Annotated in this window: 196 protein-coding genes and 1 other RNA gene (2 of these 197 cut by a window edge); 118 read left to right on the top strand and 79 right to left on the bottom strand. The window is 44.2% G+C overall.

The features are described from left to right. The 5 genes in view from HF888_RS16020 to HF888_RS16000 are tightly spaced (at most 23 nt apart) and all read left to right on the top strand, a layout consistent with a single transcriptional unit that may run on beyond the window. Positions 1 to 23, top strand: the end of a protein-coding gene (locus tag HF888_RS16020; protein ID WP_007016690.1) for a methyl-accepting chemotaxis protein. 2,011 nt of this gene lie to the left of the window's left edge; only the last 23 of its 2,034 coding nucleotides appear in the window; its start codon lies off the left edge, out of view; the stop codon is at positions 21 to 23. Between the two features lie 13 nt (positions 24 to 36). Then, positions 37 to 897 (top strand): CheR family methyltransferase, encoded by an 861-nt coding sequence (locus HF888_RS16015; protein ID WP_007016691.1) that lies wholly within the window; start codon positions 37 to 39, stop codon positions 895 to 897. 23 nt (positions 898 to 920) lie between these two features. Continuing rightward, on the top strand, positions 921 to 7,346 hold the full coding sequence (locus HF888_RS16010; protein ID WP_007016692.1) for an Hpt domain-containing protein: 6,426 nt from the start codon (positions 921 to 923) through the stop codon (positions 7,344 to 7,346). Next, the gene (locus HF888_RS16005) at positions 7,343 to 8,377 is read left to right on the top strand and encodes a chemotaxis protein CheB (protein ID WP_007016693.1); all 1,035 of its coding nucleotides are present in this window, start codon (positions 7,343 to 7,345) and stop codon (positions 8,375 to 8,377) included. Before HF888_RS16010 ends, HF888_RS16005 begins: the two co-directional genes overlap by 4 nt. Before the next feature lie 3 nt (positions 8,378 to 8,380). Further along, positions 8,381 to 8,863 carry a chemotaxis protein CheW gene (locus HF888_RS16000; RefSeq protein WP_007016694.1) on the top strand — a complete coding sequence of 161 codons (483 nt, stop codon included), beginning with the start codon at positions 8,381 to 8,383 and terminating at the stop codon, positions 8,861 to 8,863. 8 nt (positions 8,864 to 8,871) lie between these two features. Here the strand turns inward: HF888_RS16000 and HF888_RS15995 are convergent, their stop codons facing one another. After that, complete coding sequence (locus HF888_RS15995) at positions 8,872 to 10,368, bottom strand: TonB family protein (protein WP_007016695.1); 1,497 nt, start codon at positions 10,366 to 10,368, stop codon at positions 8,872 to 8,874. Positions 10,369 to 10,493: 125 nt separating this feature from the next. On the opposite strand from HF888_RS15995, the gene HF888_RS15990 reads away from it, so the two are divergent. From HF888_RS15990 to rmf, 4 genes are all read left to right on the top strand, one after another. After that, positions 10,494 to 11,336 carry a hypothetical protein gene (locus HF888_RS15990; protein ID WP_133308412.1) on the top strand — a complete coding sequence of 281 codons (843 nt, stop codon included), beginning with the start codon at positions 10,494 to 10,496 and terminating at the stop codon, positions 11,334 to 11,336. A 168-nt stretch (positions 11,337 to 11,504) separates the two neighbouring features. After that, positions 11,505 to 13,835, top strand: coding sequence for a Tex family protein (locus tag HF888_RS15985; RefSeq protein ID WP_007016697.1), 2,331 nt, complete (start codon positions 11,505 to 11,507; stop codon positions 13,833 to 13,835). Between the two features lie 87 nt (positions 13,836 to 13,922). Next, on the top strand, positions 13,923 to 15,485 hold the full coding sequence (gene gshA, locus HF888_RS15980) for a glutamate--cysteine ligase (RefSeq protein WP_007016698.1): 1,563 nt from the start codon (positions 13,923 to 13,925) through the stop codon (positions 15,483 to 15,485). A 112-nt stretch (positions 15,486 to 15,597) separates the two neighbouring features. Next, the gene (gene rmf, locus HF888_RS15975) at positions 15,598 to 15,798 is read left to right on the top strand and encodes a ribosome modulation factor (protein WP_007016699.1); all 201 of its coding nucleotides are present in this window, start codon (positions 15,598 to 15,600) and stop codon (positions 15,796 to 15,798) included. Between the two features lie 78 nt (positions 15,799 to 15,876). On the opposite strand, the gene HF888_RS15970 is transcribed toward rmf, so the two are convergent. Further along, positions 15,877 to 16,281, bottom strand: coding sequence for a flagellar basal body-associated FliL family protein (locus tag HF888_RS15970; protein ID WP_007016700.1), 405 nt, complete (start codon positions 16,279 to 16,281; stop codon positions 15,877 to 15,879). Positions 16,282 to 16,401: 120 nt separating this feature from the next. Between HF888_RS15970 and HF888_RS15965 the strand changes: the two genes are divergently transcribed. The 3 genes from HF888_RS15965 (at position 16,402) to HF888_RS15955 (ending at position 18,775) form a co-directional block, all read left to right on the top strand. Beyond that, positions 16,402 to 16,926, top strand: coding sequence for a disulfide bond formation protein B (locus tag HF888_RS15965; RefSeq protein ID WP_007016701.1), 525 nt, complete (start codon positions 16,402 to 16,404; stop codon positions 16,924 to 16,926). Between the two features lie 281 nt (positions 16,927 to 17,207). Beyond that, positions 17,208 to 17,684, top strand: coding sequence for an Rsd/AlgQ family anti-sigma factor (locus HF888_RS15960; RefSeq protein WP_007016703.1), 477 nt, complete (start codon positions 17,208 to 17,210; stop codon positions 17,682 to 17,684). 134 nt (positions 17,685 to 17,818) lie between these two features. Next, entirely contained in the window at positions 17,819 to 18,775 is a 957-nt protein-coding gene (locus HF888_RS15955) for a WD40 repeat domain-containing protein (protein ID WP_007016704.1), read from the top strand. On the opposite strand, the gene HF888_RS15950 is transcribed toward HF888_RS15955, so the two are convergent. Beyond that, complete coding sequence (locus HF888_RS15950) at positions 18,776 to 19,303, bottom strand: DUF4124 domain-containing protein (protein ID WP_007016705.1); 528 nt, start codon at positions 19,301 to 19,303, stop codon at positions 18,776 to 18,778. Between the two features lie 145 nt (positions 19,304 to 19,448). Between HF888_RS15950 and HF888_RS15945 the strand changes: the two genes are divergently transcribed. After that, positions 19,449 to 20,186 (top strand): ParA family protein, encoded by a 738-nt coding sequence (locus tag HF888_RS15945; protein ID WP_007016706.1) that lies wholly within the window; start codon positions 19,449 to 19,451, stop codon positions 20,184 to 20,186. Positions 20,187 to 20,267: 81 nt separating this feature from the next. Then, positions 20,268 to 21,185, top strand: coding sequence for a hypothetical protein (locus HF888_RS15940; protein WP_050757987.1), 918 nt, complete (start codon positions 20,268 to 20,270; stop codon positions 21,183 to 21,185). A gap of 24 nt (positions 21,186 to 21,209) precedes the next feature. Here the strand turns inward: HF888_RS15940 and HF888_RS15935 are convergent, their stop codons facing one another. After that, a complete protein-coding gene (locus HF888_RS15935; RefSeq protein ID WP_007016591.1) occupies positions 21,210 to 21,680 on the bottom strand; it encodes a DUF2390 domain-containing protein in 471 nt (156 codons plus the stop codon). Between the two features lie 39 nt (positions 21,681 to 21,719). Between HF888_RS15935 and HF888_RS15930 the strand changes: the two genes are divergently transcribed. Beyond that, positions 21,720 to 23,630: an ATP-binding cassette domain-containing protein gene (locus tag HF888_RS15930; protein ID WP_007016592.1), complete on the top strand. Its 1,911-nt coding sequence runs from the start codon at positions 21,720 to 21,722 to the stop codon at positions 23,628 to 23,630. A gap of 73 nt (positions 23,631 to 23,703) precedes the next feature. Here HF888_RS15930 and ppk1 read toward each other — a convergent pair whose 3' ends face one another. Together ppk1 and hemB are read right to left on the bottom strand one after the other, a co-directional pair. After that, positions 23,704 to 25,791, bottom strand: coding sequence for a polyphosphate kinase 1 (ppk1, locus tag HF888_RS15925; protein WP_007016593.1), 2,088 nt, complete (start codon positions 25,789 to 25,791; stop codon positions 23,704 to 23,706). Between the two features lie 108 nt (positions 25,792 to 25,899). Further along, positions 25,900 to 26,910 carry a porphobilinogen synthase gene (hemB, locus tag HF888_RS15920; RefSeq protein WP_007016594.1) on the bottom strand — a complete coding sequence of 337 codons (1,011 nt, stop codon included), beginning with the start codon at positions 26,908 to 26,910 and terminating at the stop codon, positions 25,900 to 25,902. Positions 26,911 to 27,001: 91 nt separating this feature from the next. Here hemB and HF888_RS15915 point away from each other — a divergent pair, with 91 nt between their 5' ends. The 7 genes from HF888_RS15915 to HF888_RS15885 all read left to right on the top strand — a co-directional run bounded on the left by HF888_RS15915 (position 27,002) and on the right by HF888_RS15885 (position 36,400). Further along, positions 27,002 to 27,463 (top strand): thioesterase family protein, encoded by a 462-nt coding sequence (locus HF888_RS15915; RefSeq protein WP_007016595.1) that lies wholly within the window; start codon positions 27,002 to 27,004, stop codon positions 27,461 to 27,463. A 161-nt stretch (positions 27,464 to 27,624) separates the two neighbouring features. Further along, positions 27,625 to 29,025, top strand: a complete 1,401-nt coding sequence (locus tag HF888_RS15910) for a cytochrome ubiquinol oxidase subunit I (RefSeq protein ID WP_007016596.1) — start codon at positions 27,625 to 27,627, stop codon at positions 29,023 to 29,025. Next, on the top strand, positions 29,025 to 30,029 hold the full coding sequence (gene cydB / locus HF888_RS15905; protein WP_007016597.1) for a cytochrome d ubiquinol oxidase subunit II: 1,005 nt from the start codon (positions 29,025 to 29,027) through the stop codon (positions 30,027 to 30,029). The genes HF888_RS15910 and cydB overlap by 1 nt, the downstream gene beginning before the upstream one ends. Before the next feature lie 55 nt (positions 30,030 to 30,084). Next, positions 30,085 to 31,719, top strand: coding sequence for a thiol reductant ABC exporter subunit CydD (gene cydD / locus HF888_RS15900; RefSeq protein ID WP_165837003.1), 1,635 nt, complete (start codon positions 30,085 to 30,087; stop codon positions 31,717 to 31,719). Next, positions 31,716 to 33,377: a thiol reductant ABC exporter subunit CydC gene (cydC, locus tag HF888_RS15895; RefSeq protein ID WP_007016599.1), complete on the top strand. Its 1,662-nt coding sequence runs from the start codon at positions 31,716 to 31,718 to the stop codon at positions 33,375 to 33,377. Before cydD ends, cydC begins: the two co-directional genes overlap by 4 nt. A 117-nt stretch (positions 33,378 to 33,494) precedes the next feature. Further along, positions 33,495 to 35,636: a phospholipase effector Tle1 domain-containing protein gene (locus HF888_RS15890; protein ID WP_007016600.1), complete on the top strand. Its 2,142-nt coding sequence runs from the start codon at positions 33,495 to 33,497 to the stop codon at positions 35,634 to 35,636. 2 nt (positions 35,637 to 35,638) lie between these two features. Then, positions 35,639 to 36,400, top strand: a complete 762-nt coding sequence (locus HF888_RS15885; protein ID WP_007016601.1) for a hypothetical protein — start codon at positions 35,639 to 35,641, stop codon at positions 36,398 to 36,400. Positions 36,401 to 36,437: 37 nt separating this feature from the next. Here HF888_RS15885 and HF888_RS15880 read toward each other — a convergent pair whose 3' ends face one another. The 4 genes from HF888_RS15880 to hemC are packed head-to-tail and all read right to left on the bottom strand — an operon-like array spanning position 36,438 to position 40,486. Continuing rightward, the gene (locus tag HF888_RS15880) at positions 36,438 to 37,673 is read right to left on the bottom strand and encodes a heme biosynthesis HemY N-terminal domain-containing protein (protein ID WP_007016602.1); all 1,236 of its coding nucleotides are present in this window, start codon (positions 37,671 to 37,673) and stop codon (positions 36,438 to 36,440) included. Continuing rightward, positions 37,673 to 38,785, bottom strand: a complete 1,113-nt coding sequence (locus HF888_RS15875; protein WP_007016603.1) for a uroporphyrinogen-III C-methyltransferase — start codon at positions 38,783 to 38,785, stop codon at positions 37,673 to 37,675. The genes HF888_RS15880 and HF888_RS15875 overlap by 1 nt, the downstream gene beginning before the upstream one ends. After that, positions 38,782 to 39,549, bottom strand: a complete 768-nt coding sequence (locus HF888_RS15870) for a uroporphyrinogen-III synthase (protein ID WP_007016604.1) — start codon at positions 39,547 to 39,549, stop codon at positions 38,782 to 38,784. Before HF888_RS15870 ends, HF888_RS15875 begins: the two co-directional genes overlap by 4 nt. Before the next feature lie 4 nt (positions 39,550 to 39,553). Further along, entirely contained in the window at positions 39,554 to 40,486 is a 933-nt protein-coding gene (gene hemC, locus HF888_RS15865) for a hydroxymethylbilane synthase (protein ID WP_007016605.1), read from the bottom strand. Positions 40,487 to 40,620: 134 nt separating this feature from the next. Here hemC and HF888_RS15860 point away from each other — a divergent pair, with 134 nt between their 5' ends. The 7 genes from HF888_RS15860 (at position 40,621) to gap (ending at position 47,561) form a co-directional block, all read left to right on the top strand. Further along, positions 40,621 to 41,379: an enoyl-CoA hydratase gene (locus tag HF888_RS15860; RefSeq protein ID WP_007016606.1), complete on the top strand. Its 759-nt coding sequence runs from the start codon at positions 40,621 to 40,623 to the stop codon at positions 41,377 to 41,379. A gap of 246 nt (positions 41,380 to 41,625) precedes the next feature. Next, the gene (locus tag HF888_RS15855) at positions 41,626 to 41,976 is read left to right on the top strand and encodes a CidA/LrgA family protein (RefSeq protein ID WP_007016607.1); all 351 of its coding nucleotides are present in this window, start codon (positions 41,626 to 41,628) and stop codon (positions 41,974 to 41,976) included. A gap of 1 nt (position 41,977) precedes the next feature. After that, positions 41,978 to 42,688, top strand: coding sequence for an LrgB family protein (locus HF888_RS15850; protein WP_007016608.1), 711 nt, complete (start codon positions 41,978 to 41,980; stop codon positions 42,686 to 42,688). A 79-nt stretch (positions 42,689 to 42,767) separates the two neighbouring features. Continuing rightward, on the top strand, positions 42,768 to 43,883 hold the full coding sequence (locus HF888_RS15845) for a GGDEF domain-containing protein (RefSeq protein ID WP_007016609.1): 1,116 nt from the start codon (positions 42,768 to 42,770) through the stop codon (positions 43,881 to 43,883). 98 nt (positions 43,884 to 43,981) lie between these two features. Continuing rightward, positions 43,982 to 44,140 carry a hypothetical protein gene (locus tag HF888_RS15840; protein WP_007016610.1) on the top strand — a complete coding sequence of 53 codons (159 nt, stop codon included), beginning with the start codon at positions 43,982 to 43,984 and terminating at the stop codon, positions 44,138 to 44,140. 252 nt (positions 44,141 to 44,392) lie between these two features. Beyond that, on the top strand, positions 44,393 to 46,384 hold the full coding sequence (tkt, locus tag HF888_RS15835) for a transketolase (RefSeq protein WP_007016611.1): 1,992 nt from the start codon (positions 44,393 to 44,395) through the stop codon (positions 46,382 to 46,384). A 145-nt stretch (positions 46,385 to 46,529) separates the two neighbouring features. Further along, positions 46,530 to 47,561: a type I glyceraldehyde-3-phosphate dehydrogenase gene (gene gap, locus HF888_RS15830; RefSeq protein ID WP_007016612.1), complete on the top strand. Its 1,032-nt coding sequence runs from the start codon at positions 46,530 to 46,532 to the stop codon at positions 47,559 to 47,561. A 22-nt stretch (positions 47,562 to 47,583) separates the two neighbouring features. Here gap and HF888_RS15825 read toward each other — a convergent pair whose 3' ends face one another. Then, positions 47,584 to 48,672 carry a polysaccharide deacetylase family protein gene (locus tag HF888_RS15825; RefSeq protein ID WP_007016613.1) on the bottom strand — a complete coding sequence of 363 codons (1,089 nt, stop codon included), beginning with the start codon at positions 48,670 to 48,672 and terminating at the stop codon, positions 47,584 to 47,586. Between the two features lie 80 nt (positions 48,673 to 48,752). After that, positions 48,753 to 49,931 carry a tetratricopeptide repeat protein gene (locus HF888_RS15820; RefSeq protein ID WP_007016614.1) on the bottom strand — a complete coding sequence of 393 codons (1,179 nt, stop codon included), beginning with the start codon at positions 49,929 to 49,931 and terminating at the stop codon, positions 48,753 to 48,755. 212 nt (positions 49,932 to 50,143) lie between these two features. Here HF888_RS15820 and HF888_RS15815 point away from each other — a divergent pair, with 212 nt between their 5' ends. After that, the gene (locus tag HF888_RS15815; RefSeq protein ID WP_007016615.1) at positions 50,144 to 51,304 is read left to right on the top strand and encodes a phosphoglycerate kinase; all 1,161 of its coding nucleotides are present in this window, start codon (positions 50,144 to 50,146) and stop codon (positions 51,302 to 51,304) included. A 367-nt stretch (positions 51,305 to 51,671) separates the two neighbouring features. Further along, on the top strand, positions 51,672 to 52,736 hold the full coding sequence (gene fba, locus HF888_RS15810) for a class II fructose-bisphosphate aldolase (RefSeq protein WP_007016616.1): 1,065 nt from the start codon (positions 51,672 to 51,674) through the stop codon (positions 52,734 to 52,736). Positions 52,737 to 52,804: 68 nt separating this feature from the next. Here the strand turns inward: fba and HF888_RS15805 are convergent, their stop codons facing one another. After that, positions 52,805 to 54,136, bottom strand: a complete 1,332-nt coding sequence (locus HF888_RS15805) for a hypothetical protein (protein WP_007016617.1) — start codon at positions 54,134 to 54,136, stop codon at positions 52,805 to 52,807. 112 nt (positions 54,137 to 54,248) lie between these two features. On the opposite strand from HF888_RS15805, the gene HF888_RS15800 reads away from it, so the two are divergent. The 5 genes from HF888_RS15800 (at position 54,249) to HF888_RS15780 (ending at position 59,334) form a co-directional block, all read left to right on the top strand. Further along, positions 54,249 to 54,713, top strand: coding sequence for an acyl-CoA thioesterase (locus HF888_RS15800; RefSeq protein WP_007016618.1), 465 nt, complete (start codon positions 54,249 to 54,251; stop codon positions 54,711 to 54,713). A gap of 57 nt (positions 54,714 to 54,770) precedes the next feature. After that, the gene (locus HF888_RS15795; RefSeq protein ID WP_007016619.1) at positions 54,771 to 55,730 is read left to right on the top strand and encodes an alpha/beta hydrolase; all 960 of its coding nucleotides are present in this window, start codon (positions 54,771 to 54,773) and stop codon (positions 55,728 to 55,730) included. A 125-nt stretch (positions 55,731 to 55,855) separates the two neighbouring features. Further along, on the top strand, positions 55,856 to 57,595 hold the full coding sequence (locus HF888_RS15790) for a COG3014 family protein (protein WP_007016620.1): 1,740 nt from the start codon (positions 55,856 to 55,858) through the stop codon (positions 57,593 to 57,595). 66 nt (positions 57,596 to 57,661) lie between these two features. Next, on the top strand, positions 57,662 to 58,267 hold the full coding sequence (locus tag HF888_RS15785; protein WP_007016621.1) for a penicillin-binding protein activator LpoB: 606 nt from the start codon (positions 57,662 to 57,664) through the stop codon (positions 58,265 to 58,267). 17 nt (positions 58,268 to 58,284) lie between these two features. Beyond that, positions 58,285 to 59,334, top strand: coding sequence for an LPP20 family lipoprotein (locus HF888_RS15780; protein WP_007016622.1), 1,050 nt, complete (start codon positions 58,285 to 58,287; stop codon positions 59,332 to 59,334). A gap of 7 nt (positions 59,335 to 59,341) precedes the next feature. On the opposite strand, the gene HF888_RS15775 is transcribed toward HF888_RS15780, so the two are convergent. Beyond that, entirely contained in the window at positions 59,342 to 60,895 is a 1,554-nt protein-coding gene (locus HF888_RS15775; RefSeq protein ID WP_007016623.1) for a DUF3369 domain-containing protein, read from the bottom strand. A gap of 117 nt (positions 60,896 to 61,012) precedes the next feature. Between HF888_RS15775 and HF888_RS15770 the strand changes: the two genes are divergently transcribed. Beyond that, positions 61,013 to 62,623: an ATP-binding protein gene (locus tag HF888_RS15770; protein ID WP_007016624.1), complete on the top strand. Its 1,611-nt coding sequence runs from the start codon at positions 61,013 to 61,015 to the stop codon at positions 62,621 to 62,623. A 409-nt stretch (positions 62,624 to 63,032) separates the two neighbouring features. After that, positions 63,033 to 63,164, top strand: a complete 132-nt coding sequence (locus tag HF888_RS16755; RefSeq protein WP_007016625.1) for a hypothetical protein — start codon at positions 63,033 to 63,035, stop codon at positions 63,162 to 63,164. A gap of 50 nt (positions 63,165 to 63,214) precedes the next feature. Here the strand turns inward: HF888_RS16755 and HF888_RS15765 are convergent, their stop codons facing one another. The 4 genes from HF888_RS15765 to HF888_RS15750 all read right to left on the bottom strand — a co-directional run bounded on the left by HF888_RS15765 (position 63,215) and on the right by HF888_RS15750 (position 64,670). Then, positions 63,215 to 63,814 (bottom strand): 5-formyltetrahydrofolate cyclo-ligase, encoded by a 600-nt coding sequence (locus HF888_RS15765; protein ID WP_040297451.1) that lies wholly within the window; start codon positions 63,812 to 63,814, stop codon positions 63,215 to 63,217. Positions 63,815 to 63,825: 11 nt separating this feature from the next. Then, positions 63,826 to 64,007, bottom strand: a non-coding RNA gene (gene ssrS / locus HF888_RS15760) — 6S RNA. A gap of 131 nt (positions 64,008 to 64,138) precedes the next feature. After that, complete coding sequence (locus HF888_RS15755; protein ID WP_007016627.1) at positions 64,139 to 64,462, bottom strand: cell division protein ZapA; 324 nt, start codon at positions 64,460 to 64,462, stop codon at positions 64,139 to 64,141. Beyond that, positions 64,455 to 64,670, bottom strand: coding sequence for a TIGR02449 family protein (locus HF888_RS15750; protein ID WP_007016628.1), 216 nt, complete (start codon positions 64,668 to 64,670; stop codon positions 64,455 to 64,457). Before HF888_RS15750 ends, HF888_RS15755 begins: the two co-directional genes overlap by 8 nt. 110 nt (positions 64,671 to 64,780) lie before the next feature. Between HF888_RS15750 and HF888_RS15745 the strand changes: the two genes are divergently transcribed. The 7 genes from HF888_RS15745 to HF888_RS15715 all read left to right on the top strand — a co-directional run bounded on the left by HF888_RS15745 (position 64,781) and on the right by HF888_RS15715 (position 73,171). Then, positions 64,781 to 65,335, top strand: a complete 555-nt coding sequence (locus HF888_RS15745; protein WP_007016629.1) for a UPF0149 family protein — start codon at positions 64,781 to 64,783, stop codon at positions 65,333 to 65,335. Positions 65,336 to 65,348: 13 nt separating this feature from the next. Next, a complete protein-coding gene (gene pepP, locus HF888_RS15740) occupies positions 65,349 to 66,656 on the top strand; it encodes a Xaa-Pro aminopeptidase (RefSeq protein WP_007016630.1) in 1,308 nt (435 codons plus the stop codon). 27 nt (positions 66,657 to 66,683) lie between these two features. Continuing rightward, positions 66,684 to 67,922, top strand: coding sequence for a 2-octaprenyl-6-methoxyphenyl hydroxylase (gene ubiH / locus HF888_RS15735; protein ID WP_007016631.1), 1,239 nt, complete (start codon positions 66,684 to 66,686; stop codon positions 67,920 to 67,922). Continuing rightward, positions 67,922 to 69,151, top strand: coding sequence for a UbiH/UbiF/VisC/COQ6 family ubiquinone biosynthesis hydroxylase (locus tag HF888_RS15730; protein WP_007016632.1), 1,230 nt, complete (start codon positions 67,922 to 67,924; stop codon positions 69,149 to 69,151). Before ubiH ends, HF888_RS15730 begins: the two co-directional genes overlap by 1 nt. 33 nt (positions 69,152 to 69,184) lie before the next feature. Beyond that, complete coding sequence (locus tag HF888_RS15725; RefSeq protein WP_007016633.1) at positions 69,185 to 69,649, top strand: tRNA (cytidine(34)-2'-O)-methyltransferase; 465 nt, start codon at positions 69,185 to 69,187, stop codon at positions 69,647 to 69,649. A gap of 99 nt (positions 69,650 to 69,748) precedes the next feature. Continuing rightward, the gene (locus HF888_RS15720) at positions 69,749 to 70,696 is read left to right on the top strand and encodes a glutathione S-transferase family protein (protein ID WP_007016634.1); all 948 of its coding nucleotides are present in this window, start codon (positions 69,749 to 69,751) and stop codon (positions 70,694 to 70,696) included. A 165-nt stretch (positions 70,697 to 70,861) separates the two neighbouring features. Then, a complete protein-coding gene (locus HF888_RS15715) occupies positions 70,862 to 73,171 on the top strand; it encodes a TonB-dependent receptor plug domain-containing protein (RefSeq protein ID WP_007016635.1) in 2,310 nt (769 codons plus the stop codon). 37 nt (positions 73,172 to 73,208) lie between these two features. Here HF888_RS15715 and HF888_RS15710 read toward each other — a convergent pair whose 3' ends face one another. The 5 genes from HF888_RS15710 to HF888_RS15690 all read right to left on the bottom strand — a co-directional run bounded on the left by HF888_RS15710 (position 73,209) and on the right by HF888_RS15690 (position 78,826). Further along, the gene (locus tag HF888_RS15710) at positions 73,209 to 73,796 is read right to left on the bottom strand and encodes a hypothetical protein (RefSeq protein WP_007016636.1); all 588 of its coding nucleotides are present in this window, start codon (positions 73,794 to 73,796) and stop codon (positions 73,209 to 73,211) included. Between the two features lie 233 nt (positions 73,797 to 74,029). Next, positions 74,030 to 75,058 (bottom strand): DNA polymerase III subunit delta, encoded by a 1,029-nt coding sequence (gene holA, locus HF888_RS15705; protein WP_007016638.1) that lies wholly within the window; start codon positions 75,056 to 75,058, stop codon positions 74,030 to 74,032. Positions 75,059 to 75,061: 3 nt separating this feature from the next. Further along, a complete protein-coding gene (locus HF888_RS15700) occupies positions 75,062 to 75,559 on the bottom strand; it encodes an LPS-assembly lipoprotein LptE (protein ID WP_007016639.1) in 498 nt (165 codons plus the stop codon). A gap of 11 nt (positions 75,560 to 75,570) precedes the next feature. Next, positions 75,571 to 78,150 (bottom strand): leucine--tRNA ligase, encoded by a 2,580-nt coding sequence (gene leuS / locus HF888_RS15695; protein WP_007016640.1) that lies wholly within the window; start codon positions 78,148 to 78,150, stop codon positions 75,571 to 75,573. A gap of 82 nt (positions 78,151 to 78,232) precedes the next feature. Continuing rightward, on the bottom strand, positions 78,233 to 78,826 hold the full coding sequence (locus HF888_RS15690; protein ID WP_007016641.1) for a DUF3833 domain-containing protein: 594 nt from the start codon (positions 78,824 to 78,826) through the stop codon (positions 78,233 to 78,235). 104 nt (positions 78,827 to 78,930) lie between these two features. Here HF888_RS15690 and HF888_RS15685 point away from each other — a divergent pair, with 104 nt between their 5' ends. The 3 genes from HF888_RS15685 (at position 78,931) to HF888_RS15675 (ending at position 81,862) form a co-directional block, all read left to right on the top strand. After that, positions 78,931 to 80,559: a methyl-accepting chemotaxis protein gene (locus tag HF888_RS15685; RefSeq protein ID WP_007016642.1), complete on the top strand. Its 1,629-nt coding sequence runs from the start codon at positions 78,931 to 78,933 to the stop codon at positions 80,557 to 80,559. Between the two features lie 174 nt (positions 80,560 to 80,733). Further along, entirely contained in the window at positions 80,734 to 81,372 is a 639-nt protein-coding gene (locus tag HF888_RS15680; RefSeq protein ID WP_165837004.1) for a c-type cytochrome, read from the top strand. Positions 81,373 to 81,487: 115 nt separating this feature from the next. Continuing rightward, positions 81,488 to 81,862 (top strand): hypothetical protein, encoded by a 375-nt coding sequence (locus tag HF888_RS15675; RefSeq protein WP_007016644.1) that lies wholly within the window; start codon positions 81,488 to 81,490, stop codon positions 81,860 to 81,862. Here HF888_RS15675 and lnt read toward each other — a convergent pair. The 5 genes from lnt to miaB form a co-directional block, all read right to left on the bottom strand. After that, positions 81,848 to 83,395, bottom strand: a complete 1,548-nt coding sequence (gene lnt / locus HF888_RS15670) for an apolipoprotein N-acyltransferase (protein ID WP_007016645.1) — start codon at positions 83,393 to 83,395, stop codon at positions 81,848 to 81,850. The genes HF888_RS15675 and lnt overlap by 15 nt on opposite strands. Continuing rightward, positions 83,395 to 84,249 carry a CorC family transporter gene (locus tag HF888_RS15665; protein WP_007016646.1) on the bottom strand — a complete coding sequence of 285 codons (855 nt, stop codon included), beginning with the start codon at positions 84,247 to 84,249 and terminating at the stop codon, positions 83,395 to 83,397. Before HF888_RS15665 ends, lnt begins: the two co-directional genes overlap by 1 nt. Before the next feature lie 4 nt (positions 84,250 to 84,253). Next, the gene (gene ybeY / locus HF888_RS15660; RefSeq protein ID WP_007016647.1) at positions 84,254 to 84,718 is read right to left on the bottom strand and encodes an rRNA maturation RNase YbeY; all 465 of its coding nucleotides are present in this window, start codon (positions 84,716 to 84,718) and stop codon (positions 84,254 to 84,256) included. A gap of 2 nt (positions 84,719 to 84,720) precedes the next feature. Continuing rightward, complete coding sequence (locus HF888_RS15655; RefSeq protein WP_007016648.1) at positions 84,721 to 85,758, bottom strand: PhoH family protein; 1,038 nt, start codon at positions 85,756 to 85,758, stop codon at positions 84,721 to 84,723. A gap of 82 nt (positions 85,759 to 85,840) precedes the next feature. After that, complete coding sequence (gene miaB / locus HF888_RS15650; protein WP_040297441.1) at positions 85,841 to 87,181, bottom strand: tRNA (N6-isopentenyl adenosine(37)-C2)-methylthiotransferase MiaB; 1,341 nt, start codon at positions 87,179 to 87,181, stop codon at positions 85,841 to 85,843. A 321-nt stretch (positions 87,182 to 87,502) separates the two neighbouring features. On the opposite strand from miaB, the gene HF888_RS15645 reads away from it, so the two are divergent. Beyond that, a complete protein-coding gene (locus tag HF888_RS15645; protein WP_007016650.1) occupies positions 87,503 to 87,706 on the top strand; it encodes a hypothetical protein in 204 nt (67 codons plus the stop codon). Positions 87,707 to 87,888: 182 nt separating this feature from the next. After that, positions 87,889 to 88,491 carry a hypothetical protein gene (locus tag HF888_RS15640; RefSeq protein WP_007016651.1) on the top strand — a complete coding sequence of 201 codons (603 nt, stop codon included), beginning with the start codon at positions 87,889 to 87,891 and terminating at the stop codon, positions 88,489 to 88,491. 91 nt (positions 88,492 to 88,582) lie between these two features. On the opposite strand, the gene ilvD is transcribed toward HF888_RS15640, so the two are convergent. Then, positions 88,583 to 90,421, bottom strand: a complete 1,839-nt coding sequence (ilvD, locus tag HF888_RS15635; protein WP_007016652.1) for a dihydroxy-acid dehydratase — start codon at positions 90,419 to 90,421, stop codon at positions 88,583 to 88,585. Between the two features lie 339 nt (positions 90,422 to 90,760). On the opposite strand from ilvD, the gene HF888_RS15630 reads away from it, so the two are divergent. Continuing rightward, a complete protein-coding gene (locus HF888_RS15630; protein ID WP_007016654.1) occupies positions 90,761 to 91,723 on the top strand; it encodes an AraC family transcriptional regulator in 963 nt (320 codons plus the stop codon). A gap of 5 nt (positions 91,724 to 91,728) precedes the next feature. On the opposite strand, the gene HF888_RS15625 is transcribed toward HF888_RS15630, so the two are convergent. Next, a complete protein-coding gene (locus tag HF888_RS15625; protein WP_007016655.1) occupies positions 91,729 to 92,829 on the bottom strand; it encodes a hypothetical protein in 1,101 nt (366 codons plus the stop codon). A gap of 113 nt (positions 92,830 to 92,942) precedes the next feature. After that, positions 92,943 to 94,244, bottom strand: coding sequence for an amino-acid N-acetyltransferase (argA, locus tag HF888_RS15620; protein ID WP_040297442.1), 1,302 nt, complete (start codon positions 94,242 to 94,244; stop codon positions 92,943 to 92,945). Positions 94,245 to 94,382: 138 nt separating this feature from the next. Between argA and HF888_RS15615 the strand changes: the two genes are divergently transcribed. The 3 genes from HF888_RS15615 to HF888_RS15605 are packed head-to-tail and all read left to right on the top strand — an operon-like array spanning position 94,383 to position 97,970. Next, a complete protein-coding gene (locus HF888_RS15615) occupies positions 94,383 to 95,714 on the top strand; it encodes a CYTH domain-containing protein (protein ID WP_007016657.1) in 1,332 nt (443 codons plus the stop codon). Between the two features lie 3 nt (positions 95,715 to 95,717). Further along, positions 95,718 to 97,460 (top strand): type IV pilus assembly ATPase TfpB, encoded by a 1,743-nt coding sequence (tfpB, locus tag HF888_RS15610; RefSeq protein ID WP_168367079.1) that lies wholly within the window; start codon positions 95,718 to 95,720, stop codon positions 97,458 to 97,460. 21 nt (positions 97,461 to 97,481) lie between these two features. Next, the gene (locus HF888_RS15605) at positions 97,482 to 97,970 is read left to right on the top strand and encodes a 3'-5' exonuclease (RefSeq protein ID WP_007018298.1); all 489 of its coding nucleotides are present in this window, start codon (positions 97,482 to 97,484) and stop codon (positions 97,968 to 97,970) included. Here HF888_RS15605 and HF888_RS15600 read toward each other — a convergent pair. The 27 genes from HF888_RS15600 to glnE all read right to left on the bottom strand — a co-directional run bounded on the left by HF888_RS15600 (position 97,967) and on the right by glnE (position 128,868). After that, positions 97,967 to 99,022 (bottom strand): molybdenum ABC transporter ATP-binding protein, encoded by a 1,056-nt coding sequence (locus HF888_RS15600; protein ID WP_007018297.1) that lies wholly within the window; start codon positions 99,020 to 99,022, stop codon positions 97,967 to 97,969. The genes HF888_RS15605 and HF888_RS15600 overlap by 4 nt on opposite strands. 5 nt (positions 99,023 to 99,027) lie before the next feature. Continuing rightward, a complete protein-coding gene (modB, locus tag HF888_RS15595) occupies positions 99,028 to 99,714 on the bottom strand; it encodes a molybdate ABC transporter permease subunit (protein ID WP_007018296.1) in 687 nt (228 codons plus the stop codon). Next, positions 99,711 to 100,397, bottom strand: a complete 687-nt coding sequence (modA, locus tag HF888_RS15590; RefSeq protein WP_165837040.1) for a molybdate ABC transporter substrate-binding protein — start codon at positions 100,395 to 100,397, stop codon at positions 99,711 to 99,713. The genes modB and modA overlap by 4 nt, the downstream gene beginning before the upstream one ends. A 140-nt stretch (positions 100,398 to 100,537) precedes the next feature. After that, positions 100,538 to 101,428 carry a TIGR01777 family oxidoreductase gene (locus HF888_RS15585; protein WP_007018294.1) on the bottom strand — a complete coding sequence of 297 codons (891 nt, stop codon included), beginning with the start codon at positions 101,426 to 101,428 and terminating at the stop codon, positions 100,538 to 100,540. A 509-nt stretch (positions 101,429 to 101,937) separates the two neighbouring features. Next, entirely contained in the window at positions 101,938 to 102,378 is a 441-nt protein-coding gene (locus HF888_RS15580) for a YtoQ family protein (protein ID WP_007018292.1), read from the bottom strand. Between the two features lie 66 nt (positions 102,379 to 102,444). Next, entirely contained in the window at positions 102,445 to 102,807 is a 363-nt protein-coding gene (locus tag HF888_RS15575; RefSeq protein WP_040297896.1) for a DUF5329 family protein, read from the bottom strand. 129 nt (positions 102,808 to 102,936) lie between these two features. Beyond that, the gene (locus HF888_RS15570; RefSeq protein ID WP_040297944.1) at positions 102,937 to 104,079 is read right to left on the bottom strand and encodes an alkane 1-monooxygenase; all 1,143 of its coding nucleotides are present in this window, start codon (positions 104,077 to 104,079) and stop codon (positions 102,937 to 102,939) included. A 235-nt stretch (positions 104,080 to 104,314) separates the two neighbouring features. Then, positions 104,315 to 106,810, bottom strand: a complete 2,496-nt coding sequence (locus HF888_RS15565; RefSeq protein WP_007018289.1) for an EAL domain-containing protein — start codon at positions 106,808 to 106,810, stop codon at positions 104,315 to 104,317. A 37-nt stretch (positions 106,811 to 106,847) separates the two neighbouring features. Further along, positions 106,848 to 108,323 carry a molybdate ABC transporter ATP-binding protein ModF gene (gene modF, locus HF888_RS15560; protein ID WP_007018288.1) on the bottom strand — a complete coding sequence of 492 codons (1,476 nt, stop codon included), beginning with the start codon at positions 108,321 to 108,323 and terminating at the stop codon, positions 106,848 to 106,850. 35 nt (positions 108,324 to 108,358) lie between these two features. Further along, positions 108,359 to 108,598, bottom strand: a complete 240-nt coding sequence (locus HF888_RS15555) for a DUF2164 domain-containing protein (RefSeq protein WP_007018287.1) — start codon at positions 108,596 to 108,598, stop codon at positions 108,359 to 108,361. A 1-nt stretch (position 108,599) separates the two neighbouring features. Continuing rightward, positions 108,600 to 109,058: a methyltransferase family protein gene (locus tag HF888_RS15550; RefSeq protein WP_007018286.1), complete on the bottom strand. Its 459-nt coding sequence runs from the start codon at positions 109,056 to 109,058 to the stop codon at positions 108,600 to 108,602. 80 nt (positions 109,059 to 109,138) lie between these two features. Next, positions 109,139 to 109,864, bottom strand: a complete 726-nt coding sequence (locus tag HF888_RS15545; protein ID WP_007018285.1) for a YebC/PmpR family DNA-binding transcriptional regulator — start codon at positions 109,862 to 109,864, stop codon at positions 109,139 to 109,141. Between the two features lie 65 nt (positions 109,865 to 109,929). Continuing rightward, the gene (locus HF888_RS15540; protein WP_007018284.1) at positions 109,930 to 110,175 is read right to left on the bottom strand and encodes a Rho-binding antiterminator; all 246 of its coding nucleotides are present in this window, start codon (positions 110,173 to 110,175) and stop codon (positions 109,930 to 109,932) included. Between the two features lie 107 nt (positions 110,176 to 110,282). Beyond that, positions 110,283 to 111,404 (bottom strand): heparan-alpha-glucosaminide N-acetyltransferase domain-containing protein, encoded by a 1,122-nt coding sequence (locus HF888_RS15535; RefSeq protein ID WP_007018283.1) that lies wholly within the window; start codon positions 111,402 to 111,404, stop codon positions 110,283 to 110,285. Further along, the gene (locus HF888_RS15530) at positions 111,388 to 112,143 is read right to left on the bottom strand and encodes a (2Fe-2S)-binding protein (RefSeq protein ID WP_007018282.1); all 756 of its coding nucleotides are present in this window, start codon (positions 112,141 to 112,143) and stop codon (positions 111,388 to 111,390) included. The genes HF888_RS15535 and HF888_RS15530 overlap by 17 nt, the downstream gene beginning before the upstream one ends. Positions 112,144 to 112,145: 2 nt before the next feature. Then, the gene (locus tag HF888_RS15525; protein ID WP_007018281.1) at positions 112,146 to 114,578 is read right to left on the bottom strand and encodes a GNAT family N-acetyltransferase; all 2,433 of its coding nucleotides are present in this window, start codon (positions 114,576 to 114,578) and stop codon (positions 112,146 to 112,148) included. A 23-nt stretch (positions 114,579 to 114,601) separates the two neighbouring features. Beyond that, positions 114,602 to 115,816, bottom strand: a complete 1,215-nt coding sequence (locus tag HF888_RS15520) for an MFS transporter (protein WP_007018280.1) — start codon at positions 115,814 to 115,816, stop codon at positions 114,602 to 114,604. After that, the gene (locus HF888_RS15515; protein ID WP_007018279.1) at positions 115,813 to 117,153 is read right to left on the bottom strand and encodes a lysine N(6)-hydroxylase/L-ornithine N(5)-oxygenase family protein; all 1,341 of its coding nucleotides are present in this window, start codon (positions 117,151 to 117,153) and stop codon (positions 115,813 to 115,815) included. The genes HF888_RS15520 and HF888_RS15515 overlap by 4 nt, the downstream gene beginning before the upstream one ends. A 16-nt stretch (positions 117,154 to 117,169) precedes the next feature. Beyond that, positions 117,170 to 118,786 carry a pyridoxal phosphate-dependent decarboxylase family protein gene (locus HF888_RS15510; RefSeq protein WP_007018278.1) on the bottom strand — a complete coding sequence of 539 codons (1,617 nt, stop codon included), beginning with the start codon at positions 118,784 to 118,786 and terminating at the stop codon, positions 117,170 to 117,172. Between the two features lie 261 nt (positions 118,787 to 119,047). Beyond that, positions 119,048 to 119,407, bottom strand: a complete 360-nt coding sequence (locus tag HF888_RS15505; protein ID WP_007018277.1) for a histidine triad nucleotide-binding protein — start codon at positions 119,405 to 119,407, stop codon at positions 119,048 to 119,050. 16 nt (positions 119,408 to 119,423) lie between these two features. Continuing rightward, entirely contained in the window at positions 119,424 to 120,230 is an 807-nt protein-coding gene (locus tag HF888_RS15500) for a hypothetical protein (RefSeq protein WP_007018276.1), read from the bottom strand. 89 nt (positions 120,231 to 120,319) lie between these two features. Beyond that, complete coding sequence (locus tag HF888_RS15495) at positions 120,320 to 121,336, bottom strand: ABC transporter ATP-binding protein (RefSeq protein ID WP_007018275.1); 1,017 nt, start codon at positions 121,334 to 121,336, stop codon at positions 120,320 to 120,322. Further along, positions 121,336 to 122,856 (bottom strand): ABC transporter permease, encoded by a 1,521-nt coding sequence (locus tag HF888_RS15490; RefSeq protein WP_007018274.1) that lies wholly within the window; start codon positions 122,854 to 122,856, stop codon positions 121,336 to 121,338. The genes HF888_RS15495 and HF888_RS15490 overlap by 1 nt, the downstream gene beginning before the upstream one ends. Next, positions 122,853 to 123,821: a substrate-binding domain-containing protein gene (locus tag HF888_RS15485; protein ID WP_207798130.1), complete on the bottom strand. Its 969-nt coding sequence runs from the start codon at positions 123,819 to 123,821 to the stop codon at positions 122,853 to 122,855. Before HF888_RS15485 ends, HF888_RS15490 begins: the two co-directional genes overlap by 4 nt. 65 nt (positions 123,822 to 123,886) lie before the next feature. Continuing rightward, on the bottom strand, positions 123,887 to 124,687 hold the full coding sequence (locus HF888_RS15480) for a hypothetical protein (RefSeq protein ID WP_007018272.1): 801 nt from the start codon (positions 124,685 to 124,687) through the stop codon (positions 123,887 to 123,889). Between the two features lie 251 nt (positions 124,688 to 124,938). Then, the gene (locus HF888_RS15475; RefSeq protein ID WP_007018271.1) at positions 124,939 to 125,934 is read right to left on the bottom strand and encodes a branched-chain amino acid aminotransferase; all 996 of its coding nucleotides are present in this window, start codon (positions 125,932 to 125,934) and stop codon (positions 124,939 to 124,941) included. A 66-nt stretch (positions 125,935 to 126,000) separates the two neighbouring features. Further along, positions 126,001 to 128,868: a bifunctional [glutamate--ammonia ligase]-adenylyl-L-tyrosine phosphorylase/[glutamate--ammonia-ligase] adenylyltransferase gene (gene glnE / locus HF888_RS15470; RefSeq protein WP_007018270.1), complete on the bottom strand. Its 2,868-nt coding sequence runs from the start codon at positions 128,866 to 128,868 to the stop codon at positions 126,001 to 126,003. A gap of 94 nt (positions 128,869 to 128,962) precedes the next feature. On the opposite strand from glnE, the gene HF888_RS15465 reads away from it, so the two are divergent. Next, complete coding sequence (locus HF888_RS15465; protein ID WP_007018269.1) at positions 128,963 to 130,081, top strand: potassium channel family protein; 1,119 nt, start codon at positions 128,963 to 128,965, stop codon at positions 130,079 to 130,081. A gap of 175 nt (positions 130,082 to 130,256) precedes the next feature. Beyond that, positions 130,257 to 131,828: a BCCT family transporter gene (locus tag HF888_RS15460; RefSeq protein ID WP_007018268.1), complete on the top strand. Its 1,572-nt coding sequence runs from the start codon at positions 130,257 to 130,259 to the stop codon at positions 131,826 to 131,828. 122 nt (positions 131,829 to 131,950) lie between these two features. Here HF888_RS15460 and HF888_RS15455 read toward each other — a convergent pair whose 3' ends face one another. From HF888_RS15455 to HF888_RS15445, 3 genes are all read right to left on the bottom strand, one after another. Then, positions 131,951 to 132,250 (bottom strand): DUF3144 domain-containing protein, encoded by a 300-nt coding sequence (locus tag HF888_RS15455; RefSeq protein WP_007018267.1) that lies wholly within the window; start codon positions 132,248 to 132,250, stop codon positions 131,951 to 131,953. A 49-nt stretch (positions 132,251 to 132,299) separates the two neighbouring features. Continuing rightward, entirely contained in the window at positions 132,300 to 135,128 is a 2,829-nt protein-coding gene (uvrA, locus tag HF888_RS15450; RefSeq protein WP_007018266.1) for an excinuclease ABC subunit UvrA, read from the bottom strand. 174 nt (positions 135,129 to 135,302) lie between these two features. Next, positions 135,303 to 135,953: a response regulator transcription factor gene (locus HF888_RS15445; protein ID WP_007018265.1), complete on the bottom strand. Its 651-nt coding sequence runs from the start codon at positions 135,951 to 135,953 to the stop codon at positions 135,303 to 135,305. Between the two features lie 193 nt (positions 135,954 to 136,146). On the opposite strand from HF888_RS15445, the gene HF888_RS15440 reads away from it, so the two are divergent. The 19 genes from HF888_RS15440 to HF888_RS15350 all read left to right on the top strand — a co-directional run bounded on the left by HF888_RS15440 (position 136,147) and on the right by HF888_RS15350 (position 158,569). After that, positions 136,147 to 137,481 (top strand): MFS transporter, encoded by a 1,335-nt coding sequence (locus HF888_RS15440; RefSeq protein WP_007018264.1) that lies wholly within the window; start codon positions 136,147 to 136,149, stop codon positions 137,479 to 137,481. A 26-nt stretch (positions 137,482 to 137,507) separates the two neighbouring features. Continuing rightward, positions 137,508 to 138,134: a single-stranded DNA-binding protein gene (ssb, locus tag HF888_RS15435; protein ID WP_007018263.1), complete on the top strand. Its 627-nt coding sequence runs from the start codon at positions 137,508 to 137,510 to the stop codon at positions 138,132 to 138,134. A gap of 197 nt (positions 138,135 to 138,331) precedes the next feature. Next, positions 138,332 to 139,465, top strand: a complete 1,134-nt coding sequence (locus HF888_RS15430; RefSeq protein WP_007018262.1) for an efflux RND transporter periplasmic adaptor subunit — start codon at positions 138,332 to 138,334, stop codon at positions 139,463 to 139,465. After that, positions 139,462 to 142,548 carry an efflux RND transporter permease subunit gene (locus tag HF888_RS15425; protein WP_243469386.1) on the top strand — a complete coding sequence of 1,029 codons (3,087 nt, stop codon included), beginning with the start codon at positions 139,462 to 139,464 and terminating at the stop codon, positions 142,546 to 142,548. Before HF888_RS15430 ends, HF888_RS15425 begins: the two co-directional genes overlap by 4 nt. A gap of 72 nt (positions 142,549 to 142,620) precedes the next feature. After that, a complete protein-coding gene (locus HF888_RS15420; RefSeq protein WP_007018260.1) occupies positions 142,621 to 143,472 on the top strand; it encodes an SDR family oxidoreductase in 852 nt (283 codons plus the stop codon). 131 nt (positions 143,473 to 143,603) lie between these two features. Then, the gene (locus tag HF888_RS15415; RefSeq protein ID WP_133308493.1) at positions 143,604 to 144,587 is read left to right on the top strand and encodes a type IV pilus biogenesis protein PilM; all 984 of its coding nucleotides are present in this window, start codon (positions 143,604 to 143,606) and stop codon (positions 144,585 to 144,587) included. Then, positions 144,574 to 145,206 (top strand): PilN domain-containing protein, encoded by a 633-nt coding sequence (locus tag HF888_RS15410; protein WP_007018258.1) that lies wholly within the window; start codon positions 144,574 to 144,576, stop codon positions 145,204 to 145,206. Before HF888_RS15415 ends, HF888_RS15410 begins: the two co-directional genes overlap by 14 nt. A 22-nt stretch (positions 145,207 to 145,228) precedes the next feature. Continuing rightward, complete coding sequence (locus HF888_RS15405) at positions 145,229 to 145,816, top strand: hypothetical protein (protein ID WP_007018257.1); 588 nt, start codon at positions 145,229 to 145,231, stop codon at positions 145,814 to 145,816. 2 nt (positions 145,817 to 145,818) lie between these two features. Beyond that, positions 145,819 to 146,160: a hypothetical protein gene (locus HF888_RS15400; protein WP_007018256.1), complete on the top strand. Its 342-nt coding sequence runs from the start codon at positions 145,819 to 145,821 to the stop codon at positions 146,158 to 146,160. Further along, a complete protein-coding gene (gene mshL / locus HF888_RS15395; protein ID WP_007018255.1) occupies positions 146,157 to 147,731 on the top strand; it encodes a pilus (MSHA type) biogenesis protein MshL in 1,575 nt (524 codons plus the stop codon). Before HF888_RS15400 ends, mshL begins: the two co-directional genes overlap by 4 nt. A gap of 28 nt (positions 147,732 to 147,759) precedes the next feature. After that, on the top strand, positions 147,760 to 149,496 hold the full coding sequence (locus HF888_RS15390; RefSeq protein ID WP_007018254.1) for a GspE/PulE family protein: 1,737 nt from the start codon (positions 147,760 to 147,762) through the stop codon (positions 149,494 to 149,496). Positions 149,497 to 149,505: 9 nt separating this feature from the next. Next, entirely contained in the window at positions 149,506 to 150,723 is a 1,218-nt protein-coding gene (locus HF888_RS15385; RefSeq protein ID WP_007018253.1) for a type II secretion system F family protein, read from the top strand. A 1-nt stretch (position 150,724) separates the two neighbouring features. Then, on the top strand, positions 150,725 to 151,243 hold the full coding sequence (locus HF888_RS15380) for a prepilin-type N-terminal cleavage/methylation domain-containing protein (RefSeq protein WP_007018252.1): 519 nt from the start codon (positions 150,725 to 150,727) through the stop codon (positions 151,241 to 151,243). A 47-nt stretch (positions 151,244 to 151,290) separates the two neighbouring features. Next, entirely contained in the window at positions 151,291 to 151,797 is a 507-nt protein-coding gene (locus tag HF888_RS15375; RefSeq protein ID WP_007018251.1) for a type II secretion system protein, read from the top strand. 19 nt (positions 151,798 to 151,816) lie between these two features. Next, positions 151,817 to 152,332, top strand: a complete 516-nt coding sequence (locus HF888_RS15370) for a prepilin-type N-terminal cleavage/methylation domain-containing protein (RefSeq protein ID WP_007018250.1) — start codon at positions 151,817 to 151,819, stop codon at positions 152,330 to 152,332. Further along, on the top strand, positions 152,310 to 152,825 hold the full coding sequence (locus tag HF888_RS15365; RefSeq protein ID WP_007018249.1) for a type IV pilus modification PilV family protein: 516 nt from the start codon (positions 152,310 to 152,312) through the stop codon (positions 152,823 to 152,825). The genes HF888_RS15370 and HF888_RS15365 overlap by 23 nt, the downstream gene beginning before the upstream one ends. Beyond that, the gene (locus tag HF888_RS15360; protein WP_007018248.1) at positions 152,825 to 153,643 is read left to right on the top strand and encodes a type II secretion system protein; all 819 of its coding nucleotides are present in this window, start codon (positions 152,825 to 152,827) and stop codon (positions 153,641 to 153,643) included. Before HF888_RS15365 ends, HF888_RS15360 begins: the two co-directional genes overlap by 1 nt. After that, positions 153,633 to 154,040, top strand: a complete 408-nt coding sequence (locus HF888_RS15355; protein ID WP_007018247.1) for a Sec-independent protein translocase family protein — start codon at positions 153,633 to 153,635, stop codon at positions 154,038 to 154,040. Before HF888_RS15360 ends, HF888_RS15355 begins: the two co-directional genes overlap by 11 nt. Then, positions 154,037 to 158,569: a CCXG family PEP-CTERM protein gene (locus HF888_RS15350; protein WP_007018246.1), complete on the top strand. Its 4,533-nt coding sequence runs from the start codon at positions 154,037 to 154,039 to the stop codon at positions 158,567 to 158,569. The genes HF888_RS15355 and HF888_RS15350 overlap by 4 nt, the downstream gene beginning before the upstream one ends. Before the next feature lie 11 nt (positions 158,570 to 158,580). Here HF888_RS15350 and glnG read toward each other — a convergent pair whose 3' ends face one another. The 4 genes from glnG to glnA form a co-directional block, all read right to left on the bottom strand. Then, positions 158,581 to 160,005: a nitrogen regulation protein NR(I) gene (gene glnG / locus HF888_RS15345; protein ID WP_007018245.1), complete on the bottom strand. Its 1,425-nt coding sequence runs from the start codon at positions 160,003 to 160,005 to the stop codon at positions 158,581 to 158,583. 26 nt (positions 160,006 to 160,031) lie between these two features. Continuing rightward, positions 160,032 to 161,129, bottom strand: a complete 1,098-nt coding sequence (glnL, locus tag HF888_RS15340; protein ID WP_007018244.1) for a nitrogen regulation protein NR(II) — start codon at positions 161,127 to 161,129, stop codon at positions 160,032 to 160,034. Between the two features lie 248 nt (positions 161,130 to 161,377). Next, positions 161,378 to 161,923 carry a DUF4124 domain-containing protein gene (locus HF888_RS15335; RefSeq protein WP_007018242.1) on the bottom strand — a complete coding sequence of 182 codons (546 nt, stop codon included), beginning with the start codon at positions 161,921 to 161,923 and terminating at the stop codon, positions 161,378 to 161,380. 169 nt (positions 161,924 to 162,092) lie between these two features. Next, positions 162,093 to 163,499 carry a glutamate--ammonia ligase gene (gene glnA, locus HF888_RS15330; protein ID WP_007018241.1) on the bottom strand — a complete coding sequence of 469 codons (1,407 nt, stop codon included), beginning with the start codon at positions 163,497 to 163,499 and terminating at the stop codon, positions 162,093 to 162,095. 505 nt (positions 163,500 to 164,004) lie between these two features. Between glnA and typA the strand changes: the two genes are divergently transcribed. From typA to HF888_RS15315, 3 genes are all read left to right on the top strand, one after another. Next, the gene (typA, locus tag HF888_RS15325; protein ID WP_007018240.1) at positions 164,005 to 165,828 is read left to right on the top strand and encodes a translational GTPase TypA; all 1,824 of its coding nucleotides are present in this window, start codon (positions 164,005 to 164,007) and stop codon (positions 165,826 to 165,828) included. Between the two features lie 377 nt (positions 165,829 to 166,205). After that, on the top strand, positions 166,206 to 166,640 hold the full coding sequence (gene dtd / locus HF888_RS15320) for a D-aminoacyl-tRNA deacylase (RefSeq protein ID WP_007018239.1): 435 nt from the start codon (positions 166,206 to 166,208) through the stop codon (positions 166,638 to 166,640). An 84-nt stretch (positions 166,641 to 166,724) separates the two neighbouring features. Then, complete coding sequence (locus tag HF888_RS15315; RefSeq protein ID WP_007018238.1) at positions 166,725 to 167,798, top strand: hypothetical protein; 1,074 nt, start codon at positions 166,725 to 166,727, stop codon at positions 167,796 to 167,798. On the opposite strand, the gene HF888_RS15310 is transcribed toward HF888_RS15315, so the two are convergent. After that, a complete protein-coding gene (locus HF888_RS15310) occupies positions 167,790 to 170,414 on the bottom strand; it encodes a penicillin-binding protein 1A (protein ID WP_133308492.1) in 2,625 nt (874 codons plus the stop codon). The two genes, HF888_RS15315 and HF888_RS15310, sit on opposite strands and share 9 nt — an antisense overlap. Before the next feature lie 155 nt (positions 170,415 to 170,569). Here HF888_RS15310 and HF888_RS15305 point away from each other — a divergent pair, with 155 nt between their 5' ends. From HF888_RS15305 to radA, 14 genes are all read left to right on the top strand, one after another. Next, entirely contained in the window at positions 170,570 to 171,634 is a 1,065-nt protein-coding gene (locus HF888_RS15305) for a pilus assembly protein PilM (RefSeq protein WP_007018236.1), read from the top strand. Continuing rightward, a complete protein-coding gene (locus HF888_RS15300; protein WP_007018235.1) occupies positions 171,634 to 172,185 on the top strand; it encodes a PilN domain-containing protein in 552 nt (183 codons plus the stop codon). The genes HF888_RS15305 and HF888_RS15300 overlap by 1 nt, the downstream gene beginning before the upstream one ends. Further along, a complete protein-coding gene (locus HF888_RS15295; RefSeq protein WP_007018234.1) occupies positions 172,185 to 172,832 on the top strand; it encodes a type IV pilus inner membrane component PilO in 648 nt (215 codons plus the stop codon). Before HF888_RS15300 ends, HF888_RS15295 begins: the two co-directional genes overlap by 1 nt. Beyond that, the gene (locus HF888_RS15290) at positions 172,829 to 173,365 is read left to right on the top strand and encodes a pilus assembly protein PilP (RefSeq protein WP_007018233.1); all 537 of its coding nucleotides are present in this window, start codon (positions 172,829 to 172,831) and stop codon (positions 173,363 to 173,365) included. Before HF888_RS15295 ends, HF888_RS15290 begins: the two co-directional genes overlap by 4 nt. Then, positions 173,366 to 175,456 (top strand): type IV pilus secretin PilQ, encoded by a 2,091-nt coding sequence (locus HF888_RS15285; RefSeq protein ID WP_007018232.1) that lies wholly within the window; start codon positions 173,366 to 173,368, stop codon positions 175,454 to 175,456. Between the two features lie 9 nt (positions 175,457 to 175,465). Beyond that, positions 175,466 to 175,993: a shikimate kinase AroK gene (gene aroK / locus HF888_RS15280; RefSeq protein WP_007018231.1), complete on the top strand. Its 528-nt coding sequence runs from the start codon at positions 175,466 to 175,468 to the stop codon at positions 175,991 to 175,993. 2 nt (positions 175,994 to 175,995) lie between these two features. Beyond that, a complete protein-coding gene (gene aroB, locus HF888_RS15275) occupies positions 175,996 to 177,075 on the top strand; it encodes a 3-dehydroquinate synthase (RefSeq protein WP_007018230.1) in 1,080 nt (359 codons plus the stop codon). Between the two features lie 33 nt (positions 177,076 to 177,108). Continuing rightward, positions 177,109 to 178,461, top strand: a complete 1,353-nt coding sequence (locus HF888_RS15270) for an SPOR domain-containing protein (protein ID WP_007018229.1) — start codon at positions 177,109 to 177,111, stop codon at positions 178,459 to 178,461. 179 nt (positions 178,462 to 178,640) lie between these two features. Next, positions 178,641 to 183,089, top strand: a complete 4,449-nt coding sequence (gene gltB, locus HF888_RS15265; RefSeq protein WP_007018228.1) for a glutamate synthase large subunit — start codon at positions 178,641 to 178,643, stop codon at positions 183,087 to 183,089. A gap of 47 nt (positions 183,090 to 183,136) precedes the next feature. Next, the gene (locus tag HF888_RS15260) at positions 183,137 to 184,555 is read left to right on the top strand and encodes an FAD-dependent oxidoreductase (protein WP_007018227.1); all 1,419 of its coding nucleotides are present in this window, start codon (positions 183,137 to 183,139) and stop codon (positions 184,553 to 184,555) included. Positions 184,556 to 184,698: 143 nt separating this feature from the next. Then, positions 184,699 to 185,814 (top strand): hypothetical protein, encoded by a 1,116-nt coding sequence (locus tag HF888_RS15255; RefSeq protein ID WP_007018226.1) that lies wholly within the window; start codon positions 184,699 to 184,701, stop codon positions 185,812 to 185,814. A gap of 21 nt (positions 185,815 to 185,835) precedes the next feature. Beyond that, positions 185,836 to 186,900 carry a uroporphyrinogen decarboxylase gene (gene hemE, locus HF888_RS15250; protein WP_007018225.1) on the top strand — a complete coding sequence of 355 codons (1,065 nt, stop codon included), beginning with the start codon at positions 185,836 to 185,838 and terminating at the stop codon, positions 186,898 to 186,900. A 69-nt stretch (positions 186,901 to 186,969) separates the two neighbouring features. After that, positions 186,970 to 188,220: a sodium:proton antiporter NhaD gene (gene nhaD / locus HF888_RS15245; RefSeq protein WP_007018224.1), complete on the top strand. Its 1,251-nt coding sequence runs from the start codon at positions 186,970 to 186,972 to the stop codon at positions 188,218 to 188,220. Positions 188,221 to 188,223: 3 nt separating this feature from the next. Next, positions 188,224 to 189,591, top strand: a complete 1,368-nt coding sequence (gene radA / locus HF888_RS15240; RefSeq protein ID WP_007018223.1) for a DNA repair protein RadA — start codon at positions 188,224 to 188,226, stop codon at positions 189,589 to 189,591. A 22-nt stretch (positions 189,592 to 189,613) separates the two neighbouring features. On the opposite strand, the gene HF888_RS15235 is transcribed toward radA, so the two are convergent. After that, positions 189,614 to 189,967, bottom strand: coding sequence for a PilZ domain-containing protein (locus HF888_RS15235; protein WP_007018222.1), 354 nt, complete (start codon positions 189,965 to 189,967; stop codon positions 189,614 to 189,616). Positions 189,968 to 190,073: 106 nt separating this feature from the next. Then, the gene (gene ettA / locus HF888_RS15230) at positions 190,074 to 191,738 is read right to left on the bottom strand and encodes an energy-dependent translational throttle protein EttA (protein WP_007018221.1); all 1,665 of its coding nucleotides are present in this window, start codon (positions 191,736 to 191,738) and stop codon (positions 190,074 to 190,076) included. An 89-nt stretch (positions 191,739 to 191,827) separates the two neighbouring features. Here ettA and HF888_RS15225 point away from each other — a divergent pair, with 89 nt between their 5' ends. After that, positions 191,828 to 196,051 carry an EAL domain-containing protein gene (locus HF888_RS15225; RefSeq protein ID WP_007018220.1) on the top strand — a complete coding sequence of 1,408 codons (4,224 nt, stop codon included), beginning with the start codon at positions 191,828 to 191,830 and terminating at the stop codon, positions 196,049 to 196,051. Positions 196,052 to 196,254: 203 nt separating this feature from the next. Further along, complete coding sequence (gene glyA, locus HF888_RS15220; RefSeq protein ID WP_007018219.1) at positions 196,255 to 197,517, top strand: serine hydroxymethyltransferase; 1,263 nt, start codon at positions 196,255 to 196,257, stop codon at positions 197,515 to 197,517. Between the two features lie 97 nt (positions 197,518 to 197,614). On the opposite strand, the gene HF888_RS15215 is transcribed toward glyA, so the two are convergent. Continuing rightward, entirely contained in the window at positions 197,615 to 199,117 is a 1,503-nt protein-coding gene (locus tag HF888_RS15215; protein WP_007018218.1) for an alanine/glycine:cation symporter family protein, read from the bottom strand. A gap of 371 nt (positions 199,118 to 199,488) precedes the next feature. On the opposite strand from HF888_RS15215, the gene HF888_RS15210 reads away from it, so the two are divergent. Genes HF888_RS15210 through alr form a run of 8 tightly spaced genes read left to right on the top strand, consistent with a single transcriptional unit; the run spans position 199,489 to position 206,470 of the window. After that, positions 199,489 to 200,274, top strand: a complete 786-nt coding sequence (locus HF888_RS15210; protein WP_007018217.1) for a putative hydro-lyase — start codon at positions 199,489 to 199,491, stop codon at positions 200,272 to 200,274. A gap of 10 nt (positions 200,275 to 200,284) precedes the next feature. Next, a complete protein-coding gene (locus tag HF888_RS15205) occupies positions 200,285 to 201,028 on the top strand; it encodes a 5-oxoprolinase subunit PxpA (RefSeq protein WP_007018216.1) in 744 nt (247 codons plus the stop codon). After that, a complete protein-coding gene (gene pxpB, locus HF888_RS15200) occupies positions 201,025 to 201,714 on the top strand; it encodes a 5-oxoprolinase subunit PxpB (RefSeq protein ID WP_007018215.1) in 690 nt (229 codons plus the stop codon). Before HF888_RS15205 ends, pxpB begins: the two co-directional genes overlap by 4 nt. After that, positions 201,714 to 202,685, top strand: a complete 972-nt coding sequence (locus HF888_RS15195; RefSeq protein ID WP_007018214.1) for a 5-oxoprolinase subunit C family protein — start codon at positions 201,714 to 201,716, stop codon at positions 202,683 to 202,685. Before pxpB ends, HF888_RS15195 begins: the two co-directional genes overlap by 1 nt. After that, positions 202,663 to 203,544, top strand: coding sequence for a DUF4392 domain-containing protein (locus HF888_RS15190; RefSeq protein WP_007018213.1), 882 nt, complete (start codon positions 202,663 to 202,665; stop codon positions 203,542 to 203,544). The genes HF888_RS15195 and HF888_RS15190 overlap by 23 nt, the downstream gene beginning before the upstream one ends. After that, entirely contained in the window at positions 203,531 to 204,475 is a 945-nt protein-coding gene (locus HF888_RS15185; protein WP_007018212.1) for a LysR family transcriptional regulator, read from the top strand. Before HF888_RS15190 ends, HF888_RS15185 begins: the two co-directional genes overlap by 14 nt. 25 nt (positions 204,476 to 204,500) lie before the next feature. Then, positions 204,501 to 205,358, top strand: coding sequence for a D-amino acid aminotransferase (locus HF888_RS15180; RefSeq protein ID WP_007018211.1), 858 nt, complete (start codon positions 204,501 to 204,503; stop codon positions 205,356 to 205,358). A gap of 14 nt (positions 205,359 to 205,372) precedes the next feature. After that, entirely contained in the window at positions 205,373 to 206,470 is a 1,098-nt protein-coding gene (gene alr / locus HF888_RS15175; protein ID WP_007018210.1) for an alanine racemase, read from the top strand. Here alr and HF888_RS15170 read toward each other — a convergent pair. Genes HF888_RS15170 through hldE form a run of 4 tightly spaced genes read right to left on the bottom strand, consistent with a single transcriptional unit; the run spans position 206,467 to position 209,595 of the window. Further along, positions 206,467 to 206,709: a hypothetical protein gene (locus tag HF888_RS15170; RefSeq protein ID WP_007018209.1), complete on the bottom strand. Its 243-nt coding sequence runs from the start codon at positions 206,707 to 206,709 to the stop codon at positions 206,467 to 206,469. The two genes, alr and HF888_RS15170, sit on opposite strands and share 4 nt — an antisense overlap. A gap of 60 nt (positions 206,710 to 206,769) precedes the next feature. Next, complete coding sequence (locus tag HF888_RS15165) at positions 206,770 to 207,204, bottom strand: hypothetical protein (protein ID WP_007018208.1); 435 nt, start codon at positions 207,202 to 207,204, stop codon at positions 206,770 to 206,772. Further along, positions 207,204 to 208,157 (bottom strand): LpxL/LpxP family acyltransferase, encoded by a 954-nt coding sequence (locus tag HF888_RS15160; RefSeq protein ID WP_007018207.1) that lies wholly within the window; start codon positions 208,155 to 208,157, stop codon positions 207,204 to 207,206. The genes HF888_RS15165 and HF888_RS15160 overlap by 1 nt, the downstream gene beginning before the upstream one ends. A gap of 7 nt (positions 208,158 to 208,164) precedes the next feature. Further along, a complete protein-coding gene (gene hldE / locus HF888_RS15155) occupies positions 208,165 to 209,595 on the bottom strand; it encodes a bifunctional D-glycero-beta-D-manno-heptose-7-phosphate kinase/D-glycero-beta-D-manno-heptose 1-phosphate adenylyltransferase HldE (protein WP_007018206.1) in 1,431 nt (476 codons plus the stop codon). Positions 209,596 to 209,757: 162 nt separating this feature from the next. On the opposite strand from hldE, the gene waaA reads away from it, so the two are divergent. Next, the gene (gene waaA / locus HF888_RS15150) at positions 209,758 to 211,041 is read left to right on the top strand and encodes a lipid IV(A) 3-deoxy-D-manno-octulosonic acid transferase (RefSeq protein ID WP_040297891.1); all 1,284 of its coding nucleotides are present in this window, start codon (positions 209,758 to 209,760) and stop codon (positions 211,039 to 211,041) included. 5 nt (positions 211,042 to 211,046) lie between these two features. Here the strand turns inward: waaA and cpdA are convergent, their stop codons facing one another. The 3 genes from cpdA to HF888_RS15135 all read right to left on the bottom strand — a co-directional run bounded on the left by cpdA (position 211,047) and on the right by HF888_RS15135 (position 213,050). After that, positions 211,047 to 211,829 (bottom strand): 3',5'-cyclic-AMP phosphodiesterase, encoded by a 783-nt coding sequence (gene cpdA / locus HF888_RS15145; RefSeq protein ID WP_007018204.1) that lies wholly within the window; start codon positions 211,827 to 211,829, stop codon positions 211,047 to 211,049. Positions 211,830 to 211,966: 137 nt separating this feature from the next. Beyond that, complete coding sequence (locus HF888_RS15140) at positions 211,967 to 212,440, bottom strand: DUF1249 domain-containing protein (protein WP_007018203.1); 474 nt, start codon at positions 212,438 to 212,440, stop codon at positions 211,967 to 211,969. A gap of 1 nt (position 212,441) precedes the next feature. Continuing rightward, entirely contained in the window at positions 212,442 to 213,050 is a 609-nt protein-coding gene (locus HF888_RS15135; RefSeq protein WP_007018202.1) for an NUDIX domain-containing protein, read from the bottom strand. A gap of 164 nt (positions 213,051 to 213,214) precedes the next feature. Here HF888_RS15135 and HF888_RS15130 point away from each other — a divergent pair, with 164 nt between their 5' ends. The 4 genes from HF888_RS15130 (at position 213,215) to HF888_RS15115 (ending at position 217,853) form a co-directional block, all read left to right on the top strand. Then, the gene (locus HF888_RS15130; RefSeq protein WP_007018201.1) at positions 213,215 to 214,549 is read left to right on the top strand and encodes a TolC family outer membrane protein; all 1,335 of its coding nucleotides are present in this window, start codon (positions 213,215 to 213,217) and stop codon (positions 214,547 to 214,549) included. A gap of 353 nt (positions 214,550 to 214,902) precedes the next feature. After that, entirely contained in the window at positions 214,903 to 215,505 is a 603-nt protein-coding gene (locus tag HF888_RS15125; protein WP_007018200.1) for a YqiA/YcfP family alpha/beta fold hydrolase, read from the top strand. A 68-nt stretch (positions 215,506 to 215,573) separates the two neighbouring features. After that, the gene (parE, locus tag HF888_RS15120) at positions 215,574 to 217,469 is read left to right on the top strand and encodes a DNA topoisomerase IV subunit B (protein WP_007018199.1); all 1,896 of its coding nucleotides are present in this window, start codon (positions 215,574 to 215,576) and stop codon (positions 217,467 to 217,469) included. A 135-nt stretch (positions 217,470 to 217,604) separates the two neighbouring features. Continuing rightward, positions 217,605 to 217,853, top strand: a complete 249-nt coding sequence (locus tag HF888_RS15115; RefSeq protein ID WP_007018198.1) for a hypothetical protein — start codon at positions 217,605 to 217,607, stop codon at positions 217,851 to 217,853. 44 nt (positions 217,854 to 217,897) lie between these two features. On the opposite strand, the gene HF888_RS15110 is transcribed toward HF888_RS15115, so the two are convergent. Beyond that, a complete protein-coding gene (locus HF888_RS15110) occupies positions 217,898 to 218,593 on the bottom strand; it encodes a gamma-glutamyl-gamma-aminobutyrate hydrolase family protein (RefSeq protein WP_007018197.1) in 696 nt (231 codons plus the stop codon). After that, positions 218,590 to 219,591, bottom strand: coding sequence for an amidoligase family protein (locus HF888_RS15105; RefSeq protein ID WP_007018196.1), 1,002 nt, complete (start codon positions 219,589 to 219,591; stop codon positions 218,590 to 218,592). Before HF888_RS15105 ends, HF888_RS15110 begins: the two co-directional genes overlap by 4 nt. A gap of 261 nt (positions 219,592 to 219,852) precedes the next feature. On the opposite strand from HF888_RS15105, the gene parC reads away from it, so the two are divergent. The 6 genes from parC (at position 219,853) to HF888_RS15075 (ending at position 227,055) form a co-directional block, all read left to right on the top strand. Next, entirely contained in the window at positions 219,853 to 222,099 is a 2,247-nt protein-coding gene (gene parC, locus HF888_RS15100) for a DNA topoisomerase IV subunit A (protein ID WP_007018195.1), read from the top strand. Between the two features lie 49 nt (positions 222,100 to 222,148). Beyond that, positions 222,149 to 222,589, top strand: coding sequence for a DUF3060 domain-containing protein (locus tag HF888_RS15095; RefSeq protein WP_007018194.1), 441 nt, complete (start codon positions 222,149 to 222,151; stop codon positions 222,587 to 222,589). A 263-nt stretch (positions 222,590 to 222,852) separates the two neighbouring features. Further along, entirely contained in the window at positions 222,853 to 224,064 is a 1,212-nt protein-coding gene (coxB, locus tag HF888_RS15090; protein ID WP_007018193.1) for a cytochrome c oxidase subunit II, read from the top strand. An 8-nt stretch (positions 224,065 to 224,072) separates the two neighbouring features. Beyond that, positions 224,073 to 225,641 (top strand): cytochrome c oxidase subunit I, encoded by a 1,569-nt coding sequence (ctaD, locus tag HF888_RS15085; RefSeq protein WP_007018192.1) that lies wholly within the window; start codon positions 224,073 to 224,075, stop codon positions 225,639 to 225,641. A 10-nt stretch (positions 225,642 to 225,651) separates the two neighbouring features. Continuing rightward, positions 225,652 to 226,155, top strand: coding sequence for a cytochrome c oxidase assembly protein (locus tag HF888_RS15080; RefSeq protein ID WP_007018191.1), 504 nt, complete (start codon positions 225,652 to 225,654; stop codon positions 226,153 to 226,155). A 15-nt stretch (positions 226,156 to 226,170) separates the two neighbouring features. Next, the gene (locus HF888_RS15075; RefSeq protein WP_040297888.1) at positions 226,171 to 227,055 is read left to right on the top strand and encodes a cytochrome c oxidase subunit 3; all 885 of its coding nucleotides are present in this window, start codon (positions 226,171 to 226,173) and stop codon (positions 227,053 to 227,055) included. A gap of 9 nt (positions 227,056 to 227,064) precedes the next feature. Here the strand turns inward: HF888_RS15075 and HF888_RS15070 are convergent, their stop codons facing one another. Next, on the bottom strand, positions 227,065 to 227,250 hold the full coding sequence (locus HF888_RS15070) for a DUF2909 family protein (RefSeq protein WP_007018189.1): 186 nt from the start codon (positions 227,248 to 227,250) through the stop codon (positions 227,065 to 227,067). Here HF888_RS15070 and HF888_RS15065 point away from each other — a divergent pair. The 5 genes from HF888_RS15065 to HF888_RS15045 all read left to right on the top strand — a co-directional run. Next, entirely contained in the window at positions 227,249 to 227,893 is a 645-nt protein-coding gene (locus HF888_RS15065) for an SURF1 family protein (RefSeq protein ID WP_007018188.1), read from the top strand. The two genes, HF888_RS15070 and HF888_RS15065, sit on opposite strands and share 2 nt — an antisense overlap. Next, the gene (locus tag HF888_RS15060; protein ID WP_007018187.1) at positions 227,893 to 228,333 is read left to right on the top strand and encodes a hypothetical protein; all 441 of its coding nucleotides are present in this window, start codon (positions 227,893 to 227,895) and stop codon (positions 228,331 to 228,333) included. Before HF888_RS15065 ends, HF888_RS15060 begins: the two co-directional genes overlap by 1 nt. Before the next feature lie 10 nt (positions 228,334 to 228,343). Next, a complete protein-coding gene (locus HF888_RS15055; RefSeq protein WP_007018186.1) occupies positions 228,344 to 229,300 on the top strand; it encodes a COX15/CtaA family protein in 957 nt (318 codons plus the stop codon). A 28-nt stretch (positions 229,301 to 229,328) separates the two neighbouring features. Beyond that, positions 229,329 to 230,240: a heme o synthase gene (gene cyoE, locus HF888_RS15050; RefSeq protein WP_007018185.1), complete on the top strand. Its 912-nt coding sequence runs from the start codon at positions 229,329 to 229,331 to the stop codon at positions 230,238 to 230,240. A gap of 182 nt (positions 230,241 to 230,422) precedes the next feature. Then, positions 230,423 to 230,686, top strand: partial view of a Yip1 family protein gene (locus tag HF888_RS15045; RefSeq protein WP_007018184.1) — the 5' portion only. Its footprint extends 342 nt past the window's final position; the window shows 264 of its 606 coding nt (coding positions 1–264); the start codon lies at positions 230,423 to 230,425; its stop codon lies off the right edge, out of view.

Here is a 230,686-nt window from a genome sequence, read left to right as displayed (position 1 = left end):
AGCTACCTGAATCAAACTCGTAACTAGGTGATCGCAGTGTCATCACCAGGCTGGACGCTACAAGCCCTGCCGCAAATGAGTGATCAGCAGTTCCAGCAATGGCAGGAACTGCTGGAAGATCGAACAGGTATCTTTCTCGCCGAGCAGCGCAAATCGTTATTGCAATCCAGTTTAATGACGCGAATGCGGGAATTAGAATGCACAGACTATCAAGAATATTATGATCAGATTGTGCATGGCCCTATGGGACGCATTGAATGGGCGAAGTTGATTGATCGCTTAACGGTTCAGGAAACTCGTTTTTTTCGCGACCCAGAAGCGTTTAAGTATGTTGCTCAGTTTATTCAATCACAACGGGATCATATCGATCGCAAAAATCCATTGGATATATGGAGTGTCGGTTGTTCCAGTGGTGAGGAAGTATATAGCCTAGCGATGCTAGCTCATGAGGTCCTAAGTCAAACGGACCAACAAGAAGAATTTATGATCACGGGTACGGATATCAGTGTGCCTGTGTTAAATAAAGCAAGAGAAGGATTGTACTCCTCGCGTCGGGTTGAGGTGCTTAACCAGCATTATCTCGATACGTACTTCGATGAGGAACCTAAAGGCTATTCAGTAAAGCCCGAGGTTAAACGTCAAACTTGCTTTGCCCAAGTTAACGTTTTGGAAATAGATCAGTCACCGCAAACGCAGCGACATATTATCTATTGCCAAAACTTATTAATTTATTTTCGTCGCTGGCGACGTCAGGAAATATTGAATCAACTAGTTGATCGATTGTTACCTGGAGGTTTACTTTTGATTGGAATGGGGGAAATTGTGGAGTGGCAACACCCGCAATTAACACCGGTCAAAGGTGAATCCGTTACGGCGTTCATTAAGCGAAAAATATAGTATAAATAGGATGCGGAGCCACTATGGGCGATCGCCACGATTACGTTGCCCTTGATTGGGTCAAAGGCGAAATAGAAGAAGTCTTAAAACAAGCTCAGTATGAACTGGAGGCTTATGTAGAAGCACCAGACGATACCGCGCGCATGAAATTCTGTCTGACGTATTTACACCAAGTACGTGGTACGTTGCAGATGGTCGAATTCTATGGTGCAGCTATGCTGGCCGAAGAGATGGAGGCTGTTGCGCAAGCTTTGTTGAGTGATCAAGTCGCTGACGCCAATGAGGCTCGTCAGGTCTTGATGCAAGCAATTTTACAATTACCGAATTATCTTGATCACATAAAACTCGGGCGTCGCGACCTTCCTGTTGTTCTACTCCCTGTTCTCAATGATTTGCGTGGTGCTCGCGGCGAAGCGTTACTATCAGAAACGTCTTTATTCCAACCCTCAATAGAAACCCGCCAACCGCTTACGGATGCACAAGAACGTCAGTTTTCTGATAAACAATTTGTCGATCTTTTGCGTAAGCTTCGACAGATGTATCAGGTAGCCTTACTAGGTTTATTGAAAGGCAAAGATGTCGATCAAAATACGCAGTACTTGCATAAAGTAGCTGCGCGATTAGCTAAACTTTTTCAAAAAAGCCAAGCACAAGACTTATGGCACGCTGCGGCAGCGGTGCTTGAAGGTGTCGCAAGTAATGGTATTGCGTTAAACAGTGCTGTTAAAGAACTGTTGAAAAAGCTTGAGCCAGAGTTGAAAAAAGTGGTTACTCAAGGTCCTAGCTCGTTGAATGCGCGCAATGACGAGTTGCTCAAGAACTTACTTTTTTATGTGGCGAAATGCGATATCAATACACCTCGTATTGAGCAAATTAAGCAAGACTTTAATCTTAAGGACGCGTTACCCACACAAGACGAGGTGACAGCAGAACGCAAAGCACTTAAAGGTCCAGATAAAGCAACCATGGGTAGCGTTGCGACTGCCTTGATTGAAGAAATTACAACGCTCAAAGAGCGATTGGATCTATTAGTTCAAGACAAAGAAGCGACCTCAGAGCAGCTTGCACTTTTGATTCCTGCTTTCAAGCAAATCACCGATACCATGGGGATGCTGGGTCTCGGCACGCCACGAAAAGTGATACAGGATCAGTTTGACTTCATTAGTCAGTTTGTTGCAGAAGGCCAAACGGCTAGCAATGTTCAATTGATGGATGTGGCCGGTGCGTTGCTGTATGTGGAGGCATCGCTCACCGGATTAAGTGATCGCTTTGGCGGTGAACCTGCAACGGCAGAAGCCCAGCAGTTGGGTGAAGCTCAGCACGTTGTATTGCGCGAATCGAAGCAAATCATTGAAAAAGTGAAAGAGCTGGTTGTGGAGTATGCAAAGGGTGGAGAGTTATCACTGCTTGCGGATGCCGCCGATCAGTTGATGAATTTACGTGGCACCTTGATTATGGTCCCACAGGTGGATGCGGCAGATATTGCACGTTACTGCTCCAATATCTTGCATAAACATGTTAATCAAAATGAACGCCCATCAGCCGCGTTATTAGAAGTTTTGGCTGAATCATTAAGTGGTGTTGAATATTTCTTAGAGCGTGTTGATGACGATGCGCAACAAGATAGCAATGGTATTTTGCTGCGTGCGAAAGAAGTCATTTTGCCATACATACCTGCGCAGGATTTATCCCCTGATGAACCGGTTGTAGCACAAGATGCATTAGAAGATGACCTCGAAGAAGTCTCATTAGAAGTGTCTAGTGATGATGGGCTAGAAACAGATTCGCAAACAAGGTTACAAGCTGCTGATAGTGCATATGAAGCTTCAGAGGATAGCGAAGCAGCATTAGAAACGATTACGTTGGACGATGTTTCCATACAAGAAACCGAACCTGAGGTTATCGATTTTGCTTCCATAGAACAGCCTGAAGAATGGGATGTCAGTGCAGAAGATGCATTAACTGCGGCATTGGAAGAACAACCAGACAATGAATTTGTCACGGTAGAACCAGAACAAGTAGCCGTTGAGCAACTAGCACCTGTTGCAATGGAAGATGACGATGATGATTTGATTGACGATGAGATTATCGAAATTTTCCTAGAGGAAGCTGAAGAAGTATTAGAAACCATTCATGAATTTTGGCCAGCCTACAAAGGCGATACATCAGATGAAGAAGCTCTGATCACAACTCGTCGAGCTTTCCATACTTTGAAAGGCAGTGGGCGAATGGTCAGTGCCAGTGATATTGGCGAGACTGCTTGGGCGATTGAAAACATGTTCAATCGTCTCATTGACCAAACCATTCAATTAAGTGATGAACTATTCACGATTGTTGATTACGTGATTGAGCAATTGCCAAGTCTCATTGAAGCGTTTAAGCATCGCCATGTATGTCCATTGGATGTAGAAGCGATTCAAGAATACGCCAACAAAATTGCCAAAGGTGAAGTTGCTGGAGAATGGCATGGAGCGGCAAAAAAGTTTGAGCAAGATTCGCAAAATTTAGCCACCACAGTCGAATCCTCTGCAAAGTTAGAGAGTCATGACGGGATTTCAGAGACAGAAACCAATGACCAAAACATGGACCAAGCATTGCTAAGTGTATTTAGCAGTGAGGTAACCAGCCACTTAAAAGTGGTGGCAGAATTTATTGAAACTGCACAGAGTGAAGATTATCAAATAGACTTGAACGATGATCTACAGCGAGCGTTACACACTTTGAAAGGTAGTGCGCATATGGCGCATATCGAACCGATAGCAGAAGTGGCAGCGGGTTTAGAAAACTTTACAAAAGACCTAAGGGCTTATCACATTGAGCCTAGTGCAGAAATCATACATTTCTATATCCGAGGTAAGGAATTACTGGATCAAGGCTATCAGCAACTGGATTCAACGCCCTATGCGGAGATCCCCGGCAGTCAAGATCTAAATGCGGACCTGATCCGTTTTGTCGATCAAGTACGCACCGATGTGGCGGAAGACTCTGGTCAGAAGAACAAAGGTCAAGTTGATCCTCAAGTGCTGTCCATCTTCTTGTCCGAGGGCATGGACATTATTAATGAAGCGGAAGACTTAATGGATGATTGGAAAGCTCATCCAGATAATTCCGAATTGTTGCTGACCCTCATTGATGAAATGCAAACCCTAGAAAAGGGTGCTCAGATGTCTGAGCTTCCTCCTTTAGTCGCTTTGTGTCAGGCATTGCAAATAGCCTATCAGCGCATCAAGGATGAAGCTTTGGCGGCCGATAGTGAACTTGCTAAAACCATTATTGATGCTCATGAAGCTCTACTGAATATGATGGATATGGTGGCTGCAAGCCAAGCCATCGTGCCTGCAAAACAACTGATCGCAGATCTCACTGGTGAGGTCCCTGTCGATTCTGAAGAAGAATACAAGCAATTAGTCCCAGACAATTCTGATTTGGATGATGGTCCTGTGACTTTGGATATTCCACAGGTGGAAGTGAGGGAAGAAGTTATTCAGCAGGATATTGATCCAGAGTTATTAGAGATCTTTTTAGAAGAAGCGGAAGAACTTTTAGACTCCATCTCTGAAGCCCTGAATGACTGGAAACAAGATCCATTAAATTTAATTAAAGTTGCTGAATTGCAGCGTGACTTGCATACCTTTAAGGGCGGCGCGCGTATGGCAGAAATTAATGCCATTGGCGACTTAGCGCATGAGTTAGAAGACTTGTATGAAGGGCTCAGTCTCGGACGCTTAACCGCAACCCCTCAGTTATTTGAGTTACTCCAAATTTGTCATGATCGTTTGGCTGATATGGTCGCAGCCTTGCAAGATAATCAAGGCATGCGCCCAGCTCCAGAACTGATTACTGCCATTCAACTATTTATTGCTGGTGAGTCGCTGGAAGTACCATCGCAAGCTAACGCGATTGATGAGACATCAACTGCAAGTGATGAAGATAGTTTGGCTGATCCTTCTGCATCTGCAGTGAAACCATTGCAGGAGACTCAGTCAGTCACAGTTGAGAGTCTGGCAATAGACGCAGATGAGGAAGTAATCGAGATCTTCCTTGAAGAAGCCGACGAATTGCTAGAAGAATTGGATGGTTTATTGCAGCAGTGGCAACAATCACCTGAAAATCTAAGCACGAACGAAGCTGTGCAGCGTGTTTTGCATACGCTGAAAGGCGGTGCACGCATAGCTGGTTTAGTCGATATTGGTGACATGGCGCACCATATGGAGACTGAATTGCAAAAACGTCTCACGGAAAAACGTCCTGGTGATGAAGCCTTGTTCAACAGTCTACATGAACAATATGATTTCATAGCGGGTCGTATTGAACATGTACAAGAGTGGTTTAATGCAGGTGCTTCAGAGCCACTTATGGTTCAGGTCGAGAATGCTGTTCAGAGCAACGAGAATACCGATAGCGATCGAGCCGAAGTGCTATCTCAGCCGCAAACCAATGTTGTGCCATTGCGACCACAACCCGACGCCGAGGAGAATACGTCGAAAACGACGACTGCGCCAATTGTACCTCAGGCCGAGAATAATCAAGTAGTTGCTCAGTCTTCACCGCAGCAACCGGTTAGTCGAACCGAGCAAGAGGCTCAAGGCAAACGTCAAGGCCCGCAGGAAATGATCAAGGTACCTGCTTCTTTGCTTGATGGTTTGGTTAACTTGGCAGGTGAAACATCGATCAGTCGTGGTCGTTTAGAGACTCAAGTTACAGATTTCTCTTACACATTGGATGAAATGGACGCCACCTTGGATCGCTTGCGCGACCAGCTTCGACGTTTAGATATGGAAACCGAGGCTCAGGTGCTTTTCCGTCGTGAACAACAAGGTCCAGAATATGAAGATTTTGACCCATTGGAGATGGACCGCTATAGCCAGTTGCAGCAACTGTCTAGGTCACTAGTAGAGTCGGCATCGGACTTAGCGGATTTAAAATCGACACTTTTGGATAAGACCCGTGATGCAGAAACATTATTGCTTCAGCAATCGCGCGTAAATACCGAATTGCAAGAAGGTCTAATGAAGACTCGAATGGTACCGTTTAGTCGTTTGGTACCGCGTCTACGTCGTATCGTGCGTCAAATCAGTACAGAATTGGGCAAACAGGTCGAGTTGCATGTCAGTAATGCTGAAGGCGAAATGGACCGTAGCGTACTAGAGCGTCTGATTTCTCCTCTAGAGCACATGCTACGTAACGCTGTAGACCATGGCTTGGAATCGACTGAACAGCGTAAAGCTGCAGGTAAATCAGAAACCGGTAATATTTATTTAAGCCTTTCCCGTGATGGCGGTGACGTAGTACTGCGTTTAGCCGATGATGGTGCAGGTATTAATGTTGATGCAGTGCGTCGCAAAGCGATTGATCGTGGATTGATTGATCCAAGTGTGAAAATGCCGGATCAAGAAATCTATCAGTTTATCCTTCAAGCGGGTTTCAGTACGGCTGAACAAGTGACACAGATCTCCGGCCGTGGCGTAGGCATGGACGTTGTGAATAGTGAGATCAAACAAGTAGGCGGCACGGTTGTGATTAATTCACAACAGAATCAAGGCACTGAGTTCGTCATTCGATTGCCGTTTACAGTATCGGTAAACCGAGCACTTATGGCGAAAGTCGGTGACGCTTTGTTCGCAATACCACTTAACAATATTGAAGGTATTGTGCGCGTGAGTGCCAACAACTTGCGTGAGCTACTCAAACAGGATAAGCCGACTTATCACTATGCAGGTCGTGAATACCAGTTAGAGTATTTAGGTCGCCTATTGCGCGATGAAAACATGACGCGCCTGCCCGAAGACAATACGCCGATGCCTGTCGTGCTTGTGCGTGGTTCTTCGCCTGCTGCGATTCAAGTGGATACATTGATGGGTTCACGGGAAATTGTTGTAAAAACCTTAGGGCCACAGTTTAACTCTGTAGTGGGTGTATCGGGTGGTACCATCTTGGGTGACGGTAGCGTAGTGATCATCTTGGATCTACCGAACATGATGCGTCATGTGAATACTCTTGAATATCAACAGCACATGGCTATTGAACACGAGCAGGAAGCCGAACTGGAAGCGGTTGAGCTGGCTCGTCAAAGCGATGTGACATCAATACTGGTTGTGGATGACTCCGTAACCGTACGTAAAGTGACGACCCGTCTTCTAGAGCGAAATGGCATGGAAGTTCGTACGGCGAAAGATGGTGTAGATGCCATGGCAACTCTGCAGGAGTACAAGCCGGACTTAGTGTTGTTGGATATAGAAATGCCGCGTATGGATGGTTTCGAGGTAGCTTCGCAAATGCGTCATAGCCAGGCATTGAAAGAGATTCCGATTATTATGATCACGTCGCGTACCGGTGAAAAACACAAGGAACGGGCTATGGCTATTGGCGTGACAGACTACATGGGTAAGCCATTCCAAGAGGATCGACTTTTGGAAGCTATTGCTGAATACACAGGGCATCGTGGGTGACAACAGCATTAAAACTAGCGGTAGTTGCGGAAGATAATCTACAGCAACATCGCTTACGGTCTGCTTTGGCGGATTTTGGTTGTGAAGTAATTAGTCTCAGTGCTCGTAGCCTTGAATTGAAAGGCATTGATCACGAAGTTTCTGCATGGCTGGTCGATTTACGTGAAGATGATCAGTTGCTAGAACCGTTTTTAGATTTAGAGCAACCTGTCTTGTTTGGCTTTGAAGCAGCGCCCAGTAAGCAAGACAAGGCGTATCCTAAATGGGAAAAGCGATTATACGCAAAGATAAAGCAATTATTAGGTCGCGATATTTTATCTCAGTCCGCTTTGTCTCAGGATCGTTTAGAAGCCATTAGCCAATTAGAGAAGCGCAGTGAATCCTTACCTTTACCGGATAAGGTCGCACCAAATAAAGGTACTGTGGCAGAAAACGTTTGGGTTATTGGCAGCTCGCTAGGCGGGCCTGAAGCAGTTAAAGAATTTTTAGATAGTTTGCCAGAAGGATTGCCCGTTGGGTTTGTTTATGGGCAGCATATCGATAATCAATTTGTGTCTGTTTTGGCCAATGTATTGGGGCGGCACTCTCCGTTTACATTGAAAGTTGCTGAAGCGGGAATGCGTTTAAATAACGGAGAAGTTTTAATTGCTCCAGCAGACAAAGAGATCACCTTTATCGATGGGCAAGTTGTACTACTGGATAAACCTTGGCCAGGGCCCTATGGTCCATCTGTGGATCAATTGATCTTAAATACTCATGCAGCCTATCCAAGTGCTGGAGTATTGATATTCAGTGGTATGGGAAATGATGGTGCCGAGGCCGTAACCTGTTTGCAGGACAAAGGTATTTCCGTATTCGCCCAAGATAGCGATAGCAGCGCCAGTGCTGCCATGCCCGACGCCTGCCGAGAGACAGGTTCGGTAAGCTTTAGCGGAAACCCTTCAGCCATGGCGCAGCAACTTGTACAAGAAATATTAACCAGACAAATGACTCATGTATCAGTTGATACATCAATGAATGGAGCCAAATAGGGCATGCAGCACTTAAGCAATGACAATGCGCAAGATACCGCCTTATCGTGTTTGTTAATTCCTATGCAAGCAAGTCGTTTGGTTTTGCCTAACGTGACAGTGGCAGAGCTTATTCCTTTTCATGGGCCAACACCCAATGATGAAGTGGCGTCTTGGCTAATGGGCACGATTGAATGGCGCGGAGTCGATGTCCCCGTAATCAATTTTGAAGAGTACTGCGGACAAAAGGCAGGCTCGCAAGGTCAAGATCGGCGTATAGCGATTATCAATGCGCCTCATGGCGAGGCTGGCAAATTGAGATTTTTTGGAATTGTTACTCAGGGTCTACCGAGTTTGGTAAAACTTGAGCAAACGGCTATTAAAGAGAATCAGACCGCGGTTCTTGAGAAAGGTCATAAGATGGCCGTCACCCTAGAAACAGGCCACGGCATTATACCTGATATCGATGCTTTAGAAGCCGCTATTACTGAACAGCCTTGGCAATAACACGCTGCTTATTTAAATGCGTGTTCAATGCGAATGCTGGTTTGATTAATACCCAGTTCGATTGGAATGATAGGTAAAGGTTGAGCGATATTAATTGCATCTAGTACCGCTTGATTTAGAGCTTCGTGGCGACTACTTTCGATGGCCTTGGTCTCTGTAATAATACCGTCTTGATTGATTGTTATTTCGAAAACCACTTTGCCTTTTTGATTTAAGCGTTTAGACCACTCCGGATACTCAATACCCTCTTCTATAATTGCTCTTACTGTGCCTAGATAGGAGCCTAAAACTTTTTTGTACTGGGAACTGGATAACTTTTTGTCACTTTGCAGTGATTCAGGAAGTGATGGTTTAGCGACATAGGGTTGATCGTCGGAATTCGGATCAAATCGATAGCTAATGCTGATGTCCCACTGCTTACCTTCTAGGGCATCTGGTGGCAACAAGAAAGGCACCACTTCGGTTGTGGCTCTTTTCAGTTCGTTCACTAGTAGATCAGATGCTCCTTGGTCTTGAGCGTCTAATTTTTTAATTTCTGCTTGGCGATTAACTGTGAAGTTGACAGTAACCAAACCTTTTTGCCCAAATTGTCGTGCCCAAGCTGGATACTCAACGGCTTGATGAATTGCTCTGCGTAACTCCCACCGATAAAGCGCCAAATAGTAGTCTTGCTCGGCCTTGATTTGTGCCTTACTCTTTTTCTCTTTCGAGGGCGTTGTCGTACTCACAATCTTTTGTTTTTTAACGGGCTTGCGAATTACTTTTTTGGATGGTGGCTTAGTTGGCTTGCTCGCTCTAGCTTGCTTCTGTTGTGCTTTTTGTTTGGCTTCCTCCTCTGCCTTTTTTGCCGCTAGTGCTCGGGCTCGTTTTAGCTGTTGCTCCTTTTGAAACGCAGCGGCTGTTTCTTTTTCTGCTGCTATCCAGCTATTAACCATTGCCGTGCGATCACCGCTATAGCTCAGACTGTTGTAGCGATCGAGTAGCTGCTTGTGATCATCTGATAAGCTCAATATATTATTTTTAAATTCTCGAGATGGTGGTACTTGACCAATCCAAGCGTTCAATAGCGCATCGAATAATTGGGCGGTACTGGTCTTTACTACGGTTACATTGTTTATTGAAATTCGAGTACCTTCGGCAGGTAGGTAATCAATAATAACTTCATCGCCTTTGCTCAAATTATCTCTCAAAAAGCCAGTAAACCTGAGCAGTCCTTGTGTGTAATCGGGATCACTGGAGAATACATTATTGATGGCAATATCGTTTTGCCACTGCAAAGACCAACGGCGGGGACTCCAGCGTTTAGCTGTGACTCTTAAAGCCATTCTTTTACGATCTTGATTTTGTAAGATGCTCTGTGGATCATCATTGCTTTGCGACAAATATAAAGCGGCAATGTAGTACTCTTTGCGCAATTGTTGGTAGCTAGCAATACCGTTAAGAGTCAGTGCCACTGTGATTTGGCTAATAGACAGAAATAAAAGGCAAACAATAATCCGCGTCATATATAGCTTCCTAAACACCATTAAACAAAGCATAGACCAGATTATGTTGTAAGCTAAGAGAAGAGAACAATGAGAGTAGATTGATAATGCGTTTTTTGATTCATGTGCTAATAACGGCTTTCACAATGTCGTCTTTTGCAAAGGATACCGCTGATAATTCACAGGGTGAGTCATGGTTTGATTCATGGAAGCAGCGTATGAAAGAGGTAGAAACCAGTTACGAGGAGTGTGAGGTTCTTTACGAAGAAGTGCGTAACAGTGAATGTGCTAAGAAGATCAATCAACTATTCGGAGAGTTATATTTTACTGTAGGAGTGAGCTTTACCGAGCGCCAACTGAAATTTAAAAACGTTGATACCAATGACGATACCTTCATTTTATCCAGTGGCTATAAGCCACGCCCCATATTTTCAGCGACGTTTGCAGATCGCTTTATTGGAAGCTCCAATTGGGGCTATGGCTGGGGGTTTGAATATTTTGATGATTATGCATTTGAGCAGATCATTCGACCTGATGATAGTGGTAGCCAAACTCAGCGTATTGATTTAGGTACCTATAGCAGTATGAGTGTTATTGCGGTTAGCCCCAATGTGTTTTATGCATATGGCCGTAATGATGCGACTCCACAACGCTTTTTAAAAGTGGGTTTAGGCGGCCACCTTTTGTACAGTTCCGTACGCGGCCAAGCGTATATCACTGAGGATCCTGAGGATACTGATTGTTACGCGGTATCAGATCGACTGATTCGCGGCGAAGCAGTGAGTGCCAGTGAATTTCAAAATAATTGCGAGCGTGTAGCATTCGATGACGGTAGCTTTGGTGCGGGTGTTCAGTTCTATTTACAAGCTGATTGGCGACGCTGGCAATTAGCGCTATCGGCGAGTGTTTTCAATCACCGCAGTACAGATGGGTATCGTTTTTCTACTGAAGAATTAGCTTTAACGTTTTCACGCAAAATTCGCTTTTAATGCTGTATAAAAAGCACCCAATGGTCCATAGAAAAAACCCTGTTTATGCCAAATGAGTTCAGCAATCTATAGAGCTCTGTTTTATAATGCTTGTGTTTTTAAGGGTTGGTCACTACGCCCAATACCGAATAATAATTAATCACAAATTTCTATCTGACAGAGCATTTCATGGATCGTATTTTTTCTGCATTGGCCCAAGAGCTCAACGTACATTTAAATCAAGTACAAGCGGCAGTTGTCCTCCTCGACGAAGGCGCTACCGTCCCCTTTATCAGTCGTTATCGTAAAGAAGTGACAGGTGGCCTTGATGATGGTCAACTGCGCCAGTTGGAAGAGCGTCTTCGTTATATGAGAGAGATGGAAGATCGCCGAGCATCCATTCTTAAAAGCATTGACGAACAAGGTAAATTGACCGATGAGTTGAAGGCAGAAATTCTTAAGGCGGACACTAAGAATCGTTTAGAAGACTTGTATTTACCATACAAACAGAAACGCCGTACCAAAGGCCAAATCGCTATCGAAGCTGGGCTAGAACCATTAGCCGATTCTCTTTTACAGAATCCAAGTCTCAACCCGGAAACGGAAGCGAAAGCCTTTGTCGATGCAGATAAAGGCGTAGCCGATGAAAAAGCGGCTTTGGATGGCGCTAAGTTTATTCTTATGGAGCGCTTTGCACAGAGTGCGGATTTGTTGCAGCAGCTACGTGACTTCCTATGGCAAGAAGCGCAATTGAGCGTACGAGTCATGGCTGGTAAAGAACAAGAGGCGGCGAAATACCAAGATTATTTTGAGCACGATGAAGCGCTGAAAGGCGTGCCGAGTCACCGTGCGCTGGCAATTCTACGTGGTCGTAACGAAGGCTTCTTAAGTGTGAGCTTGGTTGTAGGTGATCCTAACGACAAATTATCCGCAAGTCCTTGTGAAGCCATGGTTGCAGGTTTTTATAAGATCGAGAACCAGGGCCGCGCTGCAGATCGCTGGTTGGCGGAAGTTGTGAAATGGACTTGGCGTGTAAAACTGCTAACGCATTTAGAAACCGAGCTTGTCGGGCGCATCCGAGAGAGCGCTGAAGAAGAAGCGATTAAAGTGTTTGCTACAAACTTAAAAGACTTATTAATGGCCGCCCCAGCCGGCTATAAAACCACACTTGGTTTGGACCCAGGTTTGCGCACAGGTTGTAAAGTGGCTGTAGTAGATGAAACTGGCAAGGTGTTAGATCATGGCGCCATATTCCCTCACCAGCCGCAAAATCAAATGCGTGAAGCTAAGGCGATTCTACGTGCTCTTTGTTTAAAACATGGTGTTGAATTAATCGCCATTGGTAATGGCACCGCCAGTCGCGAAACCGATCGCATGGTGGGTGAGTTGATGAAAGAGTACCCAGAACTAAAGATTCAAAAAATTGTTGTGAGCGAAGCGGGAGCTTCCGTTTATAGTGCTTCTGAGCTGGCGGCGAAAGAATTTCCAGAACTCGACGTGACCATTCGTGGTGCGATTTCCATTGCCCGTCGATTGCAAGATCCATTGGCAGAGTTGGTAAAAATTGAACCCAAAGCGATCGGTGTGGGTCAGTATCAGCATGACGTTAGTCAGCCAGCTCTTGCACGTAGTTTGGATGCCGTAGTAGAAGATTGTGTTAACGCTGTGGGTGTGGATCTCAATACGGCTTCAGCGCCACTCCTCACAAGAGTTTCCGGTTTGAACAGTACCATCGCCAATAACATTGTCAGTTTCCGAGAAACTAATGGAGCTTACGCAAGCCGAGCGGATTTGAAAAAAGTCCCGCGTTTGGGTGAAAAAACCTTCGAGCAGGCAGCGGGTTTCTTGCGTATCAATGGTGGCTCTAACCCTTTAGATGCCAGTTCAGTTCACCCAGAATCCTATGGCGTGGTTAAAAGCATTGCTAGCAAGGCGCAAAAAGATGTCGCTGCGATTATTGGTGACGGCTCTTTCTTGAAAGCAGTCAATGCAGCAGATTTTGTCAGCGACGAAGTGGGCTTGCCAACGGTTAAAGATATTCTTAGCGAACTAGAAAAGCCTGGGCGTGATCCACGTCCAGAATTCGTTACGGCAGAATTCAAAGAAGGCGTTGAGGAAATTAAAGACTTAAAAGACGATATGATTCTTGAAGGCGTGGTTAGCAATGTGGCTGCTTTTGGTGCTTTTGTTGATGTCGGCGTACACCAAGATGGGCTGGTCCATATCAGTATGATGAGTGATCAATTCATTGACGATCCGCGTCAGGTGGTTAAAGCCGGAGATGTTGTAAAAGTAAAGGTTATGGAAGTCGATGTGCCGCGTAAGCGAATCGCTTTGTCTATGCGTATGTCGGACAACGCTGCGGATTACCAAGCCGAGAAATCAACTCCACGCAGCGAGCGCAAGCCTAAAAATTCAGCACCGCGTCGATCGTCCTCCAAATCGCCAGAAGTACAACAGGGTGGTGGTATGGCTGCACTTTTCGCTCAAGCGCAAAAGAAAAAAGGCGGTCGTCTGTAGCGTATAAACAATGCGTTCCTATTGCTATACTTTTCCTATTCATTAAGCGGGCTATAATGGCCCGCATTTACTTTAGGATGAAGCGTTTTGGCACAATCCCCTAGCTTTGAGCAAACCCTCTCGGTATTGCAGGATCTTCCGTCTGCCAGCTTTCGTTTTAAGCGCGGCATCGAGAAAGAAGGACTGCGCGTCCTTCCCAATGTGCATATTAGCCAGCGTCATCATCAAAAGGCTCTTGGCAGTCCGCTGACACATTCCAGTATAACGACCGATTACAGTGAAGCACTCTTAGAGTTTATCACTCCAGTCTCTGAAGACGCCGAATCGGTCCTACAGTATCTTCAAGATGTTCATAGCTTTGTTTCAAGTGAGATCGATGATGAGATAATCTGGCCCGCTTCCATGCCCTGTATTATCGAAGATGAGTTAGATGTGCCTATTGCTGAATACGGTACATCCAATATCGGTCAAATGAAACATATCTATCGGCACGGATTGTGGCATCGATATGGGCGAAAGATGCAATGCATCGCTGGAGTACACTATAACTTCTCGGTTGATGAGAGCATCTGGAAAGCACTTGCTGAAACGCAGTCAGCAGAGTTAAACAAAGACTTCATTAGCCAAGGTTACTTCTCTTTGGTTCGTAATTTTCGACGCTTCTCATGGTTGTTATTCTATTTATTTGGTGCCAGCCCAGCTCTAGATAAAAGCTTTGTCGATGGTAAACAGCACAATTTAGAAGCCCTTGACGATGATACCTTGTATTCACCCTATGCCACGAGCCTTCGCATGAGCGACTTGGGTTATCAAAACAATGCACAAGATGGACTATTCGTCTGTTTTAATGGTTTACCCACGTATACGGCAACTTTAAAGCATGCCATGGGGCAGAGTGTTCCCGCTTATGAAGAAATAGGCATAGAGAGTAATGGACAATACAAGCAATTAAATACCAATCTATTGCAGATCGAAAACGAGTATTATTCGGATGTTCGACCTAAGCGTAATAGCATCAGTGGAGAAAAACCACTGACATCGTTGAATGAATATGGCGTTGAGTATATCGAAGTACGTTGTTTGGATTTGAATCCGTTTGAACCGCTGGGCGTGAGTTTAGAGCAAGTGCGCTTTATGGACTTGTTTTTGAGTTACTGTCTGTTCAAACCCAGTCCAAAATTGAGCGACGCCGAATGCCAGGAAGTGTCGCGCAACCAAAAGCAGGTGGTGGTAAATGGTCGTCACCCTCAGTTTACTCTAGAGCGACATGGAGAGCGTGTTCTGCTAACCAACTGGGCTGAAGAGTTATTGGCAGCGATGCAACCTCTGGCTGAATTGATGGATAGCAAGACGGGTCAAAACCACTATCAAGATGCGTTACTAGAAATGCAAAAACGTGTGCAAAATCCTGAACTTACACCTAGTGCCACGATCTTGCGCGAGTTAAAGCAACGTCAGCAAAGTTTTGCTGATTTTACTTTTTCATTAGGTCAGCAACACGCTGAGTATTTCGCCCGCCAGAGAAGTCAGTTGGATATTCAACAATGGCAATCCTTAAGTGAGCAGTCACTAAACGAGCAAGCGCGCATGGAATCGGAAGAAGAGATGGACTTTGCTGCGTTTTTAGCGGAGTACAGTAAGAAAATGTGAAGCCTGTCACAAGGATGTGGCTAAGTTATGAGTCTCGTCGCAAAACGACTAATATCAAGCTTGATAATACAGCTCTGTGTATTAGATTCATAAAAAACTCAGGAAAAGACCTATGGAACTGGTTGAAAACAACTGGGATCTTGAAAACCTCGAAAAAGCCTATCGCCACGGATTTATGGCAGGCATGGTTGGCAAGCCCGTTTTAGTTTGTCCGTATAGGGCAGAAATGATCGTCAATGCTTGGGAGGCCGGTTGGCATGACGGTAAAGAGCAATACGATATCAAACATGGATTAAAGCGCAGCAGTGTTTAGCCAAGTGTTTGAAATTACATACAAAAAAGGACGCACTGCGTCCTTTTTTATTGCCAGAAATACAGTGGCGTGAGGTATTTAATTTTGCGCAACAAAATTTTGGAAGTATAAATCGTCCACATAGGGTTTACCTTCTAATTCACTCAGTAAGGCTTTAACTTCTTCAAGCGCTACCTGCCGAAGTTCCTCTCTGCCAGTTGCGGTATTCACAGTTTCGTCCGTTTGCTGGCTAAGTAGCAAAACCAATTGGTTTCTAATATAGGCCTGGTGATGATTGACTTTACCGGCTGCTTCAGCGCCAGTTACTCGTAATGCGACGTCGGTGCGGATGTACTTTAATTTTCCCGAACTATTTTCGCCATAATTTAGTACGAATGCCGGCTGCAAGTGAACATACTGAGTACCGCCTCCACCTGTGCCTTCTTCTGACCATGTTTGCATGCAAATCAATACACTGACCAACAAAACGGTTAAACTGCGCATAAATCTCGTCCTTATTTGGTTTCTGCTATTTAGCATAGTCAAAAAATCAGAGACTTATATAAACTCAGAGCCGTACTTGCGGTCGAAAAGTTGATTTTGCTAAAAAATAAAGGAAATTTTATGGCGCTTTCTTTGTCGATGGTGACGCCTCGTAATCTTGCATTAGTGGTTTTTTTATCTTGTGTGGGTTTATTGGGTTCTGCCTATTACTTTGAATATGTGATGTTTTTGGATCCATGTCCGCTTTGTATTATGCAGCGTATCGCTGTTTTAATTGTGGGTATCGGGGCCTTAGGCGCTGTCTTTTGGCATTCTAAATTCGCAGCTTGGACAGGCTCCATTGTGATGACTCTGGGTTCAGCTTTAGGGATATTTGTCGCAGGTCGTCATGTTTGGATTCAGAGCTTACCCGCTGACCAAGTGCCCACTTGTGGCCCAAGTTTAGATTATATGGTTGATACCCTGCCTTGGGCGGATGTGCTAGCTGTCATGTTACGTGGTAATGGAAATTGTGCAGAGGGTGTATGGAGTTTCTTGGGTTTATCCATGCCTGCATGGGTACTTGTATGGATGATTGGCTTTGGACTAATTAGCGCCTATTTTCTGGTTATGGCATATCGCGCCAAGCATGATTCCGAACGATAAAATACGAATCTCGGTTGCTCGAATTTATTGCAAATTGCTGTGCAATACAAGCAAAAAAACATTCAAATTTTGCGGCTTGCGGTGGTTATCACCGCGGCCTATATTAAATCTTACCTCGACATATTTGCGAGTTAGTTTAAAGCTGAGCAAAGCGTCAAAGGGCATTTGCTTAGTGAGGTATGCTGGTAGTAGGCTGTCACTAGTAGTTTTGATTAACCCATCGGATTCATAGCGGACCATGCCAAATCTTGGGGGCTTGGTCCATACACAGGGGAAGAACAATGTTGGAATCGACCAAAGACGCACAGGAGCGCTGGGGAGGCGTGCACGACCTAATTGATCGCTGGTTAAGTGAGCGTCAAAATATGTTGGTTTTGTATTTTGCCATCCGTGGTCTTAAGCCGTTTAGTCCGAGGGAGACTCCTCTATCCGTTAAAGTCGAAGCATTCTGCCAAGTCTTAATGGACTACTTAAGCGCGGGTCATTTTGAAATCTACGAAAAACTACTGCTTGAAGCGCAAGAGTATGATGATGGTGGTATTGATTTAGCGCGAAAGCACTACCCACGACTAGAACAGATCACTGAACGCTGTGTTGAATTTAACGATAAGTATGACAACGCAGAGCATTGTTTAGAGCAGCTTTCGGATTTGCCGAAAGATCTTTCTGAAATCGGAGAGCTACTCGAAGAACGTTTTGAGCTTGAAGACGAATTAATCGAAAACTTACACAACGTACACAAGCAAACACCTGCCTAAATTCATTAGTATCAAATGGTTGCCTATTCAGCCAGAAGTTGAATAGGCTCTGTTCTAGCTAGACTCGCAAAAGCCCCTTCCTCACCTACACTTAGTCCTAAGGTTGATTGTATTTTTCAATTGCGAGGTACGTAGTGTTTAAACCAACATGGTTTCTAATTGCGCTTTCTTTTCTTAGTGCTTGCACCAGTGGCATTGATCCCGATGAAAAATGGGATACCGCAAAGCAAGGGGTTTTCAGTGCTGCATTGCAAGCCAATGGTGATCATGCCCTGATAGGCTCGATTCACCACGGTGGTAGTTATTGGCAGTTACAGCCGTTAGAGCGTCTGTATAACTGGAACCACGAAGCTGAGCAGCAAAGCAATATTATTGCATCAGCCATCAGTGATAATGGTAAATATGCGGCAACCGCTGAATTAAGGCGAATTGTATTGTGGAATACCCAAGACGGTGAGGCATTTTGGATGTGGCAAGCGCCGGCCGACATCGAAGATATGGACCTTGATAATGATGGACGTTTAGCTCTGTTAGGTTTGCGCAGTTATGAAGCTGCTTTGTTTGACATACAGAATGGTGGTGTACAACGCCGCTTAAGTCATGAAGGAATTGTGCAAACTGTTGATATGACCCCGGATCGACGTTTCGCCATTACAGGAGGTGATGATTCATTGGTCCGAGTGTGGGATCTAACTTCAGGTAATATGTTGCATGAATGGCGACTACTTAATCAGATCAAGGTGGTCTCCATTAGTGATGACGGACGTTTGGCTTTTGCTTCGAGTCATAGAGATGAAAGTCATATATGGGATTTAAGTAACGGTAAAAGCTTAGCCAAATTGGATATCGGCGCAGGTGTTTTTCTTGCGGCACGGTTTGCTAGCGACAATGGCTTGTTAGTAACAGGAGCTTCCAGTGGGCAAGTACATTTGTGGCAACCCGAAGATGGCAGTCTATTGCAAACATGGAAGCTTACGGTGAACAATCCGTGGGTAACTAAGAATACCCAGGTCGAAGATGTAAGCTTTCACTCGAAAGGGATTCGAGCAATCGGTGCCAATGGCAGTGTATACCACATGAATTATCCATGATTATTGTATGGCTTGATCAAGTTCTTGTTGTCGCTTTTCGAATTTTTCTTGGATTGCCTCTAAGTTCTTCATGGTTTTTGGGAGTTCACTGAGAGGTGCTGTGGTGAACGGTGTAGCACCCTGATTTAGATCGAGTTTTTCGGTTTTCGAGTCTTTGCCGTGTTTTTCTCCAAACCCTTCCGGCAAAGTTATGGTTTTTAAGGTTGCTACTTCTTCTTTAAGTGTGACAGATTCAACATTATGGCCTTTTGGCTTTTGATCTGTATAAACCCACTTGCCATTATCATCGCGGTATCGATATAAACCACTCGCCTGCGGGGTTTGAGTGCTATCGTCGTTTTGAAGGGAGAGTAGAGATTGAGAAACACTTTGCTTGGCCGATTGAATAGAATGTTTAGCATCATACTTGGCTTCTTGAAACCAGCGTTTAATGTCCCACAGTGGTTGGCCATTGGAGCCCTTAATTAAAAACGGACTCACGAATGCGAGTAACAAAGCAAGTATGATTAGCTTGTAGAAGATTTTCATAGGTTGTTCCTTGGGCCTTTCGGTACTCGCCCTAACACTAGTAATTATGTTCTGGATTGTTGAAGGACAACATTTTAGACTAAATCGAGGTGAAAGACTCGTAACGGGTAAGGAAACGATATGACCGTCCAGAGAAGGCTAAGGTATGCCACCGACAGACTATTCAATTAACAGAAATGTTAAGCCAAGAGTGGTTGAGCGCAAGATGCCAAAGCGTATTTTGATTGCTAATGGTAAAGGCGGCTCAGGTAAAACCACCGTGGCCACTAACCTTGCATCTTACTTTGCTCATCGTGATAACAAAGTTGCTCTGATAGATCATGACCCTCAGGGGTCCAGCACTCAATGGTTACAAGCCCGTAGTAACAAGCTTCCTGATATTTATAGTATTCCTGCCTATCGTAAAGGCGATACTCACTCTACACGCAGTTTTCAATTACGTGCCCCCAGTGATTCTACGCACATTATAATTGATACTCCGGCAGGCACGAGCGGATATGAGCTGGCGGATCATTTAAAGCATTGTGATGTTATTTTGATTCCCGTTGTTCCATCGGCAATTGATATACGAGCCGCTACGGGTTTTATTAAAGATGTGTTACTCAGTCCGGGATTTCGACGTGAACCAAAACCGATTGCTGTCATTGCTAACCGTGTAAAACGCAATACGCTGGGTTACACCAAATTAGAAATTTTCCTCAACAGCTTGAATATCCCTTTTATTACAAGCTTACGTGATACTCAGCATTATATTCGCGCCGCAGAATATGGAATGGGTATTTTTGATTTTTCTCAGCCGTTAGAAAAAGATATAAAAGAATGGCAGCCACTTTTAGACTGGCTAAACTATCATTTGCACACGCAAAACGGACAAAAAAACTGAATCGGTCATTTTTTAACTAGATTCTAAATTTTGTCTTTGTATAATTGCTGGACCCACACACGAATCCTAGAGGTACACCTAATGGCTGCACGTAAAAAAGCGACGGCAAAAAAAGCAACTAAGAAAGTTCAAGCTAAAAAGACTGCGGTAAAAAAAGCAGCGAAAAAAGCTCCGGCCCGTAAGACTGCTAAGCGCGCACCCGTTAAAAAAGTAGCGGCTAAAAAGACCACTGCGAAACGCACACAAGATCCAGTAGCGAAGCTAGAGAATGAAATTTCTAAGTTAGTAGCTCAGCTAGTTAAAGCGCGTGCTAAGCAAGAAGCTGATGCTGCAAAAGAAGCAACTAAAGCCGATAAAGCGGTAGCGAAAGCGACCACTGCAGCGAAGAAAGCGAAAGACGCTCAAGCTAAAGCACAGGCTAAGGTCAAAGCCAAGAAAACCCCTGCGGCTGTTCGTCAGTTAGATGCAGCTAAGAAAAAAGCCACTGTTGCTAAAAATGCGTTAGCCGAAGCTAAAGCTACTGCGCAATCGGCAAAAGACGCTTTGACTGCGATTAAAGAAGAAGCCAAGCAACGTGCAAAAGTAGAAAAAGTACGTGCAGCAGCAGAAAAGACATTCTTAAAGGAAGAAGCTGCCAAGCAAAAAGCCGCAGATAAGAAAGCTAAAGAAAAAGCAAAACTAGCCAAGCAAAAAGCTCAAGAAAAGGCGAAAGCAAAGAAAGAAGCTGAAAAAGCCAAAAAAGAAGCGGCTAAAAAGAAAGCTGCAGAGAAGAAGGCTGCTAAAAAGCCAGCGACTAAGCCTGCAGCAAAGAAAAAGCCGGCGACTAAGAAGCCAGCTGCAAAACCAGTAGTAAAAAAGCCAGCTGAACAGGTGCATACCTCTCAGCAAGCAGATGTTTCTCCGAGCAATGAGCCAAGTCCTGTTGAAGGTAACAAGGTGAGTATGCCAGAGGTTCCTGCTTCTCCAGTACGTAGTGTATTTGACGAAAGTGATAACTAAGAAGTATTCGATTCTTTTTAGCTATTAAGATGGCTGCAAGTGCTCAGACAGTGCTTGCAGCCATTTTTTTTGGGGGTGTATTGCTTTGTATTGAAGGTAGGCATTGAGGTTGGTAGAAAGAAGGTTTGGTATTTCAGCAACAGATGCGTGGTTGCTCACGTCATACAACAAAGCTTGTTCAATTTGTTCCGCCTCAAGCTCTAAGGATTTTATTTCGTCATACCAATCTTTATTGAGTGCTTTTACGCGCTTACGTAATTCCCGAATCGGTTGAACGGTATGCACTTGCCAATGATCAATAGGCCACAGCTTATCTGTTATGGAACTTAGAGAACGTCCATGGCTTGTTAAATAGCCACAGAAGAGTAAAAGATTAACGTCTAAACCCAGAAGTTGCCCTTGTAGCAGGATTTCTTCGAACTCCGAGTTTCGATAAACCTTAATTGAATATTGCCAGAATGGGTTATCTAGCGAATTTATGGCATCATGTCGCACCGATTATCTCCACCCGTATAACCTTAATTTGAAGCTCCTATGATACGACTACAGTCTCTCAACTTACACCTTGGCCAGAAAGATATTTTTGTGGGTGCTGATTTAGCTGTGCACGATGGTCAAAAGTTGGCGGTTGTAGGTGCGAACGGAGCCGGCAAATCGACTCTATTTAAATTGTTGCTGGGAGAATTGGTGCCAGACCAGGGAGAACTTGATATCCCTAAGGCGTGGCGTATCGCCCATATGGCGCAAGAAGTGGCGGCCAGTGAACAATCAGCGTTGGATTATGTGCTAGATGGTCACCAAGATTATCGACGCTTGAGTGAGGGTATTGCTAATGCAGAGCAAACCGGAGCAGAGGCAGAGCTAGTAAAGCTACATGGTGAGTTTGAAACTCTACAAGGTTATCAAGTACCGCAACAGGCGAAAACCATGCTCGCAGGTTTAGGTTTTACTGAAGCGCAAATGCAGCATTCGGTATCTGCATTCAGTGGCGGTTGGCGCATGCGTTTGAACTTAGCACGCGCGCTGATTATGCCCAGTGATTTAATGATGCTAGACGAGCCTACTAACCATTTAGATTTAGATGCAGCACTTTGGTTAGAGGGTTTTTTGCAGCAGTATCGCGGAACCCTTTTATTGATTAGCCACGATCGCGATTTCATTGATAGTGTAGTCGATGGCATTGTGCATTTGCACCAGAACAAGTTGAACTTATATAGCGGCAATTACGCCGATTTCGAACGTCGTCGAGCAGAACGTTTGGCGCAGCAGCAATCTTTGTTCGAGCAACAGCAGCGAGAGATCGCCCATATTGAAAGCTTTATTACTCGCTTCAAAGCAAAAGCTTCGAAAGCGAAACAAGCACAAAGTCGAATAAAAGCGCTAGAGCGAATGGAAAGAATTGCTCCGGCTCACATCGATAGTGAATTTCACTTTAGTTTCCCCAATGCTGACAAAGTTAGTGATCCATTGACGAAATTAGAGCAAGCAGAAATTGGTTATGGAGAGCGGGCTCAATTAACACAAGTGAGCTTGCAGTTACGCCCTGGAATGCGCATTGGTCTATTGGGCGCCAATGGCGCGGGTAAATCCACTTTGATTAAAGCCCTTGTGGGTCAGCTACCGCTGATGGAAGGCGAACAATTTAGCGGAGAATATTTAAGTGTCGGATACTTTGCTCAGCATCAAGTAGATGAGTTAGATCTATCTTTAAGCCCAGTCCAACACTTGCAAAAACTGATCCCTGAAACCAGCGAACAAGAAGCTCGCAACTTCATGGGCGGTTTTGGTTTTCATGGTGATCAAGCAGTAGAAAGTTGCGAAGCGTTTTCAGGTGGGGAGCTGGCTCGCTTGGCTCTAGCGCGTATCGCGTTCCTCAAACCCAATTTATTGATACTGGATGAGCCTACTAACCACTTGGATTTAGATATGCGCCATGCGTTAACGCTAGCGCTTCAAGACTTTGAAGGCGCCATGATAGTAGTAAGCCACGATCGTCATTTGTTGGCTAATACAGTGGATGAGTTTTATTTGGTTCATCAAAGTAAAGTGAGTCCATTTGATGGCGACCTTGAAGACTATCGCCAGTTTATAAAGCTAGAGCAGCAGCGTGAAGCCGGTATTACTTCAGAAAAGTCCAGCGGCGAGCATAGTGCCGAAGCGAAAAAAGAACGTAAGCGTAAGGCCGCACAATTACGTCAACAACTAAGTCCGCTTAAAAAAGCAGTGAATAAACTAGAGTCTCAGTTAGAGACGGTGCAAGAACAGCTATCGGATGTTGAACAGCAATTAGCGGATACGAGTCTCTACGAAGCCAGCGAGAAGGATCGTTTGCAATCTGTGCTATCCCAGCAAGCGGAATTAAAAAAGCAAAGTGAAACCATCGAAGAAGAGTGGATGGAAAAACTAGAAGAGTTGGAGACGCTAGAAAGCCAGCTACAAGAATAGAATATTGCTTTCACACATAAAGAAAAAGCGCGGCCAAGCAACCGCGCTCTTTTTGGGATTTAACTATGTAGCTTTAGGCACTTAGACTCTCTAATAATACTTGCTGTGCACTAATGCGTTCTTCCCCTTCAAGCGGTTCATTTTTCATATAGCGACCATCACGTTGTAATTGCCAGCTTTGGCAATTGTCACTGAGATATAAATCCAGCTCTTCACGCAGTCGCTTCGCCCACTTGGCATTTTCGATAGGGAAGCACGTCTCAACGCGGTTCAGCAAGTTGCGCTCCATCCAGTCAGCACTGGATGCGAATACCTTAGGGCTATCATTGTTTTCAAAGTAATAAACTCGAGTATGCTCTAAGAAGCGACCAATGATACTGCGCACAGAAATGTTCTCGCTGACACCTGGAATGCCCGGCACTAGGCGGCACATGCCTCGGACAATGCAATCTACTTGTACGCCGGCTTGGCTAGCTTTATACAAAGCCTGAATGATTTTCGGCTCGGTCAAAGAGTTAACTTTAATGGTAATGCGCGCCGGCTTGCCTTCTTTTGCATTTTTGGCTTCTTCGGCAATCAGTCCTAGCAAGCTTTTATGCAGAGTAAAGGGGGCATGATAGATTTTCTTGATACTCAGTGCCTTGCCCATGCCTGTTAGCTGCTGGAATAATTTGTGAACATCTTCTGTTAGATCTTTTGCACAGGTAATCAAGCTATAATCCGTGTAAAGACGTGCGTTACCTGCGTGATAATTACCCGTGCCCAAATGGACATAGCGCTTTAGCTTTTTACCTTCACGGCGTACGATCATCATCATCTTACTATGGGTTTTGTAACCCACCACGCCGTATACCACAACACAGCCGGCTTCTTGCAAACGGTTAGCAAGATGTAGGTTTTCCTCTTCATCGAAGCGCGCTCGTAATTCAATGACAACCGTCACCTCTTTGCCTTTACGTGCAGCCTCAACCAAGCCATTGACGATCTCACTGGTCGCACCTGTACGATATAAGGTCTGCTTAATCGCTAGCACATCTGGATCTTGAGCGGCGCTGCGGACTAAATCCACCACAGGCGTGAAGCTTTGGAAAGGATGCAATAAAAGCTGGTCACTTTTACGAATCGCAGCAAATACATCACTGCTGCCCTTTAAGCCCTTTGGAATACTTGGCGTGAAGGTTGGGTAACGCAACTCAGGTCGTTCGGCACCAATGGCGACGGACATCAAACGGTGAACGTTCACTGGCCCATTCACTTGATACAGGTCTTGATAGGTCAAGTTGAATTTATCCAGTAGGAATTGCCAAAGTGGTTCAGGACAATTATCTGCGACTTCCAAGCGCACGGCATCGCCATAATGTCGCGCATGGAGTTCGCCCTCTAAGGCGCTGGCCAAGTCACTGACGTCCTCTTTATCAAAACTTAAATCGGCATTACGGGTTAGGCGGAATTGATAGCAACCTTTTACCTTCATGCCAGGAAACAGTTCATCAGCGAACTGGTGAATCATACTGGAAAGGAAAACATAGTTATCGCCACCATCACAGATTTCATCAGGAAAGCGACTAATACGAGGTAAAGAGCGCGGCGCAGGTATGACCGCCATACCCGTATTACGGCCGAAAGCATCTTTACCATCTAGCTCAACAATAAAGTTAAGCGATTTGTTTACCAAGCGTGGGAATGGATGAGCCGGGTCTAAACCAATCGGGCTGATTACCGGTTGTACCTCATCGCGGAAATACTGCTTGGCCCACTTGGTTTGCTTTTCATTCCAATCGGAGCGGCGAATAAAGCGAATATTTTCTTTTTCAAGTTCTGGAAGCAGATACTCATTGAGAATATTGTATTGGCGCTCTGTGGTTTCCGATGCCAGTTGATAGATTTGATCCAGTACTTCTGACGGTGGCGTACCATCGGGTCCGGGAATTTCACGGCTAAACGCCATTTGTTTTTTTAGATCCGCAACACGAACTTCGAAAAACTCGTCTAGATTGCTACTAAAAATACAAAGGAACATGAGGCGGTTGAGCAGCGGGTGAGAATCGTCCAAGGCCTGTTCCAATACGCGAATATTGAATTGCAGGTGACTGATTTCACGATTGAAATAATACTCTGGTGCACTGAGATCAATGCTATTGTCGCTGACGGTATCGCTCATTGTTTTCCTTATTCTCACTTTGTCCCAGCACTAGGGTTATAGAACTGAGACAAAAAAAACGTTTCCCAATCATACTTTATGCAAATGTCGAAACGATGACGTTTGTTCCTATTTTTGCAAAAGTTGCGCCGCGCGTTTAGCAAAATAGGTGAGGATGCCATCAGCACCCGCCCGTTTGAAACTCATCAGGCTTTCCATCATCACAGCGTCACCATCGAGCCAACCATTTTGCGCAGCTGCCATATGCATAGCGTATTCACCACTGACCTGATAGACAAAAGTCGGTGCTTTTAATTCCTCTTTCACACGGCGTACGATATCCAAATACGGCATGCCCGGTTTGATCATTACCATGTCGGCGCCTTCGGCTAAATCCAAAGCCACCTCATGTAATGCTTCATCGCTATTGGCGGGGTCCATTTGGTAACTGGACTTGTTGCTTTTACCTAGATTAGCAGCACTGCCTACGGCGTCGCGGAAAGGTCCATAATAGGCCGACGCATATTTCGCACTATAGGCAAGGATACGAGTATTCACATGTCCTTGCGCTTCCAATGCTTCGCGAATTTCTTGGACTCGACCATCCATCATATCACTGGGGGCCACCACGTCGGCCCCTGCTGCTGCATGACTCAGGGCTTGCTTAACCAAGGTATCGACAGTGACATCATTTAGCACATAGCCGTCTTCATCAATGATGCCGTCTTGACCATGAGTGGTGAAAGGATCCAGTGCTACATCGGTAATCACGCCCAGTTCTGGCACCGCTTGTTTGATGGCGCGCACCGCACGCTGGGCTAAGCCATCGGGATTGTAAGCTTCTTCGGCTAGTTCGGTTTTCGCTTCCATGGGTGTCACAGGGAAAAGCGCGACGGCTGGAATCCCAAGCTTGAATACCTCTTCACACTCTTTCACCGCTAGATCAATGCTCAAACGTTGGATACCTGGCATAGAAGCAATATCCTCTACCTGATTTGTCCCTTCTAGTATGAACATTGGATAGATTAAGTCATTGGCGCTTAACGTATTCTCACGCATCATACGGCGGCTGAAGTCGCTAGCACGCATACGGCGCATGCGGGTAAGTGGAAATAGGCGTTGAGCGTCGGAAAAGGCCATGGAATACTCCGAAAGAAAAAACAGACTGCGGGTAACACCATTTTAAGCAATTTTTTTTTTATTGCTATGTTTACCAAGGATTGAACGATTTATGAAAGAAGAATTATCGAAAACTGAGCTGCAATTAGCACTTAATTTTATGCAGCAAATTCCGTTCAATAATCACATCGGTTTAGAAGTCCATAATTTTGAGAACGATGAGGCGGTGTTTAAATTGAAAATGCGTGATGAGCTGGTGGGTAATTGGTTACACGGTATTTTACATGGTGGTGTCATCGCATCGGCTTTGGATGTTGCTGGCGGTACGGCAGCCCTTGTAGGTGCCTATCGTCGTCAAGAGGATCTGCCAAAGGAGGAACGTGTTAAAAATCTGAGCAAACTGGGTACTATTGATATGCGGGTTGATTATCTTCGTCCTGGTAAGGGTAAAGAGTTTTATGCGAGCGCCAGTATTTTGCGAATTGGTTCTAAGGTTGCGGTGACGCGCATGGAATTTAAAAACGAGGAAGATGAATTAATCGCCGTCGGCACAGGGACGTATATGTGTGGCTAGAAGCTTAATGAAAACCTCTGGCGGTAATTGACTTAGGTCATGCCAACTTTGCTTTTTAAAGGCGAAACACTGTTTTACGCATTTTCTTGATAATTGCATTTGTTTTTTGTATTAGCGTTATCTAATATAGATGCACTCCTACTTTAACGCCGGAGGCATCTATGGAACTAGATCCCCTTGTCCTGTCCCGCTTGCAGTTTGCATTCGTGGTTTCTTTTCACGCTATATTCCCTGTTTTTACCATTGGTTTGGCCTCGTATATTGCCGTTTTAGAAGGCATTGCTTTCAAAACCCAAAATCCGGTTTGGACGCGCTTGTCACAGTTTTGGATCAAAGTCTTTGCTGTCGTATTCGGTATGGGCGTCGTGTCCGGCATTGTGATGGCTTTCCAATTTGGTACCAACTGGAGCAACTTTGCTTATGCCAGTGCCAACTTTCTTGGACCAATACTGAGCTATGAAGTGGTTACTGCTTTTTTCTTAGAAGCGGCATTCTTAGGTGTGCTGCTATTTGGTCGAGATAAAGTACCGCCGGGCATCTATCTTATGTCCGCTATTTTAGTTGCTGTGGGCACATTTATTTCCTCATTCTGGATACTGGCTGCTAACAGCTGGATGCATACTCCAGCAGGTGTCGAATTCCGTGGTGAGCTCTTGTATGTGACGTCATGGTTTGATGCAATTTTCAATGAATCTTTGCCTTACCGTTTTGCTCATATGGCATTGGCGTCGTTTCTGACAGGTGGCTTTGTGGTTGCCGGTGTGAGCGCTTGGTATTTAATGAATAATCGTGAAGTCGAAGCAAATCGAAAAGCCTTGTCCATGACACTCTGGTTGCTTCTATTCTTAACCCCGCTTCAAGCTTGGATTGGTGACTTGCATGGTTTGAACACACTAGAGCATCAGCCAACAAAAGTAGCGGCAATGGAAGGTAATTGGGAAACTCAAGGCAATGTTCCGCTTTTGTTGTTTGCATGGCCTGATAAAGAAACGCAAAGCAATCATTTTGAAATTGGCATCCCTAATGGTGCTAGTTGGATTCTCAAGCATTCAGCAGATGGTGTGATTCCTGGTTTGAAAGAAGTTGAGCCAGACATGCAACCGCCTGTGTGGGGTGTATTTTGGTCGTTTCGTGTGATGGTTGGTATCGGTCTTCTTATGATCGCCGTGGCGTTTGCAGGATTCGTATTACGCTTGCGTGGACAACTTTGGAATAAACACTGGTACTTAAAAACCTTACAGTTCATGAGCATCACCCCTTTCATTGCTGTATTAGCGGGTTGGTTTACGACTGAGATGGGACGTGCTCCATGGTTGATATACGGTGAGATGACTTTGGAGCAGGGATTAACACCATCGTTAACAGGTTGGATGGCTTTAACGACCTTAATTGGTTACATCATCGTTTATGCCTTGGTCTTTACTGGCGGTCTCTATTACGTCATGCGTATTCTGCGCGATGGTTTGGAATACAAACCTCATGAAGCGGACGATGATCCTAGCCACAGAGCAAAACGCCCTATGTCTGCAGTTGATGTACCCTTTGAAGAAGGAGCGCAATAATGGAACCGTATTTTGATCTTGTGCCTATTTGGGCTGGCATTATTGGCTTTGGCGTTATCATGTATGTGCTGATGGATGGCTTCGACTTAGGTCAAGGAATCTTGTTTCCCTTTGCACCTGATGAACAGGCGCGCGACGTGATGATGAACTCCGTCGCACCTGTTTGGGATGGCAATGAAACTTGGTTAGTTCTGGGTGGAGCCGGTTTGTTAGCAGCTTTTCCTCTCGTTTATACCGTGTTACTACCTGCGCTGTATTTAGGCGTATTCTTATTACTGGCTGGTCTTATTTTCCGCGGAGTGGCGTTTGAGTTTCGATTCAAAGCAAGAACTTCACGTTACCTATGGAATTGGGCATTTGCTGGCGGCTCGACACTCGCTGCATTCGCACAGGGGGCAGTTGTCGGTGCGTACATTCAAGGTTTTGAAACTGAGCATTTTCGCTATGTTGGCGGCGCTCTAGATTGGCTAACACCGTTTGTCGTTGTAACCGGATTAGGTATGGTAGTGGGATATGCCTTGCTTGGCAGTACTTGGTTGATTATGAAGTCGGAAGACTACATTCAAGCATGGGCGTATAAAATTACACCCTATTTGTTAGCAGTATTGTTTGCCATTTTCTTAATTGTGAGTATCTGGACGCCGCTTACGGATGAATATGTTCGTGCCCGTTGGTTCGATAGCCTGAGCTTTATTTGGTTGATTCCCTTGGGCGCTTTATTATGTGGTGTACTGTTGTTGCGAGCACTAAAGCTTAAGCAAGAAGGAATGCCATTTGTCGCTACAATGGGGATTTTTATTTTTGCTTACTTCGGGTTATTGGTAAGTAAACTGCCCTATATCGTTCCACCTAATTACACTTTATGGGATGCAGCATCAGCTAATGAGTCACAACTATTCTTGTTAATTGGATTGCTGTTTGTGATTCCATTTGTGCTTATGTATACCGCTTGGACATACTGGGTGTTTCGTGGAAAAGTAAAAGCAGGAGTGGGTTATCACTAACAAGGATTCTGATATAAAACTGCAAAAGGCCTGGCTGCAACAGCTGGGCTTTTTTGTGAGGGCCAGCATACTCAAGACGGCGCTATTTTCAGTACTCTCGGGGATCGCTTTGATTTTACTGTTTGTGCTTATATCACGCGTAGTACACGGAGTGCTGGTCGATGGATGGAGTGACTCTACACTAGAGTATTTAATACCCTACTTTATCGCGATGATAGCGTGTATTGTTTTTCGTGGCCTGACTCAATATTTGCAAGAACATTACGCAACGCAAAGCGGTTTAATTATAAAGCGAAAAGTGCGGGAGCAGCTAATTCACTCATGGCATCAAAGTGATTTAGTTGAGCTAAACAATATAACGGCAGCTTCGCGCACAAATCATTTTGTTGAACAAGTAGAAGCATTGGAGGGCTACTTTTCCCGCTTCTTACCGCAAATGAAAGTCGCCGTTTGGTTGCCACTGATAATTCTCTCTATTACGTTTTACCTTGATTGGATAGCAGGGATAATATTATTGATATCGGCGCCGCTAATACCTATTTTCATGGCAATCGTTGGCATGGGAGCCGAAGCGATTAGTCAACGTCATTTCGCAAGTTTGGAGCGCCTCTCTACACAATTCCTCGATAAAATTAAAGGCATGCGTGCTTTGCAAGCAATGGGGCAAGTGGATTTTGCTAAAGATCGTTTAAACGAAACCAGCGAGCAATTTCGTCTACTCACAATGAAAACACTCAAGGTTGCATTTCTTTCTTCTGCTGTATTGGAGTTTTTCTCAGCGGTTGCCATCGCTGTATTAGCTATGTATATCGGCTTTGGATTATTAGGCTACATTAATTGGGGTCCAAGTTCAGAGTTGAGTCTATTCTCTGGCTTGTTAATTTTGTTGTTAGCTCCTGAGTTATTTCAACCACTAAGATCATTGGCTCAGCATTATCATGATCGCGCGTCTGCCTTAGGTGCTGCAGCGCAGTTACTTCATGCCAGTAAAGGCTTCACGAAAAAAATGCCAGAAAAAGCCGAGTATTTTTCTGCCTCAGTTAAGGATGAAAACCGACTAGATGTTGTCGATGTTAGTAAAACGTTTGATAAACGTGGTGATCTGTTTCGTCATTTGAGTTTTACTGCTCGTAAAGGTGAAATAATTGTATTAAAGGGTAAAAGCGGAACAGGAAAAAGCACTCTACTCAGATTACTGGCAGGTTTTGAGGCCCCAGACAGTGGCCATATCAATATTTTTTCACAGCCTCCAGGTACAGAGCCCTGCGCGTGGTTGAGTCAAACACCGTTTACACTTTTCGGGTCTTGGCGGCAGAACTTGGATTTATTGCACTCCGATAGGCATGCTGGAATTGAAGAAAACTCCATGCTTGCTGCACTTGAAAAAGTCGATCTATTAGACAGAGTAAACATGAGTGACAAGGGTTTGGATGAAGTTATTGGTGAGTCGGCTTATGGTTTGTCCGGTGGTCAAGCTCAACGATTAGCGTTAGCGAGAACCATATTATCGCCCTTCCCTTTGATTTTGCTGGATGAACCCACAGCATCATTAGATAAAAAAAGTGCAGAGATCGTTGTTAATAACCTGCGCACTTTAGCACAGCATCAGCGATTGGTTATCGTTGCCTCTCACGATGAATCGATTATTCACGAAGCCAATCAAATTATTGATTTGGATGATGCCTCATGAAAGAATTTTTACCGTGGCTCAAGCAGCTAAGTGAATCCAAAAGCAGAATAGCATTGGGCACGAGTGCCATCGCATTGACAACTTTATCGGCTATCGCTCTCTTAGGGTTGTCTGGCTACTTTATTACGGCTACTGGACTGGCAGGCATAATCATCGCGGCGGGCGGCGCGATCTACATCAATATTTATACGCCAGCAGGCGGCATTAGGGCCTTTGCGTTAACTCGCACAGTAAGTCGATATATCGAACGAGTTTACAACCACAACACGGTATTGGCGCTGTTATCAAAGATAAGGGTATTTTTATTTTCTAATCTAAGCCAATTGCCTTTTCATCATCAAATCGGACAACGCCATGGTCAATGGTTAAACCGACTTACCCATGACGTGAGTACACTAGACAATTTATATTTAAGATTGCTAGCACCACCTATTGTCGCCGTCACATCAAGCCTGATTCTTGTTGTCATCAATGGTATTTGGTTGCCAAGTGCTTCTTTGTTTCTGTTGCTCGGTCTTTTTCTTTTACTTATCTTGACGACTTACCTTCCCGCAACTCTCGCACGAGAGTTGGGTTTCTCTATCGGAAGAGATCGAGAGGTATTACGTTACCAGGTTTTAGATCACTTGAATGGTATGCCAGAGCTAAGAGCAGCTCATATACAAACCAGTCATATTGAAACTGCATGGTTGTATCAGGAACGTATTGAATACCAAACGAAACGCTTGGCTAATGTTTTTTCTATCTGCCAGACCTTGTCTCAGCAATGGCTTTTATCATTAGTAATACTTCAACTTTTTTTAGGACTTGAAGGCTATTTATCAAATACGATAGATGGCCCTATCTTCGTCATGTTAATGCTGGCAACTCTAGGTTTGAACGAAGCATTTATTAATCTAAGCAAGAGCTTTAGTGATTACGGATTAACACTTTTATCTGCTAAGCGCCTTTCTTCACTTGTCATTAATAACAAAGAGCGAGTACGAGATGAGGTACTTGTTAAGTCAAGTGACGAATATGTAATCGAATGTCAGTCTTTACATTTTGAGCAAGGTGCCGAGCATATTCTAGAGAATATAAATTTGCGTTTGCGAGTGCATGAACGTGCATTGATTACCGGGCCATCGGGAAGTGGAAAGTCTACATTGGCGAAGATAATGATAGGTTTGCATCAACCAACAAAGGGCCATGTAGTCATTAATGGAAACATACCGGATGTATGGCCTCCTAAGGGTGGGCTTCAAGATTGCTACTGGTTGTCGCAGGACAATCATATTTTTAGCGATACGATCGCAAATAATTTACGTATGTCGAATCCTAATGCTGATGACGAAAGTCTATGGAATGCTTTGGATGATGTATGTCTTTCAAAACGTATAGAGCAAACACTACTGGGTTTGAACACTTGGATTGGAGAGGCGGGTCTGCCTCTATCTGGTGGTGAAATTCAAAGACTTGTAATTGCTAGGGCATTGTTAGCAAAGCAAAATATCGTGCTAATGGATGAGCCTTTTAAGGGTATCGATAAAGTTACAGCGAAAACTATATTGCAGAATATTGAGGATTGGATGAGTGGAAAAACCATTATTTGGTTTGCTCATGATCATAGCGTTTTACCTAAGCAGTTTAATGTTCGGCTGAGTTTAGCAACTGAATAATCCGTCTAGTGCTTTTACATCATTTATCCAGATGTAGGATGCGCTTTTCTTTTCTTTATGTGTATCTATGTTCAAACTGATGTATCCAGTCAGTTTATTGGATCAGGTACATAGACTATGCTCAAACTAAAATTCCCAAATGAACTGGAGTGGCACGACCTAAAATCAATCGAATTGCCTCGTAACGCTTTGCGTACCATTGAGCGTATTCATGGCAGCAAGTTCACCACTGAGTTTATTTATAATGCTCATCGACATGCTCTTCCCAATTTAAATAATACAGTACACAATGGCTACGGCACGATTCAAAAGCAATTAGAAGACGGCCAAGTCTTTTTCATTAATCCGCGCACCCAATCACCTCTTATAGACACTCTTGAGTTAAAGAGCGATGGTCATGTTCATTGGACCTTGCGAGCACATGCCAATGATATGCTTAGAAATTCTTTAAGAATGGCCATTCTTCACACACAAAAGCCTAGAGCCTATGTGGCTTCAAGTAAGCCCACAAATAATCAGGCGTCTCAGTCCAGTGCGCAAACAAATAAGGTTATAGAGAAACACCAATTTAAAATTCAATACAAAACAGAACCTAAAACTGAAGTGCCAAAAGATTATCAAGTCAATTTAACGGTATTCGATACCACAGATAATCGCATTTGTATGCGTCAAGTGGTCGATGTCTATCAGGCAGGAGCGAGCAGAGTATTTAAACTCGAAAAAGGGCATGATTTCAAAGTATATCCAGTACGAGAACACATGATGGATGTACGAGAAGATCTATCAAAAAATCGAAACTTAAATGCATCCGAAGCCAATAAGCGCATTAAGCCGCTGACTATTGAAAGCAATGAAAAGATACAAGGTGATGTCACTCTGCACACGATAACAGTGCACATACCACCCATTTTACGTATGGGCTGCTTTTTTGATGGTACGGAAAATGACGCAACGGATCCGAGCAAATATACCAATGTCTATTATTTGAGTAAGAGCTATGATGATCAGCTGACTAAGCTTAAGCTGCCAGAGAGCTATCATAGCCACTATGTACGTGGTGTTGGCAGTGAAGGAGACCCTTGGTGGAGTAAAAAAATTAATGCGGCGACTGGCTGGGGTGCAATAGATCGCATTGCAGGCATGGTTTTCCAGCTAGAGGAAGCATGTAAGAATTATTTAGATAAATATAGGGTTTATCCCGAGATTGTTTGTCTTGATGTTTTTGGATTTAGTCGCGGTGCTACTACTGCACGACACTTTATGAATGTCTTGAAGCAAGGCTATTACGGTTTTAATGATGCAAGTTTTCAAAAATTCATCACACCTAAAACCTTTCTGTTTAGCTTTGTGGGTTTGTTTGATTCAGTCGGATCCTATGGTTTAGCAGGGGATAACGATGACCATGGCTATAATTTTCATGTTCAAGAATCTTGGATGGCAGACAACGGCAAACTAGTTCACTTTGTGGCCATGAATGAGTATCGAGCTTACTTTGATTTGCAAACCCTATTTCGCGAACAGAGATCAGACTTTCCATTGGATAAAACAAAAGGCAAGTTATCAGAGATCGCATTGATTGGTGCACACTCTGATGTAGGTGGGGGTTATGAAGCAGATACACAAGGAGTAAAGAATACCAGCAAGAACCCAACACAATTATCCGTTATGGCGTTACATAAAATGTATGATATTGCTAAGACTAACGGTGTTCCCTTATCGCCCCTATCTGTTCCCAATATTGAACCAGGACTAAAGAATAATTACCAAATTGTAGAAAAACATATTGCTAAGAAAGAGATCCGAAAACTATGGGTTAAGTGGGTTCAGTTTAAGAAATATCGAGAAATAATAGAGTATAAGATCAATTATTATAAGAAATGGAACGAAGAAAAAAATGCCAGCTTTATTCGACACTATGAGAATAAGCTGCCGCGCAATAATAAGGACATTCAATCTTTATCAAACAAGCTTAAAGCTCTCTTATTAGATGATTACGACGCCTTTGTGAGTGCATGGGAATATTTAGATGATTATTATATTCATGAGTCCCACGGCCCATTCAATGACAGTATCGGAGCGAGCGCAGACTATGATGAGACGTTTAATCATAGTTTTATCGAGCGCAATGTATTTTTCAAACCGGCTGTAGACTTTGATAAAGTGAATGATGAAAAGGATAGAGTCATCTACCGAGATGGACGTCGACACACAATAGATATCGACGAATTTGAATTTGTCCTAGCCAAGGAGTTTAAATAAACGTGAAGTATTTAAAGATATGCTTGTTTTCATTGCTTTTTTTCCTAACAGCATGTACTCCAAACCGATTTTTCGATTTTAATTCCTATTCCGCTGGTTATTACCCAGGTTTTACTCGTAACTTTGATACTTATGAGCTTCCACTCAAAGTGTGGTTTGGTCCTTATATGATTCGGCAGGACCTTGGAAAGTATAGAAATAGCCTGCATGAGTTCTGGGATAAAGGAAATCTCCCCGGAGAGCAAATCAATGCTTGGTGGAAGGTTTATTACGAAGAGAAGCCAACTGAATATTATTATGCCCGTAGTTTTCCCGATCAGGGTATACAGGCTGATCCGCAGTATTTTTGGAGTGATTGGGCCTATTTTGCATATATCTCATTCGGTCCAATGTATATCAATACTCTGGCATTAACTGAAAATCACGATGAAGAGCACCTTAGGCTGCTTGAGGTATCAGAGTGGAGTGGTATGCATTACTACGCTTGGGGAAAGGAAAGCAGTTTTTATTATGTGGTTAATAAAGACCGAGTAAACCCACAAAGAGAACCAAGAAACTGGATTGAAGTTCCGGGTATTGAAATTACCAAAGCGCAATATGAGTTATTAGATCAGCGCTGTGGTAAGCCTTGGCTGAAAAAGCGATGCTTTATGGATGAAAGTTTTCCTGATTTAACCGAAGAGCAGATTGAATATATCCGTTCTCATGAACATGAAGATGATGCCTATTGGCTCAGTGATGAGGCGGAACCACCGGAGGCATAAAGAGGCTGTTCCTATAATCGTTCTTCAAGGAAAAGCATCACATGGGATGCTTTTCTGGTAATGGTAGCTCAGGTAAGGCTAAGCCTAGGCCTTGCTTGAGCATCTTTAAAGCTTTATCTGTTTGACCATTGGCGAGATATAAGCGGCTCAATTCACTACGTGTTTCTGCGCTATTTAATTGCTCTAAACTGGCCTCGAAATACTCCTGTCCCTCCGTAAACAATTCATTCATTAGTGCAATACGCCCAAGGGTTAACAGTAGATGCGCATCGTTGGGGCGCTGCTTTAACTGATCTTTAGCAAATAATAATTGCTTACGTACATCCTTGCCTTTGACCCAGCCAAATAAAACCACCAGTTCTTTATCAAAATGCAGTGGCAGTATTTTTCTCAGTTCGGATTCTGTTTCTTCTTGAGCGCCGATATCTTTTAGGTGTGTGAAGAATTCAATGGCAATGTGATTGAAACCATCCAGTTTTACGGTGCGAGCCGGAATGCCATGCCAAACTTTTAAAAGCGTTTTCGCATCGCGACTACTGGCCGAGCGTGAGCGCACCATAGTACGAATGAGTTTTTCATATGCTTCCAATTCAAGTTGTAAAAACTTTTTGGTAGGCAAAATTTTGTGTTTATTTAGCTGAGGTAAGATATCCAATACCGCTTGCCAGTCATCTAAAGCGGTATAGGCTTTTAATAGCATTTTGTTAACAAATTGATGCTTAGGAAATTGTTTCTTCAAACGTAAGCAGGTCGCTAAAGCTTGTTCGTACTGTTCCCGCTCAATTTGTAATTGTGCGTGTTGCAAGCCAACAGCTAAGTCCGCACCCTTAGTGCTTTTGGTGGCCTGTGCAATGAGTTCATCACTGTGTTCGTAATCACCACGGTATTGCGCAGCACGAGCAGCAGCAAGGTAGTTAATGATTTTGCCTTTGCCTTTCGCACCGGCCATTAAGTATTTTTCCGCTTGCTGCCATTGGCCTTCTGCTAATGCGATCAACCCTCGCACGGTTTTCGCAATGGCGACATTAATACCGCGACGGCCACGCCAATCTTGCAAAGTGCTAGGGGTTTTCAAAAGATTGTTGATTAAATGGATGACACCATAGATGGCCAATACACTAGCCAGTAAGCTTAGGATAAACACCCAGAGGCTGGTTTCAATCACCCAGTTTTGAAAGCTAATGAGAATATAGCCGCTGCCTTGCAGCATGAAGTGACCCAAAACACTACCGGCGACTAATAAGGCAAGTAAGGCAATGAGAGATCGCTTCATTAAACTTGCTCCTGTTGAATGTCAGGGGCGTTGCTGCCTGATTCTTTTTTTGCGGAGCTAGATTGTTCCTTCGAAGCAGGCTCATCAGTCTTTTCATTTTTGGGCACAGGCAAGTAAGTGCGGTTTTTGATGATCTGACGTAAAACACTCAGGGGTTTGCTTACATCTGGCAAAGTAAGCGTGACGTCATAGTTTTTAAGTTGCTGCAGTTCGTTCAATACAAGCAAGGCGTTTTGATGGCGTAGGTTTTCATCAATCCATTGGATCGCATTTTCAAGGCTTGCTTGATACAGCGTATTATCTCGTTTGATCAAGGCCCATTGAGTTTGCTCTAACATAAGACGCATGGAATGGGCTAATAATTGACGTTGTTGCTGTGCCAAAGGGGCTTGAAATACTTCGTCGCGGTGACGAATCTGAATGAGGTTGTACAGTTTATCTAACAAACTTACTTGAGTTTCAGTAGTTGCAGTGTCACTTGCAATCACTTCACTGCCAGTGGTTTGCGTATTCTTAAAGTTTTGTGGTGGGTGCACTACATCACTGATTTGAGATTTCAGCGCTTGCAGTTTTGCATACAATCCCGTGGTATCGAGTTCACTTTGCTTGCCTAGGTTAAACATGGCTTCGGCAATCTGTTCACGTACGACCAATAAAGCCGGATCGTTTAAATCGGCAAGAATGTCATCGGCCGCTTGAAATAAAGCGCGTGCTGCGTAAGGTTCTTGCTGCAATTGCACACGCTGACTGGCTAAACGTAATAGATACTCGACTTCCGCTAATTTCCAATCGTGTAGTCGTGCGCCTGGTACTTGATCAATGGCTTCACGCATATACGCCAATTGACCTTCAATGGAATTAAGGCGTTGCTGTCGCTCGTTACTGTTCTGCTGTTGCTGGTTAAGCTGCGAATTTTGTTGAGTGAGCTGATCGCCCAAAGAGCTAAACTGTTGTTCTAAAGCCGATTGTTGGCGAATCTGTTGCTCTAGACGATATTGAAAGTAACCGGCACTGGCCACTAGAAGCACGATCAACAGCACCACAATCCAAGGCACGTTTTTCTTATTATTGGCTTTTGCTGTTTGAGGTTTATGTTCTAGTTGTTCACTCACCGATGCTTCCTTATATCATTGATCGATTTTAGTACCGCTTGTGCAGTAATCGGCTGACAAATATGAGTTTGCTGAAAACCAAGGTCGATGGCCATCTTTTGGATGCGTTCACTTGGCACCAGTAAATGTAAATCTTTGGGTGTATTGGGCAATGCTTGATGAAACTGCTGCACCATTTCACCGCTTGTGAGCAAAGCATAGTGTATTTGATGCTCTGTGAGTAGTGTTTGCAACTGTTGTTGCGTTAGATCCACAGGGGTTCTTCGATAGAATTCAGCGTAGTGAACACTAGCCCCACGTTCTTCCAATGTACTTTTTATGAGTTCCCGGCCACCCACACCGCGCAAGATAAGGACTTTTTTTTCCGTCATATCTCGTAGCTGAGGTAATGCGAGTAAGCCTTCACTGTGATTGCCTTCCGGCACTTGGATGTCCATGGCTGCGCTGTCCAAAAGCGGAAGCAATGGCTCTGCGCTGCTGGGGCCAACAGCAAACCATTGTTGCTTCACCGGAAGCTGCGGCCAGTATTGATCAATCCAATCACTGGCTAATTGTGCGGCATTGCTGCTGACGCAAATCACGGTGTCATAAAGGTCGAGATCAACAATGCGTTGTTTTAGCTGATGGTAGTCGGCGCCGTCTTCCATTTTCAACGGCTCAATTTTGAGCAAAGGCTGGTGCACTACTTGAATGCCAGCCTGCTCTAGTTCGATCATCATGCCTTGGCCTTGTCCCTGCGGCCGTGTGACTAGCAAACTGTCCATAGGGTTACTTCACATCAAAGCCATAAACTTCGCTTAAAATCTCCCCCGCACCTTGAGCTAATAAATCTTCCGCTGCTTGAATACCCAGTTGTTCGGCTTGGGATTCTGGTCCGCGGATTTCAGTACGAATGATGCGAGAGCCGTCTTCGCTGCCCACTAAACCGCGCAGGTGGAGTTCGCCATCATTGAGTGTGGCGTAGCAAGCGATTGGGACTTGGCAGCCACCTTGTAATCGCTTGTTAAGTGCCCGTTCTGCGTATACGCGACTGGCCGTATCACTATGATGTAACGGCGCTAGCAGTTTTTGCGTAACCTCGTCATCCATACGACATTCAATACCCACTGCCCCTTGACCACCGGCAGGTAAGCTAATCTCATCGCTCATATGTTCGGCGACACGTTCTTCCAGTTCGAGGCGTAATAGACCTGCACTGGCAAGGATAATGGCATCAAATTCCCCCGCATCTAATTTGCCAAGACGGGTCTGCACGTTGCCACGCAAGCTCGATACTTTAAGGTCCGGACGAGCGGCCAAGACTTGGCACTGACGACGTAAACTTGAGGTGCCAACATGGGCGCCTTGAGGTAAATCTAAGAAGCGCTGGTAGTGATTGCTGACAAAGGCATCGGTTGGCATTTCACGTTCGCAAATGACGCTTAAGCCTAAACCTTCAGGGAATTCCATAGGCACATCTTTCATGCTGTGCACCGCGATATCTGCATCGCCGTTAAGCATGGCGGTTTCCAATTCTTTTACGAACAAGCCTTTGCCGCCAATCTTGGCCAATGGAGTGTCGAGAATTTTATCCCCTTGGGTTTTAATTTTGACCAATTCCACCTGCAAGTCGGAGTGAAACTTTTCTAATTCACTTTTTACAAATTCCGCCTGCCACAAGGCCAATTTGCTAGAACGGGTGGCAATTTTTAATACAGTCATGATGTTCGTACTCGTGTTTCGCTGCTGTGTTTGACCATTGCTTCGACCATTAGATAGGTCAGCGGGTCGCCCACTTTGGGGAAATTTCTGGCATGATACGGTACTTTGCGAAAACTTTCAGGACATAAGTCAGTATGATCAGCACAGATATTGAAAACCGTATCCTTACCATCGCCTTTGATCGCGCGGATAAGAAAAACGCCATCACCAACGAGATGTATTTAGCGGCAGAAAAAGCATTAATTGATAGTGTGGATAACCAAGACGTGCGCGTCGTGCTATTTAAAGGTGAAGGCGGTGATTTCACCAGTGGTAATGACCTTGTGGACTTTATTAAAAACCCACCTCAAGGGGATGAACCTCCGGTATTGAAATTCTTATTGGCTTTAGCGCGTTATCCTAAGCCAGTGGTTGCTGCGGTTACGGGTCTTGCCGTGGGTATCGGTACGACTATGCTGGCCCATTGTGATTATGTGGTTGCCGCAGAAGATGCGCGCTTTAAATTGCCGTTTGTGGATCTTGGTGTCTGCCCTGAAGGTGGTTCGAGCTTACTTTTCCCCAACATGATGGGTCACAGTCTGGCGGCAGAATTACTGATGCTGGCGGATATGTTTGGCACGCAAAAAGCGGATAAAGCAGGCTTATTGAATGAAGTGGTGGCCCATGAGGAAGTATTGCCATTGGCGCAAAAGGTAGCCGTTAAGTACGCGCAAAAAGCCCCTAACGCGGTGCGTACCACCAAGGCGATGCTGAAGAAGCAATATCTAACGGAATTAGAAGCTCGTGTGACGGAAGAAATTCACAGCTTTGGTAATTTGTTGGCGGGTCCTGAGGCCAAAGAAGCCTTGCAAGCTTTCATGGAGAAGCGTAAGCCAGACTTTTCCCAGTTTTAATGCACAAAATCTGTGGATAACTTCTTGGATATCTTTGGGACATGTGATGAAAAGCCACGTGTCCTATGGAGACTCTGCAAATTGGTCAAAAAACAGCATATTTTCAAGAACTTAGCGGAGGTTGATGACCGGGTGCTAAGTGAACTTACACACAGAAACTGTGGATAAGTTGTTGGATAAAGTTGGGACAGATGGCGCCAGTGGAGACAGTACGCTGGGCAACTACAGATTGGTTAAAAATAATTCATGCTATACGGATTAATCGTTTTTGTTGGCTTTTTATTGGTGGGTGAGTTCATCGCGCACTTATTCGCATGGCCAGTGCCGGGTTCAGTGTTAGGTATGCTGCTGTTGTTCATTGTGCTGGTTATTCGTGGAGGCATTAGCCAAGAGTTGAAAACCAGTAGTGATGGACTATTGCCCTATCTGCCACTGTTCATCGTGCCTGCCTCTGTGGGCATTGTGAATTACACGGATATCCTGCAGCAGGAAGGCCTGTTGATTATTTTTGCCATGTTCATCAGTTTGCTTGTAGGTATTCCCATCTGTGGATGGATCATGCAGTGGCTGAGTCGCTCTCATAAAGGGGGCCGCTAAGATGGACTTACAATGGCAATCGGCTTGGCAAGCAGTGTGGATGAGTCCGTATTTGGGTTTATTTGCCACCATCCTGAGTTTTCAAATGGGCCTGTGGATTTTTAAGGTCAGTGGTAAGCATCCGTTTATGCATCCTGTACTCATTAGCGTGCTGAGTTTGTGCGCTCTTGTGTATCTTACGGACCTAAGTTTTTCGCGTTATATGGAAAGTGCTCAGCTCATCAGTTTTTTCTTAGGCCCTGTAATTGTGGCTTTGGCCATACCGCTCTATCAAAACCTTGCACCACTGAAACGCTATTGGCTACCGTTTCTTTTGGCTAACCTTTTGGGCGGTGCGATTACTATCGCTATTGCAGTGGGCATTGTATTTTACATGGGCGCGTCGGATGTGACCGTTGCGTCCATGTGGACAAAATCTATTACCACGGCGTTTGCTTTGCAAATCGCCCCAGACATTGGAGGTTTGGCAGCGCTGGCGGCGGCCATCATTATGTTCACAGGCATTATGGGGGCGGTGATGGCTCCCCCTCTATTTCGTATCTTTAAGATTAATCAAGCTCCAGCACAAGGGGCAGCTCTAGGCATCTGTGCTCATGCTGTAGGAACGGCAAAAGCCTTAGAATACGGCAGTGAGCAAGGGGCATTTGCAGCACTCAGCATGAGTATTATGGGTATTTTGTGTGCGTTGGCTCTACCTTTTATGCTTGCTTAGCAACGAATCGTTAAATGCACTTTCACCGTGAGTAATCGCATCTATACTCATTGTTAGATGTGATTCCCAAGGAAGGTTTATGAAGCTGCGCCTGTACGCCATGAATACTGGTTTGCCGTTATTGGCGCTCTTGGCTCTTGGCTATCTGCCGCTCAAATCCTTGGTTTTGCCTGACTACCTAGTTCTGGGTCTTATTCTTTTTACCTTAGGACGCGCTTTCCTACTGCTACATCAGCAGGCGTTTTTTGCCATGCTGCCCTTTTTCTTTTTCAGTCTACCCAAGGGAATTTTGCCGTTTACTTTGGATGTTTATCACCCCTACGTACCCTTGCTCGTTTCTAGTTACTTGCTAGTTGTGAATTTACAAACCGGTCAGAAACCCTGGTGGTCTTGGCTGCATTGTCTCAATTGGCTTTTGCTGGGTTGTGTATTGTATGCAGCCAGTCATCTGTTGCCTGTCTATGATGATTGGCATCCGTGGGTGCAGCATCCACCAGAGTGGCTTTTCATTGCCATCGCAATTGTTCCTTTATTTTTCGCTTGGTGGTGGCGCCGCTTGGGTCGCTTTGCTGCGTACTGGCCAATGCTGATGATGATTCCGGTGGCTTATGATTGGGCCCCGCAAAGCTATATTTTTCTATGGATGTCTTTGGCCTGCCTATTTTCACTCACATTGGATAGCTATTTCATGGCGTTTGTGGATGAGTTAACGGGAATCGCAGGGAGACGGGCGTTGGAGTTCAAGCTGAAAACCCTGCCCAAGCACTATTATCTGGCCATGCTGGATGTGGATCATTTTAAAAAGTTTAATGATACCCACGGCCACCAAGTAGGGGATGATGTGCTTAGAACCGTAGCAAAGCTCATTAGCCAAACCCGTCAGGCGAAAGCCTATCGCTATGGTGGCGAGGAATTCGCGTTGGTTTTTAAAAACGGAGCGGTAAGCGAAATCGTTGCCTGTCTTGAAGAAACCCGCAAAGCCATCGCTGAGTATCCTCTTTACCCTAAAAGTCGTAAGCGGGATAAAAACAGTCGCGGCAAGGGGTCGCAAAGAAAACCCTTGCATATCACCGTGAGCTTTGGATTGGCACAACAGCATAAGGGTGAAAGCCATCCCCAGGTTATTGAGCGGGCGGACAAGGCGTTGTATCAGGCTAAGAAAAAAGGCCGCAATCGTATAGAAAAGGCGAAATAACAAGGGCTTATAGCGATTTGTTTTATACCCACAAGGCTCAAGTTAGGTTAGTCTAGGTCGATAACATAATAACAACAAAAAAGTTTGGGAGTTTCACTATGAAAAGCGAAAAATTAACCGGATTGTTAGTACTGACAGGTTTTTTAGCCGCTGTTGTCACGGGTATGGTGTATTTCCAAGAGCCAGTGAAAACAGCGCCGCAGACCGCGCAATCTGAGCTGAGAGGTTTCCCAGCGACACCGAACGAAATCCGTTAATTTGTCTAAAACTGGATAAGCCGATCAAACACAGGGATCGGCTTTTCAGCCCGAATTAAAAACGTTTTCTATTTTTGTCGCCCTATTTCATCATCGGCCGAAGATTCCTACCCATGGCCATGTATCCAGCATTGATGAATCTCGCGTTCTTAGGGATAATACGCCCCCTTTATTTCATGCCCTGCAAACCGCGGCTTTCAGCACGTTGCTTTAACCCGGATTTGCCATCAAGTTTTGACCAGGAGTCATTTCATGACAGATCGTCGCCACCTCGCCAATGCTATTCGTGCTTTGAGTATGGATGCCGTTCAAAAGGCCAAATCAGGTCACCCCGGAGCACCCATGGGTATGGCGGACATCGCAGAAGTTCTGTGGAACGACCACCTAAAGCATAATCCGAGCAACCCAGATTGGGCGGATCGTGACCGCTTTGTTTTATCCAATGGTCACGGCTCCATGCTGATTTACTCTTTGCTTCATCTAACCGGTTACGACCTTAGCTTGGATGAGTTGAAAAACTTCCGTCAAATGCACTCCAAAACACCGGGTCACCCAGAATACGGTTACGCTCCAGGCATCGAAACCACCACTGGCCCACTAGGTCAAGGTATTGCCAATGGTGTGGGTATGGCGCTTGCGGAAAAAGTACTGGCAGCGCAGTTCAATAAACCAGGTCATGAAATCGTTGATCACAACACTTATGTGTTCTTAGGCGATGGCTGCATGATGGAAGGCATTAGTCACGAGGCTTGTTCACTGGCGGGCACCTTGGGTCTAGGTAAGCTGGTGGCTTTCTATGACGACAACGGTATTTCTATCGATGGTGAAGTAGAAGGCTGGTTCACAGACGATACCGTTAAGCGTTTTGAATCCTATGGTTGGCACGTGATTCCTGCGGTAGACGGTCACGATAGCGCAGCCATCGAAGCGGCGATTCAAGCGGCCAAAGCAGAAAGCGATAAGCCAACACTGATCTGCTGTAAGACTATCATTGGTTTTGGTTCTCCTAACAAAGAAGGTAAAGAAGATTGCCACGGTGCACCGCTAGGTGACGATGAAATTGTGGCAACCAAAGAGCGTCTTGGCTGGAAATACGGTTCGTTTGAAGTACCGCAAGACGTATATGACGCTTGGGATGCTAAGGGCACCGGCGCAAGCGCAGAGCAAGCGTGGAATGAAAAATTTGATGCATACCAAGCTGCTTACCCTGAGTTGGCGGCGGAGTTTAAACGCCGTATGGCCGGTGATTTGCCAGCTGACTTTGAAGCGCAAGCGGATGCCTATATCGCTGCATGCCAAGAGAAAGGCGAAGATGTGGCTTCGCGTAAAGCATCGCAAAATACCATTAAAGAATTTGCACCTAAGCTGCCAGAGATTCTAGGCGGTTCTGCAGACCTTGCGGGTTCTAACCTAACCCTATGGCCAGAAGCCAAAGGTGTTGAAGCGAAAGACGCTAACGGTAACTACATCTATTACGGTGTACGTGAGTTTGGCATGAGCGCCATTATGAACGGCATTGCATTGCACAAAGGTTTCGTAACCTATGGCGCAACATTCTTGATGTTCATGGAATACGCGCGCAACGCTGTGCGCATGGCCGCTTTGATGAAGCAGCGTGCCATTCACGTTTATACTCACGACTCTATTGGTCTGGGTGAAGACGGCCCGACGCACCAACCGGTTGAGCAGTTAACGGCGCTTCGCAGCACACCTAATCTCAATACTTGGCGTCCATGTGACACCGTAGAAACGGCAGTAGCGTGGAAGTCTGCGGTTATGCGTGACAATGGTCCTACTGCGTTGATTTATTCTCGCCAAGGCTTACCGCACCAAGACCGCATGCCTGCACAAGTGGATGCCATTGCGAAAGGTGCCTATGTATTGAAAGACAGTGCCGATGCCAAAGCGATTTTGATCGCCACCGGTTCCGAAGTGGGTCTTGCTATGGAAGCGGCCGAACAGTTGGAGGCCAAAGGCACAGCAGTACGTGTCGTTTCAATGCCATGTGCTGAAGTCTTCATGCAGCAAGATGCGGATTACATTGAATCCGTATTGCCTTCTGCTATTACGGCTCGTGTCGCGGTAGAAGCGGCACACAAAGATTACTGGTACAAGTTTGTTGGCCTAAAAGGCGCGGTTGTGGGCATGGAAACCTTTGGTGAGTCTGCCCCAATTAAAGACTTGATGCAGCATTTTGGTTTCACTGCTGAGAATGTAGTGGCAACCGTTGAAAGTGTTTTGTAGAAAAGCTATTGCGCTTGCTTATACTTTGTTAAAAATTATTTTTCGTTCGTTACATAGCACGCTATGCGCCTCGCGAAAAATAATGTTTGCCTCGTCTAAGCCGCGCTCATAACGCTTTTTTAGCTTTTTTATATAAGCGAGTACTATGTCAATAAAAATTGCAATCAACGGTTTTGGTCGTATCGGACGCTGTGTCTTGCGGTCCATCTATGAGCGCAATTTAGAAAATGACATTCAAGTAGTTGCCATTAATGAGCTGGCGGATATTGAAACCATGAGCTACATGCTGCGTTATGACAGCACTCATGGCCGCTTTCCTCACGAAGTACAAATTCATGATGATCAATTATTGATTGATGGTGATGCCATTCAGGTGTTTCACCATAAGCATATTGATCAGCTCCCTTGGCAGGATACAAACGTCGATGTGGTCTTGGACTGCACCGGCAAGTTTAAAAGCCATGAGCAGCTCAGTGGTCATATTAAACAAGGCGCAAAAAAAGTCTTGCTGAGTCAGCCCGGTGATAGCGATGTGGACTATACGTTTATCGCAGGCGTGAATGATCAAGACTTAACAAACGATCATAAGATCGTATCGGTCGGTTCTTGCTCGACGAATTGTGTTCTCCCCATTATGAAAATTCTTGATGAAATGTTTCATATTGAGTCGGGCATGAGCACCACGATTCACAGTGCCATGAACGATCAATCTGTGATTGATGCTTATTCAAAAGATCTGCGTCGTACTCGTGCTGCTGTGACCAGTATTATTCCAGTGGATACCGCATTACCCAAAGGCATTGCTCGCATTATGCCGCATTTAGATGGTCGCATTGAAAGTTTGCATATGCGTGTGCCTACATTAAATGTATCGGCCATGGATTTAACCTTGCAACTCAAACACAGCTGCAGTGTTGAACAAATTAATGGCTTGTTAAAAGCCAGTAGTGAACAAGATTTAAAGCACATTATTGGTTACAGCGATGAGCCTCATGCTTCAGTTGATTTTAACCATGATGCCCACTCAGGTGTTGTGGATGGCACACAAACCCGAGTGAGCGGAAACCATTTATTAAAGTTGTTGGTTTGGTTTGATAACGAATGGGGTTTTGCAAATCGTATGGTGGATGTGCTTCAACATAGTTCGTTTAATCAGGATGTTCAGAGCAGGGATTAGAATCACTGTTCGAATCTCTAAATTAAGTATCAATGTCTCTGCAATCTAGCCATTTTTTTTCGCTTGTGCTGACTATTCGGTTTAACTCGTTTAGATTGTGTAGCGCACGGCTATGAATATCGTGATATAAAATGATTCCTCGGCGCCAGAGCAGCATTAAGGTTACGACCCTATCTTCTATTTGTTGATCCGTTAATTTCCGATTCCAATCTTGACTATCAATGTTCCATAGCATCATTTTTTCATTATGCTGCTTTAGGTTGGCTAGCAATGCTTTGCTGCGCTGACCATAGGGAGGTCTAAACCAAAAAGCTCCTGACCGATAAGTATTTAATTCGGAGCGTGTATCAGTCAGAGACTTTTCCCAGCCTTCCCAGTTTTGGTGGCTTTTATGTTGATATCCATGGGATGCAAGGCACTGGTTTCTGTACAGATTTCTTTTCGGTTTTTGAATCTTGAGCTTTTCTCCCAGTACAAAAAAGAAAGCATTAATATTCCTTTCATTTAATGCTGCTATTAGTGGGGCGCTTCGTTTATTTGATGGTCCATCATCATAGGTAAGCAAGAACTCACCATCATTAAAACCAAAACCTGTAATTTCTTGTCTTGATAGAGTACCGATTTCGCTAGTGACTCTAGGGAATAAAGCAGCCAATCTAATCTGCTCATAGAGATAGCGTTGATGAAATTTGTAGCTTTGCTCATACCAAGGTTTGAGCTCTTTTGATAAGTTTCTATTGAGATGTTTCTCACTTAATTGTACTAATGAATACCAGTCAGTCGCACATAGATTAGATATATTTTGGCAAGCTATCTTATGGTTTTCCACAAGTGTTATGCGGGTGTCTGCGAGCCATTTTCTTATACTCTTTTCATTTATTTCTTTTAGCCCTGTGAATCCTTTTAACTCAGTTTCATTTTTTGTGATGATTTTATCAATGACTAGCGTTAGCATTTGAATTTCAGCATTAGATGCGCGGTCAAACTCTTTACTGTTTATTAATTCATAAGGCCATAGGCCTCGTTTTAATGTGGCTATTTTTTCTGGTCCAGCTGCATTTGAGGTGTCTGTGAAGATAAGCATCATAAAAAGAAAAGAGAATAGCTTCATCAAGTATCCTGTTTAAATCGTGGATAGCAAATTAGGTGGGGGATACAAGCCCGACAGCGAAGGCTGTCGAGCAATGAGTCTTATTGTAACTTTTTCTGCATACGAGTAATTCCTTTGTCATAAGCGCTGTGCTGGCGAAGAGATTTGGCTTTCTGGAAGTTATTCAATGCATTTTGCCATTGACCATTACCTTCATATATACGAGCAATGTTGTAGTAACTGCTTGCTTGTACGCGATTTTTAGTCGAGCCACTTGCCAACTCAATTGCCTTTCGGTTTGCCCACAAGGCTTCAGCGGTACGACCTAGCTTTTGGTAAGTCAGACCAAGGTTGCTATATGCTTGTCCATATGATGGATACAGGTTGATAGCATCCTGGAACTTGTACATGGCGTCTTCGAGTCTCTTTTCGTGATAGAGAGATTCGCCGCGAGTGTTAATTTGTTTCGCTTCTCTTTTTATTGCTGGAGTCACTAATGAATGGTTTTCGAATGAGGTAGCACGAATTAGGCTATCTAAATGGCTTGCTAGTCCCTCACGACTCAAGCTTAAGTACTGATTAATATCATGAAATGCGCCGTTCTCATCAACGCCAAAAACCACCCAGCTTGTAGCTGTTTTATCTGGTTGCACTCGATACGTACGGATTAGTGTTTGGCCAACATAGACCTCAACTCTTGCATTACTAAACCCCATGTCCTTTGAGTCTTTTCGATTATTGGCGCCGTTTGTATAATCGTGTACGGCATATACATATCGTTGATCATCAAATTTCTGTTCAATTGTGATAGTTTCTGGTCCGTAGCTCGTAGTGTCGTCAACATCCAAGTTGGCAGAGTCGCCAACCTTATCACTGAAGAAAACATGATTACGCGGAAAACTAAGATGAGAATCCAGATCTCTAGGCGTCTCTCCCCAAGTAAGCACCACACGTAGACCGTCTAGATTTTGCATCACTGGTGACAATGCATAAGTGAAATTGTCACATGGGCATTTTACTACCAGAGTAGAGTAACCGGGCTTGTTGATGATCATGGTTGTATTGTCATCATCGGTAATAGAGGTCGGCACGCTTGCCTTGCCTTCATTGTTGGTTTGGATCTGTTGAGAGCTTTCGCCGTTTCGTTGCCAAGTTACTTTCGCAGCCTCTATGGCTTCGTCTTTTACAACGGCGCTGAGTACTGTGATATCTCCTGCCTGGGAGTGTGCCGATAACACGATTGCAGCAGAAAAGACAATAGAGGAGAAACAATGACGCATTCTTATTCCCTTAGTAATGAAAAATATTAAAAGCGAGTTAACTAGTCCGATTACTCGCAGCGCTAGTTTACGGACTAGCATAAGGCTAGGCCAGCTCAAATTTCTCACCTCAAAATTAGTTTAAGCTACAGAGCTAGCTGTTATAATGGCGCTTTTTGCATTCGCCGTGGGTTAAGCGGCGGAGTTTACAAATTACAGTGATGGGAGACACCATGAGCGTATTACGCATGCTAGACCAAGACCTGAAGGGCAAGCGCGTTCTTATTCGCGAAGACCTAAACGTGCCAGTAAAAGACGGTAAGGTTACATCCGATGCGCGACTACGTGCTTCTATGCCCACTATTAAGCATGCTCTTGAAGCGGGTGCCAAAGTGATTGTTATGTCGCACCTTGGTCGTCCGACAGAAGGTGAATATGCCGAAGAGTTTTCCATGCAGCCCGTGGCCAATTACTTAGCGGACGCGTTAGGCAAAGACGTTCCTGTAGTGAAAGACTTCCGCGAAGGCGTTGATGTTGCTGAAGGTGAGCTTGTATTGCTAGAAAATGTGCGCTTCAACAAAGGTGAAAAGAAAGACGAAGATGACTTAGCAAAAGCCTATGCTGAGCTTTGTGATGTGTTCGTTATGGATGCGTTCGGTACAGCACACCGTGCACAAGCTTCTACTCATGGTGTGGCCAAGTTTGCGCCTGTGGCCTGTGCAGGTCCTTTGTTGGCGGCTGAGCTGGATGCACTGGGTAAGGCGTTAGATAAGCCAGAGCGTCCGTTGGTGGCAATTGTTGGTGGTTCAAAGGTATCAACAAAACTAGAGGTTTTAGAAAGCCTTTCTGATATCTGTGATCAGATTATTGTTGGCGGCGGTATTGCCAATACCTTCCTAGCTGCTGCGGGCAAGCCAGTGGGTAAATCTCTGTGTGAAGAAGATTTGATCCCAAATGCCAAAGCGCTTATGGAAAAAGTCAGCATTCCAGTACCGACCGATGTGGTATGTGGTAAAGAGTTCTCTGAGTCAGCAGAAGCGACGTTAAAAGATGCAGCTGATGTGGCCGAAGACGATATGATTTTTGATATTGGCCCTGATTCTGCAAAAGCGTTAGCAGAGCAGTTGAAAGAAGCGAAGACCATCATTTGGAATGGCCCTGTGGGTGTATTCGAATTTGATCAATTTGGTGAAGGTACCAAAGCACTGTCATTGGCCATTGCCGAAAGCCAAGGTTTCTCCATCGCAGGTGGTGGCGATACATTAGCGGCTGTGGATAAGTATGAGATCGCCGATAAGGTATCTTATATTTCAACTGGTGGCGGAGCGTTCCTTGAGTTTGTTGAAGGTAAGACGCTACCTGCGGTAGCGATCCTTGAGCAACGCGCTAAATAAGTTAAAGCTATTACGCTCACGCTAGCGGTGTTAAAAGTTGGCTCGATATACTCATTTACGCTCAGTAAACTCCGTTATCTCGCCAACTTTTGCCTTGCTAGCCTATCGCTCATGACGCTTTAAACGGATGATCTTGAGCTGTGTGTTTCGCGCTCGCTACGCTCTTATATTTGTGGGCATGAGCTGTGAGCGCGCCCTACGCTTTGTGTTTGGGCAGAAATTTCAGGTTTTGTCATGGCTGCTCTGGCCCTCAGTGACTAAATCTATACAATACTCATTTAGGTTTAAATGATTAATCGCTCTATGGTGTGATGATGTTGTTTTGCATCGCCATCGGGCGCTACAGAATGAAAGAGAGGATTTAACCATGGCACTAATTTCCATGCGTCAAATGCTGGACCATGCCGCTGAATACGGATATGGCGTACCAGCGTTCAATGTGAACAATTTAGAGCAAATGCGTGCCATTATGATGGCAGCAGATAAAACAGATTCTCCTGTGATTGTTCAGGCATCTGCTGGTGCTCGTAATTATGCAGGTGCCCCATTCTTGCGCCACTTGATTCTTGCAGCTGTGGAAGAATTTCCACATATTCCGGTTTGTATGCATCAAGACCATGGTACATCTCCAGCGGTTTGTCAGCGTTCTATCCAGTTGGGTTTCAGCTCGGTAATGATGGATGGTTCTCTTGGCGAAGACGGTAAGACGCCAACTGAGTATGATTACAATGTCGACGTAACGAAGCGCACTGTGGACATGGCGCACGCATGCGGTGTATCGGTTGAAGGTGAGCTAGGTTGCCTCGGTTCTTTGGAGACTGGTGAAGCAGGTGAAGAAGATGGCATTGGCGCAGTGGGTAAATTGACTCACGATCAAATGTTAACGAACCCTGAAGAAGCAGCGGACTTCGTTAAGCAAACTGGGGTAGATGCACTCGCTATTGCATGTGGTACTTCTCACGGTGCTTACAAGTTTACTCGTCCGCCAACTGGCGACATCCTAGCCATCGACCGTATTAAAGAGATCCATGCACGTATCCCGGATACACACTTGGTGATGCACGGTTCTTCGTCAGTACCACAAGATTGGTTAGCCATTATTAACGAGTTTGGCGGTGAAATCCCAGAAACTTACGGTGTGCCAGTTGAGCAAATCGTAGAAGGCATCAAGTATGGTGTACGTAAAGTCAATATCGATACAGACTTGCGCTTAGCTTCAACAGGTGCAGTTCGTCGTTTCTTGGCTGAGAACCCTGCAGAGTTCGATCCACGTAAATATTTGAAAGCGTCTGTTGCTGCCATGAGCGACATTTGTATTGCACGTTATGAAGCCTTTGGTACGGCAGGCAATGCATCTAAGATTAAACCAATTTCTTTAGATGACATGTTCGTTCGTTACGAAAACGGTGAGCTCGATCCAAAAATAAAATAACTTAGAGTCTACTGAGTTATTTTAATAAAAGCCGATGCATCATTTTAAACAAAATGAGTATCGGCTTTTTATTTTAACTTTTGACTCAGCAGGGTGCTTTGCTTGTCATTCTGCTCTCTCATGTTTTTGAGAATATTCACCACTTCTCGCATGCGCTCGACAAAGCTATCACCCTCCATGCCTTCCAATTTTATGATCCCAATTTGTACAGATTGTTTTTCTACAGACCATTCAAAGGGTGTGTAATCCACAGGGTTAGTGCTGACCATTTGCCTAGCTCTTCCGGTGGAAATGGAAAAAGACTGTGATAGCTCTTCGGTATTGAAAGCGCTCACAATAGTTCTTACAGAGTTCATGTTAACGGGTCTAATTGGAATGCTATTGATCGGTAGCGGATTATCTGTCTCTAAAGACTCAGCGGGATTGATGGTTAGCTGTCTTTGCTGTGCCCATTCTAACTGGAATACAGCTACCGCTTGTCCGTTTTCTTTCAGTGCCGCACTGGTTTGAGTCATGCGTGCATCAGCACTACCGTCAATATTGGTAAATTGGTAATTGGTTTGTTCTGCTTGTAAATAAATAGCACCAACCTCAGCTTCGGCAAAACTGATGAGCTCATTGGTCTGTGGCTGCCATACTTTTAACTGGTTATAGGCTTCGTCGTTTTCGTCAATCCAACCGTTGCCGTCACTATCAAACTGGGCCAGTTCGGCAAAACCTAATCCGGTGCGGGCTCCAAAGAGCTCAGTGCCGTCATTAATGATGTCGTCGCCATTACGATCAAAGGCGATGTAACCAATACCAGCACCTAATTGCTTAATTTGTTCGTTTTGACCGTCACCATTTAGATCAAATTCAAAACTGGTATCACTCACGGTAGGTATTTGTCCATTGAGGGATATAGCAAGAGGATCAATCCATTGTTGTTTATTTAGGAGGCTTTCCTGAATACGCGTTTCTTCATAGTTACTCTCGAAATCTAACTGTAAAAAGAAATCGATTTTTCGACCATCCGCTGTGGTGACTTCCCCGACACTTTCAAAAATTAGACGTTGGTTCTCCTCATAAACCTGCTTACTTTTGTTTAATTCCCATTGTTCTATACCAATATTTGAGGTTGGCCCGCGTCGATTGTTAACCACTAATGCGACTTCAGTATTTTGCTGCTGTTGTCTTTTGTATTCACTGTCATAAGCTAATCGTTTTGTGTGATCACCATCTGTCACCAACGAGCGCGATCGCGTGGAATAATCTTGAGTCAGAGATTGCTGTTCTTGTGCTCGCGCCTGTCCGTGTTTTAATGATGTGGTATTTAGATTTGCATTGAGGGTTTCAGTGGTATGCTGTCGCTTTGATTCTTGATAGCGCGCCTGTGTGACTTGAGATGTAGCGATTTTCATAGGCATTTACCCAAATGACTTGTCTTACATATCGGCCAAGGTAGGTGGCGCATTAAGACTATAAAAGGGTAAGTAGCAGGCTTAATATAAGTAACGGCCATTAGAGGTAGTAATGTCAGATATGCAATGGGACTATGAGCAGCCTTTTACTATGGAAGTATGTATTGCCGAGAAAGACACGGATCGCTTGGGTCATACCAATAATCAGGTGTATCTAAATTGGATGGAAGAAATCAGCTGGCAACACATCGAGGCCGTCGGTATCACATGGGAAAAGCAAGAAGCTGATGGCAAAGCCATGGCTATTCGGCATACGGAATTAGACTATGAAAACGCATCGTATGCTGGTGAGCAAATTATCGTCGCCACTTGGATTACCAGTTGCGAGAGACGCATGACCACCTCTAGGGCGTTTCAAATCGTTCGCGTGCAAGATCAAAAGACCTTAGTAAGAGGACGCTGTGATTACGTCTGTATTGATTTGAAACGCGGTAAACCGGCCCGTATGCCAGATTGGTACGAAGCGACACTGAAATCAATGATACCTGAGTCTTTGTCTGCAGCGTCACAGGAATGAAATGCGCTCTCGGCTATAATGAATAAACAACATCATGAAACAAGGCACAGCCTGAAAATGAAGTGGTACCCTGAAACGGTTCGGCAACATGTTCCTAAGTTAGACTTTTCCAAAGATCAAGCGGATTGGCCTGAGGATATACAAGCCTATTGTCAGTACTATGGTTTGGACCTAGAGAATCGTTATAAACACGTCGATCATGCGCTGGGTGCTTTTGATGCCGCTGGATATACTCTTGTTGCTCACGTTTACACGATAAGCAATGCAAAAGGTACGGTGTTTATCCAGCATGGCTATTATGATCATGTGGGAATCTATAATCACCTTATCGAGCATTGTATCGAGCAGGGATACAATGTATTCACATATGATTTACCTGGACACGGTTTATCCACAGGTGATCGCGCATCCATTAATAGTTTTCGCGAATACGACGACGTATTTAGTGATGCTCTAGAGCGTTTACAGCAACATTTCACAGGCCCGATTGTTGCGATAGGGCAAAGTACCGGTGGTGCAATAATAATCAATTATTTATTGAGTCGTCGCCTTGATCGCCACACCAGCCCATTTGCTTCAATTCATTTGATCTCTCCATTGGTACGTCCTGTTGCTTGGCGCCGTAATTTGGCTTTGTATTATGTTATGCGCCCTTTCGTGCGTCAGTTAAAACGTAAGTTTGCCATCAATTCTCATAACGAAGAATTTCTCAACTTTCTGAGTCATGATGATCCTCTACAACCTCTTTTCCTAAAAACCAAGTGGGTAGGCGCATTACGCAAATGGATTCGTTTTATCGAAAAGAGCGCCCCAGTGGATTTGGACATTAATGTAATTCAAGGAACTGAGGACGGAACAGTGGACTACCGGCATAACATGAGAATTTTGGAAGAAAAATTCAGTGGCTTTCATGTCCACTTTGTAGAACAAGGGCGCCATCACATGGTGAATGAAGAACCCAATAAGTTGAATCAAATGTTCCAAGCCATGACGCCTTTAGTTGCCGGTTTAGAATAAAATTATCTAGTGTCTAGTAGCAATGTTCCGTGCAGAGAACGGGTACTGGTAGAGCCAGCCAATACTGGTTAAACTGCTGCTCCTAATAATAATTACAAAGATCAAAGATTCACGGAGTGAGACACATGGGACTGGGCTTTAAGTGGCTGATGTTGGCCATTGCATTGTTGTATATGACGGGCTGTGCCACCTATGGTAAGGGGGTTGAGCAAGGCCTCATGCTGACGGAACAGGGTCAATATTCCAAAGCAGCGGGTGCATTTGAAAAAGCGCTAGACCCCAAAGGCAATGATCGCTTGCTGTATTACACAGAATTGGGGGTGGTTCATCATCTTGCCGGCGACTATAAAAAATCCAATCAATTATTGAGTACAGCGGAACGTATAGCCGAGGACCTCTATACCAAGCGCATAAGTGACTTGATCGCCACCAGTATGGTGAATCCACGCCAAGGCCCTTATCGAGGCGCCGATTTTGAGCGAGTCTTCATTAATTACTACAAAGCTCTAAACTATTTCATGCTCGCTGCCCAAAGTGAAAATGGCAGCATTCGTGAACAGGCCTTGGAAAGTGCCCGAGTAGAAAGTCGTCGTATTGATCTGATTCTGTCGTCGATTGAGTTCGAGAAAGGAAGTTATCAAGAGCAGGCAGACAAAGAAAAGTCGCTATTCAGTAAGTTGATGAGAATCTTTGAAACCTTGAATGGCGATATTATTGATCGCAATAAACTCATCTACCGTAACGATGCGTTTGGTCATTATTTAGCAGGTACTATTTACGAAAAATACAAAGAATACGACAGCGCGCGAGTCGCTTATCAAAAAGCCGCAATCCTTTATGAAGACGGATATCAATCCCAGTTTGCACTGCCTAAGGACATCACCGAGCAAGCTTGGTTTGATACGATTCGTATGATGCAGCGCAGCGGTGGTTGGGAAAATGAGTGGCCGAAATTGAGCCAAACCAAGTTGTCCACAAGCAAGCGTGAACAGTTAAAGGACTTTAATCGACAGGGGCATGTGCTGGTTATCGAACATAGAGGACGAGTACCTCAGCGACATGAAATGAATCTTCTATTAACCGCAGATCCTAACACGCGCCAAGTTGTAATCAATCCAATATTAGTCGGCGACGCTACCGAGCGATTTGATCAGAGGTTTTGGTTTTTTGCACTGTATGCGGATAAAGGCATATTCGATGTATTCAGCGCCGTTTATGAGGGCAGGACAATTCCTGCCCTGCTTCAGTTCGGCTTAGTCAAGCGTGAGTACTTGGGTCCACTATGGGACGTAGCCGATGCCCTTGGTCTAATCCAAGTTTTACAAGATGGCATGCGTGTGACTGTACCCTACTACCGTGTAAGTGAATTTAAACCCTATGGTCAATCACGTTTGTTAGTTGACGGTGAGTTACATGAATTGACGACTAGCCAATCTATTCAGCATATGGCCATGCAGCGTCAGCTAGTGCATGCCAGCGAAGATATTCAAGAATCTATGGCACGAGCATCATTTAAAAACTTAACAGCTGCACAAGCAGCTTCGTTGGGTGGCGGCGGTGATGCAAGCGCTATTATTGGTTTAATCGGTAAAATTACGGCCAACGCAACCAGTGCTGCGGAAACTCGAAACTGGCTGCTACTGCCTGGGCAAATAAAGATTACGCGTATACCTCTAGAGACAGGTACTCACAATCTGAAGCTGGTAAGTGATTTGGAGGCAGGGCGCTCAGTGACCCATACAACACAAGTCACCGTACGCCCAGGTGAGATGGCAGTATGGAAAGTACGTAGCTTTCCAAACTCTGATGGCCAGAGTTCACAGGATGGAAAAGATATGATTTTACAGGCCAATAAAAGCAACTAATACGCTATCCTGTAATCTACTCACATTGAATTTAGTTAAAAACGATACTTAACAAGGAACGACCTTATGCAAGCTATGAAAATTGCTTTAATCACACTGATCACCGCAGCTCTGATATCAGGCTGTGCATCTAAAAGTACTCGGGTGAGCCGAGTGGATACCAATACAGAAATAGCATTGACTGATCGTTGGAATGATAAAGACTCACAGCTGGTTAGTGAGGAAATGATTCAGGATATGTTGAGCTTTCCTTGGATTCGTGATTTTCGCTCAAGTAATGGCGGAGAAAAGCCGACTATTATTATCCAGCGTGTGCGTAACAAATCCCACGAGCACATTTCTGCTGAAACTTTCTTGAATGATCTGAAGCGTGCCATTATCCGCAGTGGCGACGCCTACTTTGTTGCTGGTGGCAGCGAGCGTAGTGACGTTCGTGAAGAGCGTGCTGATCAGGAAATCAATGCAGCTAATGCCAAGCAAATGGGGAATGAACAGGCTGCCGATTTTGCATTGTCAGGTAGCATTAATAGTTTTGTCGATCAACTTGATGGCACTCGTGTCACCACTTACCAAATTGATCTAAAGCTCATTAATATGGAAAACAATATCGAAGTGTGGAATGGCCAAAAGAAACTGAAAAAACTGCAAGAGAAAGATAGTTACGGCTGGTAATAATAAAGGGGTAAGTGATGTTGCATTCAAATTCTTGGATAAAACTCATGGGCCTACTTGCGGCGAGCTTTATGCTCGCCGCTTGTGTATCTAGCCCGAGTAAAAAATCCTCAGCGAGTATGGCGTCTGTTGAACCAGATTGGGTCATCAACGAACCGGCAAAACCTGGCTTGGTATATGGTGTCGGTAGTGCACCCGTTTATGTGGATAAAAGTAAAGCGCTTAAGCAAGCACAAGACGCAGCTCGCATGAGCATGGTGCAAAAGCTGAAAGTGACGATTAGTGGTTCTTTAACACAAGACATTGAAGAAACTCGGCGTTCGGGACAGCAAACTGAGTTGGTGAAGAGCGTACGCAGTCGTATTCGTAGCGAAATTCCTAATGCTGAACTTGATAATGTTGAGATAGTTGAAAACTACATAGACGAAAAAAGTAAGGTCGCTTATAGCTTGGTACGCCTCGATCGTGTGCGGGCTTCGAGTTTATTACGCCAGCGTATCGATGAATTGGATCAGCAAGCCATTGATCGTGCAAATCAAGTAGATACAAGTTTGGAGACATTGCCGCAGTTACAGCAACTACTGCCGGTCTTGACCTTTGTAGAAAAGCGTGAGCGCTTAGCAGACCAGCACCAATTGGTTGATGAAAACAATCGCTACCCGCAAAAAGATGATTTGCTTATTGAAGCAGAGCAAAGGGTGGCTTCTTTGTTGGATCAGTTAGTGGTGCGCTTAGAGGCGCAAAACCAAGATGGAAAAATACTGCGCTCTGGATTGAATGAGGCCTTAACTAACTTGGGTTTACGCATTAGCCAGAACACTGCAGATTTAACATTTCGTTATAGTGCTGAGTTACGTTTAAGTGAAAAATCTGGTCGCTTTATTGTTTTTGCTAGTGGCCAAGTGCAGATTCAGGATAGTGATGGGCGCATCCTCAGTGAATTTCGAAAGGAAGCAAAAGGTTTGAGTGCTATTTCTATGCAGCAGGCTCAATTTAAAGCAGTGAAGTCTCTGGGGCGCGCTTTAGGTGATGAGCTAGCCGCGAGTTTGCTCAGTAAGATTGACTAAGCACAGCCTAATAACGATCTGGGTGGTGAAGGCGTATGCGCTTGAAATCATCACTCAGCTCTAGTGCTGTTTCTGCTATGCTTGGGTCAAATATTTTGCCACTATTTTCTTTAATGAACTCAATGATCTCTTCATCTTTAAAGGCTGGTCGGTAGCTTTTTTGACAACCTAATGCGTCGATAACATCGACGACTGTCACAAAACGTGCAGCTTCGTCTATTTGCTCTGCTTTTAATCCTTTTACTCCTTGGCCGTCCCAACGTTCATGATGCTGAGCTGCAATAATGCTGGCCATTTTTAAAACCGGCTTATCAGATTTTCCTAAAATAGCTTCACCTATTTCGGCATGTCGTGCCATTTCTTCCCGATCTTGTTCTGTATATTGGCCACGCTTCGTTAAAACCTCATCAGCAATACCAATAGTACCAATGTCATGTAGTGGGGCTGCTAATTTTAAGCGTTCGCAAAAGTTATCATCTTTGCCGGCGGCTTTTGCTAACAAATACGCCATTTTACTTACCCGTCGGACATGATTACTTTCATCTGGTTGTCTGCGCTCGATGGTCTCACTGAGCACATATACAAGCTCCTGCCGTGAACGCTTAACTTCATCTTTTTGCGACAGGTTATTATGGGTAATAGCAACGCATCGTGTATACATATCTAATAAATGACGTCCCATTTTTTTAAGTGGCGCATTGGGTTTAACGTACAGTAAATTTTCGCCAGCAAGATCAGTATGGTAATAGCCGACATAGACAGGTTCTTCATATAAGCTTTTGTTGGCCCGTTTCGCTTGATCAAAGTATCGAGTGATTTCGTCAGGAAGCTGATGGCTTTGATCGAGAATTTGTTTAACTTCACCTGTTGCTGCAAGGATTGAATAGTACTGTTTACGCGCCTTTGCAGCCACGGCATCAACTGGCGTGTGGGTGCATACAGCTTCGCTATCTAGGTTTAAAAGCGTACCGATTTCTTCTAGAACCGCGCTGGCAAATACGGGCAGTTGCTGAGTGTCAACAATTTTGCTGGTGGCGTCGATTAAGTTGTAAAGTCCCTTGCGGTTAGTTTCTATTGCGAGGATATCGCGATAACTGCGCAAAGTGCTGTAAAGCAGTGTTTTCAGTTTAGTACTGGTTAGCTCCGTCTTATTTTTGTAATCGTTAATATCAAACTTAGCAATTACAGTATCCTCTGGCGCTTGGCCTGGTTGTCCGGTACGTAAGACTAAACGAATGTGATTGTCTTGTAGTTGTTCTCGAATATATTTTACCAGTTCCAGTCCCGCATCATCGGTTTCCATGACAACGTCAATGATAGCTAGTGCAAAACTATCTTGCGTGGAGAGCAGGCTTTTGGCTTCTGCCGTGGAATAGGCATGAATCAATTCGATAGGCTGATGATCAAAGAGACAGCTTCCTAACACCAGGCTTGTGACTTTGTGTACTTGCTCCTCATCGTCCACAATGAGGACACGCCAAGGTTTTATCTGGTCTTGGAGTTGACTGGCAGGGGTCGGCTGTTCGTCCTCACTACCAAAAAGCAGGTCTGAATCTGACATCTTTGCTCCCTTGTCTGAACCCCTGTAATCACTCTCCCTAAGTTTAGACGCATTTTCCGGGCCTGCTGCTACTATTTAAGGGATGGAAAGTATGTTTTGTACTGGGGAACTCTGTTTGTGAAGCACTGGTTTGCGCAACTCGCCTTTGGCAAGAAGATACAGCTGCTTATTAACGCGATTAGCGTAGGTGTCTTGCTATTAGCTGTTCTGGCTATTGGTTTAGGATTTTATGGCGAGTTCAAACGCAATTTAGAAGATAGAGTGATTCAAAAGTCTAGATTATTGGCTGATGCGGCCTCAGTAGGGGTTATTTTCGACCAGACCGAATCGGTTAGTATGTTGTTGAGATCCTTGGCAGTGGATAATGGCGTCGTCGAGGCGATTGTGTACAAAAAACTAGGCGCCTCACGCTATGAGTATTTTGCTCATTATCGTCATGAAAGTTTGAGTAAAAAGACGGCTAACGACTATGCCTACGATATGGGCCCCCAGCAAGAGTGGTACAGAAACGCTTTTATACTTCGTTTGCCTATGCTTGTGGATGGTGAGGAAATTGGACGTTTGGTTTTAGTTGAAAACGACAACTATCTTAGGGTATTTGTGCAAAATATTCTGATCTATCTAATCCCTATACTGCTTACCTCGATGTTCTTGATTTGGCTTATTAGTAGGCGAGTTCAGTTCTGGGTCGCCAAGCCTTTACGTGAACTTACCGTTGCGGTTAATGAAGTTGCTTACAAGCAGAATTATCAAATGGAAGTCCGCATCAATAGCGATGATGAATTAGGGGAGCTTGGCGGTGCATTTAATGTCATGCTGAATAAGCTGGCAGAAAACGATGAATATCGTGTGAAGAAAGAGCTAGAAATTATACAGTTGAATGCGGATCTAGAAGACAAGGTATTTGAGCGTACGAGGGAGCTGAAGAAGAGTCTCGATGATCTAAAACACACACAGCAGCAGTTAGTAGAGCAAGAGAAAATGGCATCTTTGGGCGAGCTTGTCGCTGGCGTAGCTCATGAAATCAATACACCCATTGGCGTAGGAATTACAGCCGTTAGTCATTTAGATAATACTGTTCAGCGGTTACGAGAAAGTTTTATCGCGGGTACCTTGACTAAGCAGCAGTTCACGGACTTACTCAGTGGCGTCAATGAAAGCAGTGACATTCTCGCTGCTAATTTAAAACGTGCCGCGGATCTTGTGAAAGCATTTAAATCTGTCGCTGTAGATCAAACCAGTGCCGAAGCTAGGCTTTTTAATCTCAACGATTATATTAAAGACGTTTTGACTTCGTTACGCCCTAAATTGAAACGCGTCAGTCATCAGGTCATTATGGAGGTCGATGAAAATATCGACCTTTATTGCGACCCTGGAATTATTTCGCAAATTTTCACCAATTTGATTTTAAACTCTCTTAATCATGCTTTTAGTGATGCGGATGAAGGAAAAATGGAAATAAAGGCCGAAGCGGATGAAAAAAATATACATCTAACCTACTGCGATGATGGCGAGGGAATAGAGCCGGATCTGCTGCCTCGGCTTTTTGATCCGTTTGTGACTACCAAGCGTGGTCAAGGCGGCAGTGGTCTAGGGACTCATATTATCTATAATCTTGTGACTCAAGGTTTGGGAGGCACGATTCATTGCACTAGTGAGCTAGGGAAAGGCGCATGCTTTGATATTGTGATTCCAAAACAGCGTATTACTCCCTCGAGCATGTCATAGGATAAGTGCATCGTAATAGCGCCGGTCGAATAAGATTTGCACTGATATTGCCCTAGACAATGATCCGTGGACTAGGCGAGTAGAGACAGTGATTTACCTATTTGCGTTATCACATCCCATAAAATTTTTCTAAACAGTCCCCTAAAAATGCAATGTTGGCCGTTTCCGCCTTTTCATTTTGTATAACATTGCGTTACATTTTGCGCCCGTTTCGCTACACGACTTACAACTTGTGCACATTAATTGCAAAAGCCTACATAAGGGCCTGCTGACATGTGACATTCCTCACGGTTGTAGAAGCGAAAAGCGCCTAAAGTAAACATAACAATAACGTATAAACTATTAGGGATAGCTTCTGATATACGACTCCAAGTTTACAGGATGTAATTATGTCGTAGGAGCTGAGAATATGAAGACAAGACCTGACCTTATGGTCATCATTAGTATGATATTTGTAGTGGGTGCCGTTGCCACCAGCTTAACCGCAAACAGCAGTGATCAAGAAATTACACCACAAGTATCGCAACACATGATTCGCTAGAATCTAATCTATTATCCGATGCATGCCATGCAGTACCGTTACAGCTTAGGTTAAAACTCTATTAGGCCCTTTTCTGTAACGATTGCATGCATGGGTACATCCCATTCTTCAATAGGCAATGACTCTACTTGCTGAAAGCTATGGGCCAAACCAATAAGCTTTGGTTTAGGTAGCGTCGAATGACGCAAGAATTCAAAGCTGCGATCGTAAAATCCGCCACCCATCCCTAAACGTCCTCCTTGCTGATCAAAGGCCACTAGTGGCATAAACACAAGGTCTAATTGCTGCGCTTTCACAAACTCACGGCTAATAGGCTCTTCGATACCAAACTTGTTTTTTTTGCGTGGTAATCGGTAATCTGCAAATTGCAAAAAACCTTTCTTGGTGGGATGAAGAATGGGTAAAACGCATTGCTTGCCACGGTATAACGATTTTTCTGCTAAGACGACAGGATTGGCTTCGCCATCGTTGGCGAGATAGATAGCGATGGTTTGTGCTCGGGTGAAAAAATTGGCTGACATAGCGTGCTTAGCGATGGCTTTGGCATGCTTAAGCTGTTGTTGGTCACTGAGTGATTGCCGTTTGCCGCGCATGGCTTGACGAATCAATTGGCGATCAATGGGTTGTGTCGAATCTTGCTGAATGCTCATAGTAAAAGAAAGGGCTCTCCACTGTGCCGCTGTCAGAGAAAGGCCTTGAACCGAAAGGTCCAAGGTGGTGGTTCCTGCAAAGAATCGGGCTTTCCGCTCGAAGACGGACTTGCTCGCCATCAAAGGCGAGGAACCTCCAGTTTTTTAAGTAAGGCTCGAGGACTTCAAAGACTGGCGCACACCCCAGAGAGCGATATCAGTATAACTTAGAATCCGCCCATTTGCTGCAGTTTCTTTATGATTAAATCTCACAATTTATTGATTAGTTAAATCAAAAAAATATGTCTAAGTACTTGAAATGTAAGAAGAAAGGGTTTGAGCGTATTAAGGTTCAAGATCCATTTGTTGATCCTCTGCTAGGACCCCTTCGAGCTTGCTATTCAGGTTGCGAATTTGGCTTTGTAAGCTCTCGCTACCACCAATGGCATTAAGGTAGTCGTAGGCAAGATTGAGTGCAGCCATAATGGCAACGCGTTCAGTTCCATAGAGTTTGCCTTGTGATTTTATCTCGTGCATGCGCTCGTTCAACAGGCGTGCGGCACGTTCAAGGTCTTGTCGAGACTCTTCTGGGCAGGCTACGCGGTACTCTTTTCCCATGAGATCCACGGCCACTGTATTCTCTTGGCCTGTTCCTGATTGGTTACTCATTGGGTTCTTGCTCCAAGTGACGTAAACGGGCGATCATCTCCGCAATTTTGTTGCGAGCCAGCTCATTCTGTTGCAGTAGACGATTGCGCTCGTGTTGCCAACCATCGGCCTCAGCTTTGAGTTTTCGATTCTCTTCTTTGCACTCGCGGTATGCCGAAATGAGTTCGTCTAGTTTTTTATTGATATCTTTAAGATTGTGAGAATCCATAGTTGTCTCGGTTTCCCCTGTTTAGGGCAATATAATCCTGCGACGGGTGAGGGTCAATCGTGGTAGTATACTCTTCTTTTTCGAACAACCTAAGGCTCAAGTGATTCTTTATGAGCAACAAAATTTCTCGCTTTGATTTATACGCCAATATTGGACTAGCACAGGGTGCCCTTACTTCCCCTTCAGCCCTGCAAGGCTGGTTGACTGGCTATGTGTGTAGCGGTGCTCGACTCAGCAAAAAGCAATGGTTAGAAGCCAGTGCTGAGTACTTGGGCCTTCCGGAAACCTGGAACGACAAAAGTAAACTTCCTGTTTTAGGTTTTTACCAAGATGAATTGCGTAACATCGAAGGTGAGGACATGGATTATCAATTGTTGTTACCGAGTGATGAGTCGGATTTTACCGTACGCATGCAGGCGTTTGCTGAATGGGCTAAGGGATTTTTAGATGGATTTGGTGCGTCAGGTCGTATCGATGAGTCTGATCTTACGGAAGACGTAATGGAAGTCCTCAAACACTATGATGCTTTTAGTTATGGTATTGAAGATGATGATCTGGACGAGGATAGCGAACGTTTATTTACGGAATTGGTTGAGCATGCTCGCGTGACCGCTATGTTCATGTTCTATCATTTTAATCAGCAGCAAGAACCCAAGCTTCATTAATGGTTGAGTCATTATGTTGAATTTTGCAGCCCATCGACAGGCATTATTTGCGCAGTTACCGCCAAACAGTTTAGCGATTATTCCTTCAGCGAGTTTGCAAACACGCAATAACGATGCAGAGTTTCCATTTCGCCAAGATAGTGATTTCTACTATTTAACTGGATTTACTGAAGATAGCGCGTGCTTGGTGTTGCGCAAAGCAGATGGCGATGATACTTCGATCATGTTTTGTCAGCCAAAGATCAAAGAAATGGAAATTTGGACGGGCTATCGCCTAGGACCTGAGGCGGCAGCGGAACAGCTCAATATAAGCGAGGCTCGTTCTATTGAAGAGTTTACAGAATCGCTACCAAAATTATTAGAAAACATTGATCATCTTTATGCCGCGTGGGGAAAAGATGCGCAGCAGGATGCTCTTTATCTAGATGCAATTAACAAAGCCAAATTGCAGTCGCGAAAAGGTGTTAAAGCACCGCAGCATATGCATGCCATTGAGCCTTTGTTGCATGAACAGCGTCTAATAAAAAGCGAGCCAGAGATCGAGATTATGCGTCGCGCTGCCCAGATCAGTGCTGAGGCCCACATCAAAGCGATGGAGGCCGTTAAACCGGGCATTCATGAGTATCAGTTAGAAGGTTTGATCCGTTTCCACGCATCACAAAACGGGTCACGATTTGATGCTTATACGAGTATCGTGGGAAGTGGGGCTAACGCCTGCGTATTACATTACATCGACAATGACGACGTGATTGAAAACGGCAATTTGGTTTTAATTGACGCAGGTTGTGAAGTCGAACATTACGCCAGTGATATAACTCGTACTTTTCCTGCCAACGGGCGCTTTAGCCAAGCACAAAAAGCTTTATATGAAGTGGTATTAGATGCCCAGTTGAAAGCGATTGATGCAGTAAAACCGGGTAACCATTGTAAAGTTTCTCATGAGGTCGCTTTGCAGGCGTTAACAGAAGGCCTAGTAAAACTTGGATTGCTAAGCGGTGATGTGGATACTCTGATTAAAGAGGAAGCTTATAAGCCATTTTTTATGCATGGCACTGGCCATTGGTTGGGCTTGGACGTTCATGACGTAGGTGCATATAAGGTGGATAATCAGTGGCGTGAACTGAAGCCCGGTATGGTCGTCACTATTGAGCCAGGTTTGTATGTTGCACCCGACAACATGGATGTAGACGAAAAGTGGCGTGGTATTGGTATCCGCATTGAAGATGACGTCTTGGTCACTGATCAGGGTCATGAAGTACTGAGCCATGCTGTGCCAAAATCTGTGGAAGAAATTGAAGCGTTGGCTTCTAAGAACCAATAGTCGTTTGATAGAAAGGTAACGAGCAATATGGCCGATCATGATTTTGATTGCATAGTTGTCGGTGGCGGCATGGTCGGCGCGTCATTTTTGCTGATGTTGGAACCCGCTCTCGAGCAAGGCCAAAAAATCGCTATTATCGACCAGTTTGATTTAACGCAAAGTCAATGGCAGCAACCCAGTTTTGATGATCGCTCCAGTGCTATTAGTGAAGGTAGCCGCCGCATATTGCAGCGCCTAGGGGTTTGGTCCGAGTTATCCAAAGCCACACCTATTGAGCATATCCATGTGAGTCAGCGTGGTCATTACGGGCGTGTTCGTATGCACAGTGCCGACTACCAATTAGATTCACTCGGCCATGTGGTAGAAAATCGAGTGCTTGGACAAGCTCTGGCGTCACGGTTATCAGCCATGAAGCAAAGCTACCCCAATCTTTCTATTATTGCTCCTGCTCAAGTGAAAGCGGTGAATGCTCGTTCTTCCGATCAGAAATGCGTTTATCGGCTTGTGCTCGACCAAGATCGAGAGATCTCCACTGGGTTATTGATAGCGGCGGATGGTGCCAATAGCCATATTTGTCAGTCCCTTGGCATCATTCAAACACGACGCTCTTATGAGCAAACCGCGATTATTGCCAATATCGCTATGAGTCAAAAACATGAACAATGGGCATATGAGCGTTTCACCGAGCAGGGTCCTTTAGCACTTTTGCCGCTTGATCAAAACCGTTATGCGCTAGTGTGGTGTATGGAGTCGAAACTCGCTGAACAAAGATTAGCGCTCGACGATGCAACTTTTACTGCGCAGCTGCAAAAACAAATCGGTTTTGATAAAGGCTTGGTTGAACGTGTGGGCGAACGACAAAGCTACCCTTTGATCCTGGTGCAAGCGCAAGAGCAGGTGCGTAATGGTTTGGTGGTATTGGGTAACGCGGCCCATTCATTACATCCTGTTGCTGGACAGGGCTTTAACCTCGCATTACGAGATGCGCGTCAATTGGCCAATGTGATCAACAAAACTTCAATTGGGCTTGAGGACTTGTTCGATTATGCTCATCGTCAAGAAAATGATCAGCGCCTTACCGTGAGTGCTAGTCATAGTCTTCCGACGTTATTTCAATCTAGTTCTCTCTCGATATTAAGAGGCTTGGCTCTAACCAACTTAGATTTAGTACCGACAGCCAAAAAATTATTTGCGCGTCAGGCTATGGGACTTGTAAGTAAAGCTTCAGTGTGGCGACCGCAACAAATGACAAAAGGCGCTCAATAATGCAATACGATGTAATCATTATCGGTGGCGGCATGGTGGGTTCCGCGTTGGCCTTAGCATTAAGTAATGCAATGCAAACCGGGCAAATGCCTGAACAAAAAATTGCCTTGATTGAGCCCAGCCCGGCGACTATGCCACAGCAAAAAATCGAACATGTGACCGATGTAGATATGCGCGTTAGTGCAATCCATCGTGGTAACCAGGCCTTTTTACAAAGCATAGGAGCTTGGCAGGGTATTCCCAAGCAGCGCCTTAGTGCTTATGACAAAATGCGAGTATGGGACGGAATTGGTACAGGGCATATTCAATTTGATGCGTCTGAAATGACCGAGCCATGCTTGGGGCATATTATCGAAAACCGATGTGTCGCAGCGGCACTCATTAACGAGATACAGCGTCAGGGAAAAATTCGCTTGATCACTCAAAAGACAACTGAGATCGAGCGCCTCAGCGAAGAAAATGAAAGCTATTACGTACACTTGGATAACGATGATTTGTTAAAAACATCCACGATTGTGGCTGCTGATGGAGCGCGTTCGTTTATTCGTCAGTGGGCTGAATTTGAAACTCGCGAGTGGGATTATGAGCATCATGGATTAGTGTGCACTATTCGCACTGAACAGTCCCATCAACTATGCGCATGGCAGCGATTTACACCAGATGGTGTACTTGCGTTTTTACCATTGCCGCAAGATGACAATGGACAAGAGAACCTAGTATCCATTGTTTATTCCTGTTCTCCAGAAAAAGCAGATTCATTGTTAGCTCTGCCCGATGACGAGTTTTGTCAGACCCTCTCTGGCGAATTTGAATATCAATTGGGTCGCGTTTTAGAGGTGGGACCGCGGGCCGCTATCCCGCTACGTCAGCGTCATGCCAAAACGTATGTGAAGTCGGGAGTCGTCTTGATTGGTGACGCTGCACATACCATTCATCCGCTGGCGGGTCAGGGGGTAAATCTTGGCTTGATGGATGCCAATGTGCTTGCGCAAGAGTGGATCCGAGCAAGCAGAAGGGGTCTTGCGCTGAACGATGGATTGACTTTGCAACGGTTTGAGCGCCGACGTATGGGCGAGAATCTGAGTATGATGGCTACTATGGAAGGCTTTAAGCGCTTATTCGCTCCGCAACCACCGGCCATTACTTGGATGCGCAATTGGGGAATGACTAAGGTTAATCAAGCACCCATGGTGAAGCACCATATTATGCAGCTGGCTATGGGGTTATAATCGCCATAAATATTCGCTATAAGTATCACGTACATGTTCCATATCGCTTTATTCGAACCTCAGATCGCCCCTAACACGGGGAATATTATTAGACTATGCGCCAACAATGGTTGCCAGCTGCATTTGATCGAGCCTATGGGTTTTAATTTAGAGGAAAAAAAATTAAGGCGGGCAGGTTTGGATTATCATGAGTTTGCCAATGTAAGTGTGTATCCAGATTATTGGGCGTTTAAAGAGGCCATGAAGGATAAACGTATTTTTGCTTGTACAACAAAAGGCAGTGGCCATTATCACAAAGTGAAGTATCAACCTGATGATGTACTGCTATTTGGTGCTGAAACTCATGGACTGAGTGATGAAGTAATGGAGAGCATTGATCCAAGCATGCGCATTCGAATACCTATGCTGCCCGATAGTCGCAGCTTAAATCTGTCTAATTCTGTTGCCATTATTTCCTTAGAAGCGTGGCGTCAAAATGATTTTTCTGGCGGAGTTTAATCGCTTAACCACCTGCTTATTTTTTCGATATCACTGATCAATCAATTGCCTTAAACCGATTTTTCGGGGCCTTATACTGTAAAAAAAGTTGGAGGTATTATGGGATTGTTGATAGAAGGTCAGTGGCACGACCAATGGTACGACACCAAAAGCCAAGGTGGTCGCTTCAAACGCCAAGAAAGCGAATTTCGCCATACCATTTCACCTGACGGGCCTTTCAAGCCAGAATCGGATCGTTATCATCTTTACGTCTCAATGGCTTGTCCTTGGGCACACCGAGCATTGATCTTCCGCAAGCTAAAAGATTTAAGCGAACACATTTCTGTTAGCGTCGTGCACCCGAATATGTTGTCCAATGGATGGGAGTTTCGTCAGGACGATGGTTTTTATAAAGATCATCTATACGACTTTGAGTTTGCCCATCAGCTATATACAAAAGCCAAGTCCGATTACACAGGTCGCGTAACTGTACCCATATTATGGGATAAACAATCACAAACCATCGTGAATAACGAATCTAGCGAAATTATTCGTATCTTCAATAGTGCGTTTAATGAACTGACAGGCAACAATCACGATTATTATCCTCAAACCCTTCAATCGGAGATCGATGCGGTCAACGAGCGCATTTACCATACTGTAAACAATGGGGTATACAAGGCTGGCTTTGCCACGACACAAGATGCCTACAAAGAAGCATTTAACGAACTGTTTGATTCACTGGATTGGATAGAGCAGAGATTATCTGAGCATCGTTATATGGTCGGTGATCAGATCACGGAAGCGGACTGGCGATTATTCACCACTTTGGTGCGTTTTGATGCGGTTTATGTCGGGCATTTTAAATGTAATAAAAAACGCATAGTGGACTACCCCAATATGTGGGCCTACTTGCGAGAGCTGTATCAGCACGCCGATGTCGCCACTACCGTGCATATGGATCAGATCAAGCGCCATTATTATTATAGCCATACCATGATTAATCCCACTCAAGTTATCCCTGAAGGCCCTGATCTGGATTTTTGGGCACCTCATGATCGAGATTGACACTGGTATTTATATTTTTTGCTCATGATTAGCAATCACAGATAATGAAGTGGTTGCTAACTTTGCATTAGAGCAAGGGTTTATCCGGTTTTTTTATGATTTCCCCTATTAGGATATGTCGCTATCTGGCACAATTCTGTTGCGCTGACTTGGGTGTAACGGAACATGATGATAATAAACAAACCTGCCGTATGCGCCGCCATCCTATTTTCAATAAGTGCGGCATCCAGTTATGGTGAATGGCTACAAGAATCAGAATTTGACCTGGCTGAGTTTAATGAATTCTCAGTCCCGGTGGTGTTAACGGCAACTCGGATCCAACAACATCAAGCGGATGTGCCCGCAAGTGTCACTATCCTTGATCGTAGTTTTATCGAACGCTCAGGTGTGCAGACATTGTCTGAATTGTTGCGGTTTGTGCCTGGAATGATTGTGGGCCCTGATCGCAATAATAATACTGATAGTGTGCAATATCATGGCGGCCCAACTGCGTTACCCAAAAATCTGCAAGTGCTATTAAATGGACGCAGCATGTACCGCTCTGGCCTAGCCGCCGTTAGCTGGTATGAAATGCCCGTCTCACTGAATGATATTCGCCGCATTGAAGTTGTGCGCGGTCCTAACGCAGCCACATACGGTGCAAACTCCTATCAAGCGGTGATTAATATTATCACTCGACATCCTGCGGACACATACGGACAGACAGCCGAGGTGCAACTGGGCAATAATGGCGATAAAACGCTGTATGTCAGTCAAGGTGACCGAATTCATAAAACCGATTATCGATTTACCTACGAATATAAGCAAACAGATCAATTTCAAGTAGATGAAGACGAGCGGGAGAATCAGTTCATTGATTTTACCACCAGCACTTATTTGAAAAACAACGCAGAGTTACAAACCTATACCGTAGTTTCGCAAGGTAATCGGGAGCTGACGACAAATGATACTTTAGTGACATTGCAGCAAAACGAAAATCAAGTAGATGAAAATCGCTATGAATTTGGAATGAGTTATACCCAAGACCTTAGCAGTAAGCATCAGATTAAACTCACTTCTTATGCTACCTACTATCAACAAGAACAAGAATATGTATTAGAGGGAATCCCAATTGCACTTTTAGACGATGATATAAGAGCACTTTATACTGATAATAAAAATTTAGTAGAAGGCTCTGGTACGTCGGCGAAGGGGTTTGAAGAAGCGATAGAAACGGAAAATCCTGCACTTATTGCAGGGTACTACTCTAGTCTTAGTAATGAAGAAAAAACCAACGTAGGCTTTTTAAACATGTTTTTAGTTGGTCAGTTTCCCGGTGGGGAATCTTTATTAAGCGATTATACATCAAGGCTGTCTGCTCCATACCAGGCTTCAGTTGCAGCGATCGTCGATCGTTATGAGAATGATCCACAAACCTCTCCATTTGATACAACAGTTGCGGGCACTGTCTTTGCCGATCTTGACGAATACCGATACGACATCGAATTACAAGACACCTACATTGTTAACGACGATTTAACCTTGGTGGGTGGCGCCAGCTTCCGTCGGGATATTGTTGAGTCTGACCATTATTTCTCGGGCCGCTTTACCAATGATACATATCGCTTATTTTCCAGTGCTACATGGCAAGCCACAGAAAGCACCATCACCCATTTCGGTCTGATGGCAGAAAAAGAAAGTGATGCCGATGCCGTGTTTGCACCGCGACTTGCTGTTATTGAAAAACTCAATCCGGCTCAATCTGTGCGCTTTGTTTATAGCGAGTCTGTGCGTAGCCCCGATTTATTTGAACAGTATGCCAACTGGAATTTTGAGGTGAGAAATGCGGAATCTGACGGGCAGTTAAATGGCACGACCTATTATGAAACCTCTCAGGGTCCGGGAAGACTGGATCATCAGCATATTGCATCGACTGAAATTGGCTATTACGGACGCTATCAAAAATTAGACGCTGAAATCGATGTTCGACTCTTTCATGAGCGTCTAACGGACGTGATTTATCAGTCCTTAAGTCTGGGCGATTTTGAAACGACTACATCCAACCGCATTGAGTTTAATGGTATCGAAATGCAGAGTACGTTTGTCCCGTGGCAAGATGGACAACTTCGTACTGTAGCCGCGTATATTGATGCTGAAACGAATCAAGATGATAACGAAGATGCCCGTCGCTTATTACGAATTTATGCCCAACACCAAGTTGCTGTTACTTGGCTACAAACTTGGCAACATAATATTAATTCAGCGGTGAGTTATTTACGCACTTGGGATTATGATCAATTGAATGAAGCACCTGCCGATCGCACGGAACTGGAGCGTATTGATGCGCGTATTGCGAAACGCTGGGTACAGTCTGATTGGGATGTAGAGTTGTCTCTAACTGCTCAGCATGATCTTACAAGTGATGCTTATGTTTGGCCGCAAACCGTGTATCAAGATCGCACTCGTGCGCAGCTAGGTTTACAGGTTGGCTGGTAGAAATGTTCAGATGTTGAGACCCGTCTCAGGGTCTCATTTATGCCTCGCGATAGATCCCCATAATTTTTTCACTAATAAGGTTTTTAATACCTTGTCGCTCGAGTGTCGACATATTGCTTAATGCACTCATGCGTAAGCGGTGCAAATGCAAGCAAGGCATATTGGAATCAAATTCGCGCAAGTCGCCTTTGACAAGCACAGGTAAAAACGGATCGTTACCTTGAAAGCGTTTTAGTATTTGGCGTAAACCTTCTTTGAATGGGATTGGGATAGAACGTACATTTTTCTGATTCTGACTGATCACAATGTACAGACCACTGCGATTTATTGTTTCACCAGGAACAATGTGTAGCCCTGTGGCTTGTACCGCTTCTTCAGGGATATGGTTAAATGTATCATGAAAAGCATATGGGTCAGGTAAGACGACCATGCTTTTTTGCATATCTTCTGGAAAGAAAATATTGTAGTTACTGTACATTTGACTCACCGTGGGTGAATACACACACAGTTTGTTTTCGAAGCGCTTTACAAAATCAAATGCGTTTTGACGTTGAGTAATATGATCTAAACCCCAGATCAAATCCGAATTCGATTGTGCTTGATCAGCATCTTGTGCAAAACCCATGTTACCCTCCAAAATGTTTTGGTTGTTACACCCGCAACTCAACTTGTTAGTATTACGTGTTTAACCTTCTATGGGTGTAGTATCGGCGAATAAATGCACTATTTCCGTGTAAGTTTGGTAACCACGGGCCTAGTTCACATAATGTATGCAGGGTTTGCGAAGGCCATCACAGAGTGTGTGCAAGTAGGCCAGAAGGGCCAAAAAAAGTGTGAGTCAGTCGAAGGTTTTTTAGATTAAAAAGTTGGGGCAGGAATCACATTTAGTCCGCATAGTTTTAATGCAGCTTGAGATAATAAACGCCAAGGGTCATCTTGTAACAAGTTCTTACACGCCATATCTATCTGGTTACATAATTGTAAGCATTCTTCTATGTCTTGCGTGCGCAATCGGCGTGTGGCGGCTTTTAACTGTTGTTGTTTCTTGGGCCAGAAGACCTTGAGTTGTTGCAGCGCTTTGTCATCGGATAAACCAGATTGGATTAATTGCTGCATAGATAACAATTGGCGTACATCATTAGCGAAAATAGCCAAGGGTTGCAGTACATTTAGACCTTCGCCTTGTAGTACTTGTAAAACATGCAAGCAACGTTTTTTGTCGCCTTTTAATGCTGCTTCACTTAATGCAAAGACATCAAAGCGGCTGGCTTCACCAACACTGGCTTCAATATCCTCTATGGTTATTTCGTTTTTCCCGACTAGAGTGAGCTTTTCTACTTCTTGCGCTGCTGCGAGTAAATTGCCATCGGTTCGATCCGCTAATAAGGCTAAGGCTTCGCGATCTGCTTTCATACCGTGTTGACGCATGCGATTAGCTATCCAGCCGGGTAATTGCTGGCGTTCAATGGGCCAGTGGGCGATGAATGCGCCGGCTTTATCGAGTGCTTTGAACCATTTGCTGTTTTGTTGTTTTTTATCGAGGCGAGGCAAGAAGATGATGAATAAATTATCTGGGTTAGGTTGCTCGCAAAGGCCCAACATGGTTTTGGCACCTGCGTCACCGGGCTTTCCATTATCAATGCGGACTTCAATTATTTTACGTTCCGCAAACAAGCTCATGGCATTGGCACTGTCATATAGCTCAGACCAATTGTAGTTGTGTTCGGCGTGGTGTACTTCGCGCTCAGTGAAGCCCTGTTGTCGTGCAACAGAGCGCAGTTGTTCACCAATCTCTTGGCTAAGCAAGGGCTCATCACCACTGACTACATAAAAAGGCAGCAGTGACTGTTGTAGATGCTGTGCCAGTTGCTCGGGCTTCAAACGCATGGGTTAGGGCTCTAGCTTAAGGTTTTGCAAACGGCGCAATAGACGGTTGGCATTATCTCTGCGCATATCTGCTCTTAGCTCGGCAGCTTCTTGCGCTTTGCCTATTTCAGCGGCTGCATCGTAAAGCTGTGTCCGATAACTGCTGACTTCAATCGTTTGCTGCCAATTATCTTTGCTAATCCGAGCTGTGAGCGTTTGCTTGAGTTCATACTCACTGGCCTTAGCATTGCTAGTGACGGCTAGCACGCGACGTGAGTTGTTTTCATTCTCTAGCGATAGCAGATAATCAGCGTCGTCGCTCAATGTAACACCATTGCTCAACAGCGCTTGTTGCACGTAATTGAAAGTGACGTTATCAACTCCTCCGTTTTCGATGGAGAGGATCTTAAGCGGAGCAGGTAAATTTACCTGTCCGCGTAATTGCCACCCACAAGCCGTTAACATAGCGAGGGAAAGCATGAGCGTCAGAGTAAGTCTTGCTGTTTGCCAAGCCTTAGCCATGAACATTCCCTCTAGTTGGCAACGATGTTGACCAGCTTGCCTGGTACATAAATTTCTTTACGCACAGTTTTGCCGTCAACAAACTTTTGTACGTGTGCATCAGCGTGAGCGGCGGCAATCGCCGCATCTTTATCGATATTGGCTGGTACTTCCAGTTTTGCGCGTACTTTGCCATTAACCTGTACAACGATTTCAATGCTGTCACGCACCAGTGCAGACTCGTCCACTTGCGGCCATGGTGCATCAAGAATCAAGCTTTCATTGCCCATTTCTTGCCAGATCACGTGACTCACATGAGGAGCAATAGGCGCAAGCATTTTCACCATAGCGCTTAAACCTTCGTGCAAAATAGCGCGGTTCTGAGCATCACTTTTATCTAGTTTCACCAATGTATTGGTAAGTTCCATAACGGCGGCAATAGCGGTATTGAAGGCGTAGCGACGGCCAATGTCATCACTGACTTTTTGAATGGTTTCGTGAGTTTTACGGCGCGCATCTTTTTGCTCGCTCGATAAAGCTTCTGCATCAATAGCAGGAATGTCTGAACCGTCCAATAGCTCAGAGGCTAAACGCCAAACTCTCTGCAAGAATTTTTGCGCACCCTGTACACCTGAGTTCGACCACTCCAGACTTTGCTCTGGGGGCGCGGCGAACATGGTATATAGACGCACCACATCGGCACCATATTGATCAATGGCTTCTTGCGGGTCTACCCCATTGTTCTTTGACTTGGACATCTTAATGACGCCTTCGTGAGTCAGCTCTTTGCCCTCGTAAGACGCTTTTGTGATACGACCTTTGGCATCACGCTCTACTTCAACGTCCGCAGGGTTGACCCACTCTTTGCCACCGTTTTCATTTTGATAGCTAAAGGCATCAGCCAAAACCATACCTTGGCAAAGTAAACTATTGAATGGCTCGTCACCTTTTACTAACCCTGTATCACGTAATAATTTGTGGAAGAAGCGTGCATATAAAAGGTGCAAGATGGCGTGCTCAATGCCACCTATATATTGGTCTACAGGAAGCCAATAATTAGCTTCTTCAGGATCAAGCATGATGTCATCTGCTTGAGGTGAGCAATAGCGGGCGTAATACCAAGAACTTTCCATAAAAGTATCGAAAGTATCGGTTTCGCGGAAAGCCTGCTCTCCTTCGAATTCGATATTTTCAAAATCAGGGTTGTTTTTGATCGGGCTATTAACACCGTCCATAACCACATCAGTTGGTAATTCAACGGGTAGCATGTCTTCTGGTGTTGGCACTTGTTCACCATTGGCTTTGGTGATCATAGGTACAGGTGTGCCCCAGTAGCGCTGACGACTCACACCCCAGTCGCGCAGACGGTAATTGGTTTGTACTTCGCCCTTACCTTCTTTTTGCAGGTAATCGGCTATCGCATCGAAAGCGGCTTCAAATTCCAAACCATCAAATTCGCCGCTATTCACCAGCTTGCCTTTTTCGGTGAAAGCTTCTTTTTCGAGATCAATGTCTTCGCCATTAGCTGGCTCAATCACTTGATTGATTTCAAGACCATACTTTTTGGCAAACTCATAATCACGCTGATCATGAGCGGGAACAGCCATCACCGCGCCTGTGCCGTAATCCATTAATACAAAGTTGGCGACCCAAACTGGGACTTCTTTGCCCGAAATAGGGTGAATGGCAGTAAAGCCAGTGGCGCAGCCTTTTTTCTCTATAGTGGCAATGTCTGCTTCGGCGGTACCGCCTTTTTTGCATTCTTCGATAAAAGCCGTTAGTTCAGCATTACCTTTCGCGGCTTCTTCTGCTAATGGGTGCCCAGCTGCCACAGCGACATAGCTGACTCCCATCAATGTATCTGGACGAGTGGTATACACTTCCAGTGGAATTTCTTTGTCTTTAATGCCAAAGCGCATCTGTACACCTTGGCTTTTGCCGATCCAATTGCGCTGCATGGCTTTTACTTGGTCTGGCCAGCCGTCCAACTGATCAAGATCGTTCAATAGCTCTTCTGCGTAATCCGTAATGCGGATAAACCACTGCGGGATTTCTTTACGCTCGATCGGTGTGTCACAGCGCCAGCAGCAGCCTTCGATTACTTGTTCATTGGCCAATACGGTTTGATCATGTGGGCACCAGTTCACCGCGCTGACTTTCTTGTAGGCTAAGCCTTTTTCCACTAATTTGGTGAAGAACCATTGCTCCCAACGGTAGTATTCGGGCTTGCAGGTAGCCAGCTCTCGGTCCCAGTCATAGCCAAAGCCCAAGCTGTTCAATTGACCTTTCATGTAAGCGATATTTTCGTCAGTCCATTTACCTGGCGCGGTTTGGTTTTTAATGGCTGCGTTTTCCGCCGGTAGGCCAAAGGCATCCCAACCCATGGGCTGCATGACGTTTTTGCCTTGCATACGCTCATAGCGGGAGATGACGTCGCCAATAGTGTAATTACGCACATGCCCCATATGCAGGCGACCGCTTGGGTATGGGAACATTGATAGACAATAGAACTTCTCGCGGTTGTGATCTACAACGGCTTTGAAGACTTTATTTTTGGCCCAAAATTGTTGGACCTGAGGTTCGATCTCGCTGGGATTATATTGCTCTTGCATAGTACCGATATCTGGACGGATTCGCTGAAATTAGAAAAGCCCATATCATACCCTAGACAAGCTGTAATAGCACAGATCTCGACTATTCAGTTTGCGCTATACAGATCGTATCTGTACTCACTTGTTGCATGACTAAGAGGATCTGGCCGACACCAATACCCCATTTACTCATACGGGTTTCATTGATTACTACGCCTTCGCGCACTTGATACATCCAATCGTTCATATGCAGACTGATGGTATCACCGGGTTCGCCGTATTCGAGATCATAAGACATATGAATGGCGTTGCCCGAATATTCCATGGTGGTGGGAACAGGTACATCATTGGCACTGGCTTGATAAGTGCCGTCAGCGTTGGGTTTTAGCGTCCAGATTCGGGTTTCATTATTGAAGCTACCATCTTCGTTTTGAAAGCGAAAAACTTCGTCTAAGGTTCCGACGCCTTGGTCATCCCAGCTGGCGTCAATACGTGCCTGAAAACTACGAATCTGTTTGCCTGAATAATCTCGCACCACGCCGTCGGCACAAATTTTACCTTGGAAAAATTGTTCAGGCGTGAGCTTAGGTGAGCGCTCGGCGTAGTCTTTTACATCAATACTGCTACAGCCACCTAAAACCAATATAAATAATAAGCTAAAAATTAAGCGCATATTCGCCTCATGATTGTTGACCATTCACTTCTCTTACTGGATGTAAGGTCTTTTGGATCATGTATTGACTTGATTCAAGCGCGGTATCACCTAGGCTAAATAAATGGAATATCACGGATGGAATAGGTATGTCTTGGTGGGGCAATCTTAGTCTGCGCTGGAAACTGCAAATAGGGTTCTTTGTTGTTACCGCGCTCACAACCATACTCAACCGCGTTCTTGCCGTTAGAGAACTGGATAAATTTATCGCCATTGGCGAGAAAAATAACGTTTCTCAGACGGTAATTGATGCACTAGAGGCAGAGCGACAAAGTTTCATTTTGCATAGCTTTTGGGAAAGCGCCATTGAATTTGTCATCCTCTTTATCATCATTGGCTATGTTGCCAAGCTTTTTACCAAACCCCTTCGCTCACTGATTAGAGCCTTTAAGCGTGTAGAAAAAGGGGATTTAACCCAACGAGTAAAGCCCCGCAACCAAGACGAGATTGGTGAATTAGCCACTCAATTCAACAAAATGACCGAGCGTTTGAATGAGGTCATTACCAAGGTCACTAGTAGCTCACAGCATATGCGGCAAAGTGGTTTCCAAATCACGGAAGTGAGTCAAAGTATTGCTCAACAAACCGAGCATGAGCACAGTCGCTTTACTCAGGTGAGTGAGGTGATCACGGATTTACACCACATCAGTGAGCAAACTCAATCATTAGCGGAGCAAAGTAAGCAAAAAGCCGATGATGGCAATCAGGCGGCATTGAGAAGTAAAAGTGCAGTCCAAGAAAATGCAGCACAGATGCGTACGGTAGAGAGCCAAGTGCAAAATGCGTCAGGGCAGGTAGCAGAACTTGAAGCCACTGCGCAAAGTATTGCGACTATCATCGGGACCATTGGTGAGATTGCTGAGCAAACTAATTTGTTGGCCTTGAATGCGGCTATTGAGGCTGCACGGGCCGGTGAGCAAGGACGTGGTTTTGCAGTGGTTGCTGATGAGGTGCGCTCATTGGCCGAAAAAACCAGCCAGAGCTCAGATGAAATTGAAAGCATCATAAAAAATCTGACTGGCAATGTCTTTAAAGTGACTGAATCTATGGGAGTGGTCGTGGAGCAGGTCCATGATAATGTTACCAGCTCAGAAAAAATCGCCGAGCAAATTGGTGAGGCGGCTGAGATGGTCAGTAACGCAGCGCAATTCAATGCACAAATAGATGACATGAGTGCAAAACAATTATCTATGTTTAATCAGCTTGAAGAGGCTATGGAAAGTCTGCTGCAAGCGCTGAAAAAGAACAGCTCGAAAGTTGGCAATACAGCAAATATTGCAGAGTCCATGTTGAAGCTAACACAAACCATGCACTCACTTATCGATCGCTTTAAAATTCACCCATTAACCGAAACGGTTTTACAGCTGGAAGATGAACGACGAGCTCATCACCGAGTGGAAAGCAATCTATTATTGCGCGTCAATCATGACGGCCAGTGGCAAGATGCGTATTGTGAAAACTTAAGTCTTAGTGGTCTTAAATTTTTGCTGGCGGATGAGTTGAGGCAAGGTCATCAGCTCGAAGTCTCTTTGATGTTACCCAAAGCGGACATTGACTCCTATCGTGGGCAAAAACCTCCAGTGATTTCAGGCGTGATCCGCCATCGCAAAGCTAGTGGTCGGGGTTACGAATACGGCATGGAGTTTGAAACGCTGAGTGCTGCACAAGAGGCGGCAGTTGACGAAGCGATTGGCTTCCTAACTCAGCAAACCGCATAGACAGATCTTTCTCATATAAAATGGTGGCAATAAAGTGGTGTTATGAATCAAGCGCACTGATGAATATCAATGCTTCTCATTAAACCCTCACAAAGTACTATCTAAGCATTGTAATTTTGTTCCGTTGTGGTTAGTTTGCGCACTCAGAAAAAAACTGGCTGCATGGAGTCAAAATTGAAACAGATTGTTCTAGCTTTGCTTGCCCCATTACTCTTCTTGCCTGCTTTCGCCATCGCTGAAAACACCACAGATTTTCAAGACGTTGTTCAACAAATGCGCGACATCAAGGGCAATCAAGTTGACTACCAAATTGCCATTCAAGAAGGGCAAGAGCGATCCATGCTGTGTGGTTACTGTCATGGGAAAGACGGTAATAGCGTAAAAAATGATATACCCAATTTGGCCGAGCAAAATACTGAATATCTATTGAAGCAATTTGAGTTGTTCGCTAGTGGCGAGCGAAAGAGTTACGTTATGGGGCAGCTATCTAAATCTTTGACTACAGAAGAGCGAATCAATTTATCGCTTTTTTATTCTTCGCAAACAGTGAAACCACAAACCGAAATAGAGACCTCTGAGCGAGGTAAAGAGAAATACCAAACTTTTTGCTTTGCCTGTCATGGTGAAGATGGTCATGGCAATGCTGATTTGCCGCGTTTAGCGGGTCAAAAATATCAGTTCCTCGTTGAGACGCTTACAGCATTTAAACGGGGGGAAAAGTCTCGTGCAAATTCGCCCATGGTTAAAATCATGAAAACAGTAGATGCTAAAGATATAGAGCCGCTAGCACGCTATATCGCTAACATGCCTTAGTATCTTAATTTCCCTGCCTTAGCCCGAGCGCTAGTCGCGTTCGGCTTAATCGTCTAAAACCTTGCTAATCTTCGTGCTATTATCCTTCTCTATTCTTTAATTGTAGAGTCAGAGCATGATCATCGAAGGTAGTAGCGATATCATCGTGCGCTGTGAGTTCTTCGCAGACGCATCACAACCTTGCCAATATTTAACGTTTCGTAATGGTTTTGTTTTGGTGTTGGGGCCTTCGTTTATGGCGTTGTATAAAAGCCAAGATGCTATTAACGATCCCTTGGGTAATGGCTTGAAAGCTATAGTGGATTTGCCGGCAGACCAGTCTCTCTCATTTCATAAAGACAATGGGTTCGTCACTGAATTCAGTGCTGGCTTTGTTGGATTACACGCTGATAAAGCGATTTTAATTACGCCCAATGACATCCAGCTTTTTCCATCAAAGTTGGATGCCTTACATAATCAAAATGAAATAGCGCGCTTAGCCCTTGCCTGAGGACGGTGAAGAGCGGCTTTGTTTTCTAGCGAGCCAGACGCACGAAGTAAGGCTCATGATTACTAGCAATAGAATTGGCCAGCTACGCCAGATCATAAAGGGAGTATTGCCTTGCATGATTTGGGCGTCTGCTCGCAAGATACCGTATTCAAATTGCGGAAGTTGCTCTACCACCTGACCTTTGTGGTCAATTAAGGCGGTTATCCCTGTATTTGTGGCGCGCAATAAATAGCGACCATTTTCCAATGCGCGCATTCTGGCGATCCCAAGATGTTGCTTCGGACCAATGCTATGTCCAAACCAAGCATCATTGCTAATGGTCACGAGTAAGCCTGAATCCTTTGCCATCTTGGCTGCAAAGTCTGGGTAAACGACCTCGTAGCAGATGAAGGGAGCTATGCCGTAGCTTAGCTCGTCTGACTCATATTTAAGGCCGACTTGATCGGCATGGCCCGGGCGAAATTGGGACATGGCAATATTGAAAAAACCTAATAGCGAGCGCCAACTGTCTGGCAAAGGCATGTATTCTCCAAATGGCACCAGTTTTTGCTTGTGATAAATACCTTCAGCTAAACCCAACCCCAATATGCTGTTGTGATAGGCACCGGGATACGCTTCTTGGGGGCCTTGTTGATAAGGGATGCCAGTGATAATCGCCGTATTATTCTCTTTACCGGATTCATCTAAGAACTTTAAATACTCTTTCGCTTGATGGTGTAAGACCGTAATCGCGGTTTCTGGCCAAAGCACTATATCTGCTTGCCAATGCTCTTCCGTCGCACTGCGATATTTTTCAAGAGTGGGATATATCTCTTCCGATAGCCACTTGCGTTCTTGCGCAATGTTGGCTTGTATGGCGACTACCTCACTGGTTTTAATGGACTCTGTCCACGGAATGAAGCTCAGCAAGAAGCCAACAAGCCATGGTGATAACAACACCGCAGCGTGTTGCTTAAATTGTTTGTTACCCCACTGGTCAATCACATAAGCAGCAGATAAGGCGACAATAAATCCAATAGAATACACGCCAAATACAGGCGCCCAACCAGCAAGCCAGGTATTGATGTGAGCATCACCTAGATATAGCCAAGGGAACCCAGTCAAGAACCAACTTCTAATCCATTCAAAACCAACCCATACGGCTGCAAAACTAAAAAAGCCCCAAGGTTTATTGGCAAACCATTTTTGATAGCAGTAGGTCATGATGGCAAAGAACCACGCTAGCCCCGCAACAAAGACAAGTGTTAATAAAAAGGCAGGAATTTGTGGAGTGTTACTGTATACATGGATGCTTATATAGACCCAGCTAACACCAGCGGCATAAGTACCAAAACCAAACCACCAACCGCGCCATAGAGCGGTTTTCGGACTCAGTGATTTTATGGAAAAATAAAACAACGCCACGGATAGCAATTGTAGTGGCCAATAGTGATAGGGCGCAAAGCTAAAAGGCAATAGCGCGCCTAGGGCAAAAGCAAAAAAATGGCCTGGAAAACCAGGCCTTTGTATCCATGAGAAATCCAATTTCTTCATTAGTCTTCTTCGCTTAAATCCGTTTTAGGCGTGACCTGTAATAGATGGATTTGGCGACTATTACCATTCACGACTTTGAATGTATGCTGACCAATGTCGATGGTTTCTTCGCATTCTGGAAGGCGACCAAATTGATCGACCACGATGCCGCCAATGGTATCGAATTCCAGAGCCTCGAATTGTGTGCCAAAGGTTTCATTGAAGTCATCGATGGACGTCAGGGCTTTAACCATATAGGTGTCGTTATCCACCTGTTTGATTGACGTATCTTCATCGTCTACATCGTGCTCGTCTTCAATGTCACCAACGATTTGCTCAAGCACGTCTTCGATGGTTACCAGGCCTGCGATGGAACCATATTCATCGATAACAATGGCCATATGGTTACGAGTAGCACGGAATTCTTTTAGCAGCACATTCAGGCGTTTGCTTTCTGGAACGAATGTGACGGGACGTAAAATGTCTTTCAGGCGGAAAGAATCTGTATTTTGCTCTAGAACAAGTGGCAATAGGTCTTTAGCTAGTAAAATGCCCACCACCTCGTCATCGCTCTCTGCCAAAACAGGAAAGCGGGAGTGAGCAGATTCAATAATGCTAGGTAAATAGTCTTTGGGTTTTTGATCAATACGCACACAGACCATTTGTGAGCGAGGGATCATGATTTCGCGAACTTGCATGTCCGCTACTTGAATAGCACCTTCCATTATGGACAGTGCGTCACTGTCTACGAGCTGGCGCCCTTCTGCTTCACGCAAGATGTGTTTTATTTCCTTGCGGCTGCGGGGGTCTCCGCCAAAAATCTTGAGGCTATCAAGCCAGTTTAAGATTGCGTTTCTCGGTCGGTCTTCGTTCATGATCTTAGTTAATTATGTAAGGGTCGGGGATATTCAATGTTGCAAGAATATCAGTTTCGAGGCGTTCCATTTCCTCAGCCTCATCTTCATTTATATGGTCGTAACCCAATAAATGCAAGCAACCATGTATGACCATGTGGGCATAATGGTGCTCAAGTGGCTTTTTTTGCTCAGCTGCTTCTTGGCAAACCACGGGGTGGCAAATGACAAGATCACCAATCAGGGTAAAGTTTTCGATTTCGGCCAATTCGGGCGGTATTTCAAAAGGAAACGATAGCACATTGGTGGGTTTATCTTTACCCCGATATTCATGATTCAGGCTTTGGCTCTCAGAGTTATCCACAAGGCGGATGGAAAGCTCAGCCTCAGGTCTTAATGATGCTAAAGCGGCTGTAACCCATGACTGTAATTGCGTTGGTGTCGGAAGGTTATCCCCTTCAATGGCTATTTGAACGTCAACGTCAATCACAGTTAATCCTGCTTCTCTTGGGCTTTTTCGTGACGCTTTTGTTCAACTTCAGCATCGTGAGCGTCATAAGCATCTACAATGCGCTGAACCAGTGGGTGGCGCACCACGTCTTTATTTGCAAAATGGCTGAAGCCTATGCCATCGACATCTTTCAGAATATGCATGATTTGTGTGAGGCCCGAACGTGCTCCTCTTGGCAAATCGATTTGTGTTACATCACCGGTGACAACGGCTTTGGAACCAAAACCAATCCGTGTTAGAAACATTTTCATTTGCTCAGGGGTGGTGTTTTGACTTTCGTCTAAGATAACGAAAGCGTTGCTTAGGGTTCGGCCACGCATATAAGCCAAAGGGGCTATTTCGATAACATTGCGTTCTTGCAGTTTCGTCACCTGCTCATAGCCAAGCATATCGTGCAAAGCGTCATACAGGGGGCGCAGATAGGGATCAATTTTCTGGGCTAAATCTCCTGGTAGAAAGCCCAGTTTTTCACCGGCTTCAACCGCGGGACGTACTAATAGAATCTTCTGTACGTCATCACGCATTAAAGCTTCTACGGCACAAGCGACCGCTAAATAAGTCTTACCCGTGCCCGCAGGACCAATACCAAAGTTGATATCGTAATCCGCAATGCCGCGAACGTATTTTTGCTGGTTGGCACCGCGAGGTTTGATAATGAGTTTGGGGGTGCGTAAAACAACCGGTCTTTTGCCATGGTCATCAATTTGCTCTTTGACCTGGGCGATTTCAATGTCCGCTTCTTTTAGCAGTAGATGAATGACATCGCTGCGGATTTCAGTACCGTTGTGGGTTTCGCGATACAGTTTTTGAATAATCTGGGATGCGTGTTCGACACTGGCTGCTTCGCCAGCAATTTTGAAGTGATTGCCTCGATTAAAAATCTTGATATTAAAATGCTTGGCAATTTGTTTAATGTGGCTATCAGTTTGTCCACAAAGATTAGCAAGGCGACGAGCATCGTCAGGTTCAAGATGAAAATCGCTCTGCGCAGTATGTTGTTCAGCTTTGGCTGTACTCATTCAGGTTTGTAGTCTCTCTTTGATGAATTGGGCACTGCAACTTTGTATCACAGTGCCAGCGGACCGCAGTCCTAATTAATCGTTAGAACACGCCTTCTTCTAATAATAGCGTACCTAGCAAGCTATTGGAGTAGGCGTCTTCAATACGTGTTTTAACAAATTTACCGATTAACGTCTGGTCGTCACAACGGAAATTCACTACACGGTTGTTTTCAGTACGACCTTGTAACTGGCCTGGATCTTTTTTACTGACACCTGTGACCAATACCGTTTCGGTGTTGCCGACCATGCGGCGCGCGATTTGCTGCGCATTTTGTGTAATGCGATTTTGCAAAATTGAAAGGCGCTGCTTTTTTACATCTTCTGGTGTTTCATCTTTTAACTCGGACGCAGGCGTACCAGGACGCGCACTATAAATAAAGCTAAAACTGATATCGAAACCAATTTCTGCGATGAGATTCATAGTGTCTTCAAAATCTTCATCGGTTTCGCCTGGGAAGCCAATAATGAAATCTGAGCTAATGCTGATATCAGGTCGTAGTTTTTTAATGCGATTGATTTTATCGATGTACATATCAATCTCGTGGCCACGTTTCATTGCCGATAAAATACGGTTGGATCCACTTTGCACCGGCAAATGTAAATGACTCACTAGTTCGGGTACTTCGGCGTAAACTTGAATAAGGCTATCGCTGAATTCAACTGGGTGGCTGGTGGTAAAGCGAATACGATCAATACCTTCGACTTCAGCGACGGCGGTAATTAATTCGGCTAAGTCAGCGATATCACCATCATCGGTTTGACCTTGATAAGCATTCACGTTTTGCCCCAGTAGGTTAACTTCACGCACGCCTTGCGCAGCCAGTTGTTCAACTTCGCGCATGACGTCAGCAAAAGGACGACTGACTTCTTCACCGCGGGTATAAGGTACCACGCAGAACGTACAGTATTTGCTACAGCCTTCCATGATAGAAACAAACGCTGAGGCACCTTCGACTTTAGGCGCTGGCAAGTGATCAAACTTCTCGATTTCTGGAAAGGTAATATCGACGACAGGAATGGAGTTTTTGCTGGCGTCCACAAATTCAGGTAAGCGGTGTAAAGTTTGTGGGCCAAATACCATGTCAACCTGGGGGGCGCGCTTGCGAATAGCATCCCCTTCTTGGCTTGCTACACATCCGCCGACGCCAATGACCAGATCTGGATTCTTTTCTTTTAGTTTGTTCCAGCGACCTAATTGGTGGAAAACCTTTTCTTGCGCTTTCTCGCGGATAGAGCAGGTATTTAAAAGCAGGACATCCGCTTCTTCAGGGTTGTCCGTTATTTCCATAGCATGACTCTCACCCAATAAATCGGCCATTCTCGAACTGTCGTATTCGTTCATTTGGCAACCATGGGTTTTGATGTACAGCTTTTTTGCCACGGGAATCACTCGGTCGTTAAAAAAATGGGCCGCAATTATAAACCTATGTGGAAACCCTGCCCAGTTTTGTGTGTCTTAACTGGTGAAAAAATGGTCGATATATTGTGAAAGTGAACGGTCACCAACCGAATGGCAGATGTCTTACACCATTTATCAGAAAAAAGAATGGGAACAGTTCGCAAAACTGCTAGTATGGCCATTGTGAACATTATTTTTGAGGCGTTCTAGAGTGGACGTCTAACAAAATGATATGTGTTCTACCAAGCAGTACAAGCTCAGTACAGAGCATACGGGCGTGAGTGTCGATTTAAGGAGAAAGGCATGTACAAAGATGGATATAAACTCAGAGGCGGTAGCTGCGAGCAGGATATCGTCAAGCGCTTGAGAAATGAGATTGATAAGCTGGAAAGCCAGTTGGAACGCCTGCAGATCGAAGATACCCCCCACAAATTCAGCCTAATGAAAACCTATAAAACCATGATTGCCTCTCGGCAGGAGCTCTTGCAGCAAATGCAAAACTTTTAACTGCTGGAGGAGTAAATCAAACGCTTGTTGTGTTTTTCTGGCGAGTTTTTTGCTTAATTATTAATTAGGCAAAAAGCCATAAAATCATTTGATCCATTGTCAAAAGCCCTTATTATGAAATTAAGACAGCAAATTCAGAGCTGCAGGTTTCGGGTTCTGATCTTGGGTTAAAGGAGGCCGCTATGACACAGGCAGTAAAACACCCACTTAAATGGCGTCTTGCAGATATTGATGGATCCGGTTGCGATCAAGTCAATATCGTCATGCCAGATTTTGATACTCCCACCCAGGAAGCCAGCCAAGATAAAGAGATATTGCTGGCCACAGACATTCCAAGCCCTCATAACATCACAATGGACATAGGCTGGACCGAAGAAGATTCCTACCTGTTTTTCATGCTGCTGGATAAGATGCTAAATATGAGCGAAATGATGGAGCATTTAGATGTGAGTCAGCCAGAAGTGGTTGATGTGCTGCATGTTGTCGCCGCTGCTCACTTTATTGCACCACTAGATAGCGAGGTCTACTTGGCTGAAGATATCCACACCGTTATGAGCGAATTGGATATTGGTGACTTGGTGGCGATCCATACCAAAGATGGTTTTAAAAGCGCAGTGGTAGCGCAATTAGATAGCATCGAAGCGGTCTGTGTTTTATTGGAAGAAGTGAATATTGACGCCGAGCATCGCTTAGAAGTGTACGATACGTTAACGGTTAACAAGCACAATATACTGCCGCCAGAATTCGGCAACGTGATGCCCGGTGATGAAGGTGTTATTCACTAGGAGCTTAGTGGATTTAGTTGATGCTTAAAGCGTAAAAAACCCTCATGAAGAGGGTTTTTTTATGGTTGCTTGTTATGGATGCTCAGACGAATCAGTCGTCGAGCATAGCTTTGTCTCTGACCGCACCTTTATCGGCACTGGTGGCAAATTTAGCATAAGCTTTCAATGCCGTAGTGACCTTACGTGGACGCTCTTCGACAGGCTTCCAACCTAGTTTGTCCTGTTCATGGCGACGGTGAGATAGTTCCTCGTCACTCAGATTTACGTTGATGCTGCGTTCAGGAATGTTGATAAGAATTTCATCTCCATCACGCAATAGACCAATGGCCCCACCTGCCGCTGCTTCTGGTGAGCAGTGACCAATGGATAGACCGGAAGTACCGCCAGAAAAACGGCCGTCAGTTAATAGCGCGCAGTCTTTTCCTAATCCTTTGGATTTCAGATATGACGTTGGGTAAAGCATTTCTTGCATACCAGGACCACCTTTTGGACCTTCGTAGCGAATAATTACTACGTCACCGGCTTTCACTTCGTCAGCCAAAATACCTTTTACTGCATCGTCTTGAGATTCAAATATTTTTGCTTTGCCGGTAAAGACCAAAATAGAGTCATCTACACCAGCTGTTTTGACCACACAGCCGTCTTGAGCAATGTTGCCGTATAAAACAGCAAGGCCGCCTTCAAGGGAATATGCATTCTCGATGCTACGGATACAGCCGTTCTCGCGATCACCATCTAAGGTTGGCCAGCGCGTGCTTTGGCTAAATGCGGTTTGAGTTGGAATACCAGCGGGACCTGCTTTGAAGAAATTCACCACTTCTTCACTAGGGTTGCGCATGATATCCCATTTATCTAGACCTTCTTTTACCGTTGCGCTATGGATAGTCGGAATATCTGAATGCAGCACGCCAGCGCGATCCAATTCGCCAAGAATACCCATGACACCACCGGCACGGTGAACATCTTCCATATGGTATAGGGGCGAATTCGGCGCAACTTTACATAATTGAGGTACTGATCGTGAAAGACGATCTATTTCTTTCATATCGAAATCGAGTTCCGCTTCTTGTGCTGCGGCTAATAAATGCAAGATAGTATTGGTGGAGCCGCCCATGGCAATATCCAGTGCCATAGCATTTTCAAATGCTTTAAAGCTTGCGATGTTACGAGGCAATACGGATTCATCGTCCTGCTCATAATAACGCTTCGCGTTTTTCACGATTAACCGACCGGCTTCTAGGAACAAGCGCTCGCGGTCTGAGTGTGTTGCCAATGTTGAGCCATTACCGGGCAAGGATAAACCAAGGGCCTCAGTTAAACAGTTCATGCTGTTGGCAGTGAACATGCCGGAGCAAGAACCGCATGTTGGGCAAGCACTGCGCTCGTATTCTGCGACTTTTTCGTCACTGGCGCTATCGTCGGCAGCGATGACCATGGCATCAACCAAGTCTAATTTATGCTCAGACAGTTTTGTTTTACCGGCTTCCATCGGACCACCAGATACAAACACCACAGGAATATTTAAACGCAACGCCGCCATGAGCATTCCCGGTGTGATCTTGTCGCAGTTTGAAATACAGACTAAAGCATCAGCACAGTGCGCATTAGCCATGTATTCTACAGAATCTGCGATAATTTCACGGCTAGGTAGACTGTAAAGCATACCATCGTGACCCATTGCAATGCCGTCATCGACTGCAATGGTATTGAATTCTTTTGCCACACCACCAGCAGCTTCAATTTCGCGACAAACCAATTGACCTAGATCTTTAAGGTGTACGTGACCCGGCACAAATTGCGTGAAGCTATTGGCAACGGCGATGATTGGCTTTTGAAAGTCATCGTCCTTCATGCCAGTGGCACGCCATAGTGCGCGAGCACCAGCCATGTTACGGCCTGCGGTGGAGGTTTTACTACGGTATTGTGGCATCTTCCTACCTCTAAATAAGCGATTATCTACGCTGGATGAGAAATATCGGGTCAGTATATCAAAGGCCCAGAAGTTCGGCTATTTCACGCCTTAAGACGTTGTCGCTTTGTTCTATTTAGCCTGAACAATATTTGCGTAAACCAGATATGGAGGGTCGATTAGCTGCTTTAGAGTTTGCACATTTGTTTTGTTTGCGGGAGCGCATTGATAGTTATATCAATATTGAGTGTCATAGTTACGTTTTGTTGCAGTTTTCGGATATTCAGCGCCAAGCACACCATGCTATAAAGACCATGTTAAAAATGTGGTATTAATAATGATAACTATAAACAAACGATAATGATGCTGCCCACCCAAGAAGCCTATCCAATGGCGCTGTTTTCACATCACTTGGGCAAGGACGTAGATCTGCTAAGGAAGGCAATCGATGATTATATCGTAAATGTGGATGTGACCAGTTTAGATACTCAGGTGAGCCTAGATGGTTATCTTGCAGATATCAGTAGTGAAGATATGCAGGTTAGTTATGTACGTTTTGGAATGAACGTGAATGTGGCTTGCTTTCATGATGACGTTTATTGCTTGGTCGTTCCATTGGCAGGAGAAGCTCGAATTCAGATTCCTCTTTGGCAACGCCCACTTGATAAGCAAAAAGCCTTTTTTCTCCCCCCTCATGTTACTTTGGATATGAACTACAGTGCCGACTGCGGGCATGTGGTTTTGCGTTTTCCAACTTCTGATTTTTATCAACAGGTTTTTGCGCCAGTGCTCGACGCAGGTGCTTTATTGTCAGATCAACAAGTGCGTAATGTTGTTCATGCGGTTCATTATTTTGTAAACGCATGTACATTTTTAAAAGACATGGCAAGTATAGATGCTCTCACGAATGAACTTAAGCAAGACATAGTTGATGCCATACATAATGAATCATTTGTACTCGAAAACCGCACGCTTGTTCACAATGAAAAACTTAAATCTGCGGTGGATTTTATTATTCATCATCCTGAATGGGATTATAAAATTGAAGAGCTTGTTGCTGTTACTAATGTGCCCATCCGCACGTTATATTGGTCATTCAAGCATTATTTGGGAATTACACCCTACCGCTTTTTTGTCGTTAACCGTTTGAAACGAGTTCGACTGGATATATTAAAACATGGCAAACGCATGACGATTACGCAAATCGCATTGGCGCATGGTTTTGTTCACCTTAGCCGCTTTTCTAATCAATACAAAGGATTGTTCGGCGAATTACCGATAGAAACGCAAAATAAGTATTTTAAATACTCTGCATTGGCTTGAGTTTGTTAAGATAAGCCTTGTATATTCTGCTCAATTTTTGTGAGTTTAGTTTCGATATCAATATTCATATCGTCAATCTCTTCCATATTTGTTGAATATTCATCGATTATGGATGTTAGACACTGTCGATGATCGTCACTTAAATCCAGGCTATCAATATCAGAACTTATCATTCTCATTAGCTTTCCGAGACGTCCGCGTACTTGCATTATGTAATCAAAAACTTCTTGGTTAATCTCTGATACGCTAGATTTAATTTTTCCAATAGGTACTTTCGACGCTTGTTGTTGAAGTTGCTCTTCCTGCATTTCTTCTAATACTTGATCAATAGCGGACTCACAGCTATGGCAAATCGTAGCAATATGATCGTTTAGGCGTCCGGTATATTCTTCATCATCAATGGGCATATTTTTAACCAAAATAGATAGATGCTTCTCATTAAAGAGGTAGCGTCTTCCAATTTGAGCAATGCGGTCGCCATAGGCACCTTTCGTAAGCAATTCAGATTCAATGGGGCGAATGATGTCGTTAGATGAGAATTCATAGCGTTTCTTTTGTCCACGAACCTGCAAGCAGATACTTAAACCATGTTGCTTGAACCAATGAATTAAGGCATACGCTAAAGAAGACGGATTTTTTACTTTTATTATGTCAGTCAGTAGTTGGATTAGGGTGCCGAGCTCGCAGTTATTCATCAAAGCCGTTCGCGCTGTGTCTTGCGCTAATATAAGTTCTTGATGCGCGATCCGACGTTGTTCATACAGTACTTCGGAACGTAAAATAGCATGAAATATTTCGTTGTAGTGATGTCGTTTTACTGCGTTGTCAAAGCCCTCTTTGTAACAGTTTTCTAGTGATTCATTTTCACATTCACTTTGTAGAAAGATCCATGCTTGCTGTGTATTTCGATGCTCACTGCGCAGTAAGCTAGCGTTGGCTAATGCATGATTGTCAAAGCTTGCACTGTCAATGATGACCACATGGGCATGATCAATGATGTTTTTTTGCGAGGTATATTGGTCTAAAGGGGTAAAATACAGATGCTTAAGGGGATAGGCATCTAAATAATCTGGGTATGTTGTGCCAATAAAACATATCTTATGCATGGCGACCTCCTAGGCTTAATATCAGCTTAGGAGGTCAAGGGAAAATCAATAGCCAAATAGTGCAATATGAAAAAACAGCATAAATTGTGTGGATTTTTATTGCTTCGGCTATATTAAAGATTCTTTAAAAACACTTTGCTGTTTCGTTGGTAATTATACAAAGACTGTTTGCTATCAGGTAGAGCGTTGATGTCTGCAGCTTTGAAACCACGCTCTTCAAACCAAAGCGACGTTTGCGTGGTTAATACAAACAATTGCTGAATACCCTGAAGGCGAGCTTCTTTTTCAATTTCTTGCAATAAACGTTCGCCTCGTTGTCCACCATAGTATTCAGGATGGACAGCAACGCATGCAAGTTCAGCCATATGCTCATACGGGTAGAGTGCAGCACAGCCAATGACCATATCGTCTTTCACAAGAACTCGGAATTGTGCGATTTCAGTTTCTAAGACCTCTCTATTGCGTCGCACTAATATGCCTTGTTCTTCCAATGGGCTAAGCAGTTCTAAAATGCCCACTACGTCATTGAGGCTTGCTTGGCGCATTTGCTCTTGATGCTTTTTACTCACCAATGTGCCTGAACCTTCCAACGTAAATAGCTCAGTGAGTAAAGCGCCATCTTTGTGGTGGCTGATATGCTGACAGCGATGTACCCCTTGATCGATGGCGTGCTTTGCAGCCATGTATTGGCGGGTTTGCTCATCGTTCATGGTGGCTAAGTGAGATTGAATTTCACTACTGATGATGTCTTTAATTAGATTGCCATCAACATCATGCAAACAATTTTCATCACCAAACATGATCAGCTTATCAGCTTGCAAAGATATGGCGGTATGAGTGGCGACATCCTCTACTGCTAAATTATAGGTTTCTCCAGTGCGGCTATAACCTAAGCAGTTTAGTAACACGATGGCTTTATTTTCGTGTACTTTTTTTATTGCTTGAACATCCACGCGGCGAACTTGACCTGTATGCGCGAAATCCACACCGTCTATGACTCCTAAGGGTTTTGCCATGACAAAATTGCCACCGACCACACGAATATCTGCGCCATGCATGGGGCTATTGCTTGTGCCCGTACTGAGTTTTGCTTCGATCAAAGAGCGTAGTTGGCCCACTGCCTGCTGTACGGTTTGCATCATAGGAGCATCAGTGATGCGCTTGTTTAGGTGGAAGCGACTTTGGATGTTTTTTTGTAAACATAATTCATCAATTTGAGGTCGAGCTCCATGAACTAAAACTAGGCGAACACCCAGACTACTCAATAATGCGATATCTTGAATTATGTTGTCTAAATGGCCGTGGGCCAAAGTGTCGCCACCTAGCATTATGACAAAGGTCTTATTGCGATAAGCATTGATATAAGGCGAGCTTTGTCTGAACCAATTGACGTATTGAGAAGTGTTATCACTCACGTTGATTAAGCCTTTTGGGAACTACACTGAGTTTAACGGGTTTTACTCAGTTTGGACAATCTAAGGACAGAATACGGGTGAGCATTATTTTGCTTTTTGCTATGCTGCCAAGCACAGTGAAAAATAATAAAGGGCAGTATGAGTCACGAAGTCGAACTAAAGCTTACCTTACCTCAGGTTGCGGTTGAGGCACTTTTGGATGCCCTAGGTGAGCCCCATTCAGTTACCCCTTTGCACAATCAGTATTTTGATACACCAGATTTACAGTTAAATCAGGCCCATGCAGCTTTGCGTATTCGCAAGACGCCTACTGGTTATGTACAAACCTTAAAAAATAAAGGTGTTGCCATCGCAGGTTTGCATCAACGAGGCGAGTGGGAATATCAGATTAGCGAGCCCAAATTGGAGTGGTCGCTTTTTAGTGATGTACCACTGGATAACAATCTGAAAGAACAGGTGTCAGCCTTGTTTAGTACGGATTTTGACCGTTGTCTATGGAATATCCAGCATGATCAAAGTGAGATCGAAGTGGTATTGGATCAAGGATTAATTACTGCCATTGATGACGAAACTGAACACAGTATTGCTCTTTGTGAAGTAGAATTAGAGCTTAAAAGCGGAGATGTGAATGCATTATTCACATTCGCTCAATCTCTTTGCCAAAAGCATCCATTGGTCCCTTGCGATATTAATAAAGCAGAACGAGGATACGCGCTAATTAATTCACAAGTGAGTTTTTATGAAAGTATCTCAGGACCTGACGTGAGCAACCAGCAGTATCTTGAAGATTGTTTGATGCGCATGAGTCGCACCTGGGATGCCTTTATACAAAAAGAAGATCTATTTTCGATATTGAATTTATATCGCCAAGTCTGTGGTGCTGTATTGGTTATTCAACATGTACTAGACGCACCTCAACTACTTGACCAATGGCGAAAATTGCAAAGTAGTTTGCAGCGCTTGCTTGATAAAGCTCAAGTACCAATGGCGCTATTTTTAGATGATCATAGTAATAGTCGTGGTTTAAGTCAGCGTTTATTGAAAAGTATGCAGTCCTCCCTTTGGAGTGATATTGATACGTGGATCCAAAGCAACGAGCTTGGGCAATGCATGCTAGCAATGGGCGCTTTTTTATACGCCACTGAGCATAATAAATTAGCGTCTCCAGTGATTAATTGTGGTGACATGACACGGGAGAGCATATTACTTTCCGTGCAGCATCTTAACGATTTACAGCAGCTTCAAGGACTAGCTGATATTTATAAACGAAAGGAAGATGCTGCGTATCAATTGCTTGAACCACTTATCAATCATCATCTTGTTATATTAGGTATGATGCATGCCAAAAATAGTTCGTTGGGCACGGACCAAGATAGCAAAGCGAAATTAGATAGTTGGGCCCGGCGTTTAACGGTGATGCAGAGGCATTTACAACACGCTCAGCATGCCGCACAGCAAGGTTGGTTATAATACATGGCACAAGATTTAAAATTATCATTGCCCTATTTGGTGAAAAAGTTATTGGCTCTAGGGCACTTGTCGCAAGACCAAGTGGCGGAGATTAATCAAAAAGGCATGAATGGTCAGTCTCATCCGGCGATGGCGATTGCTAGTCATCAAATGTTGAGTGCTAAAGATGCTCACTTACATTTAAGTGAAGACTTTGTTATGCAAGTGATCGCGCAAGATGCAGCTGTGCCTGTTTTTAATATTGATCCATTAAAAATCAAAGCATCGGAGGTGACCCCAACAATGTCATTTGCCTTTGCTAAGCGTCATGGTCTGCTGCCTGTAGCCGTAAGTCAGGATGCTGTTACTGTCGCTACCGCGGATCCATTTAGTCAGCAATGGGTTGAGGATATCGAGCACATTAATCGTCGCTCTGTAGAAATTGTGGTAGCCAAGCCCAGTGATATCGCTCGCTATCAAATAGAGTTTTTTACCTTGGCTGCCTCTGTATCCGGAGCCAAGCACAAACATCAAAAGCAGGGTGGTAATCTTGAGTCTCTGGTCGAATTGGGAACCAAAGGCAAAAGCGACGCCAATGATGAGCATATTGTAAATATCGTTGATTGGCTTTTCCAATACGCGTTTGAGCAGCGGGCTAGCGATATTCATATTGAGCCACGTCGAGAAGTAGCACGAGTGCGCTTTCGTATAGATGGTGTGCTGCATCCTGTATATGAATTTCCCTCGACAGTGGGAACGGCGGTTACCAGCCGGATTAAGAGTTTGGGCCGTATGAATATTGCCGAAAAACGTAAACCTCAAGATAGCCGAGTGAAAACCTTGACGCCAAATGGTCAAGAGGTGGAGTTGCGTTTAAGCACCATGCCCACAGCGTTTGGCGAAAAACTCGTGATGCGTATTTTCGATCCTGAGGTGGTGCTCAAAAACTACAGTGAATTGGGGTTTAACAAAGAAGATCACCAGCTCTGGCAGGCCATGACCGCGAACACTGCGGGTATCATTTTGGTGACGGGACCAACGGGTTCCGGTAAGACTACCACGCTCTACAGTACCTTAAAGCAACTTGCTAACGAGGAAGTCAATGTTTGTACTGTGGAAGATCCCATTGAAATGATGGAGCCAAATTTCAATCAGATGCAGGTGCATAATGCCATTGATTTGGATTTTGCGCAGGGGATTCGTGCGCTTATGCGACAAGACCCAGACATCATTATGGTGGGTGAGATTCGTGATTTAGAAACGGCAGAGATGGCCGTTCAAGCAGCGCTTACGGGGCATTTAGTTTTATCCACATTGCATACCAATGATGCGCCTAGTGCCATCGCGCGTTTGCAGCATATTGGAGTTCCACATTACCTTATTAAAGGTGCACTAATAGGGGTCATGGCGCAGCGTTTGGTCAGAACCCTTTGCCCGCATTGTAAGCAAAAAGAGCCGACTAATAAGCAGATGTGGAGTGATTTGGTGCATCCTTGGAGTGCCAAGGCACCCGAATTTACATATCGCCCTATCGGTTGCTTAGAATGTCGAAATACGGGCTTCATGGGGCGGGCTGGGCTCTATGAACTAATGGCAATGGATGATACATTGGCAGAGATTATCCAAGATCAAACGGATATCCCGACCTTACGTCGGACAGCCATGAAAAAGGGCATGAAGAGTTTACGCTTAAGCGGTGCGCAAAAAGTAGCGGCCGGTTTAACGACAATAGAAGAAGTATTGCGGGTAACCCCCGTTGAGCATTAATGACTAGGAACATGTAGCGGGATGGAGTTACCAGCAATTATTGACCTTGAGGCATCGGGATTCGGACGGGGTAGTTACCCAATCGAAGTTGGCGTTGCTTTGTCTGACGGTAGTATTCATTCCACTCTTATCAAGCCTCCTGAATCTTGGGTTCACTGGTCCGATGAGGCGCAAGCTATCCATGGCATCAGTCGCGAACAATTAAATGAGGAAGGAAAAAGCCCACGAGAAGTGGCCATGTTTCTCAATAATTTATTAATGGGCGAAACCCTTTATAGCGATGCATGGAGCTTTGACAGCTCTTGGTTGGGGCGGTTATTTGATGAAGCAGAGATCGTACAGCGTTTTCGGCTTGATACCATTACACGTTTGCTAAAAGAAGATGAGTTGGGTGCTTGGAGTGATATTAAAGATCAACTGACGCAGGACCTAGGGATCGTTAAGCACCGTGCTGCCAATGATGTAAAATTACTGCGTGAAACCTTTAAGCAAGTAACGTCTCAGCGCTAACTATATACAGCCACGCTCTTAACCTGCGCGTAGACAGACATTCCTATTTTTAATCCCAGTTTTCGAAGAGATAGTCTGCTAATTTCACTTAGCAGCTTTTTGTTACCGATCTTTAGTTGGACTAGCGCGCTAGAATCGGTTTCTTCAATACTTTCTATTTCACCATGTAATACATTCAAAATACTGCTGTGCTGTTCTCTTAGCAAATTGATGCTTACATCCCGTGCGAAGATACGAACGGGAATGGAATCCTTGGATTGTGTGTGGTTCAGAGCGTTGTATTGCAAAAAGAGTGTTTGCTCTTCACTTCTTGCTTCTACAATATTGTCATCCGGTTTGAATTGCCAATGATCAATATGCCAAAGGACACTAGCATATTGCTCATGACGATTTAGTAATGGATACATATCGGTTACGCTTCCCTGATGAGTAATGCGACCTTGCTCCATAAGTAATACATAATCGGCTAGTTGCGCTACTTCTTCTGCACTATGCGTAACGTATAAAATAGGTAGCGATTGCTTGAGTTTAATAATGAAAGGTAGAAGCTCTTTTTTACTGGCTTGATCCAGAGCACTGAGTGGTTCGTCCATCAAGATTAAATCTGGCTTCATTAGCAAGGTGCGAGCGAGTGCAACTCTCTGTTGTTGTCCGCCTGATAATTGATTGCCTAGCTGGTTTTGCAGATCGATTAAAGCGAACTCCTTTAGGCATAGATCGATATCAAGGTTATTGATTGCACACTGGTGCTTCACTAGTGCTAGATTTTGGTACACCGTTAAGTGTTCAAAAATATTCTGTTGCTGAAAGATAAAGGCGAGATTGCGCTTGTGAGTCGCTAGTCCCGTTTGATCTTTTTGCCAGTACGATTGATTTAAATGTACGCTACCCTGCGTCGATTTCTCATAACCAGCCAAGGCCCTTAATAACGATGTTTTTCCACAACCACTTGGGCCATAAAAGCAACTCAGCCCAGTTAGTGGCAGCTGTGCTTTTGCCTCTAGAAGAAAACCTTGTCTTGGCAAGCGAATGTCGAAACTAAAAAAACTCATGTCTATTACTCGCCCGCTTTATGTTGCTTAAGAGACTGTTGCAAGCGCTGCATGACAACTAAAGTGATAAAGCTAAACAGCAATAGCATCGCCGATAATGTATGAGCACTATCATATTGTAGAGCCTCCACTTGCTCATATATGCGAACACTCAATACTTGGGTTTCTCCTGGGATATTGCCGCCAATCATCAAAATCACACCAAATTCTCCGAGAGTGTGAGCAAAGCATAAGACGGCTGCCATGGCGATGGCAGGTTTGATCTGGGGTAAAATAATGAATATAAAACTTTTCCATGGAGGCATTCCCAAGCTGGACGCAATCTCCCATGGCCGTGCTCCTAATTGCTTGATCGACATTTGTAGGGGCTGCAATACAAAAGGAATGGAATAAATCATCGATGCCACTACCAATCCGGAAAAGCTAAAGGCTAATTGGGGAAGACCAAGATTCGATAGTGTTTGTCCAAATACGCTGTGTGGAGCAAAGGCAATAAGTAAATAAAAGCCAAGTACAGATGGAGGCAAAATCAGAGGTAATGTTAATAACGCATTGAGCGCATAATGATGTAAACCACGGCCTTGGGCTAAATACCAAGCCAGCGGTAAGCACAACAATAAAAGTATCAGGGTTGTGATACTGGCCAACTCTAGGCTTAAAAGAATCGCTTGCCAGTCTTCAGTGCTTATCATGGTGACTGGTATCCAAAACGCTGCATGATGGCTTTGGCCTTTTTTGATTGCAAGAATGTTAGAAAAATACGCCCCTGCTCTTTATAGCCACTGTTGTGTAATACTGCACCTTTTTGCAAAATCGGTTTGTATAAAGTTTGCGGCACTACTTTATAGCTTTCTTTACTTTGATCTTTAATTAATTGTGATAACGCGACTAATCCAAGATCAGCATTGCCACTATTGGTAAAATGAAATGCTTGAGCAATATTTTCTCCGGTAATCATTTTCGTTGTTTTTGAAATACCTAAATGATTAAGAAAGCTTTGCGCAGCCATACCGTACGGCGCAAGTTTGGGGTTGGCCATGGCAAGTCGCAGATTTTCTTGCTTTAAGCTTTGCAAGTTCATTGGCCAGAATTTGGGATTACTCGAGAAAAGCGCAAGCTGACCCTGTGCGTAAATAAAACTATCTTTTTCTTTTACATGGTCACTGCTAATTAAGCGGTCAATTTTATCTTGATCTGCGCTTAAGAACACGTCAAACGGTGCTCCATGCAGAATCTGCGCATAGTGCTTTCCAGAGCTGGCGCTGCTGATACTTAGCGCAATATTATGTTGCGCTTCAAACGCATGGGCTAGTTTTAATAGCGTTTGATGAAAGTTAGCAGCTACAGCTATGCGAAGGTTTTGAGCAATACTCAAGGGTGCGCTGCTCAAAAATATGAGGGTGATTATACAAATCGATGCATTTTTAAAGTGGTTATGTTGTTTCATGCAGACCAGTATACCCCCTACTGTCGGAAAAATTCACATACAATAGAGGGTGATACTCAGCAAAGTGGTTAGTTCTTTAGAGTAGACTGTAGAGCAGACTCAATATCAGGATACTGAAATTCAAAGCCATTGTCTTGCAACACCTTGCTATTGATACGATTGCTGCCGAGTAACAAGAGATCACCCATTTCGCCAAACACCAATTTGACGATGAAAGCAGGCATTGGGAAAACGGTAGGGCGTTTTAATACGCTGCCTAACGTCTTAGTAAAATCATCGTTGGTTACTGGTTCAGGGGCGGTAAGGTTAACAGGTCCACTAATGCTGGTGTTCTGTAAAATATGCTCGATAGCTCGGATCTCGTCTGTGAGACTAATCCAGCTCATATATTGTTCACCAGTACCAACTCTTCCACCCAAACCGAGTTTGAAAGGCAGTAACATCTTGGCCAAAGCCCCGCCTTTTTTATCTAAGACTACGCCAGTGCGAATGTTGACGGTGCGAATGCCTGCGTCTTTTGCTGCTCGGCTGGCCTGTTCCCAGTGCTTTGCAATATCGCTGAGAAAATTCTTACCTGATGGGCTGCTTTCATCGGCCCATTCACTGCCGGTATCGCCGTAAAATCCGATGGCGCTAGCGCTAATGAAAACACTCGGTTTCTGAGAGCGTTTGCTAATGGCTTCTGCAAGAACCTGAGTACTTTGTATACGTGTATCTAAAATGGCTTTTTTACGAGATTGGGTCCATGGCTTGTCCCCAATGTTGACACCATTGAGGTTAATGACGGCATCCAGGTGGATGCGAGAATCTAAATGAATATGTCCGAACTCAGGTTTCCAGTAGAAAGATCCGATTTGCTTGTCGCGATGCAATTTGTAAACTGTATGGCCTTGTTCTTCTAAGTACTGCATGAGTGCGGTGCCGATGAGACCGCTGGCACCGCTAATAAGAATGTTCATAAATAGATAACTCTATCCGTGTCCGATGTAAATGTTACGCCATGATCATGGCTTTGGATTTAGAGTACTACCTTTTGTCACTGATGAGGTAATTCTTTTGCTTCTTCTAATGGTTCACTAAAAAATAACCAGAAATCCATAAGCTTCATGATGGTCTCCTCAGTGTATTATTTACACACCTGATCTCCATAATAGTTATCGGCGTAATTGCATTCCTTGCAGCCCTTTTTATTACTAGCCGTCTTCGGTGTCGTTGTGGTTTGAGTTGCATGCTTCATAAATTAACCTTCTATATTAGTTTAGCCTATGACTACTTAGCGCCACCAAATTTTTATTCTGTTTCTGAATCATTTGGGCTTTGATACAAGCACGGCGTTATAGGTCAGGATTGACCCAATCTTAGATTGAGCTAGAAAATAGTTGAAATAGATTGTTTTTCTTATGTTGATAGGTAATGGCTATGAGGCTTGTGTGTTAGCGGCAGGCTGGAGCTGCCGCTGTTAGGAGAATTAAGCCGTGGTCACGTATTTCAAAATTTCAACGATTTCTTCCGGGGTCTGAGCCCACGCCATCGCTGCAGCATCGACTTCTTTCAATGGGTGGATAATATTGTCGTCATGCAATGTTATGAAGGGTTTACCGCAAGCGGACAAATAGCCCGCGTCAAATGCGGCATTCCATTGTTTGTATTTGTCTCCGAAGCGAACAACAGCAATATCACATTGCTCTATTAGGTTTTTAGTACGGATACTGTTGATCTTGGAACTCTTGTGGTCGCGCCAAAAAGAATTTTCTTCTGCCCCTAGGTGATCTCCGGCTGCGTCACTAGCTTCGTGATTAGTAACGGCACTGGTAAATTCCACTGGTAAGGACAGTGCCTCACAACCTTGCTTAATTTGTTCTCGCCAATCAGTATGAATTTCACCTGATAAATATACTGTCCAAATCATGCTTCACTCTCTCATCCTATTGGTAGGTTGATGCAGAGGGTAATGTTCTGCAAGAAAAAGTAAAGCTTATTGCTGAGAATGGGCTTGACGAAAGTCCTCAAGATGACGCTGTAACCATTGCTGACTTGTAATGTGGCTGTTCGAGCACTTCACTTCATAGGGCTTGCCCGTGAGTGTACTTTTTGACGCCGCTTTGCGAATAAAGTCCTCAGCTGTGTGGATTTCGTCCGCAAAATAATCGTATTTACTCAGCATGTGTTCGGCGGCATCTACGCCAGAATGCTTATCGCCATTACGGATAAATTGGCACGGACTAGTTTGAACTTTGTTTGTTAAGAACTGAATTTCGGCTTGCAGTTCTGAGCTAGCGGCATGCGTTACCGCCGCCAGTAGACATATTGGTAAAAACATTGTGAAGAGCTTGTTCATTGAAATCATCACCTGATCTTGCCGTATTCAATCATGATTATAGTGACATTTAACGTAGAAATTTGGCAAATAAAAAAGCCGGTCATTTGACCGGCGAAAGGCACTGAAAGGACAAATCTTTAAAATTGATTAAGAGGAGCTAAGCACACCCTCTTCATCACGGTAATAGGCTTTAACTCTCGGGTTCATAACCGCTTTCCAAAGTGGTGGAAACCAAGCAAGAGTGAACATAGTGGCATAGCCAAATGGCAATTGTGGGCTGTTTTCATGGTGACGCAGTACTTGATAGCGGCGAGCAGCAAAAGCATGGTGATCACTATGGCGTTGTAGCTGGAACAAAAACATATTGGTTAGGAAGTAGTTGCTATTCCAGCTGTGCTCTGGTGTCACGCGCTCGTATTTGCCGGTGCTCATTTTACGACGATGCAATCCGTAGTGTTCAATATAGTTGATGACCTCTAACTCAGTGAAGGCAATAAAACTCTGTAAGAAAAAGAAACCAACGCCAATCCAGAAACTGGCACCAAGAACTTCAAAAAATACACCCATTAGGCCGGCAACCAATACTGTGTGTAGGTAGTACCAGATTAGTTCGTTTTTGATACCTAAGAAACGCTGGCCTTTACGCTCCATGCGCTGCTTTTGTATTTTCCACGCGTTTTTGAAGTTGTGGTAATACGCCTTAGGCAGAAAATCATACAAGCTTTGATTGTAACGTGAAGAGCTGGCATCTTCCGGTGTAGACACATGCACATGGTGGCCATAAACGTGTTCTACTTTGAATCCGGCATAACTCACAAGTGATAGCAGCAAGCCACCACTAATTTGTTCAAGTTTGGTATTTTTGTGGATAAGTTCATGGCCCACATTGATAGCAATGATACCACCTACAACACCCACACTCATTGTATAAAGTACCTGATCTAAAACACTCAGACCTGGCCAGTTGAGCATGAAATAACCTGCACTAAAAATACATAAGAAATACAGAGGTAAGCAGGAAAGGGTTAGCCAGCGGTAGAAACCGTGTTCACTCATCTCTGGCACTTCATCTTCGTCTGGATTTACAGGATCTTTACCCAAGAGTAAATCAACGATAGGCACAATCACGAATACAACCAGCATCGGAAGTAATGCGAAGAGCGTGTTCAAACCTTGGGTGTGAGTACCACCATACCAAGCACTGACTGGCAGCAATAAAGGCAGTAAATAGATAAAGTAACCATATTTTTTCACTTTGAGGGCCGTTTCCGGCTTTAGTGACTCGAGAATCATAACATCTCTCCTGTGGGTTCTAATTATTATTGTTCTTTTGTCGGACAATATAAGGCTAGTTTTTCTTGGTAGGATTGTCAAACAATATTGCGCCATTGTCTAAAAACTGGCTATTTTGGTGTGATTGGGAATGACACAAGGGATGTGGATATCCGTGTTGTGGCCATCATATGCTTGATCTGGCAAATGATTAATCTGGAGAGATTGAGAAGGTGCTCTAGCTTGTTATTGTCTACAGCTTTAAAGACACGTACTGGGTATAGAATTCTTGAATGGGTAGGGCAGGATTCCAGTAATATCCTTGTGCGAAATCACACCCAATGCTTTGTAACCAAAGGGCTTCTTCTTTGCATTCAACACCCTCAGCGACGGTCATGCTGTCAGTGCCATTGGCGAGCTGCACAATAGCTTGCACGATTTTCTGGTTGACTCGATTGGTGTGAATGCCACGTACGAAGCCCATGTCGATTTTTATTTCTTTGGCTTTTAACTCTTTTAAATACAGCATGGAGCTATAACCTGTGCCGAAATCATCGATGGCTAAATTGAAACCAAGAGTTTGCAATTCTTGTATACCTTTAATGAAAAGATCATGATTTTCCATGATGGCAGACTCGGTAATTTCGAGAGTAATTTTATTGGCATTTAAATCATGATTAAAAAGACTGGTTTGCAAGAATGAAAGCAAACTGCTCTGTGCCATATCTAAAGCGGATAAGTTGATCGAAAGATTAAAGTTCTGATATAAATTTGGATGATGTTTTTTAATATCACTAAGCCAAGCAAAGCTTCTTGCAATTATATTTTTGCTGATCTCAAAAATAAGGCCAGTTTGCTCAGCAAGCGGAATGAATACTCCTGGTGATATAAAGTGCCCGTCGTTTTGTCGCCACCTAACCAATGCTTCTGCGCCTACTAGCTTGTTATCGAATAGCGAAAACTGGGGCTGTAAAAATATATCTAATTCATCTTCCGTAATGGCTTTGTGTAGCTTTTGAATCAGAGTTATGCGCTCACCAATAGCTAAATCTAGCGAAGGAGAATAGGCACAATACTTTTGATTGGTAACGATAGCATGTTGAAGCGCAACTTGAGCCTTCCTGTATTGCTCTTGTAAAGAATGGTGATGGCTGATGTGTACGTAGCTAATCGTACTACTCATGGGCATATGAATATTACGAATTCGAAGATCCCTATGACTGTGATGGTAGAGTTTATCAACGATTAACTCTATCTCATCATGATGGTTTACATTTACAAGCAAGAGAATCTGTTCACTGGGTAGAGCCATTGCTGAGACTTGTCTGCCCGAGGGTAAGGTAAAGTGTATGGACCATTTCTCGTTTCGTAATAAGTTTTCCAGCTCGATGGTTCTTTGTTGATAGCTTTCTGTTAATGCCTTAGGCCCATAAAGACTGACTACTTCTCTAAATCCGGTAAGGTTCATGAGCACCAGATATACGTGCTGGTGGTTCTTTAAAATCTCTGGCAGATTCTGTGGTAGTCGTTGACTAAAATAACTTAGGTTTCCTAGGTTGGTATTTGGATATAAATAAGATTGGCTAAGCGAACGCATTTCGAAGTATTTCATTCGGCTGGCTAGACCAATAGAAAGCAGGAATAACTCGCCCAAAGTACCAATGAGAAAAGCATGTAGCGTGAAAATATTGATGGCAATGGCATCGAGTACCGTTGCCATTCCAATGCCTGCACCTGCCAGCGTGCAAGCCCATGAAATAACGAAATATTTTGCGGGCTTGAATCCGCTTTTTAAAGATGCGATACCAATACTCATGCCAAATATACTGGCGAACGCTTGTAAAATGGAAAAGGCAGGAATAATACTGTATTCGGGTACAAATAAACTGGTGATGCACCCTAGTCCGGCAATGATTGAAAGTGGTAAAACGAGTTTGTGATGCCTTGGCGCATTCTGATTAGCAAACAAGAAGTGATTTGCAAAGTTGGCGATCAATATGATCAAAAGAAAATTCATGAACATAATATTTGTGGCTAGCATTACTTGTATCTGTAGCGGCCACAAATGAAATCCAAAACCATTTAAAGCTGAAAAATAGAAGAAACAAACAGTATGGAATGTTAAGTACCATCCATAGCTTTTATTAGGATGCATTGAGTAAACCAAGACATTGTAGAGCGCCATAGCAATCAGTACAGCGATGATCGCGCCCCAAAAAAAGCGTTTATTATTCTTTTCTTGCAACCATTCTTGCTCGCTAAGAATACGTGCTGGAAAAATACCGGGACCATCATTTTGTTTGTAAATGAGAAGTGTTAGTTGTGATTTGGGTAATATGCTGAACTCAAGGTGGGGCGCCGTATAGTCCTGCACCTCCTCTTCAGAGATATCTTTGAGACCTAATTTTTTCTCTAAGCGCAAATCGGTTCGATCGAATAGATAAACATTCAAATGCTTAAGAATGTGAACGTCGAAGACTAAGTATCGCCGCAGAGTTTCGTTGCCTGGGTTGATCAATCGAATTTTATGCCATGAGCCGGATGAGCTTGGTTTGATACTCTGCGCATAAGCTTGATAACTGTATCCGGCGTTGAGCATTGACTCAGGAGGGGTTGTTGCGCGGGACGACGTAGATGGTAACGGCGAAGGAAGCGCTACACTGGTCCCGTCGATATAAAGAAAATCTGATTGTGCATGGCTTGTGGTTACGCAGACAAAAACCAAGCAGGCAATGATAAATTCGCGCATAGCGGCTCAATTGATAACCCTAAGACTATATCCTAGCTTATTTTGAGGAATTTTCCCTACGCAGAATGCGCCACTGACTGCCGTGATTAGGAGTGATATCCGTACATATTAAGCGGTTTTGAAAGCAGTTGAGGATGTCTTTCTCATGATGGGTCACATAGAGCAGAGTTGTATTTTTTTGCTGTGCTAATAATTCAATAAATCCAAGTACGAGCTGCCGATTAATCTCATCTAGACCTTGGCAGGGTTCATCTAATATTAGTAGCGCCGGCTGCTTAATCATAGCTCGACAGATAAGCACTAATCGCTGTTCACCATAGCTTAGCTGATGCAATGGTTCATTGGCCTTGTGCGCGAGTTTGACCTGTTTAAGCCAGCTTAGTGCAATATTCTTCTGATGATCATCGACTTGGCTGTATAGTCCGATGCTATCAAACAGACCGCTAACAACAGCACTTAACACATTGGTTGTAGCCTTGTATTGCCACTGCAGAGCAGCGCTGATGATGCCTATGTGCTGTTTTATATCCCAAATACTTTCTCCGCTACCGCGCTTGATGCCAAAGATCTGTAGGTCATTGACATAGCACTGAGGGTGGTCGCCAGTAATCAGGTTTAATAGTGTACTTTTGCCGCATCCGTTGGGCCCCTGTATAGTCCAATGCTCTCCTTGTTCTATACGCCAGCTGAGATGTTCGAAAATGAGCTTGTCGCTATACGCAACACGCCCATCATGCAATTTTACTAAAGGTTGTTGCTGGTCCAGATTCAGAACAGCGCTGCATGGATCTCGGTCCGGTAGAACAAGAGATTCCGCGTTGAATTTGAAAAACGCCTTTACCCTTTGGTCATTGAGCACGGCGCTTTTATGTCCCTGAGCGATCAGGGTCAGATTGTGCAACACCCCCAAGTTTGAGCACCATATAGGTACTTCGTCCAAACGGTTTACAATTAAAATGAGGGTTCGCCCCTGCTGATGCAAATCGTGTAAAATGTTAGACAGTGCTACTTGGCTTTCTCTATCCAAGCCTTCATAAGGTTCGTCAAAAATTAGCGTTTTGGAATTTGATAGCAATGCACGCAGTAAAATAACCTTTCGACTTTCTCCTGTACTGAGTTTACGAAACCCTGTGTTTAGTAAAGGCGCAAGTGAAAATACATTGACCAGATGTTTAATTTTCTGAGAGTCATTACTTATTTCACGCAATAACTCAATTACAGGCGTACCATGAAATACTTCATTTGTAATATCACTCTCATCTCGCTCAGCTTCTCGATCAATTAAAAATTGCTGCTCTTCCAGGCTTACGGTTGCCGTACCTAGATGATCACTTGAAAAATGTCCTTCATCATTTTCTAGTGTTTGATTTAGCGTTTTTGCGAAAACCGATTTGCCACTACCATTGCTACCGATAAATGCCCAGCTTTCACCATCGCAAATGTTTAAATCGGGAATAAGCAATCTAGTATGTGAATCTAGTGAAAAGTAGGCCTGATGATAGTGAGCGGACATGGATATACTCGTAGTTGAATATAGTGCGTTTACAATTAAACGGTGGGTTTTTCTAGTTCCATTAGACTGTGTTGAATATCCTCAAGTTTATTATCAATCAGTGCTGCTGCATCTTGTAAGCCTTGATTGTAATAATAGGTGCCTAAGTCTTTGGCAAAAAAGTCTAATAGGAATTCGGCTTCAAACTGTCCAATGTCATAGTCCATTTCATCTCGGAAATAGGCTTTTAGTTTTTCTACTGACTCTGCTTTTTGCTGCTTTGACAATTCGATCATATTAAATCCAGCGTCTTACACGATGACAATATGCTTCGTAGTCTTTACCAAATTGTTGGCTAAGTGCAGCTTCTTCTTGACTTATTTGAAAGCGATTCATATAGAAAACAAATACCACGCAAAGCCCATAGCTAATTACATTTCCTTGGTAGCTTGCCATACTCAACAAGCAACACAGCATACCTAAATACATAGGATTGCGAGTAAAGCGGTATAAACCGGACACGACGAGGGTTTTGCTTTTTTCTGGAACCCGAGGGTCTACAGTTGTTTTGTTCTCAATAAAACTAATGACTGCAGGAATGATAAAAAATAGCCCAATAGCAAAAAATAAAGCACTAATACTGACGGGTAAGGACAGCACCGATGCCCATGATAAATAAGAATGGATTAACCACATGGTGAGGGCAAATATCAAGGTTAAAGGTACGGGAGGGATGAGTAATTCCAGCCTTTTCATAACACCCAATAATCCATGGCAATCAAAATAATGCGAGTTCAGTAATAAAAAAGCGCAGACGGGTCTGCGCTTTTATTGAGTTAAGACTCCGGAAGCTCACCGTTGTGGAAAACTTTCTGAACGTCATCCAAGTCTTCTAGCATATCCATGAATTTTTCATACATAGGCATATCGTCTTCAGGGATGGGCTGAGTGGTTTGCGGAACAAATTGAATCTCTTCCACTTCGAATTCTATATCCGGAAAGATATTTTGTAGTGCAGTACGGGCATTATTGAATTCCGTTTGAGGTGCGAAGACGGTAATCATACCGTCTTCTAACTCAATATCTGTGACATCAACGTCTTCCATCATGAGAGCTTCTAAAACAGCTTCTTCATCATCGCCCTTGAAGGCAAAAATCGCACAATGGTCAAACATGTGACTAGCACTGCCTTGAGCACCGATTTTACATTTGGTTTTGTTGAAGCAGTTGCGTACGTCACCGAATGTACGATTTGGGTTGTCGGTCAAGCACTCAACGATCACCATAATGCCGCCAGGACCAAAGCCCTCGTAGCGCGCAATATCAAAGTCTTCACCACCACCGCCTTGAGCTTTATCGATGGCTTTCTCAATAACATGCGCTGGAACTTGATCTTTTTTTGCACGATCTATCAGGCTACGCAGGGCCAAGTTGGCATCAGGATCTGGGCTACCCTTTTTGGCGCAAACATAGATTTCGCGGCCGTATTTACTGTAAACCTTGGTTTTCTGTGCGGCCGTTTTGGCCATGGACTCTTTGCGGTTTTGATAAGCGCGACCCATTGACTCTTCCCCAATGACATAAAGGACAGAATTGTACTGCGAAAATGCAAAAGCTTAAAGTCGCTCTATTGGAAGTAGATTTCGCTGAAATGAGGGTTCTTGCTCATGGCATGCATGGCACAAAGGGAGTCAATAGGAATCCATTGATCGCCTTCGTCAGTGTTGATCAGTATGCAATGTCGCTTTTGTTGATCATAAGCCGTATCTAAGGCTATACCTTTTACAAATTCACCGTGCTCCAATTCGAGGCATACGGAGATTTGGTATAGACAAGCAATCTCAATGTAGTCATGTTGGGCGCAGGTCACCATGATTCACCAAGCCTGTTGTGGGGAGTAAGACAAGAAGCGATCAGCACTTCTTGTCTCAGATTATAGCGAGAGCCAGTCATGTTTGCCTAGAAGTTCTTTGTATAGGCTTATGACTTAAGTGATTTCTGCTGATGATTAATAGGCTTGCTCATCAGGCGCTTTATCGTCGACTTACATTGGTTGATTGCGACCTGTGCCAATAGAGTAAGGCAAAGCATGACAGGCATCATGGCGAGTGTTTGCCACGCATTAAGGGTTTGAAAACCCACAATCCCCATTCCCCAACAAATCAATGTCCACTGAATAATATATAAACTAGTGACGTTTTTGCTGAGGTATTCTAGCCCTTTGATGATAGGCCCATCTTGCACAAACCTTACTAAGCGGTAGATAACCCAATATAAGAGTAGCGTGATACCCATAAGATAAAGGGTCCCGCCGGGTCCGTGATGAAAGAAATTGGCAATGTGATATTCATAGTTGGCGTAGGCTAAGATGAATCCCAGAACTATTAATATGATCGCGCTGATAAAAGTGTAATGATAAAACTGCTCTAGTTGATTTCTCATACGAACATATATCTTACCCATAAACATGCCAAACAGAATGAAAGACATCCAAGGGAAGACAGGAAAATACACTTGGTAGTGATCACTAAATAGCAAACGATTCAAATATTGTAGTTCGCTGATATCTGATGATAGGCCTCGAAGCCATTGGCTGGTAAGCATGATGAATAAGCCCAAGGAAAAATACACAGGCCCATAATCGAAGTACTTTTTTATAACAGCAATTATTAGAAGACTGATCCCCGCTAGCTGAAGGATGTCTCCTGTACTTAATAAATAAAAGTACTGCCATGTTTCAAGCGGGCTGTTCCAGCCATAGGCTTCAATAAAACTCTCTGGCATGGTGCCAAATAGCGAAATAGGTACTATGAACTTAAGAAAGTTCATGAAGTAACCTAAAGCTAATAAGAGCAATGCTCTTACGAGATTATCTTTAAGAGATGAGTGAGCGAGAATAAGTGACATTCCCATAAGTACTAGGAAAGCAGAAGTCCCTTTACCCAGGGTATGTATAACATGCCCAAATAAGGATTCATATTGTGTTACTGCATCTGCATACATCCAGAGGGTATGCACAAAGATCATTAGAAAGACGGCAATACCCCGCCCAAAATCGATTTCTTTGACGCGCTGAAATTTCGTACTAGCTAGCGGTTCCATAAGGTCGTCCATTGTCTGTAGTGAAGATGGTGTTATTAAAACGGGGGGGATTTTGCCTGTTCGGCCGAGGGCAAGATGCGCACACATCTTGACTGTCCACTAAATAATAAAAGCAGCAGGTGTTACGTATCAGTTGCAGGCCTGTCTTTGAATTTGATACAAGTATTTGCTCTGCTCGATTAGCCTGTTCTTTCAAGCCGAGATGACTTAACCATAAGCGTAGATAGGCTTGAATCTGTGTCTGGCAATGACCTCCTCGTTTAAACAAAGCCAATAGTCCCATTGCAGTCGTATCTACTACGAGATTCATGCAAAGCTTTTTCTTGTAGGTATGGTGAACTTTCAGCAATGAAAACATTTGATTTAAGTAAAACGTTAAATTATCACTCTGCTTAGCAATCAATTGACTGGTGTATGCATACTCTTGCGTTAGCCTTAGGCTATGTTTTTTATACCCATAAACTTGATGGTCATGGCGCACTTGCTGAATATGAGTTACATCAACTAATCCATGATTAAGATGTACCGCACTGAGGGCGATATAAACAGGCTGCCAATACAAAAGTGTCCATAACCGGTATTGGCCATAAAGGTCACTACTAGTGTGATAATAATTCTTTACTTGCGTGCAAAGCTGAGTAACTTGATGCTGGCATGCATTAGCGTTGTTTACGCTAAAGCAATGCTCAACATCATGAAATGGAATAATTGCATCATGTAAGCAATCAAAATCCTTCATATTTAATTGCTCATAACCATGTCTGATTGATTGGATTCAGTACGTTGGTCTTTTACGAATGGCGCAACAGGGTTATCAAGTGTACCAGCAAACGCAAGGCTATTAGCAGGGTCGCTAAGATCCACCATTTGTTGATTATTGCGCAGTTGCAAACGATTTAAGCATGAATGGGAAAAGGTCTTTTGGAATATATCGTGTTGTGCGAAACGCTGAGATAGTTGTGGCTGACTAGATTGATAGTCATGAATGCAATCACTGACTTTTCGCCAAAATGTGTGCTCAGAGTAATTCGCTTTTTCTAGTAAGATCGCGCTTAAATAACGGAAAAAACCATCAAATATGTCAGTGAATACTGATAGTAATTCCATGCTCTCTGGCATGCTTACATGAATGCGGGCCACATCATCTGGAACGTTTTTATCGCTATTAAGCAGACAGACTTCTTCGCCTATGTCCTTCATGAAAGCATGAACTGGTACATGGTTTTCAAGCGTTAATATGATGTTCTCGCCATGGGGCATGAAGACAATTTCGTGAGCATAAAAACAATGTAAAATTGGCGTCAAATAGGCTTTAAAATATTGACTTAGCCAATCATCGATATTCAGACCAGACGCTTTGATTAATGCTAGTAAATATGCATCACCATTGTGATCAATATGGAGTAAAGACGCCATAGTGGCTAACTGTTGCTGAGGCGTGATCATTGCTGATGGGCTTTCTCTCCATAAACCAGCCAGCATCTTTTTATACGGACTTTGCCCAACATTGGCTTGTTCAAAGTGTGGGTTGCGATAACCTACGGCAGCCAATTCTCTTAAAATAGTGAAGCCGGTTTTCTGGATATAAGGATCTTTGCTTAATGTTTCATGTAGCCACTCGTTAATCGCAGGTGTGGTGCGCATGTAATAAGACGAAAGACCTCGAACAAAACCCATATTGACAATAGATAAGGCCGTTTTTACATAATGCTTATGCGGATGGCTAACATTATAAAATGTACGAATCGACTGCTGCGCTTGATAGGCGTCATCACTATAACCTAAGCAAATAATGTCACCCCGTGCGATGTCAGCGGCATAGATATGGCTAAGCTTATTGAACCATTGCCAAGGATGAACCGGGATAAGTATGGTATCGCTTAGACTTTTTCCTTGTTGAGATAAAAGTCGATCGAATTTTTGAAGTGTCGCTGCATCAAATTCTGTTTCTAACAGTGTTTCATAGTCAAGTTCACTAATTGAAGCAAAGTCCGCGTTGGACTGATTGGCTGCAATCCAAATTAATTTAACTGGGTTTGCGGCTTCTGGTGCATAACGTCTGAAATCAATTGCATCAAATCCAATGCGACCATTATTGGCAATAAAAGAAGGGTGACCTTCATTCATGGAGGTCTCGATTAATTGAAAGTCGGCCTCTAGCAGTGCCTCGCAAGGTATCGCCTTATGTTTTAACTTATAAGCCCGTCCACATAGGCTGCTACTGATTTCTTCTAGGTAGGTAGGTAGCATGGATTCTGCGATTCCCATGCTTTGTTGGAATTCGACAACGAACTGAATCGCATCTAGATCTTGTAGAGAGCCATCCATCCATTTTTCAATACTGTTTTGATCAATTAACCAATGATTGAGATTCATTACGGTCGCGCAAAATCGGTATTCTATATCGCCTAAGTCACTGACTAAGACATAGTGATTATCACCTTTATCATGAATTCGTTTTGGATTAATCAGCCTTTCGTGAGCGAGCTCACTGATTGCTTTCTGGATATGTTGGCGGTTAACGGTGTGCCAACTGGTTTTATCTAGACTCTCTACTGCATCGAATGCGGAAAGTTCATTCGCCTTGTGATTTAGAGGCATATTGGATATGAGTCGTGCTCGTTCAAAATCTGTTTTGGTGCAAAATCCTAAAAATGCCTGCTTGTGTCCAAGGTCAACAATACGTTCATGAATAAAGCCAGCCCGTTGATTAATCCTATGTATTTTCTCATTATTAACATCGGGCTCTACAACCACACGCTTCACTTCTTCATGGCTAAATAGAAAGTCCATGCAGACTGAAAAGATATGCTGGGTAAAACCGTGGATAGGTCGATCAGCAGGGGCTATTAATATATGTAGTCCAATATCACCAAGACATGCATCGTAATGCTTTCCAATATCGTCATGCTTCGGATCATATATTTCTAGAAAGAATTGAACATTTTGGTTGACATAACCAAGGTAGCATTGCGTATGCCCACTGCCAATGAGTTGCTCATAGTCTGCCTTAAGGACTTCTATTGATGAATCAAGATGCCCCCAAAACTTAGCGTATGCTTGGCTAGTCCAACCAAACAAAGTGTCGATATTTTTTTCAAGATCGAATGGCTTAAGTTCAATATCGCCCAGTTCAGTAGTGAGCATATAGCTATTTTTCAAATGCGTTAACATTGTCTAATCCTAAATTTGTTTGGCTAACCGTTTTCAATGGATTGATGCAAAGATGTTGGGTTACTCATATTTGATCTGAAATAGAGCAGTAAAAATATTAATGTAAGTGCGAATCCTAGGATTGCGAGATAGAAAGCCCATTGAATACCCAAGCCATGTACCAGGTTTCCGACTGTGAATGATGAAATAATAATTCCGATGTTTTGCATGAAATGAACTTTACTAAAGTCCTCGCCATACCTTTCGGGTCGACTATTTTCGAATAATATAATTTCTAAACGAACACTCACTTGGAAAAGCGCCCATGCGAAAATGATACGGCCAAGAATTACCGCGATGGAATCAGGCTGAGCCTGAATAAATAAACCAAGCATTCCTATTACAAGCGATTCAGCGATAATGCGTGGATGCGTTTTACATGATGTGTTCTTGTGGTTTATCCATAGACCAATTACCGCAATCCAAGCTGGAATAGCGTATACAAAACTGCTTATTAACTCGCTGGCAAGCCAGGGATTTGTTTGTATACTTTGCCAAAATTGAGTGAAGAAGGGACGAATTAAAAACGCACTGAAATAAAATAATAAAGTTAATACGCCAACGGAAAAAATGGTTGGAGTGAAGCCAAAAATAGAATCACCTGATTGAACTTCATGTTGTTTTTCTATTGATTTAACTTGCTTAAAGGGTGTCTTATACCGAATAATCAAATAAAGACATACCAATACCTGTAAACCATCACTAGCAGCCATGATGAGATAAAGATCTTTGGCGTTTAAAAACTCCAGCGTAAATCCACCCAATACAGCACCGCCAATGGCACCAAAATGCATAAGTACAGCGAATAAACCCACAATACCAAGGTGTTGGTCATTCTCTTCTAATCGCATGACATAGGGATAGATCAATAAATAACTGGCTTTGAATACAAGCATCCCCTGTGACACAATCCAGAACTCCAAAAGCGAACTACTATAAAAGCAAGCGATCCCCAAGCATCCCGCTATGATTTGTGTATAAACCCACAAGTGAAGCTCGTTTATGTAACGTGCTAAGCGTGCCCATAAGGGAAATGCACACATAACGGTAATGCAGCACGCTGCGATGTAGTAGCCCACATGCTGAGCAGAAACATAGTTAAAAGCTTCTTTAAAAAACTGTGGGTAAAACGGTAGCAACATGGTGTCTGCTACTACCGATACTAATGTTAATAGAATTAAGGCATGTTTGAGTTTCATGATGTTAACACTGCCATATCTTCTACAGATTCATTGACGGGGGCTGAAAAGTCTTGAAAAGCGATGCGCTTTTCGATGGGGTAGTATTCGTAACCCAATAGCTCTTTGATAATGTAACTATTTCGATAGCACGCCATACCTAAATCAGGTGAAACGAAACCATGGGTATGTAGTTCAGCATTTTGTATAAAGATGCTGTCCGCGTTATGGTCAATACTGTAATTGCGATTGACTGCAAATCGTCCTTTATTATCCCATTGAATATGCTCTGAAATGGATTGCAAAAATTGAGGAGGTTGATAGGCATAGCCTGTGGCAAAAACGATACCTTCGCTGGTAAGCGTATAATCTTTATCTTGTTCATCTTGAGTAAAACCGAGTTCTACCGCCTCTTTCATTGCCCGACATGTTTTTAGGGTAGAATTGGTCAACAGTCGAGTGGTGAAATCACTATTAAGACGCTTGATATAAAGCAGGTCATAGATGTCATTGATTAAGTCAGTATTGATACCTTTGTAAAGATGCTTTTGTGTAGCAATGAGTTCGTCACGTTTGTCAGAAGGCAAGTTGTAGAAGTAATCTACATATTCTGGTGATGTCATTTCTAGTGTTAACTTGCTGTATTCCAGTGGGAAAAATCTAGGCGAGCGTGTAACCCAATTTAATTCATAACCAAAAGTATCAATGTCTTGTAGCAAATCATAGTAGATCTCAGCAGCGCTTTGCCCACTACCGATTATCGTGATACTCGCCTGCTGCTGTAATTTGGATTTCTGTTGTAAGTATTGGCTAGAGTGTAACGAAAGACTGGAAGTCTCCAGAGACTTTGCCGCTTCAGGTAACCAGGGGGATGGTCCCGTACCTAATACCAGTTTTTTAGTATAAAGTTGTTTGCTATTAACTATATTCTGTTTGCTATCAACCTCGCTGACAGATATACAGTAAAGTGAATCCGACTCGTTATACTCGATAGTTTCAACTCGATGATTGAAACGAACATGATTGAGTTTATCAATGGCCCAACGACAGTATTGATTGTACTCGCGGCGCATTAGAAAGAAATTCTCACGAATGTAAAAGCTATAAAGTCGCCCTGTTTGCTTCGCATAATTCAAGAAGCTTAGTTCATGGGTTGGGTCGGCGAGGGTGACCAAATCTGACATGAAAGGCGTTTGCAGATGTGCACTTTCTAGCATCATGTCTGGGTGCCAATTAAACTCGTTTTTCTGTTCTAGAAACAGACCGTTTAAGTCGTCGATATCATTGGTTAAACAGGCCAATCCTAAATTAAATGGGCCTAAACCTATGGCAATGAAGTCAAATATATTGTTCGTCATGTAGATTTCCTGGAGATTATTTTTCTTGTTCCGCTTCTTGGGTTTGGCGTACTAAAGTTGAAGTTGAAAGCGATGTAGACTGAATGCGGTTGATGTATTCATTGCCTTCATGCTTGATCATGTCAATGATGGATTCAATATCGCTAAGGCTTGTTTCTGGATTCAATAGCGTGAATTTTAGATAGCTTTTACCATCAACTTTAGTGCCTGCAATAACGGCTTCGCCTTTTTTAAATAGGGCTTTTCGAATGTGTTCATTACAGTCATTTAGAAAAACATCATCGGTTTTGCGCGGTTTGACACTGCTATGGGCAGGATGAAAACGAAAAACGAGTGTGCTGATAGCTGGCTGAGTCAGCACATCAATATTGCCATCACTTTTCATTAATTTATGACAATGTTGCGCAAGCTCTATAACGTCGTCAAACATAGCCCCTAAAGCTTTTGCTCCCATGATGCGCAAGGTAAGCCAAAGTTTAAGAGCGTCAAAACGTCGCGTTGTTTGCAAGCTTTTATTCACGAGGTTAGGGGTGCCTTCCAACGTGGCACTGCGTGGATTTAAATAATCGGCATGGTATGAGACATAGGCTAAGCATTCCGGTCGGCGAGTGAAGAAAGCGCCACAGCTGACTGGTTGATAAAACGATTTATGGTAATCCACAGTAACGGAGTGAGCCAGAGAGATACCGGTTAATTTGTGTGAATGCTTATTCGAAACTAATAAACCGCACCCGTATGCGGCGTCGGCATGGAGCCAAAGGTCTTCCTTTTCGCAGAGATAATGGATTTCATGTATTGGATCGATACTACCGAAATCTGTCGTACCCATGGTAGCTACTATGGCAATAGGAATATCTCCGGCGAGCTTGCACGCGTTGATCGCCTCTTTCAATGAATCCATATCCATTTGATAGTGTTCGTCATGATCGACTGCAACGACAGCGTCGTAACCTAAGCCTAATAATGCTGCTGATTTTTGTACGCTGAAGTGGCTGAGTTTAGAAGTAAAAATACGGAAGCGAGAGGCACAGGCAGGTAATCCCTGATGTTTTATCGACCAACCATTTAATTGTTTTTCGCAATAGTGATCGCGCGCCAACAATAATGCCATGAGATTAGACTGGGTTCCGCCACTCGTGAAAATACCATCCGCAGATTGCGCAAAGCCAATGCGTTCTATGGTCCAATCAATCATAGCCTGTTCGATTAATGTGCCACCTGCGCTCTGGTCCCAAGTGTCCACAGATGTATTAATTGAGCTAATAAATAACTCGGCCAAAATTGCTGGGTACACAATTGGACAATTTAAATGTGCAACGTATTTTGGGTGATGAAAATATATGGCATCGTCTAGATAAACGGACGTCAATTCCTGCAATGCTTCTGCGGTACCGTTTAACGTTTCATCTAAATTAATAGAGGCAAAAACTTGAGCTAATTCCCTTGGTGTTTTCCCTGAGAATGGCTGTTGCTTGTCTTGAATAGTGGCCTCAATCAGCCGCAGTCCGTTTTCAATACTATGGCGATATTCGCTAAGATTTTTTTGATTAAATAAAAAGCTTAAGTCTGATGACGGTACAGAGTGATTGATGGGGTGAGATGCTGCCAGAAGGTCTTCGGTTACTTCTAACATGATAATTTTTGTCCTTTTTAGTGAGATAGCGAATGGATAATGTGAGTACTCCCTATAGATAATGCGAAGAGTAATGCAAATGATTCGCAATAACAACTAGTAAAGGGGTAATGCGGATGAATTTTCTATTAAAAAGATGGAAATTTAGGACGAAGTCACAGACTTGGGTGCTCCAGCACGGTCGGTGTCGGTATTGGATTTAGTTAATAAGTGCGGCTAACGAGGAGGGTAGGGAATGTTGATAGCCGCAAAGCCGATTGTTTAACCAGGCGGCCACTGTAAAGTGCGACCACCAATGACATGGTAATGAAGGTGAAATACGCTCTGGCAGGCACCTTCTCCATTGTTGACGACCAAACGAAAAGCATCACCAACGCCTGCATCTGCAGCCACCTGATTCGCCACTAAATTTAAGTGGCCCAGTAAGACCATGTCTTCTTTAGAGGCATCACATAATCGTGGAATGGGTTTTTTAGGGATCACCAAAATATGGACTGGGGCGCATGGGTTAATGTCTTTAAATGCCAAGCATTCATCGTCCTCATAAACGATATCCGCGGGGATTTCACGACCAATAATTTTACTAAAAATAGTTGGATCGGATGGTTTGGGTTTGCTCATGGTATCTCCCGTTTAATTATTTAGGGGTGAGGCGATCTCTCCAACTCATCACATCTTTTAATCGGTTATACCAAAATGGTGCTCCCAGTGAAATGAGTATGGTACTAAATACAAGACCAAGCCAGTTGAGCAAGGTCTGTGCATTCCATTTTGCATAATAATCTTGCCAGTGTTCTGGTTGAACTTCAAAGTTAAGGGACATGAGTTGCGTAGGGATCACGGGTTGCTCATGGCCATGATATTGGTCAGCAACTTTGGGTATGGGTTGTCGCAAGAGTTGTTGCGCGGTCAAATTTAATTGCTTGCGATAGTAACTATCATTGTTTAAATCACTTAATAATTGAAAGCAATTCACTTGAAACAAAAAGCACAAAACAAAAGCGGTAATGATACTGAGTTGATGCATCCACTGAGTGAAGCGTTGACGCATAATACTTTCTAAAGTAGAGAAATAATATTCTACTTTAAGGCATAGTTGTTCTCGTTCTTCGAGGGTAAGACCTTTACAGTTATTGATGATATGTTTGAATTCGTCTAGACCAATGCTGCTTAACTTAACCTTGTTGATGCTCAGTTTGAGGGGGAAGGCTGTTGCAAAAAGCTGATCCGGGGCTCGTCGATCCATATCAGCAATCAGTGCATTGAGTTGCGACTCTTCTAAATAGTCTACTTGCTTTAAAAATGTGACCAATACTTTTTTAAGATTCTTTAGTCGCAAACTAAAAAAAGTTTGTATGCCATGGACAATTGCGGTGACCAATAAACTAAACAACAGCATAATTGAGGCAAATCCGATGAGGATGCCAAGTATGTCCATGAGCATAAGTGCTTATCCTTATAGCAGTCACATAACGGAATGGTTTGAAATGCTATAAGTCTACCAGTTAAATCTTGAGGCTGGCAGTAACAGTGCTAATTATGGGCAAATATCTGTAATGGGTGTTGTGTGAAGATTCGCACGCTGACACGCTCGTTGATATCGATCTTATTTTCGTGGTGGCTGCGCACCTTGATAGTTTCACCATTGTCCATGATAACTGAATATAAACGGGCACTGCCCTCATAGCGCATCCATTCCACCTGACCGTTGCCAATATCGTCATGTACAATGGTTAAGTCATCAGGGCGTAATAGAACATCCACTTCGTTTTGATCAGCTTCGGTGGGGTAATAAGCGGCATCGCCTATACTGGTGGCGACACGTTGCACATCTCGATTGCATTCGCCAGTGACAAAGCTCGCTTCGCCTAGAAATCGAGCGACAAATTTATTGTTCGGCTGACTGTAACAGATTTCAGGGGTATCCAGTTGCTCAAGTACTCCGTGCTTTAAAATACCTACGCGATCGCCCACAGAAAGCGCCTCTTCCTGATCATGGGTTACCCAAATAGCAGGTATAGCGGCTGCTTTTAACGCATTGCGGATTTCCCAGCGCAAATCGTCTTTCAGTGCGGCATCTAGGTTTGATAAGGGTTCATCCAATAATATAAAGTCAGGTTCATGTGCCAGAGTTCGTGCAAGAGCTACACGCTGCTTTTGTCCACCAGATAACTGATGGGGCTTGGCACGGCGAATGGTTTCTAGCCCCAATATATTTATCCAACGATTTACTTGAGTTAGCTCTTTGAGGCGGAAACCGATATTTTCTTCCACAGTTAAGTGAGGGAACAAAGCAAAATCTTGAAATACCATGCCCACATTGCGTTTTTCCGGAGCGATATGATTCTTAGCGGTGGCACACCATTTGGGGAGAGCAATTTCACCGTCGCTAATCGGAATCAAGCCGGCTAGAGATTTTAGTATTGTTGTTTTGCCACAGCCTGTTGGACCAACAAGCATCATTATTTCGTCTTTACCTAATTCAATATCTAAGTCAGAGACGACTTTTTTGTCACCATATTGAATGGAAAGTTTGTTAACTTTTAGCATTAGTGACGCTGTTCCTCATTGAAGCCGAGTTTCTTACCGCCTTCGCCTGTAAACATTAACGCTAAGCCAAGAGCGGATATTGCGAACAAAATTAAGCCGGGAATGGCCGCCATACCAAAATAGCCAGCTTCATAAACTCGCCATAGGTAAGTGGCAAGCGTTTCGAAACCGGTGGGACCTAGTAATAAGGTCGCGGGCATTTCTCGCATGACTTCTAAAAAGACTAGGGCAGCACCGGCTATTAAACCTTTGGTTGTTAGAGGCAGCGTCACTCGTCGAAATGCTTCACTAGGAGGAGCGCCTAAAACTCGGGCAGCATTGACCAAACTATTATCTAAACGTTCTGTAGTTGAGCGGATGGTGCCGACCGCCAAGGGCAAAAATCGAAGTACGTATGCCAATATTAATAGTGCCAACGTTTGATATAGAAATGGCAATTGCAAACCTAAATAGACCAACGCCGTACCCATAACAATACCTGGAATACCGAACCCCATGTAAGTAATGCGTTCCAATATCTGGCCAATACGGCCTTGAATCGCTGCGTAGGCTACAGGCAATGCGAATAGAACAGTGAATATTGCGGCCAGTAGTGAGGCGAATGCAGAGTTCCATGCGTATTCAAATTGAAAATTACCTGCACCATCACGGAATAACCATAAAAAGAAAACAGAGAGGGGAATCAGAATGGCACATAAAAAGACGGGAAGGGCGACAGAAAGCATTAAGCCTATCTGCGATTGAGTAGGCCAAAAATAAAGATGCCTGCCAGGTTGCTCCTGAGTACCCTTTACTTTCGCCTCTAAAAATAAAACTAAACCCACAATGGTCATTAGTTGTAGCGAGAGCATGGCTGCTTGGCTTAAACCAAAAGCGTTGTATTCAACAAAAATGACCCGCGTAAATGTATCTAAGCCGAGAATGGCAGGTGTGCCAAAATCAGAAAGCGCATACAGTGCTGACAACAGTGCCCCTGCGGCAATCCCGTTTTTAATTCTGGGTAATATTACTTTGAAAATACTCAAACTTAATGACATTCCCAAGGTTCTTGCAGCGTAGAACTGGCTTGCATCAAGACTGGCAAGAGACGCACGTGTTGTTAGCATGACAAAAGGATAGGTATACAGCACCATGATAAACGTACTACCTGCCAACCCATAGACCGAAGGCGTATTAATACCGAGGAGTTGCTCAACTTCCCCACCGGGGCCGAACGCTGCATAAAAAGTAAAGGCTCCTAAATAACTTGGTAAAGCTAAGGGTGCAGCAAATAAAACCAGCCAAAACCGATGCCAAGGTAATTTGATATAGGTGGTTAACAGCGCCAATGGAATACCAACTAGGATGGAACCCAGAGCAGTAAAAACCATGAGCAGCAGTGTATTACTTAAAATATCTAGATTACGTGAATCAAAAAAAGCTACGTCTGAACTGGCCAGTAAGACTAATACCAAGACAGGGGAAAATGCCAATAACGCTATGAAAAGTGCTAGCGGATATGACTTAGGCCAGGATTTCATAAAACGCCAGCTTTACGCATTAGGTTTAGTGTCGGTCGTAAATCAGACAATTCTGTTAAGTCGACTTTAGGTGGCGCCAGTTGATCCATACTCGGTAAACCTTGTGGAGAAGCAATGCCTTGTACCATTGGCAGCTCATAGGCTTCGCTGGCAAGAAAGGTTTGTACCTCTTTGGTTAATAAATAACGAATAAAATCGACCGCTGTTTTATTGTCATTCAGTGCAACGATGCCAGAAGCGTTTATCAAGCTGCCGGCATCATTCTGTGTGAAGGCTAAATCCACATTGGCATTAGGCTTGCCTTTTTTTAGACGTAACGTGTAATAATGATTAGCTAAGCCTACGTCTACCTCACCGCGTTCTACCGCCATGACCACACCCAATTCTCCCGCATAACGAGTGGCATGTTGTTTCATTTGTTTTAACCAATTGAGGGTTTTTTCCTCACCGGAGTGTAGACGCATGGCCGTAACAAAGGATTGAAACGATGCATAGGCAGGTGCCCAAGCGATGCGTAACCCTGAATTAGGTAGCGCAAAAATATTATCAGGAATATCGTTTGCGTTCCGGGTTTCACTATTAAAAGGTAGAGTTCTTACACGACCACTGATGGGTGTCCAATGGGAAAATCGAAATTGCGGTAGCAATTGTTGACGCACATCATTGGGCACCGTAGTGGCTAAACCTGCATCCACGACCATACCAATGGCGCCCGAATCCACAGCCCAAAATAAATCCGCTCGACGAATACCCGCTTTGGATTCTGCCATAATGGCGTTTGCTAAAGCGGCAGTTGGGCCTCGGCGGATATTAAGCGTAAATTCAGGGTTACGTTCTTGTATTGCATTGAGCACATCTTCATATAGACCGCCTTCTCCACGCCCAAGGTACAAGGTTAACTCGCCTTTCAATGGCGGTAGACTTTCAACTGAAGTCGCATTAACAGAAGTCATCTGTTGGGCCATGACCGGCACAGGTGAGCATAGGAGGGCAACCATCAAAATCTGAAGAAATGCTCTGAGTTGCATATTTAGAATACGTCCTTCTGCTTGGCGTTATTTTTAACCAACTCAATGGCTTTATCTAATTTAGCTTCCATGGTTTTAACAGCACCGCGGAGTTCGTCTGTGCTAACTTTACTTTTAATGGTTTTCGGCAAGACTACGTTAAAATCTTTTTCTAGGTCTTCAACCAAATCAGCATTTAGAGTAATAAGTTCACCCTCTACACCTTCAAATAGATTTAAATATGCCTCATGCACAATAGTGGATGATTCGTCATAGGCTTTTTCTGCAAATTTAGCGACGGCTTTATGTAAACGATTTTTTACCGCTTCTAGAGTTTCTACAGAATTAGAAGGCGCGCCTTCGCGCAATTGTACGACCTCTAGCAATCCTTTATCTTGATATACAGCAGCTAATTTAACAGCACCCAGTGATTGCCAAAGGGTGTGTTTTAATTGACGATATTCATTGCGTACATCTGCCACGGGTTTTTGCTGATCAACAGCTTCTTTAACACCATATAGTCCCTGCCAGATTTCGGCATAAAGTTGGATGTAATTGCTTTCAATGGCTGCGTGAAACTGTACAGCCTCCCAATAATCGACAACTGCGCCGGAATTGGCGGCTTTTGCACCTTCAGCTTCGTAGCGTTCAACAATGCCGCCGACTTTTTTGATTACCCAAACAACCTCTTCTTCATACTTTTCAACATTGTCGGATAAGTGGTTTACATGCTCGCCAATTTCTCCGTTTGCCATGGCAAGTTGATTTGTTAGTAGGAGAGTAATTGCGGCGACAAGATTAACGATCCAAGGGCTCTTTATCATGGGAATATCCTGTTACGTTGAGTATTTGCGTGAAGGTTTGAGTTGTTTAGGTTGATTCAAATAGCCCAAACCCACTATCGAGTGAAGAATGATTGAGTTTCGCTAATGATAACTATTCTCAGTATTGGCGTAAATACTTATCGTAAAGAATCTGCAATATTGGTCTTGTTGAGGAGAATCTGATTTGTAAAAACTAAAAAGCCGCTTATAACCGCGGCCTTTTACTTTGAACGCACTGAGATCGGATGGTGTTAGATTTTGTGCAACCAACCAAATTTGTCTTCGGCTTTGCCCCATTGAATATCATTCAAAGCTTGACGAAGCTTCAAAGTGGTTGCTCCGGGCTCACCAGAACCGACGGTAATTTCTTCACCATTGTGAATCAGCGTACCGACAGGGGTCAGTACTGCAGCGGTACCACTTAAAGCGGCTTCCGTACCTGGCTTTTGCGCTCGTTCAATTAGTTCATTGACAGTGAAGTCGCGTTCAGTGACCGTCATGCCTAGATCGCGGGCAATAGTTAGAATCGAGTCACGAGTAATGCCATGTAAGAATGAGCTATCTAAGCCTTTGGTGATGATTTCATTACCATCAATTAGGATAAAATTGGCAGCCCCTGTTTCTTGAACATCGCCGTTAGGACAGAACAAAACTTGATCCGCTTGGCATTCATTCTTAGCGCGAGCAATGGGCCCCAGTGCGCTTGCATAGTTGCCACCGCTTTTGATCATACCCATGTGCGGCGCGCAACGCATGCCGTTTTCTTCAAGCAATAGGCGTAACGGTTTAACACCACCGGCAAAGTAATCGCCTACAGGGGATAGCAAAACGTAAAGTAGTGAAGTTTCAGACGAAACGGCCGCTTTACCAATGCTGGGTTCGGTACCGATGTGGGTTGGGCGAATATACATAGAGCCCGGAGGTGCAGGCACTTCATCTGCGTAAAGAGCGACGATCTCTTTGATCATGTCACCCAGCTGCTGCTTGTCGATAGATGGCAAAAATAACAGATCAGTACTTTGTGCCATGCGCTCGATATTAGCATCCATACGGAAAACGTTGACGCTGCCGTCCTCGTGCTTAAAGGCTTTTAGGCCTTCAAAGCAGGTACTTGAGTAATGCAAGACGTGGGCACCGGGGTGCAATTCTAATTTGTCGGATGGGACAATGCTGGCGTTTGCCCAAGCCTGGTTTTCGTATGTTGCCAATGCCATTTTAGGCATGAAAACGGTTCCAAATGCGGCCATTACCTATTCCTAAACTCGTGCGTCGCCATTAGTAATCCCATGACGACGAATAATTCGTTGATGCATCTATTGCGCTGAGTCCATGATTTGTGTCCAAAGCGTTTTGACCGTGTCAATGTGGGTGGGTAACCCAGCTTGGCTAAGCTCATTGGGCTCCAGCAGTAACTTTTGGTTCTGCAAGGCGCGACGATGGGCCAATGAGCGGTAGGCAATGTAAGCTTGAATCATGTCATCGCTTTGCTCAGCAGTCATTATGTGGTCGGCTGCTAAGGTTTCCAATAATCGTATGTTGTCAGTCCATGTCAGTAGGTCTGGGTGCTGAGCACAATGAGCGAGCACGAGATACTGTACGATAAACTCGATATCAACGATGCCACCTGCATCTTGTTTCAGGTGAACTTGGTTTTTGCCTATGCTTTGGGACCCGAGATTATCGCGCATTTTTTTCCGCATTTCTCGCACTTCTTGCAGGAGTTGCTGTGGATTTCGGGATTTTGTCAGGATTTCCCCTCGAATTTGACCAAATTTCTGAGCTAAAGTGTTATCCCCACAGATAACCCTTGCGCGAACGAGGGCTTGGTGCTCCCAAGTCCAAGCTTCTTCGTGTTGGTACTTGGTGAACGCGGATAGTGAGGCGACGATCATACCGCTTGCGCCGCTGGGCCGCAGACGCATATCCACTTCGTATAGTTGCCCTGCGCGGGTAGTTGTATTTAGGATGTGAATAAGTCGCTGGCCTAAGCGTGTATAAAATACGCCATTTTCTAACTCTCGTTTGCCAGTCGTGTATTTATTAAGCGTTGCGTTATGCAGAAATACCAGATCTAAGTCACTGCCATAGCTTAATTCAATGCCGCCCATTTTGCCGTAGCCTAAAACGACGAATTCAGGAGAGTGTACGGCTTCTCCGCTTGCATTGGTTGGATAGCCATATTTCTCCACCATTTGAGCCCACGCTAAACTTAACGCCGTTTCCAAAACGGTTTCTGCTATCCAAGTTAAATGGTCACTGACTTTCATTAAGGGTAATACGCCCGTAATGTCGCTCGCGGCAATTTGCAGTTTGTGGGCTTTATTAAAATGTCTCAATGCATCCATTTGTTCTTCTAAGTCCAGCTCATCAATGCGTAATAATCGCTGGCGGATATCCGCTTGTAAGTCGGCTTTATCGCTGGGACTATAAAGGTGGCTTGGATGCAAAAGTTCATCTAGCAGTATCGGACTTTCGCTAATACTATGGGCGATGAAAGGACTTGCCTCACACAATCGAACCAATTGCTTCAAGGCATTAGGGTTTTCCGTGAGTAATACAAGATACGCTGTGCGCCGAAGAATAGCTTCAATTAGAGGGATAATTCGCTCTAAGGTTGTTATGGGGTGATCTAGCTTCCAAATTTCATGCAACAAAAGCGGCATCGTTTTATTCAAACGTTGAATGCCAATAGCCTGCATTTTGTGTTCACTTTGATCTCTTAAACGCTGTAAAAGAGTTTGAACCTTTTCACTATTCGCATCGTGCTGCTCCTCGCTATCATTCAACCAGATACTTTGCCAACGCTCCGTTTCTGGATCACTTTCTTGCTCTTCTTCTTCGGCGACAATATTCGCAAAATGCTTGCTTACTTGTGCGCGGTGTTCTTGCAGTTGATCTAATACGGATTGCCAAGAATCTAAGCCTAAATAAATAGCCAATCGTTGTTGATCTATTTGATTATCCGGTAGCGTTTGGCTTTGCTCATCTTTAAGGGCTTGAATGCCATGCTCGACATTGCGTAAAAAAACATACGCATTGAGTAATTCATCCACCGCATCCATTGGTAGGTAACCGTTATCTTTTAAGTAACTGTAAACTTTAAAAATATTAGGCTGTTGTAAATCAATTTCTTGACCACCACGGATCAACTGGAACGCTTGCGCAATAAATTCAACTTCGCGAATACCACCACTACCGAGCTTCACGTTCGTATCTAGCTTACGTCGAATCGTTTCTTGCTTAATGAGGTTCTTCATATCACGCAAGGATTCAAATGCACCAAAGTCCACATATTTTCGATAGCTAAATGGGCGCAAAATTTCCATTAGACTGTCAATGTGCTCAGGGCTACCGGTAATGGCTCGCGCTTTAATCATTGCATAGCGTTCCCATTCGCGACCTTGGTCATGATAATAGTTTTCTAAACTATTGAAGTTCATGGCCAAAGGGCCTGACTGACCATAAGGGCGCAAACGCATGTCGACGCGATACACAAAACCATCCATGGTGATCTTGTCTAAGGATTGAATCAATGACTGACCGAGTTTTGTAAAAAATTCTTGGTTGCTAATACTGCGCTGTGAATCACTACTTGTTTGAGTGTCGCCAGATTCACTATAAGCAAAGATTAAGTCGATATCACTGGATAGGTTTAACTCGCCAGCCCCCTGTTTCCCCATGGCAATAACGATAAGGCTTTGTGCTTCGCCACTATCTTTGCCAGTCGGCTGGCCATAGCGTTTGATTAATTTATCTTGTAGCCATTCCAGTGAGCAACGGATGCTAACGTCAGCAAGCATGGTAATTTCACTGAGTAGGGTTGATAACTTTGTAAGCCGGTTCAGGTCACGATGAATAAGTCTAATTTGATGCTGGCGACGAAACTGACGCAAGGCTTTATGCAATTCATCCTCGCTGGCGCAATTTTTCAGTAAGTATGCAAGGGAGGAATGGAGTTCGCTGTAATTTAAATCATCGTGTAGAAATTCGGTATTAAATGCATTGATTGCGTCACTAGGAAAACGTTGGCAAGCGTCGAAAACAAAGTCACTGATGTAGAGAGTTTTAGTTATGTCGTCTTTATTGATGACATCTTGTGGAATATTGTGTTCGTCGGTAAGTGCTTTTAATTGCGTTTGCCTTTGCTCAAGAAAGTCGGAAGGCAGCATTTGTGACCACATAATAGCGGATCCTTGAAGAAATCCATGGATAATAATTGAGCTTTAACCCATATTTATGACATAGTTAAAGCATTACACCTATCTTAGTTGATCTATGAGAAAACCCATCTTTCGGTTTAACCCCATAAGTCATGCCATTGTGCGTGCCGACAAAGCAGATGTGATTCTGCTGAAAAAAATCAAGCGTACAATCGCTGTGTTGGCCTTGCTATTAACTTCGCATGTTGTGGCCATGATCATATTGGAGAACATGACGCCTTGGCAAGCGGTGTGGTTGACCTTTACCACACTAACGACAGTGGGTTATGGCGACTTAAGCGCGCAAACGCCATATGGTCAAGCCGCGACTATGATTCTAGTTTATGTCTCGGCGATCACTATCGTAACTTTATTGGTGCGTGATTATGTAGATTATCGCATAGCACGTAGTGAACGAATTCGTAGCGGACTTTGGAATTGGAATATGGAAAACCATATCGTCATCATTAATGCACCTAAATATAATGCAGATCGTTTTTTTGAGCGTTTGGTTTTACAAATTCGCGAAGACGATGAATACAAAGATACAGGTATTCTGTTGCTGAATCATGAATATCATATGGGACTACCTTCAGTATTAAAGGATTTACACGTCCGCCATATTACGGGGAGCCCCTCTCAAGAATCTGATTTGTCAAAAGCCAATGTAGCAAAAGCAAGACATATATTGGTTTTGAGTCGAGACGAATATCATGGCGATAGCGACAGTATCAGTTTTGATACCGCTTATCGTCTGGCTCATCAAAATTTGGGGCATTTGTGTATTGTTGAATGTGTGGAAGACGCTAACCGTCCGCGTTTAAGAGAGTTGGGCATAAAAAGCATATTGCGGCCCATTCGCTCATATCCCGAAATTTTAGTTCGCGCCATGGATGCTCCAGGCAGTGAGATGGTTATCGAAGATATGTTTACGCGTCGCGATGATCACCCAGAACGCTACCCTATTTGGTTAGAGGGCGAACGTTGGTCTGATGTAGTCAGTGCAATGATTCAAGGTAATATTGGAACGCCCATGGCGTTTGTGAACAAAGATGGCCAAGTATTTGTTCATCCAAAATGTGATGACCACGTGCATGGTCAGAGCTTAATTATTTTCGTAAAAAGTGACGATATGCCAACACAGGAAGAAGTACAGGCAGCATTTCACCGATATTTTACACCGTCAGCCGTTTAATTAATTAATTATTAGGGTAACGAAGAATAATCGTTCAATTCCTAAACGATGATCTAAACTGATATAACTTTAGTGAATATTCACTGGGCAATTTCCCGATTAATTTGTTACATCGGTTGAGAGCTGCCTATTAAATCTTTACAGTAATTAGGTACATTCATCTGAGGGAACCTTAATGGCAAATACCGACGATAAGTATCATATCGACAATACCGACTATACGGTCGGGCAAGACAACGTACAAAAATGGGGTTTTGATGTTCATAACCCTGTTTTTGGTATCAGTGCAGGTCTCATTCTTATTTTCTTGATAGCGGTTTTAGCCGTGGAACCCGCCACCGCTAAAGGCGCTTTGGATGGTTTGAAATGGGACATCATCGCGAGCTTTGACGCTCTGTTCATGTGGTCTGGCAATATTTTTGTTATTTTCTGCCTCGCTTTGGCTTTGTCCCCTTTGGGTAAGATTCGTTTAGGTGGCGACAATGCTGTGCCAGAGCATTCTAGATTATCTTGGTTAGCCATGCTGTTCGCAGCGGGTATGGGTATTGGCTTGATGTTTTGGGGCGTTGCCGAACCCGTTGCCTATTTCACTGGCTGGTACGAGACGCCGCTCGGCGTCGAACCCAATACCCCGGAAGCTGCCCGATTAGCTATGGGTGCAACCATGTATCATTGGGGTCTACACCCGTGGGCGATTTATGGTGTGGTTGCACTATCTTTAGCATTCTTTGCTTATAACAAAGGCTTACCTCTTTCTATCCGTTCTGTGTTCTATCCGATTCTAGGTGATCGCACTTGGGGCTGGCCTGGTCACGTGATCGATATCCTTGCGGTATTGGCCACGCTATTTGGTCTAGCCACGTCTCTAGGTCTGGGTGCACAGCAAGCTTCTGCGGGTATTAACCATGTGTTTGGCACCGAAGGCGCAGTTGGCTTACAGATTCTAGTGATAGTAGGTGTAACCCTGCTCGCTATCGTATCTGTTGTTCGTGGTTTAGAAGGCGGTGTTAAGCTATTGAGTAACGTCAATATGCTGATCGCATTTGCTTTACTGCTGTTTGTTGCCATTGCTGGCTTTGCCATTGCGCTTGGTAATATTCCAACAACCCTTGGTGCGTACATTGAAAATATTATCCCGCTTAGTAATCCTCATGGTCGTGAAGATGAGGCTTGGTTCCAGGGTTGGACTGTATTCTATTGGGCATGGTGGATTTCATGGTCGCCATTTGTAGGCATGTTCATCGCGCGTGTATCGAAAGGTCGTACCATCCGTGAGTTCATAACAGCGGTTCTACTTGTACCAACATTGGTGACGGTACTGTGGATGTCTATCTATGGTGGTATCGCTATCGATCAAGTATTGAATGGTATTGGTGCTTTGGGTACTGATGGTTTAACGTCGGTTGAGCTAGCCATGTTCCAGATGTTTGAAGGTCTACCAATGAGCACTCTGCTATCAGTGGTAGCGATTGTCTTGGTATTGGTATTCTTCATTACCTCTTCGGACTCAGGTTCATTGGTAATTGATAGCATCACTGCCGGTGGTAAGATTGATGCGCCTGTACCTCAGCGTGTATTCTGGGCATCTATCGAAGGTGCAATTGCAGCAGCCTTGCTATGGATTGGTGGTACCGAAGCCATTCAAGCCTTGCAAGCCGGTGCAATTTCAACGGGCTTACCGTTCACCTTTGTACTGCTGCTCATGTGTGTAAGCTTGCTAATGGGCTTGCGTACAGAGAAGCGCTAAATGCTTTTTTATTGATAGCCCTTCACTTTAGAAGGGCCATGATGCAAGCATTAAAAAACCCGCTAGATCCTTATTAAACAGGCATCTAGCGGGTTTTTTAGTATCTGCAAATTGAGATAGATTTACTTCAAATACTCATCGTATTTTTCAACGTAATCTTCAAGGTTGGCTTTCAACATGGCGGCATATTGTTGAGTGAAATACTCAAGGGCTTCCCCTTTATTTAAATCCGCTTCTGCTTTGTCTTTAGCACTGGCTGTAACAATGTGCGCATTGAAACGCGCAGCTGCGTATAACAAGCTGGCGCTGACTTTACCTGGTTCATGATCTTTGATTAGCTCGTTGGCAAGTTGAATAAACTTGTCGGTGCGCTTAAAGAAATCTGGGTCCATTTGTTTCGCAGTTTGTTCCTGCTCTGACATAGTTACCTCAATGATGATTAGTATGTAAAAGAGTATGCTCGGCAGCGAATTACTTCGCTGCCAGCATGGGTTTCAAGAATGTAGCCGTATGGCTGCCTTTTACCTTACTCAGGTTTTCAGGTGTGCCTTCCGCAATGATTTTACCACCGCCAGAGCCACCTTCAGGGCCAAGGTCAACAATCCAGTCAGCGGTTTTTATTACATCTAAATTATGTTCAATCACAACCACGGTATTACCGTGATCGCGCAGACGATGTAATACAGTTAATAGTTGCTGAATATCATGGAAGTGCAAACCGGTTGTGGGTTCATCAAGAATATAAAGGGTTTTACCTGTATCGCGTTTACTTAATTCCCGAGCAAGTTTTACTCGCTGTGCTTCGCCGCCGGAAAGTGTTGTGGCGTTTTGGCCCAAGCGAATATAACTTAAGCCGACGTCCATTAACGTGTCGAGTTTTCGCTTAAGTGCAGGAATAGCTTCAAAAAAGTCACAAGCATCTTCCACTGTCATATCCAATACTTCGTGAATATTTTTGCCCTTATAACGCACTTCCAACGTTTCACGGTTATAGCGCTTGCCTTGGCAAACATCGCAAGGCACATACACATCCGCAAGGAAATGCATTTCGACTTTAATTACACCGTCACCCTGACACGCCTCGCAGCGACCGCCTTTCACGTTAAAGCTAAAGCGACCGGCTTTATAGCCACGGCTTCGAGCTTCTTCAGTTCCAGCAAATAAATCGCGCACGGCGGTAAAGATACCTGTGTATGTTGCAGGGTTAGATCTTGGGGTGCGTCCAATAGGGCTTTGATCTATGTCTACGCACTTATCAAAATGATCCAAGCCTGCAATGCTTTCATACGGAGAAGGCTTCAAAGTGGAAGCGCGATTCAATTCAGTTGCTGCCAGTGGGAATAGAGTTTGGTTAATCAAGGTTGATTTACCACTACCTGATACACCTGTTACACAGGTTAACAAGCCAACCGGAATGTTCAGTGTCACGTCGTTTAAGTTATTACCGGATGCACCTGTGATCGTCAGTTGCTTTTGGGGATCCGCTTCATGGCGTTTTGTCGGAACTTCGATTTTTTGTTTGCCGCTTAAGTATTGGCCAGTAATCGAATTTTTGCATTTAGTGATTTGCTTAGGCGTGCCAGCAAAAATCACTTCGCCACCATGAACCCCAGCCCCTGGCCCTATGTCCACAAGGTAGTCGGCGGCACGAATAGCGTCTTCATCATGTTCAACAACTAATACTGTGTTGCCCAAGTCGCGCAAGTGCTCTAATGTTTTCAGTAGTCGATCATTGTCGCGCTGGTGCAAACCGATGGAAGGTTCATCCAGAATGTACATGACGCCCACAAGTCCAGCGCCAATTTGACTGGCTAAGCGAATACGCTGCGCCTCTCCACCAGAAAGTGTATCTGCACTGCGATCCAGGCTGAGATAGTTCAGACCCACGTTCACTAGAAAGTGCAGGCGGTCGTTAATTTCTTTTAGGATTTTATTAGCGATTTCGCCACGCTTGCCCTTTAGATTTAGCTTAGAAAAATAATCTAAAGCGGGACCGATAGGCATTGAGGTGATGTCCGCAATATTGTGGTTATCCACAAACACATTACGACTGGCTTCTTTTAGACGAGAGCCATTACAAGTGGGGCAAGGTTGTACGGAAAGCAACTTGGATAGTTCTTCACGCACCATAGCACTTTCGGTTTCATGATAGCGACGCGAAAGATTAGGAATGACACCTTCAAATGGATGTTCTTTTATAACCGTATCGCCTCGGCTATTAACATAGTGAAACGGTACGTCTTCTTGACCACTACCATAAAGGATCACGTTTCTCTGTTTTTTCGTGAGTTTCTTAAATGGCTTATCCATACCAAAGCCGAAGTGCTCGGCCACACTGCTCAGCATTTGGAAGTAATAAATGGTGCGTCGATCCCAACCACGAATGGCACCTTCGCCTAGGGTTAAGCTGCTATCAACAATCAGTTTGTCTGGATCGAAATATTGATCTACGCCTAAACCGTCACAGGTTTCACAAGCACCCGCGGGGTTATTAAAGGAGAACATACGTGGTTCTAAATCGGTAATGCTGTAACCACACACAGGGCAAGCAAATTTAGAACTGAACAATAGCTCAAGTTTGTCATCGTCCATGCCTTTCACTTTGGCAGTACCGCTAGTGAGTTCCAAAGCCGTTTCTAAAGATTCAGCAAGACGCTGCTCTAGTCCTTCGCGGACTTTAATGCGATCAACCACCACTTCGATGGTGTGCTTTTTGTTTTTATCAAGCTCTGGAACATCGTCCATGTCCACAACGATGCCGTCTACGCGTACACGCACAAAACCTTGACCGCGGAGTTGTTCGAATAGATGTAAATGCTCACCTTTGCGATCTTGCACCACAGGTGCCAGCACCATGAGTTTGCTGCCCTCAGGTAATGCTAGAATTTGATCTACCATCTGGCTGACGGTCTGTGCATCTAACACTTCGCCATGTTCAGGGCAGCGAGGTTCGCCGGCTCGGGCATATAGTAGGCGCAGGTAATCATAGATTTCCGTCACGGTACCAACAGTTGAACGAGGGTTGTGGCTGGTGGATTTTTGTTCAATGGAAATGGCAGGGCTTAGGCCTTCGATATGGTCCACGTCGGGCTTTTCCATCATGGACAAGAACTGGCGAGCGTAGGTAGAAAGGCTTTCTACATAGCGACGTTGCCCCTCTGCGTAAAGTGTATCGAACGCGAGAGACGATTTACCGGATCCCGATAAACCTGTGATCACCACTAATTTGTCACGTGGAATTTCTAAATCGATATTCTTGAGATTATGGGTACGCGCCCCACGAACCAATATAGTATCCATAAACCCCTGCTGCGCTGTGAGTGCAAAACGAACATTGTACTGATTTTTACGAGTAGACCCTAGGAGACTGTGTATTTCATTTGCCCATAGAGCACAAAAGCCAAGCACTTTCATAGTGAAAATGCTTGGCTTTGTATTCGCACATTTGCGGGGTTTAGATCATTTTTTCTTGGTTTAGCTTAGATCTTGTTCAGGCAAATATTCTTTGGCCCAGTTCACGGCTTGAATGCGGTTGCTTACGTCTAACTTTTTGAACAAGTTGTACATGTGCGTTTTTACCGTGTGAGTGCTCACATTGAGAGCGGCTGCAATATCAGCATTTTTAGCCCCACTGGCACTCAATGATAGAATTTGGCTTTCTCTGCGAGTTAGGTTGTGTGCCGGTTTTTGCTCGGGGGCAGGTGGTCGTCGATTATTTGCCATGAACTGGCTGAGGATGCGACGACTAAACCATAACTCGCCTCGTAAGATGGAGCGAATGCCTTTGCTTACATGGTTCTGGCTAGCACCTTTATAAAAGAAGCCACTGACATTGGGCCACTTCAGTAGCTCATCGTAGCTTTGCTGGCCATCCAGATTGATGAACACGACTTGGTTGTCTTTGGGTAGGCTTTCTAGCATTTGCCGGCAATTCTCAGCTCGCATGCCCATGGCGTCGACACAAATTAAGTGTGGTAGTTTGATTTTATGGTTATCGGCAGGTCGATAGTTTTCTAGCATGGAGCAGTCCATCTGCAGATGCTGTTGTAAAAAGCCGAGTAGTAGAGAGTTTTGAATGTTTTTCGGTCCAACGAGCCATAAATGGGGCTTCTGAGCGCTGTCCATACGCTGCCTTCCTTAAATTCCAGTTATTTAGATGGAGGTCGTATTGTATTGAAAAATGTGCAAAATGACAGGGAGTTGTGTATAAAATGTGACCGTTTGTGCATTAGACTTTCTTAATCATTCTTAAGCTTTTAAAATGCTCACCCTTTTTTTATCATCTGCGGCTTTTTACGCATTCTCTTTGTAGGTAATCATGACCCCCACCGAAAAACGTTCTGTCAGTACTCTGGCTTTAATTTACGCTTTGCGTATGTTCGGTTTGTTCATGGTGCTACCCGTATTAGCGCTCTATGCCGCTGATTATGAAGGTGCATCCGCTGCGCTAGTGGGTGTAGCCATTGGTGCTTATGGCCTCACCCAAGCTTGTCTTCAATTGCCATTTGGCATGTGGTCGGATCGTATTGGTCGTAAGCCGGTCATTTTAATGGGTTTGGCGTTGTTTACGCTGGGCAGTTTAATCGCAGGTTTAGCGGATAGCATCGTATGGCTCATTGTTGGACGTGCTCTTCAGGGGGCAGGTGCCATAGCCAGTACTTTGATGGCACTAATGACAGACTTGACGCGAGAAGAAAACCGCACCAAGGCCATGGCTAGTATCGGTGCTAGCATTGGCTTAGCGTTTACTCTTGCCATGGTAGCGGGCCCAGTTTTATCCAACTGGTTAGGGATGTCGGGCTTATTCTTGATGACGGCGGTATTGTCCATCATGGCCATGATTTTGTTAGTCAGGGCGGTTCCGACTCCTGTCGTGCAAATTCGATCCAGAGAGAGCCGAGCGTTTTTACATCAATTGGCCGATGTATTTAAAGATCGTCAGATCATGCGTTTAAGCTTCGGTATTCTAGTATTGCATGCTGTCTTGGTGGCATGTTTTGTGGCTATGCCTGTTTTGCTGGAACAATCGGGACTAAATAAGCAGGCTCATTGGAAAGTGTATTTACCCATCATGATTACGGCTTTCATGGCGATGGTACCGTTCATCATTATTGGTGAGAAGAAGCAGAAAATGAAACCCGTGTTGGCAATGGCTGTTGGTTTGCTGCTCGTTAGTGTGTTGTTTATGTGGCAGGCAGGCTTGATGTTTTGGGCTTTGGTGGCAGCGTTATGGCTCTTTTTCGTAAGTTTTAACATTCTTGAAGCCAGTTTGCCTTCGCTTGTGAGCAAATTCGCACCTGCAGGCTTTAAAGGAAGCGCCATGGGAATTTACAGCACGTGTCAGTTTCTCGGGGCTTTTATTGGTGGTGCATTAGGTGGCGTGATTACCGAAACTTGGGGGCTCTCAGCAGTCTTTGTGGCGACTGTGCCCTTAGTGGTATTATGGTTGGTCTTGGTGTTAACCATGCAAGCTCCCAAGCATTTAACCAGTTATCGAGTTGCGTTGACTGCATCCCGCGCCACAGAAGCGCTACAAACAGAACTAATGTCGGTACCGGGCGTTCATGAAGTCATGATTTTGGACCAAGCGGCCTATTTAAAGGTGGACAATAAAACCTTTAATCCGACATTATTGAAACCCTTAAATTTATAGCAATAGCCCACGGGCGGAGAAAGATTATGGCACGAGGCAGCGTCAATAAAGTTATCATCATCGGCACCCTGGGTCGCGATCCAGAAATGCGCTATTTGCCTAACGGTAACGCTGTATGTTCAATTAGCGTAGCCACTGACGAGGGCTATAAAGATCGTAATACTGGCCAACAAGTAGATAAAACAGAATGGCACCGTGTAGAGGCCTTTGGTCGTCTGGCAGAGATCGTTGGTGAATACCTTAAAAAGGGAAGCAAGGTTTACTTTGAAGGTAAACTGCGCACAGACGAATACGAAAAAGACGGGATTAAGCGTTATTCTACCAAAATCATTGCTAACGAAATGACTATGCTAGATAGCCGCAATGCGCAGCAAGATGGTATGGGTGGCGGTTACGGTCAGCCCATGGGGCAACCTGCTGCCCAACCTCAGCAAGCACCACAAGCAGCTCCACAGCAAGCACCTTACGGACAGCCGCAACAGGCACCGCAGCAACCCGCGGCCGCACCTTATGGTCAGCAACCACAACAAGCACCGCAAGCACCTTACGGTCAACCTCAACAGGCGCCACAGCAGGCACCGCAACAACAAGGTCAACCGCAGCCGCAACCAAGCAATGCGTTTGATGATTTCGATGATGATATTCCTTTTTAACACTCATCCAAAATAGCTGTAAAAATTGTGCAACATCAGAAACCCCACTTGCAAAGCAAGTGGGGTTTTTTTATTGCGCAATCTGTTTTGCTGATGAGTGCGTAATTAAGGTACTTAAAGAAGTGTAAATCTGGTTGGGTTTATCTTTGAGCTTGGTAATAATGAATTAAACACTACATTCGAAGCATCGCGTCATTATGAAAAAACAGCATCTCTCTATTCTCGTTATTCTCATTGCTGGATTAGCTATCGCCTATAGCATTATTAAATCCGCACCAAAACCGCAAAAAAAGATTGAGAAAGAGATAGAGCCCTTGGTTGAAGTAACCGATTTTAAACCAGCAACAGAACCACCTTATTGGCGCGGTGGGGCAACGGTAAATGCCAATGATTATGTGCAATTAGTGGCTCAAGTTACAGGCCAGCTAGAATGGGTAAATCCAGATATAAAGCCAGGGATGTTTGTGGAAAAAGGCACACTGCTCGCACAAATTGAAGACGCAGACTATCAGCTTCAACTGCAGCAAAAGCAAGCGGCTTCTATCCAGGCTCAAGCTAACCTCGATATCGAGTTAGGACAAGTGGAAAACGCGCGCAGTGATTATCGCTTATCGGGCATTGAACTTAATCCTGTGGCCAAATCTTTGGCTTTACGTGAACCTCAGTTAAGCTCCGCGAAAGCGGCTTTGAAGATGGCGAAAGCGGATTTGGCGAAAGCGAAATTAAATCTTCAGCGTACTCAAATTAAAATGCCTTTTGATGGACATGTTTTGCAGCAAATGGCATTCACAGGTTCTTATTTAAATAATACGAACGCCGTCTTTACTATCATAGATAGCTCGTTTTTTTGGGTTGAAGTCAGTGTGCCAAATCATTTCTTATCCATATTGGATATATCGGCTTCTGCACAAGTTCGCTCATTGACCAGCGACGCATCACGTCAAGCTCGCATCTTAAGCATTTCTCCATCTGTAGATGCAAATGATCGTCAAGCGCGGGTTTTATTGGAAATACCAAAACCCCTCGATACGTCTAATGGTCAGCCATTGATTCGCTACAACGACTACATAGAGGTAACGCTTTATGGAAAGCAACAAGCGAATCTATTCCGTTTGGCCAGTGATAAAGTTGATACAGCTGTAGTGTGGGCTGTGGATAAAAACAATCAACTCAAATCGATTCCTTTTAGCTTAGTGTTCAAGGGTCGAGAATACTCATGGGTTAAATTTGACGGTGAGCAGATCAATTCATATCGGCAACTGATTAGCGAACTCAGTGACAAGCAAGACGGCCTAAAAGTGCGCGTACAATCTGTTGATGGGGCGCAATGATGAAAGATGCTTTTTTACACTCTGGTCCAATTGCTTGGATGGCGCGCCATGGTGTTGCCAGTAACCTATTGATGTTGGCTTTACTCGTAGGTGGTTTGCTTACTTCTTTTACGATCAAAAAAGAGTTTCTACCTGAGTTTTCTGTAGACGTGGTGCAAGTGCGTTTAGTTTATCCGGGGGCAACGCCCACCGAAATGGAACAAGGTGTCGTATTGCCAGTGGAAAATGCATTAGCTGAGATGGATGGTATTTCCGATATTAATGTCACGATTCAAGAGGGCTATGCCACCTTGAGTGTGGACATTGAAGCCGGTGAAGACGTGCAACAAATGTATCAAGATATTTTGCAAGAGGTAAATCGAATATCGACATTTCCGGCACAGATGGAACAGCCTATTGTTAGCATTTTTGCGAGAAAACATGAGTTGATGGAAATCGCGCTGCATGGCGATTTAAATCGTTTTGAAATGAAGCGCTTAGCCGAGAAGATTAAAGCCAAAATAATTAACTCTTCTTCGGTTTCTCAAATTGACTTAAGCGGTGCACCTGCCGAAGAAATCCATGTTGAGATACCAAGTTTAGCATTGAAAAAATACAATTTAAGCTTAGCCCAAGTTGCCGCTACGGTTAGCGAGAATGCTGTGGAAAAAAGCGCTGGAACGGTAAAAACCCAAGGCGGCGATATATTGGTGACACTGAATGATCGCCAATACTGGGCCGGAGAATTTGCACAGCTACCTTTGATTCAAAATCAGAATGGAGTGGTGTTACGTTTAGGGGAGGTTGCCACTGTAAAAGAGGGTTTTGAAGATACACCCGATTTAGTCACCCTCAATAAGCAGGATAGTGTTGCTTTCGACGTTTATCGCTCAGGTAATCAGACTCCCACAGAGGTGGCGGATACCGTATACGATATGTGGCCAGAATTGGAAGCTATGCTTCCTGAGGGTATGTATCTAACGGTCATCGACGATGATGCACAACTATATCGAGAGCGCCTCGGGTTGCTATTAAAAAATGCGCTGATCGGTCTGGCCTTGGTATTTATTCTCTTAGGTATTTTCTTAGAGTACCGTTTAGCGTTCTGGGTCACCATGGGTATTCCAACCTCCTTTCTTGGCGCCATGTTATTCCTTCCTGCATTTGATGTTTCAATCAATATGATTTCTATGTTCGCTTTTATTATCTCGCTGGGCATTGTGGTGGATGATGCGATCATTGCGGGAGAAAATATCTATGAGAATTTAGATAAAGGGTATAGCCGAGTCGAGGCGGCCATCATGGGTGCTAAGCAAGTAGCTGTCCCCCTGAGTTTTGCTATTTTAACTAATGTGGCCGCATTCTTGCCGCTGTTCTTCATGCCTGGTGGTATGGGCAAAGCTATGATGGTAATCCCTGCAGTGGTGGTTACTTGTTTTGCTATCTCATGGATTGAAGCACTCTTTATTTTGCCTTCACATATAGCGCAATTAAAAAACAAGCCAAAGGGAAAAATTGGTGTGAAACTAGGTCGTGTTCAAGAGAAAGTGGATGCACGTTTGCAGTCGTTTATCAGTTATCAATATCGACCAACATTAGCTTTTTTACTCGACCGACCAGGCATGACATTGGCAACGAGTTTGGCACTTGCGGCTATCGTATTTTCGTATGCTGCTAGTGGGCGCATGGGTTTTTCTTTGTTCCCTGTGTTAGAGGGAGAGTCTGCCATATTGATGATTGAAATGCCGCCGAATGCTCCACTTAGTGAGACCAAGAAAGCAAGAGATTACGGTGAGGAGGCACTGCGACAAATTATCGAGCCTATCGAACAACAGCACGGTGACTTTTTGGTAAGTGTCCAATCTTCGATTACAGGCAGTAGTATCGAAGTAGACGCACGATTAATCAGTGATGAAGATCGAGCCTACAGTACAAACGAAATTGTAGACCGGTGGCGCCAAGCCTTAGGAGAGATTGCAGGTGTTAAAAGCATCAGCTTTGATGCTGAAAGAGGTGCTGGGCCAGTAAGCGGTCGACCTTTCACGTTGGAATTGCGCTCTTCTGATACACAGCAACTGAGCGATGCCAGTGATTTTATTATGGCGAAGCTCGACGAAATTGGATCAGTAAAAGATATCAGCAATTCGCTCACTGGAGGTAAGCCTGAGTGGGATATTGAATTAAATGACTATGGCCGTAGTTTAGGTTTCAGCGCATCCAATGTTGCCGATCAGGTGAGAAATAACTTGTATGGTGCGAGGGCACTTCGCCAGCAACGAGGAAAAAACGAAGTCACTGTATTAGTGCGTTTGCCCGAGCAAGAGCGCCAATACCAAACCGATATAGAATCGTTAGCAATACGAACGCCGCAAGGGAGTTGGGTACCACTGTCAAGTATTGCCCATTTAGACAAAGGGCGTGCACCAGAAAAAATTCAGCGTAAAAACGGTTTACAGGTGGTGACAATCAGTGCCGCGGTTGAGCCTAGATCGCTTATACCAAACTTGCAGAAAAGCTTAGAGGCTGACACGTTTCCCGAATTCAAACAGCGATATCCGCAGGTGAAAATTGGTTACAGCGGCCGCCAAGAAGACGAGCAAGAGAGTTTTGCCAGTTTGATACAAGGTTTTGTTTTCACGTTGTTAGCGATTTATATTTTGTTAGCAATTCCGTTTAATAGTTATAAACAACCGAGTTTGATCATGGCAGTGATTCCTTTCGGTGTGGCTGGAGCACTGTGTGGATTGATTTTACTGAACTATGGACTGTCGATTATCGCGATTATGGGGATGTTGGCTCTCTGTGGTGTCGTGGTGAACGATAGTCTGATTTTAGTGGATTACGCTAACCAACGGCGGGCGGCAGGCGTTGCGGTTAAACAGGCTATCATAGAGGCAAGTGAACGTCGTTTTCGTCCGATATTATTAACAACCGTAACGACCTTTGGCGGTCTTGCTCCTATGGTATTTGAGACGTCAAGACAGGCAAAATTTATTACGCCCATGGCGGTATCATTAGGTTTTGGAATTCTGTTCACTACGTTTGTATGCCTATTGGTCTTGCCGACCTTGTATCTATTATTAGAGAGGCGTAGCCAGGAATAGTTGTTCGCGGAGCTAGCATCTAGGGCTTAAGCTTGGTAAATTTAGGCCCTAAGTTTTTCCAAGTAGTGGTTCATGTCAGCTTCCTTTCACATAGTTATTCTCGGTGCCGATAATCCGGTGGGTAGAGCACTTACTGAGTTAGCACAGGAGAAAAAAGTCTCTTTGCATGCTATTTACAGCACCGATTGGGATTTGTCTGATATTGATACAGTGCAGTCTCGCTTAAAAGAATTATCCCCTCAGTTTTTAATTAATTGTATTCGGCCGTTGGGTTCCGGTACTACTGCACATATTGCTAGTGTATTGGCTCAGGTCTGCTGTACCTTAAATATCCCCTTACTGCAATTATCCAGCAATGCGGTATTCGCAGGCCAAGAGTCCCATGTGTTTAAAGAAGATGATGAGCCTTACCCAGGCACTGCTATTGGCCAGCAAGTCCTTGCGGTTGAAAACGCAATACAAAGCTCATGTCCGCGACACATGATTTTGCGAGTGGGTTGGCTGTTTAGCTCACAAGGACATGATGATGTCTCGCGTTTATTGGAGCTAGCGCAAACCGAGTCTGTGTTGCACCTAAGCGATAGTAAAGTGCTATGTCCAACCAGTGCATGTGATATTGCAGCGGTGTTGATGGCGATGGTGTATCAGGCTCGTTATGCTGAGCTTTGGGGTATCTATCACTATTGTAGTGCTGAAAAAACCAATTTATATAAATTTGCCGAGGTGGTGGTGGCAGAGGCACGTCAATATGAGGATTTACCTCTACAGGAAATTCAAGTGGATGCCAGTCACGAGATGAACGCCCAGTTTAGCGAATCGAGTCCACGGTTAAACACTAAAAAGATCTTGCATACCTTTGGCATTAAGCCTAAACCTTGGCGCCAAGCGCTATCGCGTATTCTCAAAAAGCGCTATAACAAATAGCGCTCAACTACCTTTCTCTTCTTCTATGCCCTGTCACCAAATGATGACTTGCATATTCTTAAACACTCAATTGGCGCAACTGTTTATTCCTGACTAGAGTTAAACGAGACAAGTGTCAGTTAGGTAAGGATGTGCTCTTGATCTCATGGGACCCAAGACTTTGGTTTCGTCGTCGTTTGCCCAAGCCAGAAGGCACAGTATCCCTATGTTTTATGAAAGATGGGGTGGCCATTTGCCATAAGGCCAAAATGGCTGATCAACCTGAGAAAATCGTGCGCGCAGAGTTCGCTCCGGTTCCGCCATCAGAACAGGTTGGTTATGTTCGAGGCTGGGTAGCTCGCTACCATCTAGTTAACGCAGACTGTTATTTGGTGTTGCCACCAAATGAATATGAATTGGAGCTCATTGAACGTCCCCAGGTGCCTGATGAAGAATTACTGGAGGCCGTTCGTTGGCGTAGTAAAGGCCTATTGAGTACGCCTGCGGCCGATGCGGTGATAGATGTGTTACCTCTACCTGAAGATGCATACCGTGGTCGTATGGATATGATTTATGTAGCAGCGGTTGCTTCTGAGCACATTAGGCAGCGCGTTAAACAAATAAAACAGATTGGTTTAGATCTGAAGATTATTGATATCTGGCATATGGCTCTGCGCAATATGGCGCTCTATTTACCAGAAATGGAAAACGGTAATGTGGCGTTGTTAGAGCTGCATGAAAATAGCGGCACCATTAGCATGTTTAGTCACCAAGATATGTATTTAACGCGCAGTATCGAACTTGGTTTTTCTAGCTTTTTGCAAACTGACGATGCATTCCAGCTGGATGATGAGGTGATGCTGGATCGTCTTGCATTAGATTTACAGCGCTCATTGGACTATTACGAAAGCCAACTTGGAAAGGGTGTCGCTACGCGCATTCACTTATTACCTATTGAACACGACGCCATTGATATAGTCACTTCTTTGCAAGACCGGTTAGGCATAAATGTCGAGTCTTTCGAACCACAGACCATTCTTCCGATACACAAAGAAATTGAAATCCCCCATGATCTTTTGGCTTACTATTTACCTGTTTTAGGTTCTGTCTTAAGGAGGTCCGATGCAACAAGTTAACCTCTATCTTGATGAATTTAAAAAAACGGAAGTGCCATTCTCTGCTGCAATTTTTCTCATTATCTGTGGCTACAGTATTGTTTTCAGCATTGTAATTAGTTTGCTACTAAGGGGCGTTATCTTTTACGAAGTTAAGGCACTCACCGAAGCGTTAAACTCTGCAAAAAAGTGGCAGGAGCAATTAGCGATCGCTGAGCGTATGTATCCAGAACCAAAAATCGATCCTATATTGCTTAAGCAGATAGACAGTAAACAACAACAAGTGACCCGTAATGATCGTGTGCTTGAATTTCTAGATAGTAATGGTTTGGCGCAAAAAGATGCAGCTTTCTCCGAATTTTTAGGCGCATTTACTAGGGTTGAACAAGAAGGATTATGGCTAAAGCGGATTCAAATTGAGTCAGGCGGATCATCAATGCGTATTGAAGGTTATGTACTAAAACCCAAGGCTTTGCCTAATTATTTAAAAAAGTTAAGTAAAGAGCCAGTATTCAACGGAATGGACTTTAAAGTGTTTGATTTAAAGCGCGACAAAGCTGTGATGGAGTTTGTCGTAAGTTCTAAAGTGGAGTCAAGCAACATTGAAACATTATTGGAAAATAGCGCAACAAATTTTTGAGGCCTACTCGCTTAGAGAGCGTATGACCATCACATTTGGTTGCTCTTTGGCGTTTGTCTTAGTTCTGCTATTCACACTTTGGATTCCCAAGGTGGAAACGATTTTGGGTCTTCACCAACAGCAAGAGAGAGCCGTCGCGCAAGAGGCAGCGAGTAAAGCCGCTATTTTGGAGTTAGAAAACCGCTCAAAACAAGACGTTAACGCGCCATATCGGAAGCAACTTAAAGGTTTAGAAATACAAGTGACCGAGCAGGAGCGAACCATTGAAGATTTAACTTCATCACTTATTTTGCCTAATAAGATGACACAGGTTTTCTCTGAATTATTGGATGAGCGATATTTGAAAATCATCAAACTTAAAAATCTAGAAGCTAAGCCCATTGAGTTGGACCAAAAGCAAACAGATTCTTCAGTATTGTTTAAGCATGGCCTATCGCTAAAACTGCAAGGACGATACTTAAATACAATGGATTATATCAAGCAAATTGAATCGCAACCTTGGAAGCTTTACTGGGAAAGCCTTGATTTCAAAATGGAAAAGTATCCAAATGGCGTTCTTGATCTTAAAGTACATTCCATTAGTACAAGCGATCATGTTTTGGGTTTATAGCTATGAAAAAATGGATGATGGTATTCATGGTACTGATCGTACCGATTCTAGCGCATGGATTTGATCCAATGGCACCACCTAATTTAGGTGGTAAGTCGATGATAAAACCCAAGCAAACGATAAGTGGTAAAAAGGTGTGGGTATTAACGCAGACTATCGTCAATGAACAGCGACGTATCGCGGTTGTCGATGGTGAGGTGTTGCAGCAAGGTGCCACCTACAAGGGCTGGTTAGTGGCTGATATTTCCGCTGGTTCGGTTGTATTGACCAAGCAAGGACGGCAGAAAAAACTGAGTATTACAAAACCAGTTAGCCCAGTGAAAACGCGAAGGGATCCATTATGAGACATATTTTTTATGCCAGCGCATTGTTAATAGTATTGAGTGCTTGCAGCACAATGGATCAACATGATTTACCAGTGGCTGATCGTGCATTACAAGAAACGAAAGATGATACACAGGCTCCAATACAAAGCTCAGCGAATATACAACAAAGTATTGATGAAAGGTTGCAACGGGAACGGTTTGACGTAGTCGCTGATAAAGTAAATGCTCAAGAATTTTTTGCAAGCTTGGTTGAAGGCACAGAGATTAATATGGTTGTACATCCAAAAGTACGGGCCAGTATTAGTTTGCGTCTATCGGATGTCACACTTCTCGAAACACTCAAGGCTGTACGTGATCAATACGGATTGCAATTTAGAAAAACCGAATATGGTTATCGCATACTCCCTCGAGACTTACAAAACCAAGTGTTTCCTGTGAACTATCTAAACGTTACTCGTACGGGAAGCAGTGGTCTCACTGTGTCTAGTGGGCAAATCACGAGTAAAAATACTTCTGCCGATAATGTGAATAGTACAACCGCTTCGCAGTTATCGACTGCTAGTAAAATACAAACGACAGCGTCCTCCGATTTTTGGCAAACCTTAAAAACCTCGATTACTACTTTAGTGGGGAGTAGTGAAGGGCGAAAAGTCATTGTAGATTCACAAGCCAGTCTAGTGGTAGTTCGTGCCTTCCCAAATGAAATTTCAGCAGTAGAACAGTTTTTGGATAAAGCGCAACTATCTCTAAACAAGCAAGTGATTATTGAAGCCAAAATACTAGAGGTTACTTTGAATGATGGCTACCAGGCAGGTATCCAGTGGGATGGATTAGCCAGTTCAGGTAGTACAGAGTTTACACCTAGTTTAAGTGCTACCACTCTTAGAAATCCCGATGATATTGACGGTATCTTTTCATTGGCATTCACAGGTTCTGACTTTACCGGTGTGATTCAGCTATTGAAGCGACAGGGAAAAGTCCAAGTTTTATCAAGTCCAAGAATTTCCACAGTGAATAATCAAAAAGCGGTGATTAAAGTCGGCACAGATGAATTTTTTGTGACTGACGTAAGCAACGATACCACGACGACCACTACAACAACGAGTACCAATCCCGAGGTCACACTTACACCATTCTTCTCAGGTATAGCGTTGGATGTCACACCACAGATCAGCGAAAACAATGATGTCATTCTGCATGTTCATCCGAGTGTGACCGAAGTGGTTGAACGCAATAAAGTCATTGAGTTGGGCGATGATATATTCAATCTGCCATTGGCGGTCAGCAGTATTCGCGAGACAGATAGCATAATTCGAGCACGTAATGGTCAGGTCGTTGTCATCGGCGGCCTACTGCAAGATAAACAATCGCGTACGGATGCCAGCGTCCCTTGGCTAGCACGAATTCCGATTCTGGGTGCGCTGTTTCGGCAAAGCGATCAAGAATCAACAAAAAGTGAGCTGGTTATTCTACTTCAGCCAAAAGTAGTTGATGAAGATACTTGGCAAGATAGTCTTCGCACGATTAAGAACCAATTTCCGTATTGGCGCCGTGAAGCCGAACGTGAAAGTCAGAGCTATCAGCCCTAATTAGAGAACAGATACTCAGAGCAACTTTATGTTAAATAAAGACAAGCACAGTAAAGTTCGAGTGGGTGACTTGCTGGTAGAAAAAAATATCATCAGCGAGGATCAACTACAGCAAGCACTTGATGAACAGAAGCGATCAGGTCGGAAACTAGGTCGTGCGATCATTGACCTCGGTTTTGTAAATGAAGACGATCTATTGATGGAGTTGTCTTCGCATTTTGCAATGCCATTCATGGACATCTCTCGTTTCCAGTTTGATAGTGAAATTACTCGGCGTTTACCAGAGGGGATTGCTCGGCGCTATCGCGCGATTGTTTTGGTAGAAGAAGAGTATCAATACTTCGTCGGTTTTGTTGATCCCTTGGATATATTAGCCGTAGATGAAGTTAAGCGTATTCTCAAAAAAAATGTGGTTCCAGCATTTGTAAAAGAACAAGAATTGCTGAATGCCATCGATCGAATATACCGTCGCACTGAGCAGATTGCTTCTCTCGTTGGTGAGTTAGATGAAGAGCTTGGCGAAAGCGATGTAGACCTAGCAACTATCCTTGCAGAGTCCGATGCTAGTGAGGCTCCGGTTGTTCGCTTGCTGCAGAATATTTTTGAAGATGCAGTTCAAGTAAGTGCTTCAGATATTCATATAGAACCAGATGAAAGTGTTCTGCGTGTACGTCTCCGTATTGACGGTGAGCTGCAAGAACAAGTCATGAAGGAAAAGCGTGTTGTAAGTGCGCTTGTTAGTCGCTTGAAAATTATGAGTGGTTTGGATATATCAGAAAAACGCCTGCCACAGGATGGGCGCTTTAATATTCGTATATTAAATCACAGTGTTGATGTACGTTTGTCAACATTACCCACACAGTATGGCGAAGCTGTGGTCATGCGCTTATTGGATCAAAGCCAGGGTCTTTTGGATATCAATTCTCTCGGCATGACTAAACATGTTCGAGACCGCTTTAAAACACTCATAACTCGTCCTCATGGCATGGTACTGGTTACTGGCCCAACCGGTAGTGGTAAAAGCACAACTCTTTACGCTGCGTTGAATAGCCTAAATGCAAAAAATAAGAAAATTATTACTGCAGAAGACCCAGTTGAATATCGCCTACCAAGAATCAACCAAGTGCAAGTTAATGCAAAAGTTGGATTAAATTTCGCTAGGATTTTAAGAACCGCTTTACGCCAAGATCCAGATATTATTTTGATTGGCGAAATGCGTGACACAGAAACCATGGAAATCGGTTTACGGGCCGCTATGACAGGTCACCTTGTTCTATCAACACTGCATACAAATGATGCCATATCCAGCGCTATGCGATTGATGGATATGGGCGCAGATTCTTATTTGGTTGCGTCGAGTTTGCGAGCAGTGATAGGTCAGCGTCTAGTTCGTAAGCTCTGTCAAAATTGTAAGCAAGTATATGAACCAAACGAGCAAGAAAAAAACTGGTTGCGCGGTTTAGGTGAGGAACCGGGGACTCATACTTTTTATCACGGCGAAGGCTGCACTCATTGCTCTAACACGGGTTATGTTGGACGTACCGGTGTATATGAGTTGCTAGAGCTGGATGATGCCATGTTGGATGCATTGCGACGTAATGACCTCGCGGATTTCAGTCGGTTGGCTAAAGAAAGTGATTTGTATATGCCACTAGCAGAGTGTGCTTTGGAATATGCCATCACTGGTCGTACATCTATTAGTGAGGTATTCAAAATTTCTGCTAGCTTGGATGACAGTGCGTTATCCATTGAAAGTCTACGCTAGGAGCCGCCTATGGCAATGTTCTCTTTTAAAGCTCGAGACGAACATGGACAGGTTCATGAGGGTGAATATGAAGCTGCAAATCGCGATTCTGTAGCCGATCGGCTTTTACAAGAAAGCCTTACGCCGATTAGTATTCAGCTGTTAGAACGAACTTCGCCGAAAATAGAGTGGCAGCGGTTTTTGCCCCAGCCAAAAGTCGACATTGAAGACATGGTTATTTTTTGTCGTCAAATGCATGCGCTTTCCCGCAGTGGTATTCCAATTATGCGAGCAGTACTCGGTTTAGCAGAAACTACGCGCAATACGACATTGGAAAATATTCTTCGGCATGTGGGTAATGATTTAAGTCGTGGTAATACCTTGAGTCAAAGTTTACGTGCCCACGAGCATCACTTTACGCCACTCTTCATTAGTATGATTCAAGTGGGTGAAAGCACGGGTAATCTGGACGAAGCATTTAAACAGTTGGTAGATCATTTAGAAATGGAGCGAGATACCAAGAAAAAAGTGAAGGCAGCATTACGTTATCCAAGCATGCTCATAAGTGCTATTTTCATAGCGATCATAGTGGTCAATATGTTCGTTATACCAAGCTTTGCCAATGTCTTTAATCGCTTTGGAAGTGATTTACCTCTTGCCACTTCTATTTTATTGAATACTTCTAATTTTTTTATTCACTACTGGTGGGTTCTGTTGTCGGTTCTGTTAGTGACCGTGAGCTTCTTCTTTTACTACTTAAATAGTGAGAATGGTGCCTATTGGTGGGATCAATACAAACTGCGACTACCGATTATCGGATCACTCCTAAATCAAATAGCACTGTCGCGTTTTACACGTACTTTTGCCATGCTTTTTAAGGCTGGCGTGCCTATTTTACAAAGTCTAGATTTAAGTGCTGAATCAGTGGGGAATCGCTATATTGCTCAGCATATACTGGATATGAGGCAAGGCATTGAGCGCGGCGATACCCTTTCTCGCACGGCCTATGCGTCAGGTATGTTTACACCTCTTATTTTACAAATGATTTCCGTTGGTGAAGAAAGCGGTGCAGTCGATACGTTGTTGATGGATGTTAGTCAGTTCTACGACGAGGAAACAGACTATCGAGTTAAAAATATCAGTGCATCATTGGAACCGATTCTACTGATTTTTATGGGAGCGATGATACTTATCTTGGCATTAGGTGTGTTTCTACCCATGTGGGATTTGGGTGTGGGGGGGCGCTGATATGAGTAGGAAAAATGGCTTCAGTATGTTGGAGTTGGTTATGGTGATTTTGATCATTGCGATCATCGCCGCCACTGCCATGCCTAGATTTATGGACAATTCTAAGCAAGCCCATGCAAGTTCAATCGCTGCCACAGGCGGTGCGTTGGCTAGCGCAGTGATCTTATTACGCGGCCAGTGGGTGTCTAATGGTCAGCTAGGTGAGCAGGATAATGTGAATGGATACGGTAATAGCGATATTGCGACCACATCACAAGGCTGGCCAAGTGATGCTGGTCGAGGTAGCGCATCAAATCATAGCGCTATGATTGAGGGTGACCATCGACGTTGCCGTCGTATTTGGCAAGGTCTATTGGTGAAAAGTGCCCCCTCCGTGGTTGCCGATGAGACTTTAAAATCTGATTATCTCGCTGTTGCTAGTAGTGGTTCTCTGTGCGTGTATCAATATCGATCGAATAAAAATCATGGAGAAATTATCTACAATTTGTCTAGTGGAGATGTACAAACTCTATTGCATTAAAAATATGGTCTACACTTATTAATAGTCTAAGACAGGAGAGTAGTCGTATGGCGATGACATGTAATCAAACTACATTGCAGCAAGCAAAAGCACAGGGTTTCACTCTAATCGAATTGATTATGGTGATTGTAATTTTAGGGATATTATCAGCGTTTGCTTTACCCAAATTTGCCGATTTTACCGGGGATGCGGAAAGCTCCAGTATTGAAGGTGCAAAAGGTACAGTGCGCTCTGCCTCGGCCATTGCTCATGCAGCATGTTTAGCCACAGATAATTGTAATGCATCGGCTGCGACCTCCAACGTGACGTTAGAGGGGGTAAGCGTAGCTATGGTTTATGGTTATCCATCAGTAGCTGGTATTCAAGATGCGTCCGCTCTTGATGGTTACGCTTTGACTGTTGACGGTACGGATCTTATTGTCTCAATCAATACGAGTGATGGCAGTCCCTGCTTTACCTACAGCCAAGCTACACAGACGGGCACAAACCCAATCAGTGCGCCAACTATTAGTGCTGTCGCGACGTTCGATTCAGCGAATACTGAGTGCAACTAGTGGCTAGCATGGATCAGTTATGCAAAAAGGAATGGGTTTTACCCTCATTGAGCTGATCGTTGTTGTCGTTATTATTTCCATTCTTGGGGTGCTAAGCATAGGATTGTTTAGCAGCCCTTCTCAGTATTCAGCTAGCCTTAGTAGTAAGCAATGGCTTACTCAATTGCGAAGCGCTCAGCTTCAAGCCCTGCAAAAACAAGATGCAAATAATCTTGTTCAATTTTTAGCTCAAGCCAATGGAAATGAATGGCGGCTACAAATCCTGTTCCGAGGCAACTCCATTACGCAAGTCCAAGTTAGCGCCAAAGACCAACGCTTAGCCTTTAGTGATTCGGATTTTTCATCGGCATGCAGCGCATTGCCTAGTGCGAATTTACCTCTACGTTTTTTTTATGATGGCCTCGGACGATTCGTTGCGTCGGATGGCTCTGCAATCAACAGCAACCAACGGTTATGTTTTGAGGGTGGAAATTCGGTAATTGACTTATGTTTAGCACCCAGTGGGTTAGCGTATGAAGGTGCCTGTGTTAATTAGCCGGCAAATAGGGGTGACCCTTATAGAACTCATCATCAGTATTGTTGTGATCGGTATTGCGCTGGCGGCTTTGATATCCAATCTTGCATCGGGTATTGCTCGTAGTTCCAATCCAATGCTAGAGCAACAAGCCTTGGCTCTATCTCAAGCTTATCTTAACGAAATTACTGCAATGGCATTTGATGATCAAACACCCATTGGCGGTGGTCAGGTGCCGGCTTCACAAAACCCATGCGAGCAAAGTACAGAAGGTCAAAGCAGGGAAGATTTTGATGATGTCGATGATTATCACGGCTTAGTAGAGCAACCACCACAGCTCATTGAGACTAGTCTGGATTTAAGTCGGTTGCAGGAGTATTCGGTCAGTATTAGCGTAAATTGTGCGGGCACGGATTTAGGGATTGCAAATGAGTACGCCAAACGAATATTCATTTCGATTCGTTTACCAGGTGGTGATGTTCGTTCATCCAGTAGTTACAAGGGTAATTTCTGATGTCTCGTGGATTCACGTTAGTTGAACTTATTATCGTGATTGTTATTACATCGATTTTAGCAGTGGGTAGCGTCCGTTTCATTAGTTTCAGTGCGCAGGGGCTGGTGGATACGGCAAGCCGTAGTGACCTGAGTTCTTTATCTCTTATCGCATCAGAGAAACTAAAGCGGCAGCTTGTTAATGCTCTTCCTAATAGTATTCGCACCAACAGTAGTGGAAATTGTTTGGAATGGATTCCTATTTTAGCCGCAAGTGAATACGTTCAAGCGCCGTTTATTGGTTCACCAGATACTAAAACTGAGGTACATCTATTAACGGTTTCTAGTGAACTACCCGACGAAGGACGCTTAGTAATTTATCCTAGCGTGAATAACGCGGATACCTTATATGACATCAGCCGAAATCCGGGGCGCATCAGCAATAATATTGCGGTCCCGACCTCAGTGAGTAGTGATGTTTCTGTTTATCAGTTTGCATCTGGCGCTGAGTTTCAATTTGAACGAACATCACCCCAGAAGCGAATATTTATTGTTGATGAACCCAAGTCGATATGCCAACAAGGCACACAACTTTTTTTGTATGAAAGCTATGGGTTCAATAGTTCAGCAAATAGTTATCCCACTGGATTACCTTCAACCATTCCCAATCGAGTCATTCTCGCAAACAAGCTTGTTGCGGGTTCTATTGTATTTCGATATTTACCTATGTCGCTGCGCCGTAATGCGCTTGTGGGTTTTAGCATGGAGTTTAGAAACGATGAAAAAGTGCAAGAAACACTGTTGCTGACCGAAGAGGTACAAATTCGCAATGTTCCCTAAGCAATCTGGATTCGGTCTACCTACCGCATTGTTCGTTATTTTGGTCATCATATTAATCGTGGCGGCGATCAATACGTTAAATCAAATCAACGCTGACACCTACGGTCGACAATGGTTAAGCTTGAGAGCGTTTTATGCGGCAGAATCAGGGGCAAACTTAGCGGCTACATATTTTCTTAGCGATCTTACCGCGCCAGCCTGCAGCAATAGTTTTATTAATAATCTAAATTTATCGGGAAATGGTTTAAACGATTGCCTAATCAATGTTAGCTGTGAGCAGCAAAGTGATAATGGTGAGGATTTCTTCACTTTGACCAGTACAGGACAATGTGGTCAAGGATCTGGCCAAACAACTCGTATCATACAAATCCGTGTTAAAGCGGAGATAGGTCCATGAAAACACCGCTTGTCTTGCTTTTGTTTTCACTTTTCAGTGGCTTTGCCGAAGCCTATTGGAATTGCGCTTTCCCATATCGTACGACTCTCGAGATTGAAGAAGTCACCGGAAACACGTTAACGAACTATCAAGTGCAACTACAGCTTAATGGCAGTCGATTAAATCCCGCATATTCATGGACGCAAGATGGGCAGGATATGAGGATACTCGATTCTGATGACCAAACTGAGCTAGAGTTTTGGATTGAGAATTGGAATGGCGATACAGAGCAAGCTAGCGTTTGGGTCCGCTTACCAACGGTTTCAGCCAATCAAATTAAAACGATATATATTTATTATGGAAATCAGTTTGCACCTGAACGATCGAATGTTCCGTTCACGTTCACCGAACCAGGAATAAAGTTTCATAGCCGTCAAAATCAAATAGATCCAGATTCGCTAACAGAAACTCGAAGTCTATTTAATTTAGCTGGCGATAATACAGCTGGATACGGATGTACGATCATTGATGAAATAACGGGGCTATCTAATAGTGATTTATTTGGCGCTGGTCAAAATTTTATCGGATACAGCGAAACATTTTTTGAAGTAGAAGAGAACGAGGCTGGCACTTGGGAGATCCGCTATGCATCTGACTTTGGCTATGGTGGTGGGTTATATGTTAATGGACAGGTTTTAGCGGAAGACTGGCAAGGTAATCTTTGGTGGAATGATAATTGGTCCAGCAGTGATGTTCTATCTGGCTCCATTGAGCTATCGTCCGGTTTTCACAGACTAGAAGTGATTGGTGCGGAGGATTGTTGTGACGGTGGCTTGTATGTGCAATATCGGCCTCCTGGTGAAGTGTCTTGGTTTGATTATAGCGTGACGAATCGCGAGATACGTTCCCGTGTATGTCCTGTTCGTGAACCAATTGTTCGCTACGGAGCACAAGATACAGCCAGTTGTCCGAGTGCTACTGCTTTCTACCGCTTAGATAAAAATGTATGGACTGGTAATGGCAGCGTTATCGACCAATCGGGGCGTTTCGCCGGAACGATGCAAGGGCAGGTTAGTAATGTTGTTGATGGTCAGGTTTGCTCTGCTGCAAGAGTGGCAAATAATAACAGTGATATTTCCTTTGATGGTATTCAAACCGGGGTAGATTTAGACAACGACATAGGTACTTCAGGCACAATTGCCTTTTGGGTCCGTTACAATAGCGCGTGGAACGCAACAGGGCCTGCTCATACTTTGCTGGATGCAACTGAAGTCATAACCGGTACAACTGCAGATAAGTATTTTTTATTGCAAAAAGAATCAAATGGTCGATTAAGGTGGCGCTTTGAGGATAGTTCTGATCGCGATTTTAGTTATACCGAACCAGCTTTATCCACAACAAGACAAGCCAACATTTGGTATCACATTGCTTTAACGTTTGATTACGTAAACAACGAGTTCAAACTTTATGTTAATGGTGAATTAGTAATCGATGAAAGCCCATCAACTAATGGTACGGTAACGGGCTTTGATAATATTGTATTCGGTGATAATTATCCCGGCAATGTCATTGGTCCAGGACCATCGAGTAATTCAGATTTCGATGAGATTGCTATCTACAGTACTCCTCTCAATATTAGTCAAATCAGAGGATTACTTGTTCCACGTAGGAGTTGCCAACCGACGCTGCTACGCGCATGTGAAGGTACTTTTCCTGATGGTATTGCCACAACGGGGCGAAACACACTTATTGATTTCGGTTTCAATAGTCAGCTAATAAATAATGCTGATAGCCAACTAAGTGCCAATTCGATTCGGTTTAACGGTGGCTCGACTTTACTCAGTTGTGAATCGGTTCACTGCAGCAATGGTGATGAGTTGGTTAATAGTGTTGATCCTGGGAGATTCCAGCGGGGCAGTGCGGGACGAGATGTGTTTGTCTTGTTTTTTACAAGTGCTACCGTGGGTGCATTTGATGATTATGACAATGTGACCACATCATTTTTATCCAATCTTACTTTTACTAATGATAACTTTGATACCTTTTATATTGATCGACTAGATATTGCGGGTTCATCTCAAGTCACGTTCGAAGCAGGAACATACTGGATAAATGAGCTATCCATAGGAAGTTCAGCAGAAATAAATGTGGCTGAGGGGCCCGTTCGTCTATATGTAAATCGGGCGATCAATGTAGGTTCTTCTGCGCTTATTAACTCTCCTGCATTAGATTCATCAGGCTCTACCAGCGCGTTATTACTCTACGCGTATGATGATGTAACGTTTAATTCTAATGTCACTTACAGTGGCACTATCTATAGTCAAGGCAGTGTCAGTTTAGGTTTTGATGCGCAATTATATGGTGCAGTTACAGCGAATGAATACTTCAGCAATAGCGAAGCCAAGGTGGTATTTGATGAAGCTTTGTATGACGGGCTTAATGATATCCAATGGTGTGAAGGCAACCAAACACGCCTTGGTTCGTTACAAATTTCCACACCGTCTATTGGCATTAACTGCTTGCCAATAGAAGTAGTCATAACTGTATTTGATACTAATGGAGATGTCATAACAGACTTTTCCGATACGATTACATTGTCGACTTCCCAAGGACATGGAGATTGGTCTCTGTCTGCTACCAGTAATGGCATTATTAACAATGATATTGCAAATGATGGATTAGCCACTTATACCATGTCGGCTGATGATAATGGGCAAGTAACTCTTTTATATAAAAATACCTTTGAGGAATTAACCGATATACGAGTGGAACTCGCACCTGCTATAGATTCATCGCAAACGCAGTTCAATGCGGCAGGTTTTGTTTTCAGTTCACTTCCTCCTCAAGTAGCAGGGCTACCCAGTATAGGACACACCTTGCGCGCAGTGGAAACAGATGACACTACAGGCTCATGCCAGCCTTTACTTTTACAAGATCAAACCGTGCAAATGGCAGCAGTGTGCTTAGATCCATCAACTTGCTCTTCAACAACATTGCAAGTCGATGGCCAATCCCTTGTCATGAATGCAAATACTACCAGCCCTGCATACAGTGATGTGACACTGAATTTTGGTGATGCCAGCAGCGAAACGGCGTCGTTCTCTTATCAATATGACGAAGCAGGTTTGGTTCAACTATTAGCCCGATATGACTTACGGGATGATAATGGTCAAGTGACGGGTAACTTTATTCAAGGTGCTTCAAATAATATCGTGAATACCCCTGCTGGTTTTTGTGTTCGCGCACCTGAAGCTGATAGTGCATGCACGAGCCCTGGGCTAAGCGCAAACTGTACGGCTTTCAAGCAAGCAGGCAGTTTATTTGATGTTGATGTTCAAGCAAAAACCTATGGTGATGGAAGCGCGAATTTTTGTAGCTTTAATACTACAACGCAGTTTAATAGCAGCCTCGATTTACAACATGGTTTAGTCAGTCCAACGATTGCCGACGGTGGTCGTGCTGGCAATCTCAGTCAGAGCAGCATTGCTTTGACTAATGGTGCCGCCTCAACGCAGCTATCCATCACTGAAATGGGTGTGTTTAATTTACGAGTGGGAGGTAATAGTTATCTTTCACAAGTTTTACCGGTAAGCACATCCGAAAATATTGGACGATTTTTTCCAAAAGACTTTTTTATCCAAAGCCATGTGGCGCCTATTTATAGTGATGGTAATACCGGTTTTACCTATACTGGCCAATTAACGACTGACGAAAGTAAAGGGGCTATTGAATATAGCAATGCACCGAGCTTATCGATCTTAGTAAGAGGCGCTAATAACCAAAGCTTACAGAATTATCTATCTCCTTTGAGCTCTGTGTTAGCACTAAGTGCAACGGCGAGCAGTCAGACTTTGGGAATCGATGGTTCCAACCTATCGATCAACACTTGGTTTAGCTCGGGTAGTTTCGATTTATTGCCTGGCTCAGCATCCATTCAATATGAATTCAGTGCTGCTGATGGCTTTAGTTTTGTGCGTGAACAGAATAGCCAAATAGCACCTTTTAACAATGATATAGAGCTGGTTGTTACTTCACTATCCGATGCACAAGGCATCAGTCTTGCGCAGGGTGAATATCGGTTGCCAGGTTCTGGTGGAGAGATACGCTTCGGTCGCTTCAATATCGATAATGCTTTTGGTGTTGAGACTCAGGCGATTGAGCAGCGTTTCTTTACAGAATATTTTGATGGTGGCCAATTCATTCTAAACGATTTGGACAATGCCACACCTTATGATTTAACAAACGTCATTAACCTATCTGTTACTGATGCGGGGGATGCAAGTAATCCTCTGACCCTGACAAGCAGTACGATCTCTTTTGTTGATGGCAATACTGGAGTTTTAAATAACGGCATTGCATTGGGCCAATGGTCCGCTACGAGCAACGGTGAATATGGGCGCTACCAATTGTTTTATGATGCGCCACTGTGGTTAAAACATAATTGGGATGAGTCAACGGATGGGTCCATTGAAGACCCATCCGCAGAGGTGAGCTTTGGTCAATATCGAGGTAATGACCGAGTGATTTATTGGAAAGAGATTAGCTACTAAGTTTCAAGCCGCTAGTCTTCGACCTCTTCAACTGTTGTGGATTCCATATCCAATTCTTTGATTTTACGCGTCAGAGTATTCCTTCCCCAACCCAATAAGATTGACGCGTCACGACGACGACCCGCAGTATGTTTTAGTGCGGTCTCAATCATAATGCGTTCGAATATGGGTACAGCATCATCGAGAATCGCTTTCTTACCCTGGGCCAATTGCTGGTCAGCCCAATTGCGAAGTGCTTGTTCCCAGTTATTGCTAGTGGTCATTTTTTCTTCGCTGTTCAACAACTCTGGCGGTAAGTCGTTGATGTGGACTTCTCGACCGGATGCCATGACCGTAATCCAGCGACAGGTGTTTTCTAACTGACGAACATTTCCCGGCCAAGGCAGTGTGCATAAGTATTCCTCTGTATCGGACTTTAATACCTTGGCTTCGACACCCAACTCATCAGCGGCACGATTGAGAAAATGATGTAACAAACGTGGGATGTCTTCGCGGCGTTCGGCCAATGCAGGAATATGAATACGAATGACATTGAGACGGTGGAATAAATCTTCACGGAAATTTCCAGCTTTTACTAAGCCTTCCAAGTCTTGGTGTGTTGCCGCAATGATGCGTACGTTAACTTTAACGGGTGTGCTACCACCTACACGATAAAACTCGCCATCCGCTAAAACACGCAATAAACGGGTTTGTGTATCCGCTGGCATATCACCAATTTCGTCTAAGAAGAGTGTTCCGCCATCAGCTTGTTCAAAGCGACCTTGACGCTGTCCGCCGGCACCTGTGAAAGAGCCTTTTTCGTGACCAAATAATTCTGATTCAATAAGATCCTTTGGGATAGCCGCCATATTCAAGGCAACAAAAGGGTATTCACGGCGCGGACTATGTTTGTGTAAGGCATGAGCAACAAGTTCTTTACCTGTGCCCGACTCACCGTTAATTAATACGGTGATATTGCTTTGGCTCAAACGACCAATGGCGCGAAACACTTCCTGCATCGCAGGTGCTTCACCAATTATCTCTGTATGTTTATAAGGTTCGGCTGGTTGCTGTGCGTGGACTGCAGCATGTTCTTGACGATGATTAATTGCGCGCTTAATGAGCGCTACCGCTTCGTCGACATCAAAGGGTTTGGGTAAATATTCGAATGCACCCTGTTGATAAGAATTGACTGCACTGTCTAAATCACTGTGTGCCGTCATGATGATCACTGGAATATCCGGCTGAATCTCATGAACTTGTTTAAGCAGCTCTAAGCCATCCATACCCGGCATACGGACGTCGCTGACGATGGCATCAGGGGTTTCACGATTTAAAGCATTGAGAACTTTCTCGCCACTTTCAAAAGAATGACTTTCGATATTCTCCTGTTCGAGTGCTTTTTCGAGCACCCAGCGAATCGAGCGATCATCATCAATAATCCAAACTTTATTCATAACGTTTCTCAAGCCTTAAGTGATTTTCATCGAGCCCGCTCATAGTCATTAAGTGAGAGCTCAAGTGGTAAATAAATTGAAAACTGAGTACGGCCCGGTTCAGACTCACACTCGATAATGCCTTGATGTTGGTTCACGATGCTCTGAGCAATCGATAAACCTAGACCTGTACCTTCAGCGCGGCCGCTGACCATAGGGAAAAACAAGCTTTCTCGTATGTCTTCGGGAATGCCTGGTCCGTTATCAACAATAGATATGTGAAGGACTAAGCGATGCTTGGTGTGGCCAATAGTAAATTGACGTACAGTCCGCGTGCGTAAAGTTATTTGTGGAGAGCCTTCCGCGGATACATGCTGTAGTAATGCTTGCATGGCATTGCGAGCGATGTTCAATACAACTTGGATAAGTTGTTCTTTGTCGGCTAAAAACTCTGGAATGCTCGGGTCATAGTCTCGTCGTAGCTTAACTTTGCCTTCAGATTCAACACTGATTAGGCTGTGTACGCGTTCTAAAACTTCGTGAATATTGGTGTCTTCTCGCTCCAACAGTTTGTTCGGGCCAAGCATTTTGTCCACTAAGTTACGCAAGCGATCTACTTCATCAATGATGATTTGTGTGAATTCTTGTAGCTCCGAATTATCCAACATGCGCTCTAACAATTGCGCGCTACCTCGAATGCCGCCCAAAGGGTTTTTGATTTCGTGGGCCATGCCTCTCACTAAAGCTTGTGTCGTTGCTTGAGCTGAAATTAATTCCTCTTCTTTGCTAATGCGTAAAAGGCGATCACGGGCATGCATTTCTATGACGAGGCAAAGAGAATTATCAAATTCAACGGGGGAAACACTATAGTCTAAGGTAATAATGGTTTGATTCTGTAAGCGAACATGAGCTTCGCGTTTGGTGAAAGACGTATCCTCAGCGATGCTTTGTTCTAACGTTGAAGAAGATTCTAAAGAATCTAAGAAGAAATGTTTTACAGGCAGGCCAACGCAACGGCGTCCGCTTACCTGAAGCAAGGCTTCCGCAGCTGGATTCAGGTAGGTGACACACAATTGATCATCCACCACTAAAATAGCGCTGTCTAAGTGATTAATGAGTTGCTTATAAAATACAAAATCGGCCATAAATACTCGTTTTCCTTGGCGCAGACGGCTTTGATGAATAGCCAATAGTCTCGCCCCCGCAAATGCTTATTCGATTTGGGGTGCGCATCAAAAACGGGCTGCTAAGCCTAGTCTGCAATTATCAAGCCAGTGTCTTAGATGCACTATTTTCGCGTGCAGGCCGTGAAAACAACGTATATTTTGGCATTATCTGGGTGCAAAACGGCACTACCAGTTCTATGGTAGCACCAAAATAGTGCGGAATGTCTTTATTGAGTGCGCGGCCGATTGAGAATCGAGGGGCGCTGAACATGTATGCGCCGCTTTGGACTGGAAATGAGGCGTGTGCCCTGATGTTTGATTTCTGCTTTCAATAGGTGCGAACCGCGTCTAAGGTTTTCTAGTTGAAACTGTAGACTCGCTTCGGTAGATACTGGTTGGCTATTGAGGTACAGCGTAACCTCGTGGCCAGGTCGCAGGTTAGGCTCCACATGGAGTTGGATTGCTACATTGCCTGCGGCGCCAGATGTGATCATTTCATCCTCTTTTGGCGTTATGATTTCCAAGCGTCGATAGTTAAACGACGTTTCTTGCTTGTTTGCATTCTCGTCGACCTTGTTTTCATTTCCTTTCTTGTTGGCTTTTTTGGGCGAGCTGAATTCCTGAAGTTGGGGTAGAGCAGCCTCTTGCGCTTGCTCAGGAGGCTTATCGCCATATACACGGACGCCTTCTTCATTTATCCACGTGTAGACTTGTGCTTGCACAGTAATGGTGCAAAGCGAAATAAGGAGTATTAATAATAGTTGTAAAGGCATAGTGTATTTACAGATTGAAAGCGGCTAATGGTGATACTGTAAACTAATTTGCATAGTTGTGCTGGAAGTAATCAACGATATTGGTGGGTGTGATTACTGGCTTGCTTTTCAAGAATAAAAAAAGGCCGCCGAAGCGACCTTTCTTTTGCTCAGTAATCTTAAAGAAAGATTATAGAGAGTAGTACATGTCGAACTCAGCTGGGTGAGTCGTGTGTTCTACACGATACACATCTTCCATCTTAAGTTCGATGTAAGCTTCGATCATGTCTTTAGTGAACACGCCACCTTCAACCAAGAAGTCCATGTCAGCTTCTAGAGCACCTAGAGCTTCACGTAGGCTACCAGCAACTTGTGGGATCTGAGCTGCTTCTTCAGCAGGTAGGTCGTACAAGTCTTTATCAGCTGCATCGCCAGGGTGGATCTTGTTCTTAACACCATCGATACCAGCCATTAGCATTGCAGCAAACGCTAGGTATGGGTTAGCAGTTGGATCAGGGAAACGAGCTTCAACACGCTTACCTTTTGGAGATGCAACGTATGGAATACGGATAGAAGCAGAACGGTTGCGTGCAGAGTACGCAAGCATTACAGGTGCTTCGAAACCAGGGATCAGACGCTTGTAAGAGTTAGTTGAAGGGTTAGTGAACGCATTCAACGCTTTAGCGTGCTTGATGATACCGCCGATGTAGTAAAGAGCCGTTTCGCTTAGACCAGAGTAGCTGTCACCAGCGAATTGGTTTTCACCGTCTTTCCAGAAAGATTGGTGAACGTGCATACCAGAACCGTTATCACCAACCACTGGCTTAGGCATGAAAGTCGCTGTTTTACCGTAAGCATGAGCAACGTTGTGAACAACGTACTTAAGCATTTGAACTTCGTCAGCTTTCTTAACTAGAGTGTTGAATTTAACACCGATTTCGTTTTGGTTAGCTGTAGCTACTTCGTGGTGATGTACTTCAACATCAAGACCGATAGCCATCATGGTGTTACACATAGCTGCACGCATGTCGTGAGAGCTATCAACAGGTGGTACTGGGAAGTAACCGCCTTTAACAGATGGACGGTGACCCATGTTGCCGCCTTCCATTACTGCCTCTGTGTTCCAAGCAGCTTCTTCAGAGTTGATTTTGTAGAAAGTGCCAGACATATCAGCACCCCAACGTACATCATCAAAGATGAAGAATTCTGGCTCTGGACCGAAGAACGCAGTATCACCAAGACCTGTCGATTGTAGGTACTCTTCTGCGCGTTTCGCTACAGAACGAGGATCACGCTCGTAACCTTGCATGGTAGAAGGCTCGATGATGTCACAACGTAGACACAAAGTAGCATCTTCAGTGAACGGATCTAGGAAAGGAGTGGTGTCGTCTGGCAAAAGAATCATGTCAGATTCGTTGATGCCTTTCCAACCAGAAATTGAAGAGCCATCGAACATTTGACCTACTTCAAAGAACTCCTCATCAACATCCTTAGCAGGAATGGTAACGTGCTGCTCTTTACCTTTGGTGTCGGTGAAGCGTAAATCAACCCACTTCACATCGTTGTCTTTAATCAGCTTCAGAGTGTTCTCTGACATGTTGCTCTCCAATTGTTGAAGACGTTTAAGCGTCGATAAGTTTTAGGTATCTCTTTATCTCAAGGCTGCACAAGCGGCTAACTTGGTAATTAGTCCTGTGGTGCACTGCCCCAACTTAAAGCAAGACCTATGCCACCATTAGAAATGGCTATAGCTGCCCAGTTTACGGGAGCACAGAGGTACAAAAACCTTAGTCCATGCACTCAGGTTGTGCAATTGCCTGTAATGCGCACCATAAAAGTGCATGCATCTATATTTTTATGCACTGCACGCATGATTGGCATTAAAAGCCCGCACATTATAGGTTCATTGGCACGGGTCAAGTAAGGGGGAAGTGCGCTTTCTCGGGACATTTTTTACTTGCGGGCCGGCATCAGTCCAAAAAAGCCAGTTTAAACAAACGGTCGAATAAAAAATAATCAGATAAATATGGAGATTTCATAGCCTAGACCCCTTTAGGTGGCTATAATCGCGCCCAAATTTCAAACCACGTTGAATGAAGTAAATGATTGAGAACTTAAGAAACATCGCCATCATCGCCCACGTTGACCATGGTAAAACCACTTTGGTTGATAAATTGCTTGAGCAATCGGGCACCCTAGATCGTAAAGAGCAGGGTGGCGAGCGCATGATGGACAGTAATGATCAAGAGAAAGAACGTGGTATTACCATCCTTTCTAAGAATACCGCTATTAAATGGGGCGAATACCGCGTAAACATCGTGGACACGCCTGGGCACGCCGACTTCGGTGGTGAGGTTGAGCGTGTAATGTCTATGGTGGACTCTGTGCTTCTTATCGTTGACGCACAAGACGGTCCAATGCCTCAAACTCGATTTGTTACACAAAAAGCGTTCGATCGTGGTTTGCGTCCTATCGTTGTTATTAACAAGATCGACCGACCAGGTGCGCGCCCTGATTGGGTAATGGATGAAGTCTTTGACCTATTTGATCGTCTAGGTGCGACGGAAGAGCAGTTAGATTTCCCTGTAGTTTACGCATCGGCCTTAAACGGCATTGCAGGTAATGATCCTGATGAAATGGGTGAGGATATGGGTGCGTTGTTCGATGCGATTATTGAGCATGTGCCAGCGCCAGATGTTGATCCAGAGGGTGACTTCCAAATGCAGGTTTCATCTTTGGATTATGACCCATACCAAGGTGTTATCGGGATTGGTCGTATTACCCGCGGTACCCTTAAAACGAATCAGCCTGTTGCTGTAATTGACCGTGATGGTAAGAAGCGTAACGGTCGTGTGTTGGAAGTAAAAGGTTATCATGGCTTGAACCGCGTGGTTGTAGATCAAGCCACTGCTGGTGATATTGTTTGTATTACAGGTTTAGAGACGCTAAATATCTCGGATACATTGTGTGATCCTAACAACGTTGAAGCACTTCCTAAGTTGAGCGTAGATGAACCGACCGTAAGCATGACTTTCCAAGTAAACGATTCACCGTTTGCTGGTAAAGAAGGTAAATACGTTACCAGCCGTAATATTGCTGAGCGTTTAGAAAAAGAATTAATCACCAACGTTGCATTGCGTGTCGAGCCAGGTGAAAGCCCAGAGAAGTTCAAAGTGTCTGGTCGTGGTGAGCTTCACTTGTCCGTTTTGATTGAAAACATGCGTCGTGAAGGCTTTGAGTTGGCTGTCGGTCGTCCAGAAGTTGTGCAGAAAGAAATCGATGGTGTTATTCAAGAGCCATATGAGCAAGTGGTGATCGATGTTGAAGAAGAGCATCAAGGTTCAATCATGTCTGCCATGGGTGACCGTCGCGCGGAAATGTCGAATATGGTTCCAGATGGCAAAGGCCGAGTGCGTTTGGAATTCATGATGCCAGCCCGTGGTTTAATTGGTTTCCGTAACGAATTCATGACCATGACATCAGGTAGCGGTATTCTGACTAACGTGTTCGATCACTATGGTCCAGTTAAAGATACCGAAGTGGTATCGCGCCACAATGGTGTATTGGTCTCCATGGTGGCAGGTAAAGTATTAGGCTACGCCCTATTTACTCTTCAAGAGCGTGGCCGTCTATTCGTAGAGCCAAGCCAAGAAGTTTACGAGGGTCAGATTGTTGGTTTACATAGCCGTGATAACGACCTTGTTGTTAATCCAACAAAAGCCAAGCAGTTAACCAACGTGCGTGCTTCAGGTACTGACGAAGCCATTAACTTAACGCCACCAGTGAAGCATACGCTAGAGCAAGCTTTAGACTTTATCGAAGATGATGAGCTAGTGGAAATTACGCCAGAAAGCATTCGCTTGCGTAAGAAGTTGTTGACTGAGACTGAGCGTAAGCGTGCTAACAACGCTGCCAAGAAAAAATAATTCCTAGCTGCATCGATCTGGCTTCGTTAAAAGCTTTTTCGGTGTGCTCACGTACACACAACGTACGCTGCGCGCCCTTAAAAGCTTTTGCCTTGCCAGATCTTCTTCGCCTACGGAATTACATTATCAGTCATTAGCTTTCTCAATTACGCTGATAAAGTTGCCTTGCATTAGCGGACTCGCACAACGCTTTTATGAGATAGCAGGCAGTTTCGGTGTGCTGTTGGAATTAAATGATCAGGTGGCGCGTCGCATAACGCTTTTAATGGGCGGTTGATTGCTTGATAGTTTCGAAAACCTCAATGTGAAAGCATTGGGGTTTTTTATGGCAAATTCGTTACCATTTATTTTTGTGTTTTTTAGGGTGGAGAGTTTTTATGAAAGCTCTGATTCAGCGTGTTAAACATGCCAAGGTTGAAGTGGACGGAGAGATCACTGGGCAAATCGATCAAGGTATTTTAGTACTTTTAGGTGTGGAAAAAGATGATACTCAAGAGCATGCAGATAAGCTGCTGCAGAAGCTCTTAAAATATCGTATTTTTGCTGATGACGATGACAAAATGAACTTAAACGTTCAGCAGGTTGGCGGTGCTTTGCTGGTGGTTTCTCAATTTACATTGGTAGCCGATACACGGAAAGGCACACGACCGGGCTTTTCAAAAGGGGCTTCTCCTGAGTTAGGTGAGAAATTATATGACTATTTTGTAACTCAAGCTCGCCCTCATCTTCAAACTGAAACGGGTCGCTTTGCTGCCGATATGCAGGTATCACTACAAAACGATGGCCCTGTCACATTTATGTTGGAAGTGTAAATATCGTTTGCGTTTACAGTATTTTGAGACTAAAAACCACTATAGAAAATGCATTTCGTATTTTCATGATTAGGGTTTGGATCCGTGACTCGCAAGCTTCCCTCTGGTTTTCTTGAACTTCTCTCTTCACTCGTGCGCCAGCCAAGTGTCGTTGGCGCAGAGCATGCTTTTTATCGAGTATTACAGCGTGAGCTAGAAGATCGTGGTGCTGAGGTGACTTGGTACGAAGGCGTGTTAGTGGCCCATGGTAAGCAACCTGATGCGTTATATCTTTCAGCACATATTGATCGACACGGATTGATGTGTACTGGTCCAAATGAATTTCAATACGCTGCATTTGTGGCTGGTGCAAGAAGTGACTTGTTAGGCAACTCTGTGAGCGAGTTGCTTATGAATAAAGTTGCACAGCGATTTCACGGGCAAAGTGTATATGCATATGAGCCTTGGTCGGGTGCGTATCGAGGTCAGGGTAAAATAGAATCCTGTTATGTTTGTGAATTTCGCAACAACCTAATATTCAATGTGTCTGGTCTAGAGCATTTGGTGGCAGGCACACCGGTTGCTTTCAAGGATAAGCTCTCAGTCAACAAAGACTCTATGACAGCGCAGCTTGATAATGTGCTAACGGCGGCTGCCTTAGTATATTTATTTGAATTAGGTTACCAAGGGACGTGTTTTTTTACTGCGCAGGAAGAGGCAGGAAAAAGCTGGCGATACATGCTGGAGTGGTTCCGCCGATTTGGAGGAAGCACAAATCACTTAATTGTTGTAGATACCAGTCCGTTTCCAGACTTTTTGACGGCTGCTCAGCAACATTTGGTTTTACGAAAAAAGGATGCCAACGCAGGGTTTAACGCCCGTTTGTCTCAGGACCTTGAGGATTTATGCCAACAGTTAGGGTTTCAGACTTTATTCAAAGATGAGTACGTGGAAAAACTTAATTTGGAGTTATCATTGCAAGGGAAAACCCCTTACTCATTGGGGTCAACTGAGTTAGGACGCATTATTGCGGGCAGTAACGGTTTGGTTGATGGCACCACATTGCAGATACCAAGCAGTGGTTACCACACTATGGAAGAAACCGCCCCGCTGAAATCGGTGGCGGCATTTCTTGATGTTTTAAGTGGTTTGGCTTTACAGCACAAAGCCCTAGAATAATTGCTCTGGCGCAATATTTTCGGAATCCTGTTGAGATGAACCCGTTTGATCGCTGCCGTTTGGCTCTACGTAGCTTGGTGGCGTTTCCATTTGTTGCGGTACGTTTTCAGCACGGAATGTCTCAAAAATGGCGTTTGGCTGTCCTGGGTAAGCACGGTTTCCAGTTTCAGGGTCAATACGAACGCTGACTAGGCCCTCTGGTCTCTGAATAGGGCTGTGAGGCATGCCCTTTAACGCCGTTTCCATGAAGTCAACCCAAATAGGTAATGCGGTATTACTACCAAACGCCCACTTACCCAGTGTTTGTGGATCATCAAAGCCGACCCATACATTGGCAACTACTTTATTATTGAAGCCGGAAAACCAAGCGTCTTTTTGATCGTTGGTTGTGCCGGTTTTGCCTGCTAAGTCTTCGCGACCAAGCGCAAGAGCGCGCTTACCCGTACCGCGTTTTATAACATCTTGCATCATGGTGTACATGAGATAATTCACGCGTTCATCCATCACCTTAGGGGCAATAGGTGGGAATTGCTGACTAAACTCTTCTAAGCTAAGAGGAAGTTCTTCAGAGGTTTGATTAAATAACGCTTCTGGATTCTCAGCTATTCGTGTTTCAAGTTTGGCTTGATATTCTTCAATGGCTTTTTTGCAATCAGGGCATACTTGCTTTGGTTCGTGTTCAAATAAAACATTACCTTCGCTGTCTTCTATCCGTTTGATAACAAATGGCTCAACTTTGTAGCCGCCATTAGCTAATACCATATAACCTGTTGCGAGTTCGAATGGCGTCATACCCGAACTACCTAGGGCAAGTGAGAGATCTCGATTTAGCTTCGCCCTTGGGATTCCCAACTGGCTAATATAGCGAATAGTTCGCCCCACACCAGTGCGATTTAGCAGGCGAATGGATACTAGGTTTCTGGACTTATATAGCGCCTGTCTGAGGCGAGTCGGACCATAAAACTTGCCGCTATAGTTTTCTGGGCGCCAAATTGCTTCAAGGCTATCATCTTCAAAAACAACTGGTGCATCGTTAATGATGGAGGCGGGGGTAAAGCCAGCCTCTAGAGCAGAGCTGTAAACAAATGGTTTAAAGCTTGAGCCAGGTTGGCGGTTCGCTTGAGTTGAGCGATTGTACTTGCTAAGCGAGAAATCATATCCGCCGACCAATGCGAGCAAGCCACCGTCTTGGGGGTTGAATGATACTAGGGACGCTTGCACCTCAGGTTTTTGTGCGAGAAAAATCTCCTCCCCTCTTGGTTCAAGTAAAACGGCTTGACCAATACTAAAAAGCTCACTGGGCTTTTCAATGGGATTACCAATGATATTTACGTTGACATAAGGACGGGCCCACTCATAGCTCTCTTTATTTAGTACGATACTTTCTTTGTCCGCCGTAAATGCCGTTGCGGTTAGGGCCTCGTCGTCAATGTTTGTGATGACGGCCCAAACAAGGTCTCCAGGTGCATTACGCTCTTGTAACTTTTTTGCCCACGTATAGCGGTTGAGGTCATCAGGGCTTGGGGGTAATTCAAGTTCATAATTTATCGATGGAATAGATTCTCCGAGTTTCCATATACTTGCACCGACGCGAACTGGAACGTCTTGTTGTTCTTTTAAGATATAAGGTGTGAGTACTTCTGGAGCTTCTCGCAAGCCATGGGCGCGGTCGTAATTGTGAATACCTACACGAACCGCTTTTTGTGCGGCTACTTGCATTTCACTATTAATGGTTGTGTAAACGCGATACCCCTTGGTATAAAGATCTTCAGGGTACAGTTCGGCAAGTTCACTTCGCACCATTTCCGCAACATAAGATGCTTCGATCTCTGTCGATAAACCGTGATATTTGGCGGAAATCTCTTCCGAGGCGGCCTTTGTAAATTCTTCTTGTGTTATAAAGTCTTCCGTAAACATTCGAGCTAAAACATAGTTGCGTCGCTGTCTCGCTCGGTCTGGATCATTTATTGGGTTTGCGGCACTTGGTGCTTGTGGTAGTCCTGCAATCATGGCTAGTTGCGCGAGACTTAATTGATCAATTGATTTTCCGTAATAGACTTGAGCGGCGGCCTCTACGCCGTAGGCGCGTTTGCCTAGATAGATTTTATTAACATAGAGTTCGAGAATTTCTTTTTTACTGATCTCTTGTTCAATGTGTATGGCAAGTAAAATCTCTGTGAACTTACGAGTGAAGGTTTTCTCGCTACTCAGGTAATAGTTTTTTGCAACCTGCATAGTAATGGTACTGCCACCAGAGCGTTTTTGTCCCGTTGTAATTAATTCAAATGCTGCGCGGGCTAAGCCTTTAATATCTATACCGGGATGGCTGTAAAAGTTTTCATCCTCTGCGGCGATTAAGGCGTTATAAAATTGCTGAGGAACTTGTTCGAACGCAATGGGGGTGCGTCGTTTTTCGCCAAATTCTGCGATAAGTTTTTCATCGTGACTGTAAATGCGCAGAGGTGTTTGGAGCTGTATGTTTTTTAGACTCTCAACCGACGGCAGGCTAGGTGCCAAATATAAATATACGCTGGCGATACCAAAAATAAGTCCAAATAGGCCAGCAAGTGGCGCTAAAAGCAAAAAACGCAGAACAGGTCGATTTTTTTTCATCATATAACGCTTAAACTGTATGAATTACCCTGTGTTAATGGGCCGCGGGCATTATAAATGGTTTTTGTCCTTTTCATAGGATTGTGCTTATAATGACCCAGATAACGTGCATTTTGGCACTTTTCTATCCAGGTTGCTGGGTAAATTAAGGATTTTCAGTGCTAGCCAATTTATTTAAGAAAAAAAATAAGGCAGTTCTTGGTGTGGATATCAGCTCTACACGCGTCAAATTGATTGAACTGACAAAAAATAATGATCGCATGCAAGTCGAGGCCTATGCGTCGGAAATCTTGCCAGAAAATGCAGTAGTAGAACAAAGTATTAGTGACGAAGAGGTTGTTGGCGGGGTCATCAAAAAAGCATTGACCCGATCGCGCTCAACCTGCAAGCGCGGCGCTGTTGCTGTTGCCGGATCGGCTGTTATTACCAAGACCATCCAGATGGCCGCGGATATGAACGACGATGAGCGCGAAAACCAAATCAAAGTTGAAGCCGATCAATATATCCCTTACCCACTTGAAGAAGTGGCCATGGATTTTGAGGTTCAAGGTCCTGTTGAAGGTAATGAACAACAAGTGGATGTTTTGTTGGCTGCTTGCCGAAAAGAAACAGTTGAGCTTCGTGAAGATTCGATCGAAATCGGTGGTCTTGAATCCGCAGTAGTTGACGTAGAGGCCTACTGTATCGAACGTGCCTATCAATTATTGGAGCCGCAGCTTGAAGGTGACAACATTGATACAGTCGCTATCATCGATATTGGTGCGACTATGACGACACTCAACGTGTTGCACCAAGGCAGTATTATCTACAATCGAGAACAAATGTTTGGTGGTCAGCAGTTAACTGAAGAAATTCAGCGGCGCTACGGTATCTCTGCGGAAGAAGCCACGCGAGCTAAGTTAGAAGGTGGCTTGCCTGATGACTATGAAACGGAAATTTTACTGCCTTTTAAAGAGTCGGTTGTTCAGCAGGTCAGTCGCTCATTGCAGTTCTTTTATAGTTCTAGTCAGTACAATGATGTGGATTACGTGATTCTAGCGGGTGGAACGAGCTCCCTTGATGGCTTGGCCCAGTTGGTTCAAGAAAAGATAGGCACACCTGCATTAATAGCCAACCCCTTTGCCAATATGACGGTAGGCCCCAAAGTGAATGCTCAAATGTTATCCAATGATGCTCCTGGTTTGTTAGTGGCGTGTGGTTTAGCCCTGAGGAGCTTCGACTAATGGCAAGGATTAATCTGCGCCCTTGGCGAGAAGAGCTAAGGGAAGAAAAACAGAAAGAATATGTCAGCGTTTTGGTCTTGGTTACTATTGTCGCAGGTGCTATTTGGTGGTTCGCCAATGGCGCGTTAAATAGCGCGATTGAGGTTCAGCAAGGGCGTAATAGTTACTTGCAAAAACAAGCAAGTGCGTTGGATAAAAAAATTGTGGAAATCCGTGAGCTTAGGCAGAAGCGAGAAGAGCTTTTGGACCGTATGCGTCTGATTCAAGAGTTGCAGGGCAATCGTCCCGTAATCGTTCGCGTATTTGATGAGATGGCTAGGGTTATTCCTGATGAAGTGTTTTTTGTCAGTGTTAAGGTAAAGGGTAAGCGTTTTACTGTTGATGGACGGGCATCAAGTAATGACGAAATTTCTCAACTGATGCGTAATTTTGATGAGTCCGCGTGGTTTAGTGATCCTAACTTGCTTAAAGTGCAAGCAGGTACCAATGGCTTTAATGATTTTGATCTTTTGGTAGATCAATCTCGTCCAGAAAAGGATGAGGTGAAATAATGGATTTCAAAGAATTTAAAGAAAAAATTGAGAATATCGATGTAAACGACATAGAGAACATCGATTGGAATAATATGGGCTCGTGGCCGTTGGCTGGCAGGGTCTTTTTCGCAGGATTGGTTTTCGTTGGTGTTTTGGGTGCTTTATACTGGTTCAATTTGAAAGACTTGGGGGTGCAATACGATCAAGTTGTGCAGCAAGAGTCTCAATTGAAGGAAGAGTTTAAAACCAAGGCGTTTAGAGTAAACAATTTAGACGAATATAAACAGCAGTTACAGGATATTGAAGAATCTTTTGGTACTTTATTGCGTCAATTGCCTCGCGATACTGAGGTGCCTGGTTTGCTTGATGATATTACAACCGCTGCTTTGGGTGCAGGCTTGGAGATGAGATCGATAGAACTCGATAAAGAAGTTGATACCGAGTTTTATACTGAGCTTCCAATTAACATTGATGTTGTAGGTGAATATCATGATTTTGGTGCTTTTGTTAGCGCTGTTGCAGGGCTAAGCCGTATCGTGACTCTTCACGACTTTGAGGTGGTGAGTGCAAATACCGCGGACCAGAATAAGTTGAATTTGAAAATCGTCGCGAAAACTTACCGCTACAACAGTGGCAATAAAAGCAAAAAGCGGAAGAAGAAATGAAGAAGTTAGTGATAAGTAGCTTAGTCCTTTTGACCGCTTGTTCTAGTGGCACGGATACTGATGATTTACAGAGTTTTGTTTCCGAAACACTGAACACCCAAAGGGGTAGAATTCAACCATTACCAGAGTTCCAGCCTTATTCTGCGTACGTGTATAGTGCGTCTGCTTTACGTTCTCCTTTTGAATCGCCAGTTGTTTTTGAAGAAATGGCGTCGCAAATGGATAACGCGGTAGATGCTCCGGATGAGTCGCGTCGGAAAGAACCCTTGGAGCGCTATACCCTAGGTGAGCTGACTCTTGTAGGTACTTTATCGAAATCTGAGTCTGGAGCGCTTAAGGCTTTGATAAAAACGTTTTCTGGCAGTGTTCATACAGTTGAGGAAGGCAACTATATGGGCAAGAATCATGGTCGGATTATTAATATAAGCGAATCAAAAGTTGATTTGATCGAGGTTGTACCAAATGGCAGTGGCGGGTGGATTTCTCGTCCCCATAGTATGGGATTGCAAGCATCTGCTAGGAGTGGAAATTAAATGAATAGAAAAACAATTATTACGAGTTTGCTGGGTATTCTAGCATTATTTTCCACTTCAACTAGTGCGACCATATTGCAGGATATTTCTTTTGCCTCGTTACCTGGGGATAAAACAGAGATAAAGCTGAGTTTCGATGGGGTACCACCCAATGTATCTGGTTATACTATCGAGCAACCTGCTCGTATAGCTTTGGATCTCGCTGAAACTGAGAGCCAGCTTAAGTCAAAGTATCACGAAATTGGAATGGGGAATGCTCGGACTGCGGTTGTAGTTGGCTCTAAGAGTCGCACTCGAGTTATTCTTAATTTAGCTGAGCTAACTGGATACACCACGCGCACGGATGGTAACAATCTTTATATCATGGTGGGCAACACAGATCAGGTTGTTAAACAAAGCGAAAATATATTAACGGATAGCATTGCCTCGTACGCAGACACTAAACGGCAGCAGGCGAGAAAGCAAAGCCGAGTCGTTGATGTCGATTTTCGTCGTGGAGACCTTGGTGAAGGACAGGTGAAAATTACGCTTACTGATCCGAACACCCCTGTTGATATTTCACAGGAAAGTGGCCGTATCAGGGTTGAACTTGCCGGTGTAAGCATGTCTGATGAGTTTCGCCGCCGCTTGGATGTACGCGATTTTGCTACGCCAGTACGTTTTATAGATGCAACCATTGAAGAGCAGTCACCAGTCTTCTTCATTGAACCAAGTGAAGAGCTATACGATTATCTCGCTTACCAGACAGACAATATTTTAACCGTTAGTGTTAAGCCGTTAACCAAGGACGAGGAAGAACGGATTAAAGAAGAGCGTTTTCCTTATACCGGTGAGAAGCTCTCTCTTAATTTCCAAGATATTGAGGTTCGCACAGTCCTTCAGATTATCGCAGACTTCACAGGTTTTAACTTGGTCGCCAGTGATACAGTGCAGGGTAATATTACTTTGCGTTTAAAAAATGTACCTTGGGATCAGGCGCTTGAGATTGTTTTGAAATCTCAAGGTCTGGCAAAACAGCAAATGGGCAATGTCTTGATGGTTGGTCCAGCGGATCAAATCGCTAATCGACAAAAGATTGAAATGGAGGCTAATAAACAGGTTGAAGAATACGCTCCTTTGAGAACCGAATTCATCCAAGTTCGTTATGCGAAAGCGACCGATATTCTTGCTCTTGTTTCAGCTGAAGGCAGCTTGTTGGGTGAGCGTGGTACAGCCAGTGTTGATTCCCGTACCAATACGATCATTATTCAAGATACCGCAATGTCGATCGAAGGCGTCCGCAGAGCAATCAATATCTTAGACGTTCCAGTGAAACAGGTCTTGATTGAAGCTCGTATTGTCGTTGCAAGTACGAACGTTGGTGAAAACTTAGGTATTCGCTGGGGTGGTGGTTATGGTGTTTTAGACGGTTCTGATAACCTAACTTTAGGCGGCGGGCTTGATACTGTGTCTCGCTTTAATGATGGAATCACTGCCGGTAGTCCAGTTAGGGACATAAGCGAGACTGACAGTGTCATTAATTTCCCTATTGCAGCGGCGAATGCGTCTACTTTTGCTTTTGGTTTAAGTACCGATGAGTATGTGTTGGATCTGGAGTTATCTGCTCTAGAGTCAGACGGTAAAGCTGAAATTATATCCCAGCCAAGAGTTATCACTGCGGATGGGCAGACTGCTCGTATTCAGGCGGGTACAGAAATACCGTATGAACAGGCTTCTGCCAGCGGCGCAACCTCAATCGTATTTAAAGAAGCTGTCTTGAAGCTAGAAGCTACGCCACAAATTACTCCTGACGATCGTATCTTGATGGATTTAATTATCAACAAAGATGCCGTCGGTGAGATCTTTAATAGTATCCCGTCGATAGATACCAATGAACTGGAAACTCAGGTCTTAGTTAATAATGGCGAAACCATTGTTTTGGGTGGTATCTTTCAATCCGAAGACATAACACAAGTTGATAAAACACCGTTCTTTGGTGATCTACCTGTAATCGGACAGTTGTTCCGCAGGACTACTCGAACGGAAGATAAGAGTGAGCTATTAATCTTTATTACGCCTCGACTGGTTAAAGACGTAATAAGTAATCGCTAGAACAAACAAATGTTAAAGCAAAACGTATATCTGGTTGGACCTATGGGGGCTGGGAAAAGCACCATAGGTCGACTTTTATCTCAAGAGCTCAAGCTGGAGTTCATTGACAGCGACAAAGAAATTGAAGATCGCTGTGGCTGTAACATTCCTTGGATATTTGATGTTGAGGGAGAGCAGGGTTTTCGTGATCGTGAGTCCCAAGCGATTGATGATATTACCCAGCAGTCTGGTATTCTTCTAGCGACTGGCGGCGGAGCTGTTAATCGTCCGGAAAATCGCCAACATTTGTCCGCAAGAGGCACAGTCGTCTATCTTTGCACGTCGGTTGAGCAGCAATTGGCGCGCACAGAAAAGGATAAAAACCGCCCTTTGTTGCAAAGGCCGAATCCTAAAAAAGTTCTTCAGGAATTAATGGTACAGCGAGACCCTCTATATCGTGAGGTCGCTGACATTATTGTTCATACCGATGAAAGCAATCCTAAGCTGGTTGTTCAAGAAATAATCGATAAACTTCAAGAATTAAACGTAGTCCTTTGAATATGCAGACTTTGAATGTGGATCTAGGTGATCGTAGCTACCCTATTTTTGTAGGTTCTGGGCTGATCGAGAATACTCAGCTCATCCTGCCTTATGTGGCAGGGCAGCAAGTTATGATTGTCACCAATGATACGATTGCACCTTTGTATCTTGAAAAAGCCAAGGCTTTGTTCCCAGGTAAACAGGTTGATAGTGTGATTTTGCCGGATGGTGAAGCTTTCAAAGATCTTACCCATTTAAATTTAATTTTCGATGCCTTACTAGAAAAACAGCATAACCGAACCACTACACTGGTTGCGTTGGGCGGAGGCGTTATTGGCGATATGACTGGATACGCGGCAGCAAGTTATCAGCGAGGTGTGGATTTTATCCAAATACCAACGACATTACTGTCGCAAGTCGATTCTTCAGTCGGTGGTAAAACAGGTGTTAATCATCGTTTAGGCAAAAACATGATTGGTGCGTTCCATCAGCCAAAATGTGTTTTGATTGATATTGACTCGTTAACTACCTTGCCTGACCGAGAACTATCTGCAGGTATTGCTGAGGTAATCAAATACGGTTTGATCACCGATTATGAGTTTTTGGAGTGGTTGGAGACTCATATGAGTTCTCTATTATCTAGGGATCAAGACGCGTTAATTTATGCCGTGTTAACCTCTTGTGCTGCCAAAGCGGATGTTGTTGCCCAAGACGAAAAAGAAGGTGGTATTCGAGCGATTTTGAATCTAGGTCATACCTATGGCCATGCTATTGAGAATCATCAGGGCTACGGCAACTGGTTACATGGCGAAGCGGTTGCAGCGGGCATGATTATGGCGGCCGATTTGTCCCACCGCTTGGGTTGGATATCGGGTGCAGACCTGAAGAGAACGCAATCTTTAATTCGAGCTGCGAACTTACCTGTCGATGCGCCTAAAGATATGTCCGTAGCCGACTTTAAGGCGCTGATGGCAGTAGACAAAAAGGTTGTGGATGGTAAGCTGAGGCTAGTACTGCTCAAAGCATTAGGGCAAGCAATTATATCATCAGACTTTGGCCTTGAAGAGTTTGAAGCGAGTTTGCATAGCTTTGTGCATTAAAACCCAATAATAATAACCACACAGGGGGTCTGGATGGCACATAGCGCTAATCCATCTCCGCAGTACATTGAAACTGATGAGCGAGCAGCTGTCCTCGAAATGCTCGCGCACGTCCATGAATTCAGCCAATTAGTGGTGGTTCTCACCGGTGAAGTAGGTAGCGGTCGTTCCATGCTCCTGCAGCAAATGAGTGATCAGCTTAGCGTCCATTATCAAACACTTTTATTTTCAGCCAGTGATTATTCTAGTCTCGAAGAGGTTCAATATGTCGTTGCTATGCAATTGGGTTGCGTAGCAGACAGTCAAGAGATCGAACAATCATTGAAGAATATGGCGATCCAATCTGAGCCATTTCATATCTTGGTAGATGATGCTCAATTACTTTCGGATGAAGCTCTGACCTATTTAATTGCGCACTCACAAGGAGAACATCGTTGGCAGTTAATGGTTACTGGGGATCCGGTCTTACATCAAATGTGTGTGGATGTTCAGCATAATTTACAAAGCGAAGAAAAGCTTCATCATGCGCAATTGCAACCATTCTCGGAGGAGGCGACAACGCAGTTTCTGCAAGGGTTTTATCGTCAGTCGGGGATAGATCATTTGCCCTTAAGCGATAAAGCACTGCACCACTACTGGCGCTTGAGTTCTGGCTTACCTGGCAACTTGGTCACTATTGTTGATACCCAATTCCAGACCGCAGATAGCTCGACCAGCAGCACTTCTAACTTGCCATTGGGTCATATTGCCGCTGTCGTTTTGATCGGAAGTGCTTTATTGATATCTTATTTGTACAAATCCCCAAGCGAAGAAAATATCGAGGATGATGCTATCGCTCGACTTATAGCTGGTGAGGCGGTGGTAACTGAGGTGGTCGACGCCGACGCAGATGATGTGACCCCATCGCAACAGGCTGAATCTCCCCAACAGGTTATCGCAGAAAAAAGCGTGCCGCACGCAGTCGATAGTACTAATGACAGTCTTCCTATGAAAACAGAGGAACTCGCTGTCGAGCCTGCACAGGTAGTTCAAGAAAGAGACAATGATCAGCCTGTCTTAGATCGGGCAGAAGAATTTGTACACCCTCTGTTGTCAGCAAAGCCCAGTGACTTTGGTTTACAGTTAGTCGGTGTGCGGAGCAAGAAAAGTGCTCAAGCTGTGATTGACCAGTTTGGCTCGCAGTTGGGTGAGAATAAATTGAGTATTTACACTACTCAATATAAAGGGCAACCTTGGTATGTGGTGGTGTATGCCCCCATTACAGGAAAAGAATCAGCTAACGAAACTGCGAACAAACTATCAACGCTGATGTCCACACAACCTTGGGTCCGACCAATGGAGAAAATCCAGGAAGATATACGTAAAAACGACCAGATCACAGACTAATATTCCGTAAATATGTTTGTGGATTTTATCCACAGAACACCCCCGCATGCCTAATTTATTTGAGTAGGCCCCCTCAGATGTGTAGAATGACCGTCCTTTTGTCTGTTCAAAACTACTGAATTGGCGTCCCGGTGCCATGTAAGGCACTGAATTTTAAAGACTTATTGATGAGAGCGTCTATGAGAACAGGTCTGTACACTCCAGGTGAATTTAAAGACAACTGTGGTTTCGGCTTGATCGCCCATATGGAAGGTCAGGCGAGTCACGACCTTCTGCGTACTGCCATCGAATCTTTGACTTGTATGACCCACCGTGGTGGTATCGCGGCGGATGGAAAAACAGGTGATGGCTGTGGTTTATTGATTCAAAAGCCTGATAGCTTCCTTCGTCAAGTGGCGAAAACCGATATAGAAGTTGAATTACCTGAGCAATATGCGGTGGGTATGGTCTTCTTAGACCTTGATGAAGCGACTGCGCAAAAGCAGCGCGAGACTTTTAACCAAGAAATTGAAAAGCAAGGGCTAAAGGTTCTTGGTTGGCGTCTGGTTCCAACAAACAACGATTGCCTTGGTCCTATGGCCATTGATTGCTTGCCTCGTTTTGAGCAAGTCTTTGTCGCGCCAGATAGCGCGATTGACGAATCCAAGCTTGCAGTCAAGCTTTATTACGCGCGCCGCAAGACCGAACTGGCTTTGCAGGGTAATGAAGATTTCTACATTTGCTCCTTGTCTGAGCAAACTCTGTCCTATAAAGGTCTAATGATGCCTGTGGACTTGCCTAACTTCTATCTAGACCTAGGCGATGAACGCTTGGAAACGGCTATTTGTGTCTTCCACCAGCGTTTCTCTACAAATACTGCACCTCGCTGGCCTTTGGCTCAGCCATTCCGAATGCTAGCTCACAATGGTGAGATCAACACGATTCGTGGTAACCGTAATTGGGCTGCAGCCCGTGGCGCTCAGTTCGAAACACCGCTTCTAAGCGAATTGGAATCAATCCAGCCTGTTGTTAACACAACTGGTTCGGATTCGTCTTCCATGGATAACATGCTTGAATTGTTGCATACCGGTGGCATGGATATGTTCCGTGCGATACGCATGATGATTCCGCCTGCCTGGCAGAACGTGGAAACCATGGATTCAGATTTACGTGCATTCTATGAATATAACAGTATGCATATGGAGCCATGGGACGGCCCAGCTGGTTTAGTTATTACTGATGGTCGTTACGCTGTTTGTGGTCTCGATCGTAATGGTTTGCGTCCATCTCGCTGGGTGAAAACAAAGAATGGCTATATCACTGTTGCCTCAGAAATTGGTACTCACAGCTATAAAGCTGAAGATGTGATTGCAAAAGGCCGCGTTGGACCTGGTGAAATACTAGCGATTGATACGTTAAATGGCGAAGTGCTTGAAGCGAATCAAATTGACACGCGCCTGAAAGATTCTCAGCCTTATCGCAAGTGGTTGAAAGAAAATGCTGTGCGCATTGAGTCTGAGCTTGAGCTTAAGCGTTTGAATGAAGAACCGTTAACCAGTGATCAAGTTAAGGTTCATCAAAAACTTCACCTGATCTCTTTCGAAGAACGTGACCAAGTCTTACGCCCGCTTGCGGAGCAGGGAGTTGAGGGTACTGGTTCTATGGGTGATGACGCGCCTATGGCTGTGTTGTCTAAAAATTCCCGTAATATTGCCGACTATTTCCGTCAGCAATTTGCGCAGGTAACCAACCCGCCAATTGACCCTTTACGTGAAGCAATTGTCATGTCTCTTGAGACATGTATCGGTAAAGAAAAGAATGTTTTTGTTGAGGCGCCTGATCACGCAAGCCGTATTATTTTGACGAGCCCTGTGCTGTCACCGTTGAAGTTCAATGGTCTAAAGAATACAGGCAAAGACGAGTTTAGTTATACTACTTTGCCTCTTGCATTTGATGAGACCTTGGGACTCAAGCAGGCTATTCAAACACTCGTTGAGCAAGCAGAAGCAGCGGCTCGCGAAGGCACCACCATTTTAATTCTCTCTGACAGAGATGTGAAAGAAGGCCAGTTGGTAATTCCTGCAGCTATGGCTACTGGTGCAGTTCACCATGCGTTAATTAAAAACTCGTTGCGTTGTAGTACAAACCTAGTTGTGGAAACAGGTGATGCTCGTGATGCCCATCACTTTGCTGTGCTATTAGGCTTCGGTGCGACAGCCGTTTACCCATGGTTAGTTTACGAAGTATTGGGTGATATGCATCGTAGCGGCGAGCTCATTGGCGATCCATTGAAGTCTAATCAGAACTTCCGTAAAGGCATTCGCAAGGGCTTGATGAAGATCCTATCTAAAATGGGTATCTCCACCATTGCCTCTTATCGTGGTTCGCAATTATTCGAAGGTATTGGCTTAGCAGAAGAAGTGGTTGACCTGTGCTTCTGTGGTTTGACTAGCCGGATTAAAGGTGCCGACTTCTCTGACTTTGAGCAAGACCTGCGCAATAATACCAAGAAAGCTTTCAAAGCACGTAAAACTCTGGATCAAGGTGGACTACTGAAGTACGTGCACGGTGGTGAATATCACGCGTTTAATCCAGACGTTATTTCCACCATTCAGGATGCTGTTCAGACAGGCTCGCAAAGCGCGTATGACCAGTACGCGAAGCTTGTTAATGAGCGTCCAGTGGCAACCATTCGTGATTTGTTCAGCCTTAAAACCGATAACAGCATCAGTATTGACCAAGTCGAACCTGCGGAAAAAATCTTCCCTCGCTTCGACTCTGCTGCGATGTCGTTGGGCGCACTATCACCAGAAGCCCACGAGGCGCTAGCTCAAGCAATGAACGAGTTAGGCGGAAACTCTAACTCGGGCGAAGGTGGTGAAGATCCTAAGCGCTATGGCACGGTTAAAAATTCTAAGATTAAGCAGATTGCTTCTGGTCGTTTCGGTGTAACTCCGCACTATCTTTCTAGTGCCGAAGTTTTACAGATCAAAGTGGCACAAGGTGCGAAGCCAGGTGAAGGTGGTCAGCTACCAGGTGGTAAAGTGAACAGCCTTATTGCGACGCTGCGTTACTCCGTTCCTGGTGTAACCTTGATTTCACCGCCACCACACCACGATATTTATTCGATCGAGGATTTGGCACAGCTGATATACGATCTTAAGCAGGTGAATCCACGTGCTAAGGTTTCGGTAAAGCTTGTGTCTGAACCGGGTGTGGGCACGATCGCAGCGGGTGTTGCTAAGGCCTATGCTGATTTAATTACGATTTCAGGTTACGACGGCGGTACAGCAGCATCGCCGCTTACTTCCATTAAGTATGCAGGTTCACCATTTGAACTTGGCTTGGCAGAAGCGCATCAAGCACTTCGTGCAAATGACTTGCGTGGCAATGTGCGTTTGCAGACAGATGGTGGTTTAAAAACTGGTTTGGATATTGTTAAGGCCGCCATCTTGGGTGCTGAAAGCTTCGGTTTCGGTACCACCCCAATGGTGGCGATGGGTTGTAAATACTTACGTATTTGTCACCTCAATAACTGCGCTACTGGTGTTGCAACTCAGAATGATGAACTGCGTGAAAAACACTTCATCGGCACCGTTGAAATGGTTAAGAACTTCTTCCGCTTTGTTGCTGAAGAAACTCGTCAATGGATGGCTGCCTTGGGTGTTCGCACGCTTGAAGAATTAGTAGGTCGCACTGACTTACTCGAAGTGATTGAAGGTCAAACTGAGAAACAACGTAAGTTGGATCTATCGGATTTGTTGGGCAATGATCAAATTCCAGCAGATAAGCCGCATACGGTTCAAGTAGATCGCAACACACCGTATGACGAAGGTGCGCTGGCTGAGAAAATGGTGGCTGACATACTTCCATCTATCGAAGCCAAAAAAGGCGGCGAGTTCAGTTACAACATTTCAAACTGTGATCGTTCTATCGGTGCACGCTTATCGGGTGAAATTGCATTGCGTCATGGCAATCAAGGCATGGCAAGCAATCCGGTTACGTTGAAGCTTACTGGTACAGCAGGTCAGTCCTTCGGTGTGTGGAATGCTGGTGGCTTAAACATGCATCTTGAAGGTGATGCCAACGACTATGTGGGTAAAGGTATGACGGGCGGCAAGCTTGTGATTTATCCACCAAAAGTATCCTCGTTTGCATCGCAAGACGCATCCATTGTGGGTAATACCTGTTTATATGGTGCTACCGGCGGTACGCTTTATGCGGCAGGTTGTGCGGGTGAACGTTTTGGTGTGCGCAACTCTGGTGCCCACGCTGTTGTTGAGGGCGCAGGTGACCACTGTTGTGAATATATGACTGGCGGTCAAATTACCGTACTGGGCAGTACTGGATACAACTTTGGTGCAGGTATGACCGGTGGTTTTGCTTATGTCTTGGATATGGATAAATCATTTGTGGATAAATATAACCATGAATTAGTCGATATTCATCGCATTAGTAACGAAGAAACCGAAGCACATCGTCATCACTTACGCGGTATCGTGAAGAAGTATGTTGCAGAAACTGGAAGTGAATGGGGTCAAGAAATCCTAGAAAACTTCGAAAAATACATCGGCAAATTCTGGTTGGTGAAGCCAAAAGCGGCCAGCCTAGAACAATTGCTTGAAAACACCCGGACTCGCTCCGAGTAATCGCCACAAGCGAAATAGGTGAGTTCTAGAGTCCAACGAGGTGAAATATGGCAAAACGATTAAACAATGATTTTCAGTTTTTAGATGTGGGTCGTGGAGATCCAGCTAAAAAAGATATTAATACCCGTAAGTCTCAATTTGTTGAGATTTACGAACCATTTGACCAGACGCAAGCGGCGGATCAAAGCCATCGTTGTTTGGCCTGTGGTAACCCTTATTGTGAATGGAAATGCCCTGTGCATAACTTCATCCCAAACTGGCTGAAGCTGGCAAGTGAAGGCAATATCATGGAAGCGGTGGAGTTAAGCCACCAAACCAATACGCTACCTGAAGTGTGTGGACGTGTTTGCCCGCAAGATCGCTTGTGTGAAGGCGCTTGTACATTGAATGACGGTTTTGGTGCAGTGACCATTGGTAATGTTGAGAAATACATTACCGATACGGCATTCGCCATGGGCTGGCGCCCTGATATGTCTAAAGTCACCATGACCGACAAAAAAGTGGCCATCATTGGTGCTGGTCCTGCTGGTCTTGGCGCTGCCGACGTACTTGTGCGTAATGGCGTTAAGCCAGTGGTATTTGATAAATATCCAGAAATTGGTGGCTTGCTAACTTTTGGTATTCCAGAGTTTAAACTGGAAAAAAGCGTTATGGCCCGCCGTCGTGAAGTATTCGAAGGCATGGGTGTCGAGTTCCGCTTAAATACTGAGGTAGGTAAAGATGTAGAATTTGCCGATATCGAAAAAGAATACGATGCCGTGTTCTTAGGTATGGGTACTTATAACTACATGAAAGGCGGTTTCCCTGGTGAAGACTTGCCGGGTGTATATGACGCTTTAGATTTCTTAATCGCAAACGTTAATCACAACCAAGGTTGGGAAAAGAATACGGAAGACTTCATCGATATGAAGGGCAAGCGTGTGGTTGTTCTTGGTGGTGGTGATACGGCTATGGACTGTAACCGTTCGTCTATCCGTCAAGGTGCCACGTCAGTGACTTGTGCTTACCGTCGTGATGAAGAGAACATGCCAGGCTCCAAACGCGAAGTGGTAAACGCTCGTGAAGAAGGCGTTAACTTCCTATTTAACCGTCAACCAGTCGCCATTGTAGGTGATGGAAAGGTTGAAGGAGTCAAGGTTATTACGACCCAGCTCGGTGAGCCGGATGAAAATGGTCGTCGTCGTCCTGAGCCCATTGAAGGTTCCGAGGAGGTTCTTCCAGCCGACGCGGTTTTGGTGGCCTTTGGCTTCCGCCCAAGCCCTGCTCCATGGTTCGAGAAGTTTGGCATTGAATTGAATAGCTGGGATGGTGTAGTTGCGCCAGAAGAGCAGGAGTTTAAGTTCCAAACGGCGAACGAGAAAATCTTTGCTGGTGGCGACATGGTGCGTGGTTCCGACCTAGTGGTAACCGCTATTTGGGAAGGACGTCAGGCAGCAGAAGGTATTCTGGACTTCCTAGACGTTTAATATATACCCCTTACTTATATCTAGAAGCACGATGGGTGAGAACCCATCGTGCTTTTTTGTTGAATAGGTATATTTATTGATTTGGCTGATGGAATCCATAGGGAATCTGGTTACAATAACGCCAATTGCAGGAGAGGAATGCTATGACTATTAGAAAAATCGTACTGTTATTCGGAATGGCTTGGATGCTTTCCGCATGTGGTGGTGAAAGCGCTGCGCAAAAGGATACTGATGATAGTGCTTCTGGAGACGAGACACAGGGAGAAACACAAGACGAGACGCAGGAGGAAACGGCTAGCGAAGTGGTGAAAACACTGGCAGACGTGAACGGTTTCAATATCACTACAGAAACGTTCAATCCCCGAGGTTACGATTTTTATGGCACAGAAGTAAAAATATCGGCCTATGTTAAAGACCATTCTAACAACCCTGTAGCCGATGGCACGGTCGTGACTTTTGTTGCAGACGATAATGGGCTAATAGAAGAACAGTGCGCAACTGAGGGAGGGACTTGTAGCGTAACCTGGACGAGTGCTCGTGACCGCAACCAACCGGTCGATCCGGATGCTGGTGGAGATAATGGTTATACAGGGGATCATCTAATAACAATAATGGCTCGTACAATAGGCGAAGATTCTTTCATCGACAAAAACTCAAACAAACAGTTTGACGATGAAGAAATCTTTTTTACTCAGTCAGAAGCATTTTTAGATGCGGATGATAATGGTGTCTATGATGCGGCTGATACTGCATTTGACGAGTACTCAGATTTTAATAGTAACGGTCAGTTTGATGACAATCCTTCAGACGGCATGTTTCGGGGTAAATCATGTAGCGAAGGGGCAGTTGCCTTAGGACATTGTGCAGAACAGCTAGAAGTTTGGGATACCGTACGTATGATTAATAGTTCTGGTGGCAAGGTGACCATCCAATTATATGACTGCAGTAATAATCCAATAAGTGAAAATAGTATTATTGATTTAAGTGTTAATAATTGCTTCATAGTGGAAGTGGCAGATCCCAATAACAATATTCCCCCTGTAGGTACTAAGATCAGTGTGGATGCTCAAGTAGGTGAAGTAGTTACAGTGCCATTGGACGTACCGGATAAGTTCTTGGCTCCGGGCCAGCCATATGTACAAAAGTTAGAGATAGAGGGCAAGGGAAGCGGGCAGACTAAAAAGCTTATCATCAAAACAGAGTCTGTCGATGAAAACCCTATTTTAAATGACACTAAATATAGCCTAAAAGACACCTAATTTAGATCTTAGAAGTAATTTATGACCGAACTAAAAAACGATCGCTTTTTGCGAGCGCTATTGCGCCAGCCTGTAGATAGAACCCCTATTTGGATGATGCGTCAGGCTGGACGCTACCTTCCTGAATATCGTGCGAGCCGAGCAGATGCGGGCTCTTTTTTGGATCTATGTAAAAACGCAGATCTGGCGTGCGAAGTCACGTTACAACCGCTTGAGCGTTATCCATTGGATGCCGCGATCTTGTTCAGCGATATTTTGACGATTCCAGACGCCATGAACCTAGGTTTGTATTTTGAAACCGGAGAAGGCCCTAAATTTAAAAAAGTAGTGCGCACTGAACAGGATGTTGCGGAGTTACCGATTGTTGATACTGCAAGCGACCTAAGTTATGTAACTAATGCGGTTAGCACTATTCGTCGTGAACTAAATGGTCGCGTGCCGTTGATTGGATTTTCTGGTTCACCTTGGACGTTAGCCACCTATATGGTTGAAGGGGGAAGCAGTAAAGATTTCCGCCATGTTAAAGCCATGATGTATAACCAGCCAGAAACCATGCATGAGATGCTTAATAAGCTGGCTTTATCGGTTACAGACTATTTGAACGCGCAAATTAAAGCCGGTGCACAAGCGGTTCAGATTTTTGATACTTGGGGGGGTGTGTTAAGTCACAATGCTTATCAAGAATTCTCATTGCGTTATATGAAGCAGATTGTAGAAGGATTAATGCGTGAGCATGAAGGTCGCAAGGTACCTGTTATTCTCTTCACCAAAGGCGCAGGCCAATGGTTGGAGTTAATGGCAGATACGGGTTGCGATGCCCTTGGTCTTGATTGGACAACGGATATTGGCAACGCCCGTCGTCGCGTGGGGGATATGGTGTCTCTCCAGGGGAATATGGACCCGTCGGTTTTATATGCGAAACCTGAGCGAATTCGTGAGGAAGTTAAAACGATCCTAGATAGTTATGGTTCTGGCACGGGTCATGTTTTCAATTTAGGACATGGCATACATCAATTTGTGGACCCCGATCATGCCAAAGCCTTTATTGAGGCTGTCGTTGAGCTGAGTCCGGCATACCATAAATAGTTTGAATAAACCTCTTCTGGCGCCAGCTTTTATACTGGCGCTATCTTTTCCTTTTTGTTGGGCATACTCATGGCCGATTACGTTTCTATTTTTATAATTGCGCTTTCATTACTGGGCTTGTTGGCTGTTGTTTTTGAAGAGGTTATTCACGTAAACAAAGCACAAGTAGTTTTGTTCTTGGGTACATTGGCATGGTTAATATTGTTCATGTTCAGTGGCTCAGATATTCACCATCAAGAAATAATCACTGGTCTTTCAGAAAACATAGAAGAAATTGCAGGGCTTTGGTTGTTTTTATTAGCGGCAATGACGTTTGTGGTTTACCTTAATAAAAAAGGTCTTATAGAAAGTATTATTTATCGTTTTTTACCTGAGCAAATTAGTGAACGAAAGTTATTATTTTTAATCGCCATATTTGCTTATGTGTTTTCATCTCTCGCAGACAATATCACGGCAACTCTAATCTCTATCGCTCTTATTTTGTCTTTGCAATTACCCGCCAAAAAAGTTTTACGCTTCGCGACTGTCACTGTTTTTGCAGTTAACTCTGGTGGTGTCGCAATGATCACAGGTGATGTTACAACGTTAATGATATTTTTGGCGGGCAAAGCCAGTATCGTTAACCTTCTTTTATTATCGCTCCCTGCGTTTTTAGCTGTACTTGTATTGACCACATTACTGAGTTTTCCTATGAAGGATCAAATTATTATTCGTAAAAAACGCGAGCAGCATGAACAGGTTGATGTTGCTATTGCGATTGTTTTTTTGACGACTATATTGACGACAATAGGATTTAACGTATTTTTTGATATTCCCCCTGTCCTGACCTTCCTATTTGGTTTGTCTGTGATGTTTTTATTAGCGCGTATTTATGGTGAAGATACACATAATCATCCAATTTTTAATTATATTCGTCAGATCGAGTTTGATACGCTTCTGTTCTTCTTGGGCATTCTATTATTGGTAGGGGCATTAAAAGAGGTTGAGGCACTTGTTGCATTTGTTGGTATCTATGATGTTATGCCAACTTGGCTGGCCAACTATACGATGGGTATTCTTTCTTCACTTATTGATAACGTCCCACTTACAGCGGCTCTGCTTAAGTCCGATGTGACCATGAATCCAGAGCAATGGTTGGCGTTAACCTACGCGGTGGGTGTCGGCGGTTCTTTATTAATTATCGGATCGGCAGCTGGCATTGTTGCCATGAGTAAGATCCAAAATTTAACCTTCCTAAGTTATCTTAGATATTTCGTCTTATTGCTTTTGGCATACAGCATTGGTTACTCTGCTAGCTTGCTAATGGGGATTTGGATTTAATTTATGGCAAAAAAGAAAGTTGCCTTTGTTTGTAGTGAGTGCGGTGCTGATTTCTCCAAATGGCAAGGACAATGCGGTGCCTGTGGTGAATGGAATACATTACAAGAATTTACGGTATCGAATTCTAAGTCCGCCGCTGTGCGAGAAGGCTACGCGGGTAGCGCAAAACCGGGTCAAAATAAGGTAACAACACTGGATCAAGTATCACTAGAAGCGTTACCACGATTTTCCTCTGGGGCCTCAGAGTTTGATCGTGTTCTCGGTGGCGGTTTAGTGCCTGGCTCAGTAAACCTCATGGGAGGACACCCCGGGGCGGGTAAGTCCACATTGCTTTTGCAAACTATGTGTTATTTAGCTGAGCATATGCCTGTACTTTACATCACAGGTGAAGAATCCCTACAACAAGTTGGTCTGAGAGCTCAGCGTTTGAATTTACCCACTAATAAAATTCAAATGCTAGCGGAAACGGATGTTGAACAAATCATTTCGATTGCCAAACATCATGAACCCAAAGTGATGGTAATCGACTCCATTCAGGTTATGCATACTCCAGGTATTGAGTCAGCGCCGGGTAGTGTATCTCAAGTGAGAGAAAGTGCTGCGTATCTCACTCGTTATGCCAAGCAAAGTGGAACGGTTTTGTTCTTGGTCGGCCATGTCACCAAAGATGGCTCTCTTGCAGGGCCAAAGGTATTAGAGCACATGATTGATTGCTCTATCATGCTTGAAGGGGACAGTGATAACCGTTTTCGAACTTTACGCGGTATTAAGAATCGCTTTGGTGCAGTAAACGAATTGGGTGTATTTGCCATGCTAGAACATGGCTTGAAAGAAGTTAAAAACCCTAGTTCTATTTTTTTAACGCGCAGTGAGCAAGCAGTAAGCGGTTCTATTGTAATGGTTGTGTGGGAAGGCACGCGTCCCATTCTTGTCGAGATTCAAGCCTTGGTGGATGACAGCCACTTTGGTCACCCCAAACGCGTTGCTGTTGGGCTCGACCAAAATCGGCTATCTATGTTGTTGGCTGTGATGCATCGTCATGGTGGCATTCATACTGGAGATCAAGATGTCTATATTAATGTGGTGGGTGGCGTACGTGTAGCGGAAACATCTGCAGACTTGGCTTTGTTAATGTCGGTGTTATCGAGTTTTCGGGATCGGCCTCTACCTCAAGACTTAGTCGTATTTGGTGAAGTGGGATTGAGCGGAGAGATTCGACCCGTGCCAAGTGGCCAAGAGCGTTTAAAGGAGGCGGCTAAACACGGTTTTACTCGAGCCATTGCCCCCAAAGCCAATGTGCCTAAGGGAGGCATAGAAGGAATGCAAGTGACGGCGGTCGAACACATCTCTCAGGCCCTAGAAATAATCTAGGATTTTGGTCGTTTGCATTAGGCTATTGAATCAAGGCGCTCAGTTCACGCTCTAGCATTTCTTCGCTGCCAACATTCAGTTCGACCAGTCGTTTAAGCAAAGTGATGCTGTCAAGGTCGATATGCTTGCACTGACACCCGACTTCTTCTTCTGTGGTATGCACGAGCTGACACTCCATCTTTATGATGTTCTGATCACTCAAATGTATGTTTACGAAAAGTGCTTTGCCTGGGTTTATCAACCAATTTTCAGGTTGCTTGAAGAGTACGCCGTTTAGGCTAATGTCGATTAATTCAACAGACCAAACATCCTCTCCTTGGCTAATTCTGGTATCAGCGTCGAATTCAATTCGCGTGAAATGGCGATGCTCGCTCATAGCCTCTCCTTTAAAGTTTGAATCTTATTAGGAGTTTAGCTGATATTGGCAGGGAGTCAGCCTCTATTCATACGATAATTATGAACAAAGGCTGTCTCTTTGAAGGTTAGCCTAGGGCTTTGTATTTGATTCGCTTGGGTTGGTCTGCCTCGGCACCAAAGCGACGTTTGCGATCTTCCATATAGTCTTGGTAATTACCTTCCATGAAATACAATTGACTGTCACCCTCATAAGCCAAAATATGGGTGGCAATACGGTCCAAGAACCAACGGTCATGGGAGATAACGACAGCACAACCAGGGAAGCTTAAAAGCGCTTCCTCAAGCGCCCGAAGGGTTTCCACATCGAGATCGTTGGATGGCTCATCGAGTAATAGCATGTTCGCCCCTTGCTTGAGCATGCAAGCTAATTGCAGGCGGCCGCGCTCGCCTCCCGATAACTCTCCAACGCGTTTTTGCTGATCATTACCTTTGAAGTTAAAGCGACCACAGTATGCTCGAGAGCCAATTTCAAAGTTGCCAATTTGTAATTGATCGTGGCCATCACTTACTGCTTCCCATACGGTTTTATTGTCATCTAGCTCGTCACGAAGCTGCTCAACAAAACAAGGTTTTACCGAGTCGCCGATGCGAATCGTCCCACTATCAGGTTGTTCTGTGCCAGCAATCATGCGAAATAGCGTAGATTTACCAGCGCCATTCGCACCTATGACACCAACAATTGCTCCAGGCGGTATCTTCGCTGAAAAGTCGTCAATTAATAACTGATCACCAAAACCTTTGCTAACGTTTTCAAATTCCACCACTAAATCACCTAAGCGAGGACCCGGTGGAATAAAGATTTCATTGGTCTCATTGCGTTTCTGGAATTCTTGGCTATTCAGCTCATCAAAACGCGCAAGGCGTGCTTTGCTTTTGGCTTGGCGTGCTTTCGGGTTTGATCGCACCCACTCAAGTTCGTGCTTGATAGTGCGCTCTAGTGCGGCCTGTTTCTTCTCCTCTTGCTCTAGTCGAGCCTCTTTTTGCTCAAGCCAGCTGGTATAGTTTCCTTCGAACGGAATACCATGGCCACGGTCCAGTTCCAAGATCCACTCGGCGCAGTTGTCTAAGAAGTAACGATCGTGGGTAATCGCTACCACGGTACCAGGATAGTTCTCAAGGAACCGCTCTAGCCATGCTACGGATTCGGCATCCAGGTGGTTGGTTGGTTCATCGAGTAACAACATGTCGGGTTTACTTAGTAACAGACGGCATAACGCAACACGACGACGCTCTCCACCCGATAGTTTGGTAACGTCGGCATCCCAGGGTGGCAGGCGTAAGGCATCGGCAGCGCGTTCCATGGTGTTGTTAAGGTTGTGGCCGTCGTTCGCTTCGATGACGGCTTCTAGCTGGCCTTGCCGCTTTGCCAGCTTGTCAAAATCAGCATCGGGCTCGGCGTAAGCCGCGTAAACTTGATCGAGCTCTTCCATGGCATCTAGGATATGGCGCAAACCATCCTCTACATTACCGCGGACGTCTTTGTTAGGATCCAACTCAGGCTCTTGCGAAAGGTATCCAATCTGAATATCCGCTTGCGGACGGGCTTCACCGTTAAATTCGGTATCGACGCCAGCCATAATGCGTAATAAAGTGGACTTACCTGCGCCGTTTAAGCCTAAAACACCAATTTTGGCGCCAGGGAAGAAGGATAGGGAGATGTCTTTTAGAATTTCGCGTTTTGGCGGGACCACTTTGCCAACGCGGTTCATGGTATAAACGTATTGAGCCATGGGCTTAGATACACCTTTATAAATGAAAACAATTATTAGCCGCAACCTAATCCATTAGGCGGGCAAACGCAAACTAAGGAAATGACTCAGTGAGCAAAGCCAATCAATTGATCAATCAAATGACGGATCGTTCTGTCATTTTACCCATGATTGTTGTGCTTTTTATATTCGTACTGGTCATTCAAGGAATCTCACTATTCTTTCAAATAGAGTCAGAAAAGCAAGCTTATAATGGCTTGGTAAAGCATGTTGCGACGAGTCATGCAAGTCAAAGTAATACAGTGCTTAGTTCGCAAAAGAACATGCTAGCGACACTGCTCACCCTCCATCAGAACGATCTGCTGAAATTGGATCAAGAGAATGCGCCTTTTGCGCTTTTGGATCTTTCTATAAATGAGGCGTTCCCTGGTTATCGCGGGTTGTTCGTTTTAGATGAAAGTGGCCAAGTCATCGAAAATACTATTCCCTATCTTTACGAAAACGAATCTAAGCTGATTGAACAGCATGTAAAGTCTATAAAAACGTCGCAACATTTATCGATTCATATCGATGGGCAGTATTTTCCCAAGGATAAGCAAGGAGTGGTGTATTTCATCGCTACGATTGATTCTCCCAATGCGGAGTATCCGCGTTACTATCTTGTCATCAGTCGAAGCATGCATGGTTATAGTGACATCTTGTTGGGTCAAGAATATGAGGGGTTTCACTTATGGTTAGGTAAGCAACAAAAAGTCGTGATTGGTGATGGCCGATTTTTTGCTCAAGATCGTCGTCCAACGATCAGTGCTCTGTCAGGTGAACGAGCAATTCTGGTTGATATTGATATGGTGGATACGCCTTGGCGCATATACGCGGTTGAGACACAGGGATATTGGACAGAAAAGATTCTAGCTTTAGCACTTCCTCATATTATTTTTATTGCTATTTATTGGATGCTTGCGTATCTGGGGTTCAAGATTCTGCGGTATGTTAAAGAGAAGAACCAAACTGATCTTGATCGCTTCAGTGCAAAAGCGAATCGAGCGGAAGAGGCTCTATCCTGTATTGAAGAGGTCGTGATTACTACCGATTATCGAGGACGCATTATTTTTTGCAATCCATCCGCGATGACTCTCTTGGGTCTAAATGACTGCCAGCAAGTTGTTGGCAAACCACTGGTACAAAGTTTCCCCTTCGATGGATTACCATGGTTGGAAAAAGATCAAAATCTCCTGAAAAACAAACTCAGAATTGTTAACTATGGCGACACTCTCGTAGATGTGAGTGGTCAATTAAAAACGTTCAATATAAGTCTATATCGTCCGGAAAAACAGAATAGTTGTATTTGGGTACTACGTGATGTGTCTCGTCAAGCTGCTAATCGAGATCTTTTAAATGTCAGTCGCGCCCGATACCAAGCACTCTACGATGGCTGTGGAGTGGGCATGTGGCATGTAGATATATCGTTGGTTAGATCATGGCTTGAGCAGCTTGATGGTGTTTCAGTGGAAGATTATTTAAAACAGTATCCGGATAGCTTCGCTGACCTGCGTTCTAGCTACAATTTAATTGATATCAACGCCTCTGCTGTCAGTATGCATGGTGGTAGTAATAAGCAAAAATTTATCGAAGCGTTGAAGGATCTTTTTCTAAGTTACAATCATGAATTGATGCAGGAGATGGCAGAAGGTATTCGTCAAGGAGCGAAAAGCTTTTCGCGAGAGGTTGCTTTCATTAACGCAAAAGGCGTCAAGAATCATTATTTGGTGAATGCTACATTGGATCAAGTAGGACAAGATCAAGCAATTGTAAGTTTCATTGATATCAATGACCGTATTAAGGCTGAGCTTGCGTTAAAAGACAGTGAGCAATTTTGGTCCAATGTTATTCAAACCCTACCCGACACGGTTTACGTTAACGATTTGTTTGCAAAGCAGACGCGTTTTAGTTCACGTCATATTGGTGAGTTATTAGGGTATAGCAGTGAAGAGCTTGAAGAGATTGAACACTGGAGACAACTTATTCATCCTGACGATGTTAGTAAAAGTGATGCGGCAATTAGCCAGCTTAAAACAATGCGCCCAGGTGAAGTGAAGGAAACGACAGCGCGTTTAAAACATAAGAATGGAAATTGGAGAGTTATTCGTTTCCGTGATTGTATCTTTAGTTCAGAGACGCAGGTTCCCGCTCAATATTATGTCGGGATGGCTCGCGACATTACAGAAGAGGAAGATGCCAAGATACAGCTGTCATTCAGTGAGCGTCGCTACCGACTTTTAGCCAATGGTATTTCAGATATCGTCTTTACTCTGAATAAAAAATTAGAATTAAGCTACATCAGTGCATCTATTAACAAAATGCTCGGCTATGACTCTGATCAAGTTATGCGCGAAGGCCTGTCACTATTTTTAATAACGGAGAGTGTCAATAAACTTATCCAGGCGTTAGAAAGAGACTTGCAGTTAGCGCTTTCTATCTCGAGCTTCAAAGATCAAGTGCGAACAATGGATTTAGACGCGCAAACGTTTAGCGGTGTTCCCGTTATATTAGAAATGCAAAGCAGTATTTTGCGCAATGAGTCCGGTGCCATAGAGGGAATCTTGGCAACTTGTCGTGATGTAACGCAAAGACGCTTCATTGAACATGAAGCGCGCACCGCAAGTGAAGTATTCGAAAATTCTTCAGAAGCCATCATGATGACAACGAGTACAGGTTTGATTAGCCGTGTTAATAGAGCGTTCACGCATTTGACCGGATTTGATGGGCAGCATGTTATCGGCGTTAATCCAAAACAATTTATTGCCAAAGATGTGAGTCATCAAACCATGCAGGATATCCGTGATGCATTGCTTGTGGATGGATATTGGCAGGGAGAGCTTGACTATATAAATCGTAAAGGCGAGAAGCATCCTAGCTGGACGGGCGTCACGGCACTGAAAGATGAAATGGGACAAATACAATCACATATTATTATTTCCAGTGATATTACCCATCGAAAACAAACAGAGGCGCGGATTCAACATCTTGCATATTTTGATCCGTTGACTGGCTTGCCCAACCGCGCGCAAATGCATGAAGCATTGGATCGCTTAATGGCTAAAGAAGAATCTCAGCTAGCATTGTTGTTTATTGATTTGGATCGATTTAAACCTATCAACGATACCATGGGGCATCCGGCTGGTGATCAAGTTTTAAAAGAAGTAGCTAGCCGCTTAAAAGAAGCCGTCGGTGCGAAGAACCTTGTTTCCCGAATTGGGGGGGATGAGTTTACGGTGATTATGGCAACTTTGCCTGAAACTGAACAAGCAATACAAACCATTATTGATGTGAGTGAACGTATCTTACATCAGATGATGCAGCCGTTTTTTATTGAAGACAGGCAATTGTATTTAAGTGCTAGTGTGGGAATTGCATTGTATCCAGAGAATGCTCTTAGTGGTACGGATTTATTGCGAAACGCAGATACTGCTATGTATCACGCTAAAGCAATGGGCAAAAATAACTTCCAGTTTTATGCGGAAGAGATGAATGAAAAAGCAATGGAGCGCTTAGAGCTAGAAAATAATTTGCACCTTGCTCTGCAGCGCGATGAATTTGAATTAACCTTCCAAGCGCAATGGGACATTAAACACAATTGTATTTGCGGAGTGGAAACCTTATTGCGTTGGCATCGTCCAGACATTGGACTGGTTGGTCCCGATAAGTTTATTCCAATCATTGAAGAAACTGGGCTTATAGTTCCTATTGGTGAATGGGTTTTAAGAAGGGCCTGTGAGCAAATCATGGATTGGCAGGAAGCGGGTTATGTTATTCCTAAATTGGCGGTCAATCTGAGCGCTAGACAATTTAAAGATGCGCAAATGCTCGATAGGATCTGTCGAATTGTCGATGAAACAGGCGTAGACCCAGAGCTTATAGAATTAGAATTAACTGAAAGTATTCTTATGGATGATATTGACCGAACCTTGGCTGTTCTCAATGAGGCGCGAAAGATGGGTTTTGGTCTATCCATTGACGATTTCGGAACCGGCTATAGCTCTTTGAGCTACCTTAAGCAATTTCCAGTGAGCCAGCTGAAAATCGATAAAAGTTTTATTCAAAACCTTCCTTATAACCAAGAAGATGGACAGATCACACGAACTATAGTCGCCATGGCCAACAACCTTGGACTTGGTGTCATTGCTGAAGGGGTAGAAAACGAAAGCCAACGCCAATTCCTTAAGACGATCGGTTGTTATCAGGTGCAAGGATATATGTATAGCCACCCGGTTCCTGCAGATCTTTTCGCGCAAGACTTCTTAGAAACAGAGTCAGAGCCTTATCTGGAGCATTAAAGTCGCTGTTTTCATGGCTACAGATCAGTGTCGAGGTCTTGTTCACCCGTGAATATGAGTAAAGCTTCACTTGGCTTGATGGAGTTTCAAGTGCCCAATCCTTATAACTTGGGTACAATGCGCCCAACTTTTCTTGGTTAGTGCGTCTTAGTGCTTATACTCAAGTGCACATCAACCGTCATCTTTGAATGCAGGGGATTTCCATGTTTAAACGAGACATGAATATTGCTGATTTTGACCCAGCTGTTTGGGAAGCGATGCAGGCTGAAGTAAAGCGTCAGGAAGATCACATTGAGTTGATCGCATCTGAAAACTATACCAGCCCACGCGTCATGGAAGCCCAAGGCAGCCAGCTTACCAACAAGTACGCTGAAGGCTATCCAGGCAAGCGTTATTACGGCGGTTGTGAGCATGTTGACGTCGTTGAGCAGCTAGCAATTGATCGCGCTAAAGAGTTGTTTGGCGCAGGCTACGCTAATGTTCAGCCTCACTCTGGTTCGCAGGCAAACGCCGCTGTTTTCATGGCACTTTGTAAGCCGGGCGACAAAGTACTAGGTATGAGTTTGGCTCATGGTGGTCACTTAACCCATGGTGCGTCGGTATCCTTCTCTGGCCGCATTTATGATGCCGTTCAGTACGGTTTACACCCAGAAACGGGTGATATTGACTATGAAGAAGTGGAGCGTCTTGCGCTAGAGCACAAACCTAAAATGATCATTGGTGGCTTCTCTGCGTTTAGTCGTATTGTTGATTGGCAGCGTTTCCGTGATATCGCCGATAAAGTAGGTGCTTACTTATTTGTCGATATGGCTCATATTGCAGGTCTTGTTGCGGCAGGCGTTTATCCCTCTCCTGTGGGTATCGCTGATGTTGTGACGACTACAACGCACAAAACGTTGCGCGGTCCTCGTGGCGGTTTGATTCTTGCCAAAGAAGATGAAGAGTTAAACAAAAAACTTAATTTTGCTGTCTTCCCAGAATCGCAAGGTGGTCCTTTGATGCACGTGATCGCCGCGAAAGCAGTGTGCTTCAAAGAAGCTATGTCAGAAGAATACAAGACGTACCAAGCGCAAGTGGTTAAGAATGCTCAGGCAATGGCCGAAGTATTCATTGAGCGTGGTATTAATATCGTTTCTGGTGGTACCGATGATCACCTTTTCCTAGTTGATCTGATTGGCAAGGAGTACACAGGTAAAGACGCAGATGCCGCATTAGGCGAAGCTCATATTACAGTGAACAAAAATGCCGTACCGAATGACCCACGTTCTCCGTTTGTTACGTCAGGTTTGCGTATTGGTACGCCGGCAATTACCTCTCGTGGCTTCAAAGAAGAGCAAGCTCGTGATTTAACATCCTGGATTTGTGATGTGCTTGATAGTCTTGAGAATGGCAATAAAGATGAAGTAGCAGCTCAGGTTCGTGCTAAAGTTCAGGCTTTGTGTGCAGAATTTCCTGTATACAGCTAATAAATATGCGCTAAGCGTGAATACAAAAAAAGCCCCTAAAACAATTTAGGGGCTTTTTTTATGCGTGTTAAAAAATATTTATTTCTACTTCGTCACACTAGGAATTGTTTGAACGTTTTTCCTGTTGGTTGCGCTCAACCCAAAAGTCAGCTTTTTTAATGCCGAGTTTTTCTGGATCAAAATGGTATTCCGTTACACCTTCTTTTTGTTGTTTCTCGTAATCTTTTAAAGCTTTCATAGCAGGGCGAGCCATGAAGAAGATTAATAGAATACCAATGATGTTTAACCAAGCCATAAGGCCAACACCGATATCACCTAGTCCCCAAGCAAGATCAGCAGTTTTCACGGTGCCATAGAATACTGAGCCCAATAGTACGATTTTTAATAAGCCCATTAGACCAGGTACTTTAAAGGTGCGGCGAATATAGCTGACATTGGTTTCAGCAATGTAGTAGTACGCCAAAATGGTGGTGAAAGAGAAGAAGAATAGTGCAAATGCAATAAATGGTTTGCCCATTCCCGGTAACGTGGTCTCAATCGCAAGTTGCGTAAAAGCAGGGCTGTTTGCAGCAATGTCAGCGCCTAGATTTTGCACAAGGAATGCATCGCCTACACCATGAACATTGTATGCGCCGGTAATCAGAATCATGAACGCAGTAGCAGAACAGACAAATAGTGTATCTATGTAGATTGAAAAGGACTGTACTAAACCTTGTTGAGCAGGATGTTGAACGTTCGAAGCCGCAGCGGCATGAGGACCTGTACCTTGGCCTGCTTCATTAGAGTAAACACCACGCTTTACGCCCCAGCCAATGGCTGCACCGATTCCGGCCATCGGGGTAAAGGCGTCCCCAACAATCATGGCAATAATGCTCGGGACTTGTTCAATATTAAGTAATACGATCGCAACAGCAATAACGATATAGGCAAGCGCCATAAAAGGCACAACCAATTGTGCGACATGAGCGATGCGCTTAACACCACCGAATATAATGAATGCTAGTACGATACAAATAAGTACACCTGTTGCGATTTTGACAGAGCTTAGTTCGCCGATCCCTGTGCTAACCATATCGCCTGAACCAAAGGCAAGTACGATCGCATTCCCTATACTATTTGATTGAATGCCGGGCATTAGAAAGCCTGTTGCAAGGATCGTGGCAAGAGCGAAAATGATGGCATACCATTTTTGCCCAAGTGCTTTTTCAAAGTAATAGGCGGGGCCACCACGAAACTCATCGCCATCTTTTTCTTTATAAATCTGTGCCAATGTAGATTCAATATAGGCTGTAGCAGCACCCAAGAAAGCGACTACCCACATCCAAAAAACGGCACCAGGGCCACCAAAGCCAATGGCTGCGGCGACACCCGCAATATTACCTGTGCCGACACGTCCTGATAGTGAGATGGCTAGGGCTTGGAAAGAGGAAATGCCAGTATCGGATTTGTTTGGCGTAAATAGTAAGCGCCACATTTCTTTTATTTGGCGCACTTGAACAAAGCGCGTGACGATGGAAAAGAATAACCCTGCTGCTAGGCAGAGATAAACGAGCGCAGGGCTCCAGACGACGCCATTAATGGCATTAACAATTTCTTGCATGGTCCTTAGTTCCTTAATCAAATGGTCAGAATAATGAAAAACTCCGATGCTGCAAAGCCTTTGACGATATTAGGCGGAAGAATACCAAGACGAATGGGCGATGAAGAGAGATGGGTTCTGTCATGAGATGTGAGCTTCTGGCTGCACTGTCTTTATGAATGGAATGAAATATTAAATTTCTTTGATAGGGAAATAATATCAGTATGTTCGAAATATTGAAATTTATGTTGATTATTTAAAGTTATTAAGGAGAATCTACATTTATTGATAAAGACATTGAATCATTCTGCATTGCCTGAGCTATAATTGCGGTATAGGTTTCATTAAGTATGCTCATGCCAGGTGTGAGTAGGGTTGGGGGAGTAATAAATATGCAAAAAGAGACGCCAGCTGAACTACGCCAACGTATCCGAGCTGGTCAGCATACGGGGCATACATCTGGCTATTGTGCAGGGTATGTGCAATGCAATGTGGCTATTTTACCCAAAGCTTGGGCTAATGAATTTTTGCAGTTCTGCCAACTAAACCCCAAGCCATGTCCCATTGTGGCGATGGCATCCAGCCCTGGGGCGACAAAGATACCTTCTATTGCGCCTGATTTTGACATCAGAACTGATGTCCCCAGGTATCGTCTTTGGGAGAATGGGCGGCTTGATAAAGAAGTCACGGATATATCGAGTGTATGGCGGGACGATTTAGTTACGTTCCTGCTGGGCTGCAGTTTTAGTTTTGAAGAAGCATTATTGGCCGATGGATTGGAAATTCGAAACATCACTGAAGGTGTAAATGTGCCTATGTACGACACCAATATGACTTGTCAGCCCGCGGGGCGTTTACATGGCAATATGGTGGTTAGCATGCGTCCGTTTAAACCAGCGGATGCCATCCGCATGATTCAAATATGCTCGCGTTTTCCATCTGTTCATGGTTCCCCGGTTCACTTTGGTAATCCAGAGGATATTGGTATAAGCAATATTAACAAGCCAGATTATGGCGATGCCGTTTCTATCCGCGCGGGGGAGGTGCCCGTGTTTACCGCATGTGGTGTAACGCCGCAAGCTGCGATTATGGCAGCGAAACCAGAGTTTTGTATTACTCATTCTCCAGGGTGCATGGTCGTTACTGACATGTCGAATTCAAAGTTGGCAATTTTGTAAGAAGGTAGTTATGAGTCGGAATGGCTTATTGTTAAATTGCGATTTAGGCGAGAGCTACGGTTCTTGGTCCATGGGTATGGACGAATCGGTTTTTCCTCATATTGATCAGGCCAATATTGCGTGTGGCTTTCATGGTGGCGACCCAGTGACCATGCAAAAAACACTGCAGCTAGCGAAAAAAAATAACGTTATGGTAGGTGCCCATCCAGCATATCCTGACTTAGTTGGGTTTGGTCGACGCAGTATGAACTGCAGTGAGACGGAAATCATAGGCTTTATGCACTATCAAATGAGTGCGCTGGATGGAATGGCAAAAAATATTGGCCTGACCATGGAATATGTAAAACCCCATGGCGCTTTATATAACGACATGATGAAGAATGACGATATACGCTTGGCCATATTGAAGTCTGTATCTGACTTTCATCGTCCGATTAAATTAATGTTGCAAGCAACAGCCGCTAGTGAAGAGCACCAAAAGCAAGCAGAAGCGTTAGGCGTTGAGTTGATTTTCGAAGCATTTGCCGACAGATGCTATGACGACGATGGCAAATTATTAGCACGTAACCAAGCTGGGGCCGTTCACGATCAGGAAAAAATGTTGCAACAGGTGCAGCAGCTTGTGGAGCATGGCACAGTGACAACGGCAAGTGGTCAAACGCTATCAATTAAAGCTGATTCAGTATGCGTTCACGGCGACAACGAAGCTGGTGTTAAGGCCATTCAAAGTATTCGCGAGTTGATTCAATCATGAATATTCATGTGGCTGGGGAAAACGCACTGATTGTTTATGTGGGTGACCAAGTCAGTCCTGAAGTTACGCAAAACATACTGCATCTATGCCAGCAGTTGCGACCATATGTTGGGCGTGAGCTTATTGATCTTGTGCCAAGTTATGCATCCGTTCTCGTGATTTTCGATCCATTAAAAATAGATCATTTAGCAGTGAGAAAATGGATACGTTTTGCGTATGAATCTCATTTCAATTCGCACAGTGATGATCAGCGTCGCCTCGTTCGTTTACCCGTCTATTATGCCGGTCCTGATTTACAGCGTGTTGCTGAGCATAAATCATTGTCAAGTGATGAGGTGGTTGAGCGTCATTCATCCCAGTCTTATCAGGTCTATGCAATTGGTTTTGCTCCTGGTTTTGCATACTTAGGTGAGTTAGATGAATCTTTGGTTATGCCGCGCCTAGATACTCCTCGTAAGAGGGTACCAAAGGGAGCTGTCGCCATTGCTGATCGACAAACAGCAGTGTATCCCAAGCAAAGTCCCGGTGGCTGGAATTTAATTGGCTACTGTCCAATACCTATGTTTGAGCCAGAGGAGCAACCTCCTATGCCGGTGCAATCCGGTGATTTAGTGCAGTTCTATGCCATCGATGAACAAACGTTTTTTGACATGGGCGGCGAGCTACCAAAGGGAGAAATTGCGTAATGGCGTTGCAGATTATTGATCCCGGTTTTTTAACTTTGACGCAAGATTTGGGGCGCTTTGGTCAGCATCATCTTGGGTTAACTACAGGTGGTCCAATGGATCCGTTTGCTTTTCGATTTGCAAACCGATTAGTGGATAACCAAGCCAACTCAGTGGCGCTGGAAATCACAATGGGTGGTTTCAAAGCGGTTGCTACTCAGGATATGTGTGTTGCCGTGACGGGGGCGAAAGTTGACGTTTCGGTTGATGGCAAGAGACAGCCCCAGTGGCGGACACTGTATATTAAAAATGGGCAAAAAATTGAGCTGGCTTATGCCGTAAAAGGATGTCGCATTTATTTATCGGTCGCTGGTGGCTTTGATATTAAAAAACAGTTCGATAGCGCCAGCGCTGTGGTTCGAGAAGGCATAGGCGGTATTAATGGAGGAAAGCTAGAGTCCGGCGCTGAACTCAAATTAAAAAAGCGAAATTCATTGAACCAAGCGTGGTATTTGCCTGAGTCATACATTCCTAACTATGGGAATCATGCAGTCTTGCGCGTGATCCCAGGTTATCAAGAAAAACATTTTTCCCGTCATCAGCAACGGCGATTTTTTTATCATGATTTTAGGATAAGCGACTTGGCGGATCGTATGGGGTATCGCTTACAGGGTCCTAAAATTGAATGTGATATCAATGGGATATTAAGCGAAGGTATATGCCTAGGGGCTATTCAGATTCCTGCCGATGGTCAACCTATCGTATTGATGAATGACCGCCAAACCATCGGGGGTTATCCAAAAATTGGTTCTGTACTTTCGTTGGATTTAGCGAAACTGTCTCAGTTAACGCCTGGGGCGACGGTGAATTTTGAACCAATTTCAATCGATCATGCCCATAACTTGTTGCATTTGGCTGATCATAAATTCAAGCAAATTGAATTAAAACCGTGCTTGTTGGAGGCCAACCATGAACGAGGCTTTGATGTTTGATATTAGCAAACAAATTGAAGATATTCTGGTTGAACGTAATTTGCGGGGCATGAAAACCGTTCAGCATGCCCTGCCGTCAGGCTACATTAAGCGTGCTTCAGATCTCATATTAGGCGCCAAGGGCACGGTTTTAATTGGAACAGGTTTTCCAGTCGTAGACACGTTCGAAACAGATGGGCCGGTTGGTGCGATCGCACTATATCGAGCTTTTGAGGCAATGGGTTTACATCCAATCATCGTATGCGGCGCTCCTTTAAGTGAAGTCTTGCGTCATGATTATAATGTTCAGGAGCTGATAGTTGGTCCGCATTGCAAGCAAGACGATGAAGCACGACAAGCATTGCAGGATCTCAATCCCAGTTTGATAGTCTCGATTGAGCGTCCAGGCCAAGCCAGTGATGGTCGTTATTATAATATGCGTGGTGAAGATATTAGTGCTCGAGCTGGTTGTTTTGATAGCTTTTTCCGTCAAGCTAATTGCCCCACCATCGCAATTGGTGATGGCGGCAATGAAATTGGCATGGGAAATATTCATGAGGCTCTGAATCAATTAGATATTCAAGCTGCTGCGACTCAGTGTAGCGAACTGGTGATTGCTGATGTTTCCAACTGGGCAGCTCTTGGTCTGATTGCAATGATCAGCGCGCAAATGCAGCGAGATCTATTGACCATGTTAGATGCTCGTCAAGTTCTGGAGTACTTATCGGATCGCGGCAGCGTGGATGGTGTCACGCGGGAAAATACGTTAACCGAAGACGGTCTTCCTGTAGAGGATGGCCTTGAACTTCAGCGCCGCCTTAGAGTCCTAATTGAACCAGCTTTACTTGGTAAAGCAAGAGGTCACGATGCGCATTCGTAATTTAGAAACGTTCGTCAAGGTAGCCGAGCTAAATAGTTTTCATGCCGCGGCGAAAGCATTGAGTACCACTCAACCAGCGATTAGTGCGCGTATTGCTGCATTGGAGTCCGAGTTGAATGTTAGTTTATTTCGACGAGATAAAGGCGGCACACAGTTAACCAGTCGCGGTCGCCAGTTGTTGCCATTTGCACAAAAAATGATGCGCATAGCTGAAGAAATGAAATCGCAGCTAAACCAAGACTTGTTGGATGTAGACACAGTCCGTATAGGAATTGCTGATACACTTGCTGAACTATGGGTAGCGCCTCTACTTAAACAGTGGCGTTTGGACTTTCCTCATATCCAGTTTGAAGTGGTAGTTGATCTTAGTGATCACTTAGAGAAACAAATAGAGCAACATCAATTGGATATGGTGTTTATGGTATCTCAACCTAGTAATGCCAGTTTGATGACCGAATACTTATGTAGTTTACACCAGCAATGGATAGCATCTGATGAAGTAATAGAGCAGCAAAACTGGCAAAATAGAATACTCGATTTGCAGCAGTTAGCCACTTGCTCAGTACTCAGTTTCCCAAAGCATACCCAGCCATGGCGAGATCTAGAGAGGTTATTCGCAGTTTTAGGGGAAGCCAAACCTATGTTGCATACTTGTAGTTCAGTGAATCATTTAATGAACTTAACTCAGCAGGGTCTTGGTATCTCTTTATTGCCAGAGCCTCTAGCATTAAAGCTGGTAAAAGAGAAAGGTGTGCGCATTTTACAAACAGAAGCAAGTTTACAACCATCTGTTTTAAATTTTTGTAGCGGTTGGCGCTCTGACGATGAGCGTCTATTACCTAAATTATTGGCTGCTAGTGCAAAAGAAGTTGTTACACAGCAGGGCAAAGTTAAAACAGCTAATGTACGCAAGGTGAAGTACGTAGGCTAATGATTCTTGATTGCAGGATATAGTTATGAGTATTGTTTTTCTAAATAATGAATTCATGCCAATGGAAGAGGCAAAAATATCGCCAATGGATCGGGGTTTTCTTTTTGGTGATGGTATTTATGAAGTGATTCCATCATATGATGGTAAGTTGGTAGGTTTCGGGCCGCATATTGATCGAATGAATCAGGGTCTCGAAATGATCGGCATACAATTTAATTGGAGTCATGAACAGTGGCAATCCATTTGCCAACAATTAATTGAAAAAAATGGGAACGGCAATCTCGGTTTGTATTTGCATGTAAGTCGAGGTGCCGATGAAAAACGTTTCCATGCCTACCCTGATAATGTTGAACCGACTGTGTATGCATTTGCATTTGATATTCCTGCCGCTAATATTCCTGATAAATCCAAGGTCAAAGGTTATAGAGTTGCAACCACTCAAGACTTACGCTGGCAGCGGTGCAATATAAAATCGACTGCATTGCTTGGTAATGTGATGCACTTTCAACACGGTCATGGCCAAGGATATAACGAAACAATTTTGTTTAATGCCGAAAATAATCTGACGGAAGGCAGCGCTTGTAATGCGTATATTGTCAAAGACGGTGTTGTGATCACGCCTCCTTTGGATCACCAATTACTACCGGGTATTACCCGTCATATGTTGCTAGATATTTTGCGAAAACATAGCGATATAAAAATTGAAGAGCGCAATGTCAGTATGGAAGAGGTTATGTCTGCTGACGAGGTTTGGTTAACGAGTTCCAGTAAAGAGATTGCACCCGTGATCGAAATTGATGGTAAACCCGTTGGGAACGGAGAAATCGGTGACACTTGGCTAGCAGCACAAACCCTATATACGCAGCATAAACACGATTATTAGTAGAGACAGTTGTTATGAGTCGACCTACTCAAGCGATTATTGACCTAGAAGCGCTGCGTTCGAACTATCGCCTAGCGGATTCTCTTGCCCCACAATCGCAATCAATCGCGGTAGTAAAGGCGAATGCATATGGGCATGGTGCCGTGCCCTGTGCAAAAGCACTTGAGCCGATTGTTCCAGCTTTTGCTGTAGCCAGTATTGATGAGGCTATTGAGTTACGCGAAGGGGGTATCAGGAAACCGATACTTTTATTAGAGGGGCCGTTTAGTTTTGGTGAGGTGCAAATTGCTAGCGAGCATGAATTCTGGTTGATGATTGAAAACCACAATCATTTAGCGTTTATTGAACAATGCGAGCATAAAAAACTTATTTGTAAGCCTCTAAAGTGCTGGTTGAAAATGGATTCAGGTATGCACCGTTTAGGTTTCATGCCGTTTGAAATTGCCGCTATTTATCAAAAGCTAAAAAGCACTTCTATTGTTCACGACGAGATCGTCGTTGCTACTCATTTTGCTACGGCAGATGTTGAAGGCGATGCCTTCGTTAAAGAACAAATCGATTGTTTTAATGAGGCTATATCTGGCTTGGGATGTCTCACTAGCTTATGTAATAGCGCAGGTGTAATGGCTTGGCCGCAAGCCCATGGCAGTTGGAATCGACCAGGCTTCATGTTGTACGGTGCAAGCCCTTTTGAGTTACCGCAACACAATGATAAAACTCTGCAATCGGTTATGACTTTGCAATCAAAAGTGATCAGTGTACGAAATGTAAAAAAAGGAGAGGCTGTTGGCTACGGCAAAACATGGATAGCTCAGCGAGATAGTCGTATTGCCACCGTTACTGTTGGCTATGGAGATGGCTACCCAAGGCATGCAAAAAATGGTACTCCAATTTTAGTAAACAATCAGCGTTGCAAATTGGCTGGCCGCGTCAGTATGGATATGATTACTGTAGATGTAACCGATGTAGGGTCTGTCAATATCGGTGATGACGTGATTTGTTGGGGTAAAGACTTGCCTATCAATGAAGTCGCTCACTATAGTGGTACTATTGGCTATGAGCTTATGACGAGAATGCCTTTGCGGCCATCGCGTATTTATATAAACGCTTAAGCTTTTTTTGAGTCTACTTGCTTGCGTTTAGCGCTAACACGCTGTTCGAGGATGGCTTCTGCGCTATAACGTAAAAATGCCAGATCTGTATCAGATAATAACTCTAAGTTTAATCCTTTAAAGTTTTTTTGGTTCCGTTGGTAATTGACCAAGCATGCTTTATGTACGGCTTTACCTTCCACAATGGAAACCAAGCGTTTATCTAAGAATACGGTTCGTGAACATATAAAGCATCTCATAGTCGCTACGATATGCTCACGAGATCGTGTGTGCAAATAGCTGTGGGTAACAAATTGTTTTTATTGTTTGAGCTTTGTATCTTGGTCGTTTGATTGTGAAAGGGGATCGTCGCGTTTATGTCTTATTTCGTTCAGGATGACTTGTTCTAAAATCTCAACTTCGGTTTCGTCCCCTTTCTGAAAGGCGCTTGGTAACAACTCAATACCATAGCGTCGACCTAGCGCACACAAGGCCGGAAAAGTAATGACACTTCCGGGTGTTAGTGCTATGAGAAATAATCCCGCCATTTTATGAACGTCTTTTAGTTGCTCTAATGCGGCTTTAATCTCTGCTTCATCGGGACGTCGACCTTGTGGAAGCTTTTGTGTCAGCAACTGGAAAAAGGTCTGCATCATTTCTTGGGTTTCACGCTTCTCCTGCCTAAGGTTTCCCAGCAGTCGGCTGGCTGTTGCAAGATAGCGGGCCTGTGCATCTAAATAGCGTTTTACCACCATTAAGAATGACCTCTAGACTTGTAAGGATTGGGTTGTTCAGGGTCTTTTTGTGTTTTAAAGCGTTTGTGCAACCACAAATACTGAGCTGGGTAGCGGCGAATTACCGTTTCTAACCATACATTGTAGTTGCTAGCGTCGGCCTCTTCGCTGCCAGTTTTAGGCAAGGGCGGATAAAACTCAAGCGTAAATATTTGCCCTTTTCCGCTACGATGATAACTGTAAGGAATGATCTGGGCATCACCGCTGTCACTTAAAAATGTTAATCCTGTGACTGTCGCTGCGTCACGTCCAAACAAGGGTGCAAAAACTGAATGTCGCCGTCCATAATCTTGATCTGGTGCATACCAAAGAATTTCACCTCGCTTCAAACAGCTAATAAAACCTTTAACGTCTTTTTTATGGTACGCATTATCGACAAAACGATAGCGACCGCGCATCATCACTGCGTTCATTAGTTTATTGTCTAATGGTCGATAGGTTACATTTAGTGGGCAAACTAAACTGGTTAGTGCGCCTGCTAAATCTAAGATGCTGAAATGTGCGCCTGCGAGTATGACGCCTTGCCCTTTTTGCTGGGCGGCATCCAAGTGCTCTTTACCTTTAATGATGATGTCAGGTTTGAAGCGGCGGTAGTCACGAAACCAAGCGGTACCGCTATCCAAATAACCTTGCATGTTTTCATGAAAGGTTTGCTTAACCAGTGCTGTCTTTTCCACACTGGATAATTCTGGAAAGCAAAGATCAATATTGACTTCAGCAATGTGGCGACGACTTTTTGCTAGGTTGTAGGTAAGCCAAGCCAAGCCTTGGCTTATTCTCCATTGCACTGCAAAGGGAAATAGACTGGCAAACCATAGAAAACCAATGAACGCCCAAACTCCCCAATACTTTGGGTGCAGGTATTCGGTTTTTAGCAGTCTCACATCTTCGATGCGATTTAATTGCTTACCCATTTTGTTATTATTTTCCGTGCTGCTTGATGCTGTTGATAATATTCGTTGTACTGCAACCCTCTTCAAAGTTCAGTACTTTCACTTCACCGCCATTAGAAATGACCTCTTGCCCGCCAGCGATATCTTCAATTTTATAGTCACCGCCTTTCACTAGAATGTCAGGTAACAGGTTGGCGATTAATCGCTGAGGTGTATCTTCGGAGAAAGCTACAACGTAGTCCACACTAGATAAGCCAGCCAATACATCCATACGATGCTCAGTTGAGTTAATTGGACGATCAGGACCTTTTAGGCGACGCACCGAATCATCGGTGTTCACAGCGACAATAAGTTTATCACCTAATGCTTTTGCCGCTTTTAAGTAACTTACGTGGCCAGGGTGCAGAATATCAAAACAGCCATTGGTCATAACCAAGGTTTCACCTTCAGCTTTAGCTGAGAGTATGATTTGTTTTAATTGTTCCTCATCAACAATACCGTCATGGGCGACTGCGTCGGCTTTTGCGGCCTGACGAAGTTCGGCGACGCTGACCGTTGCTGTTCCTAACTTAGCCACTACAAGGGCGGCGGCAGTATTGGCAAGGGCGGTGGCTTGTGTATAGCTTTGTCCTGCCGCTAATGCACTGGCCAAAACGCTGATGACGGTATCTCCGGCACCTGTGACGTCATATACTTCTTGTGCAGTGGCGGCCAGGTGAACCGGTTGTTGATTCTTTTGAAACAGCGTCATGCCTTTTTCACTGCGGGTTACCAATAGGGCTTGTAAGTTAAGTTCTTCGAGTAATGCAAAACCTTTGGATACGACATCTGCTTCGTCTTTGCACGTACCGACGACACCCTCAAACTCGGACATGTTCGGTGTAATCAAACTGGCGCCTCGATATTTTGAAAAATCGGTTCCTTTTGGATCAACTAATACGGTTTTTCCTGCATTTCTACCTAGTTCGATAAAGGCCTCCACATTATGCAGAGCCCCTTTACCATAATCACTTAAGATGATGACATCATATTCAGGTAATAGAGTTTGATATTGCTCTAGCATGTCGCCGTTATCGACCTCGCCAAAGCTCTCCTCGAAGTCCAATCGAATCAGTTGCTGATGGCGACTTAATACCCGCAATTTGGTGATGGTGGGGTGGCTATCGATATAACTAAATTGTGTTTGAATATGATTATGTTGCAATGACTCAACTAGAGCTTTGGCATTATTGTCGTTTCCGACTAAGCCAATGAGGCCCGCATAAGCATTAAGACTTGCGATATTGAGAGCAACATTACCCGCTCCGCCGGCGCGATCCTCAATATCCGTTACTTTTACCACGGGCACTGGCGCCTCGGGACTAATGCGAGATGTGGGGCCGCTCCAATAGCGGTCAAGCATTACATCACCAACTACCAAAACTTTTGCTTGATCAAATTGTGGAATGGATAACGTCATTTATACAACCGGTAACAAACTCGAAAGAGCTCTTATAGTACCATGACGAGCCATAGCTGGCAGTAAACCCTGAGTCACAAATTGTGTTACTCGGAGGTAAATGCCGAGCAAATACGTCCCTTAATGTTAGAATGCTCCTTTTTATTTATATTCAAGAGTTCCATGGCCAGATTTTTCTACACCGCTTTGTTTATTTTAATATTGCCTGCGATCTTAGTCCGTTTGTGGTTGCGCGGGCGACAGGCTCCTGCCTACCGACAGCGTTGGCTTGAGCGATTTGGTTTAGTCAGTCTCGGTAGCAATGCGCAACATGGAATTTGGTTTCATACCGTTAGCGTAGGTGAATTCATCGCGGCGACGCCTGTTATTAAAGCTGTAATGGATCGCTATCCAGATCTACCCATAGTCATAACAACGACTACACCAACGGGCAGCGAGCAGGTTCAAAGTCGTTTTGCGGACGTTATGGGAAAACGCGTTTTTCATTGTTATTTGCCTTATGACATACCACTTCTATTAGGCGCATTTCTAAAGCGCCTGAAGCCACGGCAGCTGGTTATTTTGGAAACCGAGCTTTGGCCCAATTTATTGCATTGTGCGAAGAGTAAAAATTGCAACGTACTCGTTGTTAATGCCCGCTTGAGTGAGAAAAGTGCGAAGGGGTACAGCAAGTTTCCGAATTTAACGCGGCAAATGCTCAATAATATTGATCGTTTAGCCGTGCAAAATGATAAGGATGCTCAACGTTTTAAGCAGTTGGGCATGCCAGCTGAAAAAATGCATGTTACTGGAAGTATTAAATTCGATCTGGATGTGGATATGAGCATCATCGAGCAAGGTGAACAGCTGCGCGCCCAATGGGGAGAAACGCGCCCGGTGATCTGTGTTGCCAGTACTCACCAAGGGGAAGATGAAATTGCCCTAGACGCCTTTGTCCAGTTGAAGAAAAAACTATTAGACCCTTTATTAATACTTGTGCCTCGTCATCCAGAACGCTTTAATAATGTTGCTGAATCAATAAATAACAGGGAATTGAATTTACAGCGTCGTACCCAAGGCATGGCCGGTTTAGAAACACATGTCATGCTGGTGGATACCATGGGTGAGCTATTGCTATTCTTGGCTGCCAGTGACGTTTGTGTCATGGGAGGCAGTTTTGTTGAAAATGGAGGTCATAATCCATTGGAACCTGCGGCGTTATCTGTTCCCGTTATCATGGGCCCTAGCCAATTTAACTTTGCAGTCATATGTGAGCAGCTTCAGGCGGCAGGTGGATTGCAAACCGTATCAGAGCAAGACTTGCCTCAACAACTCTTGTCTTTGCTGGAATCTAAGCAGCTTCGTTTGGATATGGGGAAACAAGCAATGGCTGTAGTTGAGGCCAACAAAGGGGCCAAGCAGGAAGTGCTGGCACTCATTCAAGAACAGTTTAATGGAGAAGGCTGAGGCGTTTAGTAGCCCTTAACACTGTAATCGATTTCAAAATCAATGTGTTCAACACGACTGACCCCCGTCTTAATGGAGCCGTCGTCATGAAGCTCCATCCAGCGGTAGCCGGGGCCACAAGTATCTACATCGAAATCTTCAGATTCTGGGGTAAATTGCACACAGGTTGAAGGAGTTGAAATAAAGCGAACACCATTAATGAGCTGGTCGCTGTCCTGGTGAACATGCCCCCAAAGCACCACCTTTACATTGTCATACTGATCAATGATGTCACGAAATGCTTGGCTATTACGTATTTGCTGAGTATCTAGCCAATCACACTCCATGGCGATAGGGTGATGGTGCATTGTTACCAGGGTTGGGCTTCCAGAGTCCGCGTCGAGTGCATCGCGCAAAAGTTGCAGTTGAGATTCAGAAAAATTACCACCCACGGCCCCTGGTACTTGGCTGTCGAGCATGATTATTTGCCAAGCACCAGCGCGAAATACTGGTTTCATCTCTACTTCTTCACTGGCCACTTGGACCATATTAGGGCGATGATCATGATTGCCTGGAATCCAGTGCTGCGGTTTGCCATCTTTGGCTAGTGTGTTCTTTAGGTGTTGGTAGCTTTCTACGGTGCCGTCTTGGCTTAAGTCACCGGTGCACAAATAGAAATCATAATCACAGTGCTCGTCTCTTAGTTTTTCCAATACGGCGTCAAGGCTGTACTGTGTATCCATACCCAGTAGTTTGCCTGGTTTGGTACTGAAAAGGTGGCTATCAGTGATTTGAATAAATTTCTGCATGCTGCTGTTCTTCCTAACCCGTCCGTGGGCGAAGTAATCGCCTATTTACTTGGTAACCCCTATGATAACTGAAACTGGGTTACAAATTCTAAATTGGCACTATATAAGTAACAGCTTAGTCAGTTCTAGGGCTCGAGTCACATTTTGACGTTATTTGGCACGAAATCGAGGCTAATATCAGCTTCTCCATGTTGCAAACAATGTTCTAGCCATTCACCCAAGAACTCGTTGATCTGCTGTTTTTCATTTGGGTGGTGCATGAACTCATTGGGATAGTGATAAACGCCATTAAATTTGTGGTAATTGTCATAGCGCACGACCTCGGCCATATGCACATCATCATAGAGGCGCACCTCCATGGAAGGGGACCGTAAGAAGTTATGCAGAGCTGACGTTTGCTTTACTTCGATCGTTAGAGTGTACTTAAAGGATTCAGTTACGGTGAACACTATTTGAGTTTCGTGCTTAGGACCACCGACAAGTTTCACTTTACGTCCCTTGCCACTCTGCATATCCGGCAATAGTCGTAGCAGGCGTAAGTAGTTAGCCTCGCAAATGCTGGCCATACTGGTTAGATCTGGGACATAGTGTTTTGGGTGAACCTTGGCCAACTTAAAGCGTTCCCTTTATCATTTGAAGCTCCAGCCACTGCAGTGCAATGACGGTCGCTGCGTTATTGATTCGTCCATCCCTTACGCAGGCAAACGCTTCTTGGGTTGGTATCTTGTGGATTTTTATGTCTTCTGCTTCGCTATCAAGGCCATGAATACCCTCGATGGTGTCTGCATCTACTTGAGTGTAGAACATATGCATTTTTTCATCGGTACCGCCGGGACTGACTAGATATTGGCATATAGGGGTGAGTGCTTGAATATCGGCGCCGCTTTCCTCTTTGGCTTCACGTATAGCGACGGATTCAGGGGTTTCGCCTTTTTCGATCATACCTGCCACGACTTCGAATACCCAAGGACTGACTTCCTCGATAGCGCCAACACGAAACTGTTGAGTCAATACAATTTTATCTCTGATCGGATCATGCATTAGGACTCCAACTGCGGGGCCTCTATCAAAACGCTCTCGTAGAATTTCTTGGCTCCAACCACCTCTGAATAGTCTGTGCTTCAGAGTTAGCGTACTGACTTTAAAAAAGCCATCGAAGCTGGTTTCTTTCTTGATCTGTTGCCAGTCGTGGTGATGGAAGTCGGGCGATAAATTACTCATTCACGTCCTCAAAAAATTAACAGTGGTAATTGTAAAGAAGTGTTTGTATCGTAGGTGCAACAATATGTTACTTTAGGGGTTTCTAATATAGCCTTCCCGTCTGCGTCATATGTGGTTAGAATCCCTGCCTATTATTAATGCGACTCGCTTTTACAGGATGTGTCATGAAAAAACCAGTAAGTTTCCCGAAAACAGGCTTGATTAAAAGCCTGTTCGTCACTGTCGCGCTGTCCACCGGATCCATGGTGACACATGCTACAGATTTGAAAAACGTTTTTGAGCAAGCGCTTATGAACGATCCACAGCTCGCAGCGGAAATTGCGTCGGCCAATGCCAATGCGCAAAGTGAAGGCTTGGCTCGTCAAGCTGTGCTTCCGACTATTAACCTCACTGCGGAAACCGGCAATACAACGGTAGAAGTTAACGGTACTGATCGTGATGGGGATAGCACCAGTTATGGCATCCAGCTCAGTCAAACACTGATTGCGCCGGCTTCGTGGTATAGTTACGGTGCTGCCAGCGCAACCACTGATCAAGCTGAGCTAGAATTACGTAAAGCGGAGCAGAGTTTGGTCGTTCGCATATCTGAAGCCTATTTCGATGTGTTGCGTGCCAATGCAAGTTTAGCCGCGGCTAAAGCCCAAGAAGCTGCTGTAAAACGTCAGCTTGAGCAAACTCAGCAGCGTTTTAAGGTTGGCTTGATTGCGATCACAGAGGTTCATGAAGCTCAGGCTATTTACGATAGTGCCACCGTTGAGCTTATTGCTGCGGAGAGTCAATTAGATATCGCTTATGAATCCTTGGCATTGTTAACGGGTGAGCGTTATGACCGCATCAGCACCCTGCAAGATCAATTGCCATTAACAGGTCCAGTACCGCAAGATCGCACCCATTGGGAGCAAAAAGCGCTGGGCCAAAACTTGGATGTATTGATTGCACAAAAGGCCCAATTGGCGGCAGAGCGCAATCACAAATCGAAAATCTCTGAACATGGTCCAAGTGTTAACTTGGTTGGATCGTATCAGGTGGAAAACAGTGATTTGAGTCAAAGTGCGCCCGGTGAGGATGTGACGTCTACCTATGTGGGTGTGCAGCTCGAAATGCCATTGTTTGCAGGCGGCGCGACTTGGGCAGGTCAGAAACAAGCCTACTACCAGCGTCAGGCAGCAGAAAAAAGTCTTGAGGCAGCAGAGCGCGGGGCTAGCCTAACTATTCGCTCCTTGTATCGCCAACTTGAAGCGGATGTGGCACGTATCAAAGCTCGTAAGCAAGCTCAAACTAGTGCGCAGAGCGCTATGGAAGCCACGCAAACAGGCTATGAAGTGGGTACGCGTAATATTGTTGAAGTGTTGCAGGCTCAGCTAGCGGTATTCAGTGCCCAGCGAGATTATGAATTCGCACGATATGACTACGTATTGGATTTATTGAAATTCCGTCAGGCGGCAGGTCAGTTGTCTGCGACAGACATCGAAGAAGTAAACGGCTGGCTACAAAAATAAGCTAGCCTTGCCGCGAGAAAAAGCCTTTGCCTCGGCAAAGGCTTTTTTGTTTTTGTATTACTTTAAGTTATACCGCTTCAGTAGCTTGTTAAAAGTTCCATTGACTCTGATCTCTTCTAAACCTTTGTTAAAAGCATCGATTAGTTCTTTGCTTCGTGTATTGGTAAGGCCGCTGGTTACGTGTAAATTGTTTTCAGAAAGATTAAATTCGTTAAGCTCTTTTGTAGTTTTGACCCTCTAATCATAGTTCATATTTATTGCTGTACCAGCAATCCAACACACACCGGCTTGCGCAGTCGATCCAGAGCACAGTATGCTAGTGCAGTTATTACGAATTGGGAAAGTGCTTGCCTATGATTCCTGAGCAGTTGCGTTGCTTATATTTGCATGGCTTTAAAAGTGGACCGCAATCGTCGAAGGCCCAGCAAACACAGATGTTTTTTGAAGATCACCAAAACCAGCAAAATTTGCATATTCCTCAATTGTCACCTGCACCGCAAGCGGCTATGGATCAAGCCCAATTTATTTACGAGCAATTGTTAGATGAAGTAGGGCCAGCATCGACATTGGTTATTGGTAGTAGTTTAGGAGGGTATTTTGCTAGTTATTTGGTGGAGCGCTTTGGAGGGCGTTGCGTGCTGATTAACCCAGCGGTCAAGCCTTATGAGCTACTCAGAGACTATCTAGGAGAGAATGAAAACCTGTACAATGGCGAGCGTTTCGTCGTTACAGAAGACTATATGGATGAGCTAAAGGCCTTGGATACCCCAGCTCTAGCTCAGCCTCAGCGTCATTTCCTCATGGTACAGACCCATGACGAAACACTGGATTATCGTCTAGCATGTGATAAATATCGCAATGGTCCTTGCATAATAGAATATGGAGGTGACCATAGTTACAGTAATTTCCAACAGCGTTTACCAGCTGTAATGAATTTTATGCAAATGCCCTATTAGCCATGATGAGCGTTGCATTGAGAAATAACTATAAAATGACTGTCAGCATTATTAAGAGTTTGTGATTAATGAGTAATTACACTGCACAATCTATTGAAGTATTAAGTGGTCTAGACCCAGTACGTAAACGTCCGGGTATGTATACGGAAACCACTCGACCCAACCACCTTGCCCAAGAAGTGATTGATAATTCTGTGGACGAGGCATTGGCAGGTCATTGTAACCATATCACTATCGAGTTATTTGCCGATCAGTCTCTGGCTGTTACCGATAATGGTCGAGGTATGCCCACGGATATTCATCCTGAGCACGGCGTGAGTGGCGTTGAGCTGATTCTAACTAAGCTCCACGCAGGTGGTAAGTTTAGTAACGATAATTATCAATTCAGTGGTGGTTTGCACGGTGTAGGTGTGTCCGTTGTAAATGCGTTGTCAAAAGCATTAGAAGTGACCATTCATCGCAACGGCGAGATTATGCGTATCGCTTTTCAAGACGGTGAGAAGGCCATTGATTTAGAAAAGATTGGCGAAACCAAACGTAAGAAAGACACAGGCACGACTGTCCGGTTCCTGCCTGATGCGAAGTATTTCGATAGTCATAAATTCAGCGTTCCTCGTTTAAAACATGTGCTTAGAGCCAAAGCTGTTTTGTGTCCAGGTTTGACCATTGAGTTTATTAATCATGGAAACAAGGACGACAATGAAAAATGGTTTTACGAAGATGGATTGATTGATTATTTAACCGAATCCACAAAGGGATATGAAACACTTCCGCAAGAACCGTTCGAAGGTTCTATGTCAGGCAATACTGAAGCCGTAGACTGGGCGGTACAATGGCTGCCTGAAGGTGGCGAGCAATTAATGGAAAGCTACGTTAATTTGATTCCAACTGCTCAAGGAGGTACACACGTTAATGGCTTGCGAACTGGTTTATTAGAGGCTCTTCGAGAATTTTGCGAGTTCCGTAACTTACTTCCGCGGGGAGTGAAACTCACACCTGATGATGTTTGGGATAAAGTTGCGTTTGTTTTGAGTGCTAAGTTAGCCGATCCACAATTTTCTGGGCAAACCAAAGAGCGCCTATCAAGTCGAGAAGCGGCTGCATTTGTTAGTGGTGTAGTAAAAGATAGTTTCAGCCTTTGGTTAAATGAACATTCATCTTTAGGTGAGCGCATTGCCGAGATGGTCATTAGCAATGCTCAGCGTCGAATGCGTAGTGCTAAAAAAGTGGTGCGTAAAAAAGTTACTCAAGGGCCTGCTTTGCCGGGTAAATTGGCCGACTGTGCAAGCAATGATCCCGCATATTCCGAATTATTTTTGGTGGAAGGTGATTCCGCTGGTGGTTCGGCAAAGCAAGCTCGTAGTCGAGATAACCAAGCGATTATGCCGCTACGCGGTAAAATTCTGAATAGCTGGGAAGTGGCTAGTACGGAAGTCTTGGCTAGCCAAGAAATTCACGACATATCAGTTGCTCTTGGTATGGATCCTGGAAGTGATGATTTAAGTAATCTGCGTTATGGAAAAATTTGTATTTTGGCGGATGCGGACAGTGATGGATTACATATCGCCACACTATTATGTGCGTTATTTGTTAAACATTTCCCAGCGTTGGTGCGAGCAGGTCATGTCTATGTGGCTATGCCGCCACTTTATCGAATTGATGTGGGTAAGGATGTTTATTACGCGCTTGATGAGGCGGAACGCGCTGGTGTTCTAGACCGCATCCAGGCGGAAAAGAAAAAAGGCAAGATTAACGTTCAGCGCTTTAAAGGTTTGGGTGAAATGAACCCATTGCAATTGCGCGAAACGACTATGGACCCAGACACTCGACGCCTAGTTCAGTTATCGATTGAAGAGGGTGATGATACGAACGAAATGATGGACCTTTTATTGGCCAAGAAACGCTCTGCCGACCGAAAAACTTGGTTGGAGTCCAAAGGCAACAAAGCAGACATTGAAATTTAAGAAATCATCGCAAAGATAAGGTGTAAGCAATCAATGTATTAGGCTGTTATGTTGAGAAGCTAATCTATAGCGCTGGTAAACAGCTGGTTCTTTAAGTAGTGAATGAACCTATCCAAGAGCAAAGGAGAGACAAAGATGAGAATAGCGAAGTTCTGTGTAGTCTTAAGTGCACTGTTGTTAACCATGGCTTGTGCTGAGCAGGAAGGTCCCGCAGAAAAAGCGGGTGCTCAAGTGGATCAGGCAATGAACGAAGCCAAGCAAACGGTCAAAGACGGTTCAGCGGCAGCTCAAGAGAAGGCTCAAGAGGCAATGGATGAAGCCAAAGAAATGGTAGAGGAAGCTACTGATAAAATAGAAGATAAAGCCGACACATTGAATAACTAAGTGCTTAAAAAGGCTCACATCTTCTTGGTGTTGGGCCTTTTTTATTAGCTCTCAGTTATCCATTCCTTCTGTGAAAGCCTCACCTGCTTGCAAAAGTGAGAAAAAATTTTTCTTTGTTGTTTCAAGTAAGGTAAATATTCAGGATGCCATTGCACTCCCAAAATAAAACTGGGTTCATGGGTTTCCACTGATTGAATGAAATTGTCATTATCACGGGCACTGACTTTCAATGGGTCCGCTACTTGCTTTATTGCCTGATGGTGCAATTGATTAATCATGATCGGCGAGCGCTTAGCCAACTGGGTTAACTGGGTGTCTTTTAAAAGGTGGGCCTGTTTATTCGGAAAAATCGTGCTGCGGTTGCGTGTACGACGGCGAAGAGGTCGAATATCTCCATAGAGATTGCCACCCAAAACCACGTTGATGAGCTGGGCCCCCCGACAAATTCCCATGATGGGAACGCGTGCAATTAATGCTTGTCGTACAACTTCCATTTCTAATGCATCTCGATGGCCATCATAATCTCCTTTGGCGTCACCGTCTTCACCATAGTGTTGTGGATCAATATCGTCACCGCCGCCAATGATGACGCCATGAATGGGTTCGTTGGGAAGTTCCTCTAGCTTTGTCACATACTGGCAGCGGACGCCACATAACATCAGGCTAAAGCGTGTTGCCCACCAACCTATTGGAAAGCGTTTTCTCGGTCCAGTAACAATGACTAAACAATGATCGCTCATACTATTTTCGCTTTGCTTAGTTCTTGGTCACAATAGTCCACCCACTTGTGATCAGCAAAGTGCCCCAGTCGCGATATTTCCTTTATATAATCTCTTCTAAATTGCTGAAGTAGCTCTGCATTGTGTGCTAATGCTTCGACGGCCAACCAGAGCCCCCATGGTTTGTGTAGCCCCCATTCTGGGTTGTCGATATCGCAGTTTGGTAATCGATAATGCAAAGTGGGTCGCGCATTAATTTTCTCATGGGGTAAAGTGCTGCGAATTCGAGTTTCATTTATATGAGTAAATAGAGGTAACAAATCCAAAGTACGATTACGCGTTGGGTTATCCAGTAGGTAGTCGTCCATTAACTGATTCATATCCGGTTTATAGTCACACGCTAAAACGCGAATAATATAATCATGAGGGAAATGCTTTATAAAGGGCGCGACTTTGCGAACCACATCGATGCGTTCTTTTGCGTATATCCAATCATAAAGGCATAAAAAGCTTTGCAGATAGCGAGTGATGGTCTGCGAAGAATGGTCAGGAAGTTCTGGGTTTAGATGCAGACCAAAAGCAAACTGAGTAGCATGGTAAGTGCCTTTAGCGCCGGCATTGCGTAACTCAGTGAATAACTTTTCTAAATCCGTCAGCTTTTTAATTTCTATCGGCGGGCAAACGATTTCCCACGGCACAATCCACTCTGCTGCTTGTTGAATCCATTTCATTGCTTGATCTGTGATCGCTTGGAATTCTGGATCAAAATTCAGGTCAATCTTTTGTAGCATTTGAGCGTCGAGCTCAAGCTTGAACTTACCGCTACGGGAATCAGTAATCTCATAGCAAAAGCTATGTCTATGCTCAATTTGACCGCCAAACAATGATTGAATGATAGACAAAATGGTGTCGGGTTGTAGACCCGCAAGTTCGATTTCGATGCCCACGCGCCTGGGCTTTTGTGCCTGAGTATAGAGGTGCTCAGGTAACCAGCGTTTGCTTGTCTGAGAGTCGCTCATGGATATCCCTTATAGGCGAAGCATTTATGCTTGTACGTATAAAGTAACATACTGGAGTACAAAAATAACAATCGGTTTTGCTCTTGTGCCCGTTACCTGCAGGCTTACAATCGTTGTAATGATGAGGGCTTTGATTATTAGAACTGGTGCAAGCAAAGTGATGCACGAAGCCTGCTAAATGTTGTTATACTGACCGCAAACGCGATATCGGTCCAAGAAGATTTATCACTGCTTGGGTAGAGAATTGGAGTAGAGAATAATATGAATGATATTGTGATCGGAGAAGATGGCGTAGAACGCCAGAGCCTGCGTGATTACACCGAGAATGCTTACCTGAATTATTCCATGTACGTCATCATGGATCGGGCGTTACCTCACATCGGTGACGGTTTGAAGCCTGTTCAGCGCCGTATTGTGTATGCCATGAGCGAACTCGGGCTGAAAGCAGGATCCAAGTATAAGAAGTCGGCTCGTACAGTGGGCGACGTTATTGGTAAGTTCCATCCTCATGGCGATAGTGCTTGTTATGAAGCCATGGTTCTAATGGCACAATCATTCTCTTATCGCTACCCATTGGTTGATGGTCAAGGTAACTGGGGTTCTCCGGATGATCCTAAATCCTTCGCTGCCATGCGTTATACCGAATCTAAACTTACCAAATATGCTGAGGTGCTGCTCTCTGAGTTAGGGCAGGGCACTGTCGATTGGCAGCCTAACTTTGACGGTACCATGGATGAGCCTTGCACATTGCCTTCTCGATTACCTAATGTGTTATTGAATGGTACTACTGGTATTGCCGTGGGGATGGCCACCGATATTCCTCAGCACAATCTCCGCGAAGTAGCCAACGCTTGTATTCACATGCTAGATAACCCAAAGGCCGATACGGAAGAGCTACTGCAGTATATACCTGGTCCTGATTTCCCCACCGATGCAGAAATCATTACACCAAAAGCCGATTTACAGAAAATGTATCACAGTGGTCGTGGCAGTGTGAAAATGCGTGCGGTCTATACCCGTGAAGACGGCGATATAGTGATAACGGCGTTGCCACATCAAGCCAGTGGCGCCAAAGTGCTTGAGCAAATTGCCGATCAAATGCAGAAGAAAAAGCTGCCGATGGTGAGTGATTTACGTGATGAGTCTGATCACGAAAATCCGACTCGTTTGGTGATCACACCTAAATCTAACCGTGTAGATGTGAATCAGTTGATGAGTCATTTGTTTGCAACTACGGATCTGGAAAAAAGCTATCGCGTAAATCTTAATATGATTGGTATTGATGGTCTGCCGCAAGTGAAAAGCTTGGATATGATCATCAAAGAGTGGCTGGAATATCGAATTACCACGGTGCGACGTCGTCTACAGCACCGCTTGGATAAAGTGCTTGCACGTTTGCATATTCTTGATGGTTTATTGGTTGCTTTCTTAAATATCGATGAAGTGATCGAAATCATTCGCCATGAAGATGAACCGAAGCAAGAACTGATTAAACGATTTGGTTTAAGTGATAAACAAGCAGAAGCCATTCTTGAATTGAAATTACGTCATCTCGCCAAGCTTGAAGAAATGAAAATCAAAGGTGAGCAAGATGAGTTAAGTAAAGAGCGCGATCAGTTAGAAAAAACTTTGGGTAGCGAACGTCGCTTGAAAACTTTGGTCAAAAAAGAAATCACGGCCGATGCAGAAACTTATGGTGATGATCGTCGTAGTCCAATTGTCAGTCGTGATGAAGCACAGGCGTTGTCTGAAATTGATTTGATGGGTGCCGATCCCGTTACGGTAGTGATGTCTGAAAAAGGTTGGATACGCGCAGCTAAAGGTCACGATGTCGATGGCACAGGCTTGCAATATAAGTCAGGCGACAAGTTCTTAATTCAAGCCAATGCAAAAACCAATCAGCAGGCTATCTTCTTGGATACAGGAGGTCGAGCCTATAGTGTGAATATTCATGGTCTACCAGGTGCTCGAGGTTATGGCGAACCTGTTACGGGTTCTATTAATCTTGCTTCTGGTCAAAAGATATCCACCATGGTAATTGGTCAACCTAAGGACCAATATCTCATGGCCAGTGAGGCGGGTTACGGCTTTATTACGCAATACGAAGACATGGTAAGCAAAAATAAAGCAGGTAAAGCTTTGCTGAATAAGCCAGACGATAAGGCAATTCATAGTCCCGTAAAAGTGTCTGATGTGGAACAGGATTGGGTGGTCGCGGTAAGTAACGAAGGTCGCTTATTGACGTTCCCTGTTGCGGATCTACCTGTAATGGCAAAAGGGAAGGGAAATAAAATCATTAACCTTGGTACTTCTGGAGACGAGGTATTGATTGGCATTTCGTTGATGAAGGAAGGCGATATGTTGATTGTCAATGCCGGTAAACGTCATGTGAAAATGAAATTTTCTGATTTAGAGCATTATCAAGGTGAGCGTGGGCGACGTGGTAATAAGCTACCCCGCGGATTCCAAAATGTCTCTTCAATTGAAGTCATTCGAAAAGACGATTAAAGAAATATATACGGGAGGCATAGCCTCCCATTAAGCAATGGGTTTGAGTATGAAGTTTTGGATATTAGTATTTTTCATTTTTAACTTAGCCGCCTGCCAGTTGGGAATAGAAGATGAAAACGAAGGGGAAGCGGAGGACATCGTTCGCTCTTATGATAATGAGATTGATGATTTCGACAACGACGACGAAACCTATAACTTTACTCTTACCGGAACCGGTAATATCTTAGATATGTATGATGATATCGAAGAAATGGTGATCAGCGGTGATTCAAATACGATCACCATTGTTGAGGATACTGAGTTAACGGAACTTACGATTACTGGCACGGGGAATACTGTAAAACTTGAACCCGGCATCACAACACGAATCATCACTATTAATATTTCTAATGAAAACAATACTGTATCTGTTTCTGAATATGTAAATGCGAATTATAATTCGCAAAACGGAAATACAGTTAATGGTAACCAAGTTTCAGCGCAATAAAGAAGTTCGCTCTCAATTAAATACACTCACAATGCATAAGACAGACCAAGTTCGTTAAAGTAATTAAGATTGGCGAACTTGGTGTAATTTAGAATTGACTAAGTCTTTTTTCTTATTTTTCTATGACAAATCCCTCAAACTTGGCGCATCCTGTGGAATTGTTTCTCTTCTGCTTTTATTCCTTATTGCTATACTCAAAGAGCCAATACAATAAAAATAAAAGGGACACCTCTACAAATCATTATCTAAATTTCTGAAGTACCTTGCAGTTTGCCAACGCAACCAGCAGTAAAGGTGTATTGACAATAAGGCTAGATTTTACGACTCGATTAGAGGCGTTCGAACGTTCATTGCGTGAGGGGATCAAGCCTGTGAGAATGGTGTATGCTGTACTCTTGTTATTGATTGCGCCATCGGCATTTGCCGAATGGGGACTCAATATGCCGGAAGGGGTAACTCGAATAAGCCAAAGTGTGCATGGTTTGCACATGACTATCTTCTATATTTGCTGCGTTATTGCAGTCATTGTCTTTGGGGTAATGCTTTACAGTATTATTTATCATCGCAAAAGCCGCGGTGCAAAAGCCGCTAATTTTCATGAAAGCACAACGGTCGAGATTATCTGGACCATCATTCCACTTCTTATTCTTATAGGTATGGCGGTACCGGCCACAAGTACATTGATAGATATGTACGATAGCAGCGAAGCAGAAGTGGATGTGCAAATTACAGGCTATCAGTGGAAATGGCGTTATACCTATTTAAATGATGATGTGGACTTCTTTTCGAATCTTTCCACACCTCAAGAACAAATCGAAAATCAGCAAGATAAATCAGAAAACTATTTGCTTGAAGTCGATAATCCACTGGTTCTTCCTGTTAATACAAAAGTCCGCTTCCTAATGACGGCTGAAGACGTTATCCACTCCTGGTGGGTACCTGAACTATCCGTTAAAAAAGATACCATCCCAGGTTTTATTAACGAAGCTTGGACGATTATTGATGAGCCAGGTGTTTATCGCGGTCAATGTACAGAGCTTTGTGGTGCTGGGCACGGATTCATGCCAATCGTTGTAAAAGCAATTCCTAAAGACGAATACCAAATGTGGATTACCGAGCAAGCCGCAATACAGAAAGCCGCTCGTGAAGTCCGTGATATGAGTTTTGACGAATTAATGGAACAAGGTAAAAAAGTATACGGTACCTACTGCGCTGCGTGTCACAAAGCAGATGGTTCAGGTATGCCTCCTGTTTTTCCTGCTCTTAAAGATAGCGCCATTGCAAAAGGCGATATCGTTAAACACATCGACATTGTCGTTAACGGTGCCAAGGGTACTGCGATGGCTGCATTCGGTGATCAACTAAGTGTGAGTGATATCGCCTCTGTTGTTACATATGAGCGTAACGCTTGGGGTAATGATATGGGTGATTCAGTATCACCAAAAGAAGTTAAAGAATTTAAAGAGAATAAATAGGGGGCGTTATGTCACAGGATCATCATCACGGCCCAGATAAAGGTTTTTTACGCTGGGTTTATACAACCAACCATAAAGACATTGGCACCATGTACATGCTGTTTGCCCTTGCTGCACTTTTGATTGGCGGCATTATGGCTTTTGTAATTCGTGCTGAGCTTTTTCAACCAGGTTTACAGCTGGTTGATCCAAACTTTTTCAATCAGATGACCACCATGCATGGTTTGATTATGGTATTTGGTGCCATCATGCCGGCGTTTGTTGGCTTGGCAAACTGGCTTGTACCCATGATGATTGGCGCGCCGGATATGGCATTGCCAAGGATCAATAACTGGTCTTTCTGGCTACTGCCGTTTGCCTTTGGTATGTTGTTGTTTACTTTATTTATGGAAGGCGGTGCACCCAACTTTGGTTGGACCTTCTATGCGCCGTTAAGTACTGATTACGCTCCACCTAGCGTTACCTTCTTTATCTTCGCAATTCACATGATGGGTATCAGTTCTATCATGGGTGCGGTAAACGTGATCGTTACGATTGTGAATATGCGTGCTCCGGGCATGACGTATATGAAGATGCCGTTATTCGTATGGACCTGGTTAATTACTGCATTCTTGTTGATCGCAGTTATGCCAGTACTTGCTGGTGTGGTAACCATGATGCTGATGGATATTCACTTCGGTACATCATTCTTCAATGCTGCCGGTGGTGGTGACCCTGTTATGTTCCAGCATATTTTCTGGTTCTTTGGTCACCCAGAAGTATACATCATGATTCTTCCTGCCTTCGGTGTTGTTTCTCATATTATTTCTACGTTTAGTCGTAAGCCACTATTCGGTTATACCTCCATGGTTTGGGCGACAGCGTCGATTGCTATCTTGAGCTTCATCGTTTGGGCACACCATATGTTTACCGTTGGCTTGCCTTTGGTGGGTGAGCTGTTCTTCATGTACAGCACGATGCTGATCGCGGTACCGACTGGGGTAAAAGTCTTTAACTGGGTCACGACGATGTTTAAAGGCTCAATGACTTTTGAAACGCCCATGCTGTTTGCGATTGCGTTTGTAGTGTTATTTACCATAGGTGGTTTGTCGGGTTTGATGCTGGCCATCGCACCAGCGGATTTCCAATACCATGATACTTATTTTGTGGTGGCCCACTTCCATTATGTTCTGGTGCCAGGTGCATTATTCAGCATTATGGCTGCCGTCTACTATTGGCTACCTAAATGGTGTGGCCGCATGTATAACGAAGCTCTCGGTAAATGGCATTTCTGGATGAGCTTCATTGGCGTTAACATCACGTTCTTCCCAATGCACTTTGTCGGCTTAGCAGGTATGCCGCGTCGTATTCCAGACTATGCATTGCAGTTTGCGGACTTCAACGCGATTGTCAGTGTAGGTGCCTTTATCTTTGGTTTAAGCCAACTATTCTTAATCGTGAATCTCTACAAAACGGTGATTCTCAAACAAGGTGAAAAAGCGACGGATAAGGTTTGGGAACAACCTGAAGGTCTGGAATGGGAAATTCCGAGCCCTGCGCCATATCATTCGTTTACCGAACCACCGGTTGTGAAGTAGGAGTAAGCCAATGAATAAATTGTCTGCTTGGAAGTTAGCCCTTGTTCCTATTGCCATGTTTGGTTTTGGATTCGCTCTAGTGCCGCTTTATGACATATTTTGTGAAGTGACTGGATTGAACGGCAAGAACTTTCAAGTGGGACAAGAATCGGCTGAAGTAGATACTAGTGTTATTAAACACGCCAAATTGCAATTTTTGGCAGATCCTAACAGTCGTGATCAATGGCAGTTCAAGCCAGAGCATAAGTCCCTGCAGTTAACCTCTGGCGACATGATTTTAACCTACTACGAGTTAACCAACCCGACGGATGAAACCGTCACTGTGCAAGCCGTACCCAGTGTGGCTCCAGGTGAGTGGGCCGAGTATTTGGTCAAAATCGAATGTTTTTGTTTTAACCAGCAAGTGATCGAACCAGGGGCAACCGTTAAGTTGCCCCTACAGGTTACCCTTAGCGCCAAAGCGCCTGAAGACGTTAATCACTTGTCTCTTTCATACAGAATATATCGCAGTTAAGCGCGGAGGTGCTCAATGGATACACCTAGATATTATGTCCCTGCACGCAGTCATTGGCCTATTTTTGGGGCAATAGCAGTCTTTTTAACAATCTTTTCAATGGCTCAGATTATTCACCAATCGAGTCAAGGGCAGGTAGGAGCATTGCCAGTGATATTGGCAGTGGTGGCTGCTTTTTTAATGCTGTATATGTTGTTTGGCTGGTTTGGAGAAGTAGTAAGTGAAGGTTTACGCGGTCTCAATAGTGAGCAGTTGAAACGCTCTTTCCGAATCAGTATGGGCTGGTTTATTTTCTCTGAAGTGATGTTCTTTGCTGCTTTCTTTGGTGCCCTATTTTATGCACGTGTTTTGTCTGTGCCTTGGTTAGGGGGAGAAGGGGATAAAGGCGTGAGTAACATGCTATGGGAAGGTTTTGTCGCCCATTGGCCGTTGTTGAAAACGCCGGATATGAGCCTTTTCCCTGGCGCTATGTCAACGATTGAAGCGTGGAAATTGCCGTTCTTCAATACTGTTTTATTAGTTGTTTCGAGTTTAACACTCACGCTTTCCCACCATGCTCTGCGTGCAAAAGATAAGAAAGGCACTCTATTATGGTTAGGCATTACGTTGGCATTGGGTGTTGCTTTCATGTGCGTGCAAATTTACGAATATGGTCACGCATACGGAGATCTTAATCTAACGTTGGAAAGTGGCATTTATGGTTCTACCTTCTTTATGTTGACTGGCTTTCACGGTCTGCATGTGACTCTCGGCGGCATCATGCTATTTGTCATGTATTGGCGTGTAAAAGCAGACCACTTTACGCCTGACGATCACTTTGGGTTTGAAGCGGCAGCTTGGTATTGGCACTTTGTAGACGTAGTGTGGTTGTTATTATTTACTTTTGTTTACGTCATATAATATAGAAAATTAACCGTGTCGGATGTACATCAGTATGGCGATTGAAATAAGCGCCATTGCAGCGAAAAAGACACGGTATTTTAGCGATTGGTATGTTTTCACCGAGCTATTTTTTGATGTAACTAGGTGATACATACCAATAAACAGCGCAACGATGCTGCACAATAAGAATAATAAAATAATGAGTTCAAGCATGGTTATTTCCTTTCGGGAAAAACAGTTATCTTTCCGGCCAGTGTATACCCTAATTATGCTAGTAGGTATTGGTATTTGCTTGTGGGCTGCTCAATGGCAGTATTTCAAAGCACAGGCATATCAACAACCAGTGATTCCCAGTATCCAATTAACGGGTGAATTTTTTAACGAAACAACCCGCTTCTTGGATAATCAAACATTGAATGGCGATGTGGGTTATGGTGTTCTCACTGTTTTTAAATCAGGAAAACAATTCTATTTAATTAATAGAGGCTTCTATGAATATCAGGACCGGTATTCGATGCCTGATATTAGCCCTGTCAATGGAGTCGTAACACTTCGAGGAAAGCTAACCACACCGGCTCAACCTCTAGTATTGGATACGACGGTAAGTGACCCAATAAAAAAACGAATTCAAAGTATTAATGTTAAAACTTTGTCTAATGAGCTAGGTATCTTGATTAGCCATTATATTGTGCAGTCAGAAGGGAAGGGATTATTAACGCCGCTTCCTGTTCGTGATCCGTATTTAAGTGAACACAAACATCTCGGTTACGCGTTGCAATGGCTGTTACTTGCAATCGCTGGCTTTGTGATTCTGTTGTTCGCAAGTATCAATAAGAAAAATAAAAAGGAAGTATAATGAAAAAGCGGTTACCTCTCCTCATTATGTTTTTCGTTTTAGCTGCGCCCTTTGCTGCTTCGGTTGTGATTTTAGATGATCGTGCCGGGCTGCATCCATCCAATTCGGATACACGAGCCAAAGGCAATTGGTTGAGCGAAAGCCATTTTGTTACACCTTCGCAAAATAACCATTGGAAATTACTTTGGCGGAAACAGGACTGTCAACCCAATTGTGACGATTTTGTTAACCTAATGCGCCGATTAAAAATGGCGACAGGTAAATATCAAGATAGTGTCGAGCTAGAAAGCCTGCCAAGCGATATTCTAAAGCAAAAATCACAAGGAATTTTTATTGCTGATCCCAAGGGACTTTTACTTCTATCCTACTCGGCTGATGACGATGGTGCCTATAAGGCGTTAAAGGATATTAAAGTTCTAATGAAACACAGCGGGGTATAGGGAAGTGAATATGCGCCGTTTTGCACTAATGAATATATTGCTCGCATTGGTCGTTATTACGCTAGGAGCACTCACACGATTAATGGATGCCGGTTTGGGTTGCCCCGACTGGCCAGCTTGCTATGGTCATTTTATTCCCAAGCATAATGAAGCAGCCATGGGTTTTACTTTGTGGGAATTTGATTCAGTAAAAGCTTGGATGGAAATGATTCACCGCTATGCGGCGTCTATCTTAGGACTCACAATTATTATTCAAGCGATCCTATTGTTTCCACGCTATTTAGGAACTGTGCGTTGGCTTGCTGTGTTTTTAGTGGGCTGGGTCATTCTTCAAGGTATGTTTGGTATGTGGACCGTTACTTGGCGCTTATGGCCACCAGTCGTAAGTGCTCATCTTTTGGGTGGTGCTATTACATTAGGCGCTCAGTTTTTAATTTGGCGAAGCATCACCAGTAACCGTGATCCAAACTGGTTTAGCCCATGGAGTGCATTCGCGCTTGTTGTATTTTTGCAAATGGCATTGGGAGCTTGGACCTCATCTCAGTATGCGGGATTGGCTTGCCCAGACTTTCCAACTTGTCAGGGACAATGGTGGATTGAAATTGACGAAGGTGTTTTACATGCACCAAAAGTGGAAGGTGATGAATACCTAGGCGGCATTCTTCCCATGCAAGACCGTATGGCGATTCAGTGGCTACATCGATTAGGGGCAATAGCGGTATTAGTAATGTTCGCTTATTTGTGGTGGCGAGAATCACAGCATAAAAAGGCGCTAGCGTTCGTCAGCGTTTTCCTAGCGGTGCAAGTAGTTCTAGGGGTTTTGAACGCGGTTTTATTACTGCCGCTAAGTTTGGCGCTACTTCACAACACCTTTGCAATGCTGCTCTTGATCAGCGTATTAAACGGTTTTGTTTTCCGAACAGAAGAGAAAGACGAAGAAGTCATCGCAGAAGAAATGTTGGCATAACAATAATAAAGAATCAGTGGGGACTGCCATGGAAAAAGTATTAAAATTTGGCGAATTAAAAAACGCTTTTTCGTTAAAAGACTATTTCGCTATGACCAAATTCAAAGTGGTTTTGGTCATGTTGTTTACCGTTTTAGTGGGCTTTTTATTGGGTAGTGATACCAATATCAATTTATGGTTGATGACCTGTACGCTGCTTGGTGTAGCTGGGTGTGCTATGAGTGGCGCAGTGCTGAACCATTTAATTGATCGTTTTCGTGATCAGAAAATGCAGCGTACTAAGCGTCGCCCGGTAGCCAGCGGAAAAGTCAGTACTGAATCAGCCTTTGCGTTTAGCATGCTGCTTTTGACCGCTGGGGCAGGTCTATTGTTTTGGCAAGTGAATGCGCTTACCGCTTGGTTATCTATCGCTTCCATGTTTGCGTATGGTGTTATTTACAGTCTATGGCTAAAACCAGCGACGCCTCAAAACATTACAGTAGGAGGTTTGGCTGGAGCAATGCCGCCGTTACTGGGGCATGCTGCCATTGCAGGTCACGTCGCGCCGGAGGCTTTACTATGGGTATTGATTATTTTCACTTGGACGCCGCCGCATTTTTGGGCTCTAGCTATCTACAAGCGTGATGATTATGCCAAAGCTGACGTCCCCATGATGCCTGTTACTCACGGTATAGAGTTCACCGCATTCCAAGCATGGTTGTATTGTTTACTATTATGCGTAGTCAGTGTCATGCCTGTTTTAATTGGTTCTCAGGGGCTGATTTACTTAGTTATGGCCACGTATATCAACGCCAAATTCACGTGGCTGACCTATCGCATGTGGTGTGATCCTAGCAATACTCGAGCCCGAAAAACCTTTAGGTATTCCATTGTTTATATTATGTGGTTATTTGCAGCTTTGTTGTTGGATCATTATGTTCAGCTGATTGCTTTTTCATAGGCTTACAGCAATAGTGGTAAAGGTAACCAAAATCATACACAAGCAAGATTTAAAACGCCTTGCAAACTGATTAACAAGAGGATTCGGGAGTATTCAAGTAGTAACAAAAAAAGAGGGGCAAAAGTAGTAGACCCGCAAATATAACAAAAACGACCACACCATATTTTTTAAAGGGGACGGTTATGTATTTTCAACATATGTTTGGGCTGCTGTATCATCCAAAAGCCGAATGGGATTCCATAAAAAAGGAACAGCATTCACTCACTCACATTTATTTAACTCACCTAGCAATTCTTGCTTTAATTCCACCATTTGCCCTCCTAGTGGGGACAACACAGTTTGGTTGGAGCTTTATTGGTAAAGAGTTTTACTATCTGACATTCGAATCGGCATTGCCATTAGCAGTGGGATTTTATTTTGCATTGTTAGTGGGCATGTATTTAATG

It is taken from the genome of Bermanella marisrubri, assembly GCF_012295615.1.
GTDB classification, from domain to species: domain Bacteria; phylum Pseudomonadota; class Gammaproteobacteria; order Pseudomonadales; family Oceanobacteraceae; genus Bermanella; species Bermanella marisrubri.
The sequence above is the reverse complement of the archived record's forward strand: the minus strand, read 5'-3'. Positions and strand labels throughout refer to the sequence as shown.

Excerpts from the sequence above, each read along its gene's own strand:
- HF888_RS16010 (WP_007016692.1), top strand. The coding sequence starts at position 921 with ATGGGCGATCGCCACGATTACGTTGCCCTTGATTGGGTCAAAGGCGAA.
- HF888_RS16000 (WP_007016694.1), top strand. The coding sequence starts at position 8,381 with ATGCAGCACTTAAGCAATGACAATGCGCAAGATACCGCCTTATCGTGT.
- HF888_RS15995 (WP_007016695.1), bottom strand. The coding sequence starts at position 10,368 with ATGACGCGGATTATTGTTTGCCTTTTATTTCTGTCTATTAGCCAAATC.
- HF888_RS15990 (WP_133308412.1), top strand. The coding sequence starts at position 10,494 with ATGTCGTCTTTTGCAAAGGATACCGCTGATAATTCACAGGGTGAGTCA.
- HF888_RS15985 (WP_007016697.1), top strand. The coding sequence starts at position 11,505 with ATGGATCGTATTTTTTCTGCATTGGCCCAAGAGCTCAACGTACATTTA.
- rmf (WP_007016699.1), top strand. The coding sequence starts at position 15,598 with ATGGAACTGGTTGAAAACAACTGGGATCTTGAAAACCTCGAAAAAGCC.
- HF888_RS15970 (WP_007016700.1), bottom strand. The coding sequence starts at position 16,281 with ATGCGCAGTTTAACCGTTTTGTTGGTCAGTGTATTGATTTGCATGCAA.
- HF888_RS15965 (WP_007016701.1), top strand. The coding sequence starts at position 16,402 with ATGGCGCTTTCTTTGTCGATGGTGACGCCTCGTAATCTTGCATTAGTG.
- HF888_RS15960 (WP_007016703.1), top strand. The coding sequence starts at position 17,208 with ATGTTGGAATCGACCAAAGACGCACAGGAGCGCTGGGGAGGCGTGCAC.
- HF888_RS15950 (WP_007016705.1), bottom strand. The coding sequence starts at position 19,303 with ATGAAAATCTTCTACAAGCTAATCATACTTGCTTTGTTACTCGCATTC.
- HF888_RS15945 (WP_007016706.1), top strand. The coding sequence starts at position 19,449 with ATGCCACCGACAGACTATTCAATTAACAGAAATGTTAAGCCAAGAGTG.
- HF888_RS15940 (WP_050757987.1), top strand. The coding sequence starts at position 20,268 with ATGGCTGCACGTAAAAAAGCGACGGCAAAAAAAGCAACTAAGAAAGTT.
- HF888_RS15930 (WP_007016592.1), top strand. The coding sequence starts at position 21,720 with ATGATACGACTACAGTCTCTCAACTTACACCTTGGCCAGAAAGATATT.
- ppk1 (WP_007016593.1), bottom strand. The coding sequence starts at position 25,791 with ATGAGCGATACCGTCAGCGACAATAGCATTGATCTCAGTGCACCAGAG.
- hemB (WP_007016594.1), bottom strand. The coding sequence starts at position 26,910 with ATGGCCTTTTCCGACGCTCAACGCCTATTTCCACTTACCCGCATGCGC.
- HF888_RS15915 (WP_007016595.1), top strand. The coding sequence starts at position 27,002 with ATGAAAGAAGAATTATCGAAAACTGAGCTGCAATTAGCACTTAATTTT.
- HF888_RS15910 (WP_007016596.1), top strand. The coding sequence starts at position 27,625 with ATGGAACTAGATCCCCTTGTCCTGTCCCGCTTGCAGTTTGCATTCGTG.
- cydB (WP_007016597.1), top strand. The coding sequence starts at position 29,025 with ATGGAACCGTATTTTGATCTTGTGCCTATTTGGGCTGGCATTATTGGC.
- cydC (WP_007016599.1), top strand. The coding sequence starts at position 31,716 with ATGAAAGAATTTTTACCGTGGCTCAAGCAGCTAAGTGAATCCAAAAGC.
- HF888_RS15890 (WP_007016600.1), top strand. The coding sequence starts at position 33,495 with ATGCTCAAACTAAAATTCCCAAATGAACTGGAGTGGCACGACCTAAAA.
- HF888_RS15880 (WP_007016602.1), bottom strand. The coding sequence starts at position 37,673 with ATGAAGCGATCTCTCATTGCCTTACTTGCCTTATTAGTCGCCGGTAGT.
- HF888_RS15870 (WP_007016604.1), bottom strand. The coding sequence starts at position 39,549 with ATGGACAGTTTGCTAGTCACACGGCCGCAGGGACAAGGCCAAGGCATG.
- hemC (WP_007016605.1), bottom strand. The coding sequence starts at position 40,486 with ATGACTGTATTAAAAATTGCCACCCGTTCTAGCAAATTGGCCTTGTGG.
- HF888_RS15860 (WP_007016606.1), top strand. The coding sequence starts at position 40,621 with ATGATCAGCACAGATATTGAAAACCGTATCCTTACCATCGCCTTTGAT.
- HF888_RS15855 (WP_007016607.1), top strand. The coding sequence starts at position 41,626 with ATGCTATACGGATTAATCGTTTTTGTTGGCTTTTTATTGGTGGGTGAG.
- HF888_RS15850 (WP_007016608.1), top strand. The coding sequence starts at position 41,978 with ATGGACTTACAATGGCAATCGGCTTGGCAAGCAGTGTGGATGAGTCCG.
- HF888_RS15845 (WP_007016609.1), top strand. The coding sequence starts at position 42,768 with ATGAAGCTGCGCCTGTACGCCATGAATACTGGTTTGCCGTTATTGGCG.
- HF888_RS15840 (WP_007016610.1), top strand. The coding sequence starts at position 43,982 with ATGAAAAGCGAAAAATTAACCGGATTGTTAGTACTGACAGGTTTTTTA.
- tkt (WP_007016611.1), top strand. The coding sequence starts at position 44,393 with ATGACAGATCGTCGCCACCTCGCCAATGCTATTCGTGCTTTGAGTATG.
- gap (WP_007016612.1), top strand. The coding sequence starts at position 46,530 with ATGTCAATAAAAATTGCAATCAACGGTTTTGGTCGTATCGGACGCTGT.
- HF888_RS15825 (WP_007016613.1), bottom strand. The coding sequence starts at position 48,672 with ATGAAGCTATTCTCTTTTCTTTTTATGATGCTTATCTTCACAGACACC.
- HF888_RS15820 (WP_007016614.1), bottom strand. The coding sequence starts at position 49,931 with ATGCGTCATTGTTTCTCCTCTATTGTCTTTTCTGCTGCAATCGTGTTA.
- HF888_RS15815 (WP_007016615.1), top strand. The coding sequence starts at position 50,144 with ATGAGCGTATTACGCATGCTAGACCAAGACCTGAAGGGCAAGCGCGTT.
- fba (WP_007016616.1), top strand. The coding sequence starts at position 51,672 with ATGGCACTAATTTCCATGCGTCAAATGCTGGACCATGCCGCTGAATAC.
- HF888_RS15805 (WP_007016617.1), bottom strand. The coding sequence starts at position 54,136 with ATGAAAATCGCTACATCTCAAGTCACACAGGCGCGCTATCAAGAATCA.
- HF888_RS15800 (WP_007016618.1), top strand. The coding sequence starts at position 54,249 with ATGTCAGATATGCAATGGGACTATGAGCAGCCTTTTACTATGGAAGTA.
- HF888_RS15795 (WP_007016619.1), top strand. The coding sequence starts at position 54,771 with ATGAAGTGGTACCCTGAAACGGTTCGGCAACATGTTCCTAAGTTAGAC.
- HF888_RS15790 (WP_007016620.1), top strand. The coding sequence starts at position 55,856 with ATGGGACTGGGCTTTAAGTGGCTGATGTTGGCCATTGCATTGTTGTAT.
- HF888_RS15785 (WP_007016621.1), top strand. The coding sequence starts at position 57,662 with ATGCAAGCTATGAAAATTGCTTTAATCACACTGATCACCGCAGCTCTG.
- HF888_RS15780 (WP_007016622.1), top strand. The coding sequence starts at position 58,285 with ATGTTGCATTCAAATTCTTGGATAAAACTCATGGGCCTACTTGCGGCG.
- HF888_RS15775 (WP_007016623.1), bottom strand. The coding sequence starts at position 60,895 with ATGTCAGATTCAGACCTGCTTTTTGGTAGTGAGGACGAACAGCCGACC.
- HF888_RS16755 (WP_007016625.1), top strand. The coding sequence starts at position 63,033 with ATGAAGACAAGACCTGACCTTATGGTCATCATTAGTATGATATTTGTA.
- HF888_RS15765 (WP_040297451.1), bottom strand. The coding sequence starts at position 63,814 with ATGAGCATTCAGCAAGATTCGACACAACCCATTGATCGCCAATTGATT.
- HF888_RS15755 (WP_007016627.1), bottom strand. The coding sequence starts at position 64,462 with ATGAGTAACCAATCAGGAACAGGCCAAGAGAATACAGTGGCCGTGGAT.
- HF888_RS15750 (WP_007016628.1), bottom strand. The coding sequence starts at position 64,670 with ATGGATTCTCACAATCTTAAAGATATCAATAAAAAACTAGACGAACTC.
- HF888_RS15745 (WP_007016629.1), top strand. The coding sequence starts at position 64,781 with ATGAGCAACAAAATTTCTCGCTTTGATTTATACGCCAATATTGGACTA.
- pepP (WP_007016630.1), top strand. The coding sequence starts at position 65,349 with ATGTTGAATTTTGCAGCCCATCGACAGGCATTATTTGCGCAGTTACCG.
- ubiH (WP_007016631.1), top strand. The coding sequence starts at position 66,684 with ATGGCCGATCATGATTTTGATTGCATAGTTGTCGGTGGCGGCATGGTC.
- HF888_RS15730 (WP_007016632.1), top strand. The coding sequence starts at position 67,922 with ATGCAATACGATGTAATCATTATCGGTGGCGGCATGGTGGGTTCCGCG.
- HF888_RS15725 (WP_007016633.1), top strand. The coding sequence starts at position 69,185 with ATGTTCCATATCGCTTTATTCGAACCTCAGATCGCCCCTAACACGGGG.
- HF888_RS15720 (WP_007016634.1), top strand. The coding sequence starts at position 69,749 with ATGGGATTGTTGATAGAAGGTCAGTGGCACGACCAATGGTACGACACC.
- HF888_RS15715 (WP_007016635.1), top strand. The coding sequence starts at position 70,862 with ATGATGATAATAAACAAACCTGCCGTATGCGCCGCCATCCTATTTTCA.
- HF888_RS15710 (WP_007016636.1), bottom strand. The coding sequence starts at position 73,796 with ATGGGTTTTGCACAAGATGCTGATCAAGCACAATCGAATTCGGATTTG.
- holA (WP_007016638.1), bottom strand. The coding sequence starts at position 75,058 with ATGCGTTTGAAGCCCGAGCAACTGGCACAGCATCTACAACAGTCACTG.
- HF888_RS15700 (WP_007016639.1), bottom strand. The coding sequence starts at position 75,559 with ATGGCTAAGGCTTGGCAAACAGCAAGACTTACTCTGACGCTCATGCTT.
- leuS (WP_007016640.1), bottom strand. The coding sequence starts at position 78,150 with ATGCAAGAGCAATATAATCCCAGCGAGATCGAACCTCAGGTCCAACAA.
- HF888_RS15690 (WP_007016641.1), bottom strand. The coding sequence starts at position 78,826 with ATGGTCAACAATCATGAGGCGAATATGCGCTTAATTTTTAGCTTATTA.
- HF888_RS15685 (WP_007016642.1), top strand. The coding sequence starts at position 78,931 with ATGTCTTGGTGGGGCAATCTTAGTCTGCGCTGGAAACTGCAAATAGGG.
- HF888_RS15675 (WP_007016644.1), top strand. The coding sequence starts at position 81,488 with ATGATCATCGAAGGTAGTAGCGATATCATCGTGCGCTGTGAGTTCTTC.
- lnt (WP_007016645.1), bottom strand. The coding sequence starts at position 83,395 with ATGAAGAAATTGGATTTCTCATGGATACAAAGGCCTGGTTTTCCAGGC.
- HF888_RS15665 (WP_007016646.1), bottom strand. The coding sequence starts at position 84,249 with ATGAACGAAGACCGACCGAGAAACGCAATCTTAAACTGGCTTGATAGC.
- HF888_RS15655 (WP_007016648.1), bottom strand. The coding sequence starts at position 85,758 with ATGAGTACAGCCAAAGCTGAACAACATACTGCGCAGAGCGATTTTCAT.
- HF888_RS15645 (WP_007016650.1), top strand. The coding sequence starts at position 87,503 with ATGTACAAAGATGGATATAAACTCAGAGGCGGTAGCTGCGAGCAGGAT.
- HF888_RS15640 (WP_007016651.1), top strand. The coding sequence starts at position 87,889 with ATGACACAGGCAGTAAAACACCCACTTAAATGGCGTCTTGCAGATATT.
- ilvD (WP_007016652.1), bottom strand. The coding sequence starts at position 90,421 with ATGCCACAATACCGTAGTAAAACCTCCACCGCAGGCCGTAACATGGCT.
- HF888_RS15630 (WP_007016654.1), top strand. The coding sequence starts at position 90,761 with ATGATGCTGCCCACCCAAGAAGCCTATCCAATGGCGCTGTTTTCACAT.
- HF888_RS15625 (WP_007016655.1), bottom strand. The coding sequence starts at position 92,829 with ATGCATAAGATATGTTTTATTGGCACAACATACCCAGATTATTTAGAT.
- HF888_RS15615 (WP_007016657.1), top strand. The coding sequence starts at position 94,383 with ATGAGTCACGAAGTCGAACTAAAGCTTACCTTACCTCAGGTTGCGGTT.
- tfpB (WP_168367079.1), top strand. The coding sequence starts at position 95,718 with ATGGCACAAGATTTAAAATTATCATTGCCCTATTTGGTGAAAAAGTTA.
- HF888_RS15605 (WP_007018298.1), top strand. The coding sequence starts at position 97,482 with ATGGAGTTACCAGCAATTATTGACCTTGAGGCATCGGGATTCGGACGG.
- HF888_RS15600 (WP_007018297.1), bottom strand. The coding sequence starts at position 99,022 with ATGAGTTTTTTTAGTTTCGACATTCGCTTGCCAAGACAAGGTTTTCTT.
- modB (WP_007018296.1), bottom strand. The coding sequence starts at position 99,714 with ATGATAAGCACTGAAGACTGGCAAGCGATTCTTTTAAGCCTAGAGTTG.
- HF888_RS15585 (WP_007018294.1), bottom strand. The coding sequence starts at position 101,428 with ATGAACATTCTTATTAGCGGTGCCAGCGGTCTCATCGGCACCGCACTC.
- HF888_RS15580 (WP_007018292.1), bottom strand. The coding sequence starts at position 102,378 with ATGATTTGGACAGTATATTTATCAGGTGAAATTCATACTGATTGGCGA.
- HF888_RS15575 (WP_040297896.1), bottom strand. The coding sequence starts at position 102,807 with ATGAACAAGCTCTTCACAATGTTTTTACCAATATGTCTACTGGCGGCG.
- HF888_RS15565 (WP_007018289.1), bottom strand. The coding sequence starts at position 106,810 with ATGCGCGAATTTATCATTGCCTGCTTGGTTTTTGTCTGCGTAACCACA.
- modF (WP_007018288.1), bottom strand. The coding sequence starts at position 108,323 with ATGTCCGCTCACTATCATCAGGCCTACTTTTCACTAGATTCACATACT.
- HF888_RS15555 (WP_007018287.1), bottom strand. The coding sequence starts at position 108,598 with ATGATCGAATTGTCAAAGCAGCAAAAAGCAGAGTCAGTAGAAAAACTA.
- HF888_RS15550 (WP_007018286.1), bottom strand. The coding sequence starts at position 109,058 with ATGAAAAGGCTGGAATTACTCATCCCTCCCGTACCTTTAACCTTGATA.
- HF888_RS15545 (WP_007018285.1), bottom strand. The coding sequence starts at position 109,864 with ATGGGTCGCGCTTATCAAAACCGCAAAGAGTCCATGGCCAAAACGGCC.
- HF888_RS15540 (WP_007018284.1), bottom strand. The coding sequence starts at position 110,175 with ATGGTGACCTGCGCCCAACATGACTACATTGAGATTGCTTGTCTATAC.
- HF888_RS15535 (WP_007018283.1), bottom strand. The coding sequence starts at position 111,404 with ATGGAACCGCTAGCTAGTACGAAATTTCAGCGCGTCAAAGAAATCGAT.
- HF888_RS15530 (WP_007018282.1), bottom strand. The coding sequence starts at position 112,143 with ATGAAGGATTTTGATTGCTTACATGATGCAATTATTCCATTTCATGAT.
- HF888_RS15525 (WP_007018281.1), bottom strand. The coding sequence starts at position 114,578 with ATGTTAACGCATTTGAAAAATAGCTATATGCTCACTACTGAACTGGGC.
- HF888_RS15520 (WP_007018280.1), bottom strand. The coding sequence starts at position 115,816 with ATGAAACTCAAACATGCCTTAATTCTATTAACATTAGTATCGGTAGTA.
- HF888_RS15515 (WP_007018279.1), bottom strand. The coding sequence starts at position 117,153 with ATGACGAACAATATATTTGACTTCATTGCCATAGGTTTAGGCCCATTT.
- HF888_RS15510 (WP_007018278.1), bottom strand. The coding sequence starts at position 118,786 with ATGTTAGAAGTAACCGAAGACCTTCTGGCAGCATCTCACCCCATCAAT.
- HF888_RS15505 (WP_007018277.1), bottom strand. The coding sequence starts at position 119,407 with ATGAGCAAACCCAAACCATCCGATCCAACTATTTTTAGTAAAATTATT.
- HF888_RS15500 (WP_007018276.1), bottom strand. The coding sequence starts at position 120,230 with ATGCTCATGGACATACTTGGCATCCTCATCGGATTTGCCTCAATTATG.
- HF888_RS15495 (WP_007018275.1), bottom strand. The coding sequence starts at position 121,336 with ATGCTAAAAGTTAACAAACTTTCCATTCAATATGGTGACAAAAAAGTC.
- HF888_RS15490 (WP_007018274.1), bottom strand. The coding sequence starts at position 122,856 with ATGAAATCCTGGCCTAAGTCATATCCGCTAGCACTTTTCATAGCGTTA.
- HF888_RS15485 (WP_207798130.1), bottom strand. The coding sequence starts at position 123,821 with ATGGCCCAACAGATGACTTCTGTTAATGCGACTTCAGTTGAAAGTCTA.
- HF888_RS15480 (WP_007018272.1), bottom strand. The coding sequence starts at position 124,687 with ATGATAAAGAGCCCTTGGATCGTTAATCTTGTCGCCGCAATTACTCTC.
- HF888_RS15475 (WP_007018271.1), bottom strand. The coding sequence starts at position 125,934 with ATGGCCGCATTTGGAACCGTTTTCATGCCTAAAATGGCATTGGCAACA.
- glnE (WP_007018270.1), bottom strand. The coding sequence starts at position 128,868 with ATGTGGTCACAAATGCTGCCTTCCGACTTTCTTGAGCAAAGGCAAACG.
- HF888_RS15465 (WP_007018269.1), top strand. The coding sequence starts at position 128,963 with ATGAGAAAACCCATCTTTCGGTTTAACCCCATAAGTCATGCCATTGTG.
- HF888_RS15460 (WP_007018268.1), top strand. The coding sequence starts at position 130,257 with ATGGCAAATACCGACGATAAGTATCATATCGACAATACCGACTATACG.
- HF888_RS15455 (WP_007018267.1), bottom strand. The coding sequence starts at position 132,250 with ATGTCAGAGCAGGAACAAACTGCGAAACAAATGGACCCAGATTTCTTT.
- uvrA (WP_007018266.1), bottom strand. The coding sequence starts at position 135,128 with ATGGATACTATATTGGTTCGTGGGGCGCGTACCCATAATCTCAAGAAT.
- HF888_RS15445 (WP_007018265.1), bottom strand. The coding sequence starts at position 135,953 with ATGGACAGCGCTCAGAAGCCCCATTTATGGCTCGTTGGACCGAAAAAC.
- HF888_RS15440 (WP_007018264.1), top strand. The coding sequence starts at position 136,147 with ATGACCCCCACCGAAAAACGTTCTGTCAGTACTCTGGCTTTAATTTAC.
- ssb (WP_007018263.1), top strand. The coding sequence starts at position 137,508 with ATGGCACGAGGCAGCGTCAATAAAGTTATCATCATCGGCACCCTGGGT.
- HF888_RS15430 (WP_007018262.1), top strand. The coding sequence starts at position 138,332 with ATGAAAAAACAGCATCTCTCTATTCTCGTTATTCTCATTGCTGGATTA.
- HF888_RS15425 (WP_243469386.1), top strand. The coding sequence starts at position 139,462 with ATGATGAAAGATGCTTTTTTACACTCTGGTCCAATTGCTTGGATGGCG.
- HF888_RS15420 (WP_007018260.1), top strand. The coding sequence starts at position 142,621 with ATGTCAGCTTCCTTTCACATAGTTATTCTCGGTGCCGATAATCCGGTG.
- HF888_RS15410 (WP_007018258.1), top strand. The coding sequence starts at position 144,574 with ATGCAACAAGTTAACCTCTATCTTGATGAATTTAAAAAAACGGAAGTG.
- HF888_RS15405 (WP_007018257.1), top strand. The coding sequence starts at position 145,229 with ATGACCATCACATTTGGTTGCTCTTTGGCGTTTGTCTTAGTTCTGCTA.
- HF888_RS15400 (WP_007018256.1), top strand. The coding sequence starts at position 145,819 with ATGAAAAAATGGATGATGGTATTCATGGTACTGATCGTACCGATTCTA.
- mshL (WP_007018255.1), top strand. The coding sequence starts at position 146,157 with ATGAGACATATTTTTTATGCCAGCGCATTGTTAATAGTATTGAGTGCT.
- HF888_RS15390 (WP_007018254.1), top strand. The coding sequence starts at position 147,760 with ATGTTAAATAAAGACAAGCACAGTAAAGTTCGAGTGGGTGACTTGCTG.
- HF888_RS15385 (WP_007018253.1), top strand. The coding sequence starts at position 149,506 with ATGGCAATGTTCTCTTTTAAAGCTCGAGACGAACATGGACAGGTTCAT.
- HF888_RS15380 (WP_007018252.1), top strand. The coding sequence starts at position 150,725 with ATGAGTAGGAAAAATGGCTTCAGTATGTTGGAGTTGGTTATGGTGATT.
- HF888_RS15375 (WP_007018251.1), top strand. The coding sequence starts at position 151,291 with ATGGCGATGACATGTAATCAAACTACATTGCAGCAAGCAAAAGCACAG.
- HF888_RS15370 (WP_007018250.1), top strand. The coding sequence starts at position 151,817 with ATGCAAAAAGGAATGGGTTTTACCCTCATTGAGCTGATCGTTGTTGTC.
- HF888_RS15365 (WP_007018249.1), top strand. The coding sequence starts at position 152,310 with ATGAAGGTGCCTGTGTTAATTAGCCGGCAAATAGGGGTGACCCTTATA.
- HF888_RS15360 (WP_007018248.1), top strand. The coding sequence starts at position 152,825 with ATGTCTCGTGGATTCACGTTAGTTGAACTTATTATCGTGATTGTTATT.
- HF888_RS15355 (WP_007018247.1), top strand. The coding sequence starts at position 153,633 with ATGTTCCCTAAGCAATCTGGATTCGGTCTACCTACCGCATTGTTCGTT.
- HF888_RS15350 (WP_007018246.1), top strand. The coding sequence starts at position 154,037 with ATGAAAACACCGCTTGTCTTGCTTTTGTTTTCACTTTTCAGTGGCTTT.
- glnG (WP_007018245.1), bottom strand. The coding sequence starts at position 160,005 with ATGAATAAAGTTTGGATTATTGATGATGATCGCTCGATTCGCTGGGTG.
- glnL (WP_007018244.1), bottom strand. The coding sequence starts at position 161,129 with ATGGCCGATTTTGTATTTTATAAGCAACTCATTAATCACTTAGACAGC.
- HF888_RS15335 (WP_007018242.1), bottom strand. The coding sequence starts at position 161,923 with ATGCCTTTACAACTATTATTAATACTCCTTATTTCGCTTTGCACCATT.
- glnA (WP_007018241.1), bottom strand. The coding sequence starts at position 163,499 with ATGTCAGAGAACACTCTGAAGCTGATTAAAGACAACGATGTGAAGTGG.
- typA (WP_007018240.1), top strand. The coding sequence starts at position 164,005 with ATGATTGAGAACTTAAGAAACATCGCCATCATCGCCCACGTTGACCAT.
- dtd (WP_007018239.1), top strand. The coding sequence starts at position 166,206 with ATGAAAGCTCTGATTCAGCGTGTTAAACATGCCAAGGTTGAAGTGGAC.
- HF888_RS15310 (WP_133308492.1), bottom strand. The coding sequence starts at position 170,414 with ATGATGAAAAAAAATCGACCTGTTCTGCGTTTTTTGCTTTTAGCGCCA.
- HF888_RS15300 (WP_007018235.1), top strand. The coding sequence starts at position 171,634 with ATGGCAAGGATTAATCTGCGCCCTTGGCGAGAAGAGCTAAGGGAAGAA.
- HF888_RS15295 (WP_007018234.1), top strand. The coding sequence starts at position 172,185 with ATGGATTTCAAAGAATTTAAAGAAAAAATTGAGAATATCGATGTAAAC.
- HF888_RS15290 (WP_007018233.1), top strand. The coding sequence starts at position 172,829 with ATGAAGAAGTTAGTGATAAGTAGCTTAGTCCTTTTGACCGCTTGTTCT.
- HF888_RS15285 (WP_007018232.1), top strand. The coding sequence starts at position 173,366 with ATGAATAGAAAAACAATTATTACGAGTTTGCTGGGTATTCTAGCATTA.
- aroK (WP_007018231.1), top strand. The coding sequence starts at position 175,466 with ATGTTAAAGCAAAACGTATATCTGGTTGGACCTATGGGGGCTGGGAAA.
- aroB (WP_007018230.1), top strand. The coding sequence starts at position 175,996 with ATGCAGACTTTGAATGTGGATCTAGGTGATCGTAGCTACCCTATTTTT.
- HF888_RS15270 (WP_007018229.1), top strand. The coding sequence starts at position 177,109 with ATGGCACATAGCGCTAATCCATCTCCGCAGTACATTGAAACTGATGAG.
- gltB (WP_007018228.1), top strand. The coding sequence starts at position 178,641 with ATGAGAACAGGTCTGTACACTCCAGGTGAATTTAAAGACAACTGTGGT.
- HF888_RS15260 (WP_007018227.1), top strand. The coding sequence starts at position 183,137 with ATGGCAAAACGATTAAACAATGATTTTCAGTTTTTAGATGTGGGTCGT.
- HF888_RS15255 (WP_007018226.1), top strand. The coding sequence starts at position 184,699 with ATGACTATTAGAAAAATCGTACTGTTATTCGGAATGGCTTGGATGCTT.
- hemE (WP_007018225.1), top strand. The coding sequence starts at position 185,836 with ATGACCGAACTAAAAAACGATCGCTTTTTGCGAGCGCTATTGCGCCAG.
- nhaD (WP_007018224.1), top strand. The coding sequence starts at position 186,970 with ATGGCCGATTACGTTTCTATTTTTATAATTGCGCTTTCATTACTGGGC.
- radA (WP_007018223.1), top strand. The coding sequence starts at position 188,224 with ATGGCAAAAAAGAAAGTTGCCTTTGTTTGTAGTGAGTGCGGTGCTGAT.
- HF888_RS15235 (WP_007018222.1), bottom strand. The coding sequence starts at position 189,967 with ATGAGCGAGCATCGCCATTTCACGCGAATTGAATTCGACGCTGATACC.
- ettA (WP_007018221.1), bottom strand. The coding sequence starts at position 191,738 with ATGGCTCAATACGTTTATACCATGAACCGCGTTGGCAAAGTGGTCCCG.
- glyA (WP_007018219.1), top strand. The coding sequence starts at position 196,255 with ATGTTTAAACGAGACATGAATATTGCTGATTTTGACCCAGCTGTTTGG.
- HF888_RS15215 (WP_007018218.1), bottom strand. The coding sequence starts at position 199,117 with ATGCAAGAAATTGTTAATGCCATTAATGGCGTCGTCTGGAGCCCTGCG.
- HF888_RS15210 (WP_007018217.1), top strand. The coding sequence starts at position 199,489 with ATGCAAAAAGAGACGCCAGCTGAACTACGCCAACGTATCCGAGCTGGT.
- HF888_RS15205 (WP_007018216.1), top strand. The coding sequence starts at position 200,285 with ATGAGTCGGAATGGCTTATTGTTAAATTGCGATTTAGGCGAGAGCTAC.
- pxpB (WP_007018215.1), top strand. The coding sequence starts at position 201,025 with ATGAATATTCATGTGGCTGGGGAAAACGCACTGATTGTTTATGTGGGT.
- HF888_RS15195 (WP_007018214.1), top strand. The coding sequence starts at position 201,714 with ATGGCGTTGCAGATTATTGATCCCGGTTTTTTAACTTTGACGCAAGAT.
- HF888_RS15190 (WP_007018213.1), top strand. The coding sequence starts at position 202,663 with ATGAACGAGGCTTTGATGTTTGATATTAGCAAACAAATTGAAGATATT.
- HF888_RS15185 (WP_007018212.1), top strand. The coding sequence starts at position 203,531 with ATGCGCATTCGTAATTTAGAAACGTTCGTCAAGGTAGCCGAGCTAAAT.
- HF888_RS15180 (WP_007018211.1), top strand. The coding sequence starts at position 204,501 with ATGAGTATTGTTTTTCTAAATAATGAATTCATGCCAATGGAAGAGGCA.
- alr (WP_007018210.1), top strand. The coding sequence starts at position 205,373 with ATGAGTCGACCTACTCAAGCGATTATTGACCTAGAAGCGCTGCGTTCG.
- HF888_RS15170 (WP_007018209.1), bottom strand. The coding sequence starts at position 206,709 with ATGAGATGCTTTATATGTTCACGAACCGTATTCTTAGATAAACGCTTG.
- HF888_RS15165 (WP_007018208.1), bottom strand. The coding sequence starts at position 207,204 with ATGGTGGTAAAACGCTATTTAGATGCACAGGCCCGCTATCTTGCAACA.
- HF888_RS15160 (WP_007018207.1), bottom strand. The coding sequence starts at position 208,157 with ATGGGTAAGCAATTAAATCGCATCGAAGATGTGAGACTGCTAAAAACC.
- hldE (WP_007018206.1), bottom strand. The coding sequence starts at position 209,595 with ATGACGTTATCCATTCCACAATTTGATCAAGCAAAAGTTTTGGTAGTT.
- waaA (WP_040297891.1), top strand. The coding sequence starts at position 209,758 with ATGGCCAGATTTTTCTACACCGCTTTGTTTATTTTAATATTGCCTGCG.
- cpdA (WP_007018204.1), bottom strand. The coding sequence starts at position 211,829 with ATGCAGAAATTTATTCAAATCACTGATAGCCACCTTTTCAGTACCAAA.
- HF888_RS15135 (WP_007018202.1), bottom strand. The coding sequence starts at position 213,050 with ATGAGTAATTTATCGCCCGACTTCCATCACCACGACTGGCAACAGATC.
- HF888_RS15130 (WP_007018201.1), top strand. The coding sequence starts at position 213,215 with ATGAAAAAACCAGTAAGTTTCCCGAAAACAGGCTTGATTAAAAGCCTG.
- HF888_RS15125 (WP_007018200.1), top strand. The coding sequence starts at position 214,903 with ATGATTCCTGAGCAGTTGCGTTGCTTATATTTGCATGGCTTTAAAAGT.
- parE (WP_007018199.1), top strand. The coding sequence starts at position 215,574 with ATGAGTAATTACACTGCACAATCTATTGAAGTATTAAGTGGTCTAGAC.
- HF888_RS15115 (WP_007018198.1), top strand. The coding sequence starts at position 217,605 with ATGAGAATAGCGAAGTTCTGTGTAGTCTTAAGTGCACTGTTGTTAACC.
- HF888_RS15110 (WP_007018197.1), bottom strand. The coding sequence starts at position 218,593 with ATGAGCGATCATTGTTTAGTCATTGTTACTGGACCGAGAAAACGCTTT.
- HF888_RS15105 (WP_007018196.1), bottom strand. The coding sequence starts at position 219,591 with ATGAGCGACTCTCAGACAAGCAAACGCTGGTTACCTGAGCACCTCTAT.
- parC (WP_007018195.1), top strand. The coding sequence starts at position 219,853 with ATGAATGATATTGTGATCGGAGAAGATGGCGTAGAACGCCAGAGCCTG.
- HF888_RS15095 (WP_007018194.1), top strand. The coding sequence starts at position 222,149 with ATGAAGTTTTGGATATTAGTATTTTTCATTTTTAACTTAGCCGCCTGC.
- ctaD (WP_007018192.1), top strand. The coding sequence starts at position 224,073 with ATGTCACAGGATCATCATCACGGCCCAGATAAAGGTTTTTTACGCTGG.
- HF888_RS15080 (WP_007018191.1), top strand. The coding sequence starts at position 225,652 with ATGAATAAATTGTCTGCTTGGAAGTTAGCCCTTGTTCCTATTGCCATG.
- HF888_RS15075 (WP_040297888.1), top strand. The coding sequence starts at position 226,171 with ATGGATACACCTAGATATTATGTCCCTGCACGCAGTCATTGGCCTATT.
- HF888_RS15065 (WP_007018188.1), top strand. The coding sequence starts at position 227,249 with ATGGTTATTTCCTTTCGGGAAAAACAGTTATCTTTCCGGCCAGTGTAT.
- HF888_RS15070 (WP_007018189.1), bottom strand. The coding sequence starts at position 227,250 with ATGCTTGAACTCATTATTTTATTATTCTTATTGTGCAGCATCGTTGCG.
- HF888_RS15060 (WP_007018187.1), top strand. The coding sequence starts at position 227,893 with ATGAAAAAGCGGTTACCTCTCCTCATTATGTTTTTCGTTTTAGCTGCG.
- HF888_RS15055 (WP_007018186.1), top strand. The coding sequence starts at position 228,344 with ATGCGCCGTTTTGCACTAATGAATATATTGCTCGCATTGGTCGTTATT.
- cyoE (WP_007018185.1), top strand. The coding sequence starts at position 229,329 with ATGGAAAAAGTATTAAAATTTGGCGAATTAAAAAACGCTTTTTCGTTA.